The sequence below is a fragment of the Desulfitobacterium dehalogenans ATCC 51507 genome (genome assembly GCF_000243155.2).
GTDB lineage: Bacteria > Bacillota > Desulfitobacteriia > Desulfitobacteriales > Desulfitobacteriaceae > Desulfitobacterium > Desulfitobacterium dehalogenans.
This window is the reverse complement of record NC_018017.1, coordinates 2,188,303-2,418,988: the sequence shown is the minus strand read 5'-3', so window position 1 is coordinate 2,418,988 and position 230,686 is coordinate 2,188,303. Positions and strand designations below refer to the sequence as shown.

Annotated in this window: 213 protein-coding genes, 1 tRNA gene, 4 pseudogenes and 2 riboswitches (1 of these 220 cut by a window edge); of the genes and pseudogenes, 178 read left to right on the top strand and 40 right to left on the bottom strand. The window is 43.8% G+C overall.

Features of this window, described 5'->3' with window-relative positions:
• The 24 genes from DESDE_RS11660 to DESDE_RS11555 form a co-directional block, all read left to right on the top strand.
• Positions 1 to 1,980: the 3' portion of an ATP-dependent DNA helicase gene (locus DESDE_RS11660; RefSeq protein WP_014794217.1), read on the top strand. 345 nt of this gene lie to the left of the window's left edge; only the last 1,980 of its 2,325 coding nucleotides appear in the window; its start codon lies beyond the left edge, outside the window; its stop codon occupies positions 1,978 to 1,980.
• Between the two features lie 547 nt (positions 1,981 to 2,527).
• Entirely contained in the window at positions 2,528 to 3,493 is a 966-nt protein-coding gene (locus DESDE_RS11655) for a site-2 protease family protein (RefSeq protein ID WP_014794216.1), read from the top strand.
• A 71-nt stretch (positions 3,494 to 3,564) separates the two neighbouring features.
• Entirely contained in the window at positions 3,565 to 3,918 is a 354-nt protein-coding gene (locus tag DESDE_RS11650) for a hypothetical protein (RefSeq protein ID WP_014794215.1), read from the top strand.
• 69 nt (positions 3,919 to 3,987) lie between these two features.
• Entirely contained in the window at positions 3,988 to 4,599 is a 612-nt protein-coding gene (locus DESDE_RS11645) for a ribonuclease H1 domain-containing protein (protein ID WP_014794214.1), read from the top strand.
• Positions 4,600 to 4,647: 48 nt separating this feature from the next.
• The gene (locus DESDE_RS11640; protein ID WP_014794213.1) at positions 4,648 to 6,342 is read left to right on the top strand and encodes a M3 family oligoendopeptidase; all 1,695 of its coding nucleotides are present in this window, start codon (positions 4,648 to 4,650) and stop codon (positions 6,340 to 6,342) included.
• A 13-nt stretch (positions 6,343 to 6,355) separates the two neighbouring features.
• Positions 6,356 to 6,757, top strand: coding sequence for a PaaI family thioesterase (locus DESDE_RS11635; protein WP_014794212.1), 402 nt, complete (start codon positions 6,356 to 6,358; stop codon positions 6,755 to 6,757).
• Between the two features lie 18 nt (positions 6,758 to 6,775).
• Positions 6,776 to 7,948 carry an amidohydrolase family protein gene (locus DESDE_RS11630; protein ID WP_014794211.1) on the top strand — a complete coding sequence of 391 codons (1,173 nt, stop codon included), beginning with the start codon at positions 6,776 to 6,778 and terminating at the stop codon, positions 7,946 to 7,948.
• A gap of 92 nt (positions 7,949 to 8,040) precedes the next feature.
• A complete protein-coding gene (locus DESDE_RS11625) occupies positions 8,041 to 8,640 on the top strand; it encodes a flavodoxin family protein (RefSeq protein WP_014794210.1) in 600 nt (199 codons plus the stop codon).
• A gap of 347 nt (positions 8,641 to 8,987) precedes the next feature.
• Positions 8,988 to 9,674, top strand: a complete 687-nt coding sequence (locus DESDE_RS11620; RefSeq protein ID WP_014794209.1) for a response regulator transcription factor — start codon at positions 8,988 to 8,990, stop codon at positions 9,672 to 9,674.
• Complete coding sequence (locus DESDE_RS11615; RefSeq protein ID WP_014794208.1) at positions 9,649 to 11,826, top strand: sensor histidine kinase; 2,178 nt, start codon at positions 9,649 to 9,651, stop codon at positions 11,824 to 11,826. Before DESDE_RS11620 ends, DESDE_RS11615 begins: the two co-directional genes overlap by 26 nt.
• An 86-nt stretch (positions 11,827 to 11,912) precedes the next feature.
• Positions 11,913 to 12,854 (top strand): hypothetical protein, encoded by a 942-nt coding sequence (locus tag DESDE_RS11610; RefSeq protein WP_014794207.1) that lies wholly within the window; start codon positions 11,913 to 11,915, stop codon positions 12,852 to 12,854.
• A 24-nt stretch (positions 12,855 to 12,878) separates the two neighbouring features.
• Positions 12,879 to 13,013 carry a hypothetical protein gene (locus DESDE_RS22780; RefSeq protein WP_282433501.1) on the top strand — a complete coding sequence of 45 codons (135 nt, stop codon included), beginning with the start codon at positions 12,879 to 12,881 and terminating at the stop codon, positions 13,011 to 13,013.
• 33 nt (positions 13,014 to 13,046) lie between these two features.
• Positions 13,047 to 13,385, top strand: a complete 339-nt coding sequence (locus tag DESDE_RS11605; protein ID WP_014794206.1) for an arsenate reductase family protein — start codon at positions 13,047 to 13,049, stop codon at positions 13,383 to 13,385.
• Positions 13,386 to 13,426: 41 nt separating this feature from the next.
• Positions 13,427 to 13,789: a YbaN family protein gene (locus tag DESDE_RS11600; RefSeq protein WP_014794205.1), complete on the top strand. Its 363-nt coding sequence runs from the start codon at positions 13,427 to 13,429 to the stop codon at positions 13,787 to 13,789.
• A 51-nt stretch (positions 13,790 to 13,840) separates the two neighbouring features.
• Positions 13,841 to 14,299: a type II toxin-antitoxin system RatA family toxin gene (locus DESDE_RS11595; RefSeq protein ID WP_014794204.1), complete on the top strand. Its 459-nt coding sequence runs from the start codon at positions 13,841 to 13,843 to the stop codon at positions 14,297 to 14,299.
• Between the two features lie 85 nt (positions 14,300 to 14,384).
• The gene (locus DESDE_RS11590; RefSeq protein WP_148269918.1) at positions 14,385 to 15,269 is read left to right on the top strand and encodes a PGRP and LysM peptidoglycan-binding domain-containing protein; all 885 of its coding nucleotides are present in this window, start codon (positions 14,385 to 14,387) and stop codon (positions 15,267 to 15,269) included.
• 409 nt (positions 15,270 to 15,678) lie between these two features.
• Positions 15,679 to 19,926 (top strand): 2-hydroxyacyl-CoA dehydratase, encoded by a 4,248-nt coding sequence (locus DESDE_RS11585; RefSeq protein WP_014794202.1) that lies wholly within the window; start codon positions 15,679 to 15,681, stop codon positions 19,924 to 19,926.
• 80 nt (positions 19,927 to 20,006) lie between these two features.
• Positions 20,007 to 21,200 (top strand): uroporphyrinogen decarboxylase family protein, encoded by a 1,194-nt coding sequence (locus DESDE_RS11580; RefSeq protein ID WP_014794201.1) that lies wholly within the window; start codon positions 20,007 to 20,009, stop codon positions 21,198 to 21,200.
• A gap of 33 nt (positions 21,201 to 21,233) precedes the next feature.
• Positions 21,234 to 21,404, top strand: coding sequence for a hypothetical protein (locus DESDE_RS22060; RefSeq protein ID WP_014794200.1), 171 nt, complete (start codon positions 21,234 to 21,236; stop codon positions 21,402 to 21,404).
• A 129-nt stretch (positions 21,405 to 21,533) separates the two neighbouring features.
• Positions 21,534 to 22,313, top strand: coding sequence for a GntR family transcriptional regulator (locus tag DESDE_RS11575; protein ID WP_014794199.1), 780 nt, complete (start codon positions 21,534 to 21,536; stop codon positions 22,311 to 22,313).
• Complete coding sequence (locus DESDE_RS11570) at positions 22,306 to 22,956, top strand: cobalamin B12-binding domain-containing protein (protein WP_014794198.1); 651 nt, start codon at positions 22,306 to 22,308, stop codon at positions 22,954 to 22,956. Before DESDE_RS11575 ends, DESDE_RS11570 begins: the two co-directional genes overlap by 8 nt.
• Position 22,957: 1 nt before the next feature.
• Positions 22,958 to 25,120 carry a DNA helicase RecQ gene (gene recQ, locus DESDE_RS11565; RefSeq protein WP_014794197.1) on the top strand — a complete coding sequence of 721 codons (2,163 nt, stop codon included), beginning with the start codon at positions 22,958 to 22,960 and terminating at the stop codon, positions 25,118 to 25,120.
• 212 nt (positions 25,121 to 25,332) lie between these two features.
• Complete coding sequence (locus DESDE_RS11560; RefSeq protein WP_345787845.1) at positions 25,333 to 26,604, top strand: MFS transporter; 1,272 nt, start codon at positions 25,333 to 25,335, stop codon at positions 26,602 to 26,604.
• Positions 26,605 to 26,726: 122 nt separating this feature from the next.
• Positions 26,727 to 27,923 carry a DEAD/DEAH box helicase gene (locus DESDE_RS11555; RefSeq protein ID WP_014794195.1) on the top strand — a complete coding sequence of 399 codons (1,197 nt, stop codon included), beginning with the start codon at positions 26,727 to 26,729 and terminating at the stop codon, positions 27,921 to 27,923.
• A gap of 69 nt (positions 27,924 to 27,992) precedes the next feature.
• Here the strand turns inward: DESDE_RS11555 and DESDE_RS11550 are convergent, their stop codons facing one another.
• Complete coding sequence (locus tag DESDE_RS11550) at positions 27,993 to 29,315, bottom strand: radical SAM protein (protein ID WP_014794194.1); 1,323 nt, start codon at positions 29,313 to 29,315, stop codon at positions 27,993 to 27,995.
• 131 nt (positions 29,316 to 29,446) lie between these two features.
• Between DESDE_RS11550 and ytvI the strand changes: the two genes are divergently transcribed.
• From ytvI to DESDE_RS11520, 6 genes are all read left to right on the top strand, one after another.
• The gene (gene ytvI, locus DESDE_RS11545) at positions 29,447 to 30,511 is read left to right on the top strand and encodes a sporulation integral membrane protein YtvI (RefSeq protein WP_014794193.1); all 1,065 of its coding nucleotides are present in this window, start codon (positions 29,447 to 29,449) and stop codon (positions 30,509 to 30,511) included.
• Between the two features lie 316 nt (positions 30,512 to 30,827).
• Positions 30,828 to 32,075: a hypothetical protein gene (locus DESDE_RS11540; RefSeq protein WP_014794192.1), complete on the top strand. Its 1,248-nt coding sequence runs from the start codon at positions 30,828 to 30,830 to the stop codon at positions 32,073 to 32,075.
• Between the two features lie 73 nt (positions 32,076 to 32,148).
• Entirely contained in the window at positions 32,149 to 32,898 is a 750-nt protein-coding gene (locus tag DESDE_RS11535; protein ID WP_014794191.1) for an ABC transporter ATP-binding protein, read from the top strand.
• Positions 32,861 to 33,613 carry an ABC transporter permease gene (locus DESDE_RS11530; RefSeq protein ID WP_014794190.1) on the top strand — a complete coding sequence of 251 codons (753 nt, stop codon included), beginning with the start codon at positions 32,861 to 32,863 and terminating at the stop codon, positions 33,611 to 33,613. The genes DESDE_RS11535 and DESDE_RS11530 overlap by 38 nt, the downstream gene beginning before the upstream one ends.
• Positions 33,614 to 33,622: 9 nt before the next feature.
• On the top strand, positions 33,623 to 35,065 hold the full coding sequence (locus DESDE_RS11525; RefSeq protein WP_014794189.1) for a sensor histidine kinase: 1,443 nt from the start codon (positions 33,623 to 33,625) through the stop codon (positions 35,063 to 35,065).
• A 47-nt stretch (positions 35,066 to 35,112) separates the two neighbouring features.
• The gene (locus DESDE_RS11520; protein ID WP_014794188.1) at positions 35,113 to 35,811 is read left to right on the top strand and encodes a response regulator transcription factor; all 699 of its coding nucleotides are present in this window, start codon (positions 35,113 to 35,115) and stop codon (positions 35,809 to 35,811) included.
• Here the strand turns inward: DESDE_RS11520 and DESDE_RS11515 are convergent.
• On the bottom strand, positions 35,808 to 36,164 hold the full coding sequence (locus DESDE_RS11515) for a helix-turn-helix domain-containing protein (RefSeq protein ID WP_014794187.1): 357 nt from the start codon (positions 36,162 to 36,164) through the stop codon (positions 35,808 to 35,810). The two genes, DESDE_RS11520 and DESDE_RS11515, sit on opposite strands and share 4 nt — an antisense overlap.
• A gap of 359 nt (positions 36,165 to 36,523) precedes the next feature.
• Here DESDE_RS11515 and DESDE_RS11510 point away from each other — a divergent pair, with 359 nt between their 5' ends.
• The 7 genes from DESDE_RS11510 to DESDE_RS11480 all read left to right on the top strand — a co-directional run bounded on the left by DESDE_RS11510 (position 36,524) and on the right by DESDE_RS11480 (position 43,776).
• Complete coding sequence (locus tag DESDE_RS11510) at positions 36,524 to 37,537, top strand: siderophore ABC transporter substrate-binding protein (RefSeq protein ID WP_014794186.1); 1,014 nt, start codon at positions 36,524 to 36,526, stop codon at positions 37,535 to 37,537.
• Positions 37,538 to 37,559: 22 nt separating this feature from the next.
• Complete coding sequence (locus DESDE_RS11505; protein ID WP_014794185.1) at positions 37,560 to 38,573, top strand: ABC transporter permease; 1,014 nt, start codon at positions 37,560 to 37,562, stop codon at positions 38,571 to 38,573.
• Entirely contained in the window at positions 38,570 to 39,634 is a 1,065-nt protein-coding gene (locus tag DESDE_RS11500) for an iron chelate uptake ABC transporter family permease subunit (RefSeq protein ID WP_014794184.1), read from the top strand. Before DESDE_RS11505 ends, DESDE_RS11500 begins: the two co-directional genes overlap by 4 nt.
• Positions 39,631 to 40,383 carry an iron ABC transporter ATP-binding protein gene (locus DESDE_RS11495; RefSeq protein ID WP_014794183.1) on the top strand — a complete coding sequence of 251 codons (753 nt, stop codon included), beginning with the start codon at positions 39,631 to 39,633 and terminating at the stop codon, positions 40,381 to 40,383. The genes DESDE_RS11500 and DESDE_RS11495 overlap by 4 nt, the downstream gene beginning before the upstream one ends.
• A 202-nt stretch (positions 40,384 to 40,585) precedes the next feature.
• Complete coding sequence (gene larB / locus DESDE_RS11490; RefSeq protein ID WP_014794182.1) at positions 40,586 to 41,347, top strand: nickel pincer cofactor biosynthesis protein LarB; 762 nt, start codon at positions 40,586 to 40,588, stop codon at positions 41,345 to 41,347.
• Between the two features lie 261 nt (positions 41,348 to 41,608).
• Positions 41,609 to 42,577: a (Fe-S)-binding protein gene (locus DESDE_RS11485; RefSeq protein WP_174270170.1), complete on the top strand. Its 969-nt coding sequence runs from the start codon at positions 41,609 to 41,611 to the stop codon at positions 42,575 to 42,577.
• On the top strand, positions 42,574 to 43,776 hold the full coding sequence (locus tag DESDE_RS11480; RefSeq protein WP_014794180.1) for an LUD domain-containing protein: 1,203 nt from the start codon (positions 42,574 to 42,576) through the stop codon (positions 43,774 to 43,776). Before DESDE_RS11485 ends, DESDE_RS11480 begins: the two co-directional genes overlap by 4 nt.
• A 109-nt stretch (positions 43,777 to 43,885) precedes the next feature.
• Here DESDE_RS11480 and DESDE_RS11475 read toward each other — a convergent pair whose 3' ends face one another.
• Together DESDE_RS11475 and DESDE_RS11470 are read right to left on the bottom strand one after the other, a co-directional pair.
• Complete coding sequence (locus tag DESDE_RS11475) at positions 43,886 to 45,235, bottom strand: MATE family efflux transporter (RefSeq protein ID WP_041917259.1); 1,350 nt, start codon at positions 45,233 to 45,235, stop codon at positions 43,886 to 43,888.
• 111 nt (positions 45,236 to 45,346) lie between these two features.
• Entirely contained in the window at positions 45,347 to 45,928 is a 582-nt protein-coding gene (locus tag DESDE_RS11470) for a hypothetical protein (RefSeq protein ID WP_014794178.1), read from the bottom strand.
• A gap of 181 nt (positions 45,929 to 46,109) precedes the next feature.
• Here DESDE_RS11470 and trkA point away from each other — a divergent pair, with 181 nt between their 5' ends.
• The 4 genes from trkA to DESDE_RS11450 are packed head-to-tail and all read left to right on the top strand — an operon-like array spanning position 46,110 to position 51,703.
• Positions 46,110 to 47,462 carry a Trk system potassium transporter TrkA gene (trkA, locus tag DESDE_RS11465; RefSeq protein ID WP_014794177.1) on the top strand — a complete coding sequence of 451 codons (1,353 nt, stop codon included), beginning with the start codon at positions 46,110 to 46,112 and terminating at the stop codon, positions 47,460 to 47,462.
• Position 47,463: 1 nt separating this feature from the next.
• Positions 47,464 to 48,918, top strand: coding sequence for a TrkH family potassium uptake protein (locus tag DESDE_RS11460; protein WP_014794176.1), 1,455 nt, complete (start codon positions 47,464 to 47,466; stop codon positions 48,916 to 48,918).
• A 39-nt stretch (positions 48,919 to 48,957) separates the two neighbouring features.
• Positions 48,958 to 50,415 carry a TrkH family potassium uptake protein gene (locus tag DESDE_RS11455; RefSeq protein WP_014794175.1) on the top strand — a complete coding sequence of 486 codons (1,458 nt, stop codon included), beginning with the start codon at positions 48,958 to 48,960 and terminating at the stop codon, positions 50,413 to 50,415.
• Positions 50,416 to 50,458: 43 nt separating this feature from the next.
• Complete coding sequence (locus DESDE_RS11450) at positions 50,459 to 51,703, top strand: DUF401 family protein (protein ID WP_014794174.1); 1,245 nt, start codon at positions 50,459 to 50,461, stop codon at positions 51,701 to 51,703.
• 331 nt (positions 51,704 to 52,034) lie between these two features.
• Here DESDE_RS11450 and DESDE_RS11445 read toward each other — a convergent pair whose 3' ends face one another.
• On the bottom strand, positions 52,035 to 52,871 hold the full coding sequence (locus DESDE_RS11445) for a CvfB family protein (RefSeq protein ID WP_014794173.1): 837 nt from the start codon (positions 52,869 to 52,871) through the stop codon (positions 52,035 to 52,037).
• A gap of 71 nt (positions 52,872 to 52,942) precedes the next feature.
• A complete protein-coding gene (locus DESDE_RS11440; protein WP_014794172.1) occupies positions 52,943 to 54,172 on the bottom strand; it encodes an aminopeptidase in 1,230 nt (409 codons plus the stop codon).
• Positions 54,173 to 54,461: 289 nt separating this feature from the next.
• Between DESDE_RS11440 and DESDE_RS11435 the strand changes: the two genes are divergently transcribed.
• From DESDE_RS11435 to DESDE_RS11375, 13 genes and pseudogenes are all read left to right on the top strand, one after another.
• Positions 54,462 to 55,049: a DUF1836 domain-containing protein gene (locus DESDE_RS11435; RefSeq protein WP_014794171.1), complete on the top strand. Its 588-nt coding sequence runs from the start codon at positions 54,462 to 54,464 to the stop codon at positions 55,047 to 55,049.
• A 42-nt stretch (positions 55,050 to 55,091) separates the two neighbouring features.
• On the top strand, positions 55,092 to 55,568 hold the full coding sequence (locus DESDE_RS11430) for an NfeD family protein (RefSeq protein WP_014794170.1): 477 nt from the start codon (positions 55,092 to 55,094) through the stop codon (positions 55,566 to 55,568).
• Between the two features lie 43 nt (positions 55,569 to 55,611).
• A complete protein-coding gene (floA, locus tag DESDE_RS11425; RefSeq protein ID WP_019850551.1) occupies positions 55,612 to 56,607 on the top strand; it encodes a flotillin-like protein FloA in 996 nt (331 codons plus the stop codon).
• Positions 56,608 to 56,805: 198 nt separating this feature from the next.
• A complete protein-coding gene (locus DESDE_RS11420; protein WP_242831232.1) occupies positions 56,806 to 57,216 on the top strand; it encodes a hypothetical protein in 411 nt (136 codons plus the stop codon).
• Between the two features lie 296 nt (positions 57,217 to 57,512).
• Positions 57,513 to 58,610: a ribosome small subunit-dependent GTPase A gene (gene rsgA, locus DESDE_RS11415; protein ID WP_041917258.1), complete on the top strand. Its 1,098-nt coding sequence runs from the start codon at positions 57,513 to 57,515 to the stop codon at positions 58,608 to 58,610.
• A 140-nt stretch (positions 58,611 to 58,750) separates the two neighbouring features.
• A complete protein-coding gene (locus DESDE_RS11410; protein WP_014794166.1) occupies positions 58,751 to 59,611 on the top strand; it encodes a DUF6544 family protein in 861 nt (286 codons plus the stop codon).
• Positions 59,612 to 59,745: 134 nt separating this feature from the next.
• Complete coding sequence (gene dsdA, locus DESDE_RS11405; RefSeq protein ID WP_174270169.1) at positions 59,746 to 61,080, top strand: D-serine ammonia-lyase; 1,335 nt, start codon at positions 59,746 to 59,748, stop codon at positions 61,078 to 61,080.
• 67 nt (positions 61,081 to 61,147) lie between these two features.
• The gene (lplA, locus tag DESDE_RS11400) at positions 61,148 to 62,155 is read left to right on the top strand and encodes a lipoate--protein ligase (protein ID WP_014794164.1); all 1,008 of its coding nucleotides are present in this window, start codon (positions 61,148 to 61,150) and stop codon (positions 62,153 to 62,155) included.
• 14 nt (positions 62,156 to 62,169) lie between these two features.
• Complete coding sequence (locus DESDE_RS11395; protein WP_014794163.1) at positions 62,170 to 63,039, top strand: aldo/keto reductase; 870 nt, start codon at positions 62,170 to 62,172, stop codon at positions 63,037 to 63,039.
• 38 nt (positions 63,040 to 63,077) lie between these two features.
• Positions 63,078 to 63,371 carry an SRPBCC family protein gene (locus tag DESDE_RS11390; RefSeq protein ID WP_085938403.1) on the top strand — a complete coding sequence of 98 codons (294 nt, stop codon included), beginning with the start codon at positions 63,078 to 63,080 and terminating at the stop codon, positions 63,369 to 63,371.
• Positions 63,372 to 63,430: 59 nt separating this feature from the next.
• Positions 63,431 to 63,781 (top strand): DUF2200 domain-containing protein, encoded by a 351-nt coding sequence (locus DESDE_RS11385; protein ID WP_014794162.1) that lies wholly within the window; start codon positions 63,431 to 63,433, stop codon positions 63,779 to 63,781.
• 220 nt (positions 63,782 to 64,001) lie between these two features.
• Complete coding sequence (locus DESDE_RS22055; protein ID WP_041917257.1) at positions 64,002 to 64,460, top strand: nucleotidyltransferase domain-containing protein; 459 nt, start codon at positions 64,002 to 64,004, stop codon at positions 64,458 to 64,460.
• A gap of 196 nt (positions 64,461 to 64,656) precedes the next feature.
• A pseudogene (locus tag DESDE_RS11375) lies at positions 64,657 to 65,099 on the top strand (GNAT family N-acetyltransferase).
• Between the two features lie 246 nt (positions 65,100 to 65,345).
• Here DESDE_RS11375 and DESDE_RS11370 read toward each other — a convergent pair.
• Complete coding sequence (locus DESDE_RS11370) at positions 65,346 to 66,587, bottom strand: IS256 family transposase (RefSeq protein WP_014793367.1); 1,242 nt, start codon at positions 66,585 to 66,587, stop codon at positions 65,346 to 65,348.
• Between the two features lie 129 nt (positions 66,588 to 66,716).
• Between DESDE_RS11370 and DESDE_RS11365 the strand changes: the two genes are divergently transcribed.
• The 7 genes from DESDE_RS11365 to DESDE_RS22550 all read left to right on the top strand — a co-directional run bounded on the left by DESDE_RS11365 (position 66,717) and on the right by DESDE_RS22550 (position 72,284).
• Complete coding sequence (locus DESDE_RS11365; RefSeq protein WP_014794160.1) at positions 66,717 to 67,004, top strand: cupin domain-containing protein; 288 nt, start codon at positions 66,717 to 66,719, stop codon at positions 67,002 to 67,004.
• Positions 67,005 to 67,357: 353 nt separating this feature from the next.
• The gene (locus DESDE_RS11360; RefSeq protein WP_242831231.1) at positions 67,358 to 68,134 is read left to right on the top strand and encodes an XAC2610-related protein; all 777 of its coding nucleotides are present in this window, start codon (positions 67,358 to 67,360) and stop codon (positions 68,132 to 68,134) included.
• Between the two features lie 222 nt (positions 68,135 to 68,356).
• Positions 68,357 to 68,782, top strand: coding sequence for a VOC family protein (locus tag DESDE_RS11355; RefSeq protein WP_014794158.1), 426 nt, complete (start codon positions 68,357 to 68,359; stop codon positions 68,780 to 68,782).
• 141 nt (positions 68,783 to 68,923) lie between these two features.
• Positions 68,924 to 69,412 carry an RNA polymerase sigma factor gene (locus tag DESDE_RS11350; RefSeq protein WP_014794157.1) on the top strand — a complete coding sequence of 163 codons (489 nt, stop codon included), beginning with the start codon at positions 68,924 to 68,926 and terminating at the stop codon, positions 69,410 to 69,412.
• Positions 69,405 to 70,466 (top strand): hypothetical protein, encoded by a 1,062-nt coding sequence (locus tag DESDE_RS11345; protein ID WP_014794156.1) that lies wholly within the window; start codon positions 69,405 to 69,407, stop codon positions 70,464 to 70,466. The genes DESDE_RS11350 and DESDE_RS11345 overlap by 8 nt, the downstream gene beginning before the upstream one ends.
• 460 nt (positions 70,467 to 70,926) lie before the next feature.
• On the top strand, positions 70,927 to 71,652 hold the full coding sequence (locus DESDE_RS22555) for a histidine kinase N-terminal 7TM domain-containing protein (RefSeq protein WP_242831230.1): 726 nt from the start codon (positions 70,927 to 70,929) through the stop codon (positions 71,650 to 71,652).
• Complete coding sequence (locus DESDE_RS22550) at positions 71,649 to 72,284, top strand: GGDEF domain-containing protein (protein WP_242831229.1); 636 nt, start codon at positions 71,649 to 71,651, stop codon at positions 72,282 to 72,284. The genes DESDE_RS22555 and DESDE_RS22550 overlap by 4 nt, the downstream gene beginning before the upstream one ends.
• Before the next feature lie 718 nt (positions 72,285 to 73,002).
• Here DESDE_RS22550 and DESDE_RS11335 read toward each other — a convergent pair.
• Positions 73,003 to 74,285, bottom strand: a pseudogene (locus tag DESDE_RS11335) (IS110 family RNA-guided transposase).
• Between the two features lie 163 nt (positions 74,286 to 74,448).
• Between DESDE_RS11335 and DESDE_RS11330 the strand changes: the two are divergent.
• A complete protein-coding gene (locus DESDE_RS11330; RefSeq protein WP_014794155.1) occupies positions 74,449 to 74,748 on the top strand; it encodes a DUF2089 family protein in 300 nt (99 codons plus the stop codon).
• 1 nt (position 74,749) lies between these two features.
• Positions 74,750 to 75,073, top strand: a complete 324-nt coding sequence (locus DESDE_RS11325) for a hypothetical protein (RefSeq protein WP_041917255.1) — start codon at positions 74,750 to 74,752, stop codon at positions 75,071 to 75,073.
• Positions 75,074 to 75,107: 34 nt separating this feature from the next.
• Here the strand turns inward: DESDE_RS11325 and DESDE_RS11320 are convergent, their stop codons facing one another.
• Complete coding sequence (locus DESDE_RS11320) at positions 75,108 to 75,437, bottom strand: permease (RefSeq protein WP_282433500.1); 330 nt, start codon at positions 75,435 to 75,437, stop codon at positions 75,108 to 75,110.
• A gap of 143 nt (positions 75,438 to 75,580) precedes the next feature.
• Here DESDE_RS11320 and DESDE_RS11315 point away from each other — a divergent pair, with 143 nt between their 5' ends.
• Both DESDE_RS11315 and DESDE_RS11310 read left to right on the top strand, forming a co-directional pair.
• On the top strand, positions 75,581 to 75,958 hold the full coding sequence (locus DESDE_RS11315) for a BlaI/MecI/CopY family transcriptional regulator (RefSeq protein WP_014794153.1): 378 nt from the start codon (positions 75,581 to 75,583) through the stop codon (positions 75,956 to 75,958).
• 1 nt (position 75,959) lies between these two features.
• Positions 75,960 to 77,354, top strand: coding sequence for a M56 family metallopeptidase (locus DESDE_RS11310; protein WP_014794152.1), 1,395 nt, complete (start codon positions 75,960 to 75,962; stop codon positions 77,352 to 77,354).
• Here the strand turns inward: DESDE_RS11310 and DESDE_RS11305 are convergent.
• Together DESDE_RS11305 and DESDE_RS11300 are read right to left on the bottom strand one after the other, a co-directional pair.
• Complete coding sequence (locus tag DESDE_RS11305) at positions 77,328 to 77,570, bottom strand: hypothetical protein (RefSeq protein ID WP_014794151.1); 243 nt, start codon at positions 77,568 to 77,570, stop codon at positions 77,328 to 77,330. The genes DESDE_RS11310 and DESDE_RS11305 overlap by 27 nt on opposite strands.
• Positions 77,571 to 77,656: 86 nt before the next feature.
• A complete protein-coding gene (locus tag DESDE_RS11300; RefSeq protein ID WP_014794150.1) occupies positions 77,657 to 78,007 on the bottom strand; it encodes a cyclophilin-like fold protein in 351 nt (116 codons plus the stop codon).
• An 80-nt stretch (positions 78,008 to 78,087) separates the two neighbouring features.
• Here DESDE_RS11300 and DESDE_RS23000 point away from each other — a divergent pair, with 80 nt between their 5' ends.
• The 19 genes and pseudogenes from DESDE_RS23000 (at position 78,088) to DESDE_RS11220 (ending at position 96,861) form a co-directional block, all read left to right on the top strand.
• The gene (locus DESDE_RS23000) at positions 78,088 to 78,438 is read left to right on the top strand and encodes a hypothetical protein (RefSeq protein WP_427846213.1); all 351 of its coding nucleotides are present in this window, start codon (positions 78,088 to 78,090) and stop codon (positions 78,436 to 78,438) included.
• Positions 78,351 to 78,806, top strand: coding sequence for a LysR family transcriptional regulator substrate-binding protein (locus DESDE_RS11295; RefSeq protein WP_427846197.1), 456 nt, complete (start codon positions 78,351 to 78,353; stop codon positions 78,804 to 78,806). The genes DESDE_RS23000 and DESDE_RS11295 overlap by 88 nt, the downstream gene beginning before the upstream one ends.
• Positions 78,807 to 78,937: 131 nt before the next feature.
• Complete coding sequence (locus tag DESDE_RS22775; protein WP_014794149.1) at positions 78,938 to 79,063, top strand: hypothetical protein; 126 nt, start codon at positions 78,938 to 78,940, stop codon at positions 79,061 to 79,063.
• Between the two features lie 227 nt (positions 79,064 to 79,290).
• Positions 79,291 to 79,578 (top strand): annotated as a pseudogene (locus DESDE_RS11285) (DUF3102 domain-containing protein); the annotation flags it as partial.
• Between the two features lie 34 nt (positions 79,579 to 79,612).
• Complete coding sequence (locus tag DESDE_RS22995; RefSeq protein WP_083838559.1) at positions 79,613 to 79,762, top strand: DUF1659 domain-containing protein; 150 nt, start codon at positions 79,613 to 79,615, stop codon at positions 79,760 to 79,762.
• A 39-nt stretch (positions 79,763 to 79,801) separates the two neighbouring features.
• Positions 79,802 to 79,954: a DUF2922 domain-containing protein gene (locus DESDE_RS21190; protein WP_014794148.1), complete on the top strand. Its 153-nt coding sequence runs from the start codon at positions 79,802 to 79,804 to the stop codon at positions 79,952 to 79,954.
• 220 nt (positions 79,955 to 80,174) lie between these two features.
• Positions 80,175 to 82,286: a sigma-54-dependent Fis family transcriptional regulator gene (locus tag DESDE_RS11280; protein ID WP_014794147.1), complete on the top strand. Its 2,112-nt coding sequence runs from the start codon at positions 80,175 to 80,177 to the stop codon at positions 82,284 to 82,286.
• Between the two features lie 339 nt (positions 82,287 to 82,625).
• A complete protein-coding gene (locus tag DESDE_RS11275) occupies positions 82,626 to 83,771 on the top strand; it encodes an acyl-CoA dehydrogenase (protein ID WP_014794146.1) in 1,146 nt (381 codons plus the stop codon).
• A gap of 21 nt (positions 83,772 to 83,792) precedes the next feature.
• Complete coding sequence (locus tag DESDE_RS11270; protein WP_014794145.1) at positions 83,793 to 84,632, top strand: 3-hydroxybutyryl-CoA dehydrogenase; 840 nt, start codon at positions 83,793 to 83,795, stop codon at positions 84,630 to 84,632.
• Between the two features lie 42 nt (positions 84,633 to 84,674).
• Positions 84,675 to 85,817, top strand: a complete 1,143-nt coding sequence (locus tag DESDE_RS11265; RefSeq protein ID WP_014794144.1) for an acyl-CoA dehydrogenase — start codon at positions 84,675 to 84,677, stop codon at positions 85,815 to 85,817.
• 11 nt (positions 85,818 to 85,828) lie between these two features.
• A complete protein-coding gene (locus tag DESDE_RS11260) occupies positions 85,829 to 86,602 on the top strand; it encodes an electron transfer flavoprotein subunit beta/FixA family protein (protein WP_014794143.1) in 774 nt (257 codons plus the stop codon).
• A gap of 32 nt (positions 86,603 to 86,634) precedes the next feature.
• On the top strand, positions 86,635 to 87,624 hold the full coding sequence (locus DESDE_RS11255; RefSeq protein ID WP_014794142.1) for an electron transfer flavoprotein subunit alpha/FixB family protein: 990 nt from the start codon (positions 86,635 to 86,637) through the stop codon (positions 87,622 to 87,624).
• Between the two features lie 179 nt (positions 87,625 to 87,803).
• Positions 87,804 to 89,882 carry a heterodisulfide reductase-related iron-sulfur binding cluster gene (locus DESDE_RS11250; protein WP_014794141.1) on the top strand — a complete coding sequence of 693 codons (2,079 nt, stop codon included), beginning with the start codon at positions 87,804 to 87,806 and terminating at the stop codon, positions 89,880 to 89,882.
• A gap of 98 nt (positions 89,883 to 89,980) precedes the next feature.
• A complete protein-coding gene (locus tag DESDE_RS11245) occupies positions 89,981 to 90,619 on the top strand; it encodes an acetate uptake transporter family protein (RefSeq protein WP_014794140.1) in 639 nt (212 codons plus the stop codon).
• Positions 90,620 to 90,731: 112 nt separating this feature from the next.
• Positions 90,732 to 92,069: an acetyl-CoA hydrolase/transferase family protein gene (locus DESDE_RS11240; RefSeq protein ID WP_014794139.1), complete on the top strand. Its 1,338-nt coding sequence runs from the start codon at positions 90,732 to 90,734 to the stop codon at positions 92,067 to 92,069.
• A gap of 264 nt (positions 92,070 to 92,333) precedes the next feature.
• Positions 92,334 to 93,512: an acetyl-CoA C-acetyltransferase gene (locus DESDE_RS11235; RefSeq protein WP_014794138.1), complete on the top strand. Its 1,179-nt coding sequence runs from the start codon at positions 92,334 to 92,336 to the stop codon at positions 93,510 to 93,512.
• Positions 93,513 to 93,522: 10 nt separating this feature from the next.
• Positions 93,523 to 94,305 (top strand): enoyl-CoA hydratase-related protein, encoded by a 783-nt coding sequence (locus DESDE_RS11230; RefSeq protein WP_014794137.1) that lies wholly within the window; start codon positions 93,523 to 93,525, stop codon positions 94,303 to 94,305.
• A gap of 109 nt (positions 94,306 to 94,414) precedes the next feature.
• Positions 94,415 to 95,599: a M24 family metallopeptidase gene (locus DESDE_RS11225; protein ID WP_014794136.1), complete on the top strand. Its 1,185-nt coding sequence runs from the start codon at positions 94,415 to 94,417 to the stop codon at positions 95,597 to 95,599.
• A gap of 119 nt (positions 95,600 to 95,718) precedes the next feature.
• Positions 95,719 to 96,861, top strand: coding sequence for an FUSC family protein (locus DESDE_RS11220; RefSeq protein WP_014794135.1), 1,143 nt, complete (start codon positions 95,719 to 95,721; stop codon positions 96,859 to 96,861).
• Positions 96,862 to 96,969: 108 nt separating this feature from the next.
• Here the strand turns inward: DESDE_RS11220 and DESDE_RS11215 are convergent, their stop codons facing one another.
• Together DESDE_RS11215 and DESDE_RS11210 are read right to left on the bottom strand one after the other, a co-directional pair.
• Positions 96,970 to 97,254, bottom strand: coding sequence for a DUF1294 domain-containing protein (locus tag DESDE_RS11215; RefSeq protein WP_014794134.1), 285 nt, complete (start codon positions 97,252 to 97,254; stop codon positions 96,970 to 96,972).
• A gap of 4 nt (positions 97,255 to 97,258) precedes the next feature.
• Complete coding sequence (locus DESDE_RS11210) at positions 97,259 to 97,561, bottom strand: carboxymuconolactone decarboxylase family protein (protein ID WP_014794133.1); 303 nt, start codon at positions 97,559 to 97,561, stop codon at positions 97,259 to 97,261.
• 142 nt (positions 97,562 to 97,703) lie between these two features.
• Between DESDE_RS11210 and DESDE_RS22050 the strand changes: the two genes are divergently transcribed.
• The 3 genes from DESDE_RS22050 to DESDE_RS11200 all read left to right on the top strand — a co-directional run bounded on the left by DESDE_RS22050 (position 97,704) and on the right by DESDE_RS11200 (position 101,657).
• On the top strand, positions 97,704 to 97,841 hold the full coding sequence (locus tag DESDE_RS22050) for a hypothetical protein (protein ID WP_014794132.1): 138 nt from the start codon (positions 97,704 to 97,706) through the stop codon (positions 97,839 to 97,841).
• Between the two features lie 211 nt (positions 97,842 to 98,052).
• Positions 98,053 to 99,840 carry an ABC transporter transmembrane domain-containing protein gene (locus DESDE_RS11205; protein WP_041917253.1) on the top strand — a complete coding sequence of 596 codons (1,788 nt, stop codon included), beginning with the start codon at positions 98,053 to 98,055 and terminating at the stop codon, positions 99,838 to 99,840.
• Complete coding sequence (locus DESDE_RS11200; protein WP_014794130.1) at positions 99,837 to 101,657, top strand: ABC transporter ATP-binding protein; 1,821 nt, start codon at positions 99,837 to 99,839, stop codon at positions 101,655 to 101,657. Before DESDE_RS11205 ends, DESDE_RS11200 begins: the two co-directional genes overlap by 4 nt.
• Here the strand turns inward: DESDE_RS11200 and DESDE_RS11195 are convergent.
• The gene (locus DESDE_RS11195; RefSeq protein WP_014794129.1) at positions 101,654 to 102,535 is read right to left on the bottom strand and encodes a DUF4474 domain-containing protein; all 882 of its coding nucleotides are present in this window, start codon (positions 102,533 to 102,535) and stop codon (positions 101,654 to 101,656) included. The genes DESDE_RS11200 and DESDE_RS11195 overlap by 4 nt on opposite strands.
• A gap of 86 nt (positions 102,536 to 102,621) precedes the next feature.
• On the opposite strand from DESDE_RS11195, the gene DESDE_RS11190 reads away from it, so the two are divergent.
• Positions 102,622 to 103,737 (top strand): DUF6765 family protein, encoded by a 1,116-nt coding sequence (locus tag DESDE_RS11190; RefSeq protein WP_014794128.1) that lies wholly within the window; start codon positions 102,622 to 102,624, stop codon positions 103,735 to 103,737.
• A gap of 55 nt (positions 103,738 to 103,792) precedes the next feature.
• On the opposite strand, the gene DESDE_RS11185 is transcribed toward DESDE_RS11190, so the two are convergent.
• Together DESDE_RS11185 and DESDE_RS11180 are read right to left on the bottom strand one after the other, a co-directional pair.
• Positions 103,793 to 104,098 carry a hypothetical protein gene (locus DESDE_RS11185; protein WP_014794127.1) on the bottom strand — a complete coding sequence of 102 codons (306 nt, stop codon included), beginning with the start codon at positions 104,096 to 104,098 and terminating at the stop codon, positions 103,793 to 103,795.
• A 164-nt stretch (positions 104,099 to 104,262) separates the two neighbouring features.
• Complete coding sequence (locus DESDE_RS11180; RefSeq protein ID WP_014794126.1) at positions 104,263 to 104,469, bottom strand: PspC domain-containing protein; 207 nt, start codon at positions 104,467 to 104,469, stop codon at positions 104,263 to 104,265.
• A gap of 168 nt (positions 104,470 to 104,637) precedes the next feature.
• Here DESDE_RS11180 and DESDE_RS11175 point away from each other — a divergent pair, with 168 nt between their 5' ends.
• From DESDE_RS11175 to DESDE_RS11145, 7 genes are all read left to right on the top strand, one after another.
• Positions 104,638 to 105,156 (top strand): spore coat protein, encoded by a 519-nt coding sequence (locus tag DESDE_RS11175; RefSeq protein WP_014794125.1) that lies wholly within the window; start codon positions 104,638 to 104,640, stop codon positions 105,154 to 105,156.
• 181 nt (positions 105,157 to 105,337) lie between these two features.
• On the top strand, positions 105,338 to 105,865 hold the full coding sequence (locus DESDE_RS11170) for a chromate transporter (RefSeq protein ID WP_028305541.1): 528 nt from the start codon (positions 105,338 to 105,340) through the stop codon (positions 105,863 to 105,865).
• Positions 105,866 to 105,890: 25 nt separating this feature from the next.
• Positions 105,891 to 106,433 carry a chromate transporter gene (locus tag DESDE_RS11165; protein ID WP_014794123.1) on the top strand — a complete coding sequence of 181 codons (543 nt, stop codon included), beginning with the start codon at positions 105,891 to 105,893 and terminating at the stop codon, positions 106,431 to 106,433.
• A gap of 86 nt (positions 106,434 to 106,519) precedes the next feature.
• On the top strand, positions 106,520 to 107,944 hold the full coding sequence (gene cls, locus DESDE_RS11160; RefSeq protein ID WP_014794122.1) for a cardiolipin synthase: 1,425 nt from the start codon (positions 106,520 to 106,522) through the stop codon (positions 107,942 to 107,944).
• 124 nt (positions 107,945 to 108,068) lie between these two features.
• On the top strand, positions 108,069 to 108,578 hold the full coding sequence (locus tag DESDE_RS11155) for an RNA polymerase sigma factor (protein WP_014794121.1): 510 nt from the start codon (positions 108,069 to 108,071) through the stop codon (positions 108,576 to 108,578).
• Entirely contained in the window at positions 108,575 to 109,852 is a 1,278-nt protein-coding gene (locus DESDE_RS11150; RefSeq protein WP_014794120.1) for a DUF4349 domain-containing protein, read from the top strand. The genes DESDE_RS11155 and DESDE_RS11150 overlap by 4 nt, the downstream gene beginning before the upstream one ends.
• 244 nt (positions 109,853 to 110,096) lie before the next feature.
• Positions 110,097 to 110,942 (top strand): YitT family protein, encoded by an 846-nt coding sequence (locus DESDE_RS11145; RefSeq protein WP_014794119.1) that lies wholly within the window; start codon positions 110,097 to 110,099, stop codon positions 110,940 to 110,942.
• Positions 110,943 to 110,947: 5 nt separating this feature from the next.
• Here DESDE_RS11145 and DESDE_RS11140 read toward each other — a convergent pair whose 3' ends face one another.
• Positions 110,948 to 111,271 (bottom strand): nuclear transport factor 2 family protein, encoded by a 324-nt coding sequence (locus DESDE_RS11140; RefSeq protein ID WP_014794118.1) that lies wholly within the window; start codon positions 111,269 to 111,271, stop codon positions 110,948 to 110,950.
• Positions 111,272 to 111,293: 22 nt separating this feature from the next.
• Positions 111,294 to 111,878: a hypothetical protein gene (locus DESDE_RS11135; RefSeq protein ID WP_014794117.1), complete on the bottom strand. Its 585-nt coding sequence runs from the start codon at positions 111,876 to 111,878 to the stop codon at positions 111,294 to 111,296.
• A gap of 160 nt (positions 111,879 to 112,038) precedes the next feature.
• Here DESDE_RS11135 and addB point away from each other — a divergent pair, with 160 nt between their 5' ends.
• From addB to DESDE_RS22880, 3 genes and pseudogenes are all read left to right on the top strand, one after another.
• Positions 112,039 to 115,683 (top strand): helicase-exonuclease AddAB subunit AddB, encoded by a 3,645-nt coding sequence (gene addB / locus DESDE_RS11130; RefSeq protein WP_014794116.1) that lies wholly within the window; start codon positions 112,039 to 112,041, stop codon positions 115,681 to 115,683.
• Complete coding sequence (addA, locus tag DESDE_RS11125; RefSeq protein ID WP_014794115.1) at positions 115,676 to 119,674, top strand: helicase-exonuclease AddAB subunit AddA; 3,999 nt, start codon at positions 115,676 to 115,678, stop codon at positions 119,672 to 119,674. The genes addB and addA overlap by 8 nt, the downstream gene beginning before the upstream one ends.
• A gap of 389 nt (positions 119,675 to 120,063) precedes the next feature.
• Positions 120,064 to 120,244, top strand: a pseudogene (locus tag DESDE_RS22880) (hypothetical protein).
• Positions 120,245 to 120,306: 62 nt separating this feature from the next.
• Here DESDE_RS22880 and DESDE_RS11115 read toward each other — a convergent pair.
• The 3 genes from DESDE_RS11115 to DESDE_RS11105 are packed head-to-tail and all read right to left on the bottom strand — an operon-like array spanning position 120,307 to position 123,076.
• Positions 120,307 to 121,110: an ABC transporter ATP-binding protein gene (locus DESDE_RS11115; RefSeq protein ID WP_014794114.1), complete on the bottom strand. Its 804-nt coding sequence runs from the start codon at positions 121,108 to 121,110 to the stop codon at positions 120,307 to 120,309.
• Positions 121,085 to 122,014, bottom strand: coding sequence for an ABC transporter permease (locus DESDE_RS11110; RefSeq protein ID WP_014794113.1), 930 nt, complete (start codon positions 122,012 to 122,014; stop codon positions 121,085 to 121,087). The genes DESDE_RS11115 and DESDE_RS11110 overlap by 26 nt, the downstream gene beginning before the upstream one ends.
• 36 nt (positions 122,015 to 122,050) lie before the next feature.
• A complete protein-coding gene (locus DESDE_RS11105) occupies positions 122,051 to 123,076 on the bottom strand; it encodes an ABC transporter substrate-binding protein (protein ID WP_014794112.1) in 1,026 nt (341 codons plus the stop codon).
• 395 nt (positions 123,077 to 123,471) lie between these two features.
• On the opposite strand from DESDE_RS11105, the gene DESDE_RS11100 reads away from it, so the two are divergent.
• A complete protein-coding gene (locus tag DESDE_RS11100) occupies positions 123,472 to 123,840 on the top strand; it encodes a LysM peptidoglycan-binding domain-containing protein (protein WP_014794111.1) in 369 nt (122 codons plus the stop codon).
• A 216-nt stretch (positions 123,841 to 124,056) separates the two neighbouring features.
• Here DESDE_RS11100 and DESDE_RS11095 read toward each other — a convergent pair whose 3' ends face one another.
• Positions 124,057 to 124,809 (bottom strand): hypothetical protein, encoded by a 753-nt coding sequence (locus DESDE_RS11095; protein WP_014794110.1) that lies wholly within the window; start codon positions 124,807 to 124,809, stop codon positions 124,057 to 124,059.
• A gap of 726 nt (positions 124,810 to 125,535) precedes the next feature.
• Here DESDE_RS11095 and DESDE_RS22770 point away from each other — a divergent pair.
• The 11 genes from DESDE_RS22770 to DESDE_RS11040 all read left to right on the top strand — a co-directional run bounded on the left by DESDE_RS22770 (position 125,536) and on the right by DESDE_RS11040 (position 136,069).
• Positions 125,536 to 125,664 (top strand): hypothetical protein, encoded by a 129-nt coding sequence (locus DESDE_RS22770; protein WP_014793085.1) that lies wholly within the window; start codon positions 125,536 to 125,538, stop codon positions 125,662 to 125,664.
• Positions 125,665 to 125,775: 111 nt separating this feature from the next.
• Positions 125,776 to 126,762, top strand: coding sequence for a 2-hydroxyacid dehydrogenase (locus tag DESDE_RS11085; RefSeq protein WP_014794108.1), 987 nt, complete (start codon positions 125,776 to 125,778; stop codon positions 126,760 to 126,762).
• A gap of 52 nt (positions 126,763 to 126,814) precedes the next feature.
• Positions 126,815 to 127,645 carry a GNAT family N-acetyltransferase gene (locus DESDE_RS11080; protein ID WP_014794107.1) on the top strand — a complete coding sequence of 277 codons (831 nt, stop codon included), beginning with the start codon at positions 126,815 to 126,817 and terminating at the stop codon, positions 127,643 to 127,645.
• Positions 127,646 to 128,104: 459 nt separating this feature from the next.
• Complete coding sequence (locus DESDE_RS11075; RefSeq protein WP_028305539.1) at positions 128,105 to 128,689, top strand: flavodoxin family protein; 585 nt, start codon at positions 128,105 to 128,107, stop codon at positions 128,687 to 128,689.
• Positions 128,690 to 128,845: 156 nt separating this feature from the next.
• The gene (locus DESDE_RS11070) at positions 128,846 to 129,721 is read left to right on the top strand and encodes a DegV family protein (protein ID WP_014794104.1); all 876 of its coding nucleotides are present in this window, start codon (positions 128,846 to 128,848) and stop codon (positions 129,719 to 129,721) included.
• A 185-nt stretch (positions 129,722 to 129,906) separates the two neighbouring features.
• Positions 129,907 to 131,634, top strand: a complete 1,728-nt coding sequence (locus tag DESDE_RS11065) for a phospho-sugar mutase (protein ID WP_014794103.1) — start codon at positions 129,907 to 129,909, stop codon at positions 131,632 to 131,634.
• Positions 131,635 to 131,734: 100 nt separating this feature from the next.
• On the top strand, positions 131,735 to 132,364 hold the full coding sequence (locus DESDE_RS11060; RefSeq protein ID WP_345787844.1) for a zf-HC2 domain-containing protein: 630 nt from the start codon (positions 131,735 to 131,737) through the stop codon (positions 132,362 to 132,364).
• A gap of 110 nt (positions 132,365 to 132,474) precedes the next feature.
• Positions 132,475 to 132,711, top strand: a complete 237-nt coding sequence (locus DESDE_RS11055; RefSeq protein ID WP_014794101.1) for a hypothetical protein — start codon at positions 132,475 to 132,477, stop codon at positions 132,709 to 132,711.
• Positions 132,712 to 132,922: 211 nt separating this feature from the next.
• Positions 132,923 to 135,517 carry an ATP-dependent chaperone ClpB gene (clpB, locus tag DESDE_RS11050; RefSeq protein ID WP_014794100.1) on the top strand — a complete coding sequence of 865 codons (2,595 nt, stop codon included), beginning with the start codon at positions 132,923 to 132,925 and terminating at the stop codon, positions 135,515 to 135,517.
• Positions 135,518 to 135,629: 112 nt separating this feature from the next.
• A complete protein-coding gene (locus tag DESDE_RS11045; protein WP_014794099.1) occupies positions 135,630 to 135,809 on the top strand; it encodes a hypothetical protein in 180 nt (59 codons plus the stop codon).
• Positions 135,806 to 136,069: a putative signal transducing protein gene (locus tag DESDE_RS11040; protein ID WP_014794098.1), complete on the top strand. Its 264-nt coding sequence runs from the start codon at positions 135,806 to 135,808 to the stop codon at positions 136,067 to 136,069. The genes DESDE_RS11045 and DESDE_RS11040 overlap by 4 nt, the downstream gene beginning before the upstream one ends.
• Positions 136,070 to 136,141: 72 nt before the next feature.
• Here the strand turns inward: DESDE_RS11040 and DESDE_RS11035 are convergent, their stop codons facing one another.
• The 7 genes from DESDE_RS11035 to DESDE_RS11005 form a co-directional block, all read right to left on the bottom strand.
• Positions 136,142 to 136,762: a sigma-70 family RNA polymerase sigma factor gene (locus tag DESDE_RS11035; protein WP_014794097.1), complete on the bottom strand. Its 621-nt coding sequence runs from the start codon at positions 136,760 to 136,762 to the stop codon at positions 136,142 to 136,144.
• A 116-nt stretch (positions 136,763 to 136,878) separates the two neighbouring features.
• A complete protein-coding gene (gene ribH / locus DESDE_RS11030; protein ID WP_014794096.1) occupies positions 136,879 to 137,343 on the bottom strand; it encodes a 6,7-dimethyl-8-ribityllumazine synthase in 465 nt (154 codons plus the stop codon).
• A gap of 43 nt (positions 137,344 to 137,386) precedes the next feature.
• A complete protein-coding gene (locus DESDE_RS11025; RefSeq protein ID WP_014794095.1) occupies positions 137,387 to 138,595 on the bottom strand; it encodes a bifunctional 3,4-dihydroxy-2-butanone-4-phosphate synthase/GTP cyclohydrolase II in 1,209 nt (402 codons plus the stop codon).
• Between the two features lie 27 nt (positions 138,596 to 138,622).
• Positions 138,623 to 139,267: a riboflavin synthase gene (locus tag DESDE_RS11020; protein ID WP_014794094.1), complete on the bottom strand. Its 645-nt coding sequence runs from the start codon at positions 139,265 to 139,267 to the stop codon at positions 138,623 to 138,625.
• Positions 139,268 to 139,290: 23 nt separating this feature from the next.
• On the bottom strand, positions 139,291 to 140,388 hold the full coding sequence (ribD, locus tag DESDE_RS11015; protein WP_014794093.1) for a bifunctional diaminohydroxyphosphoribosylaminopyrimidine deaminase/5-amino-6-(5-phosphoribosylamino)uracil reductase RibD: 1,098 nt from the start codon (positions 140,386 to 140,388) through the stop codon (positions 139,291 to 139,293).
• Positions 140,389 to 140,519: 131 nt separating this feature from the next.
• Positions 140,520 to 140,634, bottom strand: a riboswitch (FMN riboswitch).
• Between the two features lie 56 nt (positions 140,635 to 140,690).
• Positions 140,691 to 141,248 (bottom strand): GNAT family N-acetyltransferase, encoded by a 558-nt coding sequence (locus tag DESDE_RS11010; RefSeq protein ID WP_014794092.1) that lies wholly within the window; start codon positions 141,246 to 141,248, stop codon positions 140,691 to 140,693.
• A gap of 109 nt (positions 141,249 to 141,357) precedes the next feature.
• Positions 141,358 to 141,434, bottom strand: a tRNA-Pro gene (locus DESDE_RS11005).
• Positions 141,435 to 141,682: 248 nt separating this feature from the next.
• Here DESDE_RS11005 and DESDE_RS11000 point away from each other — a divergent pair.
• From DESDE_RS11000 to DESDE_RS10935, 14 genes are all read left to right on the top strand, one after another.
• Positions 141,683 to 142,537, top strand: a complete 855-nt coding sequence (locus tag DESDE_RS11000; protein WP_014794091.1) for a DegV family protein — start codon at positions 141,683 to 141,685, stop codon at positions 142,535 to 142,537.
• 126 nt (positions 142,538 to 142,663) lie between these two features.
• Positions 142,664 to 142,855 carry a hypothetical protein gene (locus DESDE_RS10995; protein WP_014794090.1) on the top strand — a complete coding sequence of 64 codons (192 nt, stop codon included), beginning with the start codon at positions 142,664 to 142,666 and terminating at the stop codon, positions 142,853 to 142,855.
• A gap of 374 nt (positions 142,856 to 143,229) precedes the next feature.
• Positions 143,230 to 143,997: an ATP-binding protein gene (locus DESDE_RS10990; protein ID WP_014794089.1), complete on the top strand. Its 768-nt coding sequence runs from the start codon at positions 143,230 to 143,232 to the stop codon at positions 143,995 to 143,997.
• Positions 143,998 to 144,059: 62 nt separating this feature from the next.
• A complete protein-coding gene (gene cooS, locus DESDE_RS10985) occupies positions 144,060 to 146,078 on the top strand; it encodes an anaerobic carbon-monoxide dehydrogenase catalytic subunit (protein ID WP_014794088.1) in 2,019 nt (672 codons plus the stop codon).
• Between the two features lie 18 nt (positions 146,079 to 146,096).
• Positions 146,097 to 148,277: an acetyl-CoA decarbonylase/synthase complex subunit alpha/beta gene (gene acsB / locus DESDE_RS10980; RefSeq protein WP_014794087.1), complete on the top strand. Its 2,181-nt coding sequence runs from the start codon at positions 146,097 to 146,099 to the stop codon at positions 148,275 to 148,277.
• A 77-nt stretch (positions 148,278 to 148,354) separates the two neighbouring features.
• Positions 148,355 to 149,677, top strand: a complete 1,323-nt coding sequence (gene acsC / locus DESDE_RS10975; protein ID WP_014794086.1) for an acetyl-CoA decarbonylase/synthase complex subunit gamma — start codon at positions 148,355 to 148,357, stop codon at positions 149,675 to 149,677.
• Between the two features lie 32 nt (positions 149,678 to 149,709).
• A complete protein-coding gene (locus DESDE_RS10970; RefSeq protein WP_014794085.1) occupies positions 149,710 to 151,626 on the top strand; it encodes an ASKHA domain-containing protein in 1,917 nt (638 codons plus the stop codon).
• A gap of 21 nt (positions 151,627 to 151,647) precedes the next feature.
• A complete protein-coding gene (locus tag DESDE_RS10965; protein WP_014794084.1) occupies positions 151,648 to 152,403 on the top strand; it encodes an ATP-binding protein in 756 nt (251 codons plus the stop codon).
• Positions 152,404 to 152,426: 23 nt separating this feature from the next.
• Entirely contained in the window at positions 152,427 to 153,395 is a 969-nt protein-coding gene (locus DESDE_RS10960) for an acetyl-CoA decarbonylase/synthase complex subunit delta (protein ID WP_014794083.1), read from the top strand.
• Positions 153,396 to 153,458: 63 nt separating this feature from the next.
• On the top strand, positions 153,459 to 154,253 hold the full coding sequence (locus DESDE_RS10955) for a methyltetrahydrofolate cobalamin methyltransferase (protein WP_014794082.1): 795 nt from the start codon (positions 153,459 to 153,461) through the stop codon (positions 154,251 to 154,253).
• A gap of 833 nt (positions 154,254 to 155,086) precedes the next feature.
• Positions 155,087 to 156,418, top strand: a complete 1,332-nt coding sequence (locus tag DESDE_RS10950) for a hypothetical protein (protein ID WP_028305538.1) — start codon at positions 155,087 to 155,089, stop codon at positions 156,416 to 156,418.
• Between the two features lie 79 nt (positions 156,419 to 156,497).
• Positions 156,498 to 157,661, top strand: a complete 1,164-nt coding sequence (locus DESDE_RS10945; RefSeq protein WP_371200515.1) for a sensor histidine kinase — start codon at positions 156,498 to 156,500, stop codon at positions 157,659 to 157,661.
• Entirely contained in the window at positions 157,658 to 158,296 is a 639-nt protein-coding gene (locus DESDE_RS10940; protein WP_014794079.1) for a response regulator, read from the top strand. The genes DESDE_RS10945 and DESDE_RS10940 overlap by 4 nt, the downstream gene beginning before the upstream one ends.
• 83 nt (positions 158,297 to 158,379) lie before the next feature.
• The gene (locus tag DESDE_RS10935) at positions 158,380 to 160,092 is read left to right on the top strand and encodes an MBL fold metallo-hydrolase RNA specificity domain-containing protein (protein WP_014794078.1); all 1,713 of its coding nucleotides are present in this window, start codon (positions 158,380 to 158,382) and stop codon (positions 160,090 to 160,092) included.
• Between the two features lie 13 nt (positions 160,093 to 160,105).
• Here the strand turns inward: DESDE_RS10935 and DESDE_RS10930 are convergent, their stop codons facing one another.
• Positions 160,106 to 160,696 (bottom strand): HD domain-containing protein, encoded by a 591-nt coding sequence (locus DESDE_RS10930; RefSeq protein WP_014794077.1) that lies wholly within the window; start codon positions 160,694 to 160,696, stop codon positions 160,106 to 160,108.
• A 205-nt stretch (positions 160,697 to 160,901) separates the two neighbouring features.
• Here DESDE_RS10930 and DESDE_RS10925 point away from each other — a divergent pair, with 205 nt between their 5' ends.
• From DESDE_RS10925 to DESDE_RS10905, 5 genes are all read left to right on the top strand, one after another.
• On the top strand, positions 160,902 to 161,675 hold the full coding sequence (locus tag DESDE_RS10925; protein ID WP_014794076.1) for a DnaD domain-containing protein: 774 nt from the start codon (positions 160,902 to 160,904) through the stop codon (positions 161,673 to 161,675).
• A 41-nt stretch (positions 161,676 to 161,716) separates the two neighbouring features.
• Complete coding sequence (locus tag DESDE_RS10920) at positions 161,717 to 162,547, top strand: ATP-binding protein (RefSeq protein ID WP_014794075.1); 831 nt, start codon at positions 161,717 to 161,719, stop codon at positions 162,545 to 162,547.
• Positions 162,548 to 162,628: 81 nt separating this feature from the next.
• Positions 162,629 to 163,195 carry a COG1361 family protein gene (locus DESDE_RS10915; RefSeq protein WP_014794074.1) on the top strand — a complete coding sequence of 189 codons (567 nt, stop codon included), beginning with the start codon at positions 162,629 to 162,631 and terminating at the stop codon, positions 163,193 to 163,195.
• Between the two features lie 308 nt (positions 163,196 to 163,503).
• The gene (locus DESDE_RS10910; RefSeq protein ID WP_014794073.1) at positions 163,504 to 164,211 is read left to right on the top strand and encodes a hypothetical protein; all 708 of its coding nucleotides are present in this window, start codon (positions 163,504 to 163,506) and stop codon (positions 164,209 to 164,211) included.
• A gap of 79 nt (positions 164,212 to 164,290) precedes the next feature.
• Complete coding sequence (locus tag DESDE_RS10905) at positions 164,291 to 164,926, top strand: hypothetical protein (protein WP_019850503.1); 636 nt, start codon at positions 164,291 to 164,293, stop codon at positions 164,924 to 164,926.
• Positions 164,927 to 164,984: 58 nt separating this feature from the next.
• On the opposite strand, the gene gap (DESDE_RS10900) is transcribed toward DESDE_RS10905, so the two are convergent.
• Positions 164,985 to 165,989 carry a type I glyceraldehyde-3-phosphate dehydrogenase gene (gene gap, locus DESDE_RS10900; RefSeq protein WP_014794071.1) on the bottom strand — a complete coding sequence of 335 codons (1,005 nt, stop codon included), beginning with the start codon at positions 165,987 to 165,989 and terminating at the stop codon, positions 164,985 to 164,987.
• Positions 165,990 to 166,197: 208 nt separating this feature from the next.
• Here gap (DESDE_RS10900) and DESDE_RS10895 point away from each other — a divergent pair, with 208 nt between their 5' ends.
• The 3 genes from DESDE_RS10895 (at position 166,198) to DESDE_RS10885 (ending at position 169,250) form a co-directional block, all read left to right on the top strand.
• Positions 166,198 to 166,614, top strand: coding sequence for an OsmC family protein (locus tag DESDE_RS10895; protein ID WP_014794070.1), 417 nt, complete (start codon positions 166,198 to 166,200; stop codon positions 166,612 to 166,614).
• 364 nt (positions 166,615 to 166,978) lie between these two features.
• The gene (locus tag DESDE_RS10890) at positions 166,979 to 167,947 is read left to right on the top strand and encodes a phosphodiester glycosidase family protein (RefSeq protein WP_014794069.1); all 969 of its coding nucleotides are present in this window, start codon (positions 166,979 to 166,981) and stop codon (positions 167,945 to 167,947) included.
• Between the two features lie 28 nt (positions 167,948 to 167,975).
• Positions 167,976 to 169,250: a superantigen-like protein SSL4 gene (locus tag DESDE_RS10885; protein WP_014794068.1), complete on the top strand. Its 1,275-nt coding sequence runs from the start codon at positions 167,976 to 167,978 to the stop codon at positions 169,248 to 169,250.
• Between the two features lie 37 nt (positions 169,251 to 169,287).
• Here the strand turns inward: DESDE_RS10885 and DESDE_RS10880 are convergent, their stop codons facing one another.
• A complete protein-coding gene (locus tag DESDE_RS10880; RefSeq protein ID WP_014794067.1) occupies positions 169,288 to 172,134 on the bottom strand; it encodes a UPF0182 family membrane protein in 2,847 nt (948 codons plus the stop codon).
• Between the two features lie 299 nt (positions 172,135 to 172,433).
• On the opposite strand from DESDE_RS10880, the gene DESDE_RS10875 reads away from it, so the two are divergent.
• The 13 genes from DESDE_RS10875 (at position 172,434) to DESDE_RS10815 (ending at position 186,762) form a co-directional block, all read left to right on the top strand.
• A complete protein-coding gene (locus DESDE_RS10875; RefSeq protein WP_014794066.1) occupies positions 172,434 to 173,267 on the top strand; it encodes an electron transfer flavoprotein subunit beta/FixA family protein in 834 nt (277 codons plus the stop codon).
• Entirely contained in the window at positions 173,267 to 174,556 is a 1,290-nt protein-coding gene (locus DESDE_RS10870; protein ID WP_014794065.1) for an electron transfer flavoprotein subunit alpha, read from the top strand. The genes DESDE_RS10875 and DESDE_RS10870 overlap by 1 nt, the downstream gene beginning before the upstream one ends.
• A gap of 11 nt (positions 174,557 to 174,567) precedes the next feature.
• On the top strand, positions 174,568 to 175,860 hold the full coding sequence (locus DESDE_RS10865; protein ID WP_014794064.1) for an FAD-dependent oxidoreductase: 1,293 nt from the start codon (positions 174,568 to 174,570) through the stop codon (positions 175,858 to 175,860).
• Entirely contained in the window at positions 175,857 to 176,135 is a 279-nt protein-coding gene (locus DESDE_RS10860) for a ferredoxin family protein (RefSeq protein ID WP_014794063.1), read from the top strand. Before DESDE_RS10865 ends, DESDE_RS10860 begins: the two co-directional genes overlap by 4 nt.
• 166 nt (positions 176,136 to 176,301) lie before the next feature.
• The gene (locus tag DESDE_RS10855) at positions 176,302 to 177,243 is read left to right on the top strand and encodes a rhomboid family intramembrane serine protease (protein WP_172637654.1); all 942 of its coding nucleotides are present in this window, start codon (positions 176,302 to 176,304) and stop codon (positions 177,241 to 177,243) included.
• 199 nt (positions 177,244 to 177,442) lie between these two features.
• On the top strand, positions 177,443 to 179,455 hold the full coding sequence (locus DESDE_RS10850; RefSeq protein WP_014794061.1) for a penicillin-binding protein: 2,013 nt from the start codon (positions 177,443 to 177,445) through the stop codon (positions 179,453 to 179,455).
• Between the two features lie 83 nt (positions 179,456 to 179,538).
• A complete protein-coding gene (gene pepV / locus DESDE_RS10845) occupies positions 179,539 to 180,936 on the top strand; it encodes a dipeptidase PepV (RefSeq protein WP_014794060.1) in 1,398 nt (465 codons plus the stop codon).
• A 35-nt stretch (positions 180,937 to 180,971) separates the two neighbouring features.
• The gene (locus tag DESDE_RS10840) at positions 180,972 to 182,033 is read left to right on the top strand and encodes a M42 family metallopeptidase (RefSeq protein WP_014794059.1); all 1,062 of its coding nucleotides are present in this window, start codon (positions 180,972 to 180,974) and stop codon (positions 182,031 to 182,033) included.
• Positions 182,024 to 183,043 (top strand): M42 family metallopeptidase, encoded by a 1,020-nt coding sequence (locus DESDE_RS10835; protein WP_014794058.1) that lies wholly within the window; start codon positions 182,024 to 182,026, stop codon positions 183,041 to 183,043. The genes DESDE_RS10840 and DESDE_RS10835 overlap by 10 nt, the downstream gene beginning before the upstream one ends.
• A 36-nt stretch (positions 183,044 to 183,079) precedes the next feature.
• On the top strand, positions 183,080 to 184,090 hold the full coding sequence (locus tag DESDE_RS10830; RefSeq protein WP_014794057.1) for a M42 family metallopeptidase: 1,011 nt from the start codon (positions 183,080 to 183,082) through the stop codon (positions 184,088 to 184,090).
• Between the two features lie 165 nt (positions 184,091 to 184,255).
• The gene (locus DESDE_RS10825; RefSeq protein WP_014794056.1) at positions 184,256 to 185,080 is read left to right on the top strand and encodes an AraC family transcriptional regulator; all 825 of its coding nucleotides are present in this window, start codon (positions 184,256 to 184,258) and stop codon (positions 185,078 to 185,080) included.
• A gap of 23 nt (positions 185,081 to 185,103) precedes the next feature.
• On the top strand, positions 185,104 to 186,021 hold the full coding sequence (locus tag DESDE_RS10820; RefSeq protein ID WP_014794055.1) for a DMT family transporter: 918 nt from the start codon (positions 185,104 to 185,106) through the stop codon (positions 186,019 to 186,021).
• 144 nt (positions 186,022 to 186,165) lie between these two features.
• A complete protein-coding gene (locus tag DESDE_RS10815; RefSeq protein ID WP_014794054.1) occupies positions 186,166 to 186,762 on the top strand; it encodes a 4Fe-4S dicluster domain-containing protein in 597 nt (198 codons plus the stop codon).
• Between the two features lie 4 nt (positions 186,763 to 186,766).
• Here DESDE_RS10815 and DESDE_RS10810 read toward each other — a convergent pair whose 3' ends face one another.
• The gene (locus tag DESDE_RS10810; RefSeq protein WP_014794053.1) at positions 186,767 to 187,471 is read right to left on the bottom strand and encodes a Crp/Fnr family transcriptional regulator; all 705 of its coding nucleotides are present in this window, start codon (positions 187,469 to 187,471) and stop codon (positions 186,767 to 186,769) included.
• Positions 187,472 to 187,613: 142 nt separating this feature from the next.
• Positions 187,614 to 187,750, top strand: a riboswitch (molybdenum cofactor riboswitch).
• Between DESDE_RS10810 and DESDE_RS10805 the strand changes: the two genes are divergently transcribed.
• Positions 187,743 to 188,765, top strand: coding sequence for a molybdopterin-binding protein (locus DESDE_RS10805; protein WP_014794052.1), 1,023 nt, complete (start codon positions 187,743 to 187,745; stop codon positions 188,763 to 188,765). (Overlaps the previous riboswitch by 8 nt.)
• Before the next feature lie 59 nt (positions 188,766 to 188,824).
• Here the strand turns inward: DESDE_RS10805 and DESDE_RS10800 are convergent, their stop codons facing one another.
• The gene (locus tag DESDE_RS10800; protein ID WP_014794051.1) at positions 188,825 to 190,234 is read right to left on the bottom strand and encodes a VWA domain-containing protein; all 1,410 of its coding nucleotides are present in this window, start codon (positions 190,232 to 190,234) and stop codon (positions 188,825 to 188,827) included.
• A complete protein-coding gene (locus DESDE_RS10795; RefSeq protein ID WP_014794050.1) occupies positions 190,231 to 191,127 on the bottom strand; it encodes an AAA family ATPase in 897 nt (298 codons plus the stop codon). Before DESDE_RS10795 ends, DESDE_RS10800 begins: the two co-directional genes overlap by 4 nt.
• Before the next feature lie 262 nt (positions 191,128 to 191,389).
• On the opposite strand from DESDE_RS10795, the gene DESDE_RS10790 reads away from it, so the two are divergent.
• From DESDE_RS10790 to pyk, 5 genes are all read left to right on the top strand, one after another.
• Positions 191,390 to 191,791 carry a NifB/NifX family molybdenum-iron cluster-binding protein gene (locus DESDE_RS10790; RefSeq protein ID WP_014794049.1) on the top strand — a complete coding sequence of 134 codons (402 nt, stop codon included), beginning with the start codon at positions 191,390 to 191,392 and terminating at the stop codon, positions 191,789 to 191,791.
• A 102-nt stretch (positions 191,792 to 191,893) separates the two neighbouring features.
• Positions 191,894 to 192,025 (top strand): hypothetical protein, encoded by a 132-nt coding sequence (locus tag DESDE_RS22765; RefSeq protein WP_014794048.1) that lies wholly within the window; start codon positions 191,894 to 191,896, stop codon positions 192,023 to 192,025.
• A 182-nt stretch (positions 192,026 to 192,207) separates the two neighbouring features.
• The gene (locus DESDE_RS10785) at positions 192,208 to 193,308 is read left to right on the top strand and encodes a PRK06851 family protein (RefSeq protein WP_014794047.1); all 1,101 of its coding nucleotides are present in this window, start codon (positions 192,208 to 192,210) and stop codon (positions 193,306 to 193,308) included.
• Positions 193,309 to 193,493: 185 nt separating this feature from the next.
• Positions 193,494 to 194,504 (top strand): type I glyceraldehyde-3-phosphate dehydrogenase, encoded by a 1,011-nt coding sequence (gap, locus tag DESDE_RS10780; RefSeq protein ID WP_014794046.1) that lies wholly within the window; start codon positions 193,494 to 193,496, stop codon positions 194,502 to 194,504.
• A 111-nt stretch (positions 194,505 to 194,615) separates the two neighbouring features.
• Positions 194,616 to 196,349: a pyruvate kinase gene (gene pyk, locus DESDE_RS10775; protein ID WP_014794045.1), complete on the top strand. Its 1,734-nt coding sequence runs from the start codon at positions 194,616 to 194,618 to the stop codon at positions 196,347 to 196,349.
• A 107-nt stretch (positions 196,350 to 196,456) separates the two neighbouring features.
• Here pyk and DESDE_RS10770 read toward each other — a convergent pair whose 3' ends face one another.
• A complete protein-coding gene (locus tag DESDE_RS10770) occupies positions 196,457 to 196,720 on the bottom strand; it encodes a hypothetical protein (RefSeq protein ID WP_014794044.1) in 264 nt (87 codons plus the stop codon).
• A gap of 99 nt (positions 196,721 to 196,819) precedes the next feature.
• On the bottom strand, positions 196,820 to 196,993 hold the full coding sequence (locus DESDE_RS21180; protein ID WP_014794043.1) for a DUF896 domain-containing protein: 174 nt from the start codon (positions 196,991 to 196,993) through the stop codon (positions 196,820 to 196,822).
• Positions 196,994 to 197,085: 92 nt separating this feature from the next.
• On the opposite strand from DESDE_RS21180, the gene DESDE_RS10765 reads away from it, so the two are divergent.
• The 11 genes from DESDE_RS10765 to DESDE_RS10715 all read left to right on the top strand — a co-directional run bounded on the left by DESDE_RS10765 (position 197,086) and on the right by DESDE_RS10715 (position 207,140).
• Entirely contained in the window at positions 197,086 to 198,537 is a 1,452-nt protein-coding gene (locus DESDE_RS10765) for a M23 family metallopeptidase (RefSeq protein ID WP_014794042.1), read from the top strand.
• Positions 198,538 to 198,699: 162 nt separating this feature from the next.
• Positions 198,700 to 199,149, top strand: coding sequence for an acyl-CoA thioesterase (locus tag DESDE_RS10760; RefSeq protein WP_014794041.1), 450 nt, complete (start codon positions 198,700 to 198,702; stop codon positions 199,147 to 199,149).
• A 286-nt stretch (positions 199,150 to 199,435) separates the two neighbouring features.
• Positions 199,436 to 199,855, top strand: a complete 420-nt coding sequence (locus tag DESDE_RS10755; RefSeq protein ID WP_014794040.1) for a hypothetical protein — start codon at positions 199,436 to 199,438, stop codon at positions 199,853 to 199,855.
• 146 nt (positions 199,856 to 200,001) lie between these two features.
• Complete coding sequence (locus DESDE_RS10750; protein WP_242831227.1) at positions 200,002 to 200,388, top strand: hypothetical protein; 387 nt, start codon at positions 200,002 to 200,004, stop codon at positions 200,386 to 200,388.
• Position 200,389: 1 nt separating this feature from the next.
• A complete protein-coding gene (locus DESDE_RS10745; protein WP_014794038.1) occupies positions 200,390 to 200,689 on the top strand; it encodes a hypothetical protein in 300 nt (99 codons plus the stop codon).
• A gap of 156 nt (positions 200,690 to 200,845) precedes the next feature.
• Complete coding sequence (locus tag DESDE_RS10740) at positions 200,846 to 201,691, top strand: DegV family protein (protein ID WP_014794037.1); 846 nt, start codon at positions 200,846 to 200,848, stop codon at positions 201,689 to 201,691.
• Between the two features lie 14 nt (positions 201,692 to 201,705).
• Positions 201,706 to 202,989 carry a D-alanyl-D-alanine carboxypeptidase family protein gene (locus DESDE_RS10735; RefSeq protein WP_014794036.1) on the top strand — a complete coding sequence of 428 codons (1,284 nt, stop codon included), beginning with the start codon at positions 201,706 to 201,708 and terminating at the stop codon, positions 202,987 to 202,989.
• Positions 202,990 to 203,220: 231 nt separating this feature from the next.
• Complete coding sequence (locus tag DESDE_RS10730; protein WP_014794035.1) at positions 203,221 to 204,309, top strand: hydrogenase small subunit; 1,089 nt, start codon at positions 203,221 to 203,223, stop codon at positions 204,307 to 204,309.
• 3 nt (positions 204,310 to 204,312) lie between these two features.
• Entirely contained in the window at positions 204,313 to 205,869 is a 1,557-nt protein-coding gene (locus DESDE_RS10725; RefSeq protein WP_014794034.1) for a nickel-dependent hydrogenase large subunit, read from the top strand.
• A 71-nt stretch (positions 205,870 to 205,940) separates the two neighbouring features.
• A complete protein-coding gene (cybH, locus tag DESDE_RS10720; RefSeq protein ID WP_014794033.1) occupies positions 205,941 to 206,564 on the top strand; it encodes a Ni/Fe-hydrogenase, b-type cytochrome subunit in 624 nt (207 codons plus the stop codon).
• A gap of 81 nt (positions 206,565 to 206,645) precedes the next feature.
• Positions 206,646 to 207,140: a HyaD/HybD family hydrogenase maturation endopeptidase gene (locus tag DESDE_RS10715; protein WP_014794032.1), complete on the top strand. Its 495-nt coding sequence runs from the start codon at positions 206,646 to 206,648 to the stop codon at positions 207,138 to 207,140.
• Between the two features lie 69 nt (positions 207,141 to 207,209).
• Here the strand turns inward: DESDE_RS10715 and DESDE_RS21175 are convergent, their stop codons facing one another.
• A complete protein-coding gene (locus tag DESDE_RS21175; RefSeq protein ID WP_014794031.1) occupies positions 207,210 to 207,386 on the bottom strand; it encodes a DUF1540 domain-containing protein in 177 nt (58 codons plus the stop codon).
• A 167-nt stretch (positions 207,387 to 207,553) separates the two neighbouring features.
• Between DESDE_RS21175 and miaB the strand changes: the two genes are divergently transcribed.
• The 16 genes from miaB to DESDE_RS10640 all read left to right on the top strand — a co-directional run bounded on the left by miaB (position 207,554) and on the right by DESDE_RS10640 (position 228,732).
• Positions 207,554 to 208,894, top strand: coding sequence for a tRNA (N6-isopentenyl adenosine(37)-C2)-methylthiotransferase MiaB (miaB, locus tag DESDE_RS10710; RefSeq protein ID WP_014794030.1), 1,341 nt, complete (start codon positions 207,554 to 207,556; stop codon positions 208,892 to 208,894).
• Positions 208,895 to 208,967: 73 nt separating this feature from the next.
• Positions 208,968 to 209,363: a YlbF/YmcA family competence regulator gene (locus tag DESDE_RS10705; RefSeq protein WP_014794029.1), complete on the top strand. Its 396-nt coding sequence runs from the start codon at positions 208,968 to 208,970 to the stop codon at positions 209,361 to 209,363.
• Between the two features lie 894 nt (positions 209,364 to 210,257).
• The gene (gene mutS, locus DESDE_RS10700; protein WP_014794028.1) at positions 210,258 to 212,810 is read left to right on the top strand and encodes a DNA mismatch repair protein MutS; all 2,553 of its coding nucleotides are present in this window, start codon (positions 210,258 to 210,260) and stop codon (positions 212,808 to 212,810) included.
• A gap of 172 nt (positions 212,811 to 212,982) precedes the next feature.
• A complete protein-coding gene (locus tag DESDE_RS10695; RefSeq protein ID WP_014794027.1) occupies positions 212,983 to 214,662 on the top strand; it encodes a hydantoinase/oxoprolinase family protein in 1,680 nt (559 codons plus the stop codon).
• On the top strand, positions 214,659 to 215,984 hold the full coding sequence (locus DESDE_RS10690) for a histone deacetylase family protein (RefSeq protein ID WP_014794026.1): 1,326 nt from the start codon (positions 214,659 to 214,661) through the stop codon (positions 215,982 to 215,984). The genes DESDE_RS10695 and DESDE_RS10690 overlap by 4 nt, the downstream gene beginning before the upstream one ends.
• On the top strand, positions 215,981 to 218,029 hold the full coding sequence (mutL, locus tag DESDE_RS10685; protein WP_014794025.1) for a DNA mismatch repair endonuclease MutL: 2,049 nt from the start codon (positions 215,981 to 215,983) through the stop codon (positions 218,027 to 218,029). Before DESDE_RS10690 ends, mutL begins: the two co-directional genes overlap by 4 nt.
• 12 nt (positions 218,030 to 218,041) lie before the next feature.
• Positions 218,042 to 218,881, top strand: coding sequence for a class I SAM-dependent methyltransferase (locus DESDE_RS10680; protein ID WP_014794024.1), 840 nt, complete (start codon positions 218,042 to 218,044; stop codon positions 218,879 to 218,881).
• Positions 218,878 to 219,822: a tRNA (adenosine(37)-N6)-dimethylallyltransferase MiaA gene (gene miaA / locus DESDE_RS10675; protein ID WP_014794023.1), complete on the top strand. Its 945-nt coding sequence runs from the start codon at positions 218,878 to 218,880 to the stop codon at positions 219,820 to 219,822. Before DESDE_RS10680 ends, miaA begins: the two co-directional genes overlap by 4 nt.
• Positions 219,823 to 219,856: 34 nt before the next feature.
• The gene (gene hfq / locus DESDE_RS10670; protein WP_014794022.1) at positions 219,857 to 220,108 is read left to right on the top strand and encodes an RNA chaperone Hfq; all 252 of its coding nucleotides are present in this window, start codon (positions 219,857 to 219,859) and stop codon (positions 220,106 to 220,108) included.
• A 615-nt stretch (positions 220,109 to 220,723) separates the two neighbouring features.
• Positions 220,724 to 220,885, top strand: coding sequence for a hypothetical protein (locus tag DESDE_RS22045; protein WP_169314438.1), 162 nt, complete (start codon positions 220,724 to 220,726; stop codon positions 220,883 to 220,885).
• 107 nt (positions 220,886 to 220,992) lie between these two features.
• Positions 220,993 to 222,825 (top strand): translational GTPase TypA, encoded by a 1,833-nt coding sequence (gene typA / locus DESDE_RS10665; protein WP_014794021.1) that lies wholly within the window; start codon positions 220,993 to 220,995, stop codon positions 222,823 to 222,825.
• 68 nt (positions 222,826 to 222,893) lie between these two features.
• The gene (locus DESDE_RS10660; RefSeq protein WP_014794020.1) at positions 222,894 to 223,859 is read left to right on the top strand and encodes an AAA family ATPase; all 966 of its coding nucleotides are present in this window, start codon (positions 222,894 to 222,896) and stop codon (positions 223,857 to 223,859) included.
• Between the two features lie 38 nt (positions 223,860 to 223,897).
• On the top strand, positions 223,898 to 225,490 hold the full coding sequence (gene hflX / locus DESDE_RS10655) for a GTPase HflX (protein WP_014794019.1): 1,593 nt from the start codon (positions 223,898 to 223,900) through the stop codon (positions 225,488 to 225,490).
• Between the two features lie 194 nt (positions 225,491 to 225,684).
• On the top strand, positions 225,685 to 226,947 hold the full coding sequence (locus DESDE_RS10650) for a methionine gamma-lyase family protein (RefSeq protein WP_014794018.1): 1,263 nt from the start codon (positions 225,685 to 225,687) through the stop codon (positions 226,945 to 226,947).
• Between the two features lie 9 nt (positions 226,948 to 226,956).
• Positions 226,957 to 227,511, top strand: a complete 555-nt coding sequence (gene lepB, locus DESDE_RS10645; RefSeq protein ID WP_014794017.1) for a signal peptidase I — start codon at positions 226,957 to 226,959, stop codon at positions 227,509 to 227,511.
• Between the two features lie 135 nt (positions 227,512 to 227,646).
• Positions 227,647 to 228,732 (top strand): D-alanine--D-alanine ligase, encoded by a 1,086-nt coding sequence (locus DESDE_RS10640; protein ID WP_014794016.1) that lies wholly within the window; start codon positions 227,647 to 227,649, stop codon positions 228,730 to 228,732.
• A gap of 82 nt (positions 228,733 to 228,814) precedes the next feature.
• Here the strand turns inward: DESDE_RS10640 and DESDE_RS10635 are convergent, their stop codons facing one another.
• Together DESDE_RS10635 and lexA are read right to left on the bottom strand one after the other, a co-directional pair.
• Entirely contained in the window at positions 228,815 to 229,927 is a 1,113-nt protein-coding gene (locus DESDE_RS10635) for a hypothetical protein (protein ID WP_014794015.1), read from the bottom strand.
• 48 nt (positions 229,928 to 229,975) lie between these two features.
• The gene (gene lexA, locus DESDE_RS10630) at positions 229,976 to 230,590 is read right to left on the bottom strand and encodes a transcriptional repressor LexA (protein ID WP_014794014.1); all 615 of its coding nucleotides are present in this window, start codon (positions 230,588 to 230,590) and stop codon (positions 229,976 to 229,978) included.
• Between the last annotated feature and the right edge of the window lie 96 nt (positions 230,591 to 230,686).

Below are 230,686 nucleotides of genomic sequence, written 5' to 3'. Positions count from 1 at the left end.
ATAGTGGCAAAGCAAGAAGAATTGGCTCAGGTGCAGGTTCAGCTAACCTATATACAGTTGGAGACCCATGAACTTAAAGAATTCAGGAAGTCCTTTTGCAGAGAAGAACTGGAGTTCTTCTTTAGGGATCTTGTGGATCGGTATTGTGCCTGGGCTAATCGACTTTTATCTTGGACCGAGCAACGCAATAAGAGCATCTCCCGGCTTGAATTTCCCTATCCTACCTATCGTAAAGGCCAAAGAGAGCTGGTTGTGGCAGTATATAAGACGATTAGAGAAGGGAATAAGCTTTATGCTCAAGCCCCTACCGGTATTGGCAAGACTTTAGGGACGATTTTTCCGGCTTTAAAAGCTCTCCTAGTAGGGCAAGAGCCCCCCATTTTTTATTTAACGGCTAAAACCATCACCCGCACCGTAGCTGAGCGCTCTCTCCTTATGCTCCAGCAACAAGGGCTCTCTCTTAAGAGGGTCACTCTTACGGCTAAAGATAAGGTATGCTTTTGTCCCGAGAGGGAATGTACACCGGAAAATTGCAGCTATGCCAAAGGATATTATGATCGCTTAGGGCCAGCCCTGGAGGATATTTTTCAGAGCGATATTTGGAATCGGGAGCAGATTGAGAACTATGCCAAAAGCTATTCCATCTGTCCCTTTGAATTTTCCCTTGAACTCACTAATTGGGCTGATTTAGTTATCTGTGATTATAATTATGTTTTTGATCCAAGAGTGTTTCTCAAGCGCTTTTTCCTTGAAGGCGGAGACTATACCTTTCTAATTGATGAAGCTCATAATTTGGTGGAGCGGGCACGGGAAATGTTTTCCGCTGAATTAAACAAGGAGGAATTCCTCCATCTGAAGAATCTTGTAGAGGATGAGGAACCGGTTCTTGGGAAGAGGCTCCAAACGGTCAACAAGAATTTTTTAAAATTTAAAAAACAAGGTCTTGAGGTGGAAAAAGACGCCCCCACATCCCTTTACTCTTCCTTGGAGAGGGTGGTGAACGAAGCGGAGAAGTTTTTTAAGAAAGAGGAAAATCCACCTTGGAAAGAGAAACTAACGGAACTGTACTTTAATATTCAAGCCTTTCTGCGAACCGCTGAAAGCTATGATGAGCATTACGTTACGTATTATCAATGTCCGGAGCAGGATGTTCGTGTTAAACTCTTTTGTGTTGATCCCTCCAAACAACTGGCTCAGGTCTTAAACAAAGGGAGAGCAGCCATTTTCTTCTCAGCCACCTTAAGTCCTCTGGAATATTTTATTCAGATTTTGGGGGGAGAGAAAAAGTCTTATAAGCTGCAATTACCTTCTCCTTTTCCTCCCGAAAATCTTTGCCTTATGCTTCAGAAGCAAATATCCACCAAATACACTCATCGTTCCCTATCTTTGGATTCAATCGTCGATGCTATAACTCAATTTGTTGAGGGTAAAACAGGAAATTATTTGGTCTACTTTCCCTCTTATGAGTATCTTGAGCGGGTTCAGGAAAGGCTTCTCCAGGTCCATCCCGAATTTAAGGTTTTGCCTCAAACTACAGGGATGACCGAAGAAGATAAGGAGGAGTTCCTGCAAGCTTTTCAGGAGGACCCTCAAGAGAGTCTGGTGGGATTGGCCCTGCTTGGGGGAATCTTTGGAGAAGGAATCGATCTTACTGGAGATCGCTTGTCCGGAGCTGTTATCGTCGGGGTGGGACTACCTCAGATAGGAGCGGAACGGGACATTATTCGTGCTTATTTTCAAGAACGCTATGGCCAAGGGTTTGAATTTGCCTATATGTATCCTGGGATGAGTAAAGTACTCCAAGCCTGTGGGAGAGTCATACGAACAGAACAGGATCGGGGAGCAATACTCTTAATAGATGAAAGGTTTACCCGCTTATCCTACAAGCGGCTTTTTCCTAAGGAGTGGAATACTATATACACGCTACAGGACAATAGCCGGATTTCTTCGCTATTGAAAGCCTTTTGGGGATCATCATGAAAAGGGGAGCGGGTGTCACTGCTCCGTAAAGGAGTTGCAAGCGGATTCCAAGAAAGTCCTTAAAAAGCCCAAAATGGGAGCTGAATAGACCTATGAACGTAGCTTTGCGCACAAAAGGGAACGGCCTTCACTGTGTATAAGGCTGCTAAGGCTTCTGCTTCGCTTCACTCACCTTTCTTTAAGCGGAGGAGCGACCGGGTCAACGAGGCTTTCTTAACGTAGCGTAGCCACTGGTTGCTTGGACATGGAGGTCCTGATGCCGCGGGCACATGGACGTGCAGGAGCGGCCACATGCAGAAAGCAGCGGGGTTTGGCGTCGAAAGTGTCCAGTGGACAGTTTCGCTCAAGGCGGCATTCTCCAAAGAACGCTTATCCGCCGCAGATGCTGTTAAGAAAGCGAGTTGATCAGCTCTGGAGCTATAGAGTACGTGAGCTCCGATGAAGAAAGCCTCCAGTGGAGGGTTTCAGGAGCTCACGCCCGAAGGTTCATTGTGAGTAAAGCTACTCGATCCGGACGACGCTTTTCATCCATTGCAGGTGCAGTGGCATGGCCGGTTACCCTGCAAAAGTAAATGCTAAGGAGGGATGGATTATCGATAAGCTGGATCAGGAGAAGGGAAGAGAAGAGGACTTTTCCTCTTCCTCGGAATACGATGGGGCGGATCAAGATATTGTTTATCAGGATGAATATTCTGATGAACAGTATCTTGACGAACAAAACAAAACATCCAAGACAGGGAACAAAAAGGGTTTATGGGCTGCAGCAGCCTTCGCCATTCCTTTGTTGACGAAGGGGAAATTTATTATCATTTTCCTATTGTCTAAATTCAAGTTTCTCTTCGTCTTTCTTAAGCTTAGTAAGTTTGCCACCACTGCGGTGTCCATGGTGGCTACGATCTGGATCTATGCCGTATTTTATGGCGCTAAATTTGCCTTGGGATTTGTAGCGTTACTCTTCATTCATGAAATGGGTCATTACTTCACAGCGAAGCGGGTTGGCTTAGCCGTATCAGGCCCTGTGTTTATTCCTTTCGTGGGTGCATTAATCGGTATGAAGGAAAACCCAAAAGATGCGGTGACTGAAGCTCAAGTTGGTTATGGCGGTCCCCTTTTTGGGAGTCTGGCTGCTGTGCTGTGCTTGATGCTCTACTGGTTTACAGGGTATGAACTGGCTCTGGTTCTCGCTTATGTCGGGTTCTTCCTTAATATTTTTAATCTTCTTCCTGTTCATCCTTTGGATGGAGGGCGAATTGTTTCTGCAGTCTCCCCCTATCTATGGCTCGTGGGAATCCCTGTCTTGATCTATCTCTTGATTAAGTCCTTTAACCCTATCCTTTTGATTATCGTGTTCTTGGGATTAGTTCAAGTCTACAATCTATGGAAAAAGCGACATGATCTATCAGCCTATTATCAGGTGCCATTAAAGGAAAGAGTACAGTTTGCCATTCTTTATTTTGGATTGGTAGGTTCCCTTGCCATGGGGCTAACCTACACCTTGGAACTTCTGGCTTAGGTTAAATGACTGAGTGAAAACGGATCCGGAGGGATAAACTAAATAGAACCTGGGATTGGGAGGGATTTTCTATGGAGAAAAACCAAGAAAGACATGAAAGCCTGGAGAATCAAGAAAGCGTCATTATGAGCTTCTTTTATGATCAAGAGTCACCCTCTGGTGTAGGATTTGAAACGATCGAACTATTATCTCAACGGGAGGATACCCTTTGTCTTGCTATGGATTTAGCTACAAAGATTAGCGATAGCCTACCTGAAGAAGCCAAAGAAATTATGGCTGAAGAGGGCATACCTATATATAGGATTTTCACAGATCGTAAAGGTTTTTGGGGCGAATGGTGTGATACGGAAGCCTTGAGTGTGGAGCAGGAAATGAACAGACTCCTGGAGAAAATCGCCTCGGATCTTGAGCAGGCCGCTCATTAAGGCCTATTGCCTCTCAAGTCATCCCTATGGTAACATTGAAGAAAAAATAACAGGTGAGGAATATTTTTTATGGGGACCCAAAAACCTAAATTTTACGCTGTCCGTGCCGGTCGGGATAAGGGAGTATTTTCTTCCTGGGAAGAGTGCAAGAAGGCCATCCATGGCTTTTCTGGAGCGGTCTACCGATCCTTTACCACATTAGATGAGGCCCAGGCATGGTTCAACGGGGAAACATTCAGTGACCCGCTAAACACAGAGGATCACTCCTTTATAGCTGAATATGATGTATATACCGACGGAAGCTATGTTAATGGTCAATATGCCTGGGCTTATGCTTTTGTTAAAAACGGCAAAGTTCATTATGAAGATGCAGACGTGGGTAAGAACTCTGCTGCGGCGACCATGCGCAATGTGGCAGGGGAGATTGCCGCGGCTCTCTACGCTGTAAAAAAAGCCTCTCAGCTTGGGGTCAAAATTCGTATTTTTCATGATTATGCCGGAATCGCTTTTTGGGCTACAGGAGAATGGAAAGCAAAAAATGAATTTACCCAAGCCTATGCCAAGATGATGAATCAGTATCGGGGAATCTATAGCTTTGAGAAGGTTAAAGCCCATAGCGGGGATGAATTCAATGACTATGTGGACATAAAGGCCAAGAGTGTCTTGGGTATAGCAGACTAAAATATTTAAGCCTACCATAGGGTGGGCTATTTAGTTGGGGGTTTTAAGATGAAATTCGAAGATTTTCCCTATTCACGTCCTGATATGGAAAAACTCAAAGGAGAATTTAAAGATCGGCTTGAGAAGTTTAAGAGAGCAGAACATTTCCACGAGCAAGACCGTATCTTCATGGATATCAATCGCTTACGCGGAGAGTTTGACTCCATGTCCCAAATTGCTTCAATACGCCAAACTATTGATACCAATGATGCCTACTATGAGCGGGAACAGGAATTTTTCGATGAGAATTTGCCTATCTACCAGGGATTAATCTCTGAGTTTTATCAGGTGTTGATCGACTCCCCATTTCGCCAGGAATTAGAACACAAATGGGGCAAGCAACTCTTTCGTATTGCCGAACTAACCCTAAAGACCTTTATACCTGAAATTATTGAGGATTTACAAGTGGAGAATAAACTATCCACTGAATATACTAAGCTTATTGCCTCGGCTAAGATTTTCTTTGAAGGGGAAGAGCGTAATCTTTCCGGTTTAGGACCCTTTTTACAATCCACCGATCCAATCCTTCGGAAAAGAGCCAATGAAGCGAAATATGCTTTTTTTGAAGAACATGAAGAAACTTTGGACACTATTTATGATCAGCTCGTTAAGGTTCGGACACGAATTGCTTGGAAGCTGGGCTACCCCAATTATGTGGGATTGGGCTATGCACGGATGCTACGCTCAGACTATGATTCGGAAATGGTGTCTAATTTCCGTAAGCAGGTTCAAGTAGATATCGTACCTATAGCTTCGCGTTTACGAGAACGTCAACGGAAGCGCCTAGGCTTGGAGAACTTGTTTTACTATGATGAAAAAACAAGCTTTAATTCAGGTAATCCCAAGCCTCATGGGGAACCGAATTGGATCATCGAGCAGGGAAGAAGGATGTATAAAGAATTATCAACAGAGACTGAGGAGTTCTTTGAATATATGGTGAGCCATGAGCTTATGGATTTGGTCACCAAAAAAGGGAAGGCTGGTGGGGGATATTGTACCTATGTCAGCAAGCATCAAGCTCCTTTTATTTTTTCTAATTTTAACGGAACTTCAGGAGATGTGGATGTCTTGACTCATGAAGCGGGTCATGCCTTTCAAGTCTATTCCAGTCGTCATCACACTCTCCCCGAATATCAATGGCCCACCTACGAATCCTGCGAAATCCATTCTATGAGCATGGAGTTTTTTGCCTGGCCCTGGATGGAGCTTTTCTTCGAAGAAGAAGCAGATAAATATCGTTTTCATCATCTCAGTGAAGCTCTTCTCTTTATACCTTATGGAGTTAGCGTGGATGAATTCCAGCATTTTGTCTATGAGAACCCCGATGCCACTCCTGCACAGAGAAAAGCAGCCTGGCGTGGAATCGAGAGAAAATATCTTCCCCATCGGAATTATGAAGGCAACACATATCTTGAGGGTGGAGGGTATTGGCATCAGCAGGGGCATATCTTTGGCAATCCCTTCTACTATATTGATTACACCTTAGCTCAGATTTGCGCGTTTCAATTTTGGCAGAAATCCCGTATGGCTTCTCAGGAAGCCTGGCAGGATTATTTAAGCTTGTGCAGAGTCGGGGGCAGCATGTCCTTCCTGGATCTAGTGGATCTGGGTCATTTGATTTCTCCCTTCCAAGAAGGATGCATTAAATCTGTCGTCGAAGTAATTAATCAATGGCTTGAGCAGGTGGATGACAGGAAGTTTTAGTGGGGGGGAAAGCATGGCAAGTTTAGAAGCTTTAGGAACAAGTAATATATGGAGACACCTTGGTATTTCCATCGTTACCAATGATCAAGGGAAAAAAGGTGTTAAGATCACCAATACGGATGTGCTAAAACAAGTTCATGGCAATGTACATGGAGGCATCATCGCCACAGCGGTCGATGCTGCTATGGGTGTGGCTGTCAATGAAGTGATAGGTCCGGATCACTATGCGGTGACAGTTGAGTTGAAGGTAAACTATCTTCTACCCGTTGCGGATTCAGATATTTATGCTTATGCCAACCTTGTCAAAGAAGGCAAACGGCTTTTTATGGGGACAGTTGATGTCTACGACGAAGACGATAATCTGGTGGCTATCGGTTCTTCGACCTTTACACTCATTACTCGGCGTGAGAACTGACTTTAAGAAGGAGCAGATATGTTTATTTCCTGCAGCGGAGAGAAAACGATCGTGGAAGTACCGGAACAGGGTTCAGCGGTAATTGGTGGGTATTGGACCCCTGAATCAGGCAAAGTTAAAGGGCCCATTCATTTAAAATGGGAAAAGGGGAGAGTGAGCTCTCTTTGTCCATGTTCCTCAGACACGGAGTGCCCAAAGGCTTATTCAGAAGAATATTTTGCCTGGCAACCCTATCTTCTCATGCCAGGCTTTATTGATAGTCATGTGCATTTAGCTTTGGATAGCATTGATTTTTACCAATGTCTCGAAAACTGGCATAACCCTTCTCTGATGGAGAAGGGGATTCAGGATACTCTTCTCCATTATTTAGGGTCAGGTGTTGTTGCTATCCGGGATGGTGGTGATTTACCGGGTTTCGCCTGGTGCGCCAAAAAGCGAATTGAAAATGGAGAGTGGCAAGGCCCCAGGGTGGTTTCAGTGCGGGAAGCTGTAGCTCGGCTTGGCATGTATGGACGCTTTCTTGGACGAGGTTTCCAAAGCATACAGGACTGGCACCGGGCTAAAGAAGAGTTTTTCCAGCAAGGTGCAGACCAACTCAAAGTAATCGGCACTGGAATTATATCCTTTAATCAGTATGAACAGGTTGGACCAGTCCAATGGAGTGTGGAGGAATTGAGGGAATTAACCACCTCCGCTCATGCAAGAGGAATCTTGGTGATGGTCCACGCCAGTGGGGAAGAGGGAATCTTCAGAGCGATTGAAGCAGGAGTGGATTCCATAGAGCATGGATATTATATGACTTCTGAGCACTTAATGCAGATGAAAGCCCGAGGTATCGCCTGGATCCCTACGGTTGCCCCTATAGGTAATCTCTTAAAATACCCTTCAGACAGATACTCCGCCCATGAAATGGATACCTTATCTAAAATATTAAAAGGTCACCTTGCTCGGATTAAGGAGGCCTATAATTCTGGTGTGCGCTTGGGGATTGGTACCGATGCGGGAGCTTATACAGTACCTCATGGTGACTCATTTCTAGATGAAATAATTTGGATGGGGGAAGCTGGAATCCCTGAAGAAGAAGTCTATCGCCTTGCTACTCAAGAAAATGCACGAATCTGTGGATTGCCTGAGTATGGAAAACTGGAAGTTGGTATCCCTTTAAACCATCTTCAGTTAAGAGATTTATAAGGAATTAATGTAGAACATTTCACATTATATAATCACTTTTAAGTTGATTTGGTATAGACTGTATGAAATGCTTATAAGATGAGGTGGGTCATTTGTTAATCATCGGGATCAACGGTAGCCCGAATGCCAAGGGTAATACAGCATTTTTAGTTGATAAAATACTGGAGCAGGCGAGCACCCTTGGTGCCCATACGCAATTGATTCAAGTTGCTGAATTAGTCAATTCTGTAAAACAGCCCTTTTGTGTGGTTTGTAGTAACCCTTGTACCGGGGCATGCTACAAGGGAACACCGCTTGAGGAAGGGTATGAACTTTTGCGAAAAGCAGACGGCGTGATCATAGGCAGCCCTACTTATTTTGGTACAGTGACAGCTCAATTGAAAGCATTTTTTGATAAAACGAGAAAGCTAAGGAGGGAATTCTGGCTCTATAATACAGTGGGTGCCGGGGTAACCGTCGGAGGCTCAAAATATGGTGGACAGGAAGCGACTATAAAAGCACTCCATGACATTATGCTGGTGCAAGGAATGGTGATTGTGGGGGATGGGTTTGGGGAAAAAGATGCAGGGCATCATGGAGTTGCGGCACATCGTCCTGCAGACCAAGATGAATTTGCTTTGGAACGGTTACAGCTTCTCGGTAAACGATTGGTCCAGGTGTGTGATGCCACCCAGTCTATACGAAAGAGCTGACCTGCTTTGAAAGTTGTAAGGGAAATGAATTTTTTATGCTTATCGAGAAATTTGTAAATCAATATAGGTTTATGGATCTAGAATAAAAAGATGAACCCGGGAGCACCTCCCGGGTCATCTTGTTTATTAAGGGCAATCAATAATCTATTTGACCAGGGATAATTTATCAGTTGATTACGCAAGATGCGAATAGGATCGAGGACTTGATACATCAGGAATGGAATCTTAAGAAGTTATTAAGATTTATATCGGAAGAATGATAAGAATTAATGGTTACCATAGTCCTAAAGAATAAGAAAGGACGTGGTATAATTTGTACGAATTGATTGGTGAGAGGAGCCCCACACATGAATATTTTGGTATGCGATGATGATAAGGAAATCGTAGAAGCAATCAAAATCTACTTAACCAATGAAGGCTATACGATCTATAAAGCCTTCAACGGACTCCAGGCGCTTGAGATTATCGAAGAACAGGCTATCCACCTGGTAATCATGGATATTATGATGCCCCAAATGGATGGGATCAGAGCCACGATGAAAATTCGGGAAGAACGGAATATCCCGGTCATCATGCTTTCGGCTAAATCTGAAGACACGGACAAAATCATGGGCTTAAATATGGGTGCGGATGATTATATTACGAAGCCTTTTAATCCGTTGGAGTTAATCGCCCGGGTCAAATCTCAGCTGAGAAGGTATGTAACCTTAGGAAGCTTGGAAACAAAGACGAATGTCTATCAATCCGGTGGTCTGATGATCGATGACGAAAGCAAATGTGTCGCTGTGGACGGAGAGGAAGTCAAGCTGACACCGGTCCAGTATAAAATTTTAAAACTGCTGACAGCCAATGCAGGCAGGGTCTTTTCCATTGATCAGATTTACGAAAACGTTTGGAATGAGGCAGCCTTCAGTGCGGAGAATACAGTAGCCGTTCATATTCGAAAAATCCGTGAAAAAATAGAAATCAATCCGAAGGAGCCCAAATATTTGAAGGTGGTGTGGGGAATTGGATATAAAATCGAGAAGCTTTAGCCATTCACTGATTGCCAAAGCTCTGGCTTTTGTGCTGGTGATCTTTTGTTTTACTCAAGTCATTACTTTAGTGCTCAATGTCATTAATCGCAGCCACTTTGGGGTAGCCTTGGAAAAAAGCTATTATCTAGGAGAAGGCTTCATTGATGAAAGTAACACTATTATCAGCGACCTAAGGTCACTCAGCAGATATAAGAGTGAGGAAAATATTTTAGCTGGAGGAACTATTTCAGAGGATAGACTTAGAAATAGAATTGACAGCCTCTATTGGGAGTTTCAGGTAAACAGCGACAGAAGCTCAGCAGTAATCGAGGAGCATGTAGAAGAGGGCGTTTTCCAACGGTCTGCTTCCAGCACTACCAGTTCGGTACAGTCGGGGATTTATAATCCAAATCTATCCGACAGGGAAAATTATCAAATTTTCCTGGAAGCTTATAAAGAAGAGATAGAAAAAGAAAAAGAACGTCTGATTCAAGAAGATCTTTATTATTACCAAACGACTTTACAGCGGTTAGCAAGCTATAAGGGGTTGAATTATTTCCTAAAATCCGGGGAGTTGGAGCTGACCAATCATGCAGAGTTGTCGAAAGAAGGGTATACTTCTTATCCCGCCTATATGCTATTTGAAGGATTTATCCAGAATGTCTATCCCCAGGAGATTAAAGAGAATCCGCGTTTTCATTGGATTACTCCTGACGTTTATTCACAAGACAATCCGGATGTTTTGTATATCGGTTTTGAGGATGAGTTTTTAAATCCTCGGATTGCTGAATGGCAGGAAGACAAAGAAGTCGCTAATTATGCTCTTTATCGGATAGTAGCTTATCTTGCAGGACTCATAGCTTCCTTTATCTATCTCTTGGCCGTCTGGGGAAGAAATTCAAAGGATGATCAAGAAATCCATCTCAATACACTCGATCGCCTCTATAATGATTTTAATGTAGCGATTTGTTTAGCCTTGATTATTTCATGGTTTGCATCCTGTGAAGAGCTGTATCGAAGTCAAAATGCCGTCCTTATCTATCCCACTACTCTGGTCATAGCAACTTTAGGGTTGATCTTTGTCCTATCCCTGGTTAAGCATATTAAGAATAGAACCCTCTTCAAACACACTTTGGTTTATACGATTTTTCATAAGTTCTTTTCCGGTATCAAAGCCATTTATGACAGCGGCAGTCTGGGAATGAAGGTGGCCATCCTCGCCATCGGTTACCCTTTATGCGTTGCCTTAACCTTTTTCATGTTTCCTATTACCATCGGTCTGGCTGTATGGTTGTCCTTTAAGAAAGTCAAAGAATTCAAGGCCATTAAAGAGGGGGTTAGACAGGTTAAGGAAGGGGACCTTGCCACGACAATTAATATCAAGGGAAGGGGAGAGTTTGCTCAACTGGCTGGAGATATCAACAGTATAACTGATGGCTTAAACAAGGCCGTGGAGAATGAGATTAAAAGCGAACGCTTAAAAACTGAATTAATCACTAATGTTTCCCATGATATCCGAACTCCATTAACTTCCATCATAACCTATGTTGATTTATTAAAAACGGAAGAAGACCCGGAGAAGATAAAAGAATATGTAGAGGTTCTCGACCAAAAATCACAGCGCCTTAAGGTGTTGACCGATGACCTCTTTGAAGCTGCAAAAGCCTCCAGCGGGGATATTCCCGTGACCTTTGAGAGAATTGATATTGTATCCTTGCTGACTCAAGGTTTAGGAGAAGTGGATGAGAAAATCCAAGAACGTAAGTTGGATTTTAAATTCAATTATCCCCGGGAAAGAATTTGGGTCAAGGCTGATGGGAGGCTCCTTTGGCGATCCATAGAAAACCTCTTGTCCAATATTTTTAAATATGCTCTGGAAGGTTCAAGAGTATATATTGATCTGGAGGACATGGGTCCTGGAGTAAGGTTAACCATCAAGAATATCTCGGCCTATGAACTGAATATATCCTCTTCTGAGCTGATGGAACGCTTTAAGCGTGGGGATGAATCGAGAAGCAGTCAAGGAAGCGGTCTTGGTTTGTCCATCGTCACGAGTCTGATTGAAATTCAAAAAGGGAGCTTTACAATTGAAGTGGATGGGGATCTCTTTAAAGTGATTATTTTTTTGTATAAAGACGATAGTAAAGAAACCCCATTATATTCCGAATAGCTTAAATAATAGACAAAATTTACCAAGGGAAATTTCCTTGTCATCTCGAACACTCTATCATGAAACCTAAATGAGGGGTGATTGAGATGTTTCGGAAAAGCAAGGTTCCGAATCGTGGAACGCAACCTGAGCAATACCTGGCTTATCAAAAGAAAATTAAAACCATGAGGAGTCCTGCAGAGGCAATAGAATTTCTTCAGGAGGTAACTGAGGGATTAGCCAATGCGGATAGGCATGCCTTGGAAGCTTTTATTTTGTATCTGCGTCAATGGGCTGATGATATCCAGTTTAAATATTATAAAGCTCGATGCTTGTATATGACGATTCCTCCTGAAGATTCCTTAGCTTTCTGGCTGTGTTATACCTTGGGCAGACTTCCCGAAACTATCCGTTTTTCAAGCTTTGAAGGTGAAGTGCTGGAACTTCTCAAAATATTATCCTTAGCGGAGCAGAGCCCTACGACTTGGAAGCAGGACACTTGGGGCAAAAAAGATGCTTTATGTAAAGAGATGGATTGTGCCTTATCCTTTCTCAAAGAAGACTATCCTGTGTTTTTTAATAGCTTGACGAAGAACCCCCTCTTAGTCCCTGTATTAAGTTTCAGATTAAAATTAAGAGAAGGTTCCCTAATGACCATTCCGCGCCTTCATTGCCTGGGGGTTTTTCAACCGAATATGGAAAGGGAGTTATTACTTCCTATTCTCCATGCATTGGTTCACATTCTGCATTATTCGATAACAGAAGATACAAAGGTGATGCCTCCGGGCTTTATGAATATGGTCAAGCAAATTTTTGATGATTACCAGATGAACCCTGAAGATGGGGGAGAATTCTTCGCAGAGCTCTTTGTCGCCTCCTTGCTTTATGACACTGAATACATGCCTTTAGTTGCATATATGGAACTTTGTCATGAGGATCAGATCATAATTAAAAATTACTTTACTTGGCTGGAGACAATCTATGCCTCAAGTATTCAAGATAATATGCTGAGAGTCATCCATCAATGGGATGAACTAAGAAGAGCATAGACACCCTGATAGGCTTTTCCGATAATGAAAACATTGTCTGGAAAAGCCTTTTTTGCATTAATCAGAATGTATAGGGTAAGATTAAAAATTGCAATAGATGGACGAAATCTAATAGTTTATGCTATTTTAAAGGAGTACCCAATACTTGCAAAATTATAATTAAAGGATTTCCTTATTAAGGAGGCAGAACTTTTGAATATACAGATTTTTGGAACTAAAAAATGTTTTGATACCAAAAAGGCGGAACGATATTTTAAAGAACGAAATATTAAGTTTCAATTTATCGATCTCAATGAAAAAGCTTTAAGTAAAGGTGAACTGCAGAGTGTTAAATCCACTATCTCTTTAAATGAACTTATAAATAAAGATGCGAAAGAATATAAAACTCTAAAACTTGATCAAATTAGGGGCGTGGAGATTCGTGAAGAACTTCTTTTAACTCATCCTAAACTCTATAAAACCCCTATTGTCCGAAATGGCAGGAAAGCAACAGTAGGTTATCAACCGGAAGTATGGAAAGAGTGGGAATGATTTTCAATAATAAGTCATGGGAAGGAAGAGAAGAAAAGTAAATGATGAAAATGATTTTGATTGGGATTGGAACACTATGTGTAATTTTTGGCGTTATCGGTGTGTTCTTACCTGTAGTCCCCACGACTCCTTTCCTATTATTGGCAGGGGCATGCTATATGAGAAGTTCCCCAAATCTTCATAAGAGACTGTTGGAAAGTAAATGGCTTGGACCTTATCTTAAGGATTATTACGAAGATAAAGGAATTACTTTGCGTGCTAAAGCTGTATCTATCTCATGCTTATGGCTTTCTTTAGCAATTTCTATGGTGTTTTTTATCGAAATATTTTGGGTGCGGGTCCTTCTCGTCGGGATTGGCTCAGGAGTTACTATCTTTTTATTAAGCAGAAAAACGAAAAAATGAGCTTTTAAGTCCACGCGGAGAAGATAGTATGCAGGAGGGAACGACTAAAAGATGAGCAAAATTCAAGCTAAGGATTCCTATGAATATCCCTATTCACCACAAATGATCTATCCCTTGCTTGCGGACATTCCGGGATATAAAAAGTGGTGGCCAGGAGAATTTCGAGTGCGAATCTTGGAAAAGCCCAGTGATAATCTCCATGCTAAGATTGAAGTATGGGCTTCAGGGGGATGGTTCCGTTGCGAGACAATATCCTTAACCTTTCCAAGTCGCATAGATATTCGTTATTATCAGGGTGTCGTCGTTGGCGAGAGCTGGTGGGACCTTGAGGAACTGGAAAATGGCGGAACGAAGGTTAGCTATTCCATTGCTTTAGAACCTCATGGAAGAGTAATGAGTCTAGTAGCGAATATCATTAATATTTCCACTCTACATTCCTTTCAATTTCAAAGGGTGTTGAAGCGTTTGCATCGCCATCTGGATTCTTTGTACCTAAAGGAACGCGAGTAATTTTCTATCCTTTTGCCCATTTCCAATAGCATTCCCGTACCTTTTGCATAGGATATACGGAAAATCTATGGAAAGGGGTGTATTTATGAATTATGTGGTAAAACCTGGGGAAACTCTTTTCGACATTGCCTGTATGTTTAATACTACAGTAGAAGAGCTTCTCATGTTAAATCCGCAAATTGCTGATCCTATGTGTCTTTTCCCAGGTCAAGTTATTTGTGTTCCAGCACAACCATGCCCAACGCATCCAATGCATCCACAAATGCCTGGTCAAGGCGAAGCTTGCCCCGTTCTCAGACAGGGTTCTCAAGGCCCCTCAGTCGTACATTTACAGCAACTTCTTACATCTCACGGCTTTAGTCCAGGAGCTATCGATGGAATCTTCGGACCGAGAACAGAAGCAGCTGTTATCGCTTTCCAGGGCAGTCGGGGTTTGGTACAGGATGGAATCGTTGGGGTTAAGACTTGGACGGCGCTGGGGGTTAATTGCATGACACCATCCCCGCACCCGCACTCTTGTCCCACTTTGCGTCAAGGTTCGACGGGGCCATCTGTGGTTCATCTGCAGCAGCTTCTTACATCCCATGGCTTCAGTCCGGGGGCCATTGATGGGATCTTTGGACCGAGAACGGAAGCAGCAGTCGTTGCTTTCCAAAGAAGTAAGGGATTAGTGCAAGACGGTATAGTGGGCGTCCGGACCTGGACGGCGCTGGGGGTTAATTGCATGACACCATCCCCGCACCCGCACCCACACGCTTGTCCGACTTTGCGGATGGGATCTCGGGGGGCGGCTGTTAAAGAACTGCAATCCCTATTGATAGCACAAGGCTTTAGGCCTGGAGCGATTGATGGGATTTTCGGTTCTAGAACCCAAGCAGCAGTAATTGCCTTCCAAAAGAGCAGAGGCCTTGTACAAGATGGCATTGTAGGGATTCGAACCTGGACGGCATTGGGGGTAAATTGCCGCTAAAGTCCCCATCTCGTAAGCAGTATAGTTAGTAAAAGTGAGTAGCCAGATAGTACAGTTAAATCTGTATTATCTGGTTTTTTATTACCTTCGGGAGCATTTTTCTCGACCGATAATATCAAAAGGAGATTTATACTTCTTGTAGAATATATAATGCGAAACTATCTATTTCAGTAGAATATATTTTTCAAGTGTGTCTCTAATTATGAATAAATACATATATTACTAGTATGATATGTCCATCTGTCAAGAACTACTGCTTGATATCTTTAACTAAGATGGGATTTTATACCACGGAAAATCGAATTTGGGTTCGTTTAAATATTCTGACAAGTTAGTTCTTGTCGATTATTATGTTATATTATATATAAAGTATATATATTTTTTATTGATTTTGATAGGAGGAAATTGGATGACCAAGGTGCTCAATGTTGGGCTCGATGTGGGTTCTACGACTGTTAAAATGATTATTCTCAGTCCTGAACAAGGCATTGTCTATAAACAATATTTGAGGCACTTTTCGAATATCAAAGATACTGTTCTTTCGATGCTAGAAGATGCAAAGTCCGTTTTAAATGGACAACTTATTACGATGATGATTGCCGGTTCAGGCGGTTTTAACCTAGCCCGAAAATTGGGAGTTCCTTTTGTCCAAGAGGTCATTGCGGGGTCCGCAGCGGTCAAGAAGATGATACCTCAGACTGATGTTGCTATTGAGCTGGGGGGCGAGGATGCTAAAATTACGTATTTTGGCGAATCCATTGAACAAAGAATGAATGGAACCTGTGCAGGTGGTACGGGAGCCTTTATTGATCAAATGGCCTCCTTGCTTCAGGTCGATGCAGAAGGCTTAAATGAGCTGGCCAAGGATTATAAGACTATTTATCCCATTGCATCTCGATGTGGCGTTTTTGCCAAAACTGATGTGCAACCCTTGTTGAACGAAGGAGCTGCAAAGGAAGATATCGCTGTTTCGGTCCTCCAAGCCGTTGTTAATCAAACGATTACGGCTTTGGCTCAAGGTCGCCCTATTCGTGGCAGAGTAGCCTTTCTCGGTGGACCTTTGTTTTTCCTATCCGAGTTACGCAAACGATTTACGGAGACTTTGAAACTGGAAGGAGATTATGCTATTTTCCCCGAGGATGCTCAATACTTTGTAGCAATGGGAGCCGCATTAGCATCTCAGGATGAACAAGCATTTTTCGCTCAGACTCTCTATGATAACGCTCCTTATATTAATAGCATTATCCAAGATGAAGAAACCACTGCAGAGCCTCTCTTCGCGGATGAAGGAGAATATGAGGCATTTAAAGAGAGGCATGCACGCTATAAAGTAAACCGAAAAGATCCTCAGCAGTATACTGGCAATGCTTTTCTAGGTATAGATGCGGGTTCGACTACCACCAAAATTGCTTTAATCGATGAAGAGGGGGGATTGTTGTACTCCTATTACGGAAGCAATATGGGTAGCCCCCTGGAATCAACCATAGGTGCTCTAAAAGTCATGCATTCCAAATTGAATCCTGACATCACCATACGCAATTCTACGGTAACAGGTTATGGAGAACAGCTGATTAAGACGGCACTTAAGGTGGATATTGGAGAGATCGAGACCGTAGCCCATGCCAAAGCAGCTGACTTTTTCCTGCCCGGTGTCAATTTTGTTCTGGATATCGGCGGTCAGGATATGAAGAGCTTAGTTATTAAAAATGGGGTTATTGATTCCATCATGCTTAATGAAGCCTGCTCTTCCGGGTGTGGATCTTTCGTGGAGACCTTTGCCAACTCACTCAATATGGATGTTAAGGAATTTGCTCGAATTGGTCTGGAATCCAAAAATGCGGTGGATCTCGGGACACGCTGTACTGTATTTATGAATTCCAAAGTGAAGCAAGCCCAAAAAGAAGGAGCGACGGTCAGTGATATATCCGCCGGGATATCCATGTCCGTCATTAAGAACGCCTTATTTAAGGTTATTCGCTTACGCAACACGGAAGAACTGGGGGAGAAAATCGTTGTTCAAGGTGGAACATTTTACAACGAGGCTGTCCTGCGTTCTTTGGAGAAACTGCTGGGCAGGGAAGTGGTTCGTCCCGATATTGCCGGAATTATGGGAGCTTTTGGAGCAGCGCTGATTGCTAAAGAGCGTTACGACAAGGGTTACGAAACAAAACTTTTGCCGGCGGAACAGCTGCAATCCTTCGCTACGGAAACGACCATGAAACGTTGTGGCTTATGTGGAAACAACTGCTTGCTTACGGTTAAACATTTTTCCAATGGCGAGATCTTTATTTCCGGAAACCGTTGTGAGCGGGGAGCCGGCCATGAAAAAGCTGAGACTGATATTCCTAACTTGTATGATTATAAATATAAGAGAGTATTTCGTTATAAGCCTTTGTCCAGTGAAGAAGCCCCCCGAGGGGTAATCGGCATTCCTCGAGTTCTGAATATTTATGAGGATTATCCTTTTTGGTTCACTTTCTTTACAGAATTGGGCTATCGAGTGGTTCTCTCCGGACATTCTACCAAGACCCTATATGAATCAGGAATGGATACTATTCCCTCGGAGTCTGAATGTTTCCCCGCGAAGTTGGTCCATGGGCATATTGTGAGTTTGGTGAAAAAAGGGGTTAATAAAATATTTTATCCTTCCATTCCCTTTAATATTAAAGAAGATTTGGAATCCAACAATCATTTCAACTGCCCGATTGTAACCTCCTATCCGGAAACGATCCGTTCCAATATGGATATCTTGAAAGAAAAAAATATTATTTTTTATCATCCTTTTTTACCCATTGATAGTCCTAAACACATGAGAAAACGCTTAATCGAGGAATTGTCTAAAGCAGAAGGCTTGACACCACGAGAAATCGCTCAGGCCATGGACAAAGCCTATGCGGAGTTAGAGCACTATAAAAGTGATGTTCGCCAGAAAGGAGAAGAGGCGCTTCGGTATATTGAGGCTCATGGACTAAAGGGAATTGTCCTTGCTGGACGACCTTATCATATTGATCCCGAGATTCACCATGGTATCCCTGAACTATTACAAGGATTTGGTCTAGTAGTGATTTCCGAAGATGCCATTCGTCATATCACGAACCCCGAACGGCCTATGCGAGTGGTGGATCAGTGGATGTATCACACCCGGCTCTATGCTGCAGCTCAATTTGTCGCCGATAAACCTAACCTGGAACTGATTCAGTTAAACTCCTTTGGTTGCGGTTTGGATGCGGTAACCATCGATCAGGTTGCAGAAATTTTAGAGCGTTATGGTAAGATTTATACTATCCTGAAGATAGATGAGATCACCAATTTGGGAGCTGCTCGGATCCGTATTCGCTCCTTGCTGGCAGCTGTTCATGAAAGAGATAAGCGACATTTCATGCCAAGGAAACTTCATGATCCAGAAGGCAGAGTGGTCTTTACGGAAGAAATGAAGAAAAAATACACTATTATTGCCCCTCAAATGGCTCCCCATCAGTTCCAATTCTTAAAAACAGGCTTTGAAAAGGCGGGCTACACTATTGAGGTCTTACCCTCCGTTGACCGGGGGGCTATTGATGAAGGGTTAAAGCATGTTCACAACGATGCCTGTTATCCTACCATCATCGTTGTCGGACAATTGTTAGAGGCCTTGAAATCAGGTAAATATGATTTAAATCGGACCGCTGTCCTTATTTCCCAAACGGGTGGCGGGTGTCGAGCCACTAATTATATCGCCTTTATTCGCAAGGCATTAAAAGACACAGGTATGGACCAAGTCCCGGTTATTTCTTTGAATGCCTCCGGATTGGAAGCCAACCCCGGCTTTAAGATCACAGCGAAGATGCTTCCAGATCTCCTTTGGGGAATTGTTTATGGAGATTTGCTTATGAACGTTCTTCATCGTGTTCGTCCCTATGAAAAGGTTCCTGGATCCGCCAATGCTCGCTATGATTATTGGGTGGAAAAATGCCAGGAAGCCTTGAGACGAGGGAACAAGAAGGAGATTAAAGCCAATATCTATAAGATCGTCGAAGACTTCGACAATTTAGAAATCCATGAGGATATGGTCAAACCCAAAGTGGGCATCGTCGGTGAGATTCTCGTCAAATATCATCCCACAGCTAATAATAATCTAGTGGAATTGTTGGAGGCTGAAGGGGCAGAAGTAACTCAACCGGATTTAATGGGTTTCCTTCTTTATTGTGCCTATTGCTATAAAGTTAAATTTGATGTTCTATCAGGTAGTTTTAAAGCAATGTTTAATGGCTTGTTAACTGTTAAACTCATGGAGCATTATCGGAAGGATATGCGCAGAGCCTTAGCTGCCAGTCGACGATTCACCCCTCCCGGTACCATCGAAGAAATTGCTCGCAGCGCTGAGGAGCATATATCCTTAGCTAATCAGACAGGTGAAGGCTGGTATTTGACCGGAGAAATGGTAGAGCTTTTGCACAGCGGTGTTATGAATATTGCTTGCTTGCAACCTTTTGGTTGCTTGCCAAACCATATTATTGGCAAAGGAATGATTCGCTCCCTGCGCCGCTCTTACCCTAAAGCCAATATTGCTGTAATCGACTATGACCCTGGAGCTAGTGAAGTAAATCAATTGAATCGAATCAAACTGATGCTATCTGTTGCCAAAGAGCATATGAAGGCAGGAGAAGTCGCTAAGTAGCAAAGGAAAAAGGGTTATTAATCAAAGGCTGTTCTTTATTCTCGTGATAATGGAACAGCCTTTTTTACGAGGAGGGTCTTATGGCGATCACAACCACTATTGGAAACAACAAAGTCTTGTATCAAGAACGATTAGCTCGTTATTTGACAGCAATGGAAGGGAAAAAACCCGATAAAGTGCCCATTCGCTTGCAGCTGAGTGAGTTCATGGCGAAATATGCAGGATTAGACCTCCAAGAAGTCTATTATGATTTGGATAAAAATATTGAAGCAGCAGACAAAATCCTTGCAGATTTTGACGTGGACGTGATCATGGGAGGCCCAAGTCTATGGTGGGGAACCCTGCATGATGCAGTAGGTGCCAAATACTTAAAATTTGCCGGTCATCAGCTTGCTCCTAACCAACAGTTTCAATTTGTAGAAAAAGAATATATGGTTCCCGAGGATTATGATGCTTTTATAGAAAATCCCACCCAATGGATTTTGGAGTCTTTTTTACCTAGGATCCATAAGGAATTTTCTGAACCAGGGTCCTTCCGTGCCAATATTGCTCTGATTAAAGGGGCGGCGGGGATGGTTATGGTGAATGAAAGAAATAAACAGGCGGTTGACCATTGGGCGCAGAATTATGGGATGCCCATCGGGGTCTCAGGTATGGTTAAGGCACCCTTTGATACGTTAGGAGATACCTTACGGGGTCTGAAAGGTATTATGAGAGATTTGCGGAGACGCCCGGAAAAAGTTCTTTCCGCTATGGAGGTTCTTGTACCTCATAATATCTATTATGGTTTAGCAACTTCAGAAGGAGATCGTATACTTCCTGCTTTTTTACCCCTTCACCGAGGCAGTTATCCCTTTTTGAACCCCCATGAGTGGGATACCTTTTATTGGCCCTCCCTAAAAAAAGTGATCGAGAGCCTTTGGGCTCAAGGAAAGCGGACCATGTTTTATGCCGAAGGGAATTGGACCCCCTATTTGGAAAAAATTGAAGAACTACCCGAAGCCAGTATTGTATTTCATGTGGATCAGACCGATATATCTAAAGCCAAAGCTGCACTTGGTCATAAGTTCTGTATTAGTGGAAATGTCCCTAATTCTTTAATGGCTTACGGATCACGATCACAGGTCAGCGAATACGTAAAACGTCTCTTGCACGATTATGCAGCAGATGGTGGCTTTATCATGGATACAGCAGGAATTATGCAGACGGATGTAAAAGTGGAAAATGTCATGGCTTTAATCGAAACCACACGTCAATACGGAGTGTACAAATGAGTTATGATGTTAGCCAAAGGGAGGAGGCTTAATATGTCAGAAGATGCAAAGGTCCCCAATACTTTACCGGGCACTTGTCTCCCCTGGGAGCAGGTCATTAAGGATTATGGTTCTCCTGCTGGGGATGAATCTCTCATAAAAGATCAGTGGGAACAACTTGATGCCTTTGCTTATCTATATCTTTGGTGGTGGGTTCAAAGATAATTTCTTAAAATTAAACAGGAAATCAAGTGATAAAAAAGGTTTAAGTAAATTAATCCCGAATATGTTAATCAAATATTCACTCTTTATGTAAAATGAGATAACTATCTGAATTTAAAGTAAGGTGTTCGTATGAATGAAGAACAGTCCATAGATAAGGAGTCAGTCATCCCTATCTATTATCAGCTGGCCAAACTTCTCGAGGGTCAAATCCTGCGCGGAGAACTGAAACCGGGTGAAGCACTGCCCACGGAGACTGAAATTGCCAATCGCTTCGAAATTAGCCGGATGACTGTTAGACGGGCTATTTCGGAGCTTATCTCAGCAGGAATGGTTCATCCCCAACAAGGGAAGGGAACTTTCGTCTCCTCGCCTAAATTGAACAATGTCGTTTTTGAGCTCAATAATTTTAATCAGGAAATCAAGGACTTTGGCTTAAAGCTGTGTACCACACTCTTAGGCGCTCAGATCGTTCGGGCTGATGAGAGATTAATGAGGATCTTTCAATTGGACAGCAACAGTACTCGTTTGTTGTATTTTCGCACTGTAGTCTCTGCTGAAAATGAACGTCTCGCCTATGAGAGGAAGTATACTATTTATTCGAAAAGCAAACCGATTTTAGAGTCCAATCTCAAGGACCCGACACTTTCAGGACTTGTTACGGCGAATAATGATGTTTTGCCTGTGAGCACAAAAAAGGTATTGCAGGTATCTGTAACCACGGCTGAGGAAGCAGCAATACTCGGAATTGGGGTCCATGCCCCTGTCTTTGTTATCGAAGAAACGCTATATGATCTGGAAAATAAACCGGTAGGATGGAGCAAATCCATCTATCGCGGTGATCGTTATCAATTGACGGGTTATGATGGATGGCTGAAAAAGGATAATCATGGAGGGATTAATCTTGGATGATGGATTAGTTAATGCCCTTGCTGATCTTGATGAAGAAAAAACTATAAATTTAGTAAAAAAACATCTCAGTGACGGGGACTCTCCCTTAAAAGTGGTTGAATTATGCCAGAAGGGAGTTGAAGTTGTTGGCAGACGATATTGTAATGGCGAGTATTACTTATCGGATCTCATTATGTCTGAGGAAATATTAAAAGAAGTCATGGTGATTCTAGAACCGCTGATTACAACCGATATTCCTTCCAATGGTATGACTATTATATTAGGAACCATTGAGGGAGATATCCACGATCTAGGCAAAAATATTATTCACTATATGTTAAAATCTTCAGGCTTTAAAGTAGTTGATCTGGGGGTGGATGTATCTCCAGAGGCTTTTGTTCAAGCTGTTAATGAAACAAAAGCCCCGGTCTTGGGGATTAGTGTTTTATTGTCGTTTTGCGTGAGTGCTGTAAAAAAGGTTGTGGATTTATTGACAGAATCCGGCTTGCGTGACCAAGTAAAGATTATCGTGGGAGGATATCCGGTTAACGAAATTGTTAAGGATTATACCGGGGTGGATTATTACACCAACGATATTACTAAACTTTTCGAGATCTGTCAGATGCTAAAGGATGAAGTGCCAACACTAAGGGAGAAGTGCTAAGATGATGAATCAGGCACTTGACATACTTAAACGATATTTCGGATATTCTCAATTTCGAAAGGGTCAAAACAAGGTTATTCATAGTTTGTTACAGTCTGTAGATACAGTTGCTATTATGCCTACAGGCGCCGGAAAATCTTTATCCTACCAAATTCCAGCCCTTCTTTTTGAAGGAGTTACCCTGGTTATTTCGCCTTTAATCTCTCTGATGAAGGATCAAGTGGATTCTCTTCATGATGCAGGAGTTTCAGCGACCTTTATTAATAGTTCTCTATCCATGAATGAAGCCTGGGAGAGGATTAACAAAGCCCGCAAAGGGGAATATAAATTACTTTATGTTGCTCCAGAGCGCCTGGAAGCCGAAAGTTTCTTGAGTCTGTTAGAATCTTTGAGCATCTCTTTTGTGGCTGTGGATGAAGCCCATTGTGTCTCCCAATGGGGACATGATTTTCGTCCCAGTTACAGAAAGATCGGCACTTTTGTCGAATCCCTTCCCCATCGCCCCATCCTAGGGGCCTTTACCGCTACGGCTACAGAAGAGGTAAAAGAAGATATCGTTCATCTTCTAAAGTTAGAGAATCCTCAAGTTTTTATAACAGGGTTTGATCGTCCCAATCTAAAGTTTTCCACTCTAAAAGGGGAAAACAAAAAGTTCTTTATATCCGACTACTGTCTTCAGCATCGCAATGAATCGGGAATCATTTATGCTGCAACCCGCAAGGAAGTAGATCAGCTTCAGACTTATCTAAAAGGCAAAGGGTTTTTAGTAGGAAAGTATCACGCAGGGATGAGCGACCTTGACCGGCAAAAATCACAAGAAGCTTTTCTTTTTGATAAAACGCCTCTTATAGTGGCTACCAATGCCTTTGGTATGGGGATCGATAAGTCCAATGTTCGGTTTGTCATTCATTACAACATGCCTAAAAATATGGAGGCTTATTATCAGGAAGCGGGAAGAGCAGGGCGAGATGGGGAACCGGCTAATTGTATCTTATTATTTTCGCCTCAAGATGTTGTTCTGCAGAGGTACTTGATCGATAATAACATCTTTAACCCAGAGCGCAAGGTCAATGAGCATAAAAAACTTCAAGACATGGCGGATTATTGCCATACGGCTCGTTGTTTGCGTAAAGAAATACTGGAATATTTCGGTGAAACCGATATTCCTGAGGAGTGCGGAAACTGCAGCAATTGCACAGATGACAGGGATATTGTGGATATTACACTAGATACCCAGAAGATACTTTCCTGTGTCCTGCGCATGCGTGAGCGCTTTGGGGTCAATCTGGTGGCAGAAGTTCTCAAAGGGTCTGGCAACAAGAAACTCATGGAACTTCGCCTTAATCAATTGAGCACCTATGGACTTATGAGTGAGCGTACGATTCAAGAGATTAAAGATCAGATAAACTACCTCATCGCCGAAGATTATTTGCAACTGTCCACAGGTGAGTACCCTGTGGTTAAATGTGGAAGAAAGGCGGTGCTGGTTCTTAAAGGAAATGAACAAGTGTTTCAAAAGGTCTTGCGAAAAGCGAAGGTTAAAGAAGAGGAGAGTCTCACCTTATTTGAATACCTAAGAGGTTTGCGACGTGAGGTAGCAGCCAATGAACACCTACCTCCTTATATGATTTTTTCCGATAGTACCTTAAGAGAAATGGCCGAGTCTTGCCCTCGAAACCGTACAGAGTTTCTTCGTCTTGGTGGAGTAGGGGAGAGAAAGCTTGAGAAGTATGGGGATATCTTCCTTCAAGGCGTTCAGGACTTTTTTCAGAAGCAGGCAAAAATGATTCAAAGTACAAAATCAGAGAGGGCTCTTGAATCACATCTTGAACCCGCGAGATTAGAACAACCTCAGGAAAAAGTGAGCAAAGTACCCAGTTTTTTAGTGACTTATATGCTCTATCAAGAAGGTAAATCCCTTGAAGAGATTGCAAGGCTTAGAAATTATAAGCTGATCACCATTCAGGATCATATTCTTCGGGCTTTTAAGGAAGGGCACCAAATTTCCTGGAGCGACTTTATTTCCGATGATCAGGAACAGCTTATATTAACCGTAATTCAGACACTAGGAATAGAAAAGTTACGACCAATTAAAGATGCTTTGCCGGCTGATGTGGATTGGATGGCGATAAAATCCGTTATTGCTAAGAATTTTAACTCTTAACCATGAACTAAGATAAAAAGCGGAGCAAATCGATTATGGGATCGACCTGCTCCGCTTTTTCCGTCTAGTGAGATTCTATTGTGTTAGCACTACCCTGGAAAAGTTCAAAGAGATATCTTAATGTTGTCAATATTTTTTGCTGGAATGAAGGGCTGGTTTAATCTATAATAAGGATATTCTTTTTGAAGCGGATCACATTTACCCGGAAAATAATGATTGAAATGACCCGTAAGCGTAGATTTACACACAAGAGCCAAGGGTTTGGCGGAGGGGGCAGTAGAGGGATTAGGATGAAGAAGAGAGACTTTACACTGTTTCTATTGGCTAGTGCTTTGCTGGGAATCACTCAAAGTATAGATACCTCATTTTTTAATAATTTCCTAAATGACAGTTTTCGATTAACTGTTTCCGAAAGGACCATCCTAGAAATTCCTCGGGAATTTCCAGGTTTTGCTGTAGTTTTTGTTTCGACACTTTTGCTTTTTCTGGGGGATGTGAGAGTTGCAGTAGTCGCTAACGCCTTAGCGGCCTTTGGCATGATGGGCATGGGATTCTTGGCAGCTGATTTTAATGGCATGGTTCTTTGGCTTCTTATATTTAGTATGGGTCAGCATCTTTATATGCCAATCTCTAACAGCATAGCTATGAACCTTTCGGATCAAGCCAATATGGGTAAAAGGCTGGGTCAGATCAATGGGGCGAATACCTTTGTATTTCTCCTGGCTAATTTAACCTTCGCATTGATCTTTAAGAATATTAAAGTGAATTACCAAATGATCTTTCTTATTGGAGCGATTACTTTTTTATTGGCTGGATGTTTACTAATTCTGATGGTACCCAATAAACCTAAGAAGGCTAAGGGGTATAAACTCATCCTAAAAAAAGAATACACCCTCTTTTATGTATTAAACATTTTATATGGGGCAAGGAAGCAAATCTTTCTTACTTTTGCTCCTTGGGTTCTTATTAAAATCTTTAATCAAGGTGTTAGTACTTTTGCAACTCTAGGCTTTATTATTGCTGCAGCCAGTATTTTCTTTAAACCTTTCGTAGGCTACCTAATTGATAAACTTGGAGAACGTTTCGTTTTAGCAGGGGAAGCTATCATTTTAATCTTTGTATGTCTCGGTTATGCATTTTCAAAAGAGTTCTTTGAAGGAATAGGCCGAGGGGAGCTAGCGATTATCTTTATTTTTGCCTGCTATATAATGGATCAAATGCTTATGGCATCAACAATGGCTCGAGCAACCTATTTGCGCCGAATAGCGGTAGCGCCTGAGGATGTTTCTCCATCACTATCCATGGGGACTACATTGGATCATGCACTTGCCATGTTCATCCCCTGGCTAGGTGGTTTGCTATGGGCGGCTTGGGGCTATGAATATGTGTTCATAGCCGGAGCTTTTATTGCCGCACTCAATCTGATTGCAGCCAGCCGCATTAAAATCCCTCAATCTGTAACAGTAATGCAGTCTGATTCCTGATCGAAAAACTCACTCAGATTACCATTTGTACATAAAACAGGTTATAATGAATCATATTAGCACCATTGGCAGTGGTTTAGTGCGAAGTCAGGTTAATGAATAAAAGAAGAGGATTAACTCATATGGAAACATCACACTCCTTTAAACAATTAGGAATCCACGCAGAGCTTTTGGAAGCTCTTGAAAAAGAGGGAATAGCACAGCCTACAGAGATCCAAAAAGCTACAATACCTCTCATCCTAAGTAATCGAGATGTTGCAGGCCAATCCGAAACCGGGTCTGGGAAGACATTAGCCTATCTTCTACCCATCTTTCAGAAAATCGATCTACTCAAGAGAGAAAATCAGGCATTAATTCTTACCCCTACTCATGAACTTGCCTTACAAGTTCATCGTCAAATCCAAAGCTTATCTCAGCATTTAGCTGCAACGATTACCTCTGCAGCGATTATTGGTAATGTTAACATCACGCGACAAATTGAAAAGCTAAAAGAGAAACCCCATATTATTGTTGGCTCTGCCGGTCGTATCTTAGAGCTTATTCAGAAAAGAAAGATATCCCCCCAGTCCCTGAAGACTATTGTACTCGATGAAGCAGATCAGTTGCTTGATGAGAAGAATATCCAGACAGTTAAGGCCGTGCTCAAGACGACCTATAAGGACAGCCAGATTCTTTTGTTTTCGGCTACTTTATCCCAAGAAACCATAGAGCGGGCGTCGGGCTTTCTTAAAGATCCGGAGGTCCAGAGGGTTACCATGAAAGCCGCGGTCGTGCCGACAATTACTCATCAACACTTTATGTGTGAGCAACGAGATAAGCTTGAACTTTTGCGTAAATTAGTCCGACATCTGGAACCAGCACGGGCTTTAATTTTTGTCAATAAAACTGAAGAGATAGAGAAAACAGTAGAAAGACTTAAATATCATGGTTTAGATGCTGAAGCTATATCAGGACCTTCTCAAAAGGAGAGACGTCGCAAAGCTATGGAGGATTTCCGCACGGGAAAGATTCCTTTACTGGTAGCCTCTGATCTGGCAGCCAGAGGTCTTGATATTAAGAATATTACCCATATCTTCAATCTCGATATTCCAGAGGATCCCCAACTTTATCTGCATCGGGTGGGGAGAACTGGACGAGCTGGGCAAAGTGGGATCGCTATATCACTGGTAACACAAAGAGAACTGCCCTTATTACATAAAATTGAAAATGTCTTAAAGATATCAATACCTTTGCAGAGATTATCTTTCGGCAAGGTAATCGGTGAGAATCAACGGAAAGAACACCGTTCTGGGAAGAGGGGGAAACTATCAACCAAATAAACAAGCAAAAGGGGCCGTTGCTTGACGAACAGAATTGTTCGTCGAGCAACGGCTCCTTTTTAAAAGGAGTTAGATATCCTTTTTTAAGTCAAACTCCTTGGGATAGGTCCTGTCGATTTTTAACTCCCGCAGGTATTTGCCATCTTCTCGTATTTCCATGACATTCGAAGAGATGCCAATCTCAATATCAAGATCCTTTAGGAGTTTGATCTGGCTGACATGGAATTCAAGATAATTATAATCTGTATTGACCTGATAGTGAGTCACATTTTTCTTTTTGAATACTTTTTTAACTTTATGAATATCCTCGCCAAAGACTTTTGCCGATTTAAAGAAATAGTCCTTTGGGGAAAAGAACATAAGCGGGGATACCTTTTGTCCATAATTTTGCTGATAGATTTGTCCCGTTTGTTTATTCTCTAAGGAACAGTAATGAACGCCAAGCTTCAGCTTTTCCTCCAGTGCAAAGGCTATTAAGTCCAGACATTCCTGTTCGCTGCGCGAGATCGGAAGTCCACCGGCATACCAATAGTCATAAAGGACTTTAAAAGGTGGATTTTTTACTTTATAGCCCCGCTTTATAAACTCACCGGCATTGTTAAAAGGAAAGCAAAACTCCAGTAAGTTAATTCCGGAGATGCCAATGCGATTGAGTTCAAGGAGGACTTCTTTCATTTCGGCAAGACTTCCAGGCAAAACAGGCATTTCTACCATGACATCGGGTATGTATTCCTTGCTCAAGGCAATTCTCTCATAGACTTCCTTTTTAATGTGTTGAGGATCTTCCATTTTAATGCTAAAGCGAATTTCATGGAGACCAGCTTCTTTGAGGTCTTGGAGAATTTCCCGGTCGAGAAAATCTCCGGAAGTATAGAGACGGGTATGAGTTTTGGGGGACTTTTCTTTGGCTAAACGGAAGAAATCCAGCATTTCTTTTTTATGCAGCAAGGGTTCTCCTCCTGTTAAAGCAAGATGGGTTAGTTTAGGACCTTGCTTTATAAGCTGAGAGAGTTCACTTATTAAGTCTCTTTTGTTATGAGTGTAATGTTCATAATCCTCTTGATTTGGATTAAAGCAAAAATAACAATTTCGGTGACACATCAGAGAGATATACATCGTCACTGTGCCTACACCTTTTTGACAGGCTTCACAAGCTGAGGAGATCCAGGTGTTGATGATACTTTTATCAGAATTTCTAAAAGTCCCTTGTAATTGTCTAAGTCTTTCCAGTTTTTTCATGGTCTCTTCCTCGAGATTTTCATCCAAAGCCATGCCCGTTTGCTTGATTTGGTCAATAAAATGGTTATAGACTCGGGCATAAATCTGAGCATACTGATAAAACTCCGGGTTTTTAATTTCAGAAAGGTTTTGATTGTTGGTTTCGATGATCATACATGACTCCTTTTACGTAAATATTAAGTTAACTTATTATAACCTTCTTGTTATTTCATTGCAAAAGAAGCGCATATACCCTAAAATGAGTAATAAAAACATTTTTCGCAGATAGGAGAGAGTGCCTTTACATGAAAGAGTTTGCTAAGAAAGTCGCGGTAACGCTTCTTGTTATAATAGCCTTTGTTTTAATACCTGCTCTGATTTATTATACCTTGCCATATTTTACTCCCTTTATCTTTGCTTTGCTTTTCGCCTTGCTCTTGGAGCCCTTTAATCAATATCTCATGAGATGGTCTAGAATTAACAGGCCTATTGCTGCTAATATTTCCTATTTTATGTTTTTGGGAGGATTTCTTCTTCTTTCCTTTTTTTTAATCACGAAGATTATTACCGAGGCCTATGAATTAATTAAGTTTATTCAACGCAATATTCCTAATATCCAACTTTGGTTTAATGATGCTAATCAGCGCATCAATGAAATCATTTTAGTGTTTCCTCCGGAATTGGGTTCTCAGATTAATCAGGCGATTACTAGTTTTGTCAATGAATTATCCACTGTCAATTTGCTTGCTACCTGGGGCGCTCAAACCATATCCATTACGGCGTCTATTCCTATCTTTTTCATCACTTTACTGATCTTTTTTATTGCTCTTTACATGATTAATTTGAATCTCACGACGATGAATCAACGCTTTTTTTCTTATTTTAAAGATGAATCAAAGCCCAAAGTCATTGCAGTACTCGCAGATTTACGCAATGCAACCATTGGTTTTTTAAAAGCTCAAGTGATTTTAAGTACCCTTACCTATTTTGTTAGTCTTGGAGGGTTGCTGATTTTAGGCATGCGTTATGCATTGGTATTAGCCCTTTTGATCGTAATTGTTGATATTCTGCCCATTCTCGGCACAGGCTCCGTTCTCGTCCCATGGGGAATAGTTTTGATTACACTGGGAGATATTTTCAGTGGCATTGGCCTCATTCTTCTCTTTGTCATTATCACAGTATTCCGTAAGATTATTGAACCAAAAATACTTGGAGAAAGAATTGGCCTCGGCCCTTTATCCACTTTGATTTCTATATGGGTCGGTTTTAAAGTGATGGGAGTTTTAGGTGTTTTCTTGGCCCCACTAGTGTTAATTCTATATAAAGCTTTAGTTAAGGCAAAAGTAATTCAATATCGCTTTAGTATTTAGCCGGATTCTTTCCGGCTTTACTTTTTACTGTCAGAAAGTATAAACTTGCGTTATATACTTTCTAAGCATAAGGGCAACCAGCGACTTCGCCTCATTTGCGAGCATGTGTCTCAGGCACGGCGAAGCCGGGTTTTCTTTATTACTTTGGACTTAAGATACTTCTCCCTACCGTGAAAAAGACTCCATTTTTGAGCAAGTTTATTAATTCTAAGATTTAGTTTATACTTTATTTAGAATCTGTTTACGAAAAATCAAGACGCAAAGGTTAGAATAAAGCTAAAGGAAGCTTCCGTAATATAAAAAGGAGTGAATCGATTTGAAATTAAAAAAGAAAACGGCGATTATCGCAGGCTTTACGGTGGGTGCTTTGCTCTTTGCCACCACAGCCTTTGCCGATATCGTCAGCAAAAGCGGGTATGACCAACTCAAAGACGGTATTAAAATTACTGCGGAAAAGGCCAGCAGTGAATATGACAGTTATACCATGGAAATGACAGCAGTACTTAAAGCTAATGGAAAGGTCCTGGAATCCAACAGTGCGGTGGATAAATTTGACCGAGTAAAGAAGGCTAAGGAAACCTCAAATACCTCTGAAAACTCCCAAGGACAGGTATCCACCTATTATTATTACAATGACACCAATACCACCATTCGTAAAGGTAGCGATAGTGATAAGATCTATGTGGGGGAATATCCGGAAGGACGTGAGTTTCATGTCTTTGATAATCCCTTTGCAGAAGATGAGTTTGAAGATGTGGAACGGATCGTTGATGCTGTCGTCGGAAGTCTGAAAGACCATGTGATTGTTAAGGAAAATCCCGATGGGTCGAAAGAGCTGTCAGGCTCCCTTTCGGAAATGCAAATCCCTACCTTGATCAATGCGGTATCCTCTTTTGTCTTAAAGCAGGAATTCCATGATTCAAGAATTAAGACTGGCTGGCCCAACCTTACTCAAGATATTGCCGTGAAAGAAGTGACGGGTTCCGCCTTTGTTAACAAAGAGGGTGCTTTAGAGAATATTCTGGCCCTTGCCACAATAACGGGTAAAGATCCTAATGGTCAAGTACACGAGTTGACAATTGAAATTTTGGGCAATATTAAAGATATTAATTCTACTGTCGTCACGAAACCGGATCTTAACGGTAAAGAAGTAGTTAAAGAAATCGTTAAGGATCGCAATGTGGTAAACAATCCTCAGAAGTTTGTAGGTACTTTTAAGAACAACATTGTAACAGAAAAAGATGGTCAACTGGTTAAAGCTGGGGAGAGAATCTTGGAGATAACCCATATTGATCAAAATGGCCTCACAGGCCGTTACCAAGAAGTGTATAAACCGAACTACGTCGGCACGGCCGGTAAGAGCGAAGAGTTTAGCTTTAACGCTACGTTCTTAAGCAAAGATATGCGTGATGCACGTTTTGAGACCGCCGCAGGTGACGGAAGCAATAAAGAAGGGCATATTTATCTTGATGATTATATGGGTAAAGTGAATTTTTATATCAATTCTGATTATATAGGCATGGACCTCATGTTTGACTCAACCTTTAATCCGGTCTTAGAATAGTTAGAACAGAATAGGTTAGCTGCCGGAGCCAACTCCGGCAGCTCCTTTATGGACTTCATCTGGAGGTTATGACATGGAAAAAGTCATTGAGATCAATAATCTCACGAAGCTTTATAAGAATGGTCGTGGTATCAACGATTTAAATCTGGATATCTATCAAGGTGAGATTTTCGGCTTTCTCGGTCCGAATGGGGCAGGAAAGACCACGGCCATGAAAATTATGACAGGATTGATTGCTCCGGACCGGGGCGATGTTAAGATATTTGGTCACAGTATACTGGAAGAGTATGAGAAAGCAATGGCTCATGTGGGCTGTATCATTGAAATACCGGAGACCTATCCCTATCTTAGTGCTTATGATAATCTAAGACAACTTGCCCGGTTTTATCAGGATGTGGATGGGAAAAGAATCGAAGAAGTCCTGGAATTAACCGGAATGCTCCGCTATAAAAATGAGAAGCCTAAGCGGTTTTCCCTGGGAATGAAACAACGCCTAGGTCTCTCGGCGGCTATTCTTTCCCGACCCAAAGTGGTCATTCTGGATGAACCCTTGAACGGTCTTGATGTAGAGGGAATGATAGATATCCGCAAGCTGATTTTACATTTGGCCGAGCAGGAGCAGACCACCTTTTTTATCTCCAGTCATTTAATTCACGATGTGGAATTAACATGCAATAAAATTGGCGTTATTTATAATGGAATGCTTCTCAATGTGCAGACAACGGAGGACATTCTGAAGAATTATGCCACCCTAGAGAATTACTTTGTGAGTGAGGTAGAACGCAATGGTCGTGTTTCAAGCAGCATTAATCAACGAGCTTGAGAAATTACGTAAAAAGAAGAAAGTCGTCGTAGCCGTCGTTCTTTCTTTGTTGGTGATTGTCGTAGGGCAGCTCTTGGTCATGGGAGTACGCTTAGGATTTGGTATCCGTGGGGCAGGAAGTGCTGATTTTTCGATGCTGGTCTTGTCGGTGGCTATTAATACTCTTCTCCCGCTATTTGCAGCCTTGGTGGCTATCGACAGCTTCTCGGGGGAATTTGCTCAGAATACAATGCGCATAACCTTGACAAGGCCTGTGAGCCGTTTTAAGCTGTTTTCAGCTAAGGTATCAGCCATCGGTATCTTTATTTTAGCCAATCTGGCTCTGTTACTTGTCTTTTCCTTATTGGCAGGACTTGTTTTTGATGGCGACTCTATGACTCTTAAAGGGATATTTCAAGGCATTCTTTCCTATGCAGTGAGTTTTATCCCTTTGTTTGTGATGGCATTGGGAATTATACTCCTTGCTAATATACTTAAAAGTGGTATTTCTGTTTTCTTTGTATCTATTTTATGTTTTATTCTTTTTAAAGGTCTGGGAATGTTTTTTTCTCAATATTCCGGAATTCTCCTTACATCTTACTTTGATTGGTATAACCTTTGGTTGGCCAATTCTTTTCCCTTTATGAAGATATTGAGGGAATTCTTATTGATGTTGGGATATGCCATCCTGTTTTTTACAGGAGCTTATTATCTTTTCGATAAAAAGGAATTTTAGGGTGACAGAATGAATCTGAAAGGACGACTCATTTCAGCCAATGCTTTAACCGTAATCCTCCCGGTGGTGATTACGGTTATTACTGCTATGGCTTATATTTTTGTTGCCGGTAAACTATCGGATACAGAGCAAGTGTTTCGCAATACTCAAGAAGTTGCCCGGTTGACCATGGAATTAGTTGGCAGTGAAAATAGTGTTCTTCGCCAATATCCTGAGAAAATTGAAGATATTTCCTTCCAAAAGGAACTCCAAGCACGGATGGAGATCCTAAATGGTGAAGTAGTGGTACTTCAAGGAGAAAATGTTCTTTTTTCCTCTCGCAACTTAACGGCTATTGATGTGGTCAAGCTGAAAAAAGCAACGGTGCAATTCCGTGGTGCCCAGGTGGACTTTGGCAACCAATCTTACACTGTTCAGATGTTTGATGTATCTCGTGGAGAGACAGGGGAAGGGAACAAAACGACCCTCTATTTGCTTGTGCCTATAAATCCAGCCTCATTTAATACAACGAATTTTTTATTCTTTAGTGGACTAGTGTTCTTATTGTCCTTTATCGGGGCTAATGCTATTTCCTCCTACTATTTTTCTTTAAGAATTCTTTCTCCTCTCCATAATCTCCAGAAGGCAGCCATGGAAATTACATTAGGCAATCTTGACTCTGAAATCGTGGAAGAAGGAGACCAAGAGGTTCGTGAACTCTGCCGTGACCTTGAGCGAATGCGTATTCAGTTAAAGGATTCTGTGCATACCCAGCTCAGGTATGAGGATAATCGCAAGATGCTTATATCCAGCATTTCACATGATCTAAAGACCCCAGTGACTTCCATCAAAGGATATGTGGAAGGGTTATTGGACGGTATCGCCAATTCGCCTGAGAAGAAAGAAAAATATTTAAAAACAATATACCGTAAAGCAGAGCAAGTGGATACCATGATCGACGATTTGCTCCTCTATGCTAAATTAGATCTTAACCAAATACCCTTTAGTTTTGAAAAAACCAACATCAAAGAATTCTTATATGACGGAATCCAGGAAATAGAACCGGAAATGGAAAGAAACGGGATTAAAGTTCTCTTTGAAAGTGAGCTTAACACTGTTCAGGAAATTCCTTTGGATCGTGAACGAATGATGCGAGTCATTATGAATATTATCGATAATTCTCGCAAGTATATGGATAAAACAGAGGGGATCATAACACTATCCTTACGCGAAACCTATTCCAGTATCATCATTGAGATTAAGGATAATGGCAGCGGCATACCGGAAAAGGATGTAACTCAGATCTTCGAGCGATTTTATCGATCGGATACTGCCCGGAGTGAAATTAAAGGCAGCGGCTTAGGTCTAGCCATAGCCAAACAGATTGTGGAAGGACATGAAGGCAGGATATGGGCTGTAAGCCGGGAGAGTAAAGGGACCAGTGTTCTTATCTCACTTCCCCGGGGTCAGTAGTGAGCTGCTATTGGCATCATCAAAAATTCCCAAAAGGAGGGCAAACTATGAAACACATTTTAATTGTCGAGGATGACTCCAGTATTGCTGAGCTCGAAAGAGATTATCTGGAGGTAGCGGGTTTTGATGTCACTCTCTCCACAGACGGAGTGGAGGGGTTGAGAGCGATACAGAACAGTGAATTCGACTTAATCATTCTCGATATCATGCTGCCCGGCTTAGATGGATTGGAAATCCTCAAGAGTATGAAAGAGGATAAGGATATCCCTGTTCTCCTGGTCTCAGCCAAGAAGGAGGAGATCGATAAGATTAAGGGCTTGAGTTTGGGGGCCGACGATTATATTACTAAGCCCTTTAGCCCCGGGGAGTTGGTCGCTCGGGTAAAAGCCCATATTGAAAACTATGAGCGTCTTAAACAGCGCTTTAATGCAGGTATGAAAAAGCGTCAGTCCATCACGATTCGAGGACTAAAAATTGAAAAAGACTCGCGAAGAGTCTTTGTTAATAATCAAGAAGTTAACCTGGCTCAGAAAGAATTTGATTTATTGCTGTATTTAGCTCAAAACCCAAACCGAGTTTTTGGCAGAGAAGAGCTCTTTGAACGGATCTGGGGATTGGAATCTCTAGGGGATTCCGCAACCGTTACTGTGCATATTGCTCGGATTCGAGAGAAGACAGAGATAGATCCCTCCAAGCCACAATATATTGAAACCGTATGGGGAGCAGGCTATCGTTTTCGAGTTTAGCCTTCCATTTCTTTGCGATACTTAAGGGGAGTGGTTCTTAATTGCTCCTTAAACGCTTTGATAAAATAATTAGGGTTATTGTATCCCAGAGAAAGGGCGATATCGAGAATAGATAAGTCCGTTTCCAACAACAGTTTTTTGCTTTCTTCAATGCGCAGCTCGTTGACGAATTTGGTATAGGTTATACCCATATGATGTTTAAACAGTTTACAAAAATAGGATTTGTTGATATTGAGATACTCAGTGATCCTTTTCAGGCTTAATTCTTCGTTGAGGTATTGAAAAGTAAAATCGATGGCTTTTTTAACATGAGGACTATAAACGGATGAGTTTATAGTTCTTTTTTTGTCCATGGGCGCCTCCTTTACATAGTGTAATTCCCATTAGGTAAGTGCATAACTTCACCTACCGAAAACAAATTTAGTTAAGATTTTTGCAGAGGGGGGATGATATAGTCTTAATCAAGCGTTAATGACAATGATAATTATTATCACTCATTTCTTTGAATATACCAAATTCTAATTGCGAACGTCAAGAAAAAAGTGAGCTATTCGCCAGAAAAAATTTGAGCCATTAACGCCGGTAAAAAAGTCTTAGATGGGAGGTGGAACTGTGTAGCCTCAGCAAGTGCAAAAAGTATTACATAGGTATTGATTTCATTAATTCAATAATTTGCTTGTCTATAATGTTTGTATATAAAGGAGAGAGATGTATGAGAAAAATTAAATTTTTTAAATCAGCTGTTATTATGGTAACTTTTGCTTTGATGCTGACAGCCTGCACAAATTCAAGTAATCAAGCTGTCAAACCTCAAACCAATGATCAAGTAAGCGAAGCTTCAACGGTTGAAATCACTGATGTTCACGGAACTGTTACTGTTCCTGTAAATCCAAAGAATGTAGTTGCTTTGGACAATAGAACTTTTGAAACTTTAGCTGATTGGGGAATTGAATTAGCGGCTGTTCCAAAGCCTGTAATGCCTGCGGATTCACCCTATGTAAAGGATGAGTCAGTTCAAGACATAGGAAATCATCGTGAACCAAATCTTGAGATTATAGCAGCTGTAGACCCTGAACTTGTCATTATTGGTCAAAGATTTGCTAGCTTTTATGAAGATATAAAAAAGATAGTGCCAAATGCAGCTGTTATTGATCTTAATTTTGATGTTTCTGAGAAAGCGGATACACCTGGAGAAAACTTAGTCAATGGACTTAAAAACTCTACAATCGCTTTGGGACAAATTTTTGATAAAAATAAAGAGGCTGAACAATTGGCAGCTGATTTTAATCAAGCTATCAAAGATGCTAAGTCTGCCTATAATGGAACGGATACTGTTATGAGTGTTGTGGTTTCCGGTGGAAATATTGGTTTTTCAGCTCCTCATTCCGGACGTGTTTGGGGACCAATGTATGAAATTTTTGGATGGATTCCAGCATTAAAAATTGACGGTGCTTCCTCAGATCACAAAGGTGATGATATTTCTGTTGAAGCTATTGCCCAAAGTAATCCTGATTGGATTTTTGTACTAGATCGTGATGCTGCAGTATCCTCTACAACGGATGCAGTTCCGGCTCAGGATGTTATCGATAATTCACCTGCTCTTAAAAACACAACTGCTGTTTCTGGAGGACGGATAGTTTATGCACCAGCAGATACTTACACAAATGAATCAATACAAACTTATCTAGAATTATTTGAAAAGCTCGCCAATGCTTTAGCTAAGTAGTTAGTATAAGGAGTAGAACATAGTGCCGGAAAATGCAACACAAAAAATGACTGGGGCTGAGTATTCTCAGCCCCAGCGTTATAATCACAATAAAATATGGACAAAACCTTTTACATTAGCGATTCTGGTTGTTGTCATTGCAGGTATTTTATCACTGTTTACTGGAGTTTATGATATACAAGGACAAGTAGATGGAATGGACATGTTTTTCATAACTCGTGTTCCAAGAACAGCGGCCCTAATGCTTACTGGAGCTGCAATGTCAATGTCAGGACTCGTAATGCAACTTGTTACGCAGAATCGTTTAGTGGAACCCACCACAACAGGAACTATTGAATGGGCAGGTTTGGGACTTGTTTTTGTTTATTTGTTTTTTCCTGCACCAACTTTAGTTCTAAGAATGACGGGTGCCATCATTTTTTCTTTTGTAGGAACTATGATTTTCTTTTTGTTTTTGAGAAGAGTTAAACTTCGTTCGTCTTTAATTGTCCCGATTATTGGGATGATGCTTGGAGCGGTTATTTCGGCAATTTCCACTTTTATTGGCCTGGTTTTTCAAATGACGCAAAATATTGAAACTTGGTTTGTAGGTTCTTTTGCATCGGTTCAAATTGGCAGATATGAATATTTATGGCTGGTTGTTATAGCTACTGTTCTTATTTTTATCTATGCTGATCGATTGACTTTAGCCGGACTGGGGGAAGATGTTACAACAAGTCTTGGCTTAAATTATAATAAGATAGTTCTTCTTGGTACTGCCCTTATTTCTTTTGCCGTTGGAATTGTTGCAGCTGTTATTGGCAATTTACCTTTTTTAGGTTTAATTGTCCCCAATATTGTTTCAATGTATAGAGGCGATGATCTCAGGAGTAATCTGCCTTGGGTATGTGTGTTGGGAATGGGTACTATAACACTTTGCGACATAATTTCTCGAACAATTATCATGCCTTTCGAAGTACCTGTCTCTTTGATACTTGGAACAGTGGGGGCAGTCCTATTTATTGTTATCTTATTGAGACAAAGGAGGCTAAGATGAGCCAATTAGTATATAGTAGTAAGGAAAATATCGTAATCGATTCTAGCCTTCATAATGAAGATAGATCAGCTAGAGCTTTTCGTTCTAAGAAAGAAGAAAAACGTTATTGGATTTTGCTGATAACATTGATTGCTTTGGGCGTTCTTTCTTCCTATGGTCTTTTGGTTTATAACAATCCAGTTCCAGTAGATTCCCCTTCTTTTATCCCAGTTGTTAAAAGAAGGATGGTAGCTCTTGTTGCCATGGTTATTCCTGCAATTTGTCAGAGTTTGTCGACCGTTGCTTTCCAATCGATTACGAATAATAGGATTATAACTCCTTCACTTTTAGGTTTTGAAGCACTTTACTCAACAATTCATACGAGTACCATGTTCTTTTTTGGTGCTAGTATATTTATAGGTTTTAATGGTGTTGGCTCATTTGTATTTCAAGTTATTGCTATGGTTTTGATGTGTTTGATACTTTATGGATGGTTGCTTTCCGGAAAGTATGGAAATTTACAACTTATGCTTTTGGTTGGGGTTATTATTGGAACTGGGCTGAGGTCTTTATCAACTTTTATGAGAAGACTTCTTGCGCCGTCTGAGTTTGATATTTTACAGGCCAGATTGTTTGGTTCTGTAAATAATGCGGATTCCGGATACTTTCCTGTTGCAATTCCCATTGTCATCATTGCAGCATTACTTCTTCTTGCTTATTCTAAGAATTTAAATGTAGTGTCGCTTGGCAAGAATGCCTGTACTTCTTTGGGAGTTAATCATCAATTTAGCGTAATTTATACTCTTATATTAGTTGCTGTTTTGATGTCAATATCAACGGCTTTGGTTGGACCACTTACTTTCTATGGATTTTTAGTGGCAACCTTGTGTTATCAAGCGGCACCAACTTATGATCATAGATATATTTTTCCAATGGCTTTTGCTATAGGATTTTTGATAATAACAGGTGCCTACTTTTTTATGTATCATGTATTTAATGCTCAAGGTGTAGTTTCAGTTATTATCGAAATGTTTGGCGGAATAACATTTTTAATTGTAATTTTAAGGAAGGGAACTTTATGATCGAGATTGCTAATGTTAAAAAGGTGTATACTGGTGAGGTGGAAATAGGACCTTTGAATATTAAGATACCAAAAGCTGGTCTTACTTCTTTAATTGGACCCAATGGTGCCGGAAAGTCTACGACACTTTTAATGATTGGAAGACTTTTGAATATGGATGAAGGCCAAATTAAGGTGGCGAATATGGATGTTTCTGAATCTAAATCAAAAGACTTGGCAAGAATTCTGACTATTTTGCGACAAGAAAATCATTTTGTAACGAGGCTTACAGTTAGACAATTAGCTGGATTTGGACGTTTTCCTTATTCAAAGGGAAGAACAACTAAAGAAGATGAGGCTATTATTTCTAAATATATCGATTTTTTAGGTTTGACTGATCTGGAAAATAGATATTTAGATGAACTTTCTGGTGGTCAAAGGCAAAGGGCCTATGTAGCAATGGTTTTGTGCCAAGAGACTGAATATGTACTTTTGGATGAGCCGCTGAACAATCTCGATGTTGCTCGTTCTGTTCAAATGATGGAGCATTTGCGGCATGCTGCTAATGAATTTGGCAGAACAATTCTGACTGTTCTCCATGATATAAATTTCGCAGCCAAATATTCTGATCGAATTTGTGCTATGAAAGATGGAAGAATTGCCGCTTTTGGAACAGTAGAAGAGGTGATGGACCCAGAAGTTTTGACAGATATTTTTGAAACAAAAATCGAAATTATTGCTGGTCCTCATGGGCCAGTAGCGATTTATTAGTTATAATTTAAACTGTTGAGAGAATACAAAAACGGCAACGGGACAAAAACGATGATTGAAGAACTGGAAGCGGGTTTGTAATATTCCCTGGGACTTGTCAGAAGGGGCGGTTCACACGATGAGCCGCCTCTTCTATTTTTTTAATTTTTAATCACCGTCTAAATGTGCTATAATTTACCATCATTGGTCATGGAGGTAAGGGATGAACGAAGAACAATTGAGAGCATTACTCCAGGGAGTAAAGGATGGTAAGATATCCTGTGATAGTGCATTCCTAGAGCTTAAAAATCTACCCTATGAAGATTTGGGTTTTGCCAAAGTGGATCATCATCGGGCTCTTCGCAATGGGTTTCCCGAAGTCGTTTTTTGTCAGGGGAAAGCGAAAGAACATATTATTGAAATATTAACCAACCTTTTAAAACACGGTCACAATATCTTGGCGACTCGGGCAACTCCGGAGGTCTATGAAGCAGTACAGGCCCACATCCCTGAGGCTTCCTATTCCGAACTGGCCCGTGTTATTACAGTTCTTAAAGAACCGATCCTTAAGAGAGGGAGAGTTCTGATCCTAAGTGCCGGGACAGCGGATTTACCGGTAGCGGAGGAAGCCGCAATCACGGCAGAAATAATGGGGTGTCAGGTAGAGCGATTGTACGACGTAGGTGTGGCGGGAATTCATCGACTTTTAGATAATAAGGATAAACTGAATGACGCACAGGTTCTTATTGTCGTCGCAGGTATGGAAGGGGCATTAGCCAGCGTTGTGGGTGGATTAACCGATAAACCAGTGATTGCCGTCCCTACCAGTGTCGGCTATGGAGCTAGTTTTGGAGGGTTAGCCGCTTTACTGGCTATGTTGAATAGCTGTTCAGCCGGAATAGGTGTGGTAAACATTGATAATGGTTTTGGAGCCGGAGTTTTAGCCAATTCCATTATCAGAGCCATAGTTGCTTCCGAAGTATGATGTACATTAAAAAAATAAGCTATACTTTATTTAGTTGAAAAAAGAGAATGAGCTATAGTATAATTCTCTTTGTATCAGTTCTCTATGAAATTGTGTAGCTAATATTGCCTCATGCTTTTCAATAATACATAATACATAGAGAATTTGTGTTTACAAGGTCATCTTGTTTTAAGTAATCTATAATTATACGATCAGTCGAGAAGGCGGTGGATTATAGTGGCAACCAATCCTATTGATATGCCAACAACGGTGGAGCGCAAGATGCCACCTGTATTAGAATTAATTCGCGGTAATATTGTGAAATACGGCAATCCTTTAGCCCTTAAGGGAAGCGAAGTTTCTTCCTGGGCAAAGGAACTTAATTTACCCAAGACAGGGGAGCTGCTTTTTTATACCGGCGGTGAGTATCAACTTCTTCCCTTCATTGACTCACTGGTGAAAACCATGACGGTGATGGATCCTAACAGCGCAAGCTTTTCTATGTTGATGGGTGTACGGAACATCGTCGAAAAGACGGGTATTGCTCCCGAGAAAATCTATGCCTCGGTACTGGCCTCGGACAAAGAACGGTTTAATCAAGTCTCCTTAAAAGCCGCACGGATTCTCCAAAGCTTAGGCTATGAATTATGTTATTCAGGTGAAGACGAACTCTATAGCGGGGCTTTGCTGTATGAATTGGGATATTGGGATGATTTTGCCACCTATGCCCAAAAGGTCACTAAAGTCCTTAAAGGGACCCAGGCCAAGACTATTGTTTGTCTTTCTCCTCACGCTGCTGAAGTCATCAAACTAATGTACCCCAAATTTGGGGTTCATCACGAGTTCGAAGTTAAAACTTTTGTTGAACTGGTATGGGAACAAAGGCACAAATTACCAAAAATAGATACCAATCAATCCGTTGTGATTCATGACTCCTGCCGACTCGCTCGTGATCTGGGGGTTACTGAAGAGATACGGGAGATATTAAATGCAATGGGGATTGAGTTCAAAGAACCTATGCGGAACCGTACATGGACGACCTGCTGCGGCGGTCCTAATAAATTCATGTTCCCTGAGCTTTCTCATACCATAGCGGAAAGACGGGTTGTGGAACTTCAAGACACGGGTGCAGACCTCATCCTAACCTCTTGTCCTTATTGCTTGTCTTCCTTGAAAGGTGCCATAGATAAAAAGGGCCAAGAAGGAATCGCCGACTTGATTGAATTCTTATATAAGGGGATAGTGGGATGAGAAAAGAATTTAAAGAGTACTCTAAAGAAATAGATCGTGCCAAGCATGATGAGAATATTCGCAAAGCCATATCTCGGGCGGTAAAAGCCTATCGTGAAACGACGGATAGCACCATGGCACGTTTTCCCCATACCCCCGATCTTGCTGCAGAAGTACGGGAAATCAAAAGCCGTTCTGTTGCTCAGAGGAAAGAACTCCTTGCTCAAGCCATGGAGGCGGTTGAACGCAATAAAGGGAAGGCTTTCTATGCCAAGGATAAGCATGAAGCCTTAGTTATGGCCGCTGAAATTATTGGTCAAGGGAAAACCGTTGTCAAGGGCAAGAGCATGTTAGGAGAAGAGCTCCACCTTCGGGAGTATCTAGAGGAAGTAGGCAATGAGGTCTGGGAAACAGATCTTGGAGAATTCATCCTCCAACTTAAAAAAGATCGCCCCATGCATATCCTTTCTCCGGCTATTCATGTTCCCCGGGAAAAGGTTGCTGAAATCTTTACTCAATTCTTTGGTAAAGAAGTGGAGCCCGATATTGCCAAAGAGGTGAGCATTGTTCGGGAATTTATGCGTGAAAAATATTTTACCGCTGATGTGGGCATTAGTTCAGCCAATGTGGTGGCTGCCGACACCGGGGCATTTGTTATCATTGAAAATGAAGGCAATGTTCGCTTGTCGACAGCGGCTCCTCCGGTCCACCTTATGATTGTAGGAACTGAAAAATTAGTTCCAACTTTCCAGGAAGCGATGAAAGTAGCTGAAGTGACCTGGCGGTATGCACAATATGGTGTCCCATCCTATGTTAATATTGTCACTGGGCCAAGTAAAACGGGGGATATTGAAAAAGTCACCACTTACGGTGCCCACGGTCCCAAAAAATTTTATGTCATCTTCGTTGATAACGGCCGGGAAAAGATGGCTGAGGATGATGACTTTAAGCAAGCATCCCATTGTCTGCGCTGCGGGGGGTGTATGTATGAATGTCCCGTATTCCAAATCACTGCAGGAACCTTTGGAGAAACCTATCTTGGCGGTATCGGCACCATCTGGAATGTCTTTACTTCAGGAGGCTTAGAGGCTACTGCACCCCAAATCCACACCTGTCTGCGCTGCGGACGCTGTGTAGAGCGTTGCCCAATGCAAATTGATGTGCCCAATATGGTAGGAGAATTAAGAAAACGCCTATCAAGCGGAGAAGTGATTGATTAAATCGGTCAAAGCTTCGCCGCGCGACCGGGAAATCTGATAGCAAAATGAATCCCCTTGGATTATGGAGTGCCATGATTCAAGGGGATTTTTCGTGTGAAAGTGATTTGGATTAAACAGCAAGTTGTCGACGCAAAATATACCTTAACCTAAGTAGCAGGCAGCAAGCGTTTGTCGTAATGCCAATAATTAGGCCAATCCAGAAACCAAAAGCCCCGAAACTGGTGTAGGCGGCCAAAAAGTAACCAATAGGCAGAGCAATGAACCAATAGGAGATGAGTGATGTGATAAAAGGAAGGTTGACATCCTTATAACCGCGTAGAATCCCCTGAATGGGTGTTGCCAGTGCATCGGAAAACTGAAAGAAGATGGCGTAAATGAGAAACTGTTTAGCAAGGAGGATCACATCCCATTCCTTGGAATAGAGTCCGGCCACTTGCTCTTTGAACAGAAAAAGAAGGAGAGCCGTTAGAAGAGCTATGGAGAAGGAAAAACCTAACCCGATTAAGGAATACTGTTTGGCATCATGATAGCGGCGAGCGCCTACTTCAAATCCGACAAGAATCGTTAAAGCCATAGAGAAGCTTAAAGGAATCATGTAGATCATGGAGGCAAAATTCATGGCACCTTGATGGGCGGCTATGGTTATGGTATTAAATCGGCTCATGAGCAAAGTTACTGCACAAAACATGCCGGTCTCGAAGAAAATAGAAAAACCAATGGGTATTCCGATTTTCAATTGGTTTAGCCAGGTTTTCCAGGAGAGTGGATGGAGGCGCTTGAAGATCGCAAATTCTTTAAAATAGGGATGACGGTGAATAATGAGTAGGGCAATGAGCATCAAGCAATAATAAGCTATAGAAGTAGCGATGCCGGCTCCTATACCACCAAAGGCTGGAAAACCAAATTTGCCAAAGATAAGGACATAGTTGAGGCAGATATTAACGGGCAGGGAAAGGAGAGTAATCAGCATGGTAATTCGTGTATATCCCAACGCATCAATAAAGCCCCTCAACACTTGGTACACAAAATAAGGAGGAACGCCAAAAGCTATGGCCGTAAGAAACCCGCGTGCTATAGAACGCACTTGGGGCTCCAGGTTCATGAGAGAGAGCAGCCCTTCCAAACTCATGCTTCCCGCAAGAATTACGAGAAAAGCGATGGCCAGTGCAAGATAGATTCCTTGTAGGACATTGAAAGGAACATCGTTCTTTCTCTTGGCTCCTAATAAATGTCCGACGATGGGCGTTATAGCAATTAATATCCCACCCAATCCGGTGCTGACGGGTGCCCATAGACTGGCACCGATGGCAACCCCCGCAAGATCGACGGAGCTGGCTTGTCCCGACATCACCGTGTCAAAAAAAGACATGGAGAACAGAGCGACCTGTGAAATCAGAATAGGAAGAAGAATATAAATGAATTGGTGAATTTTTAATTTTATTGTAGTGATTTGCTCCATAAAAAATAGGATCCCTTCACAAGAATTATACCTGCATGATGAACATCTTAATCCAAATGCGGGGTAAAAATCAAGCATTAAAGGATCCTGGATTAAATATCAGTCTTTTGGCTAATGAAGAGAAAGAAGATCCCTATTCTGAATGTATTGAATAACTCTCATTTTTTCACTTGCTTCCATATGAATCAGGGGCTGGACACGTCCGTGGTTCACTCCAGGCCATTTAATGAAGAGGATTTGATTATAAACTTCCTTAAGTATGGGATCACTATAGTCCAAATTAATGACGATGTAATGGGGAGGTAGCTCGGGAATAGCAGGGTCCAATTGAATAGGATCCAAATGCAAGAGAAGACTAGTTACGGTATCTCTGGGAATATCATTAACCACACTATAAGTGTCGATTAAAATCGGCTGTTCTTGTAAGCTTTCATGAAAAACCAAGGTCTTGCTGGCAAGTTCCGTTGCGGGATGGGTACCCACGTTAATAAATTTAAATTCAAAACTGATTTCGTGGGTCAGTTGAATGCTTGGGGATTCCTTGAAGGCAAAGTAAGGTCGGGCTGATTCTCTTTGGGTCTGCCATGTATTGATAGTGATAAAAACGCTAATCAAGGATATGATAGCGAAAATTGCAGTAGATCCGGAAACCAGAAGAGTAGACCAAGTAGTTTTTTTTATTTTCTTTAGCATACTTCCCCCAAAATGAAGTTTTTTGCAATTATATTTATGACCTATTGAAAGGAAACATTCACTCCTTGGTAATTTTCCTAATTAACTTGAGGTTTAACTTGATAGAAGTTTAGCCTTGTACTATGATGATATGAAGAGAAAATCTAAGAAATAGATATGGTTTGTGATGGAGGTATTATCAGTGCGTGTGGTAATCGTCGGAGCCGGCAAAGTTGGCTACAGCTTGGCTCAGTATTTAACCCAAGAGGATCATGAGGTTATTGTCATTGAAGAGAATGAAGAACGAAGAGCCATTGTTCAAAATACTTTAGATGTGATGACAATTTCCGGAAACGGTGCCAGCCCGAGATTGCTATTGGATCCTGAAGTCCGCAAAGCTGATCTTATGATTGCTGTAACCGATATGGATGAGGTTAATATGATTGCCTGTATGGCGGCCAAGCGAGTGGGGATTAAACGAACTATCGCCAGAGTCAGAAATCAGGAATATGCTGAAAGGGATAAAATCCGGTTCAATGAATCTTTAGGGATTGACGTAACCATCAATCCCGAGATGGTCACTGCCCTTGAAATTAAACGCATTCTTCTAACCCCTTCAGCCTTAGATGTAGAAGATTTTGCAGGGGATAGGGTAAGGATGATTGAAGTGAAAATCCCCTCTGACTCGAGGTTGATCAACACGACGTTAAATGATTTAACTTTACCCTCCAATACCTTGGTAGCGGGTATTTTAAGAAATGACCGTATGCTTATACCTCATGGTTCAGATATGCTTTTACCCAATGATTGTGCCTTCTTTTTAGGGGAATTATCTTCAATTAAGAAGATTGAAGATCACTTTACTGTCAGAAAATCTAAAGTTGAACGAGTCTTGATTATCGGAGCAGGTAGAATCGGTCGGCATTTAGCTATGATACTGGAGAAAGCCGACATATCCGTTAAGGTCATAGATAAGGATATGGAGCGTTGTCAGGAACTGGCGGAGTCTCTGGATGAAGGATTGGTTTTATGTGGAGAAGGAACAGATATTGACCTATTAACTGAAGAAGGAGTGGGAGAAGCGGACGCAGTAATGTGTCTGACAGATGATGATAAGCTCAATCTGCTGATTGCTTTACTGGCTAAACATTTGGGTGCCCCGAGGACGTTTGTCCGAGTCGGCCGTCCGGATTATATTTCCCTCATGGAAAAAGTAGGGGTCGATGTTGTCCTTTCACCCCGTATTCTCACTGCCGGAGTTATCATTCGCCATGTTCGCCGCTCGGATGTGGTCTCTGTCACTCTTCTCGAGGGCGCTAAAGCGGAAGCTATGGAAATTATAATCCCGCCCTCAAGCCCAGTGACTAACAAAAAACTTAAAGATGCAAAACTCCCAGTAAATTCATTAATCGGTAGTATCGTTCGCAATGAAGAAATAATCATCCCTAATGGAGATACTATGTTGAAGCCCGGAGATAGAGTGGTTATCTTTGCATTGGCCGATACGGTTCCTACCGTCGTTCGATTATTTGAAAATAAAGTGGAGAGTAAATAAAATGAACGTTCCGGTAATTCTAGGTTTACTTGGCAGGCTTCTGATTGTATATGCGGGTGCCATGTGTATCCCCTTGATTTTGGCAGTATTTTTAGGTGAATGGAGCATATACTCCTTCTTGCTGGCTGTAATTATAACTGGAATTCCAGGGCTTGTTCTTATACGTCATGCTAAAGCCGACATAAAAATTGGTGTTCGTGAAGCCTTTGTAGCCGTAGCCGGGGCTTGGATTCTCGCCTCCCTTACGGGAGCCTTGCCTTACTGGTTTGCTAATGTGGTCCCCACGTACATTGACGCCGTGTTTGAGACCGTATCAGGGCTTACAACAACCGGTGCCAGTGTCATTAATGATGTAGAGGTATTGCCCCAATCCATCCTTTTATGGCGGAGCTTAACCCATTGGCTCGGTGGAATGGGAATCATCGTTCTTTTTATCGTATTGCTCCCGAAGACCGGAATGGGATCGGTTCTGCTTTTCAATGCCGAAGTTCCTGGTCCTATGAATGACCGAGTTATGCCGCGGATTCGTGATACAGCAACTTCTTTATGGAAGATCTATTTAATTTTTACAGCGATCTGTGCATTGCTGCTCTGGATGGCCGGAATGACTTTCCTGGATGCTATAAATTACGCCTTCGCAACCATAGCCACGGGTGGTTTTTCCACTAAAAATACCAGCATTATGTATTATGATAGTTTGACTATAGAAATGATTCTTACGTTTTTCATGATTCTTTCGGGTGCTAATTTCGTAATTTATTTGACCGTTTGGCGTAAGAAAACCATGAAGGCCTTTCGTAATACAGAATTGATTGTTTATCTGTTGATTATTACAACTGCCACCTTAGCGATTGCCGGGAGCCTATGGTTTAATGCCGGCAATTCGCCGGGCTATTCTTTTCGCCATGCCTTATTTCAAGTAGCTACCATTATTACAACCACAGGTTATGCTTCTGCGGATTTCGATCAGTGGCCATCTATGACTAAAATCATCCTACTACTTCTTATGTTCATTGGTGGAAGTGCGGGCTCTACCTCAGGGGGGATGAAGGTTTCTCGTATTATACTTCTGGTTAAAGCCACATGGGCAGAGCTGAAGAGGGGAATTCATCCCCGGGTTGTCTCCAGTATAAAACTTGATAATAAAGTCATTGATGCGGAAAATCTAAATAAAGTGGGGATTTTTTTCTTTCTCTATATCGTGACGTTTACCGGGGCAAGCATCATTATTGCAAGTACGGGATTAGAACCCTTTGATGCCATGAGTGCGGTGGCTGCTACTTTAGGCAACATTGGCCCGGGGTTTGGAGTTGTTGGACCGACCACGACTTTTGCCGGGGTTAGCCTATTGGGAAAGACAGTACTTACTATTTGTATGCTGTTGGGGCGCTTGGAGTTTTTTACTTTGCTAATTATCTTTCGTCCGGAATTCTGGAGAAGGCGAAGGGTTTGGTAAAATAACTTTTTGAATTTTAATCGAGGGAGCAGAACAGAAATGAATTATTCGCTTGTGCAAGGGATAGTTGGTAGACTTCTCATGGGATATGCCTTGACCATGTTCATTCCCTTGGGCCTAGCGGTTTTTAAGAATGAAAACAGCAAGTGGGCTTTTTTACTGACCTTGTTTATCACTGCTTGTCTTGGTGCTGCAATGTTTTATTTTCGGAAACCTTCCCAAGAAAAAATGAGTATTCGCGAAAGCTTTGTCATTGTCGGTGGGGCTTGGATTCTGACTTCCTTGCTCGGTGCTTTGCCCTTTTGGATATCTGACTGTGTTCCAACTTATATCGATGCTCTATTCGAATCCGTCTCCGGATTAACAACAACGGGTTCCAGTGTTATTAATGACGTTGAAGCATTGCCCTTATCAATCCTCCTTTGGCGAAGTATTTCGCACTGGCTTGGTGGAATAGGGATTATTGTCCTCTTCATAATTTTATTGCCCAGTACCGGCTTCGGTGCGGTGCATTTATTTAATGCGGAAGTACCAGGTCCTTTAGGCAAACGTACTATGCCCCGAATTCGCGATACGGCAATTAGAATTTGGCAAATCTACACGTTTTTTACCATCATACTCATTGCCTTACTTATGCTGATGGGAATGAGCCCCTTTGATGCCGTCAATCATGGTTTCTCGACCATATCTGCCGGAGGGTTTTCCACTAAAAATACGAGTATGATGTACTATAATAGTCTTGGGATTGAACTTGTCGTTATATTATTTATTATCATTGCTGGGGGGAATTTCCGCATTTATCTTGAGGTTTGGACGAAGAAGAGTGTCAAACCTTTTAAAAATGCAGAGTTTATTACCTATCTTCTTATTGTCATGATCAGTACTTTGCTGATTGTAGGAGGGCTGTGGCTAACTCATGATAAGCCGCCGGGTTATGCCTTAAGACATGCTTTATTTCAAGTGGTCTCACTGGTTACAGGGACAGGCTTTGCTTCTACTGATTATGATCAGTGGCCGGCTATCACTAAACTTGTTCTACTAGTCCTCATGTTCATTGGCGGGTGTGCAGGTTCCACTACAGGAGGGATGAAGGTATCCCGAATTATGTTGCTTACGAAACATGTTTGGGCCGTGTTAACTCGGGGATTGCATCCCAATGCGGTATCCAGCATCAAATTGGATGGGAGACCTATCGATGCTGTCGCTATAAATATGGTCAATATATTTTTCTTTCTGTATGTGGGGATTTTCGCCTTAGCCAGCATTATGATAGCGGGAACAGGCCTTGAGCCTTTTGACGCCATGAGTGCGGTGGCAGCCTCTTTGGGTAATGTGGGGCCCGGTTTTGGGCTGGTTGGTCCAACGGCGACTTATGCAAGTATCACACTCTTCGGTAAATCTATATTGGTACTTTGCATGCTGCTTGGTCGCTTGGAGCTCTTTACTCTGCTTATATTATTGCGTCCTGAGTTTTGGAGAACAAAAGGTGGCTGGTAAACTTAGAACAATGATGTGAAACTGAGAAGGGACGCTGAAGTTTGTGTTTGTTATAGCAAAAATTAGTGCTACTTTGACTATTGTCGTTTGGTTCCTGCGCAAAAAAATTCAAATTGGCCATGCTATGCTGGCCGGCTCTGTTCTCCTATTCCTTATATCATCTCCAACTTTAGAGAAAGCGGGCACTGCTATCCAGACAACCCTTCAGGAGATTGGCACATGGGAAGTCGTTTTAGCTATGTATTTTGTTATGTGCTTAGAACACCTTTTACGGACCACTGGGATTATCAAAGGTTTCATGACTTCCATGAAACCTTTGCTTCGCAGTGAACGTGTCTTGCTGGCCTTTATGCCCGCCTTCCTGGGCTTGCTTCCTTCTTTAGGGGGAGCCATCTTCTCAGCCCCCATGGTAGAACAAGCAAGTAAGAAGTATTCCTTATCTCCTGAGAAAAAAGCCACAATCAACTATTGGTTTCGTCATGTTTGGGAGTATGGAAACCCGATTATTCCGGGGGTTCTCCTGGCAAGTCAAATCACAGCTATACCTTTAGGGACTTTTGTGGCTAATATGATAGTTTATACCTTAATTGCTTTACTTCTTGGGGTGGGGGTGATTCTAACAGGTAAAGGATTTCAGAGTGTGTCTGATGCCCCAAATCTATTAGATAATAATGTGGATTCAAATGGAGCTTCTGCCGACTCTATAGAATCGAAGGGTTCTCTTCGTTATTTTTTTCTCGGGGTAGGCCCCATTTTAGTGAATATTATCCTGGTTGTTGCCTTTGGCCTGAGCGCAGCCCTTTCGATGGGAATCGTCGTATTGGGTATGGCGATTCACCTGCGATTTACCAAGGGGCAGCTTATCACGATGCTCCAAGAGGCCTTCGAAAAGAAGATTCTCTGGGGCGTTTTAAGCATTTTATTTTTCCAACATGTCTTAACTGCATCTGGAATTGTTCAGGAGCTCATGGTCTTTTTTCAGGGGATCAATATTCCCGTTGCTATTATGCTGGGGATCGGATCTTTGATCGTAGCCTTGCTTACCGGCTCTCCCCAGGGAGCAGTTGCGGTTATTTTCCCTATCCTCTCGGCATTTTACCCGGGAAATCTAGAGACGGCCACAGTCGCTTATATCATGGCCATTGCTGGAGCCATGTTATCCCCAGCTCATCTTTGCCTTATTGTCACGGCAGAATATTTCAAAGCAGATCTTTTTAAGATTCTGAAGCCGGTCCTTCTCTTAGAAATTATCATATTGTCTTTAATGGCTGCTGTTCATCTGATTTAAGCGGCAGCAGCGGGTAACGGCGGGAGATGAAAAGACGGCTCGCGTCGTGTAGCTTTACGCACAACGCTCCCTCAATAGCTCCAGGGCTGATGAACTCGCTTTCTTAATAGCATCTGCGGCGGATAAGTATGCTTTATAGCTTGCCGCCTTGAGCGAAACTGTCCACCGGACACTTTCGACGCCAAACCCTAGGGTAATACCTGATGAGTGAACGTGGAAAATATAATCCTAGAGAATAGCCTTTCATCTACAGCTGGCATCATTATAAACGAAAACGGCAGGTGCCGACCTCTAAAGGATAGGCATCTGCCGTTGTTTGTTGAGCTAACTGTCAGGGGAATCGGAGTTCGTCACCGGTCTTTTTTATGCGTCCGCTCTTAAGCAAAGCCCCCACTGCTCGTTTAAAGGCGGCTTTACTCATGTGAAAAACCTTTTCGATCTCCTCGGGACTGGATTTTTCATTGAGAGGGAGTACTCCTCCATGGGCATTCATGGCGTTGATGAGAAGCTCAGCATCCACGTTCATCTGTTGGTGAGAGAGATTGCGAGGAGAAAGGTCCAGCTTTCCATCATCCCGGACTCGAATCACTCGAGCCTGAACCCGATCTCCCCATTTGAGCTCTGAATAATTCTCTGTACGGGGAATCAGGCCCAGATATTTATTATCAACAGCTACAAAGACGCCAATTTCGGGATGGATTTGGTAGACTGTTCCTGTGATGGAGTCATTTTTTTGATAAGGAGAAGCGGAGCTGAGAAAGTCAGTGATATCCGTTGTGGAAGATAAGCGCCCGCTTTTGTCGAGATAAAGATACACAAGATAACTTTTGTCCACTTCTATGAGGTGTTTTTGCTCTCGGAAGGGGAGAAAGAGACCACGTTCTAAGCCAAAGTCCATAAAAGCGCCAATTTTTGTCTTTGCTGTAACTTTAAGATAGGCAAGCTCTCCTACTTGTGCTAAGGGCTTTTTACGAGTGGCGATTAAACGGCCTTCTGAATCGTGGTAAATGAATACCTCTAGGTTATCCCCTTCTTTTATGTCGTCAGGGCATTCATTTCCCGGCAGAAGAACATTATCTTTACGGTTACCCGTCCCTGCATTGAGATAGACCCCAAAAGAAGTGAGATTAGCAACTTCGAGTTGGTTGATTTTACCGACCTGGATAATTGGAAGCCCTCCCTAATACGTTCTAATAATGAAATGAGTCAATGTTATTCTTTGAGGATATAATCTACGGACTAGAAGGCAAAGTTCCCTTGAATAAAGATGGGAATTTCTTTACCCTCTGCAGTAATTCCTGTGATGTTCAGATCAGCTGTACCGATCATAAAATCTTCATGAAGCAAGGAATCATTGACCCCGGCTTCCTCTAATTCTTTTTCGCTTAACTTATCTCCGTTTTTCAGAGTGACTGCATAAGCTTTGCCCAGGGCTAAGTGGCAAGCGGCATTTTCATCAAATAGGGTATTATAGAAGAGGATCTTGGAATTGGAAATAGGGGAGTTGTAAGGAACCAGAGCAACTTCACCAAGATAATGAGACCCCTCATCCGTGGTGATGAGGCCTTTTAAGTTTTCTAATCCTTCTTCAGCACTGTAATCAATGACACGACCATCTTTAAAGGTCAAGGTAAAATTCTTGATGAGGTTGCCGTTATGATTGAGGGGCATAGAGCTGACGACCTTGCCATTGACCCCGGTCTTTTTGGGAAGGGTAAAGACTTCCTCCGTAGGCATGTTGGCAATAAACTCAAGGCCTTCCGCTGTATGCTCTGCTCCGGCAAGCCAGAGATGGTCTTCCGGGAGCTCAATCCACAAATCCGTACCCAGAGAATTTTTGAAATGCAGGGTGCGGAAACGATGAGTATTCATAAAATCCATGCTGTGCTTAAGGTTTGCTTTGTGCTCATCCCAGGCTTTGACAGGGTCGTTTTGATCCGCTCGAACGGATGTGAAGATAGCATCCCAAAGCTTTTCCACGGCACCTTCCGGGCTGGCATCGGGGAAGACTTTTTGGGCCCAGGCCAGGGTTGGCACGGAAACCACACACCAAGCGTTTTGATTGCTCATAAGGCGCTCCCGGTGTTCTTTTAAAGCAATAGATTGGGCCCTTTGAGCTCTTACCATACGTTCGGGATCAACCTCTTTCATAAGCTCCGGATCGGATGCCGCGATACTTAAGAAAGCTGCTCCTTGCCGGGCATAATCGACGAAGAAGGTTTTCTGCCATTCGGGGAATTCATCAAAAATTTCATCCGGCCCATGGAGATAGCGAGTTTTAGAAGAGATCTCATCTCCCCAAAAAATAACCACATCCTTCGCACCTTCCTGATAAGCGATCTCAGAAATTTTGCGGGTGAATTCTGCACATTCAATAGGGGACTTAATTACCAGAATTTGCTTAGGTTGGAGATTGATGCCGGCTTTAATGACAAGGCGTGCGTATTTATCGAGAAATTGCTTATTCATGCAGGTTAGCTCCTTTCCAATCTCGTGGGAATAAATTACCTCTAGTGAAAGATTATAGCATATCCTCCTTATGGAAAAAACTCATAGCCAGTGAAGATGAGGAAATTTATTTACTGAAAGAGTTAAAACACTATTGACATATGGTCATGGTGACCATATAATATAGTTAAATAGATTACATAACGAGCTAAGAAAGATGATGAAATAAGTTAATGAAGACGTTTGTAATCTGCTTTAAGATAAGTGTCGCGGTATATGGGAGAAGGATAGAAAAGGAGGTGACCAATTTATGAATTATCTGAAGGATATCATTGAAATAGCAAACCACTTTGAACCGAAGAAGAAAGCATTACCTTATCTGGAACTGGATTCTATGATGCTTTCACAGGTGGTGGAAGTAGCTCAACGAGTCAGTCAGAATGATATTAATAACACCCATATACAGAATTGGGTGAAGAGGAAGTATCTGCCTAATCCTCATAAGAAGAAATATACCCGAGAGCAGGTTGCCAACATTCTTTTAATCAACGATCTAAGAAATATCCTATCCCTCGAGGAAGCATCCCAATTATTGGGGTTTGTTAACCTCAACCTTGCTGATAATACCGATGACCGAATTAACCCTGCCAAGCTATACGGGTATTACAGCGAGATCTTTGATCTCTCCCAAAAGGATTGGGTTACTTCTCTTGAACAACTGCCCAAGGAAGTCAATCAAATTTTAGCAGGCGAAGATCTTAGCGTAGATGACAAAGATAAAGTGGCTGCGACCCTAGTCATTTTAAATCTTTTGGCCAGGGCAAATCTCTATAAGCAAATAGCTCAACAATGGTTGAAGAATATTTCTCCAACCAATATTCCACAAGAGCCCCAATAAAAAAATGATATACATTATAAAATCGAGAGGAGGGAAGAACTTATGGTGACTGGCGGGGTAGTGTCTTTAATTATTCTGGGTTTATGTTTCTTGTTTTTGGAGATTTTTATTCCTGGTGGAATCTTAGGGATAGCGGGGCTGGTTCTTTTATCGACAGGAATTTTCCTGACGGCAGAATCTGCTTTACATGGGGTGGCTTATGTCTGCAGTTTTCTGCTTGTCCTGGGAATTCTTATCGCTTTAAGCTTTCGATTTCCCCGCACGCGGCGGTTTTGGAAGCGATTTTCATTAAATGCCAAACAATCCAATAATGAGGGCTATGTCGCTCCTACTCCGGATCTGGAGAGCTATGTGGGTTATGAGGGCGTGGCACTCAGTCCCTTGCGTCCAGCTGGAACAGCAGACTTTAATGGCAAAAGATTGGATGTTGTTACAGAAGGAGGTTTCGTCGAAATTCACAGTAAAGTAAAAGTTATTGCAGTGGAAGGGACACGGGTTATCGTCCGGAAAATTTCTTAGTAGACTATAAAAATCGGAGGTGAAGCCCTTTTGGGCGAATGATATGACCATTGGAAGTTTAGTGCCAATCATTCTTTTAGCGTTAGCTTTTATTCTTATCAGTATCGTATTTACCTTTATTCCCGTAGGCCTTTGGATTTCAGCTTTGGCCGCAGGTGTTAATGTAGGGATCTTTACTTTAATCGGAATGCGATTAAGACGTGTTACTCCTTCTCGGATCGTCAATCCCTTAATTAAGGCCCATAAAGCCGGATTACATGTGACCACCGCTCAGTTGGAAGCCCATTATCTGGCCGGCGGTAATGTGGATAAAGTCATCAATGCTCTGATTGCAGCGGAACGTGCAGCTATTCCTCTCCAATTTGAAAGAGCTGCCGCTATCGACCTGGCAGGCCGTGATGTATTAGAAGCAGTTCAAATGTCCGTTAACCCTAAAGTCATTGAAACGCCTATTGTCTCTGCTGTGGCTAAGAATGGAATCGAGCTTCGTGTCAAAGCCCGGGTAACCGTTCGTGCCAATATCGATCGTCTCGTCGGTGGAGCAGGAGAGGAAACCATTATCGCCCGTGTCGGAGAGGGAATTGTCACCAGTATCGGTTCATCTCAGTCTCATGAGCAAGTTTTGGAAAACCCAGACATGGTATCTCGTACGGTTTTGGCCAAAGGCTTAGATTCAGGAACGGCCTTTGAGATTCTCTCCATCGATATTGCCGATGTGGATGTGGGTAAGAATATCGGTGCTCAACTGCAAACAGACCAAGCGGAGGCAGATAAGCGCATTGCCCAAGCTAAAGCTGAGGAGCGTAGAGCTATGGCGGTAGCCAAAGAGCAGGAAATGATTGCCTATGTTCAAGAAATGCGTGCAAAAGTTGTTGAGGCCGAATCTGAAGTGCCCAGAGCTTTAGCAGGAGCATTAAAAGAAGGAAAACTGGGAGTTATGGATTATTACAATATGCAAAATATTATGGCTGACACGAGTATGCGGGATAACATTGCTCGTTCCAGCAACCCTAACACTGACCCCAACCCGAAAAAGTAGGGTGGTGAAGATGGAATGGATTTATTCTCATGGTTACCTATTATAATTTTCATCTATGCAGTTGCAACAATCTTCGGTTCGGATAAGAAAAAACCACAAAACCGACGTCCATCTAATACTGGACCTCAGGGACCACAACGCAGCCGTACTCCTTATTCACGGCAGGAAACAAAGTCTACCCGGCCAAGTTGGCGAGAGATGTTTGAGGAACTGGAACGGGAATTGTTCCCTAAAGAAGAGCCTGTAGGCCAACCTTCTCGTCCATCTACTGTCAAAAGATATCCGAGTACCACTCAGGACTATCGTGGAGAAGGCACTGAAAGAGTTGAGGGCTTCTCTACGGAAGGGTCTTGGGGAACTGAAGGAACCGTTGGTGTTGAAGGGAGCGCGGGCAGCGAAGGGGCTTTTGGAAGAGAAGGAGAAATAAGAAGGGAATCCCTTGGGAAACCTGAGCGTAAACCGAGGAACACTTCTCCTAAGCCCATAGATCATGAAAGAGCTGCTTTCCCAGCATTGTCTGAAAATCCGCTTGTACAAGGAGTTATTTGGGCAGAGGTGCTGGGTAAGCCTCGGGCTTACAGCAAATTCTCTGATAAAAGAAGAGGTTAATCTGGAGCAAAGCATAGGTTTGAACAATAGTAAAGGTTACTGATTAGTCGCCTGAGTGTAAAAACTTAGGCGATTTTTCATTGAGACTCCAAAGGAGCTTGATTTATTTCCCATTAAGCGTACAATTATTGTAGCTTAAAGATTGTGAGGTGTTGAATTATGGTAAATAAAGAGTCGGTCATTGTTTTACAGTTCAATCAGTTTTTCAACGTCACGAAAGGCCGTATTTTTAGTTGACACTCTCATCTAAAACGGGACTTCCGTGACTTACTACACAAGTCAAGGAGGGCTCCCATCTGAATTGCAAATATGAACTTAAAGAACTGGGTTGGAATGACGCTTTGAGCAATCGTTTTCACCCCTATTTAGAGCGTGGTTTCTATCCGGGCCGCATATCAGCGGAGTATCGCAATCGATTTAAAGTATGGACGGAATTTGGCGAAGTTTGGGCCGTTATTTCAGGGAAAATGCGTTATGCAGCTTTAGAACGCAGCGATTTTCCCGCAGTAGGAGATTGGGTCGTTCTGGAGTATAGGGCGGAGAGCATGATAGATCATGAAGATCAGGATGCCGTCATTCAGAGCATATTGCCCAGAAAAAGCAAGTTTTCACGCAAAGTCGCCGGAAAAACCTCGGAGGAGCAGATTGTTGCCACAAACATTGACACAGTGTTTCTCGTCAATGCTCTGAATCTTGATTTTAATGTGCGAAGAATCGAGCGTTACCTTACCCTTGCTTGGGAGAGCGGGGCAAATCCTGTCATCGTTTTGAGTAAGACAGATCTTTGTGATGATGTTCAAGAGAAAATCGGACAAGTTCAAAATGCCGCTCCCGGTGTGGATATCCTGCCCATAAGCTGTGCCACAGGAGATGGGATCAGTGCCGTAACGGCCTCTATTCGGCAGGGGCAAACCATCGCGCTGTTGGGATCATCAGGAGTAGGGAAGTCTACTTTAGTCAACTATCTCTTAGGTCAAACTATTCAGCTTACCTATGAAGTCCGAGATAAGGATAGTCGGGGCCGCCACACCACAACTGCTCGAGAGCTTTTTCTTCTACCTCAGGGAGGGGTTTTGATTGATACTCCGGGTATGCGGGAGATTCAACTTATTGGTAGCGGAGAGGGCTTAAATGAAGCCTTTGAAGATATCACAGCCTATGCCAGGAACTGCCGTTTCTCCGATTGTCAGCATGAAAGAGAGCCCGGCTGCGCAGTGCAAAAGGCTATCACTAAAGGAATTATCAGCGAAGAACGTTATGAAAGCTTTAAAAAGCTGCAACGGGAATCCCGATATATTTCCCGCAAGACGAATCTTCATGAACAGCTTGAAGAAAAGAAGAAGTGGAAAAAAATCAATCAGCAGCTCAAAGAGCACTATCAGACTAAACGCTAGAGTCCAGCTTCAATTAAATTGTTCAATAAAAATTTATAAAAAGGCTTTATGGAAATGGTCATTTGACCATTTCCATACCTATTCATGTGAACAGTACAACTTGAGCTCTAAGTGATATAAATGATTAAGGGGGATTTCCAGTGGGGAAAATTCTTCTTGTTATTCTCGCTATAATTCTTATTGTTTTCATAGTCTGTGCCGCTGTAACTGCAATTGCTAAAATTCGATTTAGCCAAATGGTTGCTAAAGAAGTTACGCAATTTTATAAAGGAATAGAAGGTGCTCAAGGAATCGTTCAACTTTCAGATCTCGAAGAACTTCCCCCTTCTGTCCAAAAATGGCTTCTGCACTCTCAAGTTGTGGGGAAAGAGCGGATGATAGCCACGAGGACAAAACAGGATATAAACTTAAGATTAAAGGCAGATCAGTCTTGGATGAAGGGTCAGGTCGAACAGTATTTTCGCATGGCCGAACCTGGGTTTATATGGTATGCTGATATTCAAATGGCACCTTTATTACATATATCAGGCCGAGATAAGTATATTGATGGACATGGTCATATGCTGATTAAAGTACTGTCCATGGTCACTCTGGCCAATGGTCAAGGAAAGGAAATGGATCAGGGGGCTCTCTTACGCTATCTTGCTGAAATGATGTGGTCTCCCTCAGCGGCATTAAATGATTATATTCATTGGCAAGAAATAAATGATACATCAGCTGAAGCAACCATGAGTTATGAAGGTGTAACCGCTTCAGGAGTCTTCACCTTTAATGAGCAAGGTGAAGTGCTCAGCTTCGAAGCCGAACGCTACGGAGAATTTGATGGAGAATACCGTCTGGAGACATGGGCTTGTGTCATTCAAGAGTATCAAGAACTGAATGGAATTAATGTTCCTTCCCAAGGGGATATCATCTGGAAACTGGATACGGGTGATTTCCACTGGTATCATTTTAAAGTCAAGGAACTGGAGCACAACAAGCCTTTTCGATATGAGCTATAAGAATGCTGGATGCAGGGAAATATTGAAGGTTAAACAGATTAGGGTCTGGACTCCTAGTCTGTTTTTATTTGTAAAGGCAGGATATAATGAGCCATAGAGGAAAACAAAGGAGGAATTAGGTGGATAAGCGAGACATTACAGTTAAAAGCCCTGAGTTCATATCCCATATTCCAGTTATACAAGATTTGATTGCAGCTCGGGAGACTTTCTGGATTAATCCTTACTATAGATCAGTTGAAAAACTCCATGGGCCTCGACGGGAAATTGATCTCTCCAATATCCTCGATGCTGATGAACGGCTGCGGCGTTTTGCTCATTACATAGTTAAAGCCTTTCCGGAGACACAGCCGGCTCAAGGTCTAATTGAATCACCTGTCATCCCCATTGAGAGCATGCACAGATATTTAGAATCCCATTATGGCGTTCAGATACCTGGAGAGATCTGGTTGAAATGCGATAATTATCTGCCTGTTTCCGGTTCCATCAAAGCACGGGGTGGGATCTATGAGGTTCTCAAGCATGCTGAAGGAATTGGAATAAGTCAGGGCTTATTGACCACAGAAGACGATTATTCCATTTTAATAAATTCTTCATTTAGAGACATTTTCTCTCACTATAGAATTGCTGTGGGATCCACAGGAAATCTGGGGTTAAGCATCGGTGTGATGGGAGCCCAATTGGGCTTTAAAGTCACTGTCCATATGTCTGCTGATGCAAAAGAGTGGAAAAAGGCTCTTTTGCGCTCCAAAGGGGTGGAAGTAATTGAATACACATCTGATTATAGTAAAGCTGTAGAAGAAGGACGCAGACAAGCTGAGGGAGATCCCCACTGTCATTTTGTTGACGATGAGAATTCCAGGGATTTATTTTTGGGCTATGCTGTAGCTGGACTGAGACTTAAGGAGCAATTACTAGAGTTGAACCTGCGGGTAGATGCTGATCATCCACTTTTTGTTTATTTGCCCTGCGGGGTGGGAGGTGGACCGGGTGGAGTAGCCTTTGGTCTAAAGCAAGTTTTTAAAGATAATGTACACTGTTTCTTTGCTGAGCCAACTCATTCCCCTTGTATGTTATTAGGGTTGGCTACGGGGCTCCACGACAGAATTGCCGTTCAAGATATTGGACTGGATAACAAGACCGAAGCAGATGGGTTGGCAGTCGGCAGAGCGTCTAGCTTCGTAGGAAAGATCATGGAAGGTTTGTTGAGTGGAGCCTTCACAATTGAGGATGAAGAACTTTTCCGCTTGCTTCAGGCTCTCGATCGGACACAAGGGATACAATGCGAGCCCTCATCCTTGGCAGGAATGGCTGGTCCAGCACGGCTTCTAAGATGCCATGAAGGTCTTCAATACCTTAGGAACCACCAGCTTGAAGACGCATTGGAGAAAGGAACCCATCTGGTTTGGGCAACCGGTGGCAGTCTCGTCCCTAAGGAAGTGATGAAGAACTATCTGTTTCGGAAAAAATAGAAGATAACTCCAGGTAATGCTATATGTTTTAATTTGCTCTTAAATTTTCTTTGGGAGGATGGTACCCATGTCTCGTCAAACCGTAAAGACCAAAATTGTGTTCTCTGATTCCTTTGACCCTTGGTATAATCTGGCCCTGGAAGAATTCCTTTTCCATAAGGTGGAGAAAAATCAGATCATCCTTTATCTTTGGCAAAATCAAAATACTGTTGTCATAGGAAGAAATCAAAATCCCTGGAAAGAATGCCGCTGCACCCTTCTTGAACAGGATGGGGGAAAACTTGCCCGCCGCCTTTCCGGAGGAGGGGCAGTTTTTCATGATTTAGGCAACCTCAATTTCACCTTTATTATGGATCGGGAGCTTTATGATTTGCATCGACAGCTCCAGGTCATCTTGGGGGGAGTGAACAGCTTAGGTATTCAAGCAGAATTTACCGGTCGCAATGATCTGACAGTGGATGGGAAAAAGTTTTCAGGGAATGCTTTTTACTTTGAAAAAGATAAGGCTTACCACCACGGTACAGTTCTTGTCCATGTAGATGGGGAAAAAGTAGGGAAGTACCTTCAAGTATCCAAGGAAAAAATGGCGGCCAAGGGAGTACAGTCGGTTCAATCCCGGATTACCAACCTCCGCAATTGTTTACCAAATTTGTCCATTGAGGAGATGAAGGGGACCTTGATGGAAAGCTTTCAAAGCTTATACGGTGCGTGTTCGGACCCGATGCATATAACAGACGGGGATTATGATCTTAGTGGACTTTATGAAAAATATTCTTCCTGGGATTGGCGGTACGGTAAAACGCCGCAATTTGACCTTGTTCTGGAAACCCGTTTTCCTTGGGGCGGGATAGAATTAGGCTTCACTCTGCGCCAAGGCAAGATTATTGATTCAACTATCTATTCCGATGCTATGAATGCTCACCTCATCCAGGAGATTAGTGCTTCATTTCTTAACCGAACTCTAAATAGTGCTGAATTGCTTCTTGCCTTAGAGTCACTTCAGATTCAGGAAGAAGATCAGATGATTCTTCAAGATATGAAAGAATGGATTGATAAAAAGGTAAAAGACGTATAAGGGAGGAAGAGAGAGTGAACCATAAAAAAATCACCAAAGAAGTCCTACTGCCCGATGGAACAAAACTGCCCAAACTTGGCCAAGGGACCTGGTACATGGGGGAGAAAAGCCGCTTATGGCAGCAAGAGGTCAAAGCCCTGGCTATGGGAATCGAATGGGGAATGACCTTGATCGATACGGCCGAGATGTATGGAGACGGAGCGGCCGAGGAGTTAGTAGGAGAAGCGATCAAGCCTTATCCTCGGGAAACCCTTCATATCGTCTCGAAAGTCTACCCTCACCATGCTGGGCGCAAGAATATTTTCAAGAGCTGTGAGGCTTCCCTAAGGCGTCTTGGCATAGACTATCTTGATCTGTATCTGCTCCACTGGCGGGGGAATATCCCTCTTGCGGAAACGGTGGAGTGCATGAACGAATTAGTAGCTCAGGGAAAGATTAATCATTGGGGCGTGTCCAACTTTGATACGGAAGATATGAAAGAGCTTTGGCAAATACCCGGAGGAGATAGCTGTTCAACAAATCAGGTGCTCTATCACTTAAATTCCCGGGGGACTGAATATGATTTACAGCCATGGCTCAAAGCTCATCAAGTACCTATGATGGCTTACTGCCCCATGGCTCATAATCTGAGTACACGGCAAAAAATAGCCCGAAGCCCATTAGTTCAAGAGATTGCTCAAAACTATGGCATAACCGTTGAACAAATACTCCTATACTTTGTTTTACAGCAGGAGAATGTCATTGCCATACCTAAGGCTTCTCAACTTAACCATGTCAAGGATAATGCCCAAGTTTATAATATCTCGATCGATGAAGAAGATTGGCATAGAATTGACAGCGCTTTTCCCGCCCCTCAACAAAAAACTTATTTAAATATATTATAATACCCCGGATAGAGATTTATATCTTACATATATAATCCATTGTTTTCTACTTTGAAACAGCCTATGAGGGGAATCGTCATCCTCACTATGGTCGTTTTCTTAGACTTATGCCTGACCAACTGGTTGAACTTACATGGCTAACGGGTGCTGAGGGAACCAAAGGTGCTGAAACGGTTGTGACTGTGGAATTAAAAGAGGTTGAGGGTGGAACAATATTACGATTAAAGCATGCAGGGTTTTCAGATGAAGAATCGAAGGATAAGCACAAACAAGCATGGCCTTTGGTTCTTGCTCAATTGGAGGATAGGTTGATGAAGGTTTCTCATAGTTAATGTGCAGTATTTAGATAATGTGTCATTGTTTTTGATAAAAAGCAAAGGAGAATTCCCAAATGGAGAAACCGCGAATTTTTACAATGTCTTTTTCCAGCATCTATCCGCTCTATCTACAAAAAGCAGAGAAAAGAGGAAGAACACAAAAAGAAGTAAATGAAATCATTTTTTGGCTTACCGGTTATGATGAAAAGTCATTACAACAACAAATAATTGATAAAGTGGATCTGGAAACCTTCTTCAAACAAGCACCTCATATTAATCCCAATGCTTCACTGATCAAAGGAGTAATTTGTGGATATCGGGTGGAAGAAATAGAGGATGAATTAATGCGGCAAATCCGATATTTGGATAAACTAATTGACGAGTTGGCTAAAGGTAAAGCAATGCAGAAAATATTAAGAGAATAAATCCAAGTCTTATAAGAATCCCCAATAGCGGCGTCTGGCAAAAACACGTCGCTATTTTCTTTTTATAAAAACATTTTAATACTCATGCCGGTTCGACTCCGGCCATCGACACCAATCAAGACATGGCTTTCCGCCAAGGAATTGCTATGTCTTTTCTTTCGTGATACCATGGATTTAACGCTCGTTTATAGCCTAGATAAGCTGTATTTAAAAGGAAGTTATGATGGATGTAGAAAAAAAATTAAGTGTGTTATCAAAGATAGGCAAAGCATTAAATGAAAATAATATTGTTTGGGCTGTAGGGGGCTCCTTATTGCTATACTTGAAAGGAAAAGCAGATGTATTTCAGGATATTGATATTATGGCAATGGAGGATCATATAAAAGAACTAAAAAAAATACTACAGCAGTATGGAGATTTAGAATTGCCAAATCCAAATGTTCGATATAAAACAAGGCATTTTCTTGAATTTACAATTGATGAGGTTGATGTTGATGTGATGGCAGGTTTTGTTATTATTCATAAAGGAAAAGAATATGACTGTTCTTTGCACCCAGAAAGTATTACGGAACATCTTTTAATAAATGATGTATATATCCCTCTTCAATCGTTAACTGAATGGCGAAGGTATTATGCATTAATGGGACGAACGGAAAAAGTTGAAATGATTGATAGATAAACGTTCATTTTATGGGTATGGATTGCACAGAATGACTTCTAGTTCAAAATTTTTTTACATTATTGTTTCAAACAGATATAGCTTTCCGCCAAGGAAATGTTATGTCTTTTTTTATGTAATCAAATACGGTATCATTGATTCAAGACCTTATTCAGTCAAATAGATAAACGGGAATTTGACAAGGAGCTATAAAATATTGAAACTGATTGAAGTCAACGAATTAAATCCAGTCCTAATAGAGCAACTACTTGAAGTTTGGGATAAATCAGTTAGAGAAGCACATTTATTTTTATCTGATTCAGAGATTAAAATATTGCGAAGTATATTCCACAGGCTTTGAACTCGATAGCTCATTTGATTGTTGCAGTCAATAATGAAAAGAAACCTGTTGCATTTATGGGAATTGAAGAAAGAAAATTGGAAATGCTTTTTATTTCCCCCCAATATAGAGGAAAGAGATTGGGAAAACAACTTTTACATTATGGTATGGAAAACTATTCTATAAACGAATTAGGGGTGAATGAACAAAATCCGCAAGCAAAAAGCTTCTATGAACACATGGGGTTTCAGGTATATAAAAGAACTAGCACAGACGAGCAAGGAAATCCTTATCCGATTTTATATATGAGATTAGTTTAATAAAACCTGATTTGTCGGTCGGGCTATCAGTTGCTGTTATTCTAAAAATCTTTTTTTCACTATTTTACGGTAAAAACATCTCCCCGTGAGGTGCTTTTTTTATATATTTGAACATTTTGTAGAAAAGGAATCAGTTATTATATGCCAAAATAGGGGTATATTAAAATTTAAGTTTTAAATTAAAGGAGGGTTATCTATGAATAAGTTGGGTCTGTAAAGAACTTTGTGCTTTTAGTATCCAACCTATCATGGTAAATATTGAGCAACCCGATCTGGGAAAAATACAGACATCTGCAACAGGATTTGTCCCCAATTATGTACACGCCCAGTCCATTTTTTCATCACGTCCTGGGTGACCAGGTAGAGCATTTTGAGTAAAGCATCGTCGGTTGGAAAAATCGTCTTCCCTTTGGTTACTTTCCTGAGTTGGCGATGGTAGCTCTCAATGATATTCGTCGTATAGATGATTTTCCGAATTTCAGGGGGATACTTGAAGAAGGTTGAGAGTTCAGGCCAGTTGTTTCGCCAAGAATTCATAATCAGGGGATATTTGCCTCCCCAGGCTTGATTGAAATCTTCCAATGCCTCTAATCCCGCTTGTTCTGAGGCAGCGGAATAAATGGGCTTCAAGGCCCCGGTTACTTTTTTCAGATCTTTATAATTAACAAATCGTACACTGTTCCTGATTTGATGAACGATGCACTTTTGGATTTCGGTCTTGGGATAGCACGCTTGAATCGCTTCATTAAAGCCTTTTAGGTTATCGACGCTGATGATCAGAATATCTTCAACACCTCGGTTCTTAAGCTCGTTCAATACGACCAGCCAGAACTTCGCGGTTTCATTTTCCCCGATCCAGATTCCTAAAACATCCTTGCGCCCATCCATGTCGATGCCGATGACCATGTAGGAGGCTTTATTGACAATCATGCCCTCCTGTTTTACCTTGTAGTGGATCGCATCCAGAAAGACAATCGCATAGGTCTTCTGGAGAGGACGGCTTTGCCATTCTTTGATGGTCGGCATGATTTTGTTCGTTACATTCGAAATCAGAGTGGGGGATACACCGATCCCATAGAGCTGTTCCAGGTGGCTCTGAATGTCTCGGGTGCTAACCCCCTTAGAATACAGAGCGATGATCTGATCTTCAATTCCGGTGACATTACGCTGGTTTTTCTTCACGATCAGCGGCTCAAATTCGCCTTTACGATCTCTCGGAACCTCGAGTTCCACTTCACCATAATCGCTGCGAACCGACTTGGAACTATGTCCATTTCTCCGATTGTCGGTAGCTTTGTTGGTATCATCATGCTTGGTATAGCCCAGCTGGGTATCCAATTCGCCTTCCAGCATGCCCTGCAGCGTTTCAGCAAAGAGATTCTTAAGGACACTTTGGATATCCTCAACCGTCTGGATGTTGTTTTCTTTGATAAATTCCTTCATCTGTTCACTGGTCATGATTTTGGGAGTCTTGTCTTTTTTAGCCATTCTTTTAACCTCTCCTCATGCTTTAAATTATATAGAGAGGATCGCTAAAAGCACAATTTATTTTACACTCTCAATAAGTTTATTTTCAATGATTATTTTCATGAGCCCCAAGGGAAAATCGCCAAGCGGATGCTTTTCAAAAGCGATAATGTAATTGCCTTTGTTCTAAACATTGCAAAAGGGGAAATACTACCGGGACACACCCATCTGGAATCAACCCTTTTCCTGCAGGTCATGGAGGGTGATGCCAAGGTTGTCACGGATGGCAATGAGACCTCGTTGCAAGTGGGCGAGTTAATACAGGTTGATGGGCAGGAAAGCTTGCAGGTTATAAACATCGGCGAAGATGTCTTGCGCCTTTACGTCACAATTTCACCAATGGGTTCAGAGGCTTTTGCAGCAGATGCCAATGTTTAATGACTTATCTTTTCCTTGCCATGGGAAGAACTTTTTTCACTATTTGTACCACTTTGTTAAAATTGATAGACAAATAAGAACTTGAGCTAAAATACCAAAGCTTTGAAAAGACTTTCTATGAAATAAGTGAGAAATCTTTTTTATACTGTTAATGCAAAAGACACCGTTTTCCGTCAAAGGGAAAGTTGTGTCTTTTCTTATGTGGAAAAACGTACTATAATATTTAAAAATCGGAATATTTCAAAGACAAACAGGAATTTGTCGAGTAGCTTTGAACTGAGGATTATTTACATAATAAAGGGTGATAGAATATAAAAAAAAGCATCTATCTTTTGACTTTGCTTATCTTCTTTTTGGGTATAAGTGGCTGTAATGTTCCTCCCATGACCTTAGAGCCGACGGATTCGCCTGACCCCTTGCCGGGACTACATACATATGAAATTCAGGCCCGTTTGCATGAGAGTATGCCTGAATATCGCTTTGTGGCGACAGGGGTGGTGCAGAGAGAGGATGAATGGATGTACGGCTTTGTTATGGGCCTTAATGTTTATGACGAAAACGGCGAATCCATCCTCTCAGCGGATTTTTCGGAGATTTTAGAAGGCAAGGTAATCGGTTACCACGTCTACAATGGAATGATGGACACAATGGGACTTCACGTTACAGATGTGAACTTCGACGGATATAAGGATGTGATTATCCTGAACTCTTTCGGGGGCGCGCACAGCAATACGTGGTATGACTGTTGGCTATGGAATACGGAAACATCGTCGTTTGCAGCATCAAAATCATTTGCTGAAATTTGTAATCCTGCACTTGATGCGGAGAAAGAGTGTATTTACTCAGCCGGAGGCTCAGGTGCAGGATATTGGGGTGGCAGTATTTATAAATTTATAGATGGTGAATATGTCGTTACGAATAAATTGGATACCGATTGGTACGGATTAGTGGAAAGGGAGCTTATAAACGGGAAAATGGAGATTGTCCGTGAAGTCTCCTACGGTGAAGATAAGCAAATTCTTGAAAGAGAGCAGGAATACTATAAAAACAGCGAGCTGTGGCAATTAGACCATCCTCATTGGTATTGGCTCGGCGGTCACCACGCCGACCAATGGCTGGGTGGAGAATAAGCATAATGCGCAACAGTCAAATTCCAATTTATCGCCTGCTTGGTCGGTATCGTTTGACCTAATTGTAAAAGTCTTTTTAACACTATTGCTCCAAAGAGACATATCGTTCCGCCAAGGGGATGGTACATGAAAATGTGATATTATGGATTTAAAGATATCGCATCATGCAGGTAAATAGGAGGTTGAAGTGTAGATTATTTATATTAGGGAGGTATTAGCGTTATGGATGATGAATTAAAAATAAAAATGTACTCATTTACAGTGGATTGCAAAGACCCGCATGAATTAGCAAAATTTTATGGGGCGTTGCTCAAGTGGGAAATAATGTTTATCGATGAAGATTGGGCATGTGTATACGCTCCAGGAACCAATCAGGGAGCATATCCTGGTATATTGTTTCAACGGAATCCTGAGTATAAACCGCCTGTGTGGCCGGAAGAGCCTGAAGCTCAACAGCAAATGGCACATATAGACTTCGCCGTTAATGATTTAGAAAAAGCAGTTCAATATGCAATCCATTGTGGAGCAACAATCGCAGATGAGCAATTTTCTAATAATTGGAGAGTTATGCTTGACCCCGCCGGACACCCTTTTTGCTTATGTGAAATGAAATCAATTATCGAGAATGCCCATTTTGCGTTGTTATAGAAAATCATGATATTCCTGTAAATCTGAAAGTTTACAATACATCTGCCTTTAGCGTGCTTATGAGCACGCTAAATTTTTTTCAATTTCATTGTAGCTTTTGGCATATATCGAAAGTGTTAGTAGTGAAGGGAGGCCTATGAAGTGGAAAAACAATCATTGCGTACGGACGATTGCGAAGAAAAAATTATTAAGCAGTATTCTGATCTGGTATACCGCCTCGCTTTTGCTCGCATGGGAACACGGCACGATGCAGATGAAATTTTCCAAGAGGTGTTCCTTCGCTTTATCAAAAAAAAGCCTGTGTTTCATGAGGAAGAACATCGTAAGGCATGGTTCATACGAGTAACCATAAACTGCTCCAAAAGCTTTTGGAGCAGCTCGTGGTTCAAAAATGCTCAGCCAATTGACGATGATATTGCATTTGAAACAAAAGAAAATATGGACTTATACCATGAGCTGCAAAAGTTGCCGCCTAAATATCGAGGGGTTATCCACTTGTTCTATTATGAGGATATGTCCATTGAAGAAATAGGCAAAGTATTGAATAGGAAAAACTCTACGGTTCGCACCCAGCTGACAAGAGCAAGAGCGGCATTAAAAGCAGTAATTAAGGAGGATGATTATGTTTAGAGAAACTTATAAAAATCTCTTTAATCAAATCAAACCGAATGAAACCTTAGTTGATTCAGCAATTCAAACAACTCGCAATAAAGCACGTAGCCGCCAAAAACCGCTTAACTCATTGCGCAAGCCGGCAGTGGCACTTGTATCAATCTGCATTGGTCTTTCGCTGGCAATGCCTGTGTTAGCTGCCAATGTTGAGCCCATATATCAGCTGATGTATTTGGTTTCCCCACAGGTTGCACAGTTGTTTTTGATTGTGCAAAAATCTGATGAGGACAATGGAATTAAAATGGATGTAGTTTCAGCATACATTCATGACAACATTGCCGAAGTGTATATTACTATGCAGGATTTGACAGAGCAAAATCGTGTTGACGCAACCATCGATTTGTTCGACAGCTATTCGATAAACCGTCCGTTTAACAGTGCTGCACACTGTGAGCGTGTGGGCTATGATGACAGCACAAAAACGGCAACCTTTTTAATCACGATTGAAGAATGGGGCAACAAAAATATTGTTAGCGATAAAATAACCTTTTCAGTGCGTGAATTTTTAAGTCATAAAAAAAATTACAAGGACATTTTGGTGCCGATTGCTCTTTCCGATGTTGATGTTGCTGAAAGCACACAAATAGTTTCATCTAATGGCGGAGGTGGGTTAGATTATAAAAAGTTTGTGGGCGGTGATAAAAAACCTATTGCACTTACGCCATCAGCCCCTATGAGCGAATTTTCAATAGATGGCATTAGTCTAACCGGCATAGGTTATATTGATGGTAAACTTCATATTCAAACAGCCGTAAAAGAACCATCGGACAACGACAATCATGGCTTTTTCTATTTAAAAGATGGCAACGGGAATAGAGTTGATCACAATTATAGCTTCGCTTTTTCAAATCAATACGAACAACCAGGACGAATTGATTATGGCAATTACGTTTTTGATATTCCCCAAGATGAAATCGGGGGCTATACCTTGTATGGCGACTTTGTTACTTCTGGCCTGAAAGTCGATGGTAATTGGCGGGTCACTTTTTCCATTGAAAGTGTTAAGAATTAAGCTGGGATGAGCATATAGGGTAGCATCTCCAATCGGGGATGCTTTCTTTGGGATATTTCAGTCAAGTGAGCCGATGAATCGGGTAGGAGGCTAATCATTAGTTGGTTAGCCTCCTACCCGATTTCCAATTCGTTCGTAATGTAATGTCGCCATTTTTGCATTGAACACTTGATAACCCTATGTTAGACTGAAAAAAATGATGCAAAGCATCATTCTGGATCATTTCCTATAAAGATCCAGCCACCCGCCCCTATAGTTACGAAGCATGAGGAGGATTTTATACTTTGGACAATGTCAGTATCATTAATATGCTGCTGGTTTTATCCACCTTGGTGATATCATATTTCTTGTTGTTAATCGCCAAAAACGCCGAAAAAGCAAATTCATTATGCAGTTTTAAGTATAACGGCCAGCATTCTCCTATGGAATATCGCAGTATTATCGTACATGACGTTTGACAATGTCCCATGGATACTGGCAATTTGTGAGCGGCTGTATTTTTTTGGGTACGATTTTTGTATCGATTTCAATATTGTTTACCGGATTAATATTTGCCCGAACCAAAATAAAGTTCACATGGAAGCATGCACTGTTGTTGGTTGTTCCTGTCATCTCTATTGGGGTGCTGCTTACGAATCAGAGTCATCACTTGTTCTACACTACCTTTAGCCTGATACCCTCCAAGCAAGATTTTGGTATCTATTTTACCATACATACACTATATTCCTATTTGTGTATAGGAATTGGCTTGGCCTATCTCGTGATTTTTTCCATAAAAAACTATGGGGTTTTCTCCAAACAATCCTCCTTAATATGTATTGGCATGATGATTTCCCTGATCATTGATGCGATCAGCACATTTAAGATCTTTGATTGGTCAACAGCAATTGAAAATATTGCCTTTGCCGTGACGATTAGCTTTTTTATAATAGCCACGGTTAAATTTGATTTCCTGAACGTAATACCTATCGCCTTGCAAACGGTTGTTGACTTGATTTCTGACAGCTATGTGGTGGTTGATGAGGATTTTGAAATTATTGATTACAACCAAGCTTTTCTGGGCGGTTTTACCGGGGTATCCAGAAAAATCGGCATTATGGCCATAATCAAAGAGAATTATAGTGATCCCGATGTCCAGAAGTTCAAGAGCTTTTTGGACGAAGCTGTTAGTGAGCAAAAAAAGTGAGCTTTGAAATGCCCAAGCCCATGGGTGAAGCTATTGTCTATTATAGGGTGGAAATCACACCTATTTATGTCAGCGGCCATCCTATAGGAACGATCATTTTAAAAAAGAATATTACTGAGCATAAAAATAATTTGAAGGAGGTTATGCAGCTCAACGAGAGGCTGCAGAGTCTGGCAACCCGGGATTGGCTGACGCAGTCTTATAATAGATATTTCTTTGATGAAAGATTACAGCAGGAGATTGACCTCGTAGACAGGCTCCAGGCATACGGTCAGGAATCAGAAAAAAGTGTCAATAATTTTGGGTTAATCATGTTTGATATAGATTATTTTAAAATCTATAATGACAATAATGGACATCTGGCGGGAGATGAGCTTTTACAGACAATCGTTACGGTTGTTAAAGGGGTATTATACCCGACTGATATATTATGCAGATACGGCGGCGAAGAGTTTGCCGCTATCTGCTGTCAGACTTCAGAGAAAGGGATTGAAATGGTTGCGGAAAAGATCAGAAAGACTGTGGAAGATTATGATTTCAGGTTTCAGGATAAACAGCCGGGTGGCAACCTGACCGTTAGCATCGGCGCGCAGTATACTGTTCAACCGCTAACGTCAAGAAAAAGGATTTAATAACAAGAGCTGATAATTGTCAGTATCTAGCCAAAACCAGCGGAAGGAATAAGGTTGTTTTTAAGCTATGAACATACATATGGCTTTTGAAATATAGACAAAATTAACCCGGTGGATTTTCTGGATGAGCATCCAGTGGAACATCATCCTTGCAAACGGGGCACGGTAGCCAACTCATGGCCACCGTGCCCCGTTTTTTATAGGGGTGCTGCTTTCTTTGGTGCCATGCAGCAGAATATTGATTTCAGGAATATGCAATTGCTATACCTTGCTTTTTTGTTAAAGTATAATTAAACACCTCCCTATAATATCTTTTGATTTTCTTTGAATATCTCGCTTTTTCATAGAATTCCTTACCAAACAAACTAGCTCACCACGGATAGAATTCGCATAGAATGCCTAATTCAGAGAATTTGGGTATAGCAAAGCAAACGTCTGCTTTTTTAGCATATGTTGGCCGTTGTAAACCCATTATTCTCACGGTGGTAAACCTCCCATGTCTAACAGGGTCAAGATGATAAATCCGCCCTAAATTCCTTCGTTCCACCTATCCATGATTGGGTGTCAGTTATGCTCCTCAACCGAGTCTTTGCTCTAATGGTGATTTATTCGACTGACTACCAGCTCTTGTGTCTTGTTAGGTTACCTGGATGACTCGCTTCTGTGGTGACGCTTTACCCACAGACCGTTTACTTTTTATGGTTTCTCTGCTATTCTGTTACGCTGCTAAATACTCAACTGGACGATGAATGTCCTGTATTAGCTTGTTCGGGTCATAGTCTATATCCTTTGTTAATAGGGCATAAAACACCCGAATCAGTTTACAGCTTAAGGCTATTAACGATTGCTTTTTCTTCAGGGGATTCTTGGGCCTGGTCGTATAGTAGGTGTGTATCTCTGCAAACTCTGCGTTTTTGGCGACGAGCGGCATTACTGCCTGAAATAGAATCGCCCTTAGTCGTGCGCGGCCGCGCTTGCTGATCGTGGTCTGTCCTTTGTGCTTACCCGAGCTACTCTCTCGCAAGGCTAGACCCGCTAGCTTTTGAATTTGCTTTGGAGAATTAAAGCGTCTAATATCTCCAACTTCGGAGAGAAAACCTGCCACGGTAACGAGGCCAACACCTTTAATTTCAAGCAACTTGGCTACTTCGGGTATCTGACGGCACAACCCATCGATGGTTTCAGCGACTGCCTGATATTGTGCCGTTTTAGTGTGATAGTCTTGGAGTAATAGCTGAATTTCCATTCGGGAACAAGACTCTCCTTCGGTGCAACCGATGCTCTTCTGAGCAGCTTCATACAGGCTCTTAGCCCTTTTCATTCCCACTGCTCTCAACTTGTTGTCTCTCCAAATTCGGTTTATTCCTTCTACTCCCAGCCTTTCAATGTCCTTAGGTAGCGGAGCAACTTGCAATACCAGCATGCTACTTGTGGCATCAAACTTTCCAAATACCGTTTCATGCTCGGGAAAGTAGATTTTCAGCCACCGCTGAATGCGATTTTTATACTGTTCAATTCCTTTTGGATGCGCATTCTGCAAACCATCGCTATTCGCAGTTCTGCATAGATTCCTTCCGGGATATAGGGCTCATTGTATCTGCCCTCGATGACCAGCTTAGCGATGGTCTTGGGATCCTTAGCATCCGTTTTGCTGGGGTGGTTGTCATCAAGCTCCTTACTACGCTTTACATGGAACGGGTTGACGAGGACCAGCTTAATACTTTGCTCTTTTAGGTAAGATGCCAGGCTAAACCAGTAATGACCGGTTGGTTCTGCGCCTACCACTATGCATTCCTTTTGTGCTTGCCTTTTTAAACGTTCAATCCATGCATGGAAATCCTTGAATCCTTCAGCGTTGTTTTCAAACTTGAAGACCTTGCCCAGCTCGACTCCTCGCCAGTCAAATGCCCTGGCATAATGAAGCTCGCTGGCGATGTCCACTCCGATCACAATACTTCTTTCAGATAGTTGCTTTAGCTTCTCGTTTTGTGTAAAATTCATTTGGGATGACCTCCGTTATTTTGATTGGATTCTGTTGGCCAACAGTCCTTTCAAATTGTAACGTGAGGTCTTCTTTTTGACAAAGCTCATTTTTGACTACTACAGGAATGCTCCTTTAATAATATTTAATTATATATTTAATATTATTAAAGGAGGTGTGGCTGTGGGAATAGACGTTGTACCCGAATGGATGACAAACCTTGATGATGAAGATGTATCGTTCATCAAAAAATTTCTCCTGGCTTCAGGTTCATTAAAGGAGATTGCCAATCAGTATTCAGTCACTTATCCCACCGTAAGGCTTAGGCTTGATAAGTTAATACAAAAGATTCAAATAAATGAAGATACAGCAAATGAACCTTACATCTCGCTGATCAAGCGATTGGCTGTCAATGACAAGATAGATTTTGAAACGGCTAAACTATTGATTTCAGAATACAAGAAAATGAAAGGGGCTGAATAATATGGAGATCGCACCAATCATGTTATTTCTGATGCCTGCGTTGTTAATAGGAGTGATTTTTCTTCAAATATTTTTAGCAAAGAAAAGGAGCAAATGGCTTGGACTGATACCTCCTATGATCACATTGCTCAATTCTTTGTTGATGGTTCTGGGAATAGCTGTTTATGATGGAATGACTGGCGGCGCGTCAGTTATGCTTATCGCTTCGACATTTTTAACCAGTAATATTCCAACTATCGTTCTACTCGGCATCTATTTTGGTTGTAGAGAAAAAATGAAAATTCGCTCTCAGCTTGATAAAATGAATATTCAAGACCTGGATTAACGTCCTGCTTCAACAAACCTATCGCTTAAAGAAATTAGAAAATCACTAGATTGACGATCATTCCTGTTCCGAAGGCAAAGGCAATCGTAAAAGCCAAATAGAGCGGAAAGTGTCTTATCCCCAGCACAATTTTCAAAGCACCAAGGTTTGTAATTTTGGTGGCGGGGCCGGTAATCATAAAAGCCGCCGCGCCGCCCATACTCATACCGCTGTACAACCATTGCTGTAGAAGAGGGACCGTAGCGCCTCCGCAAACATACAAAGGTACGCCGATGGTTGCTGCTATGAGCACGCCGAAGCCTTCATTTTTACCGAATAGACCAACAAGAGATTTTTCGGCACGAAAAATCTCTACTGTGGCCACAGTAGAATTGCTTGCCGCTTTGCGGAAACCGGAGAAAAGTGCGGAAATATGAATTTTTTGTAAATAGCATGAATATGCTTGATATCCATTTTAGGCAAGTGTATAATTTGAACATAGGCAATTGTCTAAAAGGAGTTGATATCATGAGCACGATGAGAAAACTGCCGGACGCGGAGTTTGACATCATGAAGGTAATTTGGGCGAACGAACCGCCCATTACAGCCAATATGATTATGGAGCAGCTTGGTAATGAAAAAGAGTGGAAAGTGCAAACTGCTATTTCCATGTTGCTCCGGCTGGTAGACCGCGGCTTTTTACGCACGGAGAAAAACGGAAAAGAACGAACCTATTATCCTTTGGTCAGCAAAGAGGACTATTTGAAGTTTGAAACAAGTAATTTTATGAAGCAGTACCATGACAATTCGTTTCTTGACCTTGTTCACACACTATACGAAGATAAGGCGGTAACTGACGAGGATATTGACGAATTGCTCCAATGGGCAAAGAAACGGAGGGGTTAGTGTGCAAAGTTTTATCGTCACGCTTCTAACCTGTTCAATTACCATGTCGGCTATTGCTTTGTTTTATATGGCGGTTACGCCATTGCTGGCAAAGCGGTATTCCGCTAAGGGGCGGTATTACGCATGGTTGATTATTGTGATTGGATTGATTATCCCTTTCCGGCCCCAGTTTGACAATCCCTTTGTCAAGATAATTCCTACTGAAACAGCGACACCTACTATTCAAATAGGCAATAGAACACAGATCGCAGGCCCGGTTGAAAGCGCTTTGTCATCCTCGGACGTATCTCATATTTCATTATCATGGTGGCAAATTGCGGCGGCGGTGTGGCTGGCCGGAATGATAGCTTTTCTTGTCTATCACACGGTAAAGCACTATCGTTTTATAAAGATGACAAAGCGCTGGTGTGAAACAATTACAGACGAACAGATATTGAGCCTGTTCCAAAACCTAAAGGCAGAGTTAGGTATATCAAAGCAAATTAACCTTTATCAGTGTTTAAGTATTGGCACTCCTATGCTAATAGTATTTTTCCAACCTAAAATACTGCTGCCGACCACGAAGTTTCCAAAGGATGAGCTTCGGTTTATTCTCAATCATGAGCTTGTTCATTACAAGCGCAAAGACCTATGGTATAGGTGCTTAGTGCTGTCTGCAAAAGCAATTCACTGGTTTAACCCCCTTGTATATCTGATGGCAAAGGCGATTGATGCACTATGCGAAATGTCCTGTGATGCCGAGGTGGTACGCAGTATAGATGCAGATATGCGCCAGCAGTATAGCGAAGCAATTATCGGTGTGGTTCAATGTCAATCAAAAGTGAAAACCGCACTTTCTACCAGTTTTTATGGAGGCAAAAAAGGAATGAAAGAACGGATTTCTTCAATTATGGATGCTGGCAAAAAGCGAGTTGGGGTAATCATAGCCTGCGCTATTTTGTTATTGACATTAAGTACAGGTGTTGCATTTGCGGTTAGTAGTGATGCTGTTGAAATGGCATTAGAAAACGAAAACCAAGAATCACCAACGCCAATATCATTTGTTAATGGTAGTCCAATAAGGAAAGATGTTGTGTTATTAGAAAGTATCTCTTTTGAACTTTCAGATACAAATCCAACACAGACATATTTGATTGCAGAAGCTTATGAGGATTTGATATTTTCATTTAAAGGAGTCAGTGCACCAATAAACTTTACTCTTATAACACAAAATGAAGGTAGTCATTGTGCAGGATTTAGCGGTGATACCTGCAGGGTATATATTAAAAGCGAGTCTAATTCTGAAAATGTGTTTGAATGGTCACGTGGTTTCATAGACTCTGATAGTACATATAAGCCGACAGAGATAGTCGATTATAGTAGTGGAACCTTAGAAATTTATCAAGTGATAAAATAATACACTTAAAATGGGGGCAGTGTCAGGACTTTGTAGCTTAGATAGTCCCGGCACTGTGCTTTCCTCTTTTTCCGATGATGCTGTTCCCGTCTGCTCACTGTTTTGTGGCGGTTTTGCCTGGGCAGAAAGATTCGGTGCGGCTTGTTCACAGCCTGTGAAAAGGAAAATTGCCGGCATAGAGAATGCAATCAGCAGCGCTAATAGTTTCTTTTTCATGAATATGACCATTCCTTTCCAACGCTTCATAGAGCAATGCCTGCCTGTGGCCGATCAAAAGGAAGGCCACAGGCAGGCTGTATTACTTAGTTAATGCTAAAAGTCACTTCAACACTGCCGCTCCCCGGAGCATTGGTCCATCCGGTCACATCGTCAATGGTGCCAAGCCTTGTGTAGCTGTACGAAGTGGGAAAACTCTCATAAAACAGCACCAGGCAGTCGGAGCCGTAGAGCATCAAATCACCGGTCTTGATACTCCCTACCCGTTCACTGGCGGCAGGAAGCTTTTCTGAAAAAAAGTAGAACTTTTCGTTCCCGTTCAGTTCATCCATAGTCAAGGTCAGGGGCAGCTTCTTCAGCAGCGCCCGTGTCGAATCATTGTCATATAAGGTTGCCCTGAAATTTTTGTTGCCAATGCGAAGGGTTAAGCTTGGCATGGCATTACGTTCTGTTTGCGTATCCTGCTCCGCAGGCGGTGGTTCCTGTGTGCCCGATTCTGCCGGAGGAGGGGAGGGCTTTGACGATTCTGTCGGAGTTGAGGAAGGTGCGGAGGTACTTACAGACGGCGCAGACGCTGGTGAGTTTGACGGAGGGTTATTCGAGCAACCCATCAAAGCAATCACGCATAGGGTTCATCAACGGGGATATTTACATAGGCAGCGGGGAAACAGATGCCATGCGGCTTATTACCAAAGTAGTAAAAAAACTTCAGGAAGAACATCCCCATATCCAGTATCATCTGTACAGCGGGAATGCCGATGATGTAATGATAAAGGGCTATTGGATTTCGGAGTCATTATTGGGTCGGCGAGCATCCAAAAATATGATTATCTGCGTCTTCCGGCAACAGATACCTGGGGTTTACTGATGAGAAAAGACAGCCCCCTGGCCGCTCTGGACAGCATAGGGCCAAAGAACCTGCGGGATATACCACTGCTCTGCTCCAGACAGGCTCTTGCCGGTAATGAACTATCGGGATGGCTTCGGGATGATTCTGAAAAGCTGAATATCGTGGCGACCTATAATCTGATTTATAATGCAGTGCTCATGGTAGAGGAAGGGATTGGCTATGCGCTGTGTTTGGATAAACAGATGAACACCACCAGCTCCAGCGGTCTTTGTTTTAAGCCACTGGAGCCACGAGTAGAAGCGCATTTAAATATCGTTTGGAAGAAATATCAGGTGTTTTCGAAAGCGGCAGAGAAATTCTTGGAGAAAATGCGCCAAGAAATCTGAATTCAAGGGGTACTTATTTTCCCTCGAAATAATATTGGTTGCATTACTCCTTACACCTATCAAGATAGTTCTTAATCAGCTTATGTATATCGGCTGCGTTGCGCGATAAGCTTTTACTGAGGTGATTGTATATGGCCAGAAGTACAAAAATTGCCCTTGAAAACAGAGATAAATATATAGCTCTTGGATTGAATATTGCCTATTATCGCAAGAGGGAGGGCATGACTCAAGACCAACTTGCGGATAAAGCCATCTAAATTGCTTGAATTAGGGACTAAAACTACCGGGGAAATTGATGGTGGTAGGGAAATGTATCAGGATAGCCTCGGGATGATTCTAAAAAGCTGAATATCGTGGCGATCTATAATTTGATTTATAAAGCTCCGTTGTCTGCTGACAACGGCTTTTTTGCGTACAATCCCTCACTTTTATAAACTTGGCCACATAGTTTATAAAAAAGCATCAAAAGGGATGGGTAGCCAAAATGAATCCTATGAACACCGAACGCAAGCCCTCAAATATCGCTACGGAAATTCTGATTATAAGACAGCAGGCTTGTAGAATTCTGCTGATCAGCGCCGTGGAGATCGGCAAGCGCCTAAAGGAAGCCAAGGCCCTGCTGCCCCATGGGGAATGGCTGAAATGGCTGGCGGAGTCAGTGAGCTATTCCCGAAGCACAGCCAGGAATCTCATGCGCCTCTATGAGGAATATGGGCCTAAGTTGCTCACCTCAGGCAAAGGTGATGCAAATTACCAGCCAGTTGGTAATTTGAGGCGAGACAGGGACCACGCCTTCCGGCAGCCCGTTGATCAGGAAGAAGGGCATCACCGGCCTGAAGTCCACGGCTACGGATGAGGACCTCCACGAGATCGCCACCGCGCTGTTCAGCCTGGTGACGGATCAGGTTGTGGATATCACCGTAAGCAGGAACTCACAGCTGCTTGAAGAGGAGTAAGGACCCTGGAAAAATGTCTCAGGGAAGGGGGTGAATATATTGCCTATTTCAACGAACCGTGTGATCAGGTTATCTTTCCTGACCAGCGGCGGCAAATCGGCAGGGATCACGCTCTCCAACCCTAAACAGGGCCTGACCCAAGAAGTGGTTCAGAATGTGACGGAGAATTTGTACGATCCTCTTGAGCCGTAACGGAACAAGTCGGGGAGAATGAGAAGAATTTCCGCTGCTGCAGCCGGCAGCGGGATTCTTCTTCTCTAATTCAAATAATTAATTGGGGAAAAAGAGGATTTACCGATTAAATACAGAAAATTAGGAATAGTATATAATTTGCAGCGTTGCCCCTTTCTAAATATTATTAGAGTTCAATTCATAAAAATGATCTTACAGAAGGTAGTGAGGTGAGGTAAACATGAATGGCTTTATTTCAAGTGGTCTTTCTTTGCTGGATAGCCAGGAATTGATTCTCTCCTCTTTTTATCTTGATGAAGAGACTTTATTGGCCGATGCTCTGCAGATTATTTTAAACGAGGGCCGTACACATATACCGGTAGTAAGTAAAAAAAGGGAATTTATAGGTGTCTTAGGTACTGCCGATATTATTGAAAGTTTAACCCAGGGGAAGTTTGATCCTAAGGCGCCCATTGCCTCCTATATACGGCCGGCAGATTGGCTGCTTCCGGAAGAGAATAGCCTGCTTTTTAATCTCAATATCCTAATTACAGAAGGGTGGCCCACAGCCTTTGTGGTCGATACCAAGGGAGAGTACCAAGGAGAATTCAAATTTTATGATAATCTGTTCCTGTTGTACCAACTGCTGAACGACTTGGATTTCTATATCAGCCAAACCATCGAAGCTGTTCATAATGCTGTTGTGGCTATTGATGCTCAAGGGCGTATCGTTTTCTTTAACCCATCTGCGGAAAAATTGCTGAGTTTTAATGCCGAGGAAGTACTGGGTAAACCCATTAAAAACTTTTTCCCGAACTCCTTAACCTATAAAGCGCTGGCAACGGGTGAGGAACTGCGGGGAATTCCTATGAGCTACGGTGAGCTTAACACCAAAGCAGACTTCCTGCCCATCATATTAGGGCACAAGGTTCTTGGCGCAGTGGCCGTGTTTAAAGATATTACTGAACTGGAAGAGGTGAGCCATCGTTTAAATTCCAATGAAAAGCTGATGGCAACACTGGAGGCTGTGGTTGAGAATTCTTATGAAGGCATGGTCGTCATCGATGATCAAGAGAATATTGTCTTAATGAACCAATTCTTTTTGGATGTCATAGGGGTTAAAGTACAGGATGTCATCGGCAAAAAGATTAATGATATCAGTCCTAATTCTAATCTCCCTCAGACCCTAAAATCAGGTAAAGCGCAATTCGGCGAGACCTGGCATCTTAAGGGGCGTGATTTTATCATCATGCGGGTCCCCATTGAACGGGAAGGTAAAGTCGTAGGGGCATTGGCCAAGACCCTCTTCAAAAATATGGAAATTGCCAAAATGTTTGCGAAAAAAGTCATGCGCCTGGAAGAGAATCTTGCTTACTACAAAGAAGAGTTAGGCAAGTTCCATTCCTCTCAATTCGTTTTTGATGATATTATCGGCGAAAGTCCCAGAATGAAAAAAGCTAAATCCTTAGCACATCGTGCCTCGCAAACAACCTCTACCATTCTGATCCTGGGTGAAAGCGGTACAGGGAAAGAAGTCTTTTCCCACGCTATTCATAAATCAAGTAATCGCAGTAATGGGCCTTATATAAAAGTGAATTGTGCAGCTTTGCCGGAAGACCTGCTGGAATCAGAACTTTTTGGTTATGAAGAAGGAGCGTTTACGGGGGCTCGGAAAGGCGGAAAGCCCGGTAAATTTGAACTTGCTGACAAAGGGACTATTTTTCTTGATGAAATCGGCGATATGTCTTTGGGTATGCAGGCCAAGCTGCTGCGGGTGCTGCAAGAACGTGAAGTTGAGCGTTTAGGTGGGACAGAACCCATAAAAGTCGATGTGCGGATTATTGCAGCTACGAACAGGGATCTGCACAAAATGGTGATGGAACATAAATTCCGCCTTGATCTCTATTACCGCCTTAACGTTCTTGCCATCGATCTGCCACCATTAAGAGAGCGTAAAGAGGATATTGGTTTTATTGCCAAAGGACTAATTGAAAAAATCAATAAGAGACTGGGTACGGATATTCAGGGCTTGAGACCGGAAAGTATTACTCATTTATGTGCTTATGATTGGCCGGGCAATATTCGTGAACTGGAGAATATCTTGGAACGGGCCATAGTAATTTGTGATGAAGCCTGGGTTTTGCCGAAGCATTTGGCTTTGCCGGGAGTCATGGAAACAATGTCATTAGGTACGGAGCAGACCCTGGAGTATGCTTTACAAGCAGCAGAACGTGAAATTATTGATAAAACTCTCCGCCGCGTTCAAGGCAACAAGGTACAGGCTGCACGAATCTTGGGGATTCACCGCTCTGTTCTATATAAAAAGCTGGCTAAATATAATATTCAAGGATAATTCAACCAATGTCTTTGCGAGGAGTCACTGTTGCTGTTTTGAGACAGTGTCCTTTTTTGTGGACATAGGGATGTAAAAGGCTGGAATTCCAGCCTTTTTTAATTTCTTGTCAAAATAATGTCCGTTTTTTGAGACATATAAACTTTGAGTTCACATGTACAAATAGATGAAATATTTTAAAAATTTAGAAAATAAACCAATGAATTCAGGTCCTTCATGAACTTGAGATAAAAATCTAATTCACATTGGCACGTAATTTGCATTATAAACAGATAATTTATAAGATTCAGGTATTTCTAGGGATACCAAAATAGATACTCTGCAAGGAGGTCGCGTTCATTGAACTTTAACCTTACGGAAGATCAAATAATGATGAGAAAAATGGTAAGAGATTTCGTAGAGGAAGAGGTAATTCCCCAAGCAGCTTATACCGATGAAAGTCACGAGTTTCCTTTGACGTTAGTACATAAGATGGGCGAACTGGGACTTATGGGAATCCCTATACCGGAGGAATATGGAGGGGCCGGTTCAGACTTTATTTCTTACACCTTAGCCATTGAGGAACTCGCCCGGGGTTGTGCCTCCACTACCATAATCATGGCGGTTCATACAACCATTGGCACTTTTCCTATTTTTTATTTTGGTACGGAAGAACAAAAACAGAAGTATTTGCCGAAACTTGCCAGAGGAGAGATGCTTGGAGCCTTTGCACTCACGGAACCCAACTCAGGGTCCGATGCTTCGAGTTTAGTAACAACTGCAAAGCGCCGTGGTGATCATTATGTGATCAATGGCAGCAAACGCTTTATTTCCAATTCAGGCTATGCCGGGGTCTATACAGTGCTGGCTTCTACCGACCGTACGAAAGGTTCACGTGGAATTACAGCTTTTCTAGTAGATGCGGGTACCCCCGGTTTTATCATAGGGAAAAAGGAGAAGAAGATGGGGCTCCACGGCTCATCCACTTGTGAATTGATTTTTGAGGATATGGTTGTCCCTGTTGAAAACAGATTGGGGGAAGAAGGACAGGGGTTTAAAATCGCTATGGCATTACTTGACGATGGCAGAATAGGGATTGGAGCCCAGGCTGTGGGGATTGCTCAGGCCGCTTTTGAAGCGGCTCTGGCCTATGCTCAGGAGAGGGTTCAATTTAAACAGGAGATTATGAATTTCCAAGGGATTCAATTCATGCTTGCGGATATGGCTACTCAACTGGAAGCCGCTCGTTTATTGGTGTATCAGGCCGCAGCCAACCGGGTCCAGGGATTGCCTTACAGTAAAGAGGCCTCCATGGCCAAATTATTTGCTACTGAAATGGCGGTCAAAGTAACCAATGATGCTATGCAGATCTTCGGGGGAAATGGTTACATCACAGATTATCCTATAGAACGTTATCTGCGGGATGCCAAGATTACCCAGATCTATGAAGGTACAAACCAAATTCAGCGGATTGTCATTGCCAAACATTTAAGAAATAAAATCTAAGAACATGAGGAGGAACAAGTTATGAAAACGATTATGGTCATCGGAGCAGGGCAAATGGGCTCCGGAATTGCCCAAGTGGCCGCTCAAGCAGGGTACGCCGTGATCCTCAATGATATCAAGGAGGAGTTTGTAGCCCGCGGTCTTAAAGGGATTGAAAAGAACTTGGACCGCAGCGTGGAAAAGGGCAAACTCTCTTCCGAAGAAAAAACAACCATCCTCGGACGGCTTCAGGCCAGTGTTTCTCTTCAAGATGCGGCTCAAACCGATTTAGTCATCGAAGCAGCTATTGAAAATATGACTATTAAATCGGAAATTTTTCAAACCCTAGATAAACTTTGCCCAGAGCATACTATATTGGCTTCCAACACATCCTCATTGCCTATCACAGAAATCGGAGCTTGCACCAAGCGTCCGGACAAAGTGATTGGCATGCATTTTATGAATCCGGTCCCTGTGATGAAGCTTGTGGAAATCATTCGCGGACTGGCAACCAGTGATGAGGTCTATAGGGAGATTGAAAACCTGAGCGTTGCTATGGGGAAAACCCCCGTAGAAGTCAATGATGCCCCGGGCTTTGTAGCTAATCGTATTCTGATTCCGATGATTAACGAAGCGATTTGGACGCTTAACGAAGGGATTGCCAAACCGGAGGCTATCGACGATGTCATGAAGCTGGGAGCCAATCACCCCATGGGCCCTTTGGCGCTGGCGGATCTTATCGGTTTGGATACTGTACTTGCTATTTGCGAAGTGCTTCATGAAGGGCTTGGAGATAAGTACCGACCTTGTCCCTTATTGAGAAAATATGTCAAGGCAGGTTGGTTGGGGAGAAAAACGGGAAGAGGTTTCTATGCCTATTAAAGGGTAGAGATATTTAGAAAAAATGAGGGGAGACGAAGAAGTATGATTTTTGATTTAAGCGAAGACCATGTCATGATGAGGAAAATGGTAAGGGATTTTGCTGAGAATGAGTGTGCAGCAGGCGCTGAAGAACGGGATGAAAAAGAAGAATTTCCTCGTGAGATATGGAACAAAATGGCGGAATTGGGTCTGGCGGGAATCACTTTTCCCGAGAAATACGGCGGTGTGGAGTCTGATTATTTGTCCTACGCCATAGCGATTGAGGAATTATCACGGGTAGACGCCTCAGTTGGAGTAACTGTGTCCGCTCATTCCAGTTTATGTGCTAATCCTATCTACCTCTTTGGTACGGAAGAACAAAAACAAAAATATCTTGTCCCATTGGCAAGTGGAGAGAAAATGGGGGCATTTGGCTTAACTGAACCCATGGCCGGTTCTGATGCCTCAGGAACCCGAACCACCGCAGTTAAGGATGGCGATGATTATATCATCAATGGCACCAAAATTTTTATCACCAACGCCTATGAAGCCGATACATATGTGGTTACTGCCCAGATGGATAAAAGCAAAGGGAATAAGGGAATCGCTGCTTTCATTCTAGAAAAAGGCATGCCGGGCTTTACTTTTGGCAAGAAAGAAAAAAAGATGGGGATCCGCTCCTCGGCCACTTATGAATTGGTCTTTGATAATGTTAGGGTCCCGGCGGAAAATCTCTTAGGCCAGGAAGGACAAGGGTTTAAAGTAGCCATGGTCACCTTGGACTTCGGCAGAATCGGCATTGCCTCCCAAGCCTTAGGCATTGCCCAAGGGGCTTATGAGCAAGCCAAAAAATATGCTAAAGAAAGAGAACAATTTGGCCAGCCCATCGCTCATTTCCAAGCCAATCAATTTAAATTAGCGGATATGGCCACTCAGATCGAGGCTGCCCGTTTATTGGTTTATCAAGCGGCTTACCTGGCTACCCAGCATAAGCCCGTCTCCAAAGCTTCGGCTATGGCTAAACTCCATGCTTCAGAGACAGCCATGTGGGTAACCACTCAAGCGGTCCAAATGCACGGTGGTTATGGATACACTCGTGAGTATCCTGTAGAGCGGATGATGCGGGATGCCAAGATCACTGAGATTTATGAGGGAACAAGTGAAGTACAACGTATTGTCATCGGCAGTCATGTCTTAAAAGAGTAGGAGGATACCCTATGAACATTGTGGTATGCGTTAAACAAACGATTGATACAGAAGCTAAAATTGCCTTGAACAAGGATGGAAAAATAGATGCCAATGGGGTCACTCTGGTTATCAATCCTTTGGATGAGTACGCCATCGAAGAAGCTCTCCGAATGAAGGAGAAATTTGGCGGTGAAGTAACCGTTATTACCCTTGGGGGAGATCAAGCCACAGCGACAATCCGCAGTGCCCTAGCCATGGGAGCCGATAAAGCGATTCACATTAATGACCCTGCCCTAGGGGAAGTGGATGAAGGAAGTGCCGCTGCCATACTTGCCAAAGCGGTGGAGACCATTCCCTACGACATCATTCTGGCAGGAGTCATGGATACAGATAATGGCTCAGCTCAGGTCGCCGTGCGCATGGCCGAGAAATTAGAGCTTCCTTCGATCAGTAGCGTCACCAAACTTGAGCTTAACGGCAGTCAAGCAACAGCCCTGCGGGTTATCGACGGAGGTCTGGCAACTCTTGAGGTATCACTACCGGCTGTCATCACCGTAGTTCAAGGAATTAATGAGGTGCGTTATCCATCGGTAGCCGGAATTATGAAAGCGAAGAAAAAACCACTGACAACCCTTAAACTAAGTGACTTAGGACTTGATCCCTCTGATTTAGTGCTTCAGGCAAAAGTTACCCAATATACTCTGCCTAATCCAAGACAAGGGGGCAGAATCCTTCCTGGTGAATCGGCGGAAGCCACCCATGAATTAGCACGAATCCTTCGTGAAGAGGCTAAAGTACTCTAATCGGTAATGAACACAGTAAAGGAGTGAGTTATATGCCAAAGGGAATCTGGATATTTGTCGAACAAGCTGATGGGAAGGTTCGTAAAATATCCTTGGAAATATTAAGTCAAGGACGGAAAATCGCTGACCTTACAGGGGAACCACTGGTAGCGGTCATTGCAGGGGATGGGATCTCCAACTTGGCACAGGAAGCCGCCAGTTATGGAGCTGACCAGGTCTTCTTACTGGACTCCCCTCAATTGGCCCAGTATACCACCGGCGCCTATACTTCCGCTCTGGCAAAGCTTATTCAGGAAAAGGAGCCTCAAGCCTTCCTGTTAGGTCATACGGCAGTGGGAAAAGATTTAGCTCCTCGTCTTGCCCAACGTCTAGGGATCGGCCTTGCCTCAGACGTTATCGATATTGAAGTGGATCCGGAAAAATTCCTTCTCTACAAACGCCCTGTTTATACAGGCAGTGCCTATAGTTTTGTAGAGATCTTAAGTAGACCAAGTCTTGCTACGGTAAGGGCTAAATCTTTCCCAATATCAGAGCCGGACCTGGCAAGGCAAACCGAAGTCATCGAAGCAACGGTAAACATCGACCCGGCAGATCTTAAGGTCATTGTGAAAGATGTGGCTCTCATAGTTACCAGCCGACCAGCCCTAACTGAAGCAGATTTTGTTGTCTCCGGTGGTCGGGGCATGAAAGCGGAAGAAAACTTTGCTATTCTTGAAAAATTAGCCGATGTTGTCGGGGGAGCAGTAGGAGCTTCAAGAGCGGCAGTGGATTCAGGATGGATTGATAATCAATTTCAAGTAGGACAGACAGGGAGTATTGTAGCCCCCACCTTATATGTGGCCTGTGGTATTAGCGGAGCTATCCAGCACATAGCCGGCATGGGAGCGTCCAAGTACATTATTGCTATCAATAAAGACCCTGAAGCTCCTATTTTCAACGTTGCCGATTATGGTATCGTTGGGGATTTGTTTGAAGTCGTCCCTCTTCTTACTGAAGAGTTTCAGAAATTAGTGAATGAGTAAGAGATTTGGACAGGGGAATTCACCCATTTAGAGCAGCTTGGAAGCGGGAGTTCACCACTGTAAACGGAGAGGACTCAAGTTGGAGATGGGGTGCTGTCCTAAGACAGTACCCCCATCAATAAAAAATAGAGGTAAGGATAAAGGGTAATGGTCATGGATTGGAAAGGGGAGTATGGGATATGGCGACACGGGAGCTTTATTGGAATATTGAACATCACTGGCTGATTTACCCTATGTTGATCATAGCTCTCGGCTTTTTTTGCTATGGTTTTTATCAGCGTTATAAATTGTGGCAAATAGGACAGCCAGAGAACCGCAGGAAAAATATGGTCAAAAGAATTGGCGATATCTTTGTTTATGGATTAGGACACAAAAGAATCTTAAAAGAAGGTTTCCCTGGGATAATGCACCTTTTTATCTTCTGGGGGTTTGTGCTGCTGTTTTTTGCAACCATTATTGTGGCTATGCAGGCCGACTTCGGGATCAATATGTTTAACGGCGGTCTCTATATCTTTATCAAGATAACTGCCAATGCTTTTGGGCTATTGGCCATCATTGGCTGTCTGATGGCCATCTGGCGGCGTTATGGTCAGCGTCCGGATCGCCTTGATAATAAAAAGGATGATGCCATTGTCTTAGCTCTTATCCTCACTATTTTACTCACTGGCTTTGTCATCCAAGCTGTCCGCATGGCAGCTATCGAAGATCCCTGGGGTATGTATGCTTTTGTTGGGTATGCTATGGCACCGCTTTTCAAGGGCTTAAGCAATTCAACCCTGGAAGGAATTCATGCTTTTCTCTGGTGGTTCCATTTCATTTTAGTGATGTTTTTTTTCGGGTATTTTCCCTACTCCAAGCTTTCCCATATCTTCCTTGCGCCCGCCAATCAATTTCTACGGCACCATGGTCCCATTGGCATCCCGGAGAACATCGATTTTGAAGATGAGGGTCTCGAAACTTATGGAAAAAGCAAGCTTAGTGAGTTCAGCTGGAAGACTCTTTTCAACACGGATGCTTGTTTGCGCTGTGGAAGGTGCCAGGATAACTGCCCGGCTTATTTAAGTGGTAAACACCTGAATCCTAAAAAGATTATTCAGGATATGGGTGCTTATATAGAAGAGACAGGTAGAGCGCTGAAAAAGGCTCACAGGGCAAAGCCTGCCCTTGAGGTCGCCGCACAAGGAAGCGAAATTGCTGCCGCCGCAGAAGCTCTCACTGAAGAAGAGCTGGGTTTGCCTTATCTCATCGGTGATGTGATTCCCGAAGAAGATCTTTGGGACTGTACTACCTGCCGCTCCTGTGAAGAACAATGCCCAATCTTTATTGAGCACGTGGACAAAACCATTGATATGCGCCGTAACCTGGTGCTCATGGAATCACGTTTTCCTCCGGAAGCTCAATTAGCATTCCGTAATATGGAAAACAACAGCAATCCTTGGGGAATTGGTTGGTCCTCTCGAGGAGATTTTTTGAAAACTGTGGGATGTTTAACCCTGGAAGAAAATCCGGAGGCTGAAATTCTCTATTTTCCAGGTTGTTCCGGATCCTTTGATGCACGGAATCAAAAGGTCTCGGCAGCATTGGTAAAACTATTGAAGGCAGCGGAAGTCAATTTTGCTATTTTAGGCAGTGAGGAAAAATGTTGTGGTGATTCAGCCCGCCGCTTAGGGAATGAATATCTTTTCCAAGCGTTGGCTCAGGAAAATATTGAGACGATGAATGGATACGGAGTAAAAACCATCATTACTCAATGCCCTCACTGTTTTAATACTCTTAAGAACGAATATCCTGAGTTTGGCGGGAACTATCAAGTGCTTCATCATACCGAATATTTAAACGAACTATTAGCCTCCGGTAGATTAAAGCTTAATAAAGCAGGCGGTGGTTCGGAAAGGGGGTTAAATACTCGATCCGTTACCTATCACGATTCCTGTTATCTTGGCCGCTATAACACAATCTACACAGAACCCAGAAGATTACTTCAAGCTGCCGGCTTCCATATTACCGAAATGGCTCGTCATCACGAGAAGAGTTTCTGCTGCGGTGCAGGTGGCGGAAGAATGTGGCTGGAAGAGCATCATGGCCAACGTATCAATGAGATGCGCACGGACGAAGCCATGGCAGCAGGCACAGAAGTGGTGAGTACAGGATGCCCATTCTGTTTAACCATGATCAATGACGGTATAGCTGCCCGTGAGGCCGTGGAAAGAGTGAAGGTATTGGATATTGCAGAGATTCTCGTTGAAAGAATGTCTTAAGGAAAAGCAAAAACAACAGAAAAAACGGAATAATTGACCAAGCGTCGAAAAGTTTTTCGACGGATAATAGGTCAAAAAGCAAGAGGGGAGATTAAATTATGTCGAATAATAATGGGGGATGGGCAAATCCTTCGCCCGCAGGTCTGGTCGCTCTAGGGGTTGCTTGCTTTACTTTTTTTGCTTTGTTAAGCGGCAAGGTTACTGCAGGAGCAATGCCTCTGCTGGGATGTTGGTTGATCGGCGGCTTTGTTACTCAAGTCATTGTCGGTGCTATTGAGTTAAAAGAAGGTCAGATTCTCGGTGGGAACGTTTTCCTATATTTTTCAGCATTTTTTATGCTTGTCGGAGGATTGGAGTTTTTTGTTAAATACTTCGCGGCAGCTCAACAATGGTCGATACCCCTAGATACTCGTATTGATGGCTGGGCTTGGCTCGTTCTGGCATTTTGTCTTGTGATGTGGACTCCGGCTTACTTTAAGGGAACAAGTATCCTAGCTATGATCGTTATTCTTGTAGATATCGCCGTTGTCCAAGTTGCTTTCCTCGATTTAGGAGTCCTCAGCCCCGCATTCAAACCTGTAGCCGGCTACGCTCTTCTCTTTGCAGGAATTCTGGCCATGTATCTTTCGGCAGCCTTAATTTTAAATACCACATACGGTAAAACGATACTTCCTCTTACAAAGCCTTGGATCAAAGAAAATGCCCCCGCACCTGTTGGCAATGCTAAAAAAATGTAAGGTCTTATTATTATAATTTGTTAATACTATAGAATTTCGGATTAGGGTGGAGGAGCGTTTAATCAACTAACCATGTTGTTTTATTAGGGCAAAGAACAAGGAGGAGCTGGATTTGAATATTTTAGAAGAGTATCAAAGCAAACTGACTTCACCGGAAAAAGCTGTGAGTGTGGTTAAATCAGGGGATTGGGTGGATTATGGCTCCTTTACCGGTCAGCCCGTTGTCTTGGATAAAGCTTTGGCAGCTCGCAAAGATGAGCTTGAGGATGTAAAGATTCGGGCTGTCACGGCAGTGAGGATGCCCGAGGTGGTCAAGGTTGATCCGGAGGCTAGGCATTTCGTTTATAATAACTGGCATTTCAGTGGTTTAGACCGTAAACTGCACGATCAGGGAGTTTGCTGGTACAGCCCGATCCTCTATAATGAACTGCCCAGCTATTATCGACGTTTTCTTGATGTGGACGTAGCCATGATCCCGGTAGCACCCATGGACGAGAAAGGCTTTTTTAACTTCGGGCCTCAAGTTTCTCATACCAAAGCAATGCTGGAAAAAGCAAAAATCATTATTCTTGAGGTGAATCCGAAAATACCCCGTTGCCTGGGCGGTCTGGAAGAGGCCATTCATATTTCTGCTGTGGATCATATCGTGGAAACAGAATGGGAGTTGCCTCAGATTCAACCCGTTCCTCCTACCGAGTTGGATAACAGAATAGCCGGATTTATTATGCCTGAGCTCGTAGATGGAAGCTGCATTCAGCTGGGTATTGGTGGTATGCCTAATGCTATGGGTAAGATTATTGCTCAATCCGACCTCAAAGATTTGGGTGTCCATACGGAGATGATGACAGAGGCCTTTGTGGAGATGGTGGAAGCCGGACGTGTTACCGGCGCCAGAAAACAGATTGATAGATATAAACTAACCTATACTTTTTCTATGGGAACTCAGAAAACTTATGATTTTCTTCATAACAACCCCAGTTGCGCGATTTACCCTGTAGACTATGTGAACAATCCTTGGATCATAGCCAAGAATGATCATGTTATCGCGATCAATAATTGCGTCGAAGTCGATTTATTCGGCCAAGTATGTTCAGAATCTTCTGGAACTCGTCAAATTAGCGGAACAGGCGGACAAGTGGACTTTACTTTAGGCGCCTATCATTCCCAAGGCGGTAAATCTTTTATCTGCTTAGAGTCCACCTACAAAGCTAAGAATGGCGAGATAAGATCGCGGATTAACCCCATATTAACTCCCGGTGCTATCGTCACAACCCATCGCGCCATGGTTAATTATGTGGTGACTGAGCACGGCATCGTCAATTTGAAAGGGAAGTCCACCTGGGAACGTGCCGAAGCTCTGATTTCCATCGCTCACCCCAATTTCCGCGATGACCTGATTAAAGATGCAGAAAAAATGGGTATCTGGAGAAGGACTGCTAAGCTTGCTTAACACTGTCAGAAAGTATGAACTTGCGTTACATACTTTCTAAGCATAAGTGCAACCAACGACTTCGCCTCATTTACGAGTATACGTTTAAGGCTCGGTGAAGTCGGGTTTTCTTTACACTATCAGAAAGTATAAGCTTGCGCTATATACTTTCTAAGCATAAGGGCAACCAACGACTTCGCCTTATTTGCGAGCATGCATTTAAGGCTCGGCGAAGCCGGGTTTTCTTTATAAAATTTAGGTGTCATTACCTTGAGGAGGAACGTCATGAGAGAAGTAGTGATTGTCAGTGCTGTTCGTACACCCCTTGGATCCTTTGGGGGAACTTTAGAGAACTTTACAGGAGCCGAACTGGGAGCTATCGTGATCAAGGAAGCGATCAAACGGGCCGGAATCCTGCCTGCACAAGTAGAAGAAGTCATTATGGGGAATGTACTCAGTGCTGCGGCAGGTCAAAACCCTGCCAGACAAGCAGCAATTAAAGCAGGAATTCCTCAAGAAGTGCCCGCCTGGACCCTGAATAAGGTCTGCGGTTCCGGACTTAAATCGGTAATCTGTGGGGCGCAGGCGATCCTGGCCGGTGATGCGGATATTATTGTCGCCGGCGGCATGGAGTGCATGTCATCATCAGCCTATGCCCTTCTTAAAGCAAGAAAAGGATATCGAATGGGCAATGACAGCCTGGTGGATACCATGATCACGGATGGTCTAACCGATGCTTTCCATAATATTCACATGGGATTGACCGCCGAGAATATCGCTGAGCAATTCCAGATTTCCCGGGAGGATCAGGATGCTTTGGCACTGCGCAGTCAAAACCGTGCTGAGGCCGCTATCCAATCCGGATTATTCGATGAAGAGATTGTTCCTGTGGAAATCCCTCAAAAAAGAGGGGAGCCTCTGGTGTTCAGTCAGGATGAGTTCCCCCGTTTCGGCACTACTGCCGATACTTTAACTAAGCTGAGGCCTGCCTTTAAGAAAGAGGGTACGGTAACTGCGGGCAACGCTTCAGGGATCAATGACGGAGCTGCTGCAGTGGTCGTCATGTCCAAAGAGAAGGCTGAGGAATTGGGATTAGCGGTCCTGGCCAAAATCACTTCTTGGGCTTCTGCCGGGGTGGATCCTCTGATCATGGGGACCGGACCGATCCCTGCGACACGAAAAGCCTTGGCAAAAGCCGGATTAACCATTGCCGATATTGACATGGTGGAGGCCAATGAAGCCTTTGCCGCCCAAGCCGCTATCGTTACCCAGGAGCTGGGATTGGATGTGGAAAAGACTAATGTCAATGGCGGCTCCATCGCCTTAGGGCACCCCATCGGTGCTTCCGGCACCCGCGTCTTGGTCACCCTTCTTCATGAATTGAAACGGCGGGATGGACATCGAGGGCTTGCGACTTTATGCATCGGCGGAGGTCAGGGAGTTAGCCTGATTGTAGAGAGATAGGGGGAGAAGTATGACGTATTCGAATATCCTGGTTGAATATCATGAGCAGATTGCCACTGTAACGATTAACCGCCCCAAAGCCTTAAACGCTCTTAATACGGTTACCTTGCAGGAACTCAGTCAGGTCGTTCATGATTTGGCCAATAATTCCTCCATACGGGTCGTGATTCTTACGGGAAGCGGCGAAAAAGCCTTTGTAGCCGGTGCCGATATTGCCGAAATGAACACGAAAACCCCGATGGAAGCAAGGTCTTTCAGCCAATTAGGACAGAGGTTGATGAATCTGATCGAGAGTCTGCCCCAACCGGTCATTGCCGCCATTAATGGTTTTGCTTTGGGTGGAGGTTTGGAACTGGCGATGGCCTGTGATATTCGACTGGCCGGTGAGAATGCCCGATTCGGGCAGCCGGAAGTGAACCTGGGTATACCGGCGGGCTTTGGCGGCACACAACGGCTCCCGCGTTTAGTAGGGAGCGGACGAGCCAGTGAAATTCTCCTTACAGCCGATCTGTTTGATGCTCAGGAGGCTTTTCGCATGGGCCTGGTTAACCGGGTTTATCCCAAAGAAGACCTTCAGGAACAAGCTATGGCTATGGCCAAGAGGATTGCCTCCAAAGCGCCAATCGCCGTACAGTTAACCAAAAGCGCAATTTATAAAGGGGCAAATATGGATCTCATCAGTGGGCAGGATTATGAAGCAGAGGTATTTGCTCTGACCTTCCATACCGAAGACCGTAAAAATGGTTTTAGGGCTTTTCTCGAGAAAACGCAAACTGAATTTCTGGGGAAGTAGGGGAATATAATCATAGAACCTCTTAGTTTTAGAGAGGAAATGCTGCAATTCTATAGAATACTAACCCAGGATATGGCCTGGGTTATTTTCTTTCGGGAGGGATGATTGGATGTTTCCAAAATCAGAATGTGAGCGTCGAGTTAAAGGGTTTCAAGATATTCTTGTACAACAAGGAGTAGATGGGGCACTCTTGGTTCAACGGGCAGACACCCTGTATTTTACAGGGACAGCCCAAAACGTTCATCTGTATATACCCCAAAAAGGGAACCCCCTGGTGTTGGTCTATCGAAATATAGAAAGAGCTCGGGCTGAGTCTTCTTGGGAAGTCTTCCCACTGACGGGTATTTCCAAGTTGCCTGAATCGATCTCTGAGCATGGCCATCCCCTCCCCAAGGTCATGGGGCTGGAATATGATGTTTTGCCTGTTGCGAATTATCTTAGATATAAAAAGGTGTTTGACAAGACGGATCTGGTAGACATTTCCTACCCATTGCGGCTTTTACGCGCTGCAAAATCTGAATGGGAGATTGCACAGATTGAAAAAAATGGGCGAATCTATACACAATTATTGGAATATGCTTCAACAGTGCTTCGTCCCGGCATGAGTGAAATTGAGTTTGAAGGTCTTCTGGAGGCAAAAGCGAGAACGCTGGGACATGAAACCATGCTTCGTACCCGAGCTTTTGGCTTTGAATTTCATTTTGGCGGGGTGGTAGCTGGACCACAAGGGGCAATTCCCGGCTATTTTGATGGGCCGGTTGTCGGCTTAGGAGCATCCTTTGCTCATCCTCTAGGTCCCTCTCATACTCCAATTCAGGCAGGGGATATGATCATGATGGATTTAGTCATTGCCCAAAAAGGGTATCAGATGGATGCCACGAGAATGCTGGTGATGGGGGAGCCTTCGAAAGAAATGGAGGAAGCCTATAGGATCAGCTGTGAAATCCAGGAGAGAACTCGCCTGGCCCTTATCCCAGGACGAAAGGCCGGGGATGTCTATGCAGAAATATTGAACTGGGTTGAAAAGGAGACTCCTTATGCAGATCATTTTATGGGGTTTCAGAATAATCGAGTGCGTTTCATAGGTCATGGGGTAGGACTGGAGCTGGACGAACTTCCGACCATCAGTAAAGGAGCTCAGGAGATATTAGCTCCGGGAATGACTATAGCCGTCGAGCCTAAATTCATCTTTCCTGGGGAAGGAGCCATTGGTGTGGAGGATACTCTTGTTATTGAGGGAGAAAAAGGTGCTCGTCTTCTTACCAATGCTCCAAAAACAATCATTAAAATTTAGTCGAATTATTGTGATATTTTTATCCTTGTCAGTCCTTCCTACGGAATACTGCCAACTTGCCAAAGTACTCGCTCAGGACTATACTCTAGTTACATATATTACGGGAAGGGTGATTTTTCCTGTTTTCTAAGTTTAGGAATTGGTTTGGTCCGAGAATTCTCAAGACCGGACTGGGTGTAGCAGTTGCGTTATTAATCTGCCAGATATTTTCAGTGGAGCCGGCGAGCTTTGCAGCAATTACTGTGGCCATCAATATGCAGCCTTCAGTGAGCAAAGCCCTCTCTAACGCCTGGGAACAGATCACTATTAATATCTTGGCTGTGGCATTAGCTATTGTTGTTGGACTGACAGTGGGAACCAACCCCTATATAATTGGCTTGGTTGTTATTTTAATGATCGCAATTTCCAATCGTATGGGGTGGCGAAGTGTGAATTTGGGGATTGTTTCCATAATCTTCATCCTTGATGCTCCTCCCGACCAATTTTTAGAACATGCTATTTCACGAGCTTTGTGTATTTTTATTGGTTTGGCGGTAGCTCTTACCATTAATCGGGTTCTTGCTCCCCCGCGATACAAAAAGCATTTTAAAGAAAAATTATATACTCTTCTTTACGATTCGTCTGAGTTCTTTTTGAATAGCCTTAAACACTATGTGGATTCAACATCACTCAATAACTATGAAAAGGTTAAGACGACATTGCTGGAAAAGCGGCTGGAAGAAGTGACGGAGCTTTATGAGCATGCCCGGGAGGAATTTAGCTCTAAAGATAAGATGCAGCTTATGGAACGACTCCTGGAGCTTTGCCGGGGATTTATCGAACGTGGAGAAAATATAGAAGAAATGACCCGCCAAAGAGTTAAACGGCGCCAGGCGCCTGATTCACCTCCTCAAATGGGTCAAGAAATAAGTCATGAGTTTCAAAGCCTTTTGGACTATATCCTTGTTGGAAAAGGGATCTTAGGAGCACTTCGGGATAGTTTGTACCTCAGCTTTACCTATGTCCCCGCCACACCATTGAGAACTCTTGATCAAGATTTTTGGAATGAGTTTGACCAAAGGATGGATCAATGGCAAAAGCATTTCAGCGGTGTGTACTTCCTGCGGGCCACTATGGAGGTGGCTGTGGTGGCCACGGAAATGCGCTGGGCATCCAAGCGGATGAGAAGCAGTTACGAGCTAAGCACTAAGAAGAAGAATTTACAGCCTTTAGAACAAACCACACCCGAGTTGGAATTGACTGTGACTACAAAAGCAAAGTGACACAGTAAGGGCAGTTGCCTTCATGGCATCTGCCCTTACTGTGTCATAATCTTGCTTCGATTCATAATCATTGCTTGTCCTGTTGAAGTAATTTACTGCAGAAAGGCTCTAAAGGTGCTGTCCTAGTTCATACATAATAAACAGGTTCCATACCAAAAGTAAGGGGATTCCAAACACAAAGGTATTGTGTTTGGTTTTATGCCGAAAAATCTGCATTCCCAAGAAAACCCCTAGTGCGCCCCCTAAAAAGGCTAAGGTAAAGAGCCATTTTTCGGGAATTCGCCGGCGCTTCTTACGGGCAAGATATTTATCCCGTCCCATGAGAAAAAAACAGAACCCATTTATTATTAAGTAAAAAATCCCCATTGGCCAAAGATTAAGCAAATTAACCAAGAAACTACTCCTTTTTGTCGAAGGCTGCGAAAGATGTTTTTAGGACGGAACAACCGGATGTAAAGTAGGCAAGGCGTAATGTGTCAGCGATTTCCTGATCAGAGATTCCTAACTGGCGGGCTTGGCTCGCTAGGCTGGCAACTCCTTCTGAAGCTCCTAGGACAGTATCAAGAGCAAGAGCTATTAATGTCCTTGTTCTCTCATCAAGGCTGTTCTCTTGAAAGGAAAGGGAAGCTATTTTCTCAATTTCTTGGGCAAAGGTAGAGTCATATCCTTCCAGAGCTGTTAAGAAAGGGGGTAAAGCCATAAAAAAACCTCCAATTCATTTTATTTACTTCTACTGTATAACCAAACAGAGAAGAAAGCAAAAGAAATTACTCATATTATTTTTTCATTCTTCGGGTATTCTAAAGATGATGAGATAATTGAAAAAGTAAAGGAGGAGTTATATGTCCAAGCCCAAGGAAAAGAAAAATGTCGTTGAGGTTATACGTGAGAAGAATCTAAACCCAGGAGATAAAATTCCCCCCTTTGATGCCCATGACAATGATAAGATCGGTCAAGGTCATTCCAAAGAACGAATTTAAGAGGATTATATTTCTTGACAAAATTCTCACTAAAGAGTAAACTTAAACCCGAGCTGACATTGAGACGCACTTTTAAGTGCACGCGAACAATGGAAAAACACCTGCTTATGGACGGCAGGTGTTTTTATATGCAATCAATTAATTCTGTAGGACTTATTGAAAATATGCTATTATGTTTTCGAAGTTTGAATTATTTCGAATGGGGTGCCCTATGCGCTTATTTATCGATTTGATGTGGTTTTTTAAGAAGGAAAAATTGAGCTATATTACCGGAATTATTCTCCTTATCGTACTTGCGCTGATCAATCTATGTCCTCCTTATATTGTCGGCAAGGTTGTTGATGGGGTAACCAACCAGACCTTAACTATGGAAACCCTTTGGCCATGGCTCTTGATACTCCTGTGCTTAGGTATTTTGTCCTACATTCTTCGCTACAGCTGGCGTATCCTGATTTTTGGAGCGGCGGCTCGTCTAAGCCGATTGTTGCGCCAGCAGCTATTTAAGCATTTTACCCGTATGTCACCCAGCTTTTATCAAAAGTATCGGACCGGGGATTTAATGGCTCATGCCACCAACGATATACAAGCGATTGAAGTGACCGCGGGGATGGGAGTATTGACCTTGGTGGATTCTTTAGTTACTGGCGGGTTTGTTGTCTTTTCCATGGCCGTTTTCCTGAGTTGGAAATTGACACTCATTACCTTGTTGCCTATGCCAATTATGGCCTGGGTCTCCAGTTATTACGGAACATTGCTTCATGACCGTTTCTTCAAAGCTCAAGAGGCTTTCGGCGATCTTAACGATAAGGTTCAGGAAAATATTTCTGGAGTACGCGTCGTGAAGGCCTTTGGTCAAGAAGAGGCGGAAATTGAGTCCTTCCGTAAGCTGTCCGATGATGTAGTCAAGAAGAATCAGGCGGTAGCTATGGTTGATTCCCTCTATGATCCCTCGATTATGTTGATTGTAGGAATATCCTTTTTCCTGGCAATTTCCTTTGGAGCCTATGAAGTGGTAAATTTGCGGCTTACTCTCGGCCAACTTACTCAATTCACCCTCTACCTGGGACAGTTTATCTGGCCAATGCTTGCCTTTGGCTGGTTGTTCAATATTATGGAACGAGGAAGAGCCTCCTATGATCGTGTTAAGGCATTGCTTGATGTCGAGTCCGAAGTTCAGGATCAGGTTCCCCTACATGGAGTCACTGGAGGAAGCATGGCTGAGCCCAAAAAAATGACTAAGGGAGATATTTTCTATGCTCTCGATCAATTTACATATCCAAATCAGAAAAAACCTGTGTTAAAAAACATCCATTTCACTCTTAAGGAAGGACAGACACTTGGTGTAGTTGGCAAAACTGGAAGCGGCAAAACCACCCTTTTTCGCGCCCTCCTACGTGAATTCGCGGGAATGGAAGGACAGATTCGTATTGGCGGTATCTCTATTCAGGAGATGCCTCTAGATAGCTTACGAGGAATTTTTGGCTATGTCCCCCAGGAGCACTTTCTTTTCTCCACAACTCTTGCTGAAAATATTGCTTTGGGCAAACCCAATGCCCACCCTTCAGAAATTGAAAAAGCGGCTAAAATGGCCTGTATCCATGAAGATATCCAACGATTTGAAGAGCACTATGCGACCCTTGTGGGGGATCGGGGAGTCACTTTATCAGGAGGACAAAAACAGCGGATTTCTATTGCCCGGGCCCTGCTTCTTAATCCAGAGGTATTGATTCTCGATGACTCTTTATCGGCTGTGGATGCTAAGACAGAAAAGCAAATCCTTCTGGAGCTGAAGAGCAATCGCAGTCAAAAAACCACATTGATCTCTGCCCATCGCCTTAGTGCTATTGAGCATGCCGATTTGATTTTAGTACTTCAGAATGGGGAAGTATTAGAGAGAGGTACCCATACAGAATTAATGGAGAATAAAGGCTGGTATGCTGAAACCTATCAGGCTCAACAATTGGAAAGTCTGATACAAGAGGGAGGTGGGCTTTCGTGAGTACACTTATTTCCGAAGATTTGGAGCACAAAGCCGGTCTCGCCGGGCAGGGGAAGACTATCCTCAGGCTCCTTAACTATTTGAAACCTCATATTAAAGCCCTGGTTTTTGCCTTTATATTGCTCGTTTTGGGCACCGCGGCCGATGTAGCCGGGCCCGTATTGATTAAAGTCTTTTTAGATGATTACCTAACCCCTCGCCTTCTTGATCCAATACCTTTAATTCTCCTTGGGGGAGGATATCTTCTGTTGGTTATCTTAGCTTCCTTCCTTCAATATCATCAATTGATCCGTTTTAATAAAATCGCCTTACTCATTATTCAACAAATCAGGGTGGATATTTTCAGTAAGGTTCAATATTTGGCCATGAGTGTCTTTGATCGGACTCCGGCAGGAGCCTTAGTCTCAAGGGTCACCAATGACACTGAGGCAATTAAAGATCTTTATATCGGTGTACTATCAACCTATGTACAGAATATAGTCTTTCTTTTGGGTATATTTATCGCTATGTTTAGCTTGGATGTTCGATTAGCTGCTTTCTGCTTGCTTCTTCTCCCTATAATCATTGGTTTAATGCAAATCTACCGCAAGATTAGCTCTAAGATATACAGGATTTCACGGGCAGAACTTAGCCGGCTTAATGCTATGCTCAATGAGTCCATCCAAGGTATGAATATTATTCAAATGATGAGGCAGGAAAAAATCTTTCAAAAGAAATTTGCTGGGATCAACGAGAAATATTATGGTGCGGCCATTGCCAATATTAAATTGGAAAGCACCCTTATGCGTCCGGCAGTGGATCTACTGTATACCTTTGCCTTGATTTTGGTCTTAGGTTTCTTTGGTCTGGAATCCATAATTGGTCCGGTGGAAGTGGGAGTGCTCTATGCTTTTATCAATTATCTGGATCGTTTCATTGACCCGGTGAATATGATCTTAATGCGACTTTCTCAGCTTCAGCAAGCTATTATCGCCGCGGAAAGGGTCTTTGAAGTGCTGGATGATGAACGAACCACTACCGCCTTTGGATTGAATTCTTTTCAGGAAGCAGATGACAGTCCTACTCATACTATAGAAAAAGGTGAGATTGAGTTTCGAGATGTCAGTTTTTCCTATGACGGTGTCACCGAAGTATTAAAAAATATCTCCTTCACTGTTCGCCCTGGGGAGACTGTAGCTCTAGTGGGTCATACTGGGAGCGGAAAAAGCACGATTTCCAATCTCTTAATGAAATTTTACCCTGTTGATGAAGGAAAAATCCTGATTGATGGTATACCCTTAAAAGACTTTTCACAAGAGGAATTGCGCACCCGGATTGGCCTTGTCGCCCAGGACCCTTTTCTATTTGTTGGAGATATTGCCGATAATATTCATCTCAATCGACCCCAACTCAAGGAACGGGAGGTCAAGGCTGCGGCAGAATTTGTGGAGGCTGATAAATTCATCAACAGGCTGGAAAAGGGGTATCAGGAACCTGTCAATGAAAGGGGATCGACACTCTCCAGTGGTCAACGGCAACTCATATGTTTTGCCCGGACCATTGCCGGAGAACCTAAAATACTTATCCTCGATGAAGCTACGGCTAGTGTCGATACAGAGACGGAGGATGCTATTCAAATAGCCTTAAACAAAATGCGCCAAGGGCGCAGTACGATCGCTATTGCTCATCGCCTTTCTACCATACAGGATGCCGACCTTATTCTTGTCTTACATCAGGGACAAATTGTAGAGCGAGGCAATCATAACGGACTCCTCGCTCAAAAAGGCTTGTATTACAAAATGTTTCTGCTCCAACAAGGGCCAATTAGAGGTCATTAGTCTTCAAGCTGCCGTTGGGCATGTCGCGTTAGGATGACTGCTCCCAATAGGGTAAGCAGTACAATGATTTCAAACACTTGTTTGCTCTTACCCATATTCATGATCAGTCGATACATACCCGGAAGGTCTTCTTTGATTGCTTCTAGTTTTTCAGGGAAGGTTGCATAGGGTTTCGTTATTTCCTGATAACTTTGGCAGAGCAGCTCGTTCTTTCTTTGAATAATCCGATCAGTTTTCGGTGTACGGGTAAAGGGCTGAGCAGAGCGGGGGTGGCCAAAGGTAAAGGATACCGTATTTCCGTGTACCTTGACATCCTTTTCAGAATACCCCGTTTTTTTCATACCCTCCAAAAAGGCATCCCGCATCTCTGCAGATTCCAGGGTAATTTTAATGTCCATAGTGAGTTCAGAGGGCTCCGAAAACTCACCCAAAACAAAGCCCGTAAGCCACCAATGCCGGCCTTCCCGAGTAAAGAGAACCCGATTCCCTTTTTTGAGGGTGAAGGCCATATGAAGGCAATCCTCATTGCCTGCCGACTGATAGTAGATTCCTGTAAAGATTTTAGGAAACTTCACACCGACTCCATTGGTGTAGACCCCGACTTCTCCCCCGGTGACCATATCGTATTGACCTTTCCAGATACCTACCATCCACTTTTTATTCTTATAAACAAAGTAGATAGGGTCACTGTCAATGATCATCCCCATGGGGGCAGCCGCTTCGTCATAAAGCCGACAATAGCCAATACTTCTTTGCCAAGGGTCCATGGTGGAGATGAAGATATCTTGGCTTGCATCATATGCATACCCGGCGATTGCAATAGCCTTATCTAATTCAACGTCCCCTGTCCCTTGCGATATAAGGTTTAAATCCGACATGCAAATCCCCCTCCAGTACATATTATTGAGTTCATGCATAGAATGGTGCATAAATTAGTCAATTAATGGCATTGGAGGGGGAGAAATTGAAGAAAGATGCTCATTTTTATGCGGTTTTGGCTTTGAGTAGAGCCTGTGGATTTAAGAAGAAAAGCGCAAATCGTATTGCCTATGCTTCCCAATTTGTCGATGATGCTAAAATTAACTTGATTTTTCTCCAAAATATTGCCCAAAACGAAGTGCTGGATTCAGTGGACAATACACCGGCTTTCTTCAATATCGCGACCTGTCATTCGTATTTTCGTATGGACACCTTTAATTATGAGTCCATGGTGAATAATACGACCGCCTTTCACTTTGTACCGGGCTGCAGTGGGAAGCGATTTACCAAAAAACTTCGCTGCAAAGAAGAGTCACCTATTATCCTTGACATACTCGCTGAAGCATTCCAGGAAGATAATCTGATTAAATTTGGTATGGTTTTACACTCCTTTGCAGATACTTTTTCTCATCAAGGCTTTAGTGGAATGTTAAGTAAAGTCAATGCCATTGATAATTGTCAAGTTAAGACTTTGATTTCTTTACAGCATAGAGAACATTTTACAGATTTCCTCAGGGATTTGGGTGGGGAGAAAATCGAAAAATATTTTGATAGGGTAATGCCTGCCTATGGTCATGCTCAAGCTATGGATTTTCCTGATCTCCCCTATTTGGTCTGGTCCTATGAGTACGACCATAGCGATGATTTTCGAGGATCTCACAAACGAGTGGAAGTAGATAACCGGGAAAGATATCAGCGAGCATTTCACAAGATTAAACAGCATCTTGATCATTATTTAACTTTGTATCCACACCATCGGGATCAAAGTATAAAGTTCGATAATTTTGACCTTCTTTGGCAGGCCCTTATATTTAAAGGACATGATCAAGCCCGGATAAAGAATTGGCAGAAACTCATGCTTAAACATGGTTTATTTGAAAAAAATGATAAAGCTCTATGGACTTATGAGGATGACACATGGTTGCGGCAGGCTTTTGTTAATTATAATCCCAAAAAATTTAATAACAGACGAGTAAAGGGTGCTGTATGTGTCGATAATTTTGAAAACACCCATTGGTATCATTTTATACTCGCTGTTAAATGGTATAAGAAAAAATTCCAACATTATTGCAATGAACACCAGTTGTTTTTTCCAGCATAATATTTCAGCCATTTTATAAGGTACCCCAGAAAAATTCTCGGGTACTTTTTTTGATTTAATGGTTTTGAGATACATATTCCACCATAGATCGATTGAGGGGAATGAATTCAGCACTGATTTCAGGAGCTTCCAACCACTGACTTGAGGGGGAGTCGGGGTTAAAATAATCCATGAATGCTTTAAAGTTCTCACCGGAATAAGCTTCGCGAAATCCCTGCAGATTAAAATGAGCCACGAAATTACAGTTAAGGTTAAGGTGGTAGTATAAATCTTTATTGATAAGTTCAGAATTTTGTTTATCCATGACTTTCTTAAAATTATTAAAGACTTTTTGTTGTAGTTCTTCCGACATTCTGTACATTGTATTCCTCCCGGTTAAAATCTCTCTTAAGTTAAAGTCTAGTCCTGTTGATTAATTTAACCCTTTTACAATAAAGTATGAGGGCAAAGGAAAATGCCCGCCTGATTTGCATCAAGGGGCATTTCTATGGTTAGAAGCATTCTGGGTAAGGAGTCGAAAGAAAATCATGGGTGTAAGTAGTTGTGATCGGGATTCTTGGGAATAACAATCCAAGCGATAAGATAGGCGAAAAATCCCATGCCCGCACCAAAAATTGCAATAACAACAGCCAGCCGTATAAGAGTTGGATCCACATCAAAATACTCGCCCAAGCCACCACAAACTCCAGCCAACATTTTTTCTCTCCCTGAACGGTAAAGACGTTTATTCATATTAATACCCCCTCCCATAGTACATAATGTTACTTCTTCATTCTAAAGTACGCCGGAGAAAGAAAAAAGTTTCAGTGTGAAGCTTTTAATTAAAGTTTTTTGGTTAATAGATACATAGTTTTTATTTATTAGTAAACACTAGGGTTAAGATTTTAGGGAGGTGTCTTAATGCAAGTCCAACTTAGCCAAAAAGAACAAATGTTTCTTGAAGACTTAAAGAGTCACGAAGAGTTATGTATCCAAAAATATAGTAAATATGCAAATGAAGCCGAATGCTCAAATCTTAAGCAGATCTTCCAAACCCTTGCTTCTCATGAACAGCAACATTATGATACCATCAATCAGATGATTGCCGGTCAAGCTCCGTCCATGAGTCAAGGTCAGGGACAACAAAGCCAAGGGATGCAACAGCAGGGACAAGGGATGCAACAACAGGGACAGGGTATGCAGGGAATGTCCGGAACCCAGTCTCAAGGGAGCAAGAATTACAGCCAAAACGATTTTAATATGGTCAACGATATGCTCTCTACTGAAAAGTATATCTCTGGAACCTATGATACAGCAATTTTTGAATTTCAGGATAAAAATCTTAGGCAAGCTCTCAATCATATTCAAAAAGAAGAGCAGGAACATGGCGAAGAACTCTTTAATTATATGAAATCTCACGGTATGTACAATGTTCAGTAAGTAATACAATGGACAATTAGATAATGATATAAAGGGGCTGTTGCTGCAGCCCCTTTGTTAATGTCTAGGAATGCTTATCATAGGAGAAGGCTTTGCAACGGCCTTTTTGCTTTTTAATATTCTCAATTGAGAAGGTCTTTGTTATAATGATAACCATGTGAGAGGTTTGTAGAATGAGGAGATGAAATCGTTGGAATTACTAGAGCTCTTTTTAGCATTTTTCCGTGCTAGCAATTTAGCATTTGGTGGTGGTCCAGCCATCATTCCATTAATTCAAGCAGAAGTCATCAATCATGGTTGGATGTCTATAGAGCAATTCTCTGAAGGCTTGGCTATTGTAACCTCATTACCGGGTCCCATTGCTACTCTTTTGTCCGGTTATGTTGGTTACCATGTGGCGGGATGGCCGGGGGTATTGGCCGCTTTGCTGGGAACTTTAGCTCTTACCTCTATTTTAGTTATTGCTTTGACGGGTTTTTTGATGAAGCATAGCAATTCTCCTATACTTAAAGGTGCTTTAACCGGGGTTCGGCCTTTGGTGACTGTCCTGGTTGCTAAAACAGCATTGGATATGGGCTTAAGTGCTTTTCCAAGTATTTGGAGTTGGGTCATAGCTGGGGGAGCCATTATCTGCCTTTACAAGCTCAAGCTTCACCCAGGAATTGTGATTGTTCTGTCGATGATCTTTGGAATCATTGTCTTTCAGTAAGAGTGTTGCTCGGAGGTGATAAACTATGTTAAAGAAGTTATGGGAAGTGTTTATTGGCTGTGCTCGTGCAACCAATTTGGGTTTTGGCGGAGGTCCTGCCATGATTCCCTTAATTCAACGGGAGGCAGTTACTCGATATAAATGGCTAACGGATGAGGAATTTGCGGATGCTTTAGCTATTGGGAACTCATTACCGGGTCCCATTGCCACTAAGTTGGCAAGCTACATGGGGTATAGGGTGGCAGGTTGGCCTGGTGCTTTTGCAGGTCTCTTGGGTACTCTCCTTTCAACGTTTGCTGTGGTGATTTTAGGGGATCTGCTAATACGGTACTCTCATACACCGGCACTGAGTGCTGCTCTCATCGCCGTAAGACCTGTAGTGGTGGTTCTAATTGCTCAGTCTGCTTATGATTTGGGTAAAAATGCCTTCCCTAAAAAATATCGAAGTACCTGGGCCATTGCTGTAATAGCCCTCGCCATAATATTCATGACGAACATTCATCCTGGTATCCTAGTGATAAGTGCTATGGTCTTTGGGTATTTTGCCTACGGAAGAAAGAAGGATTGATTTTGAAAAAGTGACTTCGCATTGAAGTTGCTTTTTTTTGTAATACTAAGTGAGTAAAACAGTGTCAGGACAAGGTGATAAACTTGATGAAACTCCTTATAGGTTTAGGATTCTTAGCTCTTTTACTGGCGCTACTTATTGTATACTTAGAAAAAAACAATCCAGAAAAGACCGCCTCTTGGCTGTCCTTTCTTGCCATCAATCCTCTGCTCGGATTGCTAATCTACATGGTTTTCGGCTGTACTCCAATTAAAAGAAAGTTATTTCGGCAGAAACATATACCGGGAGAACGATTGCCTCGTTTGTCTCATCAGCAAAAGCAGGCATTCTTGAAAGAAGAGATCTATATCCAAGAGTCGATAGGCTCAAAAAGCCTGTCAAGACTCTTGTTAAGTAAGGCTTTTGCGCCTTTATCTCGAAATAATTCCGTTTCCCTTCTCCATAATGGACAAGAAAAGTTCAAGGCATTACTCCAGGATTTAGAAAGGGCCCGAGATCATATTCATATGGAGTACTATATTTTTCATGACGATGTTATTGGTAGGACTATTCAACAGATCCTGATACGTAAAGCCTGTGAGGGAATAAAGGTGCGTTTAGTTTTCGATGGGCTGGGCAGCCGTAGTCTCTCGAAGGATTTTTCTAAGAAGCTGAAATCTGCAGGAGTAGAAATACAGTGGTTTTTACCCCTAAGCTTTCCGAAAGCACTCTTTACTTTGAACTATCGTAATCATAGGAAACTGGTGGTCATTGATGGCAGGATTGGTTATCTTGGAGGCATCAATATTGGAGATGAATACTTATCCCGTAGTTCCAACTATGGATTTTGGCGGGATACCCATCTACGTATTGAAGGAACCAGTGTACACACCATCCAGGAGACCTTTTTCAATGACTGGTATTATCTTACGAAGGAAATTCATAGGGAATATCGTTATTTTCCTAAGTGCAAGACGGACGGGGAAAAGCTTGTACAAATTATTGGAGGAGGACCGGATTCGAAGTATGAAGCCATAAAAGAACTGTTTTTTACTATGTTATGTACTGCTCAAAAGGAAATAGTGGTGACTACTCCTTATTTTATACCGGATGAAAGCATGATTATGGCCTTAAAAACCGCTGCCTCCAGGGGAGTATCGGTTAAAATCATAGTCCAGGGAAAACCTGACCATAGGCTTACTTTCCTTGCATCTTCCTCATATTTCAACGACTTAATTCCATCGGGTGTCGAAGTCTATCAATACCAAAAGGGGATTCTGCATAGCAAGGTATTAACCATTGATAAAGAAATAAGTGTTGTAGGATCTGCCAATTTTGACATACGAAGCTTTCAAATTGATTTTGAATTGAGTGCAGTGATCTTTAGTTCTGATTTTGCAGAGGAATTGGTTCGCGATCAAGAACAGGATTTAACGGATAGTATTCAGATGACACAAGAGGATCTCCAAAGCAGAACACCTCTCTTTTCTTTTCAAATCGCTTTAGCTCGCCTTCTTTCCCCTTTACTGTAGCTGGAATTCTGTCTTATAGGCAGGATTTCTTTCTTTTATGGGGAATAGAAAAAGAGAATATCGTCAGATATTCAAGCGTTCCATCGTCTAAATTAGTCAGAAAGAGAGAGGAGGTTTCCTCATAGTGCAAACGGACTCCTTTGATGAGATTTATGAAGAACTTTTTCCTATTCTTTACCGTTTTGTACGTTTGCGGGTACCGCAAAGTGATGTTGAGGATGTAACCGCTGAAGTGATTACTAAAGTTTGGCGAGCATTACCAAGTTTCGAGGGTAAGAGTTCGTTGAAATCTTGGTCACTTCGTATAGCTTATCATCATATTGCTGATTTCTACCGAACCCGTAAGGGAAAAGGGATACAAATAGTATCTTTAAGTGAGGAAATAAAATCGACCCAGGCAACAGAAGATCATAGTGACCATTTATTAACCGTGTTAAGCGTAAGCGAAACGCTGTCCAAGCTTTCTGAACAACAAGTTGCAGTAATACAACTTAGACTTATAGAAGGATTCAGCGCAATCGAAGTAGCTCAGATTCTTGGGATAACTCAACAGGCTGTGGATAGTCTCCTGTATCGTGCAAAGAAAAGCTTCCGAAAGTATTACGAGTTGGAGAATGCAGGGGGAATTCGATGATGAAAAAGGATGCATATACCCTATGGGAGCAGGAGGGCGATTTAGAGGCTATGAGGCTTTTCTTTCATGAACTTCGCTCTGATTCTGAGAAAAAAGAACGGATTAAACAGCTTGCTCTAGAGAAGATTCGTGAGGAAGAGCTTAGTGCTTCTCTCGGTCAATCACCGAGGAATATTCTTATTCCAGATCTCCCGCCAAAGGAGTCTCTTCGGGAAAAAGTTCAGAGAAGGCTAAAATCTTTTTGGTGGAGATGGCAATGGAAACTGGCCCTCCCGGTAGCAGCTATTGTTATGTTCGCTTTTATTGGTATTGGTATGGAAAGCCTTAAGGACTCCTCCCAAGGATTTAGGACAGGTTTCATGGCGAAATTCACCGCACAGGATTCAGCGGCCAATACCAGTGTTGGGATGAACAATTCCCCAAAAGAAGCGGCTCTAAAATCCGAAATGGAGAATGGGAACAACTATGGTGCAGGTGCCGCGCCTAGGATGGGTATCATGGCGGATGATGTAAGGAGTTCAGCTGAAGAAATAGCTCCTATTATGCCTGTTCCGGAACCCCAGACTCCTCCAGCCGATGATAGCTTGGCCAAGAAAATCACCTATAGTATGAATGCAAGCCTCCAGGTTGAGGATGTCTCGCAAGCTCTTGCGCTGGTTACTCAGGAGATAACTGGCCTCGGGGGATATGTGGTTCATTCTTCAGAAAACAACCATCAAAGCAGCAGTTCTGCTTATGCCACCTTTAAGATTCCTTCCCAGCAATTGGAGGGTTTCAAGGGTCGTCTGGAGGAGTTTGGCAAGGTTTTAAATAGCTCTACCGATTCCGATGACGTTACCAATGAATATTATGATACTCAGTCAAGATTGAAGAATTTACTGGCTCAGGAAACACGCTATCTGGAGATTTTTAAAGAGGCCAAAACAGTGGATGAGATTCTGCAGATCGAAAGTTATTTGAGCAGTACACGCATGCAGATCGAACAGCTGCAGGGGCAAGTCAAACTTTGGGATCATCAGGTTGCCTATTCCACGGTAAGCATTAACTTTCAGAACACTCCCAATCCTGTCAGCGTGGATGATCCTTGGCGACCTGTTGCTTGGGCTAATACTTGGCAGGCTGCCAAAGATGCTGTTCTAAAAACCATCAGCTCTACCTGGAACGGTATCAACTACCTTGTTGTAGGAATTGCTTATGCCTTGCCTTACCTTCTTGGAGGTGCCGGTCTCTTTGGAGCCTATAAGGCGGTTAAGAAAGTCAGACGTCAAAAATAGTATAGAGCAATATAAAGAGCTTACGTATAGATGCGTAAGCTTTTTGTTTTGTTTGGCGGCAGCATCAAGAGTTAATTTTCATCAACTCATCTTCATGGTAATATAGTGTTATTACTGGGAAAAGTTATTCAAGGAATACATAATACCTTATGTTATAGGAGTGAGATGCCAAAGAATGAAAGGAGAGGACATATAATAATTCTGGATAAGCATAATATATGGAGAGAATAAGGAGGTATTTCACTTGAAAAAGTGGGATGTGATAAAGAGGATCGGAAGGTTTATTGGCATCGCTTTAGGAGCGATCATCGCCGCTTATAGCGTCCAGGGCTTCATCGTACAGGCGGGCCTTGGGGGAGGCGGCATCGGCGGGATTGCTTTACTTTTATTCTATACTTTAGGATTACCGATCGGCATTGTAAACTTCGTTCTCAATATTCCTCTGTTTATCCTAGGTTGGAAAGAAGTTAATCGAATATTTGTTATCAAAACTTTTTTCGGAATTATTGTTTATTCCATCGCTTTAGATTTTTTCAAAGGGATTCAACCCCTAGAATTAAATGATGTATTTCTTGGTGCACTTTATGGCGGTGTACTCGGAGGAGTTGGCTCAGGCTTTGTATTCCGCTTAGGTGGAAGTCTGGGGGGAACAGATATCATCGCTAAAGTTATCCAGCGCCGTTTTGGCTGGGCTATGGGGACCACGATGCTGGTGATCAATGCTCTGATTATTATTGCATCTTGGGCGGTCTTAGGTCCTAAAATGGCTCTTTATACTTTAGTATCCATGTTTACTTTCAGCAAGCTAGTGGATGTAATATCCAGTGGTCTCCCTGCAAAATCAGTAACCATCATATCGATTCAATCGGAGCAATTGATTCAGCGCATTCTCCAAGAATTGGGACGAGGAGTGACATTTCTTCACGGACAGGGAGGATATTCTGCAGCAGAAAAAAATGTCATACTATGCGTGGTGAGCATATCTGAGTTGGGACATTTAAAGCGAATCGTTCGGGAAGAAGATCCTCATTCTTTTATTATCGTGCAGACCGCTTCTGAGGTTGTCGGGCAAGGATTCGCTCTTGAATAGCGGATTTAGTGATCGTGACCATCTATTTGCCATTGACCATTCAACTTGATTAAGGTTACATTCTGTGAGATGTTTCTTCCGTCAAGAGTTAAATAGGTCACAGCCACTACAGCTGTACGGGCATCCTTAAATGTGCATTGAGTTACATTTACCTTTTCGACACCGATATTATGGAAGGATAAATCATGATAAACTAGCTCCGCTGCTTGGTTAGGGGTTAGGTCACTTTGAGCAGCGGTAGGAGTCGTCGCACCACACCCCGCGATAAGGAATCCCATAAATAACATGAGTCCTGCCCAAGTTATTATTTTTGCCGGCTTGTTAAGCATATTGGCCACTCCTTAATAATTATTAATTTTCTCCCATGATCTCAATATAAGTTTGCTTGCTCATATCGGGCTCACCTAACCAATTGAGGGAAGAGAGAATAGTGCCCATTGTTTTTAACTGTTCTTCGTTAAAATGAGTATCCTTAGTGAGGAAAACGATTCTCAGCACCTTTTGATTGGGTGTGTGCAACCAGTATTCCTTGCCGGATAGTTTGGCCGATTCTCCGAAAGAGGCCCCCCAACTATTCAAGATTCCTTTAAAATCTCCGATGTGGGTGTTATTAAGGGAATAAGTATAAAAATCAAAGGTGCTCATTTCTTTACTTTTCTGAAGATAATGCTCAAGATCGTCGATCTGCCATAATTGAATATATCCTCTCAATGCGAACTGTTCGTCATTTAAATAAGCACTGTAGTGTAGCTGGTGGCGATTCTCTATCCGATTCTCCACAATTTGCATGGTGGCGGGTAATTGTAGCCTGATTTCTTTATTCAGGACATGAGAATTCATTTTTGGAATCGTCGTATTTGCGAACCGACTTGGTTGAGGATAAAATATGAGACAGACCAAAATGATGAGTATTACCCAAGGGATGATTTTTTTCACATTGATCCTCCCGGAAAGGTTTTAGTACATCTTATTTAGACTTATCTTTTTTTATACGTACAGAATGGATAAGTTTTTAGAGCTTAAAAATGGGTTCTTTCGCCATGTTATAATGTTAATTATGGATATACCAATCACGAGAGGAGCACTTGAGGTGAGTATGCGTTTTATATTGGGGCGGGCGGGTACGGGAAAAAGCACACTCTGCTTGAATGAGATACGTAGAGAAAGCCAGGAGAATCCTGAGGGCTTACCTCTCATTCTTCTCGTTCCTGAACAGGCTACCCATCAAATGGAGATGAGCTTGGCTCATGATCCTCAATCCGGTGGAATACTCAGAGCTCAAGTCTTGAGCTTTCGTCGTTTAGGTTGGCGAGTTTTTTCGGAATTAGGTGGGGGAGGAAAGACACCGATTGGAGAAGTGGGCAAGAGAATGCTCTTGCGCCGCCTGCTTTTAAAATATCGTTCTGATTTGCGGGTGTTTGCTCGTTCGGCTACCCGTCCCGGAATGGCTGACCTCTTAGCTCAGGCCATTGCGGAATTTAAAATTTACCGTATCACCCCGGACCAACTAAGAGGAATTCAAGATTCTGATGAACTACTATTACAAAAGACCTATGAATTAGCGTTTCTCTATGAGGAATTGAATAAGTCCTTAGGATTCGATGTAAGGGATCCTGATGACGAACTGAACCTGGTGGCTGAAAAAATCTCTCAGGCTCCTTTTCTCCATGGGGCGAGAATTTGGGTGGATGGGTTTAAAGGATTTACACCTCAAGAGTTTTATATTATTCAATCCATGCTGGGAACGGTTTCTGAGATAACTATTTCATTACCCCTTGATCCTGAACTGATTAAAGGGAGAAATCCTCAGTTTAAGCCCGGTGAGGAACTTTTTTATGAGCCTTTTCAGACTTACCAAGGGCTTGTTAATTTAGCCCGAGATTCTAAATCCCGCATCACCTATGTTGAACTTACGGAAACCCATCGGTTTCAGAATGCAGGGCTAAAGCATCTTGAGCGTTTCTATAATGCTTATCCTACTAAAGCATTTAAGTCAGGGGGCTCCACAGATCTCTATCCTCCGGGAATCGCCCTATTTCCCGCAGCCAATAAAAGAGCTGAGATCGAGGGAATCGCACGGGAGCTTAGACGCCTTGCCAGGGAGGAGGGCAAGATGTGGCGGGATTGTAGCGTCGTAACCCGCGATTTAGCGGGCTATCAAGGGATAATCGAACAGGTTTTCCATGCTCATGATATACCTTATTTCTTAGACCATAAACGTCCGGTTATTCATCATCCTCTGTTGGAATTGCTTTTATCGGCTATCGAAGCGGTTCAAACCGATTGGGCCTATGAGCCTCTTTTTCGCTGTTTAAAAACTGATTTCTTTCCGTGCAGTAAAGACCGTATTGATCGATTGGAAAACTACTGCCTTGCTTATGGAATCCATGGCAGTGCATGGAGAGGCAATCACCCCTGGAAGTATTACCCTGACCCTAAGGACATAGAAGAAGCAGAAAATCTTAACGAAGTCCGACGGATTATTTATGAAATACTTAGCCCTCTTGAACAAGCCCTCCGTCCTCACCATGAAGCTTGCGGCAGCCCTGTAACCGTTGCTCAAATCACTGAGGCAATTTATGAGCTCCTCATCCGCCTGAAGGTTCCCGAACATCTTCAGGATTGGGCTGAGGTAGCCCGTAGCCGGGGAGATTTAGCAGAGGCACAATTGCAAAACCAAATTTGGGACGCTGTGATACAAGTCTTGGATGAAATGGTGGCAAGCTTAGGAGAGGAAGTTATGGATCTGGCTGACTTTGCGATGATTCTTACTTCTGGTCTAGAGAATTTGAAGCTGGGCTTGATTCCTCCCGGCTATGATCAAGTTTTGGTAGGCTCACTGGATCGATCCCGCAATCCTGAAACGGCGGTTCTCTTTTTATTAGGAGCCAATGATGGAATCCTACCGGGAAAGCCTTCTAATGAAGGAGTTTTTGATGAATTAGAGAGACTCCGTCTAGAAAGAAAAGGGATCATACTGGCCCCCAAAGGAAAGGTGCAGGTGTACGAGGAACACTATTTTATCTATACTGCACTTACCCGTGCTAAAGAACGGTTATATATCAGCTATCCTCTTACCGATGAGGAGGGTAGAGGGTTAACGGTGTCTCCGGTGATTAATCGGATGAAGGCGATTTTTCCTGGGTTACAAGAAAGGTATCTCAGTCTTGATACGGAAGATTTGGATCTCATTCCTCATCCCTACGCTTTGTTACCGGCTTACGCCCTTCATCTTCAGAAACTCCGTCAAGGGACATCTCTTTCTCCTTTATGGCAAGCAATACGGTCTTGGTTTCTTACCAAAACTGAAGCTTTTCCCCAAGTCCTTTTGCTGGAAAAAGGGATCAGCGATCAAAACCATGAAGAGAAACTGCCTCAACCTTTGGCCAGGCAACTTTATGGAAAACGTTTAGTTACCAGTGTTTCCCGACTGGAACAATTCGCACGTTGTCCCTTTGCCCACTTTGCTCAATATGGACTTAAGCTGAAAGAGCGCTCCAATTACCGTCTTTCCCCACCGGATATGGGGCAATTCTTCCATGCAGTATTACATGATTATGCCGTTGCCTTGAGAGAGAGGGAGCTTGATTGGGGAGAGCTCAATAAAGAGCAATCCTGGCAGTTGGTTAATGAGGCAGCCGATCAAATCGTCCTGCAATTGCAGAACAAAATCCTTTTGAGCAATGCTCGTTATCGCTACTTAACCCATAAGCTTAAGCGAACCGTCCATCATGCGGTTCGAGTCTTAGGGGAACATGCCCGCCAGGGAGAGTTCGTGCCTATCGAATTGGAAGTAAAATTTGGCCCTCAGGATACATTACCGCCGTTGGAAGTGGAACTAAGTGGCGGCAGCTCTCTTATTCTCAGAGGTCAGATTGATCGTATTGATGGGGCCATTCTCGGTAATGAAATCTACTTAAGGATTCTTGATTATAAATCCCGAGAAGCTCATGTCAACTTAAATCAGATTTACTATGGACTGGATTTGCAGCTTTTAGCATACCTCGATGCGGCCTTGCAGGGTGCACAGATTCTATTATCATCCTCAAGTCTACCGGAGGCATTTATGGACTCCATACCCAAAGATACCTCTCAAGATCTTAAAAGCCTAAACAATATTCACCCTGCAGGTTTTTTATATTTTCCAGTTCTTGAGCCTCAACTGAAATCAAAAACACTGCTCTATCCTGAGGAATTAGAAAAGGATCGTATTAAAGCGGTTAAAGTCAAGGGCTATTTACTGGCCGACCGTCAGGTCCTGATGGCCATGGATCGCGACCTGGAGAATTCTAACTTGCTGGGCGTAAAATTCAACAAGAATGGAGAATTCAAAAAGGGCTCTCCAACTCTTACGGAAGAGCAGTTTGCCCTCCTCAGAAGGCATCTCCAGTATTTCCTGCGTCGCAGCGGTGAGGCCCTCTTAAATGGTGATATTTCAATTACTCCTTATAAGCAGGGCAAGAATACAGCCTGCCAATTTTGCTCCTACAAACCACTATGTCATTTTGATCCCTATCTGCCCGAGAATAAATATCGGAATTTACCGGTTATACAGGATGAAGATTTTTGGAATCGTGTGGAAAGCCAAGATTCTGAGCAGTACGTTTCGGTGCCTGATAGTTTGGCATCCGACCAAAAGAGTCCTCTGAAGGATACAGACAATAGTCAAAGGACGCAGGAGCTCATCTGGTTAGGTGAAGATGAAGCAGGTGCCGGAAAGGAGGATAACTTACATGAGTAATCCAAAGTGGACCCCCGCACAGCAGGCCGCCATTGACTTGAAGGGGCAGATTCTCGTGGCAGCAGCCGCTGGTTCAGGTAAGACTGCGGTCCTTGTCCAAAGACTCTTCAATCGTATTACCGATGCAGACGAGAAAGTCGATGTGGATCGATTTCTTGTAGTAACCTTTACTAAAGCAGCAGCAGCAGAAATGCGGGAACGAATAGGGAAAGCTTTGGATGAAGCTCTCTTTTCAGCGACGGAACCTGCTCAAGTTGAACACCTACTGCAACAGAGAGCCTTACTTTACCGAGCCAGTATTACTACCCTTCATTCATTTTGCATGGAGCTGATTCGTCAGTATTTCTATCTCATCGAGCTGGATCCTGCTTTCCGCGTGGCGGATGAGGCGGAAGCGGATCTTCTTCGTCAAGATACTCTTGAAGATCTGTTTGAAGCTTATTATTCAGAAGAGACGCCTGCATTTCAAGGTTTAGTGGATGCCTTTGGCACAGATCGTGATGATCAACCCTTGATGGAATCCATCCTCAGGCTCCACGAATTCGCTATGAGCCAGGTCCATCCTGGAGAATGGCTGGAGGATCTGCCTGCAGCTTATGATTGGAACAGCCTTGATGACCTTATGCAAAGCCCATGGGGACGGGTGGTTCGGCAGGGGATTCAGGATAAAGTAGAGGAAGGCTTTGTCTTACTGGAGCGGGCTTATCAGATAGCAGAATCGCAGGGCGGCCCTATTCATTATGCTCCCGCTCTACAGGATGATAAATCCAGGCTGGATTTTTTACAGAAAGTAGTGGAGAAAGGGACCTGGAGTGAAATCGAGACTGCCTTTATGGCAGCGGCAGCTTTCCCAAGCCTCCCACGAGGAAGCAAAAAGGGGTCAATGGACTCCTTGATGGATGAGGAAGAAATAAAGCGATTACGAGAAGAAAGTAAAAAAGCACGTGATGAAGCCAAAAAGAAACTGGACGAAATCAAGAATACGGTGTTCTCTGTGCCCTTGGCTGAGCAGATCCCTTTTCTAAAAAAGATGGCGGAGTTGATTGCTACTCTAGCTCAAGTTACCCAACAGTTTGCCCAAAACTATCAAATAGCTAAAAGGCAAAAAAATATAGTGGACTTTTCAGATCTGGAACACTATGCCTTACATCTATTGACAAAGGACAAACAGCCTACAGATATTGCCTTAAAACTTCAGGAGTATTATGCGGAAGTTCTCGTGGATGAATATCAGGATATCAATCCGGTTCAAGAGCGAATCTTACAGCTGGTTTCCCGACAACATGAAGAGGATGCCAATCTGTTCATGGTGGGGGATGTTAAGCAGAGCATCTATCGTTTCCGGATGGCAGATCCCGGACTTTTCCTTCGTAAGTATGCGGATTTTCCTCATTATAGAGAGGGGGAGGAAGCTTCCCCCAATTTAGTCATTGATCTCAACCAGAACTTCCGTAGTCGGCCTGAGGTGATTCAAGGAATTAATTATCTCTTCTATCAGATCATGACTGAGGGGGCAGGGGAGATTGCCTATGACGAGCAGGCTGCCCTGAGACCGGGGGCTAAATTTGTCTCTAGCTCAGAACTTAGAACTGCCGAGGGCCCTATTGAGGTTCATTTATTTGATCCGAAGACTATCGATCTTTCAACAGGCCAAGATGGAGGAACTGAAGACGAATTCGTGGGATTTGATCAGGATAGAGAGTTGGAGTCAGGTGATGATGAGTCTTCTATAGAAGAGGCGGAAAGCGCCCGTATTGAAGCACGTTTGGTTGCAGCTCGTATTCAAAAGATGGTCTTAGGGCACGAGTTTCAAGTTTATGATAAGGAACTGGGTGATTATCGGCCGGTACAGTATTCAGATATAGTTATTCTCATGCGCTCCTTAGCATCCGTGGCCTCAGTCTATGCTGAAGAATTTCAAAGTGCAGGAATTCCTGTCTATGCAGAAACCAACAGTGGTTATTTTGGTACCAATGAGGTCGATACAATTTTATCCTTACTTAAAATTATTGATAATCCACGTTTAGATATTCCCTTTGCGGCAGTACTCCGTTCCCCTCTGGTAGGCATGAATGGAACAGAGTTAGGGAAATTGCGTTCTCTACTCCCAAAAGGAGATTTTTACGAGACTATGGTTCTGACCTTTTGGGCAAGCAATGCTCACCAACAAGAGAAGCTTGGGAATGGATTCTATTCAGAAGTCAGGGAGATTTTAGCAAAACACCAGGAGATCTTACCTCAAATCGAGATTAAAACTAAGCATATCCTCGATACATCACCTGAGATAAAAGGGAAGGTTGATTCCTTTCTTCCCAAGTTGCATGAGTGGCGGCAGCGTTCGCGGCGGACCTCTCTGGCCGACTTGCTATGGCATCTCTATGAAGACACTGGTTATCTGGCCTATGTAGGAACCTTACCTTCCGGTGCTCAACGTCAGGCGAATTTACGAATCCTTTATGATCGTGCCTGTCGTTATGAAGCAACCAATTATCGGGGCTTATTCCGTTTCCTGCGTTTCCTGGAGAAATTTCAAGCCCAGGGTAAGGATCTGGGCAGTGCAAGTACCGTAGGGGAAAAGGAGAATGTGGTCCGTTTCATAACAGTGCACTCCAGTAAAGGTCTGGAATTTCCAGTCGTCTTCATGACCGGGTTGGGAAAGAGATTTAATACTCGCAGCCTTAGCAGTCAACTTTTGCTCCACTCACAATTAGGAGTTGGAATCCCATTAATAGATATTGAGAACCAGGTTCGTTATCCATCCATTATTCAATACGCCGTGAAAGAACGTCTATGGCAAGAAGCTCTTGCCGAAGAGCTGCGGATCTTTTATGTAGCTCTCACCCGGGGAAAGGAGCGCCTATTCCTCTTTGGTCATCACCATAAGCTGATTGAAGCTATCAACAAGTGGCAGAGCTTATCTTTGTCTTGCTCCGGCATTGCCTTTCCTAACGGCCAGTTGCGTGGTGCTAAGACCTACTTGGATTGGATTGGGCCGGCTTTAATACGTCATCCTGAGGATTTGTTCAAACTTGGCAGATCTCCCTTAGAGAGTGTACTTCCCGATGGCTCATCTCAATGGAAAGTGATCGTTCATGAAAGGATTGCCGGAAGGGCGCTTTCTCAAGATGGGGAAACTGTCCAAGATAAAGCAATTCATGAGGAAGCCGAGACTACTGAGACACAAGTACCTGAAACTATGGGCATAGATATGGAAAATTTTAAGGAGGAAGTCTTTAAACAGCTTGACTGGCAATATCCATACTCTGAAGGGGCCAATCAATCCGCCAAGACCAGTGTCAGTGAATTGAAACGACAGTTGCCATGGTATAGTGATCATGAATACGAATTCCAACCTTCCTTGTCCACTCCCGGTTTTCTGCGTCCTCAATTCATTTTATCTCAGAAGGAATTAACTCCCGCAGAAAGAGGGACGGCAGTGCACGCCGCTATTCAACATTTACCCTTGGCAGATTGGCGGGATATTTGGGATAGTCTTTCCCAAGAAGTCCGCGAAAGCATGCTTAAGGAGTATATCGACTCATTAGTCCGGCGGGAAATTCTGACTGTAGAGCAGGGGAGGGCGGTAGCCCTTGCCTTATTAAGGAATCTGTTGGATTCAATCAGCGGCAGGCATCTGTTTGAAGCTGAAGAAGTACGAAGAGAGGTTCCCTTTAACCTTTCACTACGTCTCAAAACCCAAAAAGAACCTGTTCTTGTGCAGGGAATCATCGACGCAGTGCTTCTGTCCCATCAGGAGCATTGGGCACGAATCATTGACTTTAAGACCGATAATTTGGCGGGGGTGTCTGACCCGGAACCAACCTTGATCGATCGCTATGCACTTCAGCTTGGGGTGTATGCTTTAGCTGTAGAAAGGCTTCTCAAAATCCCTGTTCGAGAGTGTGTAATCTATGCCACGTCGGTTCAGCGTGAGTTTGTCATGCCGAAAGAAGTTATTCAGGCTGCCCTGGAATCGGTGGTTATGATGTGAGCGCCGGCAGAGGGGAAAAGGCTTGTTTGGGTCGCGTAGCGTAGCTTTACGCACAACGCTCTCTCCATAGCTCCAGGGCTGGTCAACTCGCTTTCTTAACAGCTACGCCAAACCCCGCTGTTTTCTGCATGTGAACCGGTGGCTGCGCTACGTTAAGAAAGCCTCGTTGACCTGACCGCCCTTCCGCTAAATCCGTTCGCTCTTGTGCGTAAAGCTACGCTTGTGGGTCCTTTATATTCTCTTTTGGGTTTTTTATCCGGGGCGGAGAGCCTATCCTACATCCGCATGTTCAGATCCCGGAAGACAGCCCAAGGATTTTGCTTTACGAAAGGGAGCGAATTTAAGCGAGCGGAAACAAAACTTCGCGAAAAGCACGCAGCGGAGTCGGGTTGGAAACAGGACGTTTCCAACCGCCCATTGAGCAGGAGCGATTTGGGCGGGAACCCGACGGAGCGGAGGGCTTTTCGCGTTAGTTTTGTCCGCGCAGCTTATAGAGCGACCGATGCAAAGCAAAATCCTGGAGAATTCCAGGAGACTGAACTTTCAGACCTTAATAAAAAATCCCGATGATATGTGTCTCCACTTATCATCGGGAAAGAGGTGTGTTAGCACCAGAAAGCTTACCGTCCTCTTTAACGAGTTCCGGCCAGCATCATCCGGTCATTGTTCATATGAACACCACTGGCTTTTTCAAACATATCCAGCAATCTGCCAATGGTCATGTTATGACGTTCAACGCCACGAATATCAAGAATGATTCGACCTTCATGCATCATAATTGTCCGATTGCCTACGGCAAGAGCCTGTTCAAGATTATGGGTAATCATTAATGTTGTTAGTTTGGAGCTTTGCGCCACTTTGCAGGTAAGCTCCATTACTTTTTCGGCAGTTTTGGGATCCAGAGCCGCGGTATGCTCATCCAGCAATAAAAGTTTTGGGTTCTGAAGGGTAGCCATAAGCAAGGTCAGTGCCTGACGTTGTCCGCCGGATAAGAGCTTAACTTTTGTGGTTAAGCGCCCTTCAAGTCCTAACCCCAGTTTGGATAGTTCATTACGAAAGTAATCTCGTTTATTAACATTTAAGGCCCAGCGCAGACGACGGGACTCACCCCGGCGCAAAGCCATAACCAAATTTTCTTCAATGGTCATCGAGGCGGCAGTGCCTGATAAAGGATCCTGAAACACCCGGCTGATGAGTCCCGACCGTTTATGGGAGGCCCATTTGGTAATGGTGGTGCCATCAATAGAAATTTCTCCACTATCAGGGATAAACACCCCGGCAATAGCGTTCATCATGGAAGACTTGCCTGCGCCATTGGAACCAATCACAGTGACAAAGTCTCCAGGGGCGAGCTCAAGGGAAAGACGGTCAAGGGCTTTCTTTTCGTTGATAGTTCCCTTATTGAAGACCTTAGTTAGATTCTGAACTGTTAGCATAGGAATCCCCCTTCCTCAAAATGCCGCCATTAAACGCGGAGAATTTCGATTTTAAACTGGGTGAGACGAGGGCGATAAGAACAATAACAGCGGTGAGAAGTTTTAAATCGGTGGGCTCTAGTCCGAGTCGGAGGACGATGGCGATAATGGTTCGGTAAATAACGCCGCCACAGATTACGGCAAGTATTGTCCGACCAATAGAGGAGGTTCCCACCAGAACCTCACCGATAATGACGGAGGCCAGTCCTGCCACAATCATGCCGACCCCCATGCTGGCGTCGGCAAATTGTTGGTGTTGAGCGACAAAGCTGCCGGAGAAAGCAACGAGACCATTGGATAAACCCAAACCGAGAATTTTCATTACGTCGGTATTTACCCCTAAGCTCCGGATCATCAGTTCATTATCACCGGTGGCCCGCAAGGCCAAACCGATTTCGGTATTAAGGAAGAGGTAGATCAGGATACCGAGGATAATAATCGTTAAAAGGCCTAAGATCAGGGTTCCATATTGATTCATACCGGGAAAACTTTTAAAATCAGTAAAAATAGTCCGTGTCTTGAGCAAAGAGATATTGGCTTTGCCCATAACGCGTAAATTGATAGACCATAAAGCGGTCATGGTTAAAATTCCGGACAGGAGAGCGGTGATCTTAAATTTGGTGTGAAATATCCCGGTGAAGATCCCGGCGATACAGCCGACAAAAAAGGCAATGGCCGTGGCCAACCAGGGATTATAGCCTTGAAAGATAAGGGTGGCTGCGGTGGCAGCTCCTAAAGTGAAGCTGCCCTCCACAGACAAGTCCGCATAATTCAGTACTCTAAAAGTTAGATAGACTCCCAGGACCATGATGGCGTACATAAGTCCGAGTTCTAGAGTTCCTACTACAATTTTTAGGGAGAACATGATCAACACACCTCAATATTTTATCTCTAATTTAGATTATTTAATGATTGCTTTGCTCTTAATGTCGGCAGGGACTTCGATTCCGAGTAAGTCAATCGCTTCTTGATTCAAGACGATATCAAAGTTTTTCTGACCCTCGACAGGCATATCGGCAGGTTTAGCCCCATCAAGGATGCGAAGAGCCATTTCACCGGTCTGTGCCCCTAAGTTCTTGTAGTTGATACCAATGGTTCCCAGTCCGCCGGCATCGACAACGCTGCTCTCTCCGGAAATGAGAGGAATCTTGTTGGCATTGGCCACTTGAACGACGGATTGAGCGGCAGATACAACCATATTATCGGTAGGAACATAAATAGCGTTGACTTTTCCGATCAAGGATTGGGCTGCCTGCAGCACGTCGGCGCTGCTGGCCACCGTGGTCGTAACGATTTCCAAGCCAAGAGCAGGAGCTTCTTCTTTGACAATGCGTACTTGAACTTCAGAGTTTACTTCAGCGGCATTATAGATGACACCGACGGTTTTGGCGGTGGGTACCAGTTTTTTCAGGAGTTCTAATTGATCCTTAATGGGATTCATATCCGTAGTTCCGGATATATTGCCGCCGGGTTTATTCATGCTGTCCACCAGCTTGGCTTCCACCGGATCGGTAACGGCTGTAATCAAAATGGGGATCTCATCTGTGGCACTGGCCATAGCTTGTGCTGAAGGAGTGGCAATAGCCAGAATGAGATCGAGATCACTGGTGGCAAATTTTTGAGCGATCGAATTGAGAAGAGACTGATCGTTTTGAGCGTTTTTATTGTCTATGGTTAAGTTCTTGCCTTCTTCATAGCCATTAGCTTTAAAGGTTTCCAAAAAGCCCTCCCGAGCGGCATCTAAGGCAGGATGTTCCACAATTTGGATAATCCCAATCTTCACTTGTTTCTCTTCAGAAGAACCTTGCGCTGCCCCCTGAGGGGTTTCCTTAGTGCTTGGCGCAGTACTGCCGCATCCGGCCAGGCCCAGTGCCAAGACAAGACTTAAACTAATTCCCAACATTCTTTTTAAACTACCTTTTTTCATTTTCCTACAAACCTCCTCTTATTTAGGCAATAAAAAATACACCTCCGCAGGGGTGCACTTATGCCTCACACCTACTGTACTACTATTCTACAACTATTCTATTTTTTATTATCTTATAGTTTTATTGTATGAATGTCAATCCTCTTTTATAGAATTGTTTTCAAAAAACTGAAGTTGTTATATACACCCTAAAAGTCTCATTTTTTATTACTATATTATGGTAGATCGATCTCTTAAGAGGCATGTTTTATATAAAAATAAAAAATTGAAGGTACATACTCATTATTCCTGCAATTCCATATATTGCTATTAGGAAAACGCCAGAAAGAATGGGTTTGAATAGAATCCAGGTAAGTATGTGTTTGAATGCTTGTATAAATTGAGGAGGAAATCTTATGAACCATCCGATGAACATGCAAAATAGATATATTGCTCAGGGTCTATGTTTTCATCCTGGTCAGGTGACTATGGATATGGGAAATCCTTATCAATCCTGCTATGGTCATGAAAGTATGCATGGTATGCATAGTATGCATCATAGCCATCATGATCTTTGTTGCCCTCAGCCATGCCCCCCGCCATGTCCTCCGCCTTGCCCCCCGCCTGCACCGGAACCGGTCACCTATGTTGTGAGAAGAGGGGACAGCGTCTATAAAATAGCTCAGAAATTCGGTACAACGATGCAAGCTATTATCCTTGCCAACAATCTCAGTAATCCCGATCTGATTTTTCCCGGTCAAGTTCTCATTATTCCTTGTGTATGATCTAAATTAATGAATTTTTAAGGTGGAATAAATTTGAACCAAACAGTTTCTAAGCCCAAGAGGCTGGGAACCGTTTGGTTTTCGCTATTACTCTATATTATTTGCTTTATTCTTCGCTGGTTACTTCCAAATTCCGGACATTGGGATTTTGGACGATCTGGCAAAATGTATGATAAGAAAAAGGGCTGTTTAAACCATGAACAGCCCTTAAATAGATTAACGAACGGGTGGCTCTCCCTTGAAGGATTGGATATGGGACAGTGCTCTCTCTATTTCAGAAGCTTCACCGTCGATAACCAGTGTAACCGCCCCTTCAGAACCAGAAACACCACCGGCACCAATGCATTTGGCGGTAACGTTATAAAGGGTTTCGAGAGCTGTGATTTCAGTAACGACTGTCGCCCCAAGCATTGGGACGAGACCGACTTTAGCACCAAGAGCTGTGTCCGCAGGAGCTGAGGCCATAAATTCAACGGCTTCACGAACATCAGGAATCAACTTCTCAAGTCCAATGGGAACAACCAGTTGAACACCTCTGGCATAGAGCGGCCCTGAAGCTGCACCAATAGTACCTGCCATGGAATTAGAGACCAACACTGCCGCCAATCCTGTAGAATCCAAGGCGTTTCCGCCTTTGATGAACACATCTCCTGGTTCTAATTGAGGAAGGAATTCTTTCCAATGAACGGATTTATCAAGGGCCTTGCCTTTTGAAATAATGAAGGGATGGATGCGATTCTCTTCTTTACTTTCTCCAGTTTTTCCATCTGCAATCATGCCTAAAGTGTAACGAGTTTTTTCTTCAATCGTTTCATTGAGTAATTCTTCTACAAGAAATCCGTTGGTCGTTCCTCCGGCAAGAATGACCGTATGACTTTTAAGTGCTTTCTGAATGGTAGGCAAAGCCATTACTCCTTTAGCGATGAGCCGTTTTGACTCACTAGGGGTTAAGGTGAATTGTGCTCTCATTATGATTCCTCCAATGAATTATTTTATGGTCTTTCCAGATATTCCACTATTTACATAGTTCCAGGTATTGACTTTTGCCGTTGATCCTTCTATTATAAAAGTGTAGAAACGATTCAGTCAAGTTTCTCGCAGAGCTCCTCCAAGTCAGTTTAAGAGTTTACAGGTTACCCATTTCGAGTATCTATCCTTGTGGTGTTAAAGAACTTGAATACCCTAACCTTAATTTCTAGCTTTTTGGACGTTTCGCTTTGTGGGAATTCGAAGAACCTTTCCAGAGTAACAGACCCATGTGTCAATCCTTATTTAGTTTCCCAACACCGTTTAGGTTCAATGTCTTAGCTAATGTTATTTACCCAGGGAAATCTTCTTCGTTGGAGGAGCTTTGCGGGATTAAGATTTACTTGAAAACCTTTGATCAACTCGATCAAAGGTTTTTTGTTGCTTTCTTAGACAACCTTTTTGTGAGTTGCCAATAGTAACCATTGATGGGAAAACACAGTAACACCTTATCGCTCTTTAACATAATTTAGACCAGGAAAAACATTCCAAAGGCCTAAAAGATACTGGAGGGAAATGATATGGCATTAGGTGCAGGTTTAGACGGTTGCGGAGGACCAAGTCATCTTGCTGGAATCGCTATTGTTGTCGTAATTATTCTACTGCTCATTGCTATGGGCATCGTATTCTAAGCTTAACTAAATCAAATAATTAGAAGGAGGTAATATCATGTACGGAATGGGTTATGGTGGCATGGGTGGAGCATGTTGCCCTGGCGGCGGATTTGGCAGTTTTGTCGGCGTTGGGATCATCGCTATTGCAATTCTTATCCTAATTGCTCTTGGCGTAATCTTCTAAATAAACGAGTCTCCTGAGCGTCCCCACTGGGGACGCTCTTTGATTTTGATATTGATTATGGTAATCTAAAATAATAGAAATCGAAAAATATGGCGAATTGAGGGATAGACTTTGAAACCAAAAATTTTTATTACTCGTAAAATTCCAGAGGATATTCTCGCATTGATGGAAGAAGCTTGTGAGGTTAAGATCTGGCCTGAGGAGGATACGACCGTTCCACGATCTATTTTGGAGCAGGAAATCCGTGAGGTAGATGGATTATACTGCCTGTTAACAGAGTCTATAGATGATTCTTTGTTGGCTTTGGGTAAAAACCTTAAAATAGTCAGCAATATGGCAGTGGGGTACAATAACATAGATATCGAGGCCGCAACAGCGCGCAATATTTTAGTTACGAACACCCCAGGAGTTCTAACCGAAACAACAGCAGACTTAACATTTGCTTTACTTATGATGACCGCTCGCCGTATGGAGGAGGCTTCTCAATATCTTCGCCAAGGCAAATGGAAAACATGGTCTCCTATGCTTTTAGCCGGTCAGGATATTTTTGGTGCAACTTTAGGAATAGTTGGTATGGGAAGAATCGGGGAGGCTTTAGCCAAGAGGGCTAAGGGCTTTGATATGAAGATCATCTATTATAATCGGACACCAAAGCCGGAAGTAGAAAAGAAACTAGGGGTTCTATACAGTTCATTAGAAGAATTATTGAAGGAATCGGATTTTGTCTGTATATTAACACCCTATACTACAGAGACCCGGAATTTGATAGGAAAAAAGGAACTGGAGCTCATGAAGCCCACTTCCATACTGATCAATACATCACGAGGGGGCATAGTGAATGAGGAAGATCTCTATGAGGCTCTAGTTCATCACAAGATCTACGCTGCTGGTCTTGATGTATTTGATAAGGAACCCTTATCTACGAATCATCCCTTGCTTACCCTTACGAATTGTGTGGCACTTCCTCATATTGGCAGCGCAACAATTAAAACACGTCGGGAAATGGCACGTTTGGCTGCTCAAAATTTAATCACATTTCTGCAAGGTCAACAACCCCCTCACTGTGTGAATCCATCTGTTCTAGCAGCTAAGCAGTAGTTTATAAAAAGATTTAGATATTAAGAAATATAGCATAAGGAGTTTCTATTTAATGTTTTACTATTCACATCTAGGAGACGTTGGTCTTGAAGAACTTACACTTGCCTGGAATCGTTGCTGGCAGGGATATTATTACGAAATGCACTACACTGTACCACAAATGCAAGCGTGGTTAGAGAAGTGTCGGATCGATTTATTACATTCCGTAGCATTGAGAAGCTCCCACCAACTCATTGGCTTTTCTCTTTTAGCAGTAGAAAACCATATGGGTTGGATTGCGGGGACTTGTATCGATCCGGAGTTTAGGGGGCAACAACTTTTTCACCCCCTTTTAGAGAATCAAATAGTAAGAGCGGAGTCACTTCAATTAAAAGGAATTCAACTTGAAGTATTGAGTCATAATCATGCTGGTAAGATATATGAACGAGTTGGCTTTCAAAAAAAACGTGACCTTTATGTTTATCGCTACCATAATGGTATTCCTTTAACTTGCGCTAACTTAGACCGTGGGTGTTCTTTACGGAAAGCAAATCTATCCGATTACTTTCAAGCAAGAAATGAGGCCGGTTTTCATCCTCCTTGGCAGAGACAGGAAGAATACCTTAAGCGCTATACATCACTGAGAGCTTGGCTCAATTCAGAAGGAACTTCCGGAATACTTATGCCACAGGAAAGCCTTGTGATATTGGATGCATGGACCATGGCTTGGGAACAGGTGGAGAAACTCATAAGCTCTATTCTAAACATTACTCAAGGCGAATTTGTATTGACGAATCAACCTAAGGATTGGCTGACAGCCTATTTAAGCCGACACGGAGTAAATCCCAAGGATATACAATATGAAATGGTTTATACTATGCACCCATCAAGTATTGAAACATAAAATAAAAGTAGAATTCTTATTCGATGACATATTTAAAGAATGATCGCATACACTAAAAAAGTGAGGGTGAAGAATTAGTTAAGGAAGATCCTATTTTTACCTATTGCCATAAATTGATAAATTTGTTATAGTTGAGAAATACAATATGAAGGGGGGAGTTCAATGAGCGATAATGATAAGCTTGTAATTGAAGCGATACTAGCTTCTATTGGATTAGAATCGATTAAGATTCCTAACTCAAAGATTAGCTGTAAACAGCAGTAATCAGCTACAAGGCCAATCGAATCCATAGAAAGGATCTGGTAATTTGTCGGTCACCCAACAAACGATGTGTAACCTAGATATTTTCTGTGCACCCAGGTAATGCGAGTTCCTATTAGAATAGGTAACTCGCTTTTACTATTAATGACATTTCATGTATAATAGAGACACGATAGTGTGAATAATGGGGTGACTTTATTGAAACCACATATTTTGGGTATAGCTGGGAGTCCACGCCGTAACGGTAATACGGATCGGTTATTAAGAGAAGCTATTAAAGCACTGGCTGAAACCGGCTATTCCACCGAAATCATCAATATTCGCGATCTTCAATTCTCACCATGTCTAGGGTGCAATGCTTGTTCGAAAACAGGCCAGTGTGTTCAAAAAGATGATATTCAATATCTTCAAGAACGACTTGTGGCCGCTGACCGTATCATTGTGGCGGCACCTGTGTTTTTTATGGGGATTAACGCTCAAACTAAAGCAGTAATTGATCGTATGCAGACTTTTTGGGCTTTAAAATATGTCTTTAAACAACCCGTAATCACAGAATCAGAACGATTGCCTCGTTACGGGCTTTTTCTTTCGGCAGCAGGGACTCGATTCCCGGATGTCTTTACTTGCGCCGAGCGGGCCGTAAAGAATCTTTATCATGTTTTAGATATCAAATATTATGGAAGTTGTGCCTATAAAGGAATAGATCAGGCCGGGGATATCGATCTTCACCACTCAGCCTTCAGCGAAGTACATGCAAAAGCCTTAGCCCTTGCTCAGCTATAAAATGAGGATCGGTTGGTATTTACTAATTCACTTAAAAATGTGATTAAATTGTGAAAATTCCTCTAAAAATAATATTAGGACTATGCTATACTAGCCTTAGGTTTTATTAGCTTACCCTATCCCGTAAAAAATAGAGTATGGAAAGGATAGTTGCATATGGCAGAGCCTATCAATCCTCAAGAAACCAAAATTGCTATCGTCACAGATAGTGCTTGTGATTTGGAACCGGAGATTATTAGAGAATATGGCATTGAAGTCGTACCTTTACATATAATTTATCATGACCGTGAGTATCGAGATCGTGTAGATATCTCACCGCAAGAAGTCTATGATGCTTTGGAGCAGGAGGTTCCCAAAACATCCTTGCCGTCTCCCGCTGAGATTCAAGCGGTTTTTAATCGTTTACGTGAACAAAAGGTAACCCATATTTTGGCGTTGCATCTATCCAGTGGACTCAGTGGTACATATCAAGCTGTTTCACTTATAGCCCAGGAATTTAAAGATATGATTATTGAGGTTGTTGATACAAAGACTCTTTCCATGGGCCTAGGAATGACTGTCATTGAGGCTGCTCGGGAGAGCCGGCGTACCTTGGATTTCGAACAAGTAGTAGCTTCAGCTAAGAAGGCTGTTGAGCAAATCAAGGGCTATTATGTCCTCTCTACATTAGAATATTTGAAAAAGGGCGGAAGAATCGGATATGTTGCCGGTACAATTGGGGAATTGCTTAATCTTAAGCCGATTATTTCTATTAATGAAGAGGGCAAATATTTTACTTTTGCTAAAGTTCGCGGACGGGAGCAGTCTTTAAAACGCTTAAAACAAGTTCTCTTGGACCATTTGAAGGAGAGCATTGCCAGTGTAGCTATCGTCCATGGTGGTTCGGAAGCTGAAGCCCGTAATTTGGAAAAAATAGCTCGCGAGCACCCTAACACAAAAGAAGTATTTTTCGGTCAAGTCAGTCCTGCCTTGGGTGTTCATACAGGGCCGGGTCTCGTTGGGCTTTTGGTCTATCCTTCACTTCAAAAGTAGTGTTAAAGATGAAAGATATGTACTATTAAGAAGATAAGATATGCAAGCAATACCTGGTTGGCTCCACTCGCCATAAGCTTACAGATTACTCTGTGAGCTTCTTTGCACTATGAGAGAGTCTTTCGCCGAAAGAGAGTATCTGATTGACTGTGGTATATGTGGTTATATGGAAGGAGAAGAAATCGATGATTCAAGAGCGTTACCAATTTTGGCTGACCAGTCCCTATTTCGATAATGATACCCGCTCTGAAGTCGCAGGCATTAAGGATAAGAAAGAGATAGAGGACCGGTTTTATATGGATTTGGAATTTGGCACCGGGGGACTACGAGGTGTACTGGGTGCCGGTACCAATCGTATGAATATCTATGTCATTCGCAAAGCAACTCAAGGCTTGGCTGACTTAATCCTTGAAGAAGGAGAAGAGGGGAAGAAGCGGGGGGTAGTTATTGCCTATGATTCCCGTCGTCTTTCTGATCGTTTTGCGAAAGAGGCTGCTTTAGTGCTTGCCGGCAACGGAATTAAGGCCTATATATTTGAGGATCTGCGCCCGACTCCAGAGCTTTCTTTCACAGTTCGCCACCTTAAGGCTCAAGCAGGAATTGTGATTACTGCCAGCCACAACCCTAAGGAATATAATGGCTATAAGGTGTATTGGGAGGATGGAGGTCAGGTCCCGCCAGGCCGTGCAGACCAAATTTTGGCCTATATAAAGGGTCATCAACGTTGGGATGATATCTTCCCCCTTGGGGAGGCGGAAGCTCGGGACAAGGGACTCTTGGTGGAGATTGGTGAAGAGATTGATTCAGTTTATTTGAGCAAGGTCAAAGAATTGGCTTTATATCCGGAACTTTCCCGGACAAAGGGAAGCAATCTATCCGTTGTCTATACTCCTTTGCATGGAGCAGGGAATATGTTGGTGAGAAGAATCTTAACCGACATGGGCTATTCTGTATTTACTGTTCCCGAACAAGAGGAGCCGGATCCGGAATTTACAACGGTTCCTTATCCTAATCCTGAAATTCCCACCACTTTTGATTTGGCTAAAAAATATGGTGAAGCTGTAAATGCCCATATGTTAATCGCTACAGACCCCGATGCAGACCGTCTGGGAATGGCATTTCGAACACCTCAAGGGGATTATCAGCAGCTCACGGGGAATCAAGTAGGAACCCTTTTGAGCTATTATCTTCTCAGCCAAAAGAAGAAACTTGGTATTTTACCTGATAATGCCGTCGTCATTAAAACGATTGCCTCTACGGATCTTGCCGATCTCATGGTCAAGGATTTAGGAGTTCAAATTGAAAATGTTCTCACCGGGTTTAAATTCATTGCCGAGAAAGAGCAGGAAATGGAAGCCCAAGGAAATGGAGATTTTCAATTCGGTTTTGAAGAGAGTTATGGGTATTTAGCCGGACATTTTGTACGAGATAAGGACGCAGTGATCGCTTCTCTCTTACTTGCGGAAGCGGCTCTTTACTATCAGGAAGTAGAAGGCCGTTCATTACTGCAAGTCTTAGAGGATATCTATGAGAAGTATGGTTATTTTATTGATGATCAGATCTCCATTACCTTGGAAGGCAAAGAAGGTAGGGAGAAAATGGTGAAGATGATGGCTAAACTCCGTGAGACCGATGTAAAGTTCTTCGGGGGTATTCCCATCGAATGCATTGACGATTATGAGTTGAGGAAAGGAAGAAGGATGATTTCCCCCCTCCATAGTTATACTCTTTCTCTTCCCCAATCCAATGTCATCCGCTATTCTTTCCAGGGCGGGGGGTTTGTCATGGCCCGTCCTTCAGGAACAGAGCCTAAAATTAAATTTTACTTCAATATTAGAGAATCTGATCCGGAACAGCTCCCCAACACCTTAGAACGTGTTAAAAAGGATTTGCTTGAGCTCATCGAAGATTAGTGCACCTTGAGTTAAGACCGAAATACAGATTGCTTCGCCTGGAAATGCCTTCTCCATCAGTTTTTTTGAGTGGAGATGGCATTTTCGTTTTGCATGCCCAATTTCTTCCATAAGCCTTAAAATTAATTGTAATGTTATCAGAGATATATTACCGCTTTATATCGAAAATGTGGTAAGTGCTGATACGAGAAACTTTGTTGAGAAACACTTGTCAGAATGCGAAAGTTGCAAAGATGAATTGAAAATACTGCAGGCCCCAATAGAATTAGCGATAGATAATGATACAAGGGCTTTTAAGAACATCAAAAAGAAGTGGAACCGTAAAAAGCTTTGGGTTTCTATCATAACTACTGTCATTGTAACCGTTTTATTTATATCAGGTCTTTTTCTATATCACCTTGAACTTCCGGTAAACTATTCAGAAACACAGATCTGGACAGAAGAAGTGACTATGCAGGGAGGCCTTAAATCTTTTCAAGTAAATATTATGGGATACAATATTGAAATGGTTGAAGTGTCGCCTCAAGATTTTAGTGAAAAAAGCCATTCAACACATCATTATAGAATTTTTCGCACAACATTTCTCCGGAATATATTTACCTCTGCTGACCGTTTAGTTGCCGTAGGTGTTCCGGAATATTGGCATGAAATTGATAACTTCAAAAGCACTCTTGTCATTGAGTTTGCAGATAAGAGCCTCATCTATAGAAATGGACAGCTTATGGAGTAGCTGCGCGTTTACCCTCAGGTGCCGAGCCTGGGGGTTTTGTTTTGGGCGGGTGTTCATGGTGCTAAGCTGTGCTGGTATGATCACCTTTGTGGTCGAGGGAGTATCGGCAGATGGATGAAAAGCGGCTCGAGTCAGGTAGCTTTCTGCTTAAGCCCGAAAGACAGCCCAAGGATTTTGATTTCCGGCAGGGAACGGATTTAAGCGAGCAGGAAAGCAATCTTCGCGAAAAGACAGCAGCGGAGTCGGGTTGGAAACAGGACGTTTCCAACCGCCCATTGAGAACAAGTGCGAAAGCAGTGCTTTCGAGGAGCGATTTGGGCGGAGTCCCGACGGAGCGGAGGTCTTGAGCGATTAGATTGCTCCGCGCAGCTTATAGAGTGAACGCCGAAAGCCAAAATCCTGGAGATTGAACTTTCGGGGTTTTTTCAGGATAGAAAGAAGGTCAAAAATAATCAAATTTTCTCTGACCAATATTGACCTTTATTAGTAAAGGGATTTATAATAGAATTATAAAATTTTACCAAAGCTAGTTTAGGCATTGATCAAGGAGGGATTGCCATGTCTTTTGATACAAACCGCTTTACCCAAAAATCTCAGGAAGCCATTATTCAAGCTCAAACTATGGCGGAGCGCAATGGCAATAGTCAAGTGGAGCCTGAGCATTTGCTCTTATCTCTTCTGGAACAAGGAGAGGGTGTCGTTCCTCAAGTTTTAACAAAGCTAAATATTCCAGTGGGGGCTTTAGCTCAAAAAGTGCGCCAAGAGATTAATCGTTTCCCACGCATGATGGGGTCCAATGTTCAATTGACCATTTCCTCCCGTCTGCGGACTGTATTGGTCTCGGCTCACGATGAAATGGAGATCTTCAAGGATGAATATGTAAGTACCGAACATCTTTTGCTGGCGATTCTCAGTCAAGCTGGAGGAGCAGCGGAAAAAGTTCTTAAACAAGAAGGTTTAAATCGCGAGAAACTCCTTCAGGCTCTGCGCGAGGTTAGAGGGACCCAACGGGTTACGAGCCAGACACCGGAAGGCACCTATCGCGCCCTTGAACAATATGGACGCAATCTCGTGGAACAAGCACGCCGGGGAAAATTGGATCCGGTAATAGGCCGTGATGAGGAAATTCGCCGCGTCATCCAAATTCTCTCCCGCAAGACCAAAAACAACCCCGTTCTCATCGGGGAGCCCGGTGTTGGAAAAACTGCCATTGTCGAAGGCTTGGCTCAACGGATCGTCCGTGGTGATGTTCCTGAATCGGTGAAAGATAAGAAGATCATTGCTCTGGATATGGGGTCATTGATTGCCGGAGCGAAATACCGGGGAGAATTTGAGGAACGACTTAAAGCCGTTCTTAAGGAAGTTCAGGAACGAGAGGATATTATTCTCTTTATCGATGAACTGCATACGGTGGTAGGAGCAGGGGCTGCGGAAGGGGCAATGGATGCGGGTAATATGCTCAAACCCATGCTTGCCCGGGGTGAGCTTCATATGGTAGGCGCCACAACATTGGATGAATATCGCAAATTTATTGAAAAGGATGCCGCCCTCGAACGGCGTTTTCAACCGGTTATGGTAGGGGCTCCCAGTGTTGAGGATACTATCTCCATATTGCGGGGGCTCAAAGAACGCTATGAAACTCATCATGGAGTGCGAATTACCGATGGAGCCATTATCGCAGCGGCAGTTCTTTCTGATCGCTATATCAGCGATCGTTTCCTGCCGGATAAAGCCATCGACCTTATCGATGAAGCAGCTGCCCGCATGCGTATGGAAATCACCAGTGACCCCTATGAACTGGATCAAATCAAACGCAGAATTCTGCAACTGGAAATTGAACGAGAGGCCTTAAAGAAGGAAAAAGACGAGGGCAGTAAGGAACGTCTTGAAAAAATCGAAGAGGACCTGGCTAACCATAAAGAAGAACGTAGTGCCCTGGAAGCTCAGCTCCAAGGTGAAAGAGAAGTTCTGGCAACAATCAATTCACTAAAGGAAAACATTGATCAGACCCGTCTTAAAATGGAACAAGCACAGCAAGCTTTTGATTATAACAAAGCGGCTGAGCTTCAATATGGAGTATTGCCAAAGCTGGAGAAGGATCTCAATGCTTTAGAAGAGCAGCTTCGTAATCGTAAGAATACTTTGCTCAAGCAAGAAGTAGGGGAAGAGGACATTGCTGAAGTGGTGGCTAAATGGACTCAAGTTCCTGTTGCCAGACTTTTGGAAAGTGAAATGGAAAAACTAGTTCATATGGAAGAGCGTATCCATCAACGGGTGATAGGACAAGAAGAGGCTGTGAAGGCAGTAGCCGATGCTGTGCGCAGATCGAGAGCAGGCCTGCAAGACCCCAACCGGCCCTTAGGTTCTTTCTTGTTCCTTGGTCCCACAGGGGTAGGAAAGACGGAGTTGGCTAAGGCTCTGGCTGAATTTCTCTTTGATGATGAACAAGGGATAGTTCGAATCGACATGTCGGAATATATGGAAAAGCACACCGTTTCTCGCCTGATCGGTGCTCCTCCAGGGTATGTAGGCTATGAAGAGGGTGGCCAGTTGACTGAAGCAGTGAGGCGTAAACCTTATAGTGTGGTGCTCTTTGATGAAGTGGAAAAAGCTCATGGGGACGTCTTTAATGTTTTGCTTCAGCTTCTCGATGACGGTCGCTTAACCGATGGACAAGGACGAGTGGTTAATTTTAAGAATACAGTGGTCATTCTTACCAGTAATATCGCCAGTCCTTTGATTCAAGAATTGACTGCCTCGGGGGCTTCACAAGAAGCTCTGCGTTCCCGGGTCACAGAGGAACTCAAAGTTTATTTTCGACCGGAATTTTTAAATCGTTTGGATGAAATTATTGTCTTTCATCCTCTTGGTCAGGAGCATATTGGTTCAATCGTTCAAATTCAGATAAACAGGTTGCGCGACTATCTGGCTCCTCGCAAGATTACCTTGGGGCTTTCCGATGCAGCATTAAATAAGATCATTCAACAGGGGTATGACCCGGTCTATGGAGCGAGACCCCTGAAAAGGGTCATCCAGCAGAATCTCCAAAATCCTTTGGCCATGAAAATTCTTCAGGGAGTCATACATGAAGGAGATCATGTCGTGGTCAAGCTTGATCCTCAAGGCGAGCTTCTGTTTGAAAGGTCGGAATAGCAGCTTGCATCCTGCCAAAGAACACTATAAACTAGAGTTGGAATAATTTTGTGAATGTTCAACTAGGGTACAGCACAAAATGGCAGGATATTATTGCAAGAGGAAGTGTCGCATGAAACATTCAAAAACAGATCTCATTATATTTGCTATAGCCATGATTTTTATCTTCTTTTCCGGGCGACTTGAACCGAACGTTCGTTTAATCATCACAGGTTTACTGATCGTCGTTATCTTGATTAACAGAGGATTCTCTCCCAAAAAAGGAGATAAGAAGGAAGTTAAGAAAGAATGAAAAGGTGGGTTTTTCTGACCAATGTCACGACAGAAGTTGAGGCGGACATTATCATCGGCCTCCTTGAGCAAGAGGGAATTCTTGCTCAAAAGGCTTACCCAGGGGCGGGAAACCTCAAAGTGACATATGGCTTGATCAATGGGGTCGAGATCTATGTTCCTGAGGAACGGGCTAAGCAAGCCAAGGAGATATTAAGTGCCGAGAGCGCGAGGAATGCTGCGGATGATGTCCCAGACCTTGATAATGAAAGCGGACATTAGCAACAAAACTGAAAAGGGAGTGTCACCAAACTACTTTTTGTAGTCAGTGATACTCCCTTTTCCTCTTCTTAATTATCCGGCTACTTCACGGTCGCGATAGGCCATTACTTTACGCCGTATTCTTTGAATGGCATTATCCAGAGACTTTGAGCTTACACCAAGATGTTGAGTGATTTCTCGCTGTTTCATTCCTATAAGGTAATGATAGCGAAAAACTTTGAGCTCTAAATCAGAGAACCCATTCATGAGTTCCTGTAAAAAAACACGGGTTTCATCTAGAGCAATAACCTTTTTTTCAGGATCATCATGGGTCGTCACAAAGTTTATAAAGCAATCCGCCTTATCATCAGCCAATACATTATTCAATGAATAAGCTTCATTGAGATTGAGATGTTTTTGTCTATTATGAGCACGTAAACTATCAATGAGCTTTCTCTTAATAACCATGCGGAGAAAGTGAAGGAAAGGAATCTCCGAGGTGGGATTATAGGATACGATTGCTTTGTATATGGCAATCCGGCCTTCTTGAAGCAAGTCGTCATACTCGGCCCGATGGAGAAAATACTTGTAGGCGATTTTGCGGATTTCGGGTTCATAGTATTCAATAAGCCAATTCAATGAATCCTGATTACCAGAGCGCGCTGCTTCAAGTTGCGCATCGATGTCTGTCAAAAGAGTGCCATGTGAAGCCATGCGCTCATCTCCTTATCAAAGATATAGACTCAGTCTTTAGTCTAAGAAAATAATAGTTCTTTGACAAGGCACATGTTTTGGATAACTACCCAATTTTATCTAATTATCAAAGACTATTACTGAATCATTTTTAACAGATTGACCGTTTCGATAGCGGTGATTGCAGAATCAAAGCCTTTATTACCGGCTTTTGTTCCGGCCCGTTCAATGGCTTGTTCAATGGTATCTGTGGTTAATACACCGAAAATAACAGGAAGCTTGGTTTCTAAACCGACATGGGCGACACCTTTGCTCACTTCGGCACTGACAAAGTCAAAATGGGGTGTAGCTCCGCGAATAACGGCTCCTAAGCAGATAACGGCATCATATTTTTGGGTTTCGGCCATTTTTTGAGCAACTAAAGGAATTTCAAAGGCTCCGGGAACCCAGGCGATTTCAATATCGCTTTCAGCGACACCATGGCGGCGCAGAGCGTCAAGGGCTCCTCCTACCAGCTTATTCGTAATAAATTCGTTGAAACGAGCAGCGACAATACCAAATTTTAATCCTTCAGCAATCAGTTTACCTTCATAAGTCATCATAGTTTTTCATCCTTTCTAAAATCATGAATTGATATATTGAATATTAACGAACGCTGGATAGATAGTGCCCCATTTTAGTTTTCTTAGTATGCATATAATACTCGTTCTCGGGCTTAACAGGCATTTCCATAGGGACACGCTCTTGAATCTCCAGACCATAGCCTTCCAATCCGACGATCTTCCGGGGATTATTGGTCATCAGTCGTACCTTGCGAATGCCTAAGTCGACAAGAATTTGAGCACCTACTCCGTAATCCCTAAGGTCTGCAGGGAAACCTAAAGCAAGATTGGCCTCGACAGTATCTTTTCCTTCTTCTTGCAGTTTGTAGGCTCTCATTTTATTGAGCAACCCAATTCCACGGCCTTCTTGGCGCATATAGAGCAATACCCCTCGGCCTTCTTTTTGGATACTTTCCAGAGCTGCGGCCAGCTGATCGCCACAGTCACAGCGACGGGAATGGAAAACATCTCCGGTCAAGCATTCTGAGTGAACCCGTACCAGTACCGGTTCACCATCGTCCACATCTCCTTTAACCAAAGCCACATGTTCCTGTCCATCCAATAAACTCCGGTAACCCACTGCTTTGAAGTCCCCAAAATCTGTGGGGAGTTGAATACCGACAATGCGTTCGACCAATTTTTCTTTTTGGCGCCGGAAATGAATGAGCTCTTTGATGGTAACGATTTTGAGATCGTGTTTTTTAACGAATTCCATAAGATCGGGAACACGGGCCATCGTTCCATCGTCTTTTAAGATCTCGCAAATGACACCTGCCGGTTGAAAACCTGCTAATCGAGCAAGATCCACAGCACCTTCTGTATGTCCTGCACGAACAAGAACTCCTCCTTCCCGGGCCTTAAGAGGGAAGATATGTCCTGGGCGGCGGAGGTCTTCAGGGCGGCTCTGCGGGTCCAGCAAGACTTTTACAGTATCTGCCCGTTCAAAAGCGGAGATTCCCGTTGTGGTATTGTATCCATCCACACTCACGGTAAAGGCGGTTCCATGGGGATCCGTATTGTGGGTCACCATGGGATCAAGGTTCAAGGCTTGAATGCGTTCTGATATCATGGGGACGCAGATTAAGCCGCGGCCATAGGTGGCCATAAAATTGATAGCCTCAGGAGTTGCTTTCTCTGCAGCCATCAGCAGATCTCCTTCGTTTTCCCGCTCTTCGTCATCAACGACGACAATCATTTTACCTTCGCGAATGTCTGCGATGGCTTCTTCAATGGTGTTAAATTGAAATTTCATTTTAATCACTCCTCCACAAACTCTAAACTAGATGAATCCGTTTTCGGATAAGAAACTCATAGATAAATCTTTTTTAGGGGCTTCTTTTTTCTCCATGAATCGTGCCACATATTTTCCGATAATGTCGGTCTCGAGGTTAACCATGTCTCCCACACCCTTAAAGCCTAGAGTGGTTTCCTGGCGAGTATGGGGGATTAGGGATACGGTAAAAGCTTGAGGAAGAACATCCACTACGGTAAGTGAAATTCCATCAATGGCAATAGAGCCTTTGGGTAAAACATAGTTTAAGAGTTCAGAGGAAGCTTTGATTTCAAAGACCCGAGCGATTCCCACCGGGGTAATCTTTTGAATGGTGCCAATTCCGTCCACATGACCGCTCACCAGATGGCCGCCCAAGCGAGTGGAAAGCTGAAGGGCTCGTTCTAAGTTTACCCGTGTTCCTCGACTGCATTCTTTAAGATTGGTCTTATTTAAAGTTTCAGCCATGACGTCCACGGTAAATAAATTTCCCTGCATCTTCACCACAGTGAGACATATCCCGTTAACGGCGATACTATCCCCGATTTGGGTTCCTTGGAGGACTTTAGTGCCTTCCAGGGTTAACTGAGCGGAATCGGGAAGAATCTTTAGATCGGTTACCTTACCTAATTCCTCGATGATACCAGTAAACATGTTGACTCACCTCTCTTAACTTCTTAATCTGAATAATTTACCTTAGCTCGAACCCGAAGATCTCCGGTTCCTCCATTGATCTCTAAGAATTCTAAAGGAATAGCCTGTGTCATCAAAGGAAGATTCAATCCGGTCAGAGGGGAAGGACCCTTGCCTCCTATGAGCTTTGGTGCATAGATAAACTCTACTTCATCGATAAGTTGGTCGTGGAGAAGGGAGCCCGCCAGCCCACCACCGCCCTCTAGCAACACAGAGTTCCAACCTCGTTTCACTAAATCCCCGAGCAGGTGCCTTAAAGGGACATAACGGGGTGAGTCATATTTCCAAACCTCTACATTCTCTATACTTTGCAATGCATTCAGTTTATCCAGCGGGGCAGAGGCACTGGTTGCGATAATACAAGGTGCCGAGCAGGAGGAAGTAAGTACTGCAGATTGAAGAGGAATTTTCAATTCTCCATCCACTATCAAGCGTACCGGGTCACGGCCTTCATCAACCCGGCAATTCAAAGCAGGATCATCATGCAGCACGGTTTCACTGCCCACCATAATCACATCGAACCGATTGCGCAACTGGTGGACATAAGCACGGGATGCTTCATTGGTGATCCATTTTGAGTCCCCTGATTCCGTTGCTATTTTGCCATCAAGCGTTAAAGCCGATTTGTAGAGGAGAAAAGGCAGTCCGGTTTGAATTTCTTTAAGAAAGCCCTTGTTTAAAGACTTGGCTTCCTTTTCTTTAAGTCCGACATCAACCTGGATACCGGCTTCCCGCAAACGGGCGACCCCTTGCCCACCTACTAAGGGATTAGGATCCACCATAGATACTACTACCCGTTCTATTCCGGCCTTAATCAGTGCGTCGGCACAGGGAGGGGTTTTCCCGAAATGAGAACAAGGCTCTAAAGTGACATATGCCGTGGCTCCTTGGGCATGTTTCCCGGCTGCTTTTAGAGCGTGGACTTCTGCATGGGGAGTGCCGGCTTTTTGATGATACCCTTCTCCTACGATAGCACCATCTTTAACGATGACACATCCGACGAGGGGATTAGGACTGGTCCTCCCCATGGCCAGGGCTGCTAATTCCAGAGCCCGAGACATGTAATGATTATCTAGTTCCATGTGATCGCCACCGTTTCTCATCCTTGAGTTGGTTTTGTTTAGTTTTGCCATAAAACCATATGAAAAAACCCCAGAGTTCATCCTCTGGGGCATCGAAAATCACAGCAAATAAAAAGCGCAATAAGCACTTAAATTTCCTCTTCTCATCCAGACTTTACTGTCGGCTCTGGAATTACACCAGATCTGCCATAGTGGCTCGCGGGCTTGACCGCCGGTATGGAGTTTCACCAATCCCCAGAGGTATTCAATTACTGAATCTATAATACTCCAAGTTATTAATGAATTCAACCCCCAGAGGAAATTTAGACCGTTTCAGGGGGGTGAGGTGGATGGTGCTGTACATATTCATCCCGCAGCAACCCCATGAGGATGGCATCGTGATACTCACCTAATACAAATCGTGCTTCTCTTAACCTTCCCTCAACCTTAAAACCGAGTTTCTCATAAGCCTTCAAAGCACGCAGATTTCCGTCCCATAAATCAAGACTCAAGCGATGAAAATTCCATTGATAAAAAAGATAGTTTATAAGCACCTTTAAAGCGTCCGTACCATAGCCCCGACTCCAATAGTCACGTTCTCCAATGATTATGAACAGGACTGCTGAGCGGGCTGGAATGTTAACCTCCCGATAGCCTATAGTCCCGATGGGTTCTTGCTCTTCATTGAGAATGATATAGCGGCCGCAATCTTTATTCGGAGTAAAAAAGCGTTCTTCGATGTCTTCTTCACTAAGCATTGTGCTTAAAGGCCAGGCGGCGTTTGCCCAATAATTAACGTTTTGGTCATTATACCATTTATGATAAATAGGGATATCATCGGGCTCAAGTGGACGGAGAAAGGTCTTTTTTCCCTGCAACATAGTTTAGCCTCCAAGTGACATTGATGGGATAATCTATTATGATAATTATTTCTAAAAAAAGCGTGTCCTAATCCTATGAGGGATAGTACACGCTCTAAGCTCTATTCAATGGTCGGGGTAGCGGGACTTGAACCCACGGCCTCCTGCTCCCGAAGCAGGCGCGCTACCAAACTGCGCTATACCCCGTTTTATCGAACATTTTATAATATAACAAAATGCTCACAAGCTGTCAAGCTATCAAGGTTTTTTTCATATTATACTATAGAATAGGGACGAGTCAGAGGCTTTTAACCAAGATGCTAAGTATTCATGTCACTATTTTGATCTATGCTTGAGTTGATAGGATGTCCGTTTTCCGATATACTTAAATTTGTATATTGGAAAATAAAGATGAGTTTCCGAAATGAAACAGATAAAAGAGCGGGGGAGAAAAATTGAAAAAAACCGCAATAATTATGGATTCTACGGGATATTTAACCAGTGATATTATTAAGGAATATGATATTCGTGTTGTCACATTGAATGTGAATATTGGCGACGAAACTTTTCAAGAAATCGACTTAACCAATAGGTCATTCTTTGGAAAGCTAGAGAAAATATCCGGTTCCTCAACCACTTCACAACCTGCGGTAGGTGCTTTCCTGGAAACTTATAAATCGGTGTTGTCTGAAGGCTATGACGAAATTATAAGTATTCATCTATCTCAAAAGATCAGCGGCACTTATGCCTCAGCCGTCATGGCAAAGGATTTGTTGGAAAATGCCAATATCCACATTTTTGATTCGGGTTCTTCAGCTTTAGGCTTAGGTTTATTGACCTGGGCAGCTGCAGATTGGGCAAGGGAAGGGTTTAATGCTCAAGAGATTTTGGGAAAGCTGGACACATTACGACCATTATGCGAACTTTATTTCATCGTCGACACATTAGAATTTCTTCACCGGGGCGGGAGAATTGGTGGAGCTTCGGCTCTTTTCGGAACTTTGCTCCAAATTAAGCCTATTCTCTACTTTAACAGTGAAGGGATTATTGATGTTTTTGAAAAAGTGCGCTCAAAAAATCGAGCATTGCAAAGAACCTATAAAGAGCTTGAACGAGCCTTATCCTCTAATAAGCCCCATCGGATCGCGGTGATTCATGTTGGAGCTGAGACTGAAGCGATCAGTATAGCTGAGGAACTCTCGCAAAAATACCAGGGTCAGGATATTCGAATTTTCGAGGCGGGTCCTGTCATCGCTACTCACGTGGGTCCGGGGGCACTTGGCCTTGCTTTCCATCCCTGGCCTCATTGACAGTAAAGGATGAAGTTATTTAGTCCGAGAAGGAATTGACAGTATATTTTTAATACTTTAAGTGAAGTATAGGCAAGATAAATAGTGGGATGATAGAGGCAGAGCCTTTTGTGGAGGTGTTAGCCCATGTTTAAAATCCCACGCCGATTGTTTTTCAAGGTTCAATATCCGACACTAAGACCTGGTGAACCCCTTGAATCTGCACAACTTGGCGATTTTTCCGATGAAGATATGCTTTTGACATCTTTAGATGATATTGAATGGGTAACTAATATTTTAGAACCGGAGCAGCAACGGGGGCCATCGGAAAATCCTTGATTCATTGTCTTGATTCTTAACTTTAGTGGACAGATAAAAAGTCTCAACCCTGTCATACGGGGCTGAGGCTTTTTGTGCATTATTCTGAAGATTTAAATTTTAATTGTACTCATATTTTAGAAGGAGTTACTGGAAATATAGGGAATACTATAATTAAAACTTTATTTCACAATTTAAAACTATTTGGTAAAAAAATAACTAGTTCATTTAATAAAATTTTCTGAATTTTTGAAGGAATTCAGTAAATTATGAAGAATACACTATACATTGTTTTGTCATAAGAAAATCGACAATGATCATATAGTGTGAATATGTAGAAGAAAAAATTATTGTGAAATTATACACAGTTTGAGATGAAATAGGAGATGAAGTCGATGAAAATTGCAGTTTCAGGTAAAGGTGGAGTCGGCAAGACGACATTTGCAGCTAATTTGGCTTATTACTTATCTGAACGGGGAATGAGAGTCCTGGCAGTCGATGCTGATCCGGATGCAAGCTTAGGAACAGTTCTAGGTATCTCGGAGGATGTTTTGAACCAGTTACGTCCCATCGTTGATATGAAAGAACTCATCGAACAACGCATGGGCGGAAGCGGTGCCTTTTATCCCTTGAATCCCCAGGTGGATGATATTTTGGATGATTACTCCGTGCAAGTGGGTGCTATACGATTTTTTCGTATGGGTAATGTCAAAGGGGGAGGTACAGCCTGCTATTGCAAGGAGAACAGCTTTTTGCATGCTTTGGTCAATTCCTTGATTCTTTCTGAACAGGATACCGTCATTTTAGATATGGGTGCCGGCATCGAACAGCTTACACGAGGAACTGCCCAAGGAGTTGATGTCTTAGTCATCGTAACGGAAGCCAGTACGGTAAGTGCTCATACTGTTCGAGTCATTCAGAAGCTTGCTCAAGAACTGGGGATCCCGAAAGTAGCTGTGATTGGCAACAAAATCCGCTCCACCAAAGACGAAGATTTTCTCAAAGCACAATTCACGGAAGATGAGTTACTCGGTTTGATTCCTTTTAGTGAAGAGCTGCTTGATATGTCTGTCCATACAGATGCTCCTTCTTTTCCAAAGGGTGCTCCAGGTTCCCAATTAGAATCTATCTATAGAAAATTAATAGAGAGGAGAGATACATAAAGCATAGGAGAGCACAATTGCATGGTGGAAAAATCTATAGGTCAAAAAGAGGAGGTTAAACAATGCCAAGATATCGGGACTTGACGCACACCTCACGGCCTTCCAACGCGCCCCGTGTGGTGGAACCCAAAAATCCATTGCGCACGACAGACCCAGGGACCATCGAGATGATGAAGGTTGCGCAGGAAAACAAACTTGAGACAGTATTTGATCGCTTTGTCGCCCAGCAGCCCCAATGTGGCTTCGGGTACAAAGGAATTTGCTGTCGTATTTGTCTTGCCGGACCCTGCCGGGTTAAAGCAGATGATGGACCGGCGAGCAAAGGTATTTGCGGTGCAACCGCCTATACCATAGTATCAAGAAATCTTGTCCGCATGATTGCAGGAGGAGCAGCGTCTCACTCCGAGCACGCAAGGCATGTACTTCACACGGCGCATGAGCTCGCCGAAGGAAAGACTAAAGACTATGAAATTAAGTCCCCGGAAAAACTTCATAAACTGGCCGAAAAACTGGGAATAGAGACGTTAAACAGAGATGATATGGAGATTCTTGGTGACGTAGCCGAATTAGCTTATGAAGATTTCGGCAGATATAAAGATCGTCCGGCAGCATTCCTTGACTCCTTCTTAATTGAGCAGCGCCGCAACAAGTTTAGAAATACCAATATCATGCCCCGTTCCATCGACGGTACGGTAACGGAACTTATGGCGCAAACTGCTCAAGGGGTTGATGCTGACCCTGTAAATATAATTTTCGGCGGATTAAAAGGTGCCCTCTCCGACTTAGTAGGGGAATATATCGGCACCAATCTCAGTGACGTCTTGTTTGGAATTCCTGAACCCATTGTTTCCGAAGCGAACCTGGGAGTTATCGATGAGAAAATGGTCAATATCGCCGTTCATGGCCATAACCCCGTCCTTTCTGAAATGGTTGTAGGGGCTGCCCGTGAGTTAAAGGCAGAAGCTCAAAAAGTAGGAGCAGAAGGGGTCAATATTGTCGGTATCTGTTGTACCGGTAATGAGCTGCTCATGCGTGAGGGGGTCTATCTGGCCACATCATCCGCTTCTCAGGAAATGGCTATTTTGACCGGTGTTCTCGATGCCATGGTCGTTGATATTCAATGTATTTACCCATCTGTTCAACAGTTGGCGGATTGCTATCACACCAAAATCATCACCACCGAGGCCATTATGAAAATTCCGAGTGCCCAGCACTTAGCCTTTAATTCCGAGACAGCGATGGAGGATGCTAAAAAGCTGGTAAGAACGGCTATTGAAGCTTACAAGAGAAGAGATCCCAAAAAGATTTCTCTCTCCAGTGAGCGTAATTCTCTCGTAGCCGGGTTCAGCATTGAAGCCTTAACCGATATTTTTGGCAAGATCAATCCTGAGCGTCCCTTCTCAGTCCTCACGGATGCTATACTGAGCGGACAGATCAAGGGTGTTGTTCAGATGGCCGGATGTAACAACCTCAAGCGTCAGCAGGACGAGTCCCATGTTGCCATTCTTAAAGAACTGGTGAAGAATGACGTCTTTGTTGTAGCTACAGGCTGCTCCGCCGGGGCCTTTGCCAAGATGGGCTTAATGAATTCGGAAGCTGTGGACCAATATGCCGGGGAAGGCCTGAAGAGCTTTATCAGACAACTCGAAGAAGCCAATCCCCAATTAGCCACTAAATTACCCTTGGTATTCCACATTGGATCTTGTGTGGATAATAGCCGTGGTATGGATTTACTTCAGCTTATGGCCAAAGAACTGGGTGTTGATACACCTAAGGTTCCTTTTGCTGCATCTGCTCCCGAAGCAATGCATGAAAAGGCTGTAGCTATCGGCTCATATTGTGTCTCTATGGGCATTCCTACCCATGTAGGCACCATGCCTTATCTGGAAGGCAGCGATCTCATCTATGGAATTGCGACCCAAATTGCTCACGATGTCTTTGGCGGCAACTTCATCTTCGAAGTGGATGAAAAGATTGCTGCACAAAAACTCTTAAATGCCCTTGAATATAGAAGCTGGAAACTTAGAATTCATAAGCAAACTGCTGAAAAATTCAATACAGCCATTGCCCAAGGGTGGTAAGGAAAGGAGGAAGTGATTATGTCCATGGAGCAAATTTACGCTGATGCGATCAAGGATCCCTCGAAAGAACCCAAAAAATTACTCCGTAAAGCCTACGATGGAACGATTACGGCCATGAGTTATGCAGAGATTCTTTTGAATCGTGCCCTTAAAGACTATGGCCCCGAACAGACGGTTGGCTATCCGGACACCGCTTACCACCTTCCGGTTATTACCTGTCTCTCCGGAGAAAAGGTGACCACACTGGGTGAGCTTGTACCTATTCTTAACCGCCTGCGGAATCAGGTCAAAACAGAATTAACCTTTGAGAACGCCCGCCTTTGGGGTGAATCCGTTCTCTATGCAGCGGAAGTGATTGAAATTCTTCACTATCTGCGCAACGATGAGCCCAAAGTAGCCCCCTGGACCGGCTTCCTGGGTGACCCCATTGTGCGTAAGCATGGGATCAAAATGGTGGACTGGACCATCCCCGGTGTTGCTGTTATTTTAGGCCGTGCAAAAGACTCCCCGTCAGCGAAGAAAATTGTCGACAACCTGATGGGTAAAGGCTTCATGATCTTCCTGTGCGATGAAATTATCGAGCAGCTTTTGGAAGAGAATGTTAAGATCGGTGAAGATTATATTGCTTTCCCCTTAGGAAATTTCACTCAGGTTATTCATGCCGTGAACTATGCCTTCCGGGCAGGATTGGCCTTCGGCGGTATTCCTGCCGGACAAAGGGAGCAGCATCGTGATTATCAGCATCGCCGGGTACGGGCTTTCGTACTCCACCTCGGTGAACTGGACGATGTAAAAGTGGCCGCTGAAATGGGAGCTATTTTCATGGGCTTCCCTGTTCTGACGGACCAGGAGTTAGGCGAAGAGATGCAGATTCCCGACTGGTATCTCTCCGAGCCTGATTATGAAAAGATTGTGCCTCTGGCACTTGAAGTACGAGGAATTAAGCTGACTAATATCGAGATTCCCATTCCGGTCAACTTCGGACCTGCCTTTGAGGGGGAAACCATCCGCAAAGGGGATACCTATGTGGAGTTCGGCGGCGGCAGAACCACTGCCTTCGAGCTGGTAAGCATGGTTGGAGCCGATGAGGTTGTGGACGGTCAGGTAACCGTTATTGGACCGGAGATCGATACGGTACCGGAAGGAAGTCGGCTACCGCTGGGAATTAAGGTGGATATCTATGGCCGTAAAATGCAGGAGGACTTTGAAGGGGTTCTGGAACGCCGAATTCACTACTTTACCAACTATGGTGAAGGAGTCTGGCACGTCGCTCAGCGTGATCTTTGCTGGGTGCGTATTTCCAAGGATGCTCGGGCCAAAGGCTTCCTAATGAAGCATATCGGCGAATTGCTGCTCGCTAAATTCAAGCAGGAATTCCCGGCTATTGTCGACCGGGTACAGGTTACCATCTATACGGATCAACAGGCCGTCGAGGAAAATCTTGTCAAGGCCCGGGAGCGTTATCGTGCACGGGATGCTCGCTTGAAGAGCCTGACCGACGAGAATGTGGAAGAATTCTATTCTTGCCTCCTCTGTCAGTCCTTTGCTCCCAACCATGTCTGTATCGTCAGTCCGGAACGGGTTGGTCTCTGCGGTGCTGTCAGCTGGCTTGATGCCAAAGCAGCCTTCGAAATTACCCCAACCGGTCCGAACCAGCCTATTCCTAAGGGTTTGGCTATTGATGAAGTCAAGGGAATGTGGCAGAGTGTTAATGACTATTTGCGGCCTTCTTCCAATAATACCCTTGAAGAGGTCAATCTTTATACCTTGATGGATCGCCCCATGACATCCTGCGGTTGCTTCGAGGCGATTATGGCCATTGTTCCCGAGGCCAATGGCTTGATGATCACCACCCGTGAGCATAGTGGCATGACACCTTGCGGCATGACCTTCTCCACACTAGCCGGAACGGTTGGCGGTGGTTTGCAGACACCAGGGTTTATGGGAATCGGACGCAGCTATCTTATTAGTAGGAAGTTTATCCCGGCGGATGGCGGCATCGCGCGGATTGTCTGGATGCCCAAAGAGCTGAAGGACTTCTTACGTGAAGACTTCGTTGCCCGTTCGGTGGAAGAAGGTTTAGGTGAAGACTTTATCGATAAGATTGCGGATGAGACCGTTGGTACGACGGTGGATGAGATCATTCCGTTCCTCGAAGAAAATGGACACCCATGCTTCAGCCTAGACCCATTAATGTAATAAGATAAAAAATAGGAGACAGAGCATCCTGCTCTGTCTCCGGTAAGAAAAAGTTATTTTGGAAAGGGGTCACTGTTATGGCTTTAACAGGCTTAGAAATTTATAAACAACTCCCCAAAAAGAACTGCGGTGAGTGCGGTACGCCTACCTGTCTCGCCTTTGCGATGGCATTGGCTTCCGGTAAAGGATCCTTAGATGCTTGCCCTTATGTCACCGACGAAGCTCGGGAAGCCTTGGATTCGGCATCGGCACCACCGATTAAGGCTATCAAATTCGGCAACGGATCGGTTATGGGAGATGAAACGGTTCTCTTCCGTCATGATAAAACTTTTTATCATCCTACCACATTGCTGATTGAGATTGCAGATACTTTATCCGCTGAAGAAGTTCAAGCTAAGCTTGATGAAATCAAGAGCTTGGAATTTGATCGGGTGGGGCTTCACTACACCATCGATGGAGTAGCTGTGGTCGATGCCTCCGGCTCTCCGGAACAATTTGCTAAAGCAGTAGCTCAAGTGGCTGCAGGAACAGAGCGTTCATTGCTTCTTTTAAGTAACAATGCGGATGCTCTTCAAGCGGCCTTGCCAGGAGTTGCTGATCGCAAACCCCTCATAGGCTCGGCTACCGAAGCCAATTATGAGGCGGTTGTCAACTTAGCTAAAGAACATAATGTTCCTGTTATTATCAAGGCTGAAGGCTTAGATGCCTTGGCCGACTTAGTGGAAAAAGCTCAAAAGCTTGGATATAAAGAGTTTGTCCTGGATCCGGGTGCCAGAACACCGAGCCAAACTCTTGCCAGCCTGACTCATTGCCGCCGTCTGGCGATTAAAAAGAAATTCAGACCCTTTGGCTATCCCGTTATCGCTTTCACCAGCAAAGCGGAGCCTTTAGCTGAGATTACCGAAGCCTCAACTTATGTGGCCAAATATGCCAGTGCCATTGTCTTGAAGGCATCGGCTAAGGCGCATATTCTGCCTCTGATGGCACTTCGTCAGAATCTGTATACAGACCCGCAAAAGCCCATTCAAGTGGAGCCTGTCTTGCATACAGTGGGTGAAGTCAATGAGAATTCCCCCATTTATATTACCACGAATTTCTCATTAACTTATTACAGCGTTGAGGGAGAAGTAGAAGCCAGCAAGATTCCCAGCTATATTCTTCCTGTTGATACTGATGGCACGTCTGTACTTACAGCCTATGCAGCCGGCAAGTTTGAGCCTGAAAAAATTGCCGACGTATTGGCGAAGAGCGGTGTAGCCGATAAAGTAAACCATCGTAATTTGATTATTCCCGGCTATGTAGCTGTTATCTCTGGAAAATTACAGGAAATTTCCGGCTGGAAAGTCATCGTTGGGCCTCGTGAATCCAGCGGTATTGTTTCCTTTACCCGGGCAATGTAAAGATACAACGGCAAGGAGGGGGGAGGAACACCATGGGAAAATTTCAAGTTACATTTATGCCAGATAATCGAGTGATTGAGGTGGAACAAGGAACCTCCCTGCTCAAGGCAGCTACTCAGGCAGGTATTTTTATAAAATCCAGTTGTGGTGGCAAAGGTACCTGCGGTGCCTGTAAAGTTACTGTGATATCTGGTGAAGCCAAGAGTGAAAGAACGGGAAATCTATCTCCGGAACAATTGAGCCGTGGAGTACGCTTAAGCTGCCACACTTTCGTTGAAGGAGACCTTACCGTTGAAGTCCCACCGGAATCGCGCCTGCAAGCACATCAGGTTCTCCTTGAGAATGCCAATTCAGCGCTGCTCAACGAAACCAGTAAAGATTTGTTAGCTTCTTATGGGTATCATCCTCTTGCTCGCAAGGTTAACATCCGTTGCGCTGAACCCACCCTAACGGATAATGCCAGCGACTGGGCCCGTTTGTCCATTGAGTTAAAGCGAGTACTTCAATCCGATAAACCTTTGACGATTCCCTTATCTGTATTGCAAACCTTACCAGAAACTTTGCGTCAAGCTCATTGGGACCTATCCGTTACTTTAACGGATTGTGAGTCAGGATACACGGTGATCCATGTGGAGCCTGCCAATGACCGGCCATGCTATGGGTTAGCAATCGATGTGGGTACCACAACAGTGGTCGTCTACCTGGTCAACCTGGATAGTGGCGAAATCGTGGATAAGCAGGGATCCTACAATAAGCAAGCCCAATTTGGGGATGATGTCATTTCTAGAATTGTCTATGCGGTTGAGAGTCAGGAGAGCCTGGCCGAAATTCAAAGGGCCGTAGTGGATACTGTCAATGTACTCATCGATGAGATGCTTAAGCGACAAAGCCTTACGGGCCAGGATATAGCCAGTGCGGTGATTGCAGGCAATACGACCATGTCGCAGCTTTTCCTGGGCATCAATCCGCGTTATATTCGCTTAGAACCCTATATCCCCACCGTCAATGCAACGCCTGAGGTATTAGCAAAAGAAATAGGGCTTAGACTTCTACCCGATGCACTTATTCACACCTATCCTTCGGTGGCCAGTTATGTAGGAGGGGATATCGTTTCCGGTGCCCTAGCCACAGATATGGCCAACTCCGACGAGATCATTTTGTTTATCGATATCGGAACTAACGGAGAGATCGTGCTTGGGAATAAGGATTGGCTTGTTTCTTGTGCATGCTCTGCCGGGCCATGTTTTGAAGGAGGAGGAATTCTTTTTGGCATGAGAGCTATGCCTGGTGCAATTGAACGAGTGGACATTGATCCTGAAACCCTTGATGTCAAGCTGAAAGTGGTTGGACAGATGGCGCCTGTTGGTATATGTGGCTCAGGATTAGTGGATTGCTTGGCCAAGCTGCGCAAGGCCGGAATTATTGATCGTGCCGGGAATTTCCAATTGGAACACTCTTCTCAATCGGCTCGGATCCGTGCCACAGAGGATGATAAAGAGTTTGTTTTAGCATGGGCCCATCAAGCAGGGGGAGACAAGGATGTAGTCATTTCCGAAAATGATGTGAAGAATCTCATTCGGGCTAAAGGAGCGATCTATGCCGGGATTCGTTCATTACTCCAAGCGGTAGCTTTGGAAATTGATATGATCGATCGAATCGTTATTGGTGGTGGATTCGGTAATTACCTCAATGTTCATGATTCGGTAGAAATAGGCTTACTTCCTGACTTGCCTCAAGAAAAGTTTGAGTTCATAGGAAATTCTTCTGTTAAAGGGGCACGCCTTGCCTTACTTTCACAGAAGGCTTGGAATGAGGCCTCTGATCTTGCACGCAAGATGACTTATATTGAACTGTCCATCGGGACGACCTTTATGGACGAGTTTGTATCGGCCTTGTTCTTACCCCATACTGATTTATCTCTATTTCCTTCTGTGGAAGGAACAATTTAAGAAGCATTGGAGGGAAGAATCATGACAAAATATGTTGCAGTTGCAGGTAAGGGCGGAGTGGGTAAAACAACCTTTACAGCTCTTTTACTGCGTCAAATGGTCAAAGGATTGCAGAGTAACTCCATTCTAGCGGTGGATGCAGACCCCAATGCCAACTTAAATGAAGCTCTTGGTCTCGAGGTCACAGCAACGATTTCCGAACTTCTCGAAGATACGAAAAACCCCAAAGCCATTCCAACAGGAATGCCCAAGGATGTTTTTGTGGAGTACAAACTCCAACAAAGTCTTATTGAGTCTCAAGATATTGATTTACTGGTTATGGGAGGGCCACAGGGTCCCGGTTGTTATTGCTATCCCAATGACCTGCTCAGAAAGTATCTCGAGACACTGGGGGACAATTATGATTATGTGACAGTGGATACGGAGGCGGGTCTTGAGCATATCAGCAGGAGAACCATTCCCCGTATCGACATGATGTTCGTCATTAGTGATTCTTCTGCACGGGGAATTCGCTCTGCGGGAAGAGTCCATGAACTGATTAAAGGACTGCGTTCCGCAGTGGACGAGGTCTACTTGGTGGTGACAAAAACCACAGAGGGAAGCCTGGATTCTTTGTCTGAAGAAATTGATAAGACTGGTCTTCAATTGATTGGGGATATTCCCCTTGATCCTATGGTCGTAACCCATGATTTGGAAGGGCGTCCGCTCTACACTTTGCCGGATGAGTCCCTTGCCGTACAAGCAGTGGAAAAGATTATGAGAAAAGCCTTTAAATGAAACTAGAGAGGAGAGAGGTTCAAATGGCCGTAGCCCTCGTCAAAGAAAGATATCAAAGTAAAGTTGGAGAAGTGGTCATCGGTGCAACCGCTGCTGAAGGCGGCACCCGCACTTCTGTTATTAAAGTAGGTGGAGACTCCACCCTCCCATTTCTTCATTTTGAAGGAAAGGTGGAGAATCGCGCTGCCATTGCCATGGAAGTCACCGATGTTCCACCCGCATGGAACGATGTTGTAAAGAGTCACTTTGGTGATGTCATCAATGATCCCGTAGCTTGGGCAAAGAAATGCGTTGAAGAATACAATGCCGATATGATCTATCTCAAACTGATCGGAGCTAATCCGGAGGGAGAAAATCGCAGCCCTGAAGAGTGCGCTAAAGTCGTGAAAGATGTCTTGGCCGCTGTTGGTGTTCCCTTAATCGTCATTGGGTGCGAAGATCCGGAAAAGGATAATGAAGTATTAGCTGCTGTTGCAGAAGCTACTTCAGGTGAAAATCTTTTAATCGGTATCGCTGAACAAGATAATTACAAATCCATTACCGCAGCTGCCATGGTGCACAAGCATAATCTTATCGCCCGTTCACCACTGGACATTAACATTTGTAAGCAGCTGAATATCTTGATCTCAGAAATGGGCTTGCCCCTGAACCGTATCGTGATTGACCCGATGATCGGAGGTCTGGGGTATGGTATTGAGTACGCTTACTCGATCATGGAACGGGCACGGTTAGGATCCTTAGCCAATGATAAGATGCTGTCCATGCCGATGATTTGTACAGTGGGTTATGAAGCAAACCGTGCTAAAGAGGCCAATGCCTCTGCTGAAGAGTTCCCAGGCTGGGGAGATCTGAACGACAGGGCAATTCTCTGGGAAGTTTTAACAGCGACAGGTCTTTTGCAAGCCGGTGCCAGTATTCTCTTAATGAGAAATCCTGAAGCCGTTAAACTTGTCCAACAGAATATAGCCGATCTCATGGAGATGAACGCCTAATCGGATGGTTGATATATCCAGTCGATACTGGTTATCGCTTAAATATGAAAGGACGTGGATCAATTGATTATTATTGGTGAACGGATTAATGGAATGTTTAAGGATATCGGAGACGCTCTTCGGAATAAAGATGCCAAGCCCCTCCAAGAATGGGCATTGAAACAGGAAGAAGGCGGAGCCCATTACCTTGACGTTAACTCCGGTCCGGCAGTTCCTAAAGAGGAGCGTCCTGAAGCCTATGAGTGGATGGTTAAGGTTATTCAAGAAGTCTCCAATTTGCCTCTGTGCCTGGATTCCACTAACTATGATGCTATTGAAGCCGGTTTAAAGTTTCTCAAACGCCCTGGCATGATTAATTCAGTTCCTGCCGAGCGTGACAAGATTGAACGGGTCTTCCCCATGGCGGTTCAATATAATGCAGCGTTAATTGGTTTAACCATGGATAAGGTAGGGATTCCCAAAGATGCAGAAAACCGCATTGCTTTTGCCATGGAATTGGTGGCTGCAGCGGATGAATTCGGGTTACCTACCGATGAACTCTATATTGACCCCCTGATCTTGCCTTGTAATGTTGCCCAAGAGCACGCACCTGAGGTTTTGGAAGCCATCAGAATGGTCAAAACTCTATCCAATCCAGCCCCTAAAACCGTTCTGGGCCTTTCCAACGTGTCACAGAAATCCCCGGATCGCCATCTGATCAATCGCACCTATTTAGCGATGGCTATGGCTGCCGGCCTCGATGCGGCGATTATGGATGCTAATGATGATGATTTGGTTGACGTTGCTGCAACCGGTCAAATTCTCTTAAATAAGAGCATCTATGCTGATTCTTATTTGAAGGTTTTCCGCCAGCGGTAAGGAAGTTCTCTTTTCCTTCGTTAATGGTGCCGTCAGCGGCATGCTTGGGAGAGCCCCTCACTCTTTTAGGGTGAGCTGGGCTCTCCTTTGTGTGCGCTATCGGGCTATCGGGCTTTCAGGCAGACTAGGCGGCATTATTGATGGATGAAAAAGCTTGTCCGGGCGTGTAGCTTTACGCACAACGCTCACTCAATAGCTCCTGGGCTGGTCACTCGCTTTCTTAACAGCTTCACCAAACCTCAGGGTAATACCTGATGTTAACCATGGCTTCGCTACGTTAAGAAAGCTTCGTTGACCCGGCCGCCCTTCCGCTTAAAGAAAGCTTGGCTTATGGTGAGTGAAGCGAAGCAGAAGCCTTAGCAGCCTTATACACAGTGAAAATCCTTCGCTCTTGTGCGTAAAGCTACGCTTGCGGGTCTTTTTCAAGATAGCCGCCATGCCGCCGCTGCAGCGCCAGCGAAGGATGAAAAACTACTCGGGGTCGCGTAGCTGCACTGCTTAAGCCCGAAAGAGAACCCAAGGATTTTTCTTTAAGGCAGTGAACGGATTTAGGCGAGCAGGTAAGCAATCTTCGCGAAAGACTGCAGCGGAGTCGGGTTGGAAACAGGACGTTTCCAACCGGCTATGAGAACAAGTGCGAAAGCAGTGCTTTCGAGGAGCCGATTTAGCCGGGAACCCGACGCAGCGGAGGTCTTGAGCGATTAGATTGCTCCGCGCAGCTTATGAAGTGAACGCCGAAAGCAAAATCATGGAGACCCCGCTTTCAAACCATTTTCAGAACAGAAATAGACATACTCTGAAACCAAACCGCATAGCTATCATGGAAAAGATGTATGCGGAGGTGGACAGCCTTGGAAGCCTTTTTCAGAGATGATCAAGAAATCCGGGAATGGATCGATGTATTTGTTGAAAAATTACTCACTGTGAACCTGTTATCAGGAAATGAAGCTGATGGGGAATTTTATCAAGGCAAGCAAGCCATTGAAAAAATTGCGGCGGCATTTCAGGAGATGTTCGATTTACCGAAAGAACTACTTATGGATGGGATTCGCCAATTAGTAGAGCAAAGATTGCCGGACCATCGAGTTATAGATAATTTTCCTGATTTTTATCGGCTCATGAACGATATGATTAATGCAGGACTACAAAACATAGAAACACAGGAACCTGAGTATTTCCCTCAACAGATTGCTAATTTAAGAACCCTAGGGAATCAGGGGGAGGGTATTGCTACACCTAGTTCTAAAGTAGCTCTCAATGGGGGAGGCGTACAAACTAAGGAATTGGATTCTATCTTTTCATTAAGAGAGCATTTATTAAAAACCATGGATTCAGCACAAGCCATGGACCCGATAGAGTCCTTTGATGAAGCGCCTGTGATGGATTTGACTCAAGCCTCAGATTACGCCGAGAGTAATGAGGAGAAAGAAATTACTGATAGAATAGTATCTGAGGACATTCAAACTGACTCAAGCCTCAATGAGCCTTGTCCAAGTCAGATAAATAAAGGTGTCGACGATATAATCGACGAAGTAATGAACGAACCTCTATCAGATCCTATTTCTAAATCCCTTCATGAGCTTATAGATGAGTCCTTAAAACAACTCTTATTGGAATCTCATAGTGTCATTGATGAATATACCTTAGCCTATACCCAATCCGAAAATCTTAATCCTGATACACAAGATGAGCTTCTTGAAGAGACCGTGCCAGCTCTAAGCGTCTTGACAGGTATGCCACAAGAAAAGGAATCGGAGAAGAGCAATAGTGTTCTTCTTTCAAGGGATCCTTTTCGTTTTAATTCAAATAAAAGAAAAGATAATAAAGTTGTGGCTGATTCTGCGGCTAAACCTACAGCTAAACCTGCAGCAACACCTCAGCAAATTCCCCAGGGTGGTAAAGCCCTTGCTCAAGTCTTAAAATTTCTCTGTGGTGACTCATTCATTCAATGGAATGTCTCGGTTGATGAATATAGCTTCTTGGCTAAGGTGAATACCTTATTAATTCAGGTGATACCTGAGGATTCGATTTCTTTGGATGAGAGTCTTATAAAAGAGATTACTTTAAAAATGAAAAAACAAGGTTATAAGGTTTTTACCTGCAGTCACGAGGATTTACTTTATCCACGACGTTTAGAACGGGGAATTCGACGCATAATACGGTAAAATATTGAATTTTCAGCACCCCTTTTGCTTTAAATTAGTAGGAGATTATAGAAATCATGTCGAATACTATAAAGAGCAAATGGTAGTGGTGAAAAGAGGGACGAGAGTGACAGACCGATTGGGTCTCATAATGAGCAATACTTTAAAAGCTATTGAGACAAGTAAAGAAGAAATTTTTTACATAGCAGAATCTACACATGCAGAAACCCAGCGGCTTATTCAAGAGCTTGAACAGCTCAAAGATGAAATTACCCATACCATAACAGAGGTGGATAAATATCAAAAATTAGAACGTCAGCTTCGCCAACGTTTAATGGAAGTAAGTAGAGATTTTGGCAATCACTCTGAGAAAGAGATGATGGACATCTATACGAAAACGAAAGATGTCCAAGTTCAACTACAACTCACGCAATCAAAAGAAATACAATTGCGTGCCCGTCGGGATGAAATTGAACGTTCTCTAAAGCAGATGGAAAAGACTATTGAACGAGCCGAGAATTTACTCAATCAAGTAACCATGGCTATTAATCTTTTACATGGTGGAATTTCCGAATTAAGTCAAAATAATAATCCAGAGAACATGCAAGAAATAGCCCAAAAGATTATTCGTGCACAAGATGAAGAGAGACGACGGGTTGCCCGAGAGATCCATGATGGGCCGGCTCAAAATCTTGCCAATATTGTTTTGCGATTAGAAATAGCTGAAAAACTGCTCGCATTGGATCCAGATCGAGTGCGAGCAGAAATAGCGGACCTTAAAGGATTAGTCCGTTCAAACTTGCGTGATATTCGACGCATTATCTTTGACTTGCGCCCCATTGCTCTAGATAATCACGGGTTTATTTCTGCTCTCGAAAAGTATTTAATGAATTTCCAAGAAACCTACCACATAACCTGTGATTTTAAGATTTTCGGTAAAGAAAAGCACTTATTACCTGCAGTGGAGGTAGCTCTTTTTCGTTCGCTTCAAGAAGGAATGACGAATATTGCGAAGCATGCCCATGCAGATTGGGCCAGGGTCCTTATAGAGTATGAGGAATCTCAAATTATAGTTCAAATAACTGATCGCGGGATCGGATTTGATGTGGAGGAGGCACTTTCCAATCCGGGCGATCATTTTGGGCTGGTGGGGATGAAAGAGAGAATTGAGATGTTCAATGGCCAAATGATTCTTTCGTCATCTCCCAAAAAAGGAACTACAGTGAAGATCATTATGCCGAATTATGAGGAGGGATGGGAATGATAAGAGTAGTTATAGCAGATGATCATCCACTCCTTCGCGAGGGATTAAGACGAATTCTTGAATTTGAAGAAGGAATCCAAGTTGTCTGCGAAGTAGGGGATGGCCAAGGTGCGATTAATATTACACGCACCTTGGATTTTGATATTTTGTTAATGGACTTAAATATGCCCGGCGTTAATGGCTTGGAAGCCTGTCGTGTCATTCGTCGTGAGAATGAGAAGATTGGAATTCTTGTCCTGACTGTAGATGATTCTGATGAAAAAGTATTTCAAGTTCTTCAATTAGGAGTCGCCGGCTACTTATTGAAAGATGTGGATCCCAAGACTTTGATCGATTCCATTCGCAAAGTTTATGCAGGTCAGCCGATTCTTTCTCCTGCAGTGACTGGTAAATTACTGGGTCAACTTGTTCATCCGTCCCAGAGCAGGGATACCTGTGGATTAAGTGATAGGGAATTACAAATCCTAACCTATGTCGTTAAGGGAGCATCTAATCGCGAGATTGGACATGCCTTGTTTATCAGCGAAAAAACAGTCAAAAATCATCTGTCAAGTATTTTTCGCAAATTAGAGGTGGACGATCGTACCCAAGCTGCCCTTAAAGCAGTAAGACTTAAGCTGGTTCAACTGGATTAAGAGATGGGTTAAAAGGAAAAAAAAACGAAATTTTAGCTCTGTACTTAATGGGTTTAATTATTGCTTTGAAATAGGAGGATTTCATGAAAATATATTTCTTTGGTGCCGCTCAAGTGGTAACCGGATCATCTTATCTGGTTGAATCCGAAGATTATCGAGTTCTGATTGATTGCGGACTTTTTCAAGGCTCAAAAGCGTTAAAAGAGCTGAATTATGGCGATTTCCCCTATAACCCTGCAGAACTTAACGCCGTTATATTAACCCATGCCCATACGGATCATTCAGGCTTGATTCCTAAGCTCATTAAGCATGGTTTTCATGGAAAAATTTATGCTACCCCAGAAACAATTAAATTGTGCTCGGTCATGCTTCCGGACAGCGGTCATATTCAAGAGATGGAAGTTGAGCGCAAAAACCGTAAGTTAACACGAGCAAGCAAGAATTTATTAACACCCATTTATACTGCCCAAGACGCACTGGATTCCATTAAATTCTTTACACCAGTTGAATACAATCAAAGTACCCAACTTTCTCCCGAGATAAGTTTTACTTTTCATAATGCTGGCCATATCTTAGGTTCGGCCTATGTTCAAATGACGGTTAAAGAAGGGGGCCTTCATAAGACTCTCGTATTCTCCGGGGATGTGGGGAATTCTGAACAACCTTTTATCGAGAATCCCAGTATTATTTGCGGCGGGGATATTGTCATTGTTGAAACAACCTATGGAAATCGCCAACATGAGAATAAGAGCAATCGCATCCAGCATTTGGCTGAAATCATTCGAGAAGCTCATCAGGCAGGAGGTAACCTTGTCATTCCAGCCTTTGCTATCGAGCGTACTCAAGACCTTTTGTATTATATACGTAAATTGCAGACCCAAAACGAGATTCCGGTAATGCCCATTTATGTTGACAGCCCATTAGCCATTGCAGCCACAAAGATTTTTCAGGAAAATCCTCAGAATTTTGATCAAGAGACTCTGGATATGATCCAAAGGGGTGAGCACCCCTTATTAATGCCCAATGTCCATTATAGCTTATCTGCAGAGGATTCTATGGCGATAAACTCTATTGAGGGCGGTGCAATTATCATTGCAGCCAGCGGAATGGCTGATGCGGGACGGATTAAGCATCATCTCAAGCATAATTTATGGCGGGAAAATGCCACCGTTTTATTTGTAGGCTATCAAGCCCAGGGAACTTTGGGACGAAGAATTATCGAGGGAGTCAAAGAAGTGACCATTCATGGGGAAAAGGTGGCTGTACATGCAAATATCCGTCGCATGGAGGGTTTATCCGCCCATGCGGATCAGCCCCAGCTCTTGGAATGGTTGTCTTGCTTAGGTGAACAGGCCGAAAACATCATCTTGGTCCACGGTGAACCTGATGTCCAAAGAGCTTTTGCTCAAAAAATCCAAGAAAAGTTTGGAAAAATCCCGTGGATCCCTCAACTGGGCGAAGCATTAGAAATCAAGGATAGGGAAATCATCCCCTATCCACCCTCAAAACCTTGGCTGAAAGTCATCGAGGAGGAAGCCCAGCTGTCCTCAGAAACCAGAGAATCCACAGCTAAGACCAGAGTGGATATGACACAGCTTCCTCCTTTAAGCAGAGGAAAATCCAGTCAGTCTAAGATTACTCAAGCACAGATTAATAAGGCAATGCAGCGACTTCGACATCGCTTAAAGGTCCTGGTGGATAACGGAAAGCGGTCGAATAATCTTGAGCATACATTATGTGTTATCGATGCGATCTCCCGTTGGCTTGATGATATGGACAATAGGAAAAAGAAATAGCAGGATGAACAATTTATAAATTCGCAAATTCAGCGGTTTGTTTCTTTATACCTGAGAGGAATCTTAAGATTTCCTCACGGCGTTTTACTGCCAATCGCTTCCCTGTTTTCGTATAGACCTTATTGGGTAGGGCTTCGGCGAATGTTCTGGCCCGCTCCAATGCGTCTTCAGGGGTACGGATCAGCTCGTCTTGTCCAATCAAACTGAATAAACGAGTGATACCGATATTGCCCAGGTTGTCCAATATATCCGAATCTCTTAGATAAACGGCTTCATCACTTCGGCCCGGCTCGGAATAATACATGTGATATTCTATAGCTTCCAGGACGATGGGGAGTTTATCGCTGGGAAAGGCCATCCGTTGTAGTATATTGGCTGCAACCCCTTTTGAACGAAGGGAATGGTCCACATTGGGTAAGGCATAGGCTGAATATCTTCCTGTATCATGAAGCATGGCAGAAAAAAAGAGTATGTCATCATCGAGATCTAAATGCTGAGATAATTCTTTGGCTAGAAGATAGACCCGATTGCAGTGCTTTAACCCCCAGGCAGGATGAGCGCCGGATTGATTGATGATCTGAACAAGTTCTTCCCTTTGCCCCATATTGATATCGACCTCCTAAAAATTGTATAATTAGATATACGCCAAAGAGTCAGAGGAGTCCTTCTATTTCTGTAAATTTTGGTATTTATTACCTGATATTTTTTCGCGGACATAGTATCTATTACCCTAAAAAAAACAAATATAATAAAGAACTTTCTATAATTCGTATTTATGCATTATAATAACCCTTTAAGGAGTGAACTTCGTGTATAGGTCAAATGTTTATGGGAGCTTTGTACAAGCTCTTTTCTTTTCTGGTACGGTAGGAGTGCCTAAGTATTTTCTAAATCATTACTCAGAGCTTGATATCAGCCATATAGAGGCGTTATTGATTATTCAAATTATGGGAGAAATCGAGAATAACCCCTATCCCACATCCCAGCTTTTAGCCCAGCGCATGAATCTTGATGTCATTCGGGTGGAGGAGATGATATCTCATTTAATGGCGCGCAATTATCTTTCCCTTGAAAAACACTGGGACCCTGTAGAGCAAAAATCTATCTTATCCTACAGCTTTGTAGGTCTCATCGATGAATTATCAGAACGATGGGCTATTGAGCAAGTTAAGCGTTATGAAGCCGAACAAAATCTAGAGAAAGAGCGTCTTGAGCACCAGGGAAATCCATCCCCTTCAAGCCCCATCGGACAAATCATAAAAACATTCGAACAAGAATTAGGCCGCCCTTTGACCTCCATAGAATGCGAGGTAATAGAGACCTGGATCTCATCTAAGTTTTCTGAAGAACTCATCCTGGCAGCCTTTAAGCGTGGTGTAATGGCGGGCATTCGAAATTTCCGCTATATTGACTCCATTTTAAGAGAATGGGAAAAGAAAGGATTAAGAACCTTACATGAAGTTGAGGCTGATGATGCCTATTTCCAATCAAAGCATGAGAAATCCCGAGGGAAAAAAACTCCACAACAGCAGCCGACTCGAAAAGTACCTCAAGGTAAATATGAAGATTTTTACCTTTCATAACTTTTTTCTATTATTGAGTAATGAAGTGGGGGAGTGAGGAAATGAAATCCATAAAGAATATTATGCAAGATAGTTATCTCGACGAACTTAAAAATAAACGTGAGCAATCTGAGCTGCCACCTAATGGCCAATTATTCAAGCCGACTATGAATTGCCCCCTCTGTGAAGATCGGGGGATAATTTTCGATGGGGAATCGGCGCGTCCCTGTACTTGTATGCGGCAAAAACGTATGGAGAATCTGTTCCGCCATGCACGTATGGCACGTGGATTGCTTAATTGCCGTTTTGACACCTTTAAACAGGACTATTATCTGAGCCAAGTTAATCCCAAAGATCGGAGTTACCTTGAAGGCGCTTTAACGGCCTTTAATGCATCAAGGGAGTTTGTCGCCCGTTCTCAAAATGATTATCATGGCTTAGGTTTGATCCTTATAGGTCCGGTCGGGGCAGGCAAGACCTTTCTTGCGGCAGCCATTGCCAATGCTTTAATGGAACAGGAACAGCAAGTCCTCTTTCTAGTCGTTCCGGATCTTTTGGATCAACTGCGTGCCACCTATAAGTCCGATGAGAGTGAACTGGATCTCTTGGATACGGCTCGGGAAATTCCTATACTCATTCTGGATGATCTAGGTGCCCATAACTACACTGACTGGACTCGTAATCGTCTTTATTCCATTATTAATTATCGCTTAAACCAACAATTGCCGACGGTTATAACCTCCAATTTGTCTTTGGAAGAGATGGAAGAGTATTTAGGCGCACGAACCACCTCGCGGCTCATTCAATCCTGCCGGATCTTTAGAATGAATGTTGAACAGGATATTAGGCTTCGTCAATATCAAGATAGAGAAAAAGAACGAAAAAAACAGTAAATAAGTTTGAAAAAGTATGCATGTCTTCTTCAGGACATGCATACTTTTTCATAGAGAAGAATCCGAATGGAGGTGCCTGAAATGGCCAAAATTATTGCGATTAATCGCAAATACTTTACCCTAATTTTAAGTGCGTTCTTAGTCTGCTTGATTGGAATTGCTGGAGTAACCCTCTGGAAAACGGCACAAGCAAGTGCGAATGGACCCGTCCCTGAAGTAAAAATGTTGGGAGTTGCCGTAGAACCCAGTTCTTTTACTCAAGATTTAACGTATGGAACAGTTACAATTAAATCCAGTCAAGTTATCAATGCTAACAAATTTGACCTCATTGCCACGGTTCAAAATACGACAGGTGGAAAAATGTCGAATATACCTGTTGAGCTGGAAGTCTCATTAGTAGGGGATAACGCACAAAAAGTCAGCAAAATTGGTACCTTGCCATCTCTTGATCCCGGTGCTACGGCAAGAGTAGCCTTCCGTGATATTAAAGCCTTAGGTGATGCAGCAGGTAAAAGCGCAACAGCCGGGCAACATAAAATTACCCTGAGAATTAAGCCCAATGCGGAAGGTGGCATAACCCAAGCCACTGAGGCGAGCTTTTTCTTTAATGTAGATTCCACTGTAAAAGCGCCCAACGCAGCTAAATAAATAACAATATCAAAAATGATAATTATACCAAGAGTGATAAATATATCATTAAAGATAATTATATCATTAATTGAAAAATTCTAAGGACGATAAAAATATACAATTATACCTATTTTTGATGCTTAACAATCCAGCTGATCTTTGAGACCGTTGAGGTGCAAAAAAAATTGTACCTCTTTTTTCTATTTCTTCACTATTGGGACATAATAGGTTTAGACGCAGAGAAAAACACCCTCCGATAGTTTAATTTTCAGAACAGGACAAAAACCATTACCATATATTGCTAAAAGAAGGAGAGGGTGAGCATAATGAATCTCCATGAATATATAATTGCAAACCAGAGCAATAATTCGCAAAATAAGGACACTCAGATTATTAATGTGGGGTTCTCACTTCTTTCCCGCGTCAGTTCTGTTCCAGGGAGTCCCGTCTTTACATTTCTTCAACCCCTTATTAATAGTCGTTTATTCTTAGCCCCTTGGATTTTATTAGGCTCTCAAATTCTATTGCTTTTGGCGAAACATGTTTTTCACCTTGAAAAATTAACCGTTCTCGATATAGCTAGAGGACAAAGACTCCAGATACCTATCGAGGAATTACAGAATTTAATTCGCTATTTGTGCTCTCGGCAAACCCAGGCGACATCCAATCAAGATTCCAATTTTGATACCGCCCAAAACGGTACCGACCCTATTCCCTTCCCGACAGAACTACCACCCGGTAGTCCAGGATATTTAGCTATTTTTGTATCTGTAGATTATACGGATGAATTGTACACTCCAACTCTTTTTTTCTTTGTACCGATATTGAGCTTTCCTGGCTTAAGAGGAGCTTTACCATTTCTTATCTTGGCCATATTGGCTATAATCTTTGTACGTTGCGTCGTCCCGCCGGAGACGACAGGGGCAAAACCAGAACCAAAACCGAGAATGGAGCAGAATCAATCCTTTAATCTACGCTCAGAAGACGTGACGGCAATTCTAAGGCGTTTTGGCAGGTTTTTTAACTCTCCCTAATTTGTTCCTTCTCCGAAATTAGTGTAGAATTGAGCCTGTAATGGCTATCTTAAATATATTAAAGGAAGTGTATTACTTCATGGAACAGGATAATAAGCTCGGACGGGAACGTCTATCTAGCTTAGTCATACTTTTTTGCCTAACCCTTACGATTCTAACTTCAATAGGAGTAAATTACCTGGATGTAAAAGTACTCAATATTGAGCTCATAGATCGTGAACTCTATTCCATCATAACGGAAAAAGGGAATGTAAATATCCACCCGGATGATATTCTTCGTATTGAACGAACCTATACCAAAGAAGCCTTTACCGGCGAACCTGTAGAGCTGGACAAAATTTATACCGATAAAGGATTTGTTTTCCTTTCCTCACAAGCACGCTATGCTGAAAGTGGTAAGAAATTAATGAATTCAGTGGATTATTATGGGCTTCCTTTGTGGGAGCGTTCAGGCGTGGATTGGAAGTCTTTAAAAAAATACAGTTATGCAGTGGGAACTCCTGCTCAGCAGGTTCCTATTCTCTTTTTTCTTATTTCTCTTCAATACGCTGCCTTATCTATAGGTGGAATAGCTTTACTTATTCTCATTTTTCCCCTTCGCTTAGAGGAAGAGGATTGGGAGAATTCCTCATCTTTTGTTCAGGAAGAGCAGGAACTAATCCAGGAAGAACAGGATGAACCTCAGAAGGAAGTACTTAAATCCTTTGCGAAGTAATCCCCGAGGAAATAACAAAAAGAGCCAATTGGCTCTTTTTGCGCATTATCAGATGAGATTATAATTCACGACTGACATATTCGACAAGGTCGGCTACACGGCAGGAATAACCCCATTCATTATCATACCAAGAGATTACTTTAATAAGGTTGTCCTCCATAACCATAGTGGATAGGCCATCAACGATGGATGAGGCGGAGTTACCATTAAAATCACTTGAAACTAGGGGAAGCTCGGTGTAATCTAGAATTCCCTTCAGCTTATTTTCGCTGGAGTTGCGTAAGACTCCGTTGAGTTCTTCAATCGTTGTGCTTTTTTCAATTTCTGCCACTAAATCAATAACAGATACATTGGGGGTGGGGACACGCATAGCAAAACCGTTGAGCTTTCCGTTAAGTTCAGGTAAAACAAGTGCTACAGCCTTTGCCGCTCCTGTAGTGGTAGGAATGATGGAAAGTCCTGCTGCCCGGGCTCGGCGTAAATCCTTATGGGATTGATCCAAAATTTGCTGGTCGTTGGTGTAAGAATGAACAGTGGTCATTAACCCCCGCTTGATTCCGAAATTCTCGTGAATCACCTTGGCTACAGGAGCCAGACAATTGGTCGTGCAGGATGCATTGGATATGATATGGTGTTTTTGGGGATCATATAGTTCTTCATTTACGCCCATGACAAGGGTAACATCTTCCTCCTTGGCAGGAGCAGAAATAACGACTTTGCGCGCGCCATTTTTGAGGTGCTTTTGACAGGCCGGCCCATTATTGAACTTTCCGCTGGACTCAATAACAACATCCACGCCTAATTCACCCCAAGGAATATCTCCGGGATCTGTGTGGGAAACTACCTTAATCAATTGTCCATCTACAGTGAAACCATCCTCAGTGTGCTGGACATGGGCAGGGAAAATACCATGTACGGAATCGTATTTTAAGAGATGAGGTAAAATCTCACCTGTTGATCGATTATTGACGGCAACGATTTCAATGTTTTCTCTTCCGTAAGCAGCCCGAAAAACGTTCCGCCCAATTCGACCAAATCCATTAATCCCAATTCGAATTGTCAACTTACCGCACTCCTTTAATCTAAATTCGTTACATCCATTTGATAGTTTAACATCTTTTTCAGTATGACACAATTACTTTTAAGACGTAAATGTGACATACTTGTATGGCTCCATTTGTCAGCCCTAGCCCAGTCGAAGCTTAGTTGCCCATGATTTTAAAACGATAAAGTTTTATGCTTTTTAATACGTATAAAAAGGAGGCCGTTCAATGCAAGTCACTGTGACGCATATTAAAGGAATGCACTTTGAAGGAGAAGGTCAATCTAAGCTGAGAACACAAATTGACAGCAGCGTTACCACAGGGGGATCAGGATATGGCTCCAGTCCTATGGAGCTTGTGCTCATGGCTGTGGCAGGCTGCAGTGGAATGGATAGTGTCATGATCTTAGAAAAAATGCAGATTACCTATGAACGATTTGAAATCTCAGTAATGGGGGAGAGAGCAGCAGAACACCCTCGTATTTTTACCGATATTGAACTAACCTTTAAGTTCTGGGGAAGCAATCTTCCTAAAGAAAAACTTCTCCGGGCTATTCAATTATCCATGGAGAAATATTGCAGTGTGGCCAATATGATAGATAAGGTTGCCAATCTTACATACAAATTGGAAACTTATCCAAATTAAATGGCATCGTTAATAAATAATTAATATTGAGAGAGTTGAACCCATAGTTGGCATTTGTTATACTGGTCGTGTTTAGATTAACATTAGGATAAGCATTTATACTAAGCCGCATTTTAAATGCGGCTTGTTTTTAGCTGTTCAAAATGTAATTTCATGATATAATTTCATGGTGCACAAGGGCAACCAACGACTTGTCCTTGTTACTAGGGTGGAGAAAAAATAAAAGTGCTATTCTGATTCTTGTGAGTAAAGCTATGCTTACAGGTCTTCTCTGGGCTATTTGCAAGAGCAACAGTATCTTAAGCTTTAATTTTTTATGAAAATTATAATGAAAAAGAACACGATAGAGGAGTGATCAAGGCACATGATGAAGAAAAAGCGCAGAGTTCGTTGGAAAATGATTGTTACTTTCTTGGTTTTTAATATAATCTTTGCCGGTTGTCTCGTTCCCTTTGTGCTATTTTGGGGACCATTTGAAGCATTAAAAGTTATGGCAGTAGGTGCAGTAGAAACATCACGTCACCCCCAGGTGGTTCGCTTCTTTCTTTCCGAGGAAAGGATCAGTGAAATTATGCACACTTATGATGGTTATGGTACACAAGTAGGGGGAAATATTGACAGACAAACCAATGTTGAAGATACTTCGTCCGGTATCGTTATTGAAGATATACAAGGTCAGAATTTCAAGGGAAAAGTTATGCTCATAAGCGATCCCAAGCGTGTAAAATTAGCTGTTACCCAGGAAATTGGAGTAGCCGGGGAGAGACTCTCGGATATGGTGAAACACTCAAGTGCTATTGCCGGTATCAACGCCGGAGGCTTCTATGATCCTAATGGTGAAGGCAATGGAGCATTTCCTGATGGTATTACAGTACAGAACGGGGAAATCGTTCACAATAATGTAGGGAATAAAGTGGTTGATTTTATTGGTCTTGATGCAGAGGGTAAATTGATTATTGAACCTATGAATGTTGATCAAGTTAAAGAAAAGAATATTCGGGAAGGTGTCAGTTTTTATCCTCCCTTGGTTAAGAAGGGTAAGCCTGCCGTCTCCGGGGATGGCGGTTGGGGTATTGCTCCCCGTACCGGAATAGGCCAACGTGCGGATGGGACCATTATTTTTGTAGTGATCGATGGACGTCAGCCTACCTGGAGTATTGGAGCAACTTTAAGAGATATGATGAATGTCTTTTTAGAGTATGATGCTGTAGAAGCGGTTAATCTGGATGGCGGATCCTCTTCCGAGATGGTTTATAATGGCAAGATCATTAATAAGCTCTGGAATATTTTTGGCGAACGATATATCCCCACCGGGTTTGTAGTTATGCCTTAATTTGGGGAAGAATGAAGGGGGTGTATTCTTGAAAAGAAAGACTCGTACTCTTATCAGAACAATGACCAGTTGGGTTATGGTTTCATTAATGCTTCAATTTGCTTTTTACTATGTCCTCAATCATAAAATCGAAGGCGTCATGGCACCGGTTATAGCTCAACCTATTGTAGTTGAGAGCTTGGAAGCTGAGATACCGGGTACCAATCTGGAGAACCTGCAGCTCTCTTTTGGGAAAGATTATTTAGCTTATCAAGAGAACGGCATGCTCAAGGTTTACAATCTGAAACAAGAAAAAGTCGTTTTTGAGAAATCTCCCCAGGGGGATAGCAAATATGATATGGGAGCAATCTATTATCAATGGCTCCCGGATCGGGACACTCTTGTCTATTTCTATGCCCGCAAGAACCCTAATCCTACGACCACCGTGCAGGTTCCTATAGAAGAGCCGGCGGAAAATAATGTTACACCTCCGGCGACAACTGAGCCCGATGCTGTGGAGGATCCCAATCAGGCACCGGGTACCGGATCCCAGACTCAGCAAGAGCCAGTAAAGAAGACCCCAAAGACTCGTACGGAAATCCGCTACAACAATCCACAAATTACCGAAGTCTATACTTTAGAGCTGCCTCCCAGTGATGAAGAGGGGACGGCACCGGATGATCGGTATAACCGCAGTATTGATAGCTTCCCTGCGGTCGGGGATATCAAGCAGATGGTGGTATCCACCTTTACCAATTTGCTCTATCTTGCTATTGAAAATGACGGGAAGTTTCAGCTTATGGAAATAGATATTATGAAAAATGTCCGCACATTGAACCAAGCGGGGGAAGTCATTACCCAGATGGCAGCTTCGGATAAGTTTGGAACCCTGTATGCAAAAAGCATTTCCGGAAAATCAGAGAGAATCATTGCTTTGCAAGGTTGGAACAGGGAAGTGGTATCTGAGGACTCTGATGATGTGATTTTAGGAAATAGGGGAGGCACTCTTTACCTGGGGCATGTTAAAGATAACAAATTAGTGAGTATCCGCAGTGGAGAAGAGAATTCCGAAGAAAAAAGCCTGAAATTCAAAACGATTTGGGAAGGCTCCATACCTTACGATGATCCCAAAGGTGTTATCATCGGGGCTAATCGTGAAATTATTGTCTATGATGATTTGACGGCCTATATTATCAGTGAAGGTAAGGACAAAGAAGTAAAACTCAGTGGAGAAGAAAATTATATCTCTTCTGATGGGGTTGAAGTCATTCAAGTCACACGAGAAGGTATGTCCACCAAAGTAAAGCTACATCCTCTGGAATAAGTCAAAGGCGGAAGAGTAATATCTTCCGCCTTTTGAATCATGGTTTTGTTTTTTGATTTTCTAAGTCCTCAGAGTCCTCAGAATCAGATTTATCATAATCAGAATCTGAATCCTTATTGTCCCCTAAACCACTAGAGTCTCCGGTTATTTTTTTAAATTGCAGCTCCAACTGATTGAGCATCTCCCGTATCTGTTCGATTTGCTTCAAGAGGGCTTGGGTCTCATCTTCTGCGTCGATCGTCGGTTCCTGATCCTCTTCGGAGTCTAAGGACGCAGGCGCGAAAGCAGATACATTAGCTTGAGGAGGAGGAGAGAGCTTCAGTCTAACCCCAAAAAGTTGAGCAAGAGCCTCTTCGAAGGTCTCACTCATAACAATTTTATCCCCATAGGCCACGACGACCCGTTTCATTTCGGGAGTGCTGCCTCCTTTTTCGGATTGTAAATAAATCGGCTCAACATATAGAAAACTATTGGCTATCGGAAGTACTAATAAATTGCCGCGAATGACACTGGAGCCTCTTTGACCCCATAAGGCCAGCTGCTTTGAGATTTCGGGATCCTGGTCGATCCGTAATTCAACTTGGAGAGGACCATCCACTTCACTGTTTTTGGGAATTTTATAGAGTCTTAACTCCCCGTAATATTCACCATCCATACGGGCAGCCAACCAAGCCACCATATTATTTCTAATATTGCTTGAACTGGATGAAGGAGTGAAGGGAATCATCAAAATCAACTCAGGATGATCACTGCCGGGGAGTTGCATAACACTGTAATAAGGGGCAATGTTCTGAGGCTCTGAAGCAAAGAGTTCCTTGGCAATATCCCAAGCGTCTTCCTTATTATAAAATACAGTAGGATCTGTCATATGAAAATTCTTGAGCATAGTGCTCTGAATCGTAAACAGGGTCTCGGGATAGCGAAGATGTGACTTGAGAGTGTCAGACATTGCGGATAAATCTTTAAAAACTCCAGGAAATATTTTGCGATAGGTCTGCAAGATGGGATCCTTGGCATCCACTGCAAAGAATTCAACTGTTCCATCATAAGCATCCACTACGACTTTCACAGAGTTACGAATATAATTGATTTCCCGTTCGGGGGTCATACTGGAATAAGGAAAAGTGTCAGACACAGTATAGGCATCTATAATCCATTTGAGCCGTCCTTCATCAACAACTAAATAGGGATCATCATCGTATTGGAGGAAGGGCACAAGCTTCTCTACACGATCCATGATATTGCGATGCAAGAGGATACGGCTTTGGGAATTGATTTCGTTAGCTAAATAAAAGCGCAAAGTTCCATGCTTTATAGAAAGCATAAGCCGGTTGAAGGGAGTCAGTTGAATGCCCGATTTGCCCCCATAGCGTGTTTCCGCATTGGAGCCACCTGCCGGATAATCAAATTCCTTTAAATCCGTATTGACAACAACCCAGTCATGGGTTAGTTCTCCGAAATAAATGCGGGGCTGGCTTAGTTGAAACTCTTGATAATCGGTAGCCGGTGGCACATCTTTAATGGCAAAGGCGGGGAGTCCTTCAGGTGTGACGGCATTGGCAAAAGAAGCAACTACTCCAAAACCATGAGTATATTTGAACCGTAAATTAACAAAGGTTTGAGCGGTCCTTTCTAAATCCTGATAGGAGAACTCACGGGGGGCAAGCATAACTTGCCGATACTCCCCATTGACCCTATAGCGGTCAATATCAATATCATGGAATTTATAATATGGACGTATACCCTGTTTTTGGGTATAGGTTTGGAGCATAGGGTGAGGGTCATTGAGGCGGACATTATTCAAGGTCGGCAGCTCTTTTTGGATAGTCTCAGAAGTCAAAGGCTGGTTGGTCTGATAGTCTTCTTCCATAATTTGATCAAGGCCATAGGCAAAACGGGTTAAAGCGATTTCATTTTGAATGTATGGTATTTCTTTTTCCAATTCATTGGGGATCACTACCATGGATTGAAGAACCATTGGCCAAAGACCGGAAAGAAGAGGTATGCTGATAAAGATGGTCAAAATAGGGAGTGTTAGCAAACGCACCTCGTTCTTAAAGAAGGATAGGCCTCCCCCGATAAAGCCCAAAGCACATAGAATCATCAATGCTTTTAAGGCCGGCAAGGCAGCATGAATGTCTGCGTATCCTGAACCTAAGACTAATCCGTGTTGAGAATAAAGCAATCGGAAGGTATCAAAATAACAGCCAAATCCTTTGAAGAGAAAAAGTACCGTAATAAGTATGGCAAGATGGCGCCGGGCAGCAGGATTAATCTCGACAGCTTCTTTCCTCCAAATAAGAAAAGATTGAAAATGGATAACACCGGTAAAACTATAGAATAATACCGTAAAAAATGTGAGTAAAAAAAGCGGTCCGAAAAAAGCATTATAAATGGTATAGAAAAAAGGTAATTGAAAAACATAGAAGCCTAAGTCTTTAAAAAAGATGGGATCCCCTTGCCCAAAGGGAGTGGAGTTTAGAAAGGTCAGAACTTCAAGCCAACCGGTAAAGCCTGTAACGAAGCTGACCCCAAAACTGATCAGGACTGAAACGATAATGAGCCAAATTGTCATTTTACGCTGGCTTAAGTGATAAAGTGGACGGTCCATTTCATGAACTAAGCGTAAACGTTTCCTTAGTCGTTCATTGACGAAAGTTAAGATGGCGTGACGTATAGAAAATAGGGTACCTGCGATAAAGGTGAAGAGAATGGTCCCGTTGACAATTTGAATGAGTCCTTTACTTATTAATGGAGTCCAAAAAAGCTGGCTGTATCCCAGGTCGGAATACCATAAATAATCTTCGAAAAGTCCGCTGAGTGTAATTAGAAGCAATAATCCTATCCCTAGAAGGACCAATAAGAAACGTGCTGTTCGTCTCAATCCCATACCCCCTTTACTCGTGAAGTTGTTGCCTATAGGTATTCTGCCCAATCCTAGAAAAACCCTGCACTCCTATCTTCTTATATTCAAAAATTGCTAAAAATAGTTAGGGTTTTGAGTTAAATTGTGATATAATTATCTTTGTTTTTTATTGCCAATATTTTTTGTTGTAACAATTAAGTAAATTTTTATTATATTCTGTAAATTAAATGACTTGTCTTTTTTCTCTTGTTGTACTATGCTGTACATGTGAGATTATGTATCTTTTATAAGCAAAAAGGGTTAGAGGAGGGAGTTTTTTGCATTTCGTAGTTTGTCTAAAACAAGTTCCGGACTCGTCTGAAGTTCGGATTGACCCCAAAACGAACACGCTAATGCGTGAAGGGGTACCATCGATTATTAATCCATATGATGCCCATGCCCTTGAAGAGGCAATCCGTCTTAAGGAGAAAATGGGCGGGAAAGTTACTATCGTCACAATGGGTCCTCCACAAGCAAAAGAAGCACTCCGGAAGGCTATGTCCTTTGGGGCGGATCGCGCTATTCTTTTAAGCGATCGGGCATTCGGTGGCTCAGATTCTTTGGCAACAGCTTATATTATAACCCAAGCCATTTTAAAGATTCATGAAACAGAACCTGTAGATTTAGTATTGGCCGGCAAGGAAGCTATCGATGGGGATACTGCTCAGACAGGTCCCGGAATTGCTTGCCGCTTAGGCTTTCCGCAATTGACTTATGTTATTAAAGTTACTGATATTAATAAGGATACCATAACCGTTCAGCGTAAGCTTGAAACAGGTAAAGAAGTGGTACAAGCTAAATTACCGGCACTTCTGACCGTTGAAAAGGAGCTTAATGATTTGCGTTATGCTTCCTTACCCAATATGATGAAGGCTGCTTCCTATGAACCTGAAGTCATCGACTCCAAGTCCTTTGAGTTCGATGTGACTCAAATGGGACTTAAGGGGTCGCCCACCAGTGTGAATAAGATTTTTGCCCCGCCTGCCCGTTCAGGTGGAGAAACCTTTGATGGCACGAAAGATCCACAAGGTGTAGCCGCCCAAGTGGTGGAGAAAATGTTCCAGCATAATATTATCATGGTTAATCCCGCTGCGAAGGGAGGCAATCGGTAATGGCAGTTATCATAGGTCCTGGCTGTATTAGTTGTGGAATTTGTGTCGGGGAATGCCCCGTCGAAGCCTTGGAATTAGGGGGTAGCGGCGTAGTCGTCGATGCCGGAAAATGTACCGAATGTGGGGACTGCGTAAGTTCTTGTCCCAGCAATATTCTCTCTTTACCTGAAGGAGCCGGAAAAAGTGCTGAGGAAACAAAAGAAACCTCCCCTGAGCCATCTCAAGGAAGTGCACCTGCAGCAAAGGTAGAGAAGAAAGCAGCACCTGTCCCTGGTGGAGATGTTTGGAGTGGGGTATGGGTCGTCATAGAATATAACCGCGGCGAAGTGGCTCCTGTTTCCTGGGAACTTCTGGGTGAAGGACGCAAGCTGGCTAATGATATTGGTTGTGAATTAGCCGGTGTCCTCGTAGGTCATGATGTGGAAGCCGTTATTCCGGAAGCTTTTGCCCACGGAGCAGAAAAAGTCTATGTGGTGGATGATCCTGTTCTCAAGGATTATCGGACACAGCCTTATGCCGAAGCGATCACCGATCTCGTTCGCAGGTACCAGCCTGAGATTATCCTCATGGGTGCTACCGCCATGGGACGTGACGTATTCCCTGTTGTTGCGACAAAGATGCAAACAGGCTTAACAGCTGATTGCACCGTGTTGAGTATTGATCCTAATTCCAAGCTTTTGCTGCAGACCCGTCCTGCTTTCGGCGGCAATATCATGGCGACCATTCTCTGTAAAACCCGCCGTCCACAAATGGCCACGGTCCGTCCCAGGGTTATGGCCATGCCTGAACGAGTTGAGGGCCGGACAGGTGAAGTGGTTCGTGAAGAGCTAGGAATGGCAGAAGATGAAATCTTAACAAAAATTGTTGACTTTATTAAAGGCGATGCGAAAAGCATCTTCTTAGACAAAGCTGAGATCCTCGTGGCTGTCGGCTTAGGGCTTGCCTCTAAGAAAAACATGGTTCTAGCAGAGGAATTAGCTGAAGTACTCGGTGCAACCCTTGCGGGAACCCGTGGTGCAGTGGAAGCAGGTTGGATTACCCATGACCGGCAAGTTGGTCAAACAGGTGTAACGGTTCGACCAAAGCTCTATATTGCCATCGGTATCTCTGGAGCTATCCAGCACTTAGTGGGAATGGAAACATCCGACAGCATTATTGCTATCAATAACGATCCCGATGCTGCAATATTCCGTGTTGCAACCTACGGAATCGTGGGAGATCTTAATGAGGTCGTACCAGCTTTAACAGCTGAGTTTAAGAAACGCCTACAGCACGGCTTGGCGAAATAAGGAGGGCCAACATGGAAAAGTTTGATGTAATCGTCGTTGGAGGCGGTCCTGCCGGCCTATCTGCTGCCATTAGTGCCGCACAAGCCGGAATGAAGACTGCTGTTATTGAACGGGGAGACTATCCCGGTACTAAAAATGTTATGGGTGGGGTACTCTATACTCAGGCTACCAATGAAGTGGTACCTGACTTTTGGAAGGAAGCTCCGTTGGAAAGACCGGTTATCGAGCAACGCTACGCTTTCTTAAGCAAAGATGAAATACTCACCGCCGGTTATCGCGATCCGGCCTGGGGACAAACACCTTATAATGCTCACACAGTATTAAGGGTAAAATTTGACCGCTGGCTGGCCGATCAAGCTGTTAAGGCTGGGGCTATGATCATCACTGAGACTCTGGTTGAGGATCTCCTCTATCACGGCGATGATGTGGTCGGTGTTCGCACAGGTCGTGCTGAAGGAGACCTGGGAGCTAAAGTTGTCATCTTAGCGGAAGGGGCTAATAATTTCTTAGCTTGCAAGGCTGGGCTTGCCAAGCCTCTGCGCCCTGAGAATATGGCCGTTGTGGTTAAAGAAATTATTGAACTTCCCCCTGAGAAAATCGAAGATCGCTTCTGCCTGGAGTCTCATGAAGGGGCAACCATCGAACTTTTCGGTGATTCTACGGATGGAATGATGGGAACATCCTTCATCTATACCAACAAAAACTCCCTCTCCATTGGGGTTGGGGCCATGGTTCACTCTATGTCTGAAAAGGGATGGTCACCTAATGATCTCTTGGAAAACTTAAAAGCTAAACCTTATGTAAAAAGATTGCTGCAAGGTGGGGAAACCAAGGAATACTTGGCTCACCTGATCCCGGAAGGCGGTTACAATGCTATACCGAAGCTTTATCGCCAAGGGGTTATGGTAGTTGGTGATACAGCCATGTTCGTTAACGGTTTGAATCGTGAAGGCTCCAACTTAGCTATGGTTTCTGGTAAAATTGCCGGAAAAGTAGCTGCTGAAGCCATTCAATCCGGAGATATCAGTGCACATGGTATGAGTGTCTATGAGACCCGTCTCCGTGACTCTTTTGTTATCAAAGACCTTTATAAGTTTAGAAAGCTCATGCCTTTCATAGAGTCCAATCCTCATTTGCTGGGCCAATATCCTGAAATCCTTAACCAAGCAGCTCGGATGTACTTCACTGCAGATGGCACACCGAAGGCACAAGTGTTCAGCAATATAATGGATATGATGTTTAAGAAGCGGACCAAGACTGGGCTTGTCAAAGATATGTTTAATGCTTGGAGGGCACTGAAATGAAATTAGATGATAAATTGTATTTGGTGCGCTTTAACACAGACAAATTAAATCACATTAAAATCATCAACGGAGATCTTTGTTTAAAGTGCAAAGACAGGGTATGTACTTTTATTTGCCCTGCCCATGTCTACGACTGGGATGAAGAAGAGAACCGTATTGCCGTTGGGTATGAAGGCTGTCTGGAATGCGGTACCTGCCGTGTAGCTTGCCCTCATGGCAATATTCAATGGGATTATCCACGGGGCGGTTTCGGAGTCTCCTGGAAGAACGGTTGATTTTTGATTCGTAATAATCTTTTTTTGTTAAGACAGTAAAGGGGTAGTGGAATTTCCGCTGCCTCTTTACTGTTTTGACAAACCCCCGGTCATCCCTATAGAATAAGATTATCGGAAAACATAGTTAAATTTTTGTAAAGGAGGGCTTGTTATCCTCGAGCGCATTATTCGCGGGCTTCATGAGGATCTTTGGTCCATTGAGAAGGATTCGGATCAGTGGATTATTGCCCGTAAAGAGGAGAATGGACTGCTTTTTGCTTTTTTTAAGAAAGGTTCTCCCTTGGAAGGACCTCAGGCTTCATTCTCGGCATATCCTTCCACAAAGCATTGGGAAGCGATTATCTTATGTCCGGAAGGCTTGTCTTCCCAGGATCTAACCCAACCTTCTTTAAAAGGAATTCAAGCCTGGTTTATTGATCTACAGACAGGGTCCATTTTTGCTTCCCCGGCAACGGCCAAAAGAGAGCATTTAAATAGGGTATTGTCCTATCTTGAATCCGATTCTCAAGGCTCCTCCGTGGGGGATTCTTCAGAAGTCATAAGGTCTAAGGAAGCTCAACGACGTCCGTATTTAACCTACACTCTCATCGCCATAAACCTTATTGTCTTCGCCTTGATGACCTTAGCTGGGGGCTCCACTCGAACCGGAGTTCTGATTTTATTTGGTGCTAAAGTCAATGCACTCATTATTCAGGGTGAATATTGGCGGTTATTTACAAGCATGTTCCTGCATATTGGTTTTCTTCATCTAGCTTTTAATCTTTATGCACTATGGGCTTTAGGACCTATTGCCGAAGAATTGCTGGGACGAATTCGTTATATCACGGTTTATATTCTCAGCGGAATCCTGGGTTCGGTTGCCAGTTTTCTTTTTACAGATGCTATTTCCGCCGGGGCTTCAGGGGCGATTTTTGGTATCTTAGGTGCTTTAGTGGTTTATTCCCGCCGTAAGCCCTTTCTTTGGAAATCGGGTTTTGGGAAAAGTCTGGCAGTCGTTATTTTGATTAATTTAAGCCTTGGCTTTTTTCAAACAGGAATCGATGTTTATGCCCATATGGGAGGCCTAGTAAGCGGTATGCTTTTAACTTGGATATTTTCCATGAAATAACACTGAATTGACGGTATGCAATTATCGATAAAGGACAAAATAAGTACAGAGCTCATGGTTTCTTAGCAAGGTGGTACTTACAAGACCATCGATAGTTAAGAAAACATGGGCTTTCTTTAATAAATAATCTCATACTATTGGTAAAGAATGATATAATAGTGTTTGCATGAAAATAGGTTATAAACGGTGGGGAAGGTTTATGAAACGTAACTATTTTTCTCGAGAAAAAATTCTTTATATATTCTTAATTCTATCGGCGGCTATCATCGTCGGTCGGTTATTTATGCTACAGGTTATCGATGCCTCTGAGCTCAAGGCCAAAGGGATCGAAAGAAGAACCAGTAGTGAAAGTCTGCAGCCTGAAAGGGGAAAAATCTTAGATGCTCAAGGCAATGTCTTAGCCCAAAGTATACCTGTCAAAGAGGTCTATGGGGATCCACGGGCTATCAATGATCTCATTGAGAAAGAGCAAACCAATTGGACTAAAGAAGATATAGCCGTGAAACTTAGTGAAGTATTAGGTATAGACAAAGATGCTATCCTGGAAAAACTAAATAAAGACCTGGCTTGGGTAAATATTGCCAACCATGTGAGTCTGGAAAAAACTGAGGAAATCAAGGCACTCAAGCTGCCGGGTATCGGGTTTAGCGACCAACAGAAACGTGTCTATCCAATGGATAGGTTAGCTGCATCCGTGTTAGGGATTGTGACCTTAGATGGGAAAGGGGCCGAAGGGTTGGAATCCTTTTATGATAAGGAACTCTATGGTACCCCAGGCTATTCCTCACAGCAATCTCTCCTTAATCCTTCTCAGCTTAATGAGCCTGCTATGAAAGGGGCAGATCTGCAGCTTACCTTGGAATCAACGATACAGCATCTTATTGAGCAGCAATTAGATCAGCTTTTGGAGACGACCCAAGGAAAACATATAGCCATTTTGGCTATGGATCCCATGACGGGGAGGATTTTGGGAATGGGATCACGACCTTCCTACAATCCCAATGACTATTCATCCACTCAGCCCGAAGAACGCCGCAATTTGACCATCAGTATGTCTTATGAACCCGGTTCCACCTTTAAAATCATCACGGGTGCTGCAGCATTGGAAGAGGGAACTTTGAAGCCGGATGATCTCTTTGAAGACCCGGGCTACATACAAATTGGTCCACGTTACATAACCAACTGGGACTCCGATTTCCGACCTCATGGAGAAGTGACATTTACCAAAGGAATGATGCTCTCTTCCAATGTGGTTCTGGCTAAAGTAGGGATGAATTTAGGTAAAGAAACCTTTTATACTTACCTAAAAGCTTTTGGCTTCGGAAGCCGGACGGGGATTGATATCACCGGGGAAGAAAGCGGGCTCCTCGTCCCTCAGAATGAGGCTCGGGATATTGATATGGCCACCATGTCCTTCGGGCAGGCTAACCTGGTTACTCCCGTTCAGCTGTTAACAGCAATATCCAGTATTGCCAATGGTGGAACTCTCTACAAACCCTATATCGTTGATAAAATTACTTTTCCAGACGGAACCATTCAACAGAATAATCCGCAACCCATTCGCCAAGTTATCTCTAAATCAACGGCAGAACAGATGACAGCCGTTCTTGAAGCGGTGGTCGATGAGGGTACCGGCGGAAGAGCAAAAATCCCCGGCATTCGGGTAGCCGGCAAGACAGGAACCGCCCAAAAAGTGGATCCGGAAACCGGAGGATATTCCAAAACGGATTTTATCGCTTCTTTCGCAGCCTATGCCCCTACAGATAACCCTAAGATTGCTATTCTGATCCTCATCGATACCCCTCAGGGAGAGAGTCATCAGGGGGGAACCTTAGCAGGACCTGTTGCCAAAACGATTATCGAAGGGACACTCCAATATTATGGTATTCCTGTGTCCAGTGAAACTCAAAGTGCTGTGAGTGAGATACCGGAAATAAGCTTTGAACGCCCCGCACCGGGGGAAGTCATCCCTGAACGGACACCTTTAAAAGGGGAGACCATTGTCCCTGATTTAACGGGGTTAACCATGCGGCAGGCAGGGGAGAAACTGGCAGAAGCAGAGCTTCATTTTCATTTCTCCGGAACAGGTCTTGTTGGGGGACAAAATCCACAGCCCGGAAAGATAGTCAACGCGGGTACAGTGGTTAATGTTGAATTTTCCACCTTGGATGAAATTTTAGAACAAACAGAAGAACCGCCACCCTCACCCTAAACCTTACTATAATTTCTTTGTTAAAAGGGGCATCCTATAACAAGACATAAGTTGTATGATCCAACGAAGTGGAGGAAAATTATATGAACCTTGAAATTCTTAACCAACAAATTGACGGTCTTAAAGATGAACTGATCAAAGCAGTCCAGGACTGCATCCAATTCAAAAGTGTCAAAGATATGGACCATGCTTCCCCAGGGGCTCCCTTCGGGCCCGGGATCAGGGATTGTTTGGAGTGGACCTTGAGCCTCGGCGAAAGTTTAGGATTTGATGTCAAAAATATTGATGGATATGCCGGTCAGATAGAGATGGGTGCCGGGGAACTTCTGGGCATCCTAGGGCATTTGGACGTGGTTCCAGAGGGGGATGGCTGGTCTGTCCCTCCTTATAGCGGAGCTGTTATGAATGGTCGAATATATGGTCGGGGAGCAATTGACGATAAAGGACCTACTCTGGCAGCTCTCTTCGCCATGAAAGCCATTAAAGATGCCAAAATCCCACTGAATAAGAAAGTACGCCTGATTCTCGGTACGGATGAAGAATCTGGCTGGGAAGATATGGATTATTACAAGCAGAAAGAAGATATACCTGTCATAGGGTTTGCTCCGGATGCTGAATTTCCTTTGATACACGCTGAGAAAGGTATCCTCCACCTGGAATTCAGCAAACAATTCAATCCATTACCCCATCTCAGGGAAATCCAGGGAGGGGAACGGGCCAACGTGGTTCCCGATTCCTGCAGGGTTGTTCTTAATGGGTTTACTCGGGAAGATCTTTCGCAGAAGCTTTCCCATTACACTTTCCCGGAGGGAGTCACGGGAAAACTAGAGACATCTTCAGGAGAGGATGGACTGATCCTTATGTTTAAGGGAGTGGGGGCTCATGGCAGCCTCCCGCAAAAGGGTAAGAATGCCGTACTCCATGCTCTTCAATTCCTCGCAAGCCTGGATCTGAGCCAAGAGGAGGCTGAACTCATTCACTGGTTAAATAACAGGCCGGGAAAGGGATATTTTGGGGAAGGCTTTAATGTTGCTTTTGCTGATGAACCCTCAGGAAAACTAAGTTTAAATTTAGGCATTATGGATCTTTCCGCCCGACATATTCGCTTTGTTATAGATGTAAGATATCCTGTAACCATTAAGGAAGATCAGATCCTCAAGCCGGTTGCAGCATGTGGGCAGGAGATCGGGCTACAAATGCTAACCCTGAGCCATCAGAAGGCCCACCATGTTCCGAAGGATAGCCCTTTGGTAAAGTCTCTTTTAAAGGCTTATTCCGATGTGACAGGCCTTGAAGCTTATGCCTTTGCTATTGGAGGGGGAACTTATGCTAAGGTATTACCCCAAGGAGTAGCTTTTGGCCCCTTACTTCCAGGGGAACCGGAGGTCATTCATTGTCCGGATGAATATATGGCTATTGACAGTCTAATCCTGGCATGCAAGGTCTATGCTCAAGCGATTTTGAATCTGGCAGGAGCTTAAACTTACAACACGAAGCTGGAAGGAGGCTGAGTCTATTGAATAACGCGCAATTATCCAGCGCGAAGAATTTTTTAAAACAACTCTCGGAAAATTCCGGTGTATCAGGATATGAACAAAGTCTGGCTCCTTTAGTTCTGGAATCATTCACTCCTTTAGCCGACCACGTCCGCCAGGATTCCTTGGGTAATATTTATGCTCATAAAAAGGGGACTCAGGGACGATATAAAATTATGCTGGCAGCCCATATGGATGAAATAGGCCTCATGGTAAAAGGGATCGAGCCAAGCGGATTCATTCGTTTTACCGCAGTGGGGGGAGTGGACCAGCGCACCCTGCTTTCTCAAGAGGTTATCATACATGGCAGGAAACCTATTCTTGGGGTCATAGGCTCCATTCCACCTCATTTAATGACCACGGATGAAGAAAAAGCAGTAAAAATTGAACAGATGGGAATAGATGTGGGAATGCCCTCTGAGCAGATCAAAGAGGTCATTCAGGTAGGAGATATCATCACCCTACGGCGGAAAACCTTGGAATTGCTGAATCATGTCCTAGCCGGTAAATCCTTTGATGACCGAGCAGGAGTGGTCGTCATGAAAATATGTCTGGAAGAATTGCAAAGACTGCAACATGTTCATGATGTCATTGCGGTCAGCACGATTCAGGAAGAACTTGGGTACAGGGGGGCAACCACCGGTGCTTATACCTTAAATCCGGATTTGGCCATTGCTATCGATGCAACTCATGCCAGCACACCGGATACCAAGGGACAAGTGGAAAGAGAGTTAGGGAAAGGGCCAGCTATTGCCTTAGGTCCTAATATCCATCCTTTAGTCTATGAAGAATTGCTTAAGGCAGCAAAAGAAGCTCGTATTCCCTATCAGATATTACCTGTTCCAGGTCGCAGCGGCACGGATGCCTGGGCTATTCAGGTGGCTCAAGCCGGTGTACCTACGGGCTTAGTGTCCATACCTTTACGCTATATGCATACCTCCGTAGAAACTATAGATATGCAGGATGTGATCCTTACCGGAAAACTGCTGGCCTATTTTATTGCCGGACTTCCTGAAGACTTGGAGGGAAGAATATGCTACTAAAGACATTATCAGAACTCAATGGTACCTCGGGAGATGAAAAGGAAATCCGCCGTACCCTTGCCACGGAATTAGAACCTTTCGTGCATTCTGCGAGTATAGACAAAATGGGCAACCTCATCGTCCAAAAGAATCCCCAGATTTCAGGTCCCAAGGTGATGATAGCTGCCCATATGGATGAAGTAGCTCTAATGGTGACCTCCATCACCAGTGATGGATTCCTTAAGTTTCAACCCGTTGGCGGTATCGATCCACGGATATTGCTCTCTAAGCCCCTAAAGATTAACGCCTTGATGGGTGTTATCGGTGCCAAAGCAATTCACCTGCAGAAACCCAAAGAGCGGGAGCAAGCCTTGAAAATCGAGCAACTGTATATTGACATCGGTGCCAAATCTAAAGAAGAAGCAGAAAAACATGTAAAGATAGGGGATTATGCCTATTTTTTTACGGAGACAGAAACCCTGGGCCAAGGATATCTAAAGGGCAAAGCCTTTGATGATCGTGTAGGCTGCGCCATACTTGCCGAACTATTAAGAAGAGATTATTCCATTAATCTCGTCGGCGCTTTCACTGTACAAGAAGAAGTAGGGCTCCGGGGGGCAACAGTAGCTGCTTACCATGTCCAGCCGGATTTTGCTATTGTTCTTGAAGGAACTGTATCTGCCCATATGATGGAAGTAGAAGAAGGGGAGTGGGTTACAGAACCGGGAAAAGGTCCCGCACTCTCCATCATGGATAGCTCCACTTTATATCGGCCGCAACTTCTCCGGCAAGTGATCGACCTTGCAGAAAAGATGGGCATTCCTTATCAATTGCGCAGAGGGCATAGCGGGGGAAATGATGCTGGAAGAATTCATCTGACCCGTGAAGGTATTCCCACCATCGCCATCAGCATTCCCTGCCGGTATATTCACTCCACAGTTTCTGTCTTGGCCGAAAAGGATATTGAGAATGCCCTGGGTTTAGTGGACGGTATCTTAAAGGCTATTCCTCACGAGTTTTCTTTCCATTGAACCCAGTCCCTGAAGGAATTAAAAGGAGGACATTCCATGCCATACGATCACAAACCTTTGGATTATACACTTTTGGAGCGATTAACCCAATGCTTTGGTCCATCGGGTGTTGAAGGAAGAGTGACATCCCTTATTGCTGAAGAAATTCGTCCCTACTGTGATGAAATAAACACGGATGCCTTGGGAAACCTTATTGCAGTACGTCGGGGAACAGGCAAAAAAATTATGATTGCAGCCCATGCCGATGAAATCGGGGTGATGATCACTCATATTGATGAGAAGGGTTTTTTGCGTTTTGCCCCTATTGGCGGTGTCTCAATTCAGGGGTTACCTCACCGCCGGGTTGAGTTTCAAAATGGAGTCATTGGAACCATCGGGGTAGAAAAACTTGAAAAACCAAGCGATTTAAAGCTGAATAAGCTCTATATCGATATCGGATCCGCATCCTTTGAGGAAAGTAAAGCTAAGGTTCAGGTAGGAGAAAGCGCTGTCTTTGTGGGACGCTTCCACAAACAAGAAAAGCGCCTTACCTCAAAAGCTCTGGATGACAGGGTGGGATGCTTTATCGCTATCGAAGTGCTGAAACGTCTCCAAACTCTGCATGAAGTGTATTTTGTCTTTACAGTACAGGAAGAGGTGGGGGTTCGTGGTGCTCAAACCGCGGCCTTTGCCCTGGAACCCGATTTAGCCCTTGCTGTGGATGTTACCGGAACGGGGGACACCCCCAAGTCCCACCCTATGGATGTGAAGCTGGGATATGGTGCAGCGATTAAAGTATTTGACCGTTCTATGATTACCCACCCCAAGATTAAGTCGTGGATGGCTCAAACCGCTGAACAGAATCATATTCCTTATCAATGGGAGGTTCTAGAATATGGCGGTACAGATTCCGGGGCTATCCATCTGACCAAGGGAGGAATCCCTTCCGGGGTCGTGTCCATTCCCACCCGCTATATCCATAGTCCCTCGGAAACTGTGGATCAAGGGGATATTGAGGGAGCTGCACAATTGCTTCTGGCTCTCCTGGAAGGACCTGCTGAATTGTAAGCCTAACCATCATCATAAAGAGCGTAAAAGCCGGATTCCCTCCATAGAGTTGGTGGGAGCCCGGCTTTTGTTTTCGGCGTTCATTTAGAGCAATATCATACAAGAACGCCATTGCCGCCTGTGGTACACTAAATATCAGATAACTGAGAAAGGAGGATAAGTTTTATGAAACAGGAAATGAGAATCGTAAAATATGACGCTGAATTGAAAGTTGAAGCCTATCATTTTCAAGGGATTATGCAGAAGTTTCCCAACCATTTTCATGAGTATTATGTGATTGGGTTTATTGAAAAAGGTCAGAGGTTTTTATCCTGCAAAAATAAGGAATATACCATTGAGCCGGGTGATCTTCTGATCTTCAATCCCCGCGACAATCATACGTGCGAACAAATTGATGGCAAAACATTGGATTATCGCTGTATCAATATCCAGCCGGAAATTATGAGTAAGGCGGTCTTGGAAATAACAGGGAAAGAGTATTTGCCCTATTTTACCACTCAAGTCGTTTTTCATAGCGAATTGGTTTCTATACTCCGGGAGCTGCACCAAATGCTTATGGAGGAAGAAAAAGATTTCAGGAAAGAGGAACTATTTTTCTTCCTTTTAGAGCAGCTAATAGAAGAGTATACAGAGCAGACAGTACCGGCAGAAAATATAAAACTAAGCACGGAAACAAGGGCTATCTGTGAATTCTTGGAAAAGCATTACATGGAAACTATCACCCTGGCTGACTTATGCAATTTGACTGGGCTGAGTAAATACTATCTGCTTCGTTCCTTCACAAAGCAAAAAGGCATCTCCCCCTATAGCTATTTGGAAACGATACGGATTGATAAAGCAAAGAAAATGCTGGAGAAGGGGATGTTGCCAATTAACGTGGCGCTATCGACCGGGTTTACCGATCAAAGCCATTTTTCTAACTTTTTCAAAAAGTTTATAGGGCTAACCCCAAAACAATATATGAGCATTTTTAAGGATTCTCAAAGCTGATTTTTTGAATGGAAAGGGTTTTCATGGACACAAAAAAAGAGGTTCAAGGACATTTGTTGGCATTGATTACGATTTTTATTTGGGGTACAACGTTCATATCCACCAAGTTGCTTTTAGAATCAATTACACCCATTGTAATACTGTTTTTAAGGTTTGCGATTGGTTTTCTTGTCTTGCTTCTCGCTTATCCTCACAGGCTCAAGATCAGGGAAAGAACACAGGATTTATATTTCGCCGCCGCTGGTTTATGTGGGGTTACACTGTATTTCTTGCTTGAAAATATGGCACTGACTTATACCTTCGCATCCAATGTAGGGGTAATTGTCTCAATTTCGCCGTTTTTTACCGCCATATTTGCTCATCTGTTTTTAGATACCGAGAAATTGAGAGTGCGGTTTTTTATGGGTTTTAGCGTTGCGGTTGTCGGAATTATCCTCATCAGCTTTAACGGAGGCAACAACCTGCAACTGAATCCGTTGGGAGATATACTGGGCGTTTTAGCTGCCGTGGTATGGGCCGCCTATTCTGTTCTGACAAAGAAAATAAGCGGGTTTCAATACAACACCATTCAGGCAACACGGAGAATTTTCTTCTATGGGTTGGTGTTTATGATACCCGCTTTAATCATATTTGGGTTCAAGCCAGACATAACTGAACTAACACGACCGACTAACCTATTCAATATCCTGTTTTTAGGGTTGGGGGCATCGGCGCTTTGCTTTGTAACATGGAACTCCGCGGTTAAACTATTGGGTGCAGTGAAAACCAGCGTTTATATTTATATGGTTCCCGTCATAACCGTTATTACTGCCGTTATTGTGCTTCGTGAAAGAATTACCGGAGCCTCAGTATTTGGGATTGTACTTACGTTAGCAGGATTATTGATTTCGGAGAGGAAAGGTAGGCATATCCCCGAACACGCAGGAGCGGGTAAGGCTTAGCAACACCAAATTATACTTTAAGCATAGTCACATGGCTATGTTTTTTATTTGCTGTTGTGAACTTAAGAAGTGTGACCCAAAACACAAAACCACAGCCTGTGGATGGTACAATAAGTTTAAATGTGCAGTAATGGAGGAGGCATAATGATCGATAACCCTGGCTTTGTTCTGGAACATTGTCGGAAAAATTGCAGTAAATCTGCTCAGGATTGGTCTTTTTTATACCAACAGTTAGAGCAGATTCTAAAGAGTATGGATTTGTTTTCTCATCTGAACCAAAAGTTTCCGGTGATTCATTATCATCATTTGCCGAAGATAAGCATAGCCGGTTGTCCCAACGCCTGTTCTCAGCCCCAAATCAAAGATATAGGGCTAACGGGCTTTCTTATGCCCAAGTTCACAGAGGCAAGGTGTACGGGCTGTCAAGCCTGCTGCCGTTCCTGTCAAGAAGGTGCTCTGTCTTGGCAGGGAAGGCTGGAATTTGATGAAAGTAAGTGCATTGGTTGCGGGGATTGTGTGCGCTCATGTAAAACAGGCAAAATACTTCCCGGGGAATCGGGCTGGACTCTCCATCTTGGCGGGCGTTTGGGAAGGCATCCACAATTGGCACGATTGTCCCGGGAAAAGCTCCAGACGTCTGAACTCCCCGGTATAATCGGCCGCATCCTTGAAGACTATATAGAAAATGGCCTTCCGCTGGAAAGGCTCACTCATTTTCTTGACCGCCGACAGAATCTATAAAGAGTCACAAGGAGTTTTGGCGTTCATGAATCCATCCTCTCAGCTGGTCTAAATTGCTGACAGTTATTTGTTTCTTCTCCATTTTGAGAATTCCTAAATCCTTCAGTTCACTTAATATGCGGCTTACGGATTCCCGTGCTAAACTGCACATTCCTGCCAACTCTGTTGCGGTAAGGGGAATCGTAATGAGAATTCCCTCAGGAGTCTCTTGGCCGTGGACATGAGCTAAAGCGAAGATCTTAGCTCCCAACCGAGAACGAGCATCCCCCAGAGCAATATTCTTGATTTGCCGATAAGCTCTGCGGAGATCCAAAGCCATATTTCGATAAAAAGGCAGAAGTGCGGAAGGATTTTCATTAAAGTACTGAAGTAGCGCCTTTCGATCCAAAACGAAGACATCGGAGGCCTCGGCAGTGAGTGCTGCATAAGGATATACTTTATTATCTAATATAACTTCCGGGAAAAATGCGGGAGGTTGCAGAATCCGAAAAATTTTCTCAGTAAATTCACTCATGAGCAAAATTTGGATACGGCCTTTGAGTAAAAAATAGACTGAATTACCGTCTTCTCCGGAAAAGAAAAGGAATTGCTTTGCAGCATAATGGCGAACCCGTCCATGGTCAGAACAGTACTCCCAAAACGAATCAGGCAGTCCCTGCCAGTTGGGATTGTTTTTAAATATCTCGAACTTAAGAATATTACCAGCCATACTTCCCTTCCTTTCACAAAAGTGTCATCAAAGTATTATGTATGAACAAAATTCTATATTTCCTTGAAGAAACCCTTTAAAATCGAGGAAAAAATGATTTTCTTATGAAAGTGAATCATTCCCTGATTGCCAGTTATGGTTTATAATAATGAGTAGCCGAGCCATATTTCCTACCGAATTGATCTACGGAATTTGGCCGTTTCAGAGATGCCTGAAACCAGGGTGTGTTTAGAAATGAACATGCCTTCCGCAAAGAAAAGGAGGAAACCCCATGGAGAAGATTAGAGTGCAGGATGCGATCGGATCTGTGCTTATGCACGATCTGACACAAATTATCCCCGGAAAAACAAAAGATGCTCGCTTTAGAAAAGGTCATGTTATCAAGGAAGAAGATATACCGATTCTTCTCAGTATGGGAAAAGAGCATATTTTTGTGTGGGATCAGACTCCGGGTCTTATTCACGAAGATGAAGCAGCAGAGCGTCTGGCCAAAGCAGTGGCGGGCCCAGGTCTTTCCTTTAGTGAAACAAAAGAGGGAAAGGTCAATTTAATTGCTGAGGAGGATGGATTAATCTATGCTTCTGAAGAAGGGATCTATGCCCTCAATTCTTTAGAATATATTATCCTCGCTACCCTTCATAATCACCGTCCCGTGAAGAAAGGGCAGAAAATTGCGGGGACCAGGGTCGTTCCTCTGATGATTGATGAGAAAGTTATTGTAGAAGCCGAAGAAATCGCCCGGCAATTTAAGGAACCACTTCTTCAAATCCGCCCCCTTCAACCCAAAAAGGTTGGAGTGGTTACCACGGGAAGTGAAGTATACCATGGCCGTATCCAAGATAAATTTGGACCGGTTCTCCAAGGAAAAGTGGCCGAATGGGGCTCTGTTCTCTTGGGACAAACCTTTGCCGACGATAATGTAGAGATGATCCAAGAACGCATCCGCGAGCATATAGCTCATGGTGCAGAAATGGTCCTGGTAACCGGCGGCATGTCCGTGGATCCCGATGATTTGACCCCTACGGCGATCAAAGGTTTGGGGGGAGAGTTAGTCACTTATGGTACTCCTGTTCTTCCCGGAGCCATGCTGTTATTGGCTTACCTGGATGATATCCCGATTATGGGATTACCCGGCTGTGTCATGTATTCAAGAAAAACGGTCTTTGACCTTGTGGCAACACGCATTCTAGCTGGTGAGCGGCTTACTCGTCTGGAAATTGCCAAATACGGTCATGGAGGATTGTGCCTGGAGTGTCCGGAATGCACTTATCCCCATTGTTCCTTCGGAAAATAAGAGGAAGAACCTTCTCTTAGCCAAATTCCCAAGCGCTTGGGAATTTGGCTAATCGTTCTTTAGGAGAATACTTTTTTAGAGATCTGCCATAAATCACTGAGGTTCCGGCAGGGAAAAACCTGGGTGCAATACCTCCTATACTCCTTCATAAGATTGTCGGGTAAGCTCCAATCCTTTTCCTCCAAAGGGTTCAACCAAAAGATATGCTTAACCTTCTCTTGGATCTCCTGCAAATATTCTGCTTGAGCAGGGCGGAAATTGTTGCGGCCATCTCCCATGATCAACACGGTTCCCTTTGTGGAAAGAGCGGGAAGAACATTCTGGGCAAAGTCTTTGAAAACCTTACCATAATCTGTGAATCCAGAAGAATGCTTGCGGCCCCAGGAACGGATCTCTGCCATAGAATCACCGGTTATTAACCATTCTTCACAGGTGATATCCCAGATTCCATCAATAAAAAGGTAAAGCCGTACTTTGCGAAACCGGGATTTGATGCGTTGGCATAAGTAAAGAAGAAATTGAGAAAAGGGAGCTACGGAATTGGATACATCGCATAGTACAATAAGCTCGGGATGCTTTAAGACATAGGTTTCATATTCAAAGCGAAAGACAGATCCATTGCCCCGAACCATTTCTTTTAGCAAAGAGGAAACCCGCAGGGTTCCACGGGAGGCTTTCTTTTTACTCAATCCTCGATGAACAGCCAATCTGTTTCCCATTTGTCTAAGGGCTTGATGGACCATCCCTTCTTCATCGGCGGTAAATGAATTCAAAGGCTTAAAACGCCAATTCACTTCACGGAGAATATCCCAGCGATTTTGGCTCTGTAAACGTTCCTGCCAAAGAACCTGGCGAATCTGACGATTCCAAAAGTCCTGATAAGCTTCGAATGTTTGCCATTGGTCCTCCGATACTTCACCCCGGTTTTTAGCCAGTTCCAAAGAATTGGACCAAGTCAAAAATCCCGATTGTCCAAGAATGAATTTAACCTGCTTCTCAAAATCAAACTCCTGAGTTTCTTCTTCCTCGATGGTACCAGGGAATCCTTTAAGCCCCATTAAATAGTGGAGATCCGGCATTTGAAAAGAGGTTGCCGAGGATTGAGAAGACTCTCTTGAGGATTTAAGGATCAGGGTGATTCCTCCTTGCCCGGTACCGATACCTTGGTGGGAACCATCCCCAGTGTTTCCTTGGTCCGGGCCTGTACATTGTCCAGGGGCAGTATGCTCTGAATCCGGGGAGGATGACTCTGTGGATGCCAGGAGATCATAGACCATGTCATAAAGCTGATGATCTTCCGGGCGATGGATGAAAAGAGATTTTAGCACGAGTTGTGGTGAAAGATCCGGAAACAGAGTTAAGGCCTTTAAAGCATCCTGAACTTGATCAATTGTAATAGTGATGCCCACCGAACGCAGCACATAGATGAGCTTCAGCAGTTGCCAGCCGTTGATATTGAGTCCATTCATGAATATCCCCCGCTCTGGGTTTGAGTTCTTCTGGCAGCTTCCTGTTGCCAAGCCTTTAAACGCTCTTCAAGCTTTGCCAAATCACTGGGATATTTTAAAAGTATGGATAGGGTACCTTCCAATTGCTTCATATCGAGAGATTCCTGGCGAAGAATATGGAGAGCCCGGGCGAAGTCCATACTTTCAGATACACTGGGTAATTTGCGTAAAGGAATCTTACGGATTTTGGCTACGAACTCACACACATCCTGGATTAAGGCCGTAGTAATCTCCGGACACCTTTGGGCAAGAATCCTCATTTCTTGTTCCACATCCGGATAAGCTAAGAGCAGGTGAACACAGCGTCTTCTTAAAGCTTCGGAAAGATCCCTGGTGTTGTTACTGGTTAAGAGGACCATAGGAGAATTTTTGGCCTTAAAGGTTCCTACCTCCGGGATCGTGACTTGAAACTCGGCAAGAAGTTCCAGTAAGAAGCTTTCAAATTCTTCATCACTTTTGTCCAGTTCATCAATAAGAAGAATAACGGGCTCTTCAGCAAGCACAGTTTGCAGCAATGGTCTGGCTAACAAAAATTCAGGCCCATAAATATTCTCCTTAATTTCTTCCCAGCCGGTAATTCCCACCTGTAAGCGGAGTAATTGTTTGGCATAATCCCATTCATAAAGGGCCTTATTTAAATCAAGCCCTTCATAACATTGAAGGCGGATAAGCCTGCGGCCGGTGCTGCGCGCCAGGGCCAAGGCCAGTTGCGTTTTTCCAACTCCCGCCGGTCCCTCAATAAGACAGGGCTTGCGGAGTGCAAGCGCCAAAAATAAAGTAGTCCCTTTATCCTGATTAAGGATATAGCCTTCCTGTTCTAAGGCATTCATTAATTCTAGTGGAGACCCCCACATTATTACCCCTCCTCCAGACTTTACTGACACTGCCAGAAAGTATAAACTTGCGTTATACACTTTCTAAGCATAAGGGCAACCAGCGTTTTCGCCTTTTGTGAGGAGTGAAAATATAGGATCGGCGAAACCGGGTTTTCTATAAAATTTTACACGTTTTATCAAAGATTGACAATTGAAAATAAGGGAGTTAGGATAAAGGAGACACCCCCTAGGGGTACATAGAAGTTATCTCTCATACAAATCGAAAGGCAGGTAGGATTCCATGAACAGAAAAATCGCCATCCCCACAGAAGGGGAGAATGTTAATGCCCATTTTGGCCGCAGTCAGGCTTTTACTCTCTTTGTCATTCAAGATAGCAAGGTATCCGGTCAAGAGCGGATTGATACGGCTAATTTCCAACATCAACATGAAGGAATTGCGCAGCTTTTGAAATCTAAAGGAGTAGAAACCGTAATCTGTGGAGGGATTGGACCCGGAGCCATCGCCGGATTGGAAAATGCCGGCGTGGAAGTCTTGAGAGGCGCCAATGGGCCGGTTTTGGATGTGGCGCAATCCTATGCAGCAGGGACCTTTGTATCCACCAATGCCGTATGCAGCCATAACCATGACCACGATCATCACCACCATCATGGTCATAGTCATGATCATCATCACCACAAATAATGGGATTAATCTTCAATTTAATAAAACTGCATATTGATAAGTAAATTAACTCAGAATAAGTCATGGGTGCTCAAACTATAGCGTAGAAAGGGCGGATACGGCATGGGAAAACATAAAAAAGTCTCACGTCCCAAATCTCCTGTTACCGTGAGAGACCCCCATTATCAGGAATATGATAAGCAGAAAGAGCGGAACATCTACGACTATCAAGGATACAGCATCCGTAAACCATGAGAGGGACAGTTTAACTGTTCCTCTTTTTGCTTCCACTATCTGAAAATAAATACCCAAAATCTTTGCTCTGATTTGTCTTGGAAAATAATACTGATCCGTTCCACAGGAATTCCTGTCACCCTTGAACCTGCCTATGAATATAATTAGTGGTGCAGGAATATAGCGCGGAAAGGGGAGTCTCTATGACAAGGAATCCGGTAATTAGGAAAATGTTCCCCGGTGGTGTTACTTATCTTGGTTTTTACTCCTATTATAATTACTTGGCTGACGCTGCTGCGCAACATACCTATATCATAAAGGGTGGCCCAGGTGTTGGGAAATCAACCTTCATGAAAAAAATTGGGGAAGAAATGCTCAAAGCAGGTTTTGATCTGGAGTATCATTGTTGTTCCTCCGATAATCATTCCATCGATGGTATTGTCATTCCTGAGCTGAAGATTGCCTTACTCGACGGCACGGCTCCCCATGTGGTGGACCCCAAAACGCCAGGTGCTGTCGATGAAATTATCAATCTGGGAGACTATTGGAATGAATCTTTGCTAGTACCTTACAAAAAAGATATTATGGCCTGCAGTCATGAGATCAGCCGCTGTTTTCAAAGTGCTTATTTTGCTTTAAAAGATGCCAAAAACGCCATGGATGAATGGGAATTCTATATTACGCCTTATCAAGATTGGCAGAGGATCAATCAGATTTACTTAAAGATGAGGAATGAACTTTTTAAAGCATCATCAAGCCGGGGTACCGGAAAAACTCGTCATTTATTTGCATGGGCTCATACTCCCCAAGGCAGAACTCAGCATATAGACACTCTTATTCAAGGGATGCATTTCCTATACTCTTTAGCGGGGCAAGCCGGAACGGGAAAATCTACCCTTTTAGCTCGTCTTGCTGAGGATGCCAGGGTGCTCGATTATGATATGGAAATCTATCATAATGCCCTTGAGCCGGATAAGATCGATCTTCTTCTTATACCTGAACTTCATACCGCCTTGGTTATCTCATCAGAGCATTATCCTTATCGCCCGGAATTTAGCGGGACCATTCATTCTTTTAACTTAGATAATGAGCTGGACTTATCAGGGCTGTCCAACACCCTAGGTTTTATTGATTCTTGCCGAAACAGGATTGAGGAAAGTATACTCCGGGCTCAAACCCACTCCCAAAGAGCAAAAACTCTTCATGATGAACTGGAAAGATATTATATCCCAGCTATGGATTTTGAAGCCATGGATAAGAAACGTAATTCTATCTTAAGGATGATCATGGAAAATTATTCATAAAGTATAGACCATAAACATTTAATCGGGTATCCTAAAAGAAGGGGAGAGACTTACTAATGCAGAGCAACAGGCTGTGCAATTTTTTTGCCTTGATGGGGAACTATAACTTGAGAATGAAGCATAATCATTCCAGTATCCAAAAAACTTAAGCTGATGAGAACAGTATTTAAGGAGGGTTTTCCTGAATGAGTGTGAGAATTGCCATTAACGGTTTTGGCCGAATCGGTCGGCTTTCCATGAGAGCAATCCTGGAGCGAAAAAGCCCCATAGACATTGTTGCCATAAACGATCTGGGAAGTCCGGATCTATTAGGTCATTTATTCAAGTATGACTCGATTCACGATGAATTACCTTATGATGTTAAGGTAAATGAAAACACCCTTGAAGCTTTGGGTCAAAAGGCGGTGTTCTTGGCAGAAAAAAGCCCTGAGAAACTCCCTTGGAAGGATCTGGGGGTCGATCTTGTGATTGAATCCACAGGGCGTTTTACCAAGCGGGATCAAGCGGCTTTGCATATCCAGGCCGGAGCGAAAAAGGTCATCATTTCTGCACCGGGGAAAGATGAAGATATCACTATTGTCATGGGGGTAAACGAGGATCGTTATAACCCGGCTGAGCATCATATCCTCTCCAATGCTTCCTGCACGACGAATGGTCTGGCCCCCCTGGCTAAGGTTTTGCTCGAAGAATTTGGGATCGAGCAAGGTATGATGACTACTACCCACTCGGTCACCAATGACCAGCGGATTTTGGATTTAGAGCATAAGGATTGGCGAAGAGCCCGGGCAGCTTATGAATCGATGATCCCCACCACGACAGGGGCAACAAAGGCTGTGGAACTGGTTCTTCCCGAACTAAAAGGCAAACTCAACGGATTAGCGGTGAGGGTTCCCACTCCTAATGTCTCACTTATCGACTTTGTCGCTAATTTAAGCCGCTCTACCACCAAAGAAGAAGTGAATCAGAAACTTAAGGAAGCCGCCGCCGGAAGCCTCAAAGGCTACTTGGCTTATTCCGATCTGCCTTTGGTTTCTCACGACTTTAATGGCAACCCTCATAGTGTCATTATTGATGGATTGTCTACTATTATGCTGGGAGACCGCATGGTTAAAGTCTTGGCCTGGTATGATAATGAATGGGGATACTCCAATAGAATTGTGGATTTAGTCGAATACATTGCCGGCAAAGGACTATAACCCTCTATCTTTTTGTGGAAAAGAATAGTAAAATTTTATGTATGGTCTTTTTCGTTTTTATTCATAGCACTTTTTCTTAGCACTCTACAAAATCAATGACGGAGGGAAACTATGCGCCGAACAAAAATAGTATGTACCATCGGACCGTCCAGCGAATCCAATGAGAAGGTTCATCAATTACTTAAGGCCGGCATGAATGTCGCTCGTTTAAATTTCTCCCATGGAACCCATGCTGAGCATGGGAAACGAATACGTACGTTAAGAGAAGAGGCACAAAAACTTGGCGTTCATCTGGGAATTCTTCTGGATACAAAAGGCCCCGAAATCAGAACGGGAACGGTTCCGGATGAAGGAGTTCAATTAAATAGCGGAGAAACCTTTATTCTTGATACAGATCTATCCACTCTTGGCTCGGCAGAGCGAGTGGGTATAACCTACCTCCAGCTTTGGCAGGAGGTTCGCCAAGGGACTCATATCCTCCTTGATGATGGTCTCATAGACCTTGAAGTGATATCCAGTGAAGAAGAAAAGATCATCACTAAAATCCAAAATGGGGGAGTTCTTAAATCGAAAAAAGGGGTCAATGTACCCGGTGTTCCGATCCAGCTGCCGGCGATTACGGAAAAAGATCGTGATGATATCATTTTTGGACTAAGGGAAGGAATCGACTTTATTGCCGCTTCTTTTTCCCGGAAGGCTTCCGATATTTTGGCCGTACGACGCCTGGTTGAGGAAGAAGGAGCTAATGTCAAAATTATCGCCAAGATTGAAAGCCGCGAAGGTATTGATAATTTAGATGAGATCTTAGAAGTTGCTGATGGACTGATGGTGGCCCGCGGGGATCTGGGAGTGGAAATACCTGTAGAAGAGGTCCCCATTCACCAAAAGGACATGATTGAAAAATGCCATCGTTTAGGTAAACCCGTCATCGTCGCTACGCAAATGCTGGATTCCATGATCCGTAACCCGCGGCCTACACGGGCAGAAGCCAGCGATGTGGCCAATGCTATCTTAGATGGCACTGATGCCATTATGCTCTCAGGGGAGACCGCAGCCGGACAGTATCCGGTGGAAGCGGTAGAGATGATGAATAAGATCGCTCTGCAGATCGAGAAGCATTATGATTCAAGGCCCATTTATGACCCCCATATCAATATCGCTGAAGCCATCAGTCATGCCAGCTACACCATAGCCAGAGATCTGGAAGCTGCCGCTATCTTAACACCGACTCATTCCGGGTTGACGGCTCGCATGATATCGAAGTACCGTCCCACATCCTTAATTATTGCAGCCACACCCTTTGTTCATGTAGCACGTCAGCTCTCTTTGACCTGGGGAATTTATCCTTTGCTTATTCCAGAGAGTTTAGGTACGGACCAGCTTTTATCTGTTTCTGTCAATGAAGCCATTTCTCATCACCTGATTAAAACCGGTGATGTGGTTGTCATTACTGCGGGAGTTCCCGTTGGTAAAGTAGGGACCACCAATATCATTAAAGTCCAAGTCATAGGGGATGTACTTGCTAAAGGAACGGGGATTGGACGCAAAGCTTATTCCGGAACGGCACGAATCATTACCCCAGCGACTAAAGACTTCTTCCAGAAGGGAGATATTCTGGTAGCACCCTATACCGATAAAGAGCTGATCCCATTAATCTCTAAAGCCGGAGCAATTCTTGTCGAAGAAGGGGGACTCACCTCCCATGGGGCTATAGCCGCCTTAAACTATGGAATTCCGGCCATTGTCGGTGCCGCTGATGTGATTATGAAGATTAAGGATGGGCAGGTCTTGACCGTGGATGCTTTGGCGGGAGTAGTCTACGATGGTACAGTCAGCATTCTCTAGTAAAGTTAAGTGACTCAAAATAAAGAACATATAAATAGCTCCCTCCAGGCAGTTGCTTTGTACAGCCATCTGGAGGGAGCATATTTTGTCTGCAAAGGTTTCTTATTTTATAGATATCGATTGCTTTCATTTACTTCTTCAGTGTTGCCTTCAGCGTTCGGAGTCTGCTCATCCACAGTATCCTGATCGATGGTGCTTTGGGTGCGTTCATTAAGTATTTCAATCATCCCTGCATCGCTTAATTCACCAGCGATTTCAAAGAGTGAGTCCTTTTTATCGGGGGCAAGTTGATTAACGAAGCGGTTGATTTTGACTGGAGGTACAAGATTGCGAAATTTTACTCCCCCATATTTCATGACACGTTCCGGCAAAAAGAATCCCTCCTCAAGAAAGCATAATGATTTGTCTAAGGTTAGTATGCTTTCCTGAGGATTTATCATACGCCGGAAAGAAAAAACAGTCCCGTCTGCTTAGGATTTTTCAATTTTCACATGACTGAGGGTATCGATAACCTGGCCCCGGATAAAGCCCAGATACTCCTGCCGAAGAGCTTCCTGCTCAGCTTTTTCCCATTCTTCCAAGCCAATCGTTCTCTGCTTCCGTGAAAGCTCATTAATTCGCTCAATAAGAGTATTGATTTCCATGCTTGTAACTCCTTTTTCCTTTAAACCCTCACACAAGGGCAATATAATTTTCTTTAATCATGGCGATTCTATGATATAATATTTAGTGGAACTTGTCCAATCGGAAAGGAGGCTCAGGCGGTATTATTCAAAGCATCAAAGAGAACTTGACTAAGCATTTAGAAAGGTTTTCTAAAGCAAAGCTATCTACGGGATTCCCCAAAATCGTCCTTGGGGTTATTGGACTGAGTGTAGTATTAGGCGGCAGCTTTTATTATAGCCATACAACCACGGCAGCCGCACTGATAGTTAACGGTCAGGAAATAGGTTATGTAAAATCCCCGGACGAAGGCAAACAATTCGTCGATCATATCCTTGTTTCCAAAGGGGACTCATCGGAACTTGTTGCAAAGACTCATGACAAACTTGAGTTCCAAAATACACGGATTAGTAAAGGGACTCTTCAGGAGAACTATGTAACAGAGGATAAGCTGAACAATTTAATACGTACATATTTTGAAGGAATAGAATTTTCTATCCAAGACACTCCTATAGCTGTTCTTCCCAGTGAAGAAGATTTTAAGAAGATTCTTACATCTTATCAGGAAATCTATGCTAAACCCAGCGAAAACAATACGATCTCTTCTGTAGAATTCAAAGAAAGAATCTCCTCTCAGCCCGTCGAAGTGCAGTTAGAGGAATTTAGTTCGCCGGAGGTTGTCCTTGACATATTAACGAAAGGGCATGAAAGCAGAACAGAGTATGTCGTACAACCCAATGACTCCTGGTGGCTAATCGCTCGTAAAAACGATATGCTGACAAAGGAAGTACTGGCCGGTAACCCAGGTATGGACGAGGATAAGACGATTCAAGTTGGTGAAAAAATCAACTTGGTTAAAGTCACTCCCTATCTCACCGTGGTAAGTAAAGGGATCTATACGGGTACTGAGACGATTCCTTTTGATGTCGTATCAAAGACAGATTATAGTTTGCCCAGCGGTTCTTCTGTGGTTCGCCAGGAAGGAAGCGATGGCAGCAAAAAGGTCACCTATTCCTATGTTCAGGAAAATGGCAGGAACATAGGAAAAGAAGTGTTGGAAGAAAAAATCACTCAGCAGCCTGTGACTCAGGTTATTGCTAAAGGTCCTGTCTATGCATCATCAGCCAATGTGGCCCTTTCTCGTGGAACGGGAAAAGCAAGCGGCTTGAGTTGGCCCCTAAGGGGAGGGCTTAACTCCTATTACGGCTTCCGCTCAGGAAGTTTTCACACCGGTTTGGATATTGGCGGAGATACAGGGGAACCGTTTATTGCGGCAGCAGGTGGTACAGTATCCTCTGCAGGCTGGAGCGGGGGCTATGGCAATATGGTTATCATCGACCATGGTAATGGAGTAGCCACCCGTTATGCCCATGCATCCAAAATAAGCGTCTCTAATGGACAACAAGTAGGAAAAGGGGAGACCATTGGTCTTGTGGGCTCAACCGGCCGTTCAACCGGTCCTCATTTGCACTTTGAAGTGATTATTAATGGCGATACTGTCAATCCCCTAAATTATTTACCGTAATTTACCGTAAATATAAAAAGCGCCGTAGGGCGCTTTTTATTTCCATAGAATAAGCTGCACGACCCGGACAAAATCTTCACACTATGGAACCAATGGCCAAGATGTTTTATAATCCTAAATAAAGATAAAAAGATAAATAGAGGGTATTAAGGAGGAAGTGTTATGTTCTTAAACTATCAAACTCCAGTACGAGTCCGTTATGCTGAAACAGATCAAATGGGCATCGTCTATCATTCCAATTATTTGATTTGGTTTGAAATAGGCCGGGCTGAACTATTGCGCAATGCAGGATTAGCCTATACCTCATTTGAAGAACAAGGCCTTGCCGTCGCGGTGGTTGATGCTACCTGCCGTTATCGCCGCCCTGCACTTTATGATGATCAGCTGGTTATTGAAACTAGCCTGGAAAGCTTTTCTTCGCGTAAACTCACGTTTACCTATAAAGTCTGGAGAGAGGATACCTTGTTAGCTGAAGGGACAACCATTCATGTATTTGTGGATCGCACAGGGAGAAGCACCGATGCACGGAATTATCCCATCTGGAAAGAATTTGAAGAGATTATCAATGAAAACAGGGAGAGCGAAAAGACAGAGGCAGGAGCGCAGGTTTAATTCCATCTGCCGCTTGGTTGGGGGTGTCACCAACTACTTCATTATAAGTAGTGACGATGCCCCTTTTTAATTGAGCCACCCGGGACGGGCACTTTGTGCAAAGACATGGAAAGATGCAATGATTCGAGAAACGAAAGTTAATGCTAAATTATACAAATAGGTTTAAAAAAGGTTTACATAAATGTAAAATTATAGAGAACAAATAAAAATATAGGAGGGAGTGCGACGTTAATCAGCAATGTAGTGCGGATAAGCAAATAAAAAATACTTTAGGAGGAGAATTCTTATGAAAAAGTTAGGGGCTTTTCTACTGAGTGTTGTATTATGCTTTGGTTTATTAATTATTCCTTCGGCTGCCCTAGGTGTAGAGAACGAACTTATTCAGCCACAAGTTGTCCCACAATGTGGGCATTATGCAACCCATGATATGCTTTCAGCTGGTTGGGGAAACATTTTCAACAAAGGTACAGGTACTTCTCTCTTCTCAGGATGGCGTTCTTGTTTTCAATGTACACGCTGTTATTTGGTTCTTGTCTGTGAAAATGAGCCACTCAATGGTTACCCTTGTGGCTTATGGGCAACTTGGCAACCTAACGAACGCTTGACATCGACATATACAACTATTCTGAAGAATCCTAACGAGATATATTACGAATCTTCCGATAGAATTTACGGTGTAACCTTCCGTTACCATCAATATAATTAATTGTGAACCACATGAAAAAAAAGGTTTCCCGAAGTCTAATCATTACTTTAGCTGCCATTTTTGCTGCATTCATAGTGACGGTTGTTCTAGTATTCAGCTTTAAAAGCGGGATGGATGCGCCTGAAAAGTTAGCAAAAGCAGTGCTTATGAGAACATACGGTGCAACAAAGCAAGATTACGAAGATCTGAATCACGCTCTCTCACAGAGTCAGAGTCGGGACGATAGTCAAATTCTTTTAGATTACATGCACACAGTATACGGAGAACAGTTAACAGATAACGGTTATGAAAAATGTATCGCTAATCGTATAATCTCCAGTGCGTCCCAAATCGCCTATGATGAAAATACTGATCTTAAGGTATCTGCTATTGAACTTCAACCGACAGATGCACTGGAGGGACGCAGAGGCTATTTGTTCACTGTACAGGCCCAAACTGAAAAAGATGTATCCAATACGTTTACCTTTAAAGGTTACATTGAGCTTGTACAAGAAGACGGGAATTGGAAGGTCGATATCATCTCACCCCGCTAAAATGATGAATCAGGTTATACGAAAACGGCTTCCGGCTATACTGCCGGTCGCCGTTTTTGCGTGCGTAGAGTATATCGCTCAAGATGAAAGCATTGAAATGGTTAAAGAATTATGGTATTATGTATACACAATACAATGTGCTAATAAGCAAGGAGGAATTATCATGTTTCTGGTCACATGGATAGAAGCAGAGGAGATTAATTATCGTTTGGTTAAGAAACATGAGCTCTCGCAGTTTATTTCGACACATCTCATTACCCCTTTGGATAATCATCTGATGGTTCAGGAATTATTGGTTTAGTGTATTTTATAGGGAATATTAAGCATAAAATAGGTTAAGCCCACGGAAGTGGGCTTTTTTTGTATAATAAAGTATTAGTAAAGAGCAAGATATAAAGCAGGAAAAAACCTTAATTTTCACGAATACTATTTACTTATTACTAAAGGAGGTAATGATATGGGTTATGTAGTTCTTGTCGATAGTTCATGTGATTTGCCATGTGACTTAAGTCAAAAAGAAGGCATTGTGGTTGTCCCCATGCCTGTTAGCATAGAAGGAAAAACATATAATGAAGGAATCGATATTTTTCCCGATGTTTTTTATCCTCGGTTTGCAGAGTTCAAAGAACTCCCTAAAACGTCACAACCCAATCCTGGGACTCTCAAAGATGCTTATGAGGCAATCTTAGCCCAGGGGAATGAAGTGGTTGCAATTCATCTCTCATCAGGCTTGAGTTCAACCTTCAGCACGGCACAGATGGTTCGTGATATGTGTTCTCAGCCGGATAAGATCCATGTTATTGACAGCTTAGGGGCATCCTTGGGTTACGGTTTATTGGCTCTGGAAGCCAATCGCATCGTTAAAAAAGCTAATTCCTGGGAGGAAGCGGAATCAGAAATTTTTCAGGTTCGTCAAAACATGCGGTATGTGTTTACTCCTGATACTTTGGATTATCTGGTCAAAGGAGGGCGTGTCAGCAAGACTGCCGGTTTTATCGGCGGCTTACTGGATGTTAAGCCTATTCTCCATATTACTCCCGAGGGCCGTATCGAGCCTCTAGCCAAAGTACGTTCCCGGAAAGCCGCTATGCGAAAATTGGTCGAACTCATTCAAGAAGAAATTCGTCATCCTGAAGATCAGGAGATTGGCATTTCCCAAGCGGCTTGCCTTGAGGAAGCCCGGGCATTAGCCGAGGAAATTAAAAAGAATGTACCCGTTAAAGATGTTATCATTAGTGATATAGGGTGTGTTGTAGGAAGCCATACCGGTCCCGGCACTATCGCATTATTCTACCAACGCTAATAGGGGGAACATCATTGAAACGCATAATCGCTCTCATCACCTTATTATTGTATTTCTTTATCTTTGTCCCGACGTTATCGGCGGCTCCTGAAACCAATCAGGAAACAGCACCTCCGGAAATCAGCGGAGAAGCCGCCTACTTAATCGATGTGCAATCAGGACAGACACTGTACAGCAAGAATGGGGACCAGCTTATGGCCCCTGCCAGTACCACTAAAATCATGACAGGACTTTTGGGGATTGAGTTGGGGAATCCGGAGGATATCGTTACTGCCAGCGAAACCATGTTGGATTATAACACGGTTTATGGGACACGGATTTATCTGGAACCTGGAGAACAGCTTTCTTTAGAAGATATGCTTTACGCCCTCCTGCTTAATTCAGCCAACGATGCCGCAGTAGCCATAGCTGAGCATATTAGTGGAAATATGCCTGATTTTGTGAGCTTAATGAATCAGAGGGCCGCAGATTTAGGATTGAAACATACCACATTTAAGAATCCCAGCGGGTTGAATGAAGAGGGGCATTTAACCACAGCCCACGATCTTGCCCGCATCGCCCAGGCTGCTTACGCCAATCCAAAGTTTAGAGAGTATATAAAAACCAAATCCCATGTTATCCCGAGAGAAAAAGAAAATGTACCCATCGAAATGATCAATGAAAATAAGCTCCTTTGGCGTGATGATGGGATTACAGGAATGAAAACGGGATATACCTCTGTTGCCAAAAATTGTTTAGTCGCCTCCGCATCCCGGGATGGCCGTGATGTAATTGGCGTCATCCTAAAATCTCCCGGCCGTGAAATCTATACAGATATGCAGGCATTATTGGATTATGGATTTGAACAGTTTGAGAATACCCTCTATAAGGGGATAGGGGATTCCTTAGGTCAGATCGAAATTCAAGGTCAGCAGATTAATCTCCTGACAGATCAAGCCCTTTGGATTACGCAAAAAAGGGACAAGGCCTTAGCACAGCCGCGAATCAACGTTTTGCCCATACGTGGGGAACTTACAGACGTCGCAGCCGGACAAGTCCTTACTCACCTTGAAGTATGGGAAGAAGAAGAACGCTTAAGAGTCGTTCCTTTAGCTGCGGATCGGAGTATCATAACGGAAACCCCTGTGGAAAAGAAGTCCTATGCTTTATTCACTGGTTTGGGGCTTATGGTGAGCGGGGTTGTACTTTATGGGGCGGTACAGCAAAGAAAACATGCTGAACGGAGAAGAGAGAGAGCTCAACAGCGGAAAGAACGAAATGGGCAGAAGATTCATTATTCTAGATACCAACGCAGATGAGGGTATTTCAAAAAATGAGATACCCTCATTTTTTTCTAATTAAAAACGACATGAACTTTAGAAATGTTCGTGAAAGAACATGCAAATTTTAGTGAATATTTTAACATAGTCTGAAAAATCTAAAAATTATAGGAAATTTTGCAGGATTTTATTTGGGAATACCGAATATAGATTTTTATAGATTAGAAACCTTACAGATTCAAAGGTCTATAAGGTAATGGAGGTATTGTTATGGGAAGATTAGATTTTCTTCAAGCCCGTGGAATCAGTCGTCGTGACTTCATGAAGCTCATGGCTGCTACAACCGCTGCTCTTGGCCTACCCGAGGTCCTGACTCCACAAGCGGCAAAAGCTGTGGAAGCAGCAATGGAAAAACCCCCTGTCATTTGGCTGCATGGTATGGAATGTACTGGCTGCAGTGAATCTTTACTGGCAACTCTTAATCCCAGTATCGAATCATTAGTACTTGATACTCTTTCCATTCGATACCATGAGACCATTATGGCCGCATCCGGCCATGTAGCAGAACAAGCTTATCAAGATACTCTTGATGAGAAGTTTGTGCTTGTCGTGGAAGGGTCCGTTCCGGCATCGGAAGAAACAGACTTTTACTGCATGGTGGGGGGAAGGCCCTTCAGAGAGACCGTTTTAGAAGCTGCTGCAAAAGCCCAGGCAGTTATAGCGATTGGAAGCTGCGCCACCGACGGAGCTGGGATCCCTGGTGCATGTGAGATTAAGCCCATTGGGGTCAGAGAGCTTTTGCAGAAAAACAATATAGCTACTCCTGTGATTAATCTTCCCTGTTGTCCGGTTAAACCTAACACCCTGATCGGAACCATAGTTTATTATCTAACTTTCAACGCCGTTCCTGAACTTGATGAGCAAGCCCGTCCCCTGATTTACTACGGAAAGCTGCTTCATGACAACTGTCCCCGCCGTGGTCAGTTTGAAGCCGGCAATTACCTGTCTGACTGGAATGATCCTGCTCAAAAGGATTATTGCTTGCTGCTGATGGGCTGTAAGGGACCGAAAACCTATACCGACTGTGCTCAAGTCTGGTGGAATGATAATGCGAATTTCTGCATTAACGCCGGTTCTCCTTGTTCCGGATGTTCTGAATTTGGTTTCTATGGACAATTCAGTCCTCTCTACGCCAAACAAGAAAACTTCTCCTTGCCCGGACTCGGTCAGATTCATGCTGATACCGTTGGAAAAGTTGTGGGTGGGGCAACTGTCGTAGGGCTGGGAGCACACCTGATTGCCACGGTTGCCAGCGGCAGACTAAAAAATAACGACTCGGAGCAGAAGAAGGAGGACTAAGAGATGGGTAAAGTAGTTATCGATCCCGTGACTCGAATCGAGGGTCACTTAAAAGTAGAAGTAGAAGTTACCAATGGGGTGGTTACGGATGCCCGATCCATCGGGACCATGTTTCGCGGGTTTGAACCGCTGTTAAAAGGCCGGGATCCCCGGGATGCCACCTATGTTACGGAAAGAACCTGCGGTGTTTGTGCCAGTGCTCATGGTTGGGCATCTTCCCTCTGTCTGGATGATGCCTTTGGCGCGAAGGTACCTGCCGGCGGTCGGATCATCCGGAACCTAATCACCTCCGCCATGTGGCTTCATGATGCGGCACTGCACTTTTATCATCTCAGCGCCTTAGACTTTTTGGATATTACGGCTGTGGCCAAATACCAGGGACAAGATCCTGGCTTGCTGCGGGTTAAGGAGAAAATAGGCAAGTTAATCGCCGCAGGCGATACCGCTCCGTTAACTCCTCGCTACGAGCCCGATGAGTACTGCGTCAACGATCCTGAATTGGTTACCCTTGCGGTTTCCCATTACTTAAAAGCTCTGGATATGCAGGCCAAAGCCAAGAAGATGTCGGCCCTTTTTGCCGGAAAACAGCCCCACCAATCTTCCATCGTTGTGGGTGGCGTAACCATGCTTCCTAATATTGAAGTTGTAGAGCAATACCGCTCTCTTTTATTGGAGCAGATCGATTTTCTTGAGAATGTCTATTTGCAGGATGTTCTGACCTTCGGGACGGGGCCGCTGCTTCCCCTTGCTCAGGCAGGAGTTGGCGGTGGGTATAACAACTTCCTCTCCTTTGGCGGCTTTGGCCTTGATGATGAGAAAAAGAACTTCTTCTTGCCGGCTGGAGTGATTATGGATGGTGACTTAAGCAAGGTAATGGCAGTGGATCAGAGCAAGGTTACGGAAGGAGTGACCTATGCCTGGTACAAAGATAGCCCCAAAGGGGATCATCCCTATGATTCGGATACCGTACCCGATATCAAACGAAAAGATGCCTATTCCTTTGTAAAAGCGCCACGTTATGACGGAAAGCCTGTGGAAGTAGGTAATTTAGCGAGAATGCTGGTCATGCAGCCGAAACCTTTTATGGACATTGTTGCTAAATACAGTATTAAGCCTGGTGTCGTGGCCCGCCATGCCGCCCGCGCCTACGAAGCCGTCATTCTGGCCAAGGAAATGCTTAACTGGTGTAATGCATTGGAAGCGGAAATCGGCAAAGGTCTCCGAATTCACGATACCGAGCATTGGAATCCTCCGGCAACCGGCCAAGGAGTTGGTTTAACAGAAGTTCCCCGGGGTGCTTTAGGCCATTGGATTAAGATTAAGGATCATAAGACAGAGAACTATCAGATGGTTGTTCCCACCACCTGGAACTTTTCTCCGAAAGATGCCCAAGGGAATTACGGTCCCTTGGAAAAAGCCCTCATCGGTGTTCCTGTTCCTGATGAAAACAACCCCATCAACATCGTTCGCGTGGTTCGTTCCCTTAATCCCTGCTTAGCTTGCGCTATTCATCTTATCGATCCCCAAACCAATGAAATCCACAAGTTTAAAATTAGCTAATAACTTTGGCTGATGGTTCATGAGGATTGATAAGGATCAATAAGAAATGGAAGAGAAAGCGAGGGAAAAGTATGGCGAATCCAGCCGAACATCCGTTATCTCATCGGATTACCCATTGGATTAACCTGATCAATTTTATTGCCTTGATCATTACAGGATTTATGATTCATTCTCCTTATCAGGGAATGCCGATGAATCTTGTCCGCAATATCCACTTTATCTTTATGTTTAGTTTAATCTTCACCGGCATAGTGCGCTTCTATATCTCTTTTTTCACCAAGCACAGGGATTTCAAGAAGTTTCTTCTTGACTCCCATGATGTCAAGACCTTCATACCCCAAATTAAATATTACTTGTTCATTCAAAAGGACCATCCCGCTAACCCCAATCCCTATAATCCGCTGCAGAAGCTTGCTTATATCGGTCTGCCTATCTTGGCCGTACTGCAGATCCTTACAGGGGCAATCCTTTATCTGCCCATGGCGTTTCCCGGCTTAGAAGCCACTTTAGGTGGTTTAGCTGCTATCCGTGGATTCCACTATGTTATCACCTGGCTGTTCATTGCCATTATCGCCGTTCATGTTTACATGGTATTCACGGAAGCAGTGGATCAATTCTGGTATATGTTTTTTGGCAAAACCCGTGCGAAGGATAAGACCACACCTTCTGGAAAGACGACTACGGCTCAACCTTAATCCTTCTGCAGTCCTTGACTGTATAGTTCGGGCCGCGTATCATTAGAGAAAAGACGAAGGTTTTCAGAAAGGGTCAAAACAATGCTGCAACCGAAGATTATGGTCATGGGAGTAGGGAATGTTCTACTTTCCGATGAAGGGCTCGGGGTTCAGTTTCTCACGCTATTATCCCAGGAAACTCTGCCGGATAATGTAGAACTTCTGGAAGGTGGAACTGCAGGACTTGAATTGGTTCATCTCATTAAAGAAGTAGACTACCTCATCATCGTCGATGCCGTCAATGCCAAGGATGAGCCTGGGGCGATTTTCCGATTTGAACCGGAGGATATTCGGGTCATGCCCTCTCAATTTGAGGTATCCTTTCATCAAGTGGGAATCTTGGAAGTATTAGCTATGGCTAATATATTAGGGACTGCACCTAAAACTCTTATCTTTGGTATTCAGCCCAAAAGCCTGGACATGGGATTGGAATTGACTCCTGAGATTCGAGGGGTATTACCCAGAGTCAAGGATCTTGTTCTGGAAGAAATTCAGCACATTATTCAGCATGGAGAATTCCGCCAGGGGAACCCTTAATCCCATCCCGGAAGCAACTTAATAAAATGACTAAAGGGAACCGGTCTTTCCGGTTCCCTTATCACATGCTTAATCCACTACTTTTTCTCTTCCGTCACCTAATTCGAAGGTGCCGCAGTCGGTAGCTTCAGAAGTACGAACCTCAGCATGATGCTTCGTGACTTGAATTTCCCCGGCATGACATAGTCTTGCTGCTTCATTATATTTGCACTCTGCCACATTGCATAAAACTTTTGGATTAGCCATTCGTATCACCTCCATCATTAAGGATACCCAAATAAATCACCTTCTACACCGAAAAAGAACCAGAAAAAATTCGTAAAATCCTTCACGGCCTATCTTGACTGGCGGCCTGTATTGAATTATGTTATCCTTTATGAAGAATACTACTTTTCAGGAGTGAAACTATAAGTATGTCAAGCACCAAAGCCCAAAAGAAGGTCGTCACTCTAGCCTATGGGTGTCAAATGTCGGAGCGTGATGCCGATACCTTGACCGAGATATCCAGCCAAAAAGGGTATATCCGGTCTCAGGAGTTGGAAAAGGCCGACCTCATTATTATTAATACCTGTTGTGTTCGCGAAAGTGCAGAAAATAAAATTCTGGGTAAAATCGGCGAACTCAAGCACTTGAAAGAAGCAAATCCTCAATTGAAAATCGCCATTTCCGGATGTATGGTTCAGCAGCCGGGTGCCTTAGAACGGCTTAGAAAAAGAGCTCCCCATGTGGATATCTGGGCGGGAACCCATAATATTCATGAATTTCAGCGTCTCTTAGAGGAATCCGAGGAGAAGGGGAAAGTGGCCGAGGTCTGGGAAAAGCCGAAAGAAACTCAGGAATCGGTTCCTCTCGCAGAAAAAGGAAAACTTAAGGCTTTCGTCAATATCAGTTATGGCTGCGACAATTTTTGCACTTATTGTATTGTTCCTCATGTCCGCGGCCGTGAGCGCAGCCGTAAACCTGAAGATATCGTGGAAGAGATCAGTGCCTTAGTCAAGACAGGCTGTCGGGAAGTGACCTTACTCGGTCAAAATGTTAACTCATATGGTCAGGACTTAGACAGAGCTTATGATTTTGCTGATTTGCTCAAGGCCGTGGATGCCATTGATGGGCTATGGAGAGTGCGTTTTATGACCTCCCATCCTAAAGATCTATCGGATAAATTGATCGAAACCATCGCCCAGGGCACCCATCTTTGCGAGCATATCCATCTTCCTTTTCAGGCCGGCAGCAATGAGATTCTCAAAAGTATGAATCGTAAATACACCCGGGAATACTATTTAAGCCGGATTGCCAAAATTAAGGCCATCATTCCCCAGGCCAGTTTAACTACGGATATCATCGTCGGTTTTCCTGGGGAGACGGAAGAGGATTTTGAGCAAACCTTGGATTTAGTTCGGGAAGTGAGATACAGTCAAGCCTTTACCTTTATGTATTCAAAACGTTCCGGTACACCCGCAGCCCAAATGGCAGAGCAAATTCCTCTGGACATTAAGAAACGCCGCCTACAGCACTTAATCAATGTCCAGAATGCCCAAAGTCTGACTTGGCGGCAGGAAATGATCGGCAAGACCTACGAAGTTCTGGTGGAAGGGCCAAGTAAATCCAATCCCGATCGTCTTACCGGACGTACCAGAGGCAATGAGCTGGTAGTATTTCCTGGAGAAGCTAAATTAATGGGCACTTTGGTTCAAGTGCTGATTCAGGACGCCAATTCCTGGACATTGTTTGGAGAATGCGTCGAAGGCATATAATAAATAATAATTGAAGGTTAAAAGCAGGAATCAAGAAAAAAGTGTAGAATCAATCGAAGATGGAGGTGTTGTAATGACGGCGGAAATTATGGAAAAAGCCGAAGTTCTAGCTGCAGCTATAGCAAAAAGTGTTGAATTACAAAATTTACGCAGCACAGAAGAAGCCATGATGGCTGACGAGCAAGCTCAGCAAATCATTGCTGATTTTCAAAATGAGCAACAGCGAGTGTATGAGCTCCAAGCCCAAGGTCAAGAGTTAACAGATGAGGTACAACAGGCCATTGATGCTATGGAAGCGAAAGTGGAAGGGTATCCTCCAATTGCTGCCTATCTGCAAGCTCAAGAGCAATTCACGAAAATGCTGGATACCATTAATGGTGTATTAGCTCAAGCCATTGCCAATGATCCCAATGGGGGAAGCTGCTCCTGTGACACAGGATGTTCAGGTTGCGGGGGAAGCTGTTCATAAGCTCGCGATATTATAGAAATGAGTGGAGATAGTTACCTTATTTTGAGGGAGCGAAGGAAAGGGAAGAGTGTACACTCTTCCCTTTAGAATATACAGGATAGGTGGCCATGCCACTTAGGCGGTATCGGTAGGGGATGAAAAGCGTTGTCCGAGTTGTGTAGCTTTACGCACAATGCTCTCTCTATAGCTTCAGGGCTGGTCAACTCGCTTTCTTAACAGCTCCGCCAAACCCCGCTGCTTTCTGCATGTAAACCGGTGGCTCGCTACGTTAAGAAAGCCTCGTTAACCCGACCGCCCCTCCACTAAATCCGTTCGCTTTTGTGCGTAAAGCTACACTTCTGGGTCTTTTTCAGTTTCTTCTTGAGGTCCTGGAGCCTTTTGTAAGGACTTTCTGGGGTCGTTCCCAGAGTAGCCGACCATGCCGCTCAAGCGGCGTCGGTAAAGACGGAAAAAGTTGCTCGGGTCGCGTAACTTATCCTGCAAAGCCCTGCATAAACAGATCCGAAAAGCATCCCAAGGATTTTGCATTACAAAAGTGAGCGAATTTAAGCGAGTGGAAACAAAACTTCGCGAAAAGTACGCAGCGGAGTCGGGTTGGAAACAGGACGTTTCCAACCGGCCATTGAGAACAAGTGCGAAAGCAGTGCTTTCGAGGAGCCGATTTAGCCACGAAACCCGGGTGAGGGTTTCGCCCAAGCCGCCACGCCACAGAGATTACTTAGCGGCGCAGGTGCACCCGACGCAGCGGAGGGCTTGAGCGTTAGTTTTGTCCGCGCAGCTTATGGAGCGACCGGTGTAAAGCAAAATCCTGGAGAATCTGCTTCGGAGCTTTCAATGTAGCGTTTTTCTGCACATCACCTACTAACAAAGTTTCTCTCTAAGGAGTCTATAACAATGACCACACCGATGATGCAACAATATAAATCCATAAAATCTCAAGCTCCTGATGCGATCCTTTTCTTCCGTTTAGGAGATTTTTATGAAATGTTTGGTGAGGATGCCCGGACCGCTGCTCCTATTCTGGAAATTGCCTTAACCGGCCGTGATTCCGGAGGAGGGGAAAGGATTCCCATGTGCGGTGTTCCCCATCATGCCGTAGAGGGCTATCTTGTGAAGCTGGTTTCCGCCGGTTATAAAGTAGCTTTATGTGAGCAAGTGGAGGACCCCCAAACCGCCAAAGGGATCGTGAAAAGAGAGATTATCCGGATCATTTCTCCAGGTACTTTAACGGATTCCTTAGTAGAGCAAGCCAATAACTTTTTAGCCGCGGTCTACCATGATCAGGAATGGGGATTGGCTTTTGTGGATGTCTCCACAGGGGAATTCACGGTTTTTCAGACTCAATCCTTAGATATATTAACCACTGAGCTTTCCCGGATTCGTCCTTCCGAATTGCTGCTCCCAGCGGAGCTCCTCAAATCAAAGCACTGGCGCCCTTATTATCTTACCCAGCGCGAAAAGAAAACCTATCAACACACCTTACTCGAAGAACGATTTACTGAACAAAGGGAGTTGTTTCAGGAATTTCCCACAGCGATGAAAGCCGCTAACGGCCTTTGGCAATATATCCTGGAAACCTCTCCCGGTATTGAACCTTCCCATATTCTGAAGGTCAATGCCTATCGACCTGAGCACTGGATGCTTCTTGATCCCTGGACCCGAAGAAATCTGGAGCTTACGGAATCCATTCGCGGACAGGGGAAAAAGGGAACCTTATTATCCGTTCTGGATTTTACGAAGACCGCCTTTGGGGGTCGCCTGCTCAGGCGTTGGATCGAGCAGCCCCTGCTTCTTAAAGAGGACATTGACAAGCGTTTGGATTATGTGGAAGCCTTGGTTGAGGATAGCTTTTTGCGGGGGGACCTTATTCAACTTTTCAGCAAAGTCTTTGATCTGGAGCGTCTGATGGGAAAAGTCTCCTATGGCACCGCCAATGCCCGGGACTTATTGTCCTTATCCCAGACCTTAGGGGTTCTGCCCCAACTCCGGGCTTTACTTGCCGAGGGAAAATCAGAGCCCCTTCAAGCCTTTATCCCCACCCTGGAAGGTCTGGACTCCTTAGCTTTGACTTTGGAACAGGCGATCAACCCGGAAGCACCGATCTCCTTGAGGGATGGAAACTTGCTGAAAGCCGGCTACTCAGAGGAAATCGATGAGCTGCGCAGCATATCCTCCGGAGGAAAAGCCTGGGTGGCAAAATTAGAAAGTATGGAAAAGGATCGGACCGGAATTCGCTCCCTTAAAGTGGGATATAATAAAGTATTTGGGTATTATATCGAAGTGACTCATGCTAATTCCCATCTCATCCCTCCTGAATACATTCGCAAACAAACCTTAGCCAATGCCGAGCGTTTTATCACTCCGGAGTTGAAGGAATATGAACAGAAAATCCTGGGTGCCGAGGAGAAAGTTACCCAGTTGGAATATCAGCTCTTTCTGGAACTCCGGGAAAAAGTCCGTCAGCATGCTGCCAGGATTTTAGAGGCTGCTCATTCTCTGGCCGAAATCGATGTCTATACCAGTCTGGCGGAAGCGGCAGTGCGCCATCATTATTCCCGTCCTGTGATGATGATGGAGGGGAGCCTCACCATCATCGAGGGGCGGCATCCTGTGGTGGAATCCATGCTTCAGGATACTTCCTTTGTCCCCAACGATACCCTCTTGACTCCGGACAAACATCTGGCCTTAATCACCGGTCCCAATATGGCCGGTAAATCCACCTATATGCGGCAGGTAGCCCTGATCGTCCTCATGGCCCAGATCGGCTGCTTCGTCCCTGCACAGCAGGCCACCATTCCCATCGCCGATCATATCTTCACCCGGGTGGGGGCATCCGATGATTTGGCCTCAGGACAAAGCACCTTTATGGTGGAGATGTATGAGGTAGCCCATATTCTGCGCCATGTTACACCCCATAGCCTCATCATCCTCGATGAAGTGGGACGGGGGACAGCCACCTATGATGGTCTCAGCATTGCCTGGGCTGTAGCAGAGTACTTAGCCGGTCAAGAGAACAAACCGAAAACTCTCTTTGCTACTCATTATCATGAACTTACTGATTTAGAAGAAACTCATGCCGGTATCTTTAATCTTCATGTCGGGGTTCGGGAACATGGGGAAGAGATTGTTTTTCTGCATAAGATTATTCCAGGCCGCGCCGACCGCAGTTATGGGATTCAAGTGGCAAAATTGGCCGGTCTGCCCGCGAATCTCTTGCAAAGGGCAAAAATCATCCTGCATGAATTGGAATCCTCCTCCAAGGAAAGCCGCCAAGCTCATTTGTTGAATAGGGAGAAGATGACCCAACTGTCCTTGTTCGAGGTTCAGCCCCTGGATCCGCTGTTACAGGAAGTTGGCGAGCTTTCATTGGAGGATTTGACCCCAAGGCAGGCCTTAGACTACTTGTTTGATTTAAAAGAACGCATTAAAGCATCTGAATCTATTTAGATTAGTAGGTTCATAAAAGACCCGCAAGCGTAGCTTTACGCACAGGAGAGAACCCATGGCAACGAAGGGGCGTGGAAGCGAAATGATGCCAGCCCCGGAGTGCTTGGGTGAACGGATGTGTGTAAAGCTACACGACCCGGACAATAATGTAAATTATACGAGGAGGGTAATTATGGCATACCAAGTTGGAATTGACGTCGGAGGGACGTTTACTGATGGGGTACTTATTCACAACAATCGCCTGATCAATAAAGCTAAAGTTCCTACTCAACAAGATAATTTGTTGGACACCTTGCTCCATGCTCTGGAACATCTTGATGTCTTTAAACAGCCTGTTGAGCAGATTACAGTCAGTACTACTTTGGTGACCAATGCCATTCTGGAAAACAAATTGCCTCCTATAGAATTATTTCTCTTTCCAGGCTCCGGTATGCGGTTGGATGCTCTGCCCTGGCCTGTACCCTATCATGCACTCATGGGTGAAATCGACTATCGGGGCAGGGAGGTGTCTCCCCCGGATGAGTTGGAATGGCGGAGGCTTTGCAACCGGCTGGATTTTGAATCCGTCCATCAGGCAGCCGTTGTCAGTAAGTTTTCTCACCGGAATAATCTTCTGGAAGATAGCTTAGCTCAGTTTTTGAGCAAGAAGTATCCCCAACTGGATATTGCTTTGGGCTGTGAATGGGGGCATGCCAATTTTTACCGCCGCAGTCTCACCACCTATCTCAACACCGCCAGCAAAAACCTTTTTAAAACATTCGCCTCCCAATTGCATCAGGCCGTGGAGAAAAATGGCTCGAAGGCTGGGATTACCGCTCTGAAAGCGGATGGAGGAATCTTACCCATTGATCAGCTCCGTCCGGTGGAGTCCATTAATTCCGGTCCTGCAGCCAGCGTCATTGGCGCTTTGGCCCAAACGGATCCCCGGCAGTCCTTTGTGGTAGTGGATATTGGGGGAACGACCACGGATATCGGCCTGATTCTGTCGGGAGAACCTCTCCTCAGTGCTCACGGTGCACAAATCGGTCCTTTTTTGACCTTGATTCCCACCTTAGCCACCCGTTCCATCCCTGTCGGAGGAGATTCTGCCGTTTTGCCTTCACCTGATGTGCCTGAGGGCTTTACCCTTGCTCCCTATCGCAAGGGCCCGGCCTATTGTTTGGGAGGGGAATACCCAACCCCCACCGATGCCATGCGCTATTTGAAACGGGTAGAGCATGGAGATTATGCCCGGGCTGAAGAAGGCTTAGCTTCTTTGTTATCTCCGGAAGCCCGGAATCCCCAAGCTCTTCATCAATTAGCTCTGAAAATTTTAGAGAAGTTTGCGGAAGAGGTAGCCAACGCTTTCTCTATCTTACATAAGGAGTGGCAAGAGGAACCCGCCTATAAGGTGTGGGAGGTTCTCCACCCCCATAGTGCCAAAGATTTTTATATCTGGGTCAGTGGCGGCAGTGCCCGGGGCATCGCTCCTTCCTTGGAAGACAAAGTCCACTTGCCTGTACGCTTTACCCAACATGCGGATGTCTCTAATGCCATCGGTGCGGCCTTAGCCCGGCCGACCTTATCCTGTACCCTTCATTTGGATACGACGATCCGCTCCTACCGAATTGAGGAATTCGGAGAACAGAGGGAATGGCTGGGTTCAAAACGTCCCCATAAGGAGATCCAGGAATTCCTGCACGGAATTGCCCGTGAAAGGGCCCAAAGCATTGGTTTAGATCTTAATGAACTGGAATTTAAGACCCAACCTTTTGATTTTTTCCCAGTTGTTAAAGGTTACGAAACAGTTGGTCAAATAATCCGGGGTTCTGTGGTTGTTCCCCCCGGAGTGGTCGGGAGGCTTGAGGTATGAAGCATACAGGATTATTATTTTTCCCCGCTTTTGACTGGTCTTTAGGAGATACCCATCCTGAACGGGAGGAAAGACTCCTTTATACCCAAGAACAATTGTTTGAAGAGGGGGTCATGGATTTACCCCAGATCAAACGGTATTCTCCAGGTCTTGCTTCATTAAAGGATGTCCAACGGACTCAGGGGATTTTTCCCTCCCCGGAAGGTCATGATTTAGATGCTCATTTGATCGCCGCCGGAAGTTCCCTGGTTCTGGGAGAGGCATGGGCCAAAAAGGAGATCCATAATGGCTTTGCCCTGGTGCGCCCGCCGGGTCACCACTCAGGAGCTACGGTCTTAGGGAATCGAGGGTTCTGCACCTTAAACAACGAAGCGATACTGATTAATCATCTTCGTACCTTCTATGGGATAAAAAAAGTGGCTATCGTGGATACGGATGTTCATCACGGAGATGGTACACAGGATATTTTTTATCATGATCCCAATGTACTTTTTGTTTCCATTCATCAGGATGGACGGACTCTCTACCCCGGAAGCGGCTTTATCTACGAGAAAGGCGGACCCAATGCCTGGGAGACTACCTTGGATATTCCTCTGCCCCCCGGTACCGGGGATGAAGATCTTCACCATGTCCTGGAAAACTGGGTTCTCCCTAAGCTTCGTGATTTCCAACCGGATCTGATTATTAACTCGGCCGGTCAGGACAATCACTTCACCGATCCCTTAGCTTCCATGAGTGTGACAGCCCGGGGCTATGGAAGAATCACAGAGCTGCTCAATCCGGACCTGGCTGTCCTGGAGGGAGGATATTCCATTGAAGGAGCCTTACCCTATGTGAATCTGGCCATTGTCTTAGCTTTAGCGGGAGAGGATTATCAGGGAGTGATCGAGCCCCAAAAACCTCGTCATCCCCACAGCGGCTCCAATGCCTTCCGGGGCTTCCTTAAGGAGTTGAAAGAGCAATACCGCCGGGCTAAGCCGGACTGGACCATCCGCACCGATAGTTTTCTTCCCTCGGGGAAATGGGTTTACATTCCTCACTCCGTATATTATGATACGGAAGGTTTCCGGGAGGCACGTAAAGACTGGATCCGCCAGTGCAGTCATTGCGGCGGAACGGTGCTCATTGAAAGCCAGCATACTATAACAGGCAATACTTTTGCCTTAGTGCGGATTCCTTTTGAAGCTTGCCAACAATGCACCCAGGCGGGATATGATTTATGGGAGCATTTTATCGGGCGCAAAACATCCGTATTACTCCAAGATCAACGAAATAATGAGGTTGAGCTTTGGCATCTGGATAAGGGGGTAACTCATTTTTGACCGCTAAAATCCAAATCCTGGACATACAAGCTGCCAATCAAATCGCTGCCGGTGAAGTGGTGGAGCGCCCTGTTTCTGTGGTGAAAGAGCTGATTGAAAACGCTCTGGATGCCCAGGCTACTCTAATCGAAGTCATCATAGAGGGAAGCGGTGTGGAAAGGATCCGGGTCCAGGATAACGGACAGGGAATACCTGCCGACGATCTGCCCCTAACCGTCCTGCGTCACGCCACCAGTAAAATACGCAGCATTGATGATTTAAGCAATTTACTCACTCTTGGTTTTCGCGGTGAAGCTTTGCCCAGCATTGCTTCCGTCTCCAAGCTGGAAATCATCAGTCGTCCGCCCGAGGAAATTTCCGGGAGGGTTTTGCGGATTCTGGGAGGGGAGCAGCTGGAGTTCTCCGAGACCGGCTGTCCTCCGGGAACCACTATCACGGTCGATGATTTATTTTATAATACACCTGCCCGGCGTAAATTTTTAAAATCCAAAAACACGGAATTTGGCCAAATCTCCGATATCATCGGGCGGCTTTCTTTAGCCCGGCCTGATGTTTCCTTTACCCTGAAGCATCCTAAAATCCTTGTCCTTCAAACACCGGGAAAAGGACATTTGCTGGAGAGCATAGGCGCAGTCCTCGGCCAAGCCACGGCCCGTCGTCTCTTGCCCTTATCCTGCTCACTGGGAGATTGGCAGTTGGAGGGTTATATTAGTCCGCCGGATCTGGTTCGTTCCACTAAACAAGGAGAGACCTTGATCGTTAATCAGCGGATTATCCGTTCCAACAGTATCAGCCGTGCTGTTTCAGAAGGGTATCATACCTTGATTCCTTCTAAACTTTATCCCATCACCGTATTGAAATTGCATATCCCACCCCATGAGTACGATGTCAATGTCCATCCCACTAAAATGGAAATCCGCTTCCATAAAGAAAGAGAACTGATGGAGTTTATTGCCGACAGCATTCGCAGGACTCTTCTCGAGGCCCGTCCCATAGCACCCTTTGTCAAGAATTCCTCAGCCCCTAAAAACCCCCCCGCCGGCAGTGACAAGCCTGCCCAGGTGGCCTTGAACTTCATCCCTAAAGGCCCTCAGAGCCCGTCTCAGAGCAAAACTGCACCTATACCTTATAAACCCTTTGGCAACGCACCTTCAGAGCCTGCAAAAGGGATTTCCGCTCCGCAAAATAGCGCAATAGATTGGCGAGAGTTCATAGAGATAGGGGAGAATCCTACAAGGGACTTTAATTTCAAAGCTCCATTGCCCCTTAATGAGCATTGCAGAGAGAAAGAAGAGCATCCTTCTGAATTCTTCCCCGAATCACATGATACATTAAAAAACTCCCTCCAGAAGCCCGATATTTATTCAGTGGGAAAAGAGGTATGTACACCGCCAACCGCTGAGCAGGAAATGTTGGTTAAAGAAGAGGACTATGGAATCACCGATGACATCAAAGATCAAAGCCCTCTTCTGGCCTTAAGGCCTATCGGGCAGGTTTTTAACACGTATATTCTGGCCACAGATGGGGAACAGCTTGTCATATTTGACCAGCATGCTGCCCATGAGCGTATTAATTACGAACGCCTACTGGCAGAACACCAAAAAAATCCCGGAAACAGTCAAATGTTATTGATTCCACTGCCCATGGAGTTTACCCCCGGGGAGGAAGAGGCTTTGCTGGAGCATTTCCTTCTACTCAACGATATGGGATTTATTCTTGAGCAATTTGGAACACGCACCTATCTCCTGCGCGGCATCCCAGCCTATAGCGGCCCCTACCAAGGGGAGCATCTCCTGCGGGACTTCCTTGACCAGGTCCTGCTCAATCATATTCCTCCAACCATGGATCAATTGTTGGAGGAGTGGATCTATATGCTGGCCTGTAAAGAGTCCATTAAAGCCAAGGAAAACCTGACCCATTTTGAAATGGAGCAATTGATCGTTCAATTGAGTAAAACCCTGAACCCCTATACCTGTCCCCATGGCCGGCCAACCATGATTCAACTCACTAAAGAAGAGCTGGAGCACCGCTTTTATCGTAGTTAGGAGCAGCATTTAATGAACCACTCAACAGTAATTCTCAAGATCACCCATCCCAAGGATCCGGATTTAAAGGCAAAGTCCCTTTGGTTTTCAGAGCAACCTGGCGTTACCTTGCTAACCCCTCAAAAGAAGTTCCTGGAAAAAACGGTCGAAGAACCAAAGTATCCCCTCCTCCATATTTCCCGTAAAGGAACCTATCTGGAAGCGGGGGGCAATCGATTGCAGTTTCATCCCAGTATGGCTTTGCTGCGGGTCCTGCAGATCCTCAGAGGAGAAGGGGATCGTTTTCTGGAGGCGACCGGACTGCAAGGAGGAGATGTCTTTTTAGATGCCACTTTAGGGCTGGGAACGGATGCTTTAGTAGCGGCCATGCAGGTAAGGGGACAGGGAAAGGTCATAGGTATAGAGCACTCTCCCATTTTAGCAGCTCTTGTTAAAGATGGGTTACGGTCCTTAGCTCAAGGGGATTACCCTCATGTCCAAAATCTGGACAAGGCCAAGGCCTGGCAGGCCTTATCAGAAGCTGCTCAGCGCATTGAAGTTTTTTGGGGAGATCATCTTGAACTGCTGGCCCGCTATCCTTCATCCTTTGCGGATGTGGTTTACTTTGACCCCATGTTCCGCCACACCCGGGAAAAAAGCGCATCCATCCGTCCTTTGCATGAGGTTGCCAATTCCTGCTCCTTGGAAAGTGAAGCTGTTGCAGAGGCCTGCCGCATAGCCAAAAGACGGGTTGTTCTTAAAGAGAGAAAAGGAAGTCAGGAATTTAGCCGTTTGGGTTTTTCTATTCGAGAAGGGGGGAACTATAGTCATATAGACTATGGGATAATCCACAAAGGGGGAGCAGGTTCATGAAACCCTTAGTCATCATCGTAGGACCTACAGCCGTAGGAAAGACAGCACTCGGGGTTGCCCTTGCTCAAGCCCTCCAGGGTGAGATTATCTCAGGGGACTCCGTTCAGGTATACCGTAAGCTGGATATCGGGTCCGCTAAGCCAACTTTAGAAGAGCAGGGAAATATACCCCATTATCTGCTTGATGCTTTGGATCCTACTGAACCTTTCACTGTGGCCCAATTCCAGACTTTGGCCCGTCACTCCATTCAGGATATCCAAAGCCGGGGCAAGGTGCCTATTGTTGTCGGCGGGACAGGACTTTACATCCGTTCCTTAATCGATCCTTTTCAATTTGCCGAGCACGGCTCAGAGCCTATTCGCAATTTCTGGACCGCATTTCTTTCTGAACGAGGTAAAGAGGCTCTACACCAGGAGTTGGAAAAAAGGGATCCGCTCAGTGCCCAACGTCTCCATCCCAATGATACGGTTCGCATTATCCGTGCCCTGGAAATCTGCCAATTAACCGGTAAGCCTTTTTCAGAAATCCGCGGTCATCAGGACACTGTTTATCCGCCTTTGGCTTCTTCAATTCTCTATGTAGGGCTTACCGCACCGCGGGACATTATTTATGAACGAATCAATCACCGTTGTGAGCAGATGGTGGCCTCGGGTCTGATCGAGGAAACTCAGAATTTAATTCAAGAAGGCTACTCCCCAAAGCTTAAGCCCTTGCAAAGCATAGGTTATCGACACGCCTTGCTCTATCTTTACGGCAAGGTGACCCTCCCGGAGATGATGAGAATCTTTCAAAGAGATACCCGGCATTTCGCCAAGCGTCAACTCACTTGGTTTCGCAGGGATCCGCGAGTGGTTTGGCATGATACTTATAACGAGAATATGACAAATATTCTTGAATTCTTGATAGACACTTGCAGAGGGATTCAAAGTCGTGTAGAATAGGAAAATAGAAATAGATGGTGGTGGAGGTAAAAAAATGAATAAAGCGCCCATCAATTTACAAGATACCTTTTTAAACCAAGTCCGAAAAGAGAATATGCCGGTCACGATTTACTTAGTGAATGGCTTTCAATTAAAAGGTTTAGTCCGCGGATTTGATAATTTTACAGTTGTCATTGAATTTGAAGGTAAACAGCAAATGGTCTACAAACATGCTATTTCAACTGTAATGCCTCTTCGTCCCATTAATCTAATGGCTGCGTCCCAAGCCTCGGCTGAAGAACGTTAAGAATAAGGTCAATAGGTAAAGCCTGATTCAAATCAGGCTTTTTTCGTGTTTCAGAATTGCTTGGAGCTTGAGCGGCATCAATTGGGGGATGAAAAGAAGTGTCGTCCGGGTCGCGTAGCTTTACGCACAACGGTCACTCCATAGCTCCGGGGCTGGTCCACTCGCCTTCTTAACAGTCGAGCCAAACCTCAGGGTAATACCTGATGTGAACCATGGCTCGCCTATGTTAAGAAGGCCTCGTTGACCCGAACGCCCCTCCGCTTAAAGAAAGCTTGGTTTATGGTGAGTGAAGCGAAGCAGAAGCCTTAGCTGCCTTATACACAGTGAAAGTCGTTCCCTTTTGTGCGCAAAGCTACGCCTTGCGAGTCTCTTTCAGTTTTTTTTTGAAGTCTGGGGCCTTTTGCGAGAACTTTCTGGGGTCGTTTCCAGGATTGCCGACCATGCCGCACAAGCGGCGTCGGTAAAGACGGAAAAAGCTGCTCGGTTAGCGTAACTTATTCACAAAGCCCTGCAGGCATAGACCCGAAAAGTAGCCCAAGGATTTTGCTTTACAAAAGGGAGCGAATTTAAGCGAGCGGAAACAAAACTTCGCGAAAAGCACGCAGCGGAGAAAGGTTGGAAACAGGACGTTTCCAACCCGCCATTGAGCAGGAGCGATTTGGCGGGGTACCTTTCGGAGCGGAGAGCTTGAGCGTTAGTTTTGTCCGCGCAGCTTATGGAGCGACCGGTGTAAAGCAAAATCCTGGAGAATCAACCTTCAGATCTTTTTCAATGTAACTTCAGTGCAGCGCGGAAAATATAACTAAAAATAACGTGTTGTAGAGATAATAAAGGCATGGTATATTTAAAGTTAGTGTAATTTAGTCATGAAAGGGAAATTATTGATGAAATCAATGAATATTCGTAATATCGCCATTATTGCTCACGTGGACCATGGCAAGACAACCTTGGTTGATGCGATGCTTAGACAAAGCGGAACCTTCCGAGCCAATCAAAATGTTGTGGAGCGGGTTATGGACTCCAATGACCTGGAGAGGGAGAGGGGTATTACCATTCTCTCTAAGAATACAGCGGTCAATTGGTTGGATACAAAAATCAATATTGTGGATACACCAGGTCACGCCGACTTTGGCGGTGAAGTGGAACGGGTCTTGAAGATGGTGGACGGGGTACTCTTGATTGTGGACTCTTTCGAAGGGCCCATGCCCCAAACACGTTTTGTTTTAAGAAAGGCTTTAGAGCTTAAACTTGTTCCCATCGTGGTGATTAATAAGATTGACCGTCCGGATGCTCGTCCTGCTGAAGTAGTGGATGAGGTCCTGGACTTATTTATCGAATTAGGTGCCGATGATGAACAGCTGGATTTCCCGGTGATCTACGCCTCCGCACGGGATGGACTGGCCGGTATGGAGCCTGATCAGCTCACCCATAGCTTTGAGCCCCTTTTCAAGGTGGTTCTGGAGCATATTCCTGCCCCCAGTGTGGATGTGGAAGCCCCTCTGCAGCTTTTGGTTACCACCCTTGATTACGACGACTATGTGGGCAAGATCGTCATCGGCCGGATTGTCCGCGGTAAGGTTCGTCAAGGTGAAAGTATCACCTTGATCAAACGGGATGGCAGCTTTGAGCGGGCCAAAATCGGCAAAGTCTATACCTATGAAGGGTTAAAACGCATCGATGTACCGGAGGCAGAGGCTGGAGAAATCGTGGCTCTCACAGGCTTAACTACCGCTAATATTGGGGAAACTGTAGCTGATGCCAGCAATCCGGAGGCTTTGCCGGTGATTGAAGTGGATGAGCCTACGTTGACTATGAATTTTATTGTTAATAACAGCCCCTTTGCCGGACTGGAAGGGGAATTTGTTACCTCCCGTAAACTGAGGGAACGCTTATATAAAGAGATTGAGACCAATGTAAGCCTCCGGGTTGAAGAAACGGATTCGGCAGATTCCTTTAAGGTATCCGGCCGCGGCGAGCTCCATTTATCCATTTTAATTGAGAACATGCGCCGAGAGGGCTATGAGCTCCAGGTTTCCAAGCCTGAGGTGATCTATAAAACCGTGGATGGAGAGAAATGCGAACCGATTGAATATCTCATCTGCGATATTCCTGAAACCTCCATGGGAACGGTCATCGAATTGCTGGGGAAACGGAAGGCGGAAATGGTCAATATGACCCATATTTCTCAGACCCAAATGCGGGTGGAATTTAAAGTTCCCGCCCGCGGACTCATCGGTTTCCGGGGAGATTTCCTAACCGAAACCAGGGGAGAGGGGATCATGAGCCATGTCTTTCACGGTTATGAACCCTTTAAGGGAGAAATTCCCGGCAGAAGCCGGGGGGTTTTAATAGCTTTTGAGACAGGAGAAGCCACAACCTACGGGCTGCACTCTGCTCAAGAGAGAGGAATCACCTTTATCGAACCCGGCACCAAGGTCTATGAAGGAATGATCGTCGGGGAAAGCAACCGGGAGCAGGATATTGAAGTCAATGTGGCACGAAAAAAACATGTCACCAATATGCGCTCCAGTAATGCCGAGGAAGCTCTTCGTTTAGAGAAGGCAAAAATCTTTACCTTAGAGCAGGCCCTGGAGTATATTGATGACGATGAACTGGTAGAGATCACCCCGAAGAGCATTCGCTTGCGGAAGAAGTATCTCGACAAAAATGCCCGTGTCCGCTATGCAAAATCCCTGGCTTCCAACAGCGCAAAATGAGATAATAATTAAGGACACCTTTCCCGTCTTTCTGCGTATAGTAGTAAAGACGGGAGGTGTCACATCTTATGGCAATACGTATTACCTTTCCGAGGGAAAAAAATCAGCCTCCGATCGTTCAAACACCGCGGACTCACAAGACAGCGGCCATCGTGGATTCATCTTCTGAATTATCCCGTGGACGAAAGGTAACTCAACATTCATCGGAAAACAGCACCACGGCTGAGATCATTGCTGAACTCAATGCCCTCGTTGGTTTAACCACAGTCAAACGTCTCATCTACGAGATTCAAGCTTACATAGAGATCCAAAAGAGACGGACACGAGAAAAACTGGTGGCAGAACCCCTGGTCCTTCATATGATTTTCCGAGGCAATCCTGGAACAGGTAAAACCACGGTGGCTCGTTTAATCGGCAGGCTCTTTAAGGAAATGGATGTTCTGCAAAAAGGACATATTATTGAATGTGAGAGAGCGGATCTCGTGGGGGAATACATAGGTCATACGGCACAAAAGACTCGGGACATGGTCAAAAAGGCTTTGGGAGGGATTCTCTTTATCGACGAAGCCTATTCTTTAGCCCGAGGGGGAGAAAAGGATTTCGGCAAAGAAGCTATTGATGCCTTGGTGAAGGCCATGGAGGATCATAAAAATGATCTCATTCTCATCTTAGCCGGCTATAAACACGAGATGGAGTGGTTTTTACAAACCAATCCCGGCTTAAGATCCCGCTTTCCCATCCATATTGATTTCCCTGATTACTCTATCGAAGAGCTGCTGAGCATTGGGGACTCCATGCTTAAAACACGCCAATATCAGTTCACCTCTGATGCCCGTGACGCTTTCCGCTTTATGCTGCAGGGAGTCCTGAATTCCCACCCTTATGCAGGGAATGCCCGCTTAGTACGCAATATGGTGGAGAAAGCTATTCGCAAACAGGCCGTACGACTCTATGAAAAATCCACTTCATCCCGTGAAGAACTCATGGGGATTCTACCCTGTGATTTGAGCCTGGAGGATGAAGACTTAAAGTAACAGGAATGACATTCGTTATTTATACAGCGGAGGTTCAAATGGATATTTTGGGTGATACCTCTGGGATTCGCGGAACCCAGCTTAAAGAACTCAAAGATTTGACTTCGCTCCGGACGGCCCGTCCGGAGCTTATCCATTATGATTTATTAATGGGAATCTGCAATTTAACCAGTCTGTGGAATAAAGAAATAGCCCTTTATATCAATCGCTCGGGAATGGTCAGCGCCGTGGCTGTCGGACAGCATGCTGCGGTCAAGCTGCCCCCTCTTCCAGCCCGTCAAACGGGACGTTTGCGCTGTATCCATACCCATCCCAGCGGAAACCCTCAGCTCAGTCCTATGGATCTAAGCGCCTTGAGTTCCGCCGGGCTGGAAAGCATGAGCAGTATCGGGGTTAGAAATGGACAGGTCACAGGAGTTGAAATTGCCTTTTCAGGAGATTCAGGCTATCCAATCCTGGCCTTAAGTCCTGAGGAGCTTATGAACTTTTCCTACGACACGGCAGTTCAGGACTATCGCCTACGCCCCCCCAGCCCGGTTCTCAAGGTATCTGAGCGGGAGAAAGCCTTTCTGGTCGCTCTGGAGGAAGAAGAACCGGGACTTGAGCTGCTGACGGAGCTGTCGGAACTTGCCCATTCTTCAGGTGTTGAAGTGGTAGGACAGATTCTTCAGCCTAAACGGTATGGGAGCCCGGTGAGTTACCTGGGAAAAGGAAAACTGCAGGAGTTAACCCAGCACCTGCAAAACAGCGGTGCCAATGTCCTTATCTGTGATGATGAGCTTTTACCTGTACAGCTGCGAACTCTGGAGCAGGCTACAGGGATTAAGGTGCTGGACCGTACCACATTAATCCTGGATATCTTTGCCCAACGAGCCAAATCAAGAGAAGGTAAGCTTCAGGTGGAGCTGGCCCAGCTTAAGCATCTTTTACCCCGATTGACCGGTCAGGGACTCAGTCTTTCCCGGCTGGGCGGGGGAGTAGGAACCCGTGGCCCCGGAGAATCCAAACTGGAAATGGATAAGCGGCGGGTAAGAAAGAAAATCAATCTCTTAGAGGATGAACTGGGTGAAATCCGCAAGACCCGCACCACTCAGAGGCGGCAAAGAGAAAAAAGCGGCATCCCCCTGATTGCTTTAGTCGGTTACACCAATGCGGGAAAGACCACTTTTTTGCAAAAGGCCATGGAGCAAACCCGTTCCAAGGGAGAAAGTGTCAAGGGAGAGGACAAGCTCTTTGCCACCCTTGATCCTATCGTACGAGGGATACGCCTGGATCGAAAGACGGAGATATTGCTTAGTGATACCGTAGGATTTATTCAGAAATTACCTCATCAACTTCTCCATGCCTTTCTCGCTACTCTTGAAGAAGTGCAGAATGCCGATATTTTAGTTCATGTCTTGGATGCCAGCCACCCCAGAGCCTTAGAGCGTGCCGATACGGTTCATAACATTTTAGGGCAATTGGAGTGCAGCCACAAGCCACGGATTACCTTACTGAACAAAATTGATAAAATAGACCATCCTTCCGATCTAAGCCGTTTAGCTCAAGAACTGTCCCATCCCATACCCGTGTCCCTCATTGAAAACAATTCACTGACCCCCGTATGGAATAAAGTCCTTGAACTCCTCTAGTGTAGTGGCACGTTGACTTTCAGCCAAATGACACAGGATGAATTTTCAGTCTGCAAGGCGGAGGAGTGAGGCGTAGTGGTGCTACGCCGATGGACGACAACGCAGCAGATGGAAATTCAGACAAGTCATTGGGCGAAATGTGAACGTGCCACTACACTAACGAGAAAGATGGATACAACGAGGAGGTTTCACCATTGTTTTTAGATAATCTGCCCAGAAAAATTCTCGAGGCAAAAGGTCAGGCTGAACAGCTTTTACAGCTGCAGGAAAAGACCCTACTTGATATTGCGGAACATAATCACGCCAAAGTACTGGAAGCCTTTCAGGAAGAGAGAGTAAGCACCTATCATTTGCAGGGCTCCACAGGTTATGGCCTTGGAGATAGCGGCAGAGAAACTCTGGATCGGGTCATGGCCCGGATCCTGGGCACGGAAGCTGCTTTAGTCCGGGGACAATTTGTCTCCGGAACCCATGCCATTGCCACAGCCTTATTTGCTGTCCTTCGACCCGGTGATCATTTTATTTCCGTTACGGGAGATCCCTATGATACACTGGAAGAAGTGATTGGCATCCGGGGAACAGGGCAGGGGAGCCTTAAGGATTTCGGGGTAGCTTATGACTCGATTCCCCTTAGTGAAGAGGGAACAATTCAGTATCCTTTGGTTGGTCAAGCTATAAAACCCAATACGAAACTGCTTATTCTTCAGCGTTCCCGGGGTTATGCCTGGCGTAATTCCCTTCATATGGAGCAAATCGCCGAATTTGTGGATTATGTCCGTGAGCATTTTCCTAAACTTATTATTTTTGTGGACAATTGTTATGGCGAACTTGTAGAAAAACGCGAACCCGGGGATGTGGGAGTAGACCTCTTAGCAGGATCCCTGATTAAAAATTTGGGAGGGAGTTTAGCTCCCACAGGAGGATATATTGCCGGCAAACAAGAACTCGTTGAGAAAGCCGCCTGCCGTTTAACAGCTCCAGGGATTGGGGGAGAGGTGGGAGCTACCCTCAGCTGGCAGCTTCAGTTCTTCCAAGGGCTTTTCTTCAGTCCTTTGACCGTGAGTGAGGCGATTCGGGGGGCGATTTTTTCCGCCGCCTTTTGGCAGGCCTTAGGGTTCGAAGTGAATCCTCTTCCCGATGGCCTGCGGACGGATCTTATTCAAGCCGTCAAGCTCAATTCGCGAGAGGCCATGATTGCTTTTTGTCAAGGCTTCCAGAAAGGCTCGCCTGTCGATAGTCATGTCCTGCCCATTCCGTCGGGAATGCCGGGGTATGAGGATGAAGTCATTATGGCAGGAGGAACCTTTATTCAAGGTGCGACCAGTGAGTTCTCTGCAGACGGTCCTATGCGGGATCCCTTTATCGCTTACCAGCAAGGCGGGATCTCCATGAATTATATTAAGTTTGGGAATCTATTAGCGGCTCAAAAACTTTGGGAACAAGGATTACTAAAGTGAGGTGCACACATGGAAAACGAACAAGATATCAAAGTAAAAGCGAAAAGTACCTTAAAACTCATGATTGAAATCATCGAAATTGTGATTATTGCCTTTGCCTTATCCTGGGTCATTCGCACCTTTGTATTAGAGGCAAGGTTAGTCCCAACCGGGTCCATGCTGCCGACGATTCAGCTGCAAGACCGCATTATTGTCGATAAATTCTTTTTTAAACATTTTGGTGATTTTGAACGAGGAGATATCATCGTTTTTCATCCACCTTCCAGCGCCCATTCTTCCGACGATTTTATCAAACGTTTGATTGCCTTACCAGGGGATACCATTGAAATAAAAGACCATAAGACCTTTATCAATGGCCAACAGGTGGAAGAGCCCTATGTCATGGAGCCTCAGATTAAAAATTTGGAGCCCTTGGTTGTGCCGGAAGGTTCTGTTTTTGTCATGGGAGATAATCGCAATAACAGTGCCGATTCCCGGGAATGGGGTTTTTTGCCGATTGAAAACATCTCCGGAATGACTCTGTTTCGTTATTGGCCCATGAGCCGATTTGGAGCAATTGATTAAAGGCAGCTTTTTCACCCCTTTGCATATAGTATAGAGTAGACTTGTTGCTCGGGTTGTGTAGCTTTACGTTGCTATGGACTCTTTTCAAGTTTTCTGGGCTATTTTCTAAATAGAATAGAGAGGATGGGTGCGCGAATGACACGGCAAAAAATTATTATTCTTTTCGGAGGTCAGTCCGGAGAACACGAGGTTTCCCTGAACTCTGCCAGTTCTGTACTTAAGGCCATTGATAAGGAAAAATATGAGGTAGAGACCCTTGGTATTTCCAAAAGCGGCCAATGGCATTGGGGAATACGTCCTGAACAATGGCAGCAAGATCCCACTTTACAAGGTATTCTCGTCAATCTCGTCCACGACCCTTCAAACCCCCGCTTTATAGCCTTGGACGGCAGCACCCTTCCTCAGGATGGGACATTTGACTTGATTTTTCCTGTTCTGCATGGACCCTTCGGAGAGGATGGAACCATCCAGGGATTGTTTGAAATGGCTAATATTCCTTACGCAGGCTCAGGAGTCCTTGGCTCCGCACTGGGTATGGATAAAGACCGTATGAAAGCAGTGTTTACCGAAGCCGGCCTGCCTCAAGCCCCTTATCTCACCGTACTTAGAACGACGCTCCAAAAGATGATGGAAAAAGTGCTTCATGATATTGAACACTCTCTGGGCTACCCTTGTTTTGTCAAGCCGGCTAATTTGGGTTCCAGTGTGGGGATTTCCAAAGCACGGAACAGAGAGGAGCTCATCAACGCCCTTCATCTTGCGGCAGAATACGATCGCAAAATTGTGGTAGAGCAAAACATTGTGGGACGTGAAATCGAGCTGAGTGTACTGGGAAATGAGGATGCGAAAGCCAGCATCCCGGGAGAAATTCTTCCTTCCAAGGATTTTTATGATTATGAAGCCAAATACATTGACACCGGCTCTCGATTGGTGATTCCTGCTCCTCTGGACCAAGAGGTGGTAAAGAGCTTGCAGGAAAAAGCTGTAGCAGCCTTTAAAGCCGTCGAAGCCTGCGGCTTAAGCCGGGTAGATTTCTTCGTTACTGAAGGCAATCAGATCTACATCAACGAAATCAATACCATGCCGGGGTTCACTCAGATCTCCATGTATCCAAAGCTTTGGGAAGCCAGTGGAATCCCATACTCCGAATTGATCACCCAATTGATTGAACTAGGCTTCCAGCGCTTTAGGGACAGTCGTTCCCGGAAAATATCCCTTTAATATGTCGGTACTCAGCCCTGAAAGCCGTTTAGATAGCGGAATTCAGGGTTTTACTTATGTATGCGTATAATCGTGATTAACTTCATAAATTCTCCCCGTTATATCGTTTAATGGGATTATTTCTTCCGAAGTTGACGGTATACACCGCTTCAAGAATTTCATCTTTGCGGGCGGTGATTTCAGCTTTCGGCAAGTCTAAAATTATATCCTCCAACACATAGGGACCATTTTTAAAATGCCCGACTGAAGCTCCGCGAAACTCACCGTCAATCAGCAGATATTGCAGGGTCTCATGCTCAGGGTGCTTGAATTGTTCTTTCAGCCGATGCTCATTGGACTTGACTAAAAAATCATTGCGATGCATGGCAAGGACGAATTGGGGTGTTTCCTTGGCATAAGTTCGCAGCAATGCCCAATCAGATTTCAGTAGGTAACTGTTTCCCATCTCTATAAATATGCCGTCGGCAAGCATCCCCTCAATCGCCTTTTTGATCTCTTTCCCCGGCAGTTTATAAAACGACTTTACCATATCCCCATCAAATAAAACATGGCGATAGGCAAAGCGTTGTAATAGGATCTTCAGCGACTCCTGCCGAGAATAACGTACCAGATCTGCATTGGGAAACATTTCGGTAAATTTATACCAGCTCCGATCCCATTCTCCGTCGTATTGATCTTCGTAAATTAAAAATGCTTCCTGCAGGCGGTGGAGTGCAGGGGTTATCTCCTTCACCAGCATCCCGGTGAATTCCTTCATCTGCTGGATGGTTAAGGGACCTTCCCGCTTAATCAGATCCAGCAGCACGTGTTGGTGTTCCGATGGTTTGTCAAGGGGCTTGCGATACAGCGCGGCGAACAATTCCAAATCCTCAACCATAATCCAGCCTAGATTGCCGCCCGCAAACCGCCCTTTGATGAGTTTACGAGTGCTTTGCCTTTTTCGGTTGAATTCGATGTCGTCAAAATCAGCACGGAAGGTTAAACTTGGCGGGTCGCCGAAACCATTCCAGTAAATACTCTGCCCAGGCTGTGCGTCACGGTAAAGTGATATGTATTCTTCCTCACTTGCCTTGTATGAAAGAAATTGCCGCTCCATGCGAAGGGCCCTAATAGTTTGACTGTCAACGATCTTAATGACCTCCTTTACTTGTACTTCAAGTTCTATTGTGCAATAAAAAAGCAGATATCCACCCACATCATTGTGGAATGGAGGTCTGCTTTTTATTGCCACGTACCTTATAAATCAGTGTAAAATACGAAATACCCCAATAACCTTACCCAAGACAGTGACATCCTGGGAGTAGATAGGCTCCATATAAGGATTTTCAGGTTGAAGGCGGATGAGTGTTTTTTCTTTGTAGAACCGTTTTACCGTAGCCTCTTCACCGATCATGGCAACCACGATCTCTCCGTTACGGGCCAGTTTTTGCTGGCGTACTAAAATAAGATCCCCGTCCATAATTCCTGCATCAATCATACTTTCACCTTTAACTCTCAGCATGAACACCGTATCTGAGTTAACCAGATCCATTGGAAGCGGGAACGTATCTTCGATATTTTCCTGGGCCAAAATAGGCTGGCCGGCGGTCACCTTGCCAATAATGGGGACAAAAACAGTTCTCTTTTCATTGGGATCGCTGGAGCTGTCTAATATCTCAATGGCTCGAGGTTTCGTTGGGTCGCGGCGTATGTACCCCTTTTCTTCAATGGTCTGCAAATGCCCGTGAACAGTAGAGCTGGACATTAATCCAACTGCATCGCCTATTTCGCGAACAGAGGGGGGATAACCCTTTTCTCGAATAACCCGTTTAATATACTCTAATATATCAGTCTGTCTCTGCGATAAATCAGGATACACCCAATTTCCTCCCTTCATATATTCTAAATCTATTTTAGCATTAAATACCTCTGTGTGCAAACAAATGTTCGAAAAAGTATTGACGAATTCCCGTGC

What these genes read in the sequence shown, in the direction of transcription:
- DESDE_RS10690 (WP_014794026.1), top strand. Translation starts at nt 214,659, where the DNA reads ATGAAGCATACAGGATTATTATTTTTCCCCGCTTTTGACTGGTCTTTA.
- DESDE_RS11260 (WP_014794143.1), top strand. Translation starts at nt 85,829, where the DNA reads ATGAACATTGTGGTATGCGTTAAACAAACGATTGATACAGAAGCTAAA.
- DESDE_RS10945 (WP_371200515.1), top strand. Translation starts at nt 156,498, where the DNA reads ATGGTAGTGGTGAAAAGAGGGACGAGAGTGACAGACCGATTGGGTCTC.
- DESDE_RS11485 (WP_174270170.1), top strand. Translation starts at nt 41,609, where the DNA reads ATGCCACCTGTATTAGAATTAATTCGCGGTAATATTGTGAAATACGGC.
- DESDE_RS10915 (WP_014794074.1), top strand. Translation starts at nt 162,629, where the DNA reads ATGGCCAAAATTATTGCGATTAATCGCAAATACTTTACCCTAATTTTA.
- ribH (WP_014794096.1), bottom strand. Translation starts at nt 137,343, where the DNA reads ATGATGACTTATGAAGGTAAACTGATTGCTGAAGGATTAAAATTTGGT.
- DESDE_RS11585 (WP_014794202.1), top strand. Translation starts at nt 15,679, where the DNA reads ATGACCAAGGTGCTCAATGTTGGGCTCGATGTGGGTTCTACGACTGTT.
- DESDE_RS10745 (WP_014794038.1), top strand. Translation starts at nt 200,390, where the DNA reads ATGATGAATCAGGTTATACGAAAACGGCTTCCGGCTATACTGCCGGTC.
- DESDE_RS11055 (WP_014794101.1), top strand. Translation starts at nt 132,475, where the DNA reads ATGGATGAAAAGCGGCTCGAGTCAGGTAGCTTTCTGCTTAAGCCCGAA.
- DESDE_RS22055 (WP_041917257.1), top strand. Translation starts at nt 64,002, where the DNA reads ATGATGGATGTAGAAAAAAAATTAAGTGTGTTATCAAAGATAGGCAAA.
- DESDE_RS11070 (WP_014794104.1), top strand. Translation starts at nt 128,846, where the DNA reads ATGGCAGAGCCTATCAATCCTCAAGAAACCAAAATTGCTATCGTCACA.
- DESDE_RS10785 (WP_014794047.1), top strand. Translation starts at nt 192,208, where the DNA reads ATGACAAGGAATCCGGTAATTAGGAAAATGTTCCCCGGTGGTGTTACT.
- DESDE_RS11025 (WP_014794095.1), bottom strand. Translation starts at nt 138,595, where the DNA reads ATGAAATTTCAATTTAACACCATTGAAGAAGCCATCGCAGACATTCGC.
- DESDE_RS10790 (WP_014794049.1), top strand. Translation starts at nt 191,390, where the DNA reads ATGAACAGAAAAATCGCCATCCCCACAGAAGGGGAGAATGTTAATGCC.
- DESDE_RS10995 (WP_014794090.1), top strand. Translation starts at nt 142,664, where the DNA reads ATGTTTAAAATCCCACGCCGATTGTTTTTCAAGGTTCAATATCCGACA.
- DESDE_RS11475 (WP_041917259.1), bottom strand. Translation starts at nt 45,235, where the DNA reads ATGGAGCAAATCACTACAATAAAATTAAAAATTCACCAATTCATTTAT.
- DESDE_RS11280 (WP_014794147.1), top strand. Translation starts at nt 80,175, where the DNA reads ATGAATGGCTTTATTTCAAGTGGTCTTTCTTTGCTGGATAGCCAGGAA.
- DESDE_RS11265 (WP_014794144.1), top strand. Translation starts at nt 84,675, where the DNA reads ATGATTTTTGATTTAAGCGAAGACCATGTCATGATGAGGAAAATGGTA.
- recQ (WP_014794197.1), top strand. Translation starts at nt 22,958, where the DNA reads ATGATGAATCAGGCACTTGACATACTTAAACGATATTTCGGATATTCT.
- DESDE_RS11495 (WP_014794183.1), top strand. Translation starts at nt 39,631, where the DNA reads ATGATCGAGATTGCTAATGTTAAAAAGGTGTATACTGGTGAGGTGGAA.
- DESDE_RS11580 (WP_014794201.1), top strand. Translation starts at nt 20,007, where the DNA reads ATGGCGATCACAACCACTATTGGAAACAACAAAGTCTTGTATCAAGAA.
- addB (WP_014794116.1), top strand. Translation starts at nt 112,039, where the DNA reads ATGCGTTTTATATTGGGGCGGGCGGGTACGGGAAAAAGCACACTCTGC.
- DESDE_RS11430 (WP_014794170.1), top strand. Translation starts at nt 55,092, where the DNA reads ATGGTGACTGGCGGGGTAGTGTCTTTAATTATTCTGGGTTTATGTTTC.
- DESDE_RS22775 (WP_014794149.1), top strand. Translation starts at nt 78,938, where the DNA reads ATGGCCAGAAGTACAAAAATTGCCCTTGAAAACAGAGATAAATATATA.
- DESDE_RS11440 (WP_014794172.1), bottom strand. Translation starts at nt 54,172, where the DNA reads ATGAATAAGCAATTTCTCGATAAATACGCACGCCTTGTCATTAAAGCC.
- miaB (WP_014794030.1), top strand. Translation starts at nt 207,554, where the DNA reads ATGTCAAGCACCAAAGCCCAAAAGAAGGTCGTCACTCTAGCCTATGGG.
- DESDE_RS11210 (WP_014794133.1), bottom strand. Translation starts at nt 97,561, where the DNA reads ATGGCTTTACCCCCTTTCTTAACAGCTCTGGAAGGATATGACTCTACC.
- DESDE_RS11575 (WP_014794199.1), top strand. Translation starts at nt 21,534, where the DNA reads ATGAATGAAGAACAGTCCATAGATAAGGAGTCAGTCATCCCTATCTAT.
- lplA (WP_014794164.1), top strand. Translation starts at nt 61,148, where the DNA reads ATGTCTCGTCAAACCGTAAAGACCAAAATTGTGTTCTCTGATTCCTTT.
- DESDE_RS11010 (WP_014794092.1), bottom strand. Translation starts at nt 141,248, where the DNA reads ATGTTGCAGGGAAAAAAGACCTTTCTCCGTCCACTTGAGCCCGATGAT.
- DESDE_RS10890 (WP_014794069.1), top strand. Translation starts at nt 166,979, where the DNA reads ATGATGAAGAAAAAGCGCAGAGTTCGTTGGAAAATGATTGTTACTTTC.
- lepB (WP_014794017.1), top strand. Translation starts at nt 226,957, where the DNA reads ATGGAAAACGAACAAGATATCAAAGTAAAAGCGAAAAGTACCTTAAAA.
- DESDE_RS10910 (WP_014794073.1), top strand. Translation starts at nt 163,504, where the DNA reads ATGAATCTCCATGAATATATAATTGCAAACCAGAGCAATAATTCGCAA.
- DESDE_RS11180 (WP_014794126.1), bottom strand. Translation starts at nt 104,469, where the DNA reads ATGAATAAACGTCTTTACCGTTCAGGGAGAGAAAAAATGTTGGCTGGA.
- DESDE_RS10935 (WP_014794078.1), top strand. Translation starts at nt 158,380, where the DNA reads ATGAAAATATATTTCTTTGGTGCCGCTCAAGTGGTAACCGGATCATCT.
- pyk (WP_014794045.1), top strand. Translation starts at nt 194,616, where the DNA reads ATGCGCCGAACAAAAATAGTATGTACCATCGGACCGTCCAGCGAATCC.
- DESDE_RS22060 (WP_014794200.1), top strand. Translation starts at nt 21,234, where the DNA reads ATGTCAGAAGATGCAAAGGTCCCCAATACTTTACCGGGCACTTGTCTC.
- gap (WP_014794046.1), top strand. Translation starts at nt 193,494, where the DNA reads ATGAGTGTGAGAATTGCCATTAACGGTTTTGGCCGAATCGGTCGGCTT.
- DESDE_RS10930 (WP_014794077.1), bottom strand. Translation starts at nt 160,696, where the DNA reads ATGGGGCAAAGGGAAGAACTTGTTCAGATCATCAATCAATCCGGCGCT.
- DESDE_RS10750 (WP_242831227.1), top strand. Translation starts at nt 200,002, where the DNA reads ATGAGAACATACGGTGCAACAAAGCAAGATTACGAAGATCTGAATCAC.
- DESDE_RS10725 (WP_014794034.1), top strand. Translation starts at nt 204,313, where the DNA reads ATGGGTAAAGTAGTTATCGATCCCGTGACTCGAATCGAGGGTCACTTA.
- DESDE_RS11325 (WP_041917255.1), top strand. Translation starts at nt 74,750, where the DNA reads ATGGAGATCGCACCAATCATGTTATTTCTGATGCCTGCGTTGTTAATA.
- DESDE_RS11045 (WP_014794099.1), top strand. Translation starts at nt 135,630, where the DNA reads ATGAAACATTCAAAAACAGATCTCATTATATTTGCTATAGCCATGATT.
- DESDE_RS22765 (WP_014794048.1), top strand. Translation starts at nt 191,894, where the DNA reads ATGGGAAAACATAAAAAAGTCTCACGTCCCAAATCTCCTGTTACCGTG.
- DESDE_RS10760 (WP_014794041.1), top strand. Translation starts at nt 198,700, where the DNA reads ATGTTCTTAAACTATCAAACTCCAGTACGAGTCCGTTATGCTGAAACA.
- DESDE_RS10960 (WP_014794083.1), top strand. Translation starts at nt 152,427, where the DNA reads ATGGCCGTAGCCCTCGTCAAAGAAAGATATCAAAGTAAAGTTGGAGAA.
- DESDE_RS11630 (WP_014794211.1), top strand. Translation starts at nt 6,776, where the DNA reads ATGTTTATTTCCTGCAGCGGAGAGAAAACGATCGTGGAAGTACCGGAA.
- cls (WP_014794122.1), top strand. Translation starts at nt 106,520, where the DNA reads ATGAAACTCCTTATAGGTTTAGGATTCTTAGCTCTTTTACTGGCGCTA.
- floA (WP_019850551.1), top strand. Translation starts at nt 55,612, where the DNA reads ATGACCATTGGAAGTTTAGTGCCAATCATTCTTTTAGCGTTAGCTTTT.
- DESDE_RS10730 (WP_014794035.1), top strand. Translation starts at nt 203,221, where the DNA reads ATGGGAAGATTAGATTTTCTTCAAGCCCGTGGAATCAGTCGTCGTGAC.
- DESDE_RS11150 (WP_014794120.1), top strand. Translation starts at nt 108,575, where the DNA reads ATGATGAAAAAGGATGCATATACCCTATGGGAGCAGGAGGGCGATTTA.
- DESDE_RS11230 (WP_014794137.1), top strand. Translation starts at nt 93,523, where the DNA reads ATGACGTATTCGAATATCCTGGTTGAATATCATGAGCAGATTGCCACT.
- DESDE_RS11595 (WP_014794204.1), top strand. Translation starts at nt 13,841, where the DNA reads ATGAGCAAAATTCAAGCTAAGGATTCCTATGAATATCCCTATTCACCA.
- DESDE_RS10850 (WP_014794061.1), top strand. Translation starts at nt 177,443, where the DNA reads ATGAAACGTAACTATTTTTCTCGAGAAAAAATTCTTTATATATTCTTA.
- DESDE_RS11245 (WP_014794140.1), top strand. Translation starts at nt 89,981, where the DNA reads ATGTCGAATAATAATGGGGGATGGGCAAATCCTTCGCCCGCAGGTCTG.
- DESDE_RS10660 (WP_014794020.1), top strand. Translation starts at nt 222,894, where the DNA reads ATGGCAATACGTATTACCTTTCCGAGGGAAAAAAATCAGCCTCCGATC.
- DESDE_RS11650 (WP_014794215.1), top strand. Translation starts at nt 3,565, where the DNA reads ATGGAGAAAAACCAAGAAAGACATGAAAGCCTGGAGAATCAAGAAAGC.
- DESDE_RS11385 (WP_014794162.1), top strand. Translation starts at nt 63,431, where the DNA reads ATGGAGAAACCGCGAATTTTTACAATGTCTTTTTCCAGCATCTATCCG.
- DESDE_RS11520 (WP_014794188.1), top strand. Translation starts at nt 35,113, where the DNA reads ATGAAACACATTTTAATTGTCGAGGATGACTCCAGTATTGCTGAGCTC.
- DESDE_RS11170 (WP_028305541.1), top strand. Translation starts at nt 105,338, where the DNA reads ATGAAATCGTTGGAATTACTAGAGCTCTTTTTAGCATTTTTCCGTGCT.
- DESDE_RS11080 (WP_014794107.1), top strand. Translation starts at nt 126,815, where the DNA reads ATGTTTTACTATTCACATCTAGGAGACGTTGGTCTTGAAGAACTTACA.
- hflX (WP_014794019.1), top strand. Translation starts at nt 223,898, where the DNA reads ATGGATATTTTGGGTGATACCTCTGGGATTCGCGGAACCCAGCTTAAA.
- DESDE_RS10815 (WP_014794054.1), top strand. Translation starts at nt 186,166, where the DNA reads ATGATCGATAACCCTGGCTTTGTTCTGGAACATTGTCGGAAAAATTGC.
- DESDE_RS10950 (WP_028305538.1), top strand. Translation starts at nt 155,087, where the DNA reads ATGCGGAGGTGGACAGCCTTGGAAGCCTTTTTCAGAGATGATCAAGAA.
- larB (WP_014794182.1), top strand. Translation starts at nt 40,586, where the DNA reads ATGAACGAAGAACAATTGAGAGCATTACTCCAGGGAGTAAAGGATGGT.
- DESDE_RS11530 (WP_014794190.1), top strand. Translation starts at nt 32,861, where the DNA reads ATGGTCGTGTTTCAAGCAGCATTAATCAACGAGCTTGAGAAATTACGT.
- DESDE_RS10920 (WP_014794075.1), top strand. Translation starts at nt 161,717, where the DNA reads ATGAAATCCATAAAGAATATTATGCAAGATAGTTATCTCGACGAACTT.
- pepV (WP_014794060.1), top strand. Translation starts at nt 179,539, where the DNA reads ATGAACCTTGAAATTCTTAACCAACAAATTGACGGTCTTAAAGATGAA.
- DESDE_RS11235 (WP_014794138.1), top strand. Translation starts at nt 92,334, where the DNA reads ATGAGAGAAGTAGTGATTGTCAGTGCTGTTCGTACACCCCTTGGATCC.
- ytvI (WP_014794193.1), top strand. Translation starts at nt 29,447, where the DNA reads ATGAAAGAGTTTGCTAAGAAAGTCGCGGTAACGCTTCTTGTTATAATA.
- DESDE_RS11555 (WP_014794195.1), top strand. Translation starts at nt 26,727, where the DNA reads ATGGAAACATCACACTCCTTTAAACAATTAGGAATCCACGCAGAGCTT.
- DESDE_RS11640 (WP_014794213.1), top strand. Translation starts at nt 4,648, where the DNA reads ATGAAATTCGAAGATTTTCCCTATTCACGTCCTGATATGGAAAAACTC.
- DESDE_RS11100 (WP_014794111.1), top strand. Translation starts at nt 123,472, where the DNA reads ATGAACCATCCGATGAACATGCAAAATAGATATATTGCTCAGGGTCTA.
- clpB (WP_014794100.1), top strand. Translation starts at nt 132,923, where the DNA reads ATGTCTTTTGATACAAACCGCTTTACCCAAAAATCTCAGGAAGCCATT.
- DESDE_RS11020 (WP_014794094.1), bottom strand. Translation starts at nt 139,267, where the DNA reads ATGTTTACTGGTATCATCGAGGAATTAGGTAAGGTAACCGATCTAAAG.
- DESDE_RS11040 (WP_014794098.1), top strand. Translation starts at nt 135,806, where the DNA reads ATGAAAAGGTGGGTTTTTCTGACCAATGTCACGACAGAAGTTGAGGCG.
- DESDE_RS10860 (WP_014794063.1), top strand. Translation starts at nt 175,857, where the DNA reads ATGAAATTAGATGATAAATTGTATTTGGTGCGCTTTAACACAGACAAA.
- DESDE_RS11205 (WP_041917253.1), top strand. Translation starts at nt 98,053, where the DNA reads ATGCGCTTATTTATCGATTTGATGTGGTTTTTTAAGAAGGAAAAATTG.
- DESDE_RS22555 (WP_242831230.1), top strand. Translation starts at nt 70,927, where the DNA reads ATGTCCCATGGATACTGGCAATTTGTGAGCGGCTGTATTTTTTTGGGT.
- DESDE_RS11345 (WP_014794156.1), top strand. Translation starts at nt 69,405, where the DNA reads ATGTTTAGAGAAACTTATAAAAATCTCTTTAATCAAATCAAACCGAAT.
- DESDE_RS22050 (WP_014794132.1), top strand. Translation starts at nt 97,704, where the DNA reads ATGTCCAAGCCCAAGGAAAAGAAAAATGTCGTTGAGGTTATACGTGAG.
- DESDE_RS10640 (WP_014794016.1), top strand. Translation starts at nt 227,647, where the DNA reads ATGACACGGCAAAAAATTATTATTCTTTTCGGAGGTCAGTCCGGAGAA.
- DESDE_RS11255 (WP_014794142.1), top strand. Translation starts at nt 86,635, where the DNA reads ATGCCAAAGGGAATCTGGATATTTGTCGAACAAGCTGATGGGAAGGTT.
- acsB (WP_014794087.1), top strand. Translation starts at nt 146,097, where the DNA reads ATGTCCATGGAGCAAATTTACGCTGATGCGATCAAGGATCCCTCGAAA.
- DESDE_RS11420 (WP_242831232.1), top strand. Translation starts at nt 56,806, where the DNA reads ATGTTTGAGGAACTGGAACGGGAATTGTTCCCTAAAGAAGAGCCTGTA.
- DESDE_RS22780 (WP_282433501.1), top strand. Translation starts at nt 12,879, where the DNA reads ATGAAAACATTGTCTGGAAAAGCCTTTTTTGCATTAATCAGAATGTAT.
- DESDE_RS11435 (WP_014794171.1), top strand. Translation starts at nt 54,462, where the DNA reads ATGAATTATCTGAAGGATATCATTGAAATAGCAAACCACTTTGAACCG.
- typA (WP_014794021.1), top strand. Translation starts at nt 220,993, where the DNA reads ATGAAATCAATGAATATTCGTAATATCGCCATTATTGCTCACGTGGAC.
- DESDE_RS11115 (WP_014794114.1), bottom strand. Translation starts at nt 121,110, where the DNA reads ATGCTAACAGTTCAGAATCTAACTAAGGTCTTCAATAAGGGAACTATC.
- DESDE_RS11315 (WP_014794153.1), top strand. Translation starts at nt 75,581, where the DNA reads ATGAGCACGATGAGAAAACTGCCGGACGCGGAGTTTGACATCATGAAG.
- DESDE_RS11510 (WP_014794186.1), top strand. Translation starts at nt 36,524, where the DNA reads ATGAGAAAAATTAAATTTTTTAAATCAGCTGTTATTATGGTAACTTTT.
- mutS (WP_014794028.1), top strand. Translation starts at nt 210,258, where the DNA reads ATGACCACACCGATGATGCAACAATATAAATCCATAAAATCTCAAGCT.
- miaA (WP_014794023.1), top strand. Translation starts at nt 218,878, where the DNA reads ATGAAACCCTTAGTCATCATCGTAGGACCTACAGCCGTAGGAAAGACA.
- acsC (WP_014794086.1), top strand. Translation starts at nt 148,355, where the DNA reads ATGGCTTTAACAGGCTTAGAAATTTATAAACAACTCCCCAAAAAGAAC.
- DESDE_RS11655 (WP_014794216.1), top strand. Translation starts at nt 2,528, where the DNA reads ATGGCCGGTTACCCTGCAAAAGTAAATGCTAAGGAGGGATGGATTATC.
- DESDE_RS10705 (WP_014794029.1), top strand. Translation starts at nt 208,968, where the DNA reads ATGACGGCGGAAATTATGGAAAAAGCCGAAGTTCTAGCTGCAGCTATA.
- cybH (WP_014794033.1), top strand. Translation starts at nt 205,941, where the DNA reads ATGGCGAATCCAGCCGAACATCCGTTATCTCATCGGATTACCCATTGG.
- DESDE_RS11515 (WP_014794187.1), bottom strand. Translation starts at nt 36,164, where the DNA reads ATGGACAAAAAAAGAACTATAAACTCATCCGTTTATAGTCCTCATGTT.
- DESDE_RS10940 (WP_014794079.1), top strand. Translation starts at nt 157,658, where the DNA reads ATGATAAGAGTAGTTATAGCAGATGATCATCCACTCCTTCGCGAGGGA.
- DESDE_RS11300 (WP_014794150.1), bottom strand. Translation starts at nt 78,007, where the DNA reads ATGCCAAGCTTAACCCTTCGCATTGGCAACAAAAATTTCAGGGCAACC.
- DESDE_RS10835 (WP_014794058.1), top strand. Translation starts at nt 182,024, where the DNA reads ATGCTACTAAAGACATTATCAGAACTCAATGGTACCTCGGGAGATGAA.
- DESDE_RS22770 (WP_014793085.1), top strand. Translation starts at nt 125,536, where the DNA reads ATGTACGGAATGGGTTATGGTGGCATGGGTGGAGCATGTTGCCCTGGC.
- addA (WP_014794115.1), top strand. Translation starts at nt 115,676, where the DNA reads ATGAGTAATCCAAAGTGGACCCCCGCACAGCAGGCCGCCATTGACTTG.
- DESDE_RS11365 (WP_014794160.1), top strand. Translation starts at nt 66,717, where the DNA reads ATGCTTTTCAAAAGCGATAATGTAATTGCCTTTGTTCTAAACATTGCA.
- DESDE_RS11225 (WP_014794136.1), top strand. Translation starts at nt 94,415, where the DNA reads ATGTTTCCAAAATCAGAATGTGAGCGTCGAGTTAAAGGGTTTCAAGAT.
- DESDE_RS10965 (WP_014794084.1), top strand. Translation starts at nt 151,648, where the DNA reads ATGACAAAATATGTTGCAGTTGCAGGTAAGGGCGGAGTGGGTAAAACA.
- DESDE_RS11560 (WP_345787845.1), top strand. Translation starts at nt 25,333, where the DNA reads ATGATTGAAATGACCCGTAAGCGTAGATTTACACACAAGAGCCAAGGG.
- DESDE_RS10740 (WP_014794037.1), top strand. Translation starts at nt 200,846, where the DNA reads ATGGGTTATGTAGTTCTTGTCGATAGTTCATGTGATTTGCCATGTGAC.
- DESDE_RS11270 (WP_014794145.1), top strand. Translation starts at nt 83,793, where the DNA reads ATGAAAACGATTATGGTCATCGGAGCAGGGCAAATGGGCTCCGGAATT.
- DESDE_RS11600 (WP_014794205.1), top strand. Translation starts at nt 13,427, where the DNA reads ATGATGAAAATGATTTTGATTGGGATTGGAACACTATGTGTAATTTTT.
- DESDE_RS11165 (WP_014794123.1), top strand. Translation starts at nt 105,891, where the DNA reads ATGTTAAAGAAGTTATGGGAAGTGTTTATTGGCTGTGCTCGTGCAACC.
- DESDE_RS11535 (WP_014794191.1), top strand. Translation starts at nt 32,149, where the DNA reads ATGGAAAAAGTCATTGAGATCAATAATCTCACGAAGCTTTATAAGAAT.
- DESDE_RS21180 (WP_014794043.1), bottom strand. Translation starts at nt 196,993, where the DNA reads ATGGAAATCAATACTCTTATTGAGCGAATTAATGAGCTTTCACGGAAG.
- DESDE_RS10795 (WP_014794050.1), bottom strand. Translation starts at nt 191,127, where the DNA reads ATGTGGGGGTCTCCACTAGAATTAATGAATGCCTTAGAACAGGAAGGC.
- DESDE_RS10970 (WP_014794085.1), top strand. Translation starts at nt 149,710, where the DNA reads ATGGGAAAATTTCAAGTTACATTTATGCCAGATAATCGAGTGATTGAG.
- DESDE_RS11550 (WP_014794194.1), bottom strand. Translation starts at nt 29,315, where the DNA reads ATGATCATCGAAACCAACAATCAAAACCTTTCTGAAATTAAAAACCCG.
- DESDE_RS11525 (WP_014794189.1), top strand. Translation starts at nt 33,623, where the DNA reads ATGAATCTGAAAGGACGACTCATTTCAGCCAATGCTTTAACCGTAATC.
- DESDE_RS11110 (WP_014794113.1), bottom strand. Translation starts at nt 122,014, where the DNA reads ATGTTCTCCCTAAAAATTGTAGTAGGAACTCTAGAACTCGGACTTATG.
- DESDE_RS10805 (WP_014794052.1), top strand. Translation starts at nt 187,743, where the DNA reads ATGGAGAAGATTAGAGTGCAGGATGCGATCGGATCTGTGCTTATGCAC.
- DESDE_RS11305 (WP_014794151.1), bottom strand. Translation starts at nt 77,570, where the DNA reads ATGAAAAAGAAACTATTAGCGCTGCTGATTGCATTCTCTATGCCGGCA.
- DESDE_RS11035 (WP_014794097.1), bottom strand. Translation starts at nt 136,762, where the DNA reads ATGGCTTCACATGGCACTCTTTTGACAGACATCGATGCGCAACTTGAA.
- DESDE_RS11620 (WP_014794209.1), top strand. Translation starts at nt 8,988, where the DNA reads ATGAATATTTTGGTATGCGATGATGATAAGGAAATCGTAGAAGCAATC.
- DESDE_RS10820 (WP_014794055.1), top strand. Translation starts at nt 185,104, where the DNA reads ATGGACACAAAAAAAGAGGTTCAAGGACATTTGTTGGCATTGATTACG.
- DESDE_RS11065 (WP_014794103.1), top strand. Translation starts at nt 129,907, where the DNA reads ATGATTCAAGAGCGTTACCAATTTTGGCTGACCAGTCCCTATTTCGAT.
- DESDE_RS10695 (WP_014794027.1), top strand. Translation starts at nt 212,983, where the DNA reads ATGGCATACCAAGTTGGAATTGACGTCGGAGGGACGTTTACTGATGGG.
- DESDE_RS10800 (WP_014794051.1), bottom strand. Translation starts at nt 190,234, where the DNA reads ATGAATGGACTCAATATCAACGGCTGGCAACTGCTGAAGCTCATCTAT.
- DESDE_RS11175 (WP_014794125.1), top strand. Translation starts at nt 104,638, where the DNA reads ATGCAAGTCCAACTTAGCCAAAAAGAACAAATGTTTCTTGAAGACTTA.
- DESDE_RS10865 (WP_014794064.1), top strand. Translation starts at nt 174,568, where the DNA reads ATGGAAAAGTTTGATGTAATCGTCGTTGGAGGCGGTCCTGCCGGCCTA.
- DESDE_RS11590 (WP_148269918.1), top strand. Translation starts at nt 14,385, where the DNA reads ATGAATTATGTGGTAAAACCTGGGGAAACTCTTTTCGACATTGCCTGT.
- DESDE_RS11455 (WP_014794175.1), top strand. Translation starts at nt 48,958, where the DNA reads ATGAATTATTCGCTTGTGCAAGGGATAGTTGGTAGACTTCTCATGGGA.
- ribD (WP_014794093.1), bottom strand. Translation starts at nt 140,388, where the DNA reads ATGGAACTAGATAATCATTACATGTCTCGGGCTCTGGAATTAGCAGCC.
- DESDE_RS11460 (WP_014794176.1), top strand. Translation starts at nt 47,464, where the DNA reads ATGAACGTTCCGGTAATTCTAGGTTTACTTGGCAGGCTTCTGATTGTA.
- DESDE_RS11610 (WP_014794207.1), top strand. Translation starts at nt 11,913, where the DNA reads ATGTTTCGGAAAAGCAAGGTTCCGAATCGTGGAACGCAACCTGAGCAA.
- DESDE_RS10830 (WP_014794057.1), top strand. Translation starts at nt 183,080, where the DNA reads ATGCCATACGATCACAAACCTTTGGATTATACACTTTTGGAGCGATTA.
- DESDE_RS11645 (WP_014794214.1), top strand. Translation starts at nt 3,988, where the DNA reads ATGGGGACCCAAAAACCTAAATTTTACGCTGTCCGTGCCGGTCGGGAT.
- DESDE_RS11195 (WP_014794129.1), bottom strand. Translation starts at nt 102,535, where the DNA reads ATGTCGGATTTAAACCTTATATCGCAAGGGACAGGGGACGTTGAATTA.
- DESDE_RS21175 (WP_014794031.1), bottom strand. Translation starts at nt 207,386, where the DNA reads ATGGCTAATCCAAAAGTTTTATGCAATGTGGCAGAGTGCAAATATAAT.
- DESDE_RS11355 (WP_014794158.1), top strand. Translation starts at nt 68,357, where the DNA reads ATGGATGATGAATTAAAAATAAAAATGTACTCATTTACAGTGGATTGC.
- cooS (WP_014794088.1), top strand. Translation starts at nt 144,060, where the DNA reads ATGCCAAGATATCGGGACTTGACGCACACCTCACGGCCTTCCAACGCG.
- hfq (WP_014794022.1), top strand. Translation starts at nt 219,857, where the DNA reads ATGAATAAAGCGCCCATCAATTTACAAGATACCTTTTTAAACCAAGTC.
- DESDE_RS11635 (WP_014794212.1), top strand. Translation starts at nt 6,356, where the DNA reads ATGGCAAGTTTAGAAGCTTTAGGAACAAGTAATATATGGAGACACCTT.
- DESDE_RS11095 (WP_014794110.1), bottom strand. Translation starts at nt 124,809, where the DNA reads ATGAGAGCACAATTCACCTTAACCCCTAGTGAGTCAAAACGGCTCATC.
- DESDE_RS10990 (WP_014794089.1), top strand. Translation starts at nt 143,230, where the DNA reads ATGAAAATTGCAGTTTCAGGTAAAGGTGGAGTCGGCAAGACGACATTT.
- DESDE_RS11480 (WP_014794180.1), top strand. Translation starts at nt 42,574, where the DNA reads ATGAGAAAAGAATTTAAAGAGTACTCTAAAGAAATAGATCGTGCCAAG.
- DESDE_RS10810 (WP_014794053.1), bottom strand. Translation starts at nt 187,471, where the DNA reads ATGGCTGGTAATATTCTTAAGTTCGAGATATTTAAAAACAATCCCAAC.
- DESDE_RS10715 (WP_014794032.1), top strand. Translation starts at nt 206,646, where the DNA reads ATGCTGCAACCGAAGATTATGGTCATGGGAGTAGGGAATGTTCTACTT.
- DESDE_RS10825 (WP_014794056.1), top strand. Translation starts at nt 184,256, where the DNA reads ATGAAACAGGAAATGAGAATCGTAAAATATGACGCTGAATTGAAAGTT.
- DESDE_RS11250 (WP_014794141.1), top strand. Translation starts at nt 87,804, where the DNA reads ATGGCGACACGGGAGCTTTATTGGAATATTGAACATCACTGGCTGATT.
- DESDE_RS10895 (WP_014794070.1), top strand. Translation starts at nt 166,198, where the DNA reads ATGCAAGTCACTGTGACGCATATTAAAGGAATGCACTTTGAAGGAGAA.
- DESDE_RS11105 (WP_014794112.1), bottom strand. Translation starts at nt 123,076, where the DNA reads ATGAAAAAAGGTAGTTTAAAAAGAATGTTGGGAATTAGTTTAAGTCTT.
- DESDE_RS11370 (WP_014793367.1), bottom strand. Translation starts at nt 66,587, where the DNA reads ATGGCTAAAAAAGACAAGACTCCCAAAATCATGACCAGTGAACAGATG.
- DESDE_RS10905 (WP_019850503.1), top strand. Translation starts at nt 164,291, where the DNA reads ATGGAACAGGATAATAAGCTCGGACGGGAACGTCTATCTAGCTTAGTC.
- DESDE_RS11500 (WP_014794184.1), top strand. Translation starts at nt 38,570, where the DNA reads ATGAGCCAATTAGTATATAGTAGTAAGGAAAATATCGTAATCGATTCT.
- DESDE_RS11185 (WP_014794127.1), bottom strand. Translation starts at nt 104,098, where the DNA reads ATGTACAGAATGTCGGAAGAACTACAACAAAAAGTCTTTAATAATTTT.
- DESDE_RS11140 (WP_014794118.1), bottom strand. Translation starts at nt 111,271, where the DNA reads ATGCTTAACAAGCCGGCAAAAATAATAACTTGGGCAGGACTCATGTTA.
- DESDE_RS10680 (WP_014794024.1), top strand. Translation starts at nt 218,042, where the DNA reads ATGAACCACTCAACAGTAATTCTCAAGATCACCCATCCCAAGGATCCG.
- DESDE_RS10870 (WP_014794065.1), top strand. Translation starts at nt 173,267, where the DNA reads ATGGCAGTTATCATAGGTCCTGGCTGTATTAGTTGTGGAATTTGTGTC.
- DESDE_RS11470 (WP_014794178.1), bottom strand. Translation starts at nt 45,928, where the DNA reads ATGCTAAAGAAAATAAAAAAAACTACTTGGTCTACTCTTCTGGTTTCC.
- DESDE_RS10755 (WP_014794040.1), top strand. Translation starts at nt 199,436, where the DNA reads ATGAAAAAGTTAGGGGCTTTTCTACTGAGTGTTGTATTATGCTTTGGT.